Genomic DNA, 168745 nt, shown 5'->3' with positions numbered 1-168745 from the left:
AAGGCCTTGCGGACACGAGAGACGACCTGGGTGGCGAGGAGGGAGTGGCCACCGAGGGCGAAGAAGTCGTCGGAGACGCTGACGGAGTCGAGGTGGAGGACCTCTGCCCAGATGGCGGCGAGGCGAGCCTCGGTGGGGTTGCGAGGTGCGAGGAAGGAGTCGGTGGGGCCAGAGTCGGGAGCCGGGAGCGCCTTCCTGTCGAGCTTGCCGTGGGTGTTGATGGGCAGAGCGTCGAGGGCGACGAAGGCCGAGGGCACCATGTACTCGGGGAGGCTGAGCAGCAGCTCCGCGCGCAGTGAGGAGGTGTCGACGGAAGCCGGGGTGACGTAGGCGACGAGGCGCTTGAGGCCGGGGACGTCCTCGCGGACGAGGGCAGCGGCGTGGTGGACGGAGGCCAGCGCTTCGAGAGCGGCTTCGACTTCGCCCAGCTCGATGCGGAAGCCGCGCAGCTTCACCTGGAAGTCGATGCGGCCGAGGTACTCGAGGTGGCCGTGGGCAAGCCACCGAGCCTTGTCACCGGTTCGGTAGAGGCGAGCGCCAGGGACGGAAGAGAAGGGATTGGGGACGAAGCGCTCGGCGGTGAGGTCCGGGCGGAGGTGGTAGCCGCGAGCGAGGCCGTCGCCGCCGATGAAGAGCTCACCAGGGACGCCGATGGGGGCGGGGTGGAGCGAGGCGTCGAGGATGAAGGTGGAGACGTTGGAGAGCGGCCCACCGAGTGCGGGACGCGCAGAGGAGCGGATGGAGAGCGCGGTGGTGTCGACGGTGGCCTCAGTGGGCCCGTAGACGTTGAAGGCGCTCAGGGAGGGCGAAGAGGAAAGCGTCGCCCAGAGAGCGTCGTCGATGGCCTCACCGCCAATGAGGAGACGCAAGGGGCGCTGAGAAGAAGCAAGGCCCTCGTCGAGGAGGTGGCGGAGGTGAGAAGGGGCGCAGTCGAAGACGTCGAGCTGGTGCTTCTGAATCCAGGAGAGAAGCAGCGGGACGTCTTCGCGAGCGGCCTGAGGGACGAAGCAGAGGCAATGGCCCTGGGCGAGGAAGACGAGCTGCTTGACGGAGGCGTCGAAGGAGAGGGGCGCGTTGAGGGAGATGCGGAGCGGGCGCTGGACGTCGGAGTAGACGGCAGAGGAGAGGGCGGAGAGGAGATTCACCACGGAGGAGTGGTGGACCATGACGCCCTTGGGACGTCCGGTGGAGCCGGAGGTGTAGATGACGTAGGCGAGGTGAGAAGGAAGGGAGACGCGAGGAGGGTTGGAGGTGGGGAGCGCGGCGAGAGAAGCGCGCAGTGCGGCGTCATCGAGGCAGAGGGCCGAGCAGGAGGCCGAGTCGAGACGAGGCAGGAGGTGGGACTGGGTGAGGACGAAGGGAGCGCCGGAGTCCTGGAGCATGAAAGCCAGGCGCTCGCGAGGGTAGGCGGAGTCGAGAGGGACGTAGGCGGCGCCGGCCTTGAGGATGGCGAGGAGGGCGACGAGGGAGTCGACGGAGCGCTCCAGGCAGAGGGCGACACGGACTTCGGGCCCGACACCACGGGCGCGCAGCAGGTGGGCGAGCTGGTTGGAGCGGTGGTTGAGCTGAGAGAAGGAGAGAGAGGCGGAGTCGTCGAGGACGGCGAGGGCGTCGGGCGTGAGAGCGGCCTGGGCCTCGAAGCGCTCGTGGAAGGCGCCAGTCCAGGGCATCTCGCGGCGGGTGTTGTTCCACTCGACGAGCACCTGACGGCGCTCCTCAGCCGGCAACATCGGCAGCTCGCTCAGCCGCGACTCCGGTGTGGTGACGGCGGCGTCGAGGAGGGTGCCGAAGTGCGCGACCATTCGGGCGATGGTGGACTCGTCGAACAAGTCCGTCCGGTAGCCCAGCGCGCCTTCCAGTCCCTCGCCCAGCGTCAGGGTGAGGTCGAACTTCGCGCCCGGCGCTCCCGAGTCGAAAGCCTCCAGGCGAAGCGGTGACGTCTCCGCCGTGCTCCCAGGCACTTCCATGCTCGTCGTCGGTGCGTTCTGCAGGACGAGCATGACCTGGAACAGCGGCGAGTGACTGAGGGTGCGGTGAGGGTTGAGTTCCTCGACGAGCTTCTCGAAGGGGACGTCCTGATGCTCGTAGGCGCCGAGCGTGGTGCGTTTCACCTGCGCGAGCAGCTCGCGGAAGCGGAGTCCCGGCAGGAGCTGCGTGCGCAGCACGAGGGTGTTCACGAAGAAGCCGATGAGCCCCTCTGTCTCCGCTCGGGTGCGTCCCGCGATGGGGGAGCCGACGGAGAGGTCGTCCTGCCCGGAGTAGCGGGAGAGGAGGAGCTGCCAGACGGCGAGCAACGCCATGAAAGGCGTCACGCCTTCGCGCTGGCAGAACGCGAGGAGTCGCTCGTTCACGGAGGGAGGCAGGCGCACGGGGAAGGAGGCGCCTCGGTTCGATTGGACTGGCGGACGCGGCCGGTCGGTGGACAGCTCCAGGAAGGGAGGCGCGCCGGAGAGCTGCTGTCTCCAATAGGAGAGCTGCTGCTCCAACGCGTCGTCACGCAGCCAGGAGCGTTGCCAGGCGGCGAAGTCCGCGTACTGCACGGGGAGGGCTTCCAGCCGAGGCGACTGCCGGGTGGCGTGCGCGGAATAGAACTCCGCCAGCTCACGGAGCAGGATTCCCGTGGACCAGCCGTCGGAGGCGATGTGATGGACCGTCCCGACGAGGACATGGCGCTGTGCGTCCAGCCGCAGCAGCAGCACGCGGAAGATGGGGCCGTGCTCCAGGTCGAAGGGCCGTGAGGCCTCCTCGCTCACCAGTCGGCGGGCTTCGACGAGCTTCGTATCTTCCGAGAGGGACTCCAGCTCCCTCACCGTGACAAGCATGGGCTTGGGGGCGTGGATGTGCTGACGCGGCTCTCCGTCGCGCGTCACGAACGTGGTGCGCAGGGATTCGTGGCGCTCGACGAGCGACGTGAAGGCGCCCTGGAGTGCGTCCACCTCGAGCGGCCCTTGCAGGAGCAGGGCGAGGGGAATGTTGTAGGTGGAGCTTCCGGGCTCGAGCTGGTCGATGAGCCACAGGCGCTGCTGCGCGAAGGACAACGGCAGCTCGCCCGTGCGCGGCACCAGGACGAGCGGAGGCCGCACCGTGCCCTTGCCCGCGCGGGTCGCCGCATCGAGCCGCCGGGCCAGCGCTTCGATGGTGGGGGCCTCGAACAGCTCCCGCAGCGCCAGCTCCACCTTGAAGGTGTTGCGGATGCGCGAGACGAGCTGCGTGGCGAGCAGCGAATGTCCGCCGAGCGCGAAGAAGTCGTCCTCGATGCCGACCTGTGGGACGCGAAGGACCTGCGCCCAGATAGAGGCGAGCAGCTCCTCGGTGGGCGTGCGCGGCGCGACGTAGGTGGAGGAGGGAGCAGAGAGCACGGCCTCGGGAGGAGGCAGTGCCTTGCGGTCGATCTTCGCGTTGGCGGTGAGAGGGAGCGCGTCCAGGCGGAGCAGGGACGACGGCACCATGTACTCAGGGAGCCGAGACTTGAGGAAGGCTCGGAGGGAGACGGCGTCCAGGTCGTCGCCGACAAAGTAGCCGACGAGCCGCTTGTCGCCCGGAGCGTCCTCGCGAGCGATGGCGATGGCCTCGCGGATGGAGGGATGCGCGAGCATCGCGGCTTCGACTTCGGGCAACTCGATGCGGAAGCCGCGCACCTTCACCTGCGCGTCGGCGCGACCGATGAAGGCGAGCGTCCCGTCGTGGCTCCAGCGGACAAGGTCGCCGGAGCGATAGAGGCGCGCCCCAGGGACGGAGGAGAACGGGTCCGGGATGAACCGCTCCGCGGTGAGTGAAGGCTGGCCGACGTAGCCGCGAGCCAGGCCGTCACCACCGATGAAGAGCTCACCGGTGATGCCGATGGGGACGGGCTGAAGCGAGGCGTCGAGGACGAGCAGGCGGGTGCCGTTGGTGGGCTTGCCGATGGGCACCGTTGCGCCAACGTCCTCGGGCCGAGCGACCAGGAAGGTCGTGGCGAAGACGGTGGTTTCCGTCGGGCCGTAGCAGTTGGTGACGGAGACGCCCCAGTCCTGCAACGCGCGTCGGACATGAAGGGGCGAGACGATGTCGCCGCCAGTGAGGACGCGCTGGAGGGAAGGAGGCGCGGGGAGACGACTCTCGACGAGCTGGGAGAACAGACCGCTGGTGGCCCAGAGCGTGGTGACGCCGTGTCGAGCGACAGTCTGGAAGAGTTCCTCGAGCGAGGGGGCCTGAGGAGGGAGGACGACGAGGCGAGCGCCGTGGAGCAGTGCGCCCCAGATTTCGAACGTGGTGGCGTCGAAGGAGATGGGAGCGAGGAGGAGGTGGGTCTGCTCGGGCCCGAAGCGGGTGTAGTCGACGCCGACGAGGATGTGGATGACGCCGCTGTGGGTGCAGCCAACGCCCTTGGGCTTGCCGGTGGAGCCGGAGGTGAAGTCGATATAGGCGAGCGACTCGGGGAGGGCGGAAGGAGGCAGGGCCCGGGTGGGGCTGTGGGCCAGCGACACTTCATCCAGGAGGACGCACGTCAGCCCGTCGGTGGGAAGCTTGTCCAGGAATGCGCGGGTGGAGACGAGGACCTCGGGCCGCGCGTCCTCCATCATCGAAGCGAGACGCTCGCGCGGATACTTCGTGTCGAGGGGGACGTAGGCGGCGCCAGCCTTGAGGATGGCGACGAGGGCGATGATGAGTTCGGCGGAGCGGTCGACGGCGATGGCGACGCGGGAGTCGGTGCGGACGCCGAGCGAGCGCAGGTGCCAGGCGAGCTGGTTGGAGCGCTCGTCGAGCTGACGGTAGGTGAGGGAGGTGTCACCGAAGAGGAGCGCGACGGAGTCGGGTGCGCGCGCGACGACATCGGCGAAGACGGCGGGCAGGGTGGAGTCCGGCGAGACGAGCGCGGGAGCCGAGGCCCAGTTGGTGAGGACGTCTCGCCGCTCCTCGACGGTCAGCATGGAGTGGGTAGCGAGCGGAGCGTCGGGCCGGGCGACGACCGCTTCGACGAGCAACTCGAAGTGCCGCGTCATGCGCTCGATGGAGGCTCGCTCGAACAGGTCCGTGTTGTAGGTCAGCGCGCCGAAGAGGCCGTCCGGCCCGTCCACGAAGTGCAGCTCGAGTTCGAACTTGATGACGGTGGCTTCAACCTCCACCGGACTGAGCGACAGCTCCTGCTTCTGGAGGGCCGACGCGGGTGTGTTCTGGAGCGCGAAGAGGACCTGGAACAGCGGGCTGCGGCTCAGGTCTCGACGAATCTGAAACTCCTCGACCAGGCGCTCGAAGGGGACGTCCTGGTGCGCGTAGGCCCCCAGGGCGGTCTCCTTCACCTGCCGCAAGAGCTGGAGGAACGTCGCGTTCGTGTCGATGCGCGCGCGGAAGACGAGCGTGTTGACGAAGAAGCCGATGAGCCCTTCGAGCTCCGCGCGCTGGCGACCCGCGATGGGTGAGCCGACGGCGATGTCGTCCTGCCCGGTGTGACGGGACAGGAGCAACTGCCATGCGGCGAGCAGCGCCATGAACGGCGTGATGCCTTCACGCTGGCACAGCGTCTTGAGCCGCTTGGAGACCTCTGGCCGCAAGGTGACGAGCACCTGGGCACCGGTGAAGGTCTGCACGGGAGGACGCGGCTTGTCGAGCGGCAGGTCCAGCGTGGCCACACCCATCAGGCGTCCGCGCCACCATGCGAGCTGCTGCTCCAGCACTTCGCCCTGGAGCCAGTCGCGCTGCCAGACGGCGTAGTCGGCGTACTGGAGGGACAGGGGCGGAAGCGGCGACGGTGCCCCCATCGCGAAGGCCCCGTAGAGGGTGGCGACCTCCTGGGTGAGCACGCCCATGGACCAACCGTCGGAGACGATGTGGTGCATGTTGAGCGCGAGGAAGTGCTCGGTGGGGGACGTCTCCAGCAGCAGGGCGCGGACGAGCGGGCCGGTGGAGAGGTTGAACGGACGCAGGTACTCCTCGCGCAGCAGTCGCTCCACCTCCTGGCGGACGGCGTCCGGCGTCTGCCCCTGGACCTTCACCACGGTCACCGGCAGCTCCGCGTGCGGGGCGACGATCTGGAAGGGCTCGTCGTTCTGCTGGAGGAACGTGGTGCGCAGGGCCTCGTGGCGCCTCACCAACTCGGCGAAGGCCCGCTGGAGCGCGGACAGATGAAGCGCTCCGTCCAGTCGGACGAAGGAGGGCATGTTGTACGTCGCGCCGCCGGGCTGGAGCTGGTCGAGGAACCAGAGGCGTTGCTGCGCGAAGGACAGCGGCAGCGGTCCCGTGCGGGGCACTGGAACCAACGCGGGCGGCTGCCGGTTCCGCGACGTCATCAACGTGGTGTCGATGCTCGCCGCGAGGGCGACCACCGTGGGTGCGCCGAAGACGGTGCGCAGCGGCAGCTCCACGCCGAACGCGGACCGCACACGCGACACGACCTGGGTGGCGAGCAGCGAGTGCCCGCCGAGCGCGAAGAAGTTGTCGGTGACGCTCACTCGCGGCACGTGCAGGACGTCGGCGAAGAGCGCGGCGAGCTTCTCCTCCAATGGAGTGCGGGGCGCGGCGAAGGCCGCACCTCCGCGCAGACTCTCCGCATCGGGCACGGGCAGGCGCTTGCGCGCGAGCTTGCCGCTGGGCGTGAGGGGCAGCGCGGGCAGCGCCACGAACGCGGACGGCAACATGTACTCGGGCAGGCGCTGGAGTACGAACGCGCGCAGGGCCTCGGTGTCGAGCGTGGCGTCGGGCGAGACGACGACGTAGCCGACCAGTCGCCTGTCGCCCGGCACATCCTCGCGCACGATGACCGCGGCATCACTCAGCCCCGGCGCGGAGCGGAGCACGGACTCGACTTCACCCAGCTCGACGCGGAAGCCGCGCAGCTTGACCTGGGAGTCGAGCCGCCCGAGGAAGTCGAGCGTGCCGTCCGCGCGCCACCGCGCCGCGTCTCCGGTGCGATGGAGCCGCGCGCCCGGCACCGTCGAGAAGGGGTCGGGGACGAACGCCTTCGCGGTGCCTTCTGGCTGTGACAGGTAGCCGTGCGCCAGGTGGGTGCCACCGATGTACAGCTCTCCCGAGACGCCGATGGGCACCGGATGTCCGAGTGCATCCAGGACGTAGAGCCGCGTGTGGCCGACCGGCCCGCCGATGGACGGAAGCCGGGGCCAGGACGTGGGAGTGCCCTGGAGTCGGAAGGCGGAGACGACGTGCGCCTCGGAAGGACCGTACTGGTTCTCCAGGACGCTGCCCGGCAGCTTCGCGAAGAACGCTGCGACGGTGTCGCTCACCTGGAGTTGCTCACCCGCCGTCACCACTTCCCGCAGCGCGGAGGGCAGGGTGGCGCCATGCGAGACAGCGTCGGCGATGGCCTGAAGGGCGGCGAAGGGCAGGAAGAGCCGCTCGACGCGCTGCTGCTGCATGAAGTCGAGCAGCGCGGGGATGTCCTGGCGCAGTCCTCCGGTGGGAAGCACGAGGGTGCCGCCCGCCCACCAGGTGCAGAACATCTCCTGGACGGAGACGTCGAAGTTGAGCGACGCGAACTGCAACGTGGTGGCGCGCGGCTGGGGAGCGCGCTTCAGCTGCCACATGAAGAGCGCGCTCAGCGCGCGGTGGGGCATGACGATGCCCTTGGGCACCCCCGTGCTCCCGGACGTGTAGATGATGTAGGCGGGGCTCTCCGCCGAGACGTCGAGACCTGGCGCGCGTCGGGACTGGCCGGCGACAACGGCCGCGTCGATGTCCACCAGCAGGACGCGAGCGCCGCCCTCGGTGGGTAGCGACGCCGCGAGCCGGGAGTGGGTGAGGATCACTAGCGCGCGCGTGTCCGCGAGCATGAAGGCGAGGCGCTCGGCGGGATAGCTGGGGTCGAGCGCGACATAGCTGGCCCCCATCTTGAGCGTGGCCAGGACGGCCACGGCCATGTCGAGCGACTTGTCCAGGCAGATGCCGACGATGCTCCCCGGCGTCACGCCTCGCGCGAGCAGGTGGTGCGCGAGCTGATTGGCCCGCGTGTCCAGCGCCGCGTAGGTGAGCGAGTCGGTGCCGTCGGTGACGGCGATGGCGTCGGGCGTGCGAAGCGCCTGGGCCTCCACGGGTGCGTGGAGCGTGGTGGGCGCGAAGGGCTCCCGCGACGTGTCGTTCCAGGAGACGAGGACCTGGCGACGCTCGGGCTCCTCCATCATCGGCAGGCGCCAGACGGGCTGGCTCGGGTCCTCGACGGCGGCTCGCAGCAGGCGCACGAACTGGTCCGCCATGCGCTGGACCGTCGCCGTGTCGAAGAGGTCGGTGTTGTATTCGAACACCGCGTTGAACACGTTGCCGTCGTCGGACGCCAGCAGCGAGAGGTCGAACTTGGCGGTGCCGCTGATGGCATCCAGCGGACGGACCTTGAGCGGCGCGTCGGGGTCTTCCTGTCCCTGCGTCTTCGGCGTGTTGTGCAGGGCGAGCATCACCTGGAACAGGGGCGTGCGGCTCTGGTCCCTCTCGGGACGCAGCTCGTCCACCAGCTTCTCGAACGGGACGTCCTGGTGCGCATAGGCACCGAGCGTCGTCTCGCGCACCTGGGCCAGCAGCTCGCGGAACGTCATGCGCGGGGTGAAGCGGGCGCGCAGCGCGAGCGTGTTGGCGAAGAAGCCGATGAGGCCTTCCAGGTCCGCCCGCATCCGGTTGGCGATGGGCGAGCCGACGATGATGTCGTCCTGCCCGGAGTAGCGCGCGAGCAGCGTCTGATAGGTGGCCAGCAGCACCATGAAGGGCGTGACACCCTCCTGGTGGCACAGCGCGTGGACGGCGGGCGCGAGCGCGGCGGGAAGGTCGACGCGCAGCATGTCCCCGCGCAGCGACTGGATGGGAGGCCGCGGCCTGTCGGTGGGCAGCTCCAGCGCGTGCGGCGCGTCGGCCAGTTGGGTGCGCCAGTAGGCGAGCTGTGACTCGAGCACGTCGCCCGTCAGCCAGCCGCGCTGCCAGACGGCGAAGTCCGCGTACTGCACGGGCAGCTCCGGCAGCGGCGAGGGCCGGCCGAGCGCGAACGCCAGATAGAGGGCGGGGACCTCTTGCGAGAGGACGCCAATGGACCAGCCGTCGGAGATGACGTGGTGATTGACGATGAGCAACACGTGCTCGTGCTCATCGAGCGTCAAGAGCCGCGCGCGCAAGAGCGGGCCGGTGGCCAGGTCGAAGGGCGTGCGCGCTTCCGCGTCCGCCAGTCGCTGCGCCTCCGCGTCGCGCGCCTCCGGGGGAAGGGCGCGCAGGTCGTCGACGGAGATGGTGAACGGCGCGGGCGGTGAGACGGCCTGGACGGGGCCGTCCTGCAGCGAGCGGAAGCGGGTGCGCAGCGTCTGGTGACGCCGCGCCAGCTCCGTGAAGGCGCGCTCTAGCAGCGAGTGCTCCAGCGGGCCCGTGAAGCGCAGGCCGTAGAACATGTTGTAGGCGGGACTGCCGGGCTGGAGCTGATCCAGGAACCAGAGCCGCTGCTGCGCGTACGACAGCGGCGCGCCGTCGCCGTGACCCGTGGGGATGGGCCCGGTGAGGGACTGGCCGGACTCGAAGAGCCGCGCCGCCAGCGCCTTCACGTGGGGCTCGCGCAAGAGCGAGTGTCCGTCTCCAGGCGTGTCGTCGACCTGGGCGCCCTCCTCCGCGAGCACCGCCCAGCCCTTGTCCTTCTCCACGTCCGCGGCGTCCACGACTTCGGCGGAGCGAACGATGCGCGCGGAAGCGGCAAAGGCCTCGGGGACGTAGCGACGCGCGGCGCGCACGTGGGCGGAGAAGAGCTTGAAGCGCGCGCGCAGGAACTCGAGCGTCGTGGCCGCGGGCAGCAGCCCCTGGCGCGTGCCCTCCGCGTGCAGATGCACCAGCAGGGGCTCGGGGTCCTTGCCCGTGGTGAGCGCGGCGGGATGCTCGAGCGGGGGCAGGCCCGCCTGGAGCGCCAGCTCTCGCGCGAAGAGGGCGGCGTGCGCGGCGAGCGCCTGGGCGGAGATGCTCCTGTCGGGTGACGCGGGCGGCGGCTCGATGAGCGTGAGCCGCGCGACGTGGCCGTCACGCTGGAGGAGGCGCGCCATCTCCCACGCGATGACCGCGCCGAGCGCCCAGCCCGCGAGGTGATACGGCCCTTCGGACCGCTCCGCGCGCAGGGCCTCCACGTAGAAGACGGCCATCGCCTCCAGCGACTCCAGCGGCGCGCGCCCGTCGTCCAGGCCTCGCGCCTGGATGCCGACCACGGGCTGGGACGCCGGAGCGTGGCGGACCAGCTCCGCGTAGCAGTCCAGGCGGCCGTCCATCGGATGCACGAGGAAGAGCGGGCTCGCCGCGTCGTTCCCCGCGCGCAGGGGCACCAGGGGAGAGGCGGAGGGGCTCGCTTCGGATGGGATGACGGGCCCGACGGACGTCGGGGAGTCGTTGCGCGTGCTCACGGAGTACTCCAGTCAATTCATTGCGCGGGGCCGGGACGCTGCGTGCTCAGGACGGGGTGTTTCCCGTCGCCGAGAGCGGACTCTCGGGCACGGCGCCAGCCGGGGGCTGCTCGGAAGGAAGAGAAGTGGCGAGCGGGTGGGAAGGAATCATGTCCGGAAGCTCTTCCTGGACGCGCCGCGCGCGAGGAGACAACAGGAGGAGTCCGACGGCGCCCAGCACCGCGAACCCCAGGACGACGAACAAGAACGCGATGCCACGCCCGGTGCCGGTGCCCAGCACGCGCCCCACGCTGCCGGCGAACGCTCCGCCCGGCGCCATCCACGGCTCGAAGACGCGGTCCGCCAGGGGACCTGCGATCAACGTGGTGAGCAGCACCCCGGACTGTCCCACCGTCTTGCGCAGCGCGGACACCCGGCCCTGGATTTCCAACGGCACCTTGAGCTGCCAGATGACATGGGAGTTGGTCGTGGTGAGCGGCATGGAGAACAGGAACAGCGCCGCCGCTGTGGCGAGCAGCGGCACGCTGGGCGGCAGCGCGGCCAGCAGCAGCATGACCGAGGCGATGATGGGGAAGCCCGCGATGCCGAGGATGCGGCGCTTGGGGCCGCCCCACACGCTGGTGAGGATGCCGCCCGCCAGCAGGCCCATGCCGGAGATGGAGCCAATCAGTCCCAGGTGCTTCAGGTCCGTGAAGGCCAGCACCAGCGGCGTGAAGAGCAGGAGCACCAGTGCGAGGCTCGAGTTGGTGAACGTGCTGAAGGCCAGGATGTACGACAGGCCCGGCCTGTCCCGGACGAAGCGCCACCCCTCCGCCAGCTCCGCGCGCATGGAGCGAGGCCCCGCGCGCCGCACCGAGGCCCCGGGCGCGGACGGGAAGCGCACCACCACCAGCACGCCCGCGGCGAACAGGAAGCTGACCACGTCCATGAAGAGCACGCCGTGCAGGCCGATGCTCCCCACCAGCAGGCCCGCGAACAGGGGCGACGCAATCTGGCTGATCGCCCCGCCCAGCTCCGCCATGCCGCTGGCCCGCCCCAGGTGCTGCTTGGGAATGAGCAGCGGCGTCGTGGCCGTCCACGCAGGCCAGCGAAACGCATTGCAACAGCCCCCCAGCAGGACGATGGGGTACAGGTACCAGGCCTTGAACGCGAGCTGGCCCAGGTCATCCGCCACCAGCAGCAGCCAGATGAGCGCGGTGGTGAGGCCGGAGCCCACGTCGCTCCAAAGCATCGCCTTCCTGCGGTCCCACCGGTCCACCAGCACTCCGGCGAACGGCGACAACACCGCCAGGGGCAGCGTGGCGAAGAAGGAGATGAGCACGAAGCGCGTCGTGGAGCCGGTGAGCTGGTAGACGTGCGCGCCAAGCGCGAACGACGTCAACCCCGAGCCGAAGAGGGAGACGAACTGCCCCAGCCATACGAGGCCGAAGGTGAGAAGCGGGCGCGACGGTGAAGCAGGCGACGGGGCAGTCATTTCGCGTGGCGATGCGAGCTGGGTTGGCTGGCGAGCTTCCCACTGGCCAGGGGCACGGCACAGGAACTGGGCACTCCCAGATCAGCTTCACAGCCCTGACGCATTCTTGCAAACAGACTACCCGGACAGTCGCGCTGATACCTGCTGAAACACGGACGGTGCGTGTGGCCGAAGGGAGGTGGCGGGGGAGGGGGCCCTTGTTGCGAGCGGGCGGGCACGTCGCACCTTCTTGCTCAGCAACCCGTTCACCACTTCCAGGAGGCCTTCATGGCGCACACCGACAAGGATGTCGACACGCTCAATTCCTTCCTCCGGGGCGAGATTTCAGCGGTGGAGACCTACCGGCAGGCGTTGGGGCACATCGAGGATGACGTACGGCGTCGCACGCTGGAGGAGTGTCGACAGGACCACGAGCACCGCGTGGAGACGCTGCGCTCGCGCATCCTGCAGCTCGACGGCAAACCGGCGGAGGGCTCCGGCATCTGGGGCGCCTTCGCGAAGGTGGTCCAGGGCGGAGCGGACGTCCTGGGTGAGAACGCCGCCATCTCCGCGCTGGAGGAAGGCGAGGACCATGGCCTGCGCGACTACGAGCGCGACGCGGACAAGGTCCACGGCGACCTGCGGCGCTTCGTGCGCATGGAGCTGCTGCCCGCGCAGAAGAGTACGCACAAGAAGCTCAGTCACCTGAAGCACACCCTCCACTGATGACGTGACGGGTGGGAAACCCCAGGCCCGGGCCCCGCGACTCGTTCGCGGACCCGGGCCGTTTCCGTTGGGACTCTCAACTTCCAGGAATGCGCGCGGTGCCTTGAATGGCCGGGCGTCGACCTCGTCACAACCGGCGCGGGTTTCTTCTGAGGGAGTAGATCGCCGGGGTGGGGCTGGACGTCGAGGGTTTCACGCCGAGCGGATGGGGCCTGGAGGTTGGGGTTGTGGCGTGCGATAAACGGGGGTCCGCCGACGAGGCTGGAGGAGATGCATGTGGCTGGACGACAGCTCTTCGGAACGCGACGAGGTCTCCGGTGAAGCGCGGCGCGGAGACGAGCGGACCGTGGAGCCCGAGCCAAGGGAAGCGGAGCGCGAGAAGATGCCCCTGGCCCCCGTGGCGTTGAAGGAGAGCAGCCATGCGGGAGCGCTGAGCGCGACCTGTGAGGCGCTGTTCCGCTCCACCGAGGCGGCCCTGCCCTGGGCGTGGAAGCTGCTCCAACTGGCCAAGGGCCCTGGCGCCTTGTCGTCCGAGGCGCGTGGCGCGGCGCTGGAGTTCCTGGACCGCATTCCGCCGCACGTGCGCCGGGGCGTGAGCGAGCTGCTCGCCTTCAGCAACCTGTGGCAGGCGGTCTGCACCCGGCTGGGGCGCCCGGTGGCGCGCTCCACGGAGGAGCTGCTGCGAGAGCTGAACGAGGACCTGCAGCTGCTTCTGCGCGGCGCGCAGGCCCGGCTGGGGACGACGGCCGCGCTGGAGCAGGGCCTGCTGTTGCACCTGGGGCGCCTGCGCGAGTCGCGGGGCATGGAGCCTTCAGCCGCGCTGGAGCTGCGCGCCGCGCTGGACGCCTTCACCCACTCGGTGACGCAGGTGATGGCCGCGGCGAGCGCGTACCGTCGCGCGTGGGAGGCCGCGCAGGCGGAGCTGTCCGAGTCCGCGGAGTGGCTGGGCGCGGGAGACCCCGGCTTCTGCGCATGGCTGGCCGAGCACCTCTCCGCGTCCGTGCCCGCCTGGCGCGAGGCGCATGCGTCCAGTCGACTCCTTCAGGAGCTGGGCGCGCTGTCCGGTCCTCCGTAGGCGGGCTGCTCAGGCCTCCACGAGGATGCGGTGTCGGTACAGCTCCAGCAGGATGTCCTCGGACAGGTCCGCCTGCTTGTGCTCGCGCAGGTGGTGTCGCACGGCCTCCACCGGCTGCCGGCCGGTGAACTCCACGAGCAGGCCATAGGCCTCTCCGGGGAGGGCAATCGCGTCGAAGTCGCTGTATGCGCCCAGGGCCACGCTGCCGTCGGGCAGCCACTGCACGGTGGCGTCCGGGTTGAAGCGGAGGGTGCGCGGCAGTTGGGGTGAGACGGAGGTCGCGAACAGCTTCTCCACGGCCTTCAGCTCGATGACGCCGTCCAGGCCCAGCAGCTTGTCGAGTCCTTCCGCCGTCAGCCCACGCACCAGTTGGTAGCAGGCGCGGAAGTACTCCACCTCGCGGCCCGCGTGCTCCTTCCACAGCTCCGCGTAGACGCGCGTGGGGGGCGGCGCGTCGTCCAGGTCCTCCACGCCGAGCGGGACGCTGTTCAGCTCGGGGCGGTCCTTGCCGGAGAGGATGTAGTCCGGCAGCAGCTGGAGCGCCGTCCAGCGCGACAGTTGAATCTCCGTCAGCGTCAGGTACGTCTTGAGGGACATCCAGAACTTGCGGCCGTCGGCGCCCGAGACGTACTTGCAGAAGAAGGTGGAGCAGACGGCCTCGCGGTACGGCCAGATGGTGCAGCCGCCGCTCTCTTCGCCGTAGTAGGGGCAGCGCAGCGACGCGGCCCGGCCGAAGAACTGGTGCCCGTTCTTGTAGAGGAAGTTGAACTTCGCCGGGGGCTTCACCCACTGCGGCGTCACGCCGATGCGGCCCGCGATGCGCGCCTCCATGCGACCGCGTCCCTCGGCCAGCTCCGGGCGCTCATCCGACAGCAGGGCGCCGACGAGGTAGTTGGGCAGGCGGGGGAAGTAGGTGCAGCACTTGGTGTCGGGACGGAAGAAGCGGCTGACTCCGTCCACGGATTCCACGGCGCCCTCCGCGTTGTCCTTGCACATGGCGCACTTGGAGCACGTGGCCTTGGTCTCCTCGGGGACGTCCTGCCGGAAGAAGCCCGGGAGGAGGTCGCGGTAGAGCTCGGGGAGACTGTCGAGGAGGCGGGTCATGGGGCGGGGGGCTCGGGGGCTCTCGGAGGTGGGTCAGCGCGCGGAGGGGTCGTACCACTCGATGCGATAGGTACAGGACTCCGCGTCGTGACGGGTGCGGGAAATGGTGAGGCCCCGCACACCGATGCGATGCAGCCCTTCTTCCAGGACGCCCTCGACGAAGCCCTCGGTGACGTCCGGCTCGTTGAACCACAGCTCCGCGGTGGTGGGGTTCACCACGTTGACGCGCGTCTGCGTGAAGTTGTTGCCGCTGCGGAAGTTGTGCGTCATGCGGCCCAGCGAGCGCATGGGACCCAGCACGCGCGCCAGCGTGAGCACCGCCGAGCCCATGACCGTCTGCGCATAGCCTTCAATCATCCGCCGGGCGAGCCGCCGACGGGCCTCTTCCAGGGGCTTCTCCGGATAGAGGGATCGGCCGACCTCGTCCAGGCACCTCACCCACACGGAGTGGGGATAGGCGGCCTGGAGGGGGGCGTCCAGGTCCATGCCCAGCTCGCGCAGTTGGGTGCGCAGCTCGTAGGACAAATCCTTGTCGAGCGTCTTCAGGTAGAGGCTGTCCACCGTGTTGCCGAAGATGACGCGCTCCTGGCTCATGCGCTCGTGCCCCCGAGTGTCGCCGGCCTACCCGGGCCGGCGGACGCGCATTCTCCCCGGAGGTGACCTCCGGAGGCCAGTCCTGTCGACGACTACTCGCGGACCTCGTGCACGGGCAGCACGGGCGGTAGCACGCTGTTGCAGCCACGGCCCAGGTTGCCGAGGACGATGGAGTAGTCCGTGAAGTCGACGACGCGGTCCCCGTTGAAGTCCGCCGCCGGGCTGGCCGGGGGCACCCTCAGCCCGTAGTTGGCGAGCATGAAGCGGTAGTCCACGGAGTCCACGCAGCCGTTCCCATCCGTGTCGCCGGGGATGGGGAGCGGGCGCACGTCGTCGATGGGCGTGTAGCGGCCTCCCGACGCCTTGGCGACCTCCTGGACGAAGGTGAGGAAGAAGGGCTCGGGCGAAAGCGTGATGTGGTTGAAGAAGACATCCGCGTCGAAGACGAGCTGGAAGGGATTGGGGCTGTCGCGCAGCGGGTCGCCCGTCTTGAGCATGTTGCGGACCTTCCACTCCCACGAGCCTTCCTCCAGGTCGGGATAGCGCGTGGCGCTCGGAGGGCCGTAACAGAGCGTGGCCTCCGGCGTGCTGTTCTCCTCGCCGTCGGAGATGAGGCGGACGACCTTGCGTGCGTCGATGCCGGGGCCGAACTGGAGCAGCTCGTCGGCGGCGTCGCAGACAGCGAGCGCCAGGGGCGTCGCGCCCGCGCCCACGCTCAGCCGGCTCAGGCTCGCCACCGTCGTCGGGCCGTCCTCGAAGCCCTGCTCCCGGCGGTAGCCGCCGCCCTCGAACGTCCAGATGGCGAACAGGCGCGGCAGGGCGTTGGGCGTCTGGACGAAGTCGCGCCCGCGCACGAGCGCATCCGCGAAGCGCGTCTGTCCCGAGGCCCGCGTCGTCCTCATGGTGCCGCTGCGGTCAATCAAGATGATGACGTGCTCCTCGGTGAAGGCGTGCGCCGCGGTGCCGGACAGCAAGGCGAGTGAGAGTGCCGCGCCCGCGAGTGCACGCGGGGCCCACCGATTCAGGATACGGGCGAACATGGGTGTCTCCTTGTCGAGTTGCATCAGAACAGCTCCACCTTCACGGGGATGATGCTGTCGTTGCGCGTGCCATCACCGAGCTGGCCTTCCGCGTTGGCCCCCCAGGCCCACGTCGTGCCGTCCGAGCGCAAGGCCATGGAGTGGTGGTCTCCGGCGATGACGGCCACGACGCCCGTCATCCCCGCCACCATCACCGGGACATGGCGGTTCTCCAGGAAGCCGTCCCCAATCTGGCCGTCGAAGTTGAAGCCCCACGCGCGCACCGTGCCGTCCGAGCGCAGCGCCAGCGAGTGATAGTCCCCCGCGGTGATGGAGACGATGCCGCTCAGGTTCGCCACGGACACCGGCGCGTTCTGGCTCAGCGTGGAGTTGTTGCCCAGCTGTCCCGAGCCGTTGTAGCCCCAGGACCACACCGAGCCGTCCGAGCGCAGCGCCATGGAGTGGTAGCCCCCGGCGGTGATGGCCGTCATCGCCGACAGCCCCACCACCTGCACCGGCACGATGTGCCAGGCGTTGTTCCCGCTGCCAATCTGGCCATCGAAGTTGTAGCCCCACGCCCACACCGTGCCGTCGGAGCGCAGCGCCAGCGAGTGGCTGTGGCCGGCCGCGATGGCCGTCACGCCCGCCAGGCCTGTCACCTGCACGGGGTGGTTGCGGTCCACCGTCGTCCCGTCTCCCAATTGTCCGTAGCGGTTGAAGCCCCATCCCCACACCGTGCCGTCGTGGTGCAGCGCGAGCGAGTGGTACGCCCCCGCGGAGATGGCGGAGATGCCAGACAGGCCCGACACCGGCACGGGCTGGGAGCGGTTGGTGTTGGAGCCATCGCCCACCTCGCCCCGCGTGTTGACGCCCCAGGACCACACGGTGGTGTCGCCCTTGAGGACCACGGTGTGGCGGTGTCCGGCGGCCACGGCCACGCTGGCCGTCAGCCCCATGCGCGCGGGCAACAGCCGGTCCGCGCCCAGGCCGTTGCCCAACTGGCCCTCCTCGTTGTCGCCCCAGCTCCAGAGGTTGCCCGCCGCGTCCAGGTAGACGGAGTGCAGCTGTCCCGACGTCACCCCGGGGTTGCCCAGCGTGGTGTTGCCCACGCGCACCGGAGACATGCGGGGCAGGAAGGTGCCGTCACCGAGCTGGCCGAAGGCGTTGTCACCCCAGGACCACACGGTGCCATCCGCGCGCAGCGTCAGCGAGTGCTTGAAGCCCGCCACCAGCGTGACGCCGCCGCTGAGGCCCGCTTGAATCGGCAGCGTGCTGCTCGTCAGCGTGCCGTTGCCCAACTGGCGATAGCGGTTGTCACCCCAGGCCCACACCGCGCCGTCCACGCGGACCGCCAGCGAGTGGTAGTTGCCGGCGACCGCCGCCAGCACGTCCGTCAGCACCACCTGCACGGGGTAGGAGCGGTTGATTTTCGTCCCGTCGCCGAGCTGGCCCGTCGAGTTGAGTCCCCACGTCCACGCCGTGCCATTCGAACGCAGCGCCACGCAGTGGGACGCTCCCGCGGAGATGGTCACCACGCCGGCGAGCGACTGCACCTGCGCGGGCGTGCCCCGCGTCGTCACCGTGCCATCGCCCAACTGGCCACTGCGGTTGTCGCCCCAGGCCCACACGGTGCCGTCCGAGCGCAGCGCCAGCGACGTGTTGCCACCGGCCGCCACCGCGATGACGCCGCTCAGGCCCGCCACCTGTACGGGCAGCGTGCTGCTGGTCGCCGCGAGTGCGCCGAGCTGCTTGTAGCGGTTGTCGCCCCAGGCCCACACGGTGCCGTCCGAGCGCAGCGCCACCGAGTGCGAGAAGCCCGAGCCCACCGAGAGCACGCCGAACAGGCCCTGGGCGCGCACGGGCTCGTTGCTGGCGAGGACGGTGCCGTTGCCCAGCTGCCCCGAATAGTTGTCACCCCAGGACCACACGGTGCCATCCGAGCGCAGCGCCGCCGAGTGGTAGTCCCCCGAGGCCACCGCCACCGCGTCCTCCAGGTTCTTCACCTTCACCGGCGTGGGGCTGTCGGTGAACAGGCCATTGCCCAGCTGTCCCTGCCGGTTGTAGCCCCAGGCCCACACCGAGCCGTCCGAGTGGACGCCCACCGAGTGGTACTGACCCAGCGACAGCCGGGTGGCGGAGGCGCGGCCCGCGAGCGCCTGGCGCAGGGCCTGCTCGTGGGTGGAGGGGTCCTCGCCGCCGCAGCCCGTCCAAAGCCAGAGGCCGACGAAGAGCGCCCACGTCCAGCCAATCCTCGACGACAGGTGCGACTCGTTCAGGCTCATGGCCATCCCTTCGGTGTGCGCCGTCAGCGACGGCACCAGGTCTTGCCTTCGGTATCCTTGCAGCCGTCCACCACCCACCGGGCGATGAGCCGTCGCAGCTCCACGGGCAGCTCCATGCCGGCCATGGGCATGCCGGGCTTCGCTGCGACCAGGCCGTGCTCGGCCTCCAGCGCGCGCGTCTCCAGCCTGCGCCAGTACTCCTCGCCCGACTTCTTCTTGAGGTACGTCTTCAGGCCCTCCTCGTCGGCCGTGAAGGCGCTGGCCGCGCGAGGGCTCGTCGCGTGGCAGTGCACGCAGGTGGCGTCCCGGAAGAAGGGGCCCCAGAGATAGGCGAGCATCGTGGGAGGCACCGCCCCGGGCATGGCGGCGTCCTTCATCGCCAGCCGCGTCACGCGCGCGTCCAGCTCGCGCTCCTTCTCCACCCGCATCTCGTCGAACAGGCGGTGCAGGAGCCGGGCCTCGTCCAGCGAGAGCGGCACCTCCGGCATCTGTCGGTCCGCGCGCGCGTAGGGCGGCTGCTCGCGGCAGTACTCATACGTCCACTCGGGCGTGTAGAGCCCCAGTGACACCCCGTCCCGTCCGGAGAGGGGCTTGTCTCCGGCGTGACAGCTGGCGCAGCGCGCCTTCCAGAGGGTGTCCGCGTCCTTGCGCTCGGAGGCCGACAGCTTCGAGGTGGGGGCCTCCCTCGCCGGCAGCCGCACCGACAGGAGCGCGGCGACGTCCTTCACGTCGCCCGACTGGAGGGTGGGGTAGGCCATCATCCGGGGCGCGCGGCTGCCCTCCTTCTGGGAGAGGGTGCTGGGGCGCTTGAGGAAGGCGGCGAGCCCTCGCGAGGAGATGCGGGGCACCTTCTGTCCCGGATGCTCGAGGAGCTCCGGGGCATTCATGTAGGCCAGCGGCGTCTTGGCCAGATGCGCCAGCTTGTCCTCGCGCACGGGGATGGCGAAGTAGCGCGGGTCCGGCTCGCGCTTCTGGCGCTTCACGGCGACGTCGTTGATTTCGGCGTGGCAGCCAAAGCACTGGCTGTCCGTCCACCGGCCCAGGCCGTTGGCGAAGCGCGTCTGGGGCTCGGTGCGCTTGGACGTGTGGCAGCCGGTGCACTCCTGGGCCACGACGCCCTTGGCGGAGGCCAGGCTTCCCAGCACGAGGACGAGGAGGGCGAGCCGTCTCACGGCGCGCTCCCGGTGGGCTGGGTGAGCTTCACGCGCGAGGGGTCCTCCTCTGGCTCGGCGAGGCCTCGAAGCACGTCGCGGAAGTCCTCGGACGTCGCGTCCCCTGGTTTCGCCTGACAGCTCCGGTAGGCGCTCACCAGGGCATACCCGGACACCGACCACCGCGCTTCGGTGGAGCCGGCGGGTGGGGGCACCCGGGTGACGATGCACTGCTGGACCTGCTGCCTGCGCTGCTCCGGCGTCTGGCCGGGCTGGTCGGGGTCATCTCCCGAGCACGCGCACGCCGTCCATCCCATGAGTCCCGCCAGGACCCAGACCCATCGTGTCATCTCGAAAGCTCCCGAGCCGGGAGCGTCATGGCCGTCGCCATGGCCGCCCCCGGCTGCTGATGTGAGGGTTTGTCTTCGCGCGGGGCGCCTTGCCGACTAGCCGAAGTTGATGACCAGCGGCGTGGGCGTGCAGATGGCGGCGGAGTTGCTCGCCGCGGCCGGGGACATCGTCGCGGTCTGCGCCGTCAGGTTGAGCGTGAAGGACTTGATGTACGTCTCCCAGCCGACCTGCGGGTCGGACGTGACGAACAGGGAGGGGCTGAGCTGGGCGAGCTTGGCGGACTCGAAGAGCACGTTCCAGCTGTTGCCGCCCACGCCCAGGTTGGGCGTCGTCTGGAGCACGCCGTCCGTCACCAGTCGCTGGTTGATGGCGGGGACGTTCAGCAGGGGGCTGTTCGTCGCGCACAGCGGCACCGAGGCGCGCAGGGTGATGACCGGGTTGGCGGCGATATGGGCGCGCACCATCGCCTCGTCGGCGGGGAAGAAGTGGACGCTGAGTCCGCAGACGAGCGGATAGTTGCCGCCGACCACCGCCGGCCGGTAGTTGGTCGGCATGCCCTTGAGCAGGTCCGCGATTCCCGCCGAGGGCTGGCACGAGCCGGCCGAGGGCAGCGGGAGCAGCCGCGCGTCGGTGATGCCATGGCGGGTGATGAAGCCGTTGTACAGGTCCTGCGTGTGGGCGGTGGGGTGGAGGTTGACGAAGAGCCGCCTCATGCCAGCCACGGTGGCGACGGAGTCGGTCGGAATCTGCACGTACTGTGTATAGAAGACAGGGCCGCGATCCATCCCCATGTAGGGAACGAATACCATCTCAGACTCGCGGATGGTGCGCGCATAGTCGAGTGGCGGCGTGTCTGTCTGGGCCTGGGCGGACGTGACGGAAAGACACAACACGGCTGCGAGAGAAAGCTGAAGCAAGCGCATGGAGAAAGGGCCTGGTTGAAGGAAGGAAAGGAGGGGCGGAAGCCACCCCGAAGATGGCCTCCGCCCCGAAGTCATGGCGGTGCGGAATTACTGACCGATCAGCGCCCTGCAGCCCGCGTCTTCCATGTTCCAGCGGACGCGGCCCAGCTCGAAGCCGTCCAGGAGGCAGGTGACGTTCATGTTGGTCTTGACGGTGAAGTCCGTGGGACCCGGGTTGTACTGGATGTAGGTGACCTCGTTGCGCTCCAGGATGAGCTTCTCGTAGTTGGCGCGCATGGTGAAGATGGAGTTGGTCTGGTTGGAGACCTGGCCGTTGACCGGCGTCGTGTAGCGGCGGACCTCGTTGAACAGCTCGTCCTGGAGGCGGGCCTGGACGGCGTTCACGACGTTGATGAAGTTGGAGTCATTGGGCGCGGTGGGGCCCCAGACGCCGTTGTTGAGGTACTCGATGCGGATGCCGCACGCGTTCTCGGACGAACACGTGACCAGGCGCTCGAAGAAGGCGCGAACTTCGATGTCCACGCAGGAGCTCAGGTGGAACGCCGCGAAGGCGCTGGCCTGCTCGAACAGCGAGCGCCAGTTCACCGTGAAGCGCGCCTGACGGGTCACGTTGTGGGTCTTGATGTCCCAGTCAATCTGGGCCGTCATGATGTTGTCCCACTGGGCGCCCGTGGCCATCAGGGCGCGCAGCTGGTTGGTCCAACCCGGCAGGGTGGTGGCCTGGAAGGAGATGTCCTGCGCGACGACGCTGCCGCCGAGCGCGGGCAGGGTGTTGAACTTGTACATCACGTTGGTGTTGATGTCGTACGGCTGGGTCGGGTCCAGGTGGGTGAAGCAGTTGGGCACCGGGACGTCGCGGCCGTTGACGACGATGATCTCCATCTCGCAGTCGATCTCCACGCGGCCGTTGACCGGCGCGTACCCGGAGAGGACGAACTGGGTGGTGGAGCGGTTGGCCGGAGCCGGGGCGATCTGGAAGCCCTTCGCCGCGGCCTCCGTCGACAGGCGGTTGAGTGCGCCCAGGTCGCTGGTGGTCGAGAACGAGCCGCCCAGGTTCGCCAGCTCCATGCCCGCGAAGAAGCCGAACACGGGGATGAAGGAGGTGATCTGGAAGCGGGGGACGGGGTTGGTCGTCGTGGGCGACTGGACGGCGATGCCGCCGCGGCGCGGGACGTAATAGACGAGGTTGAGGTTGTCCGTGTCGCCCAGGAGCGTGAACGCGTCCTGCACAATCGGAGAGAAGTGCTGCGACATGGGCCTGGCGGCGGGGGACATCGGCGCGGCGAGGGCTTGCGTCGCAGAAAGCGACAGCGCGGCTACGGCGGTAGCGGAGAGGAACTTCTTCATGAGAGACATTCCTTTGTGTGGCGTGAGGACTGGAGGGCGCACCCTTCCCGTGCCTGCGAGCCGAGGGCTCGCAAACCGCGTGTTGGCGTCTTCGGTTCCCCGCCATGCGAGCGTGGGTACCGAGGCCGTTCCGAGTGCTGTGTTTGGACTCCCCCCCATTTGTCCAAGGGCGATGATTGGACTTGGACGGTGGCATCCTACCGATTGCGGGCCAGACTGCCAGTGCGGGTTAGGCTAAATCGACTTTGTCTTGAAAGGTTATTTTGTCGGTGAAATCTGGTTTGCTTTTGTTTGTGGTTTCCCGAGGGGTCCGACGGATTCACCGCCCCTTCCATGGCGGATGCGTGTCAATGACGGGGCCTCACGGCAGGAGCACGAAAGGGTGTGTGGCTTCACTGGGAGGCGATCTGCGTGAAAACCGCACGTCCGCCCGCGTCGTGGCTTGAGCACGTGAGGCCAAGGCCGGTGGGGGCCGGGCGCGGAGATCGGAACCGTGAGGGCACGGTGCCTGTGCGCCAACGGCGGCCCGAGGTGTCCCGGTGGTGCACCGTGCCTTGTCGCCGGCCAGGCGAGCGCGTCGCACCAGGTAGGGCCGCTGGGAGCGGAAGTCTTCTGTCCCGCTGCTCGCGCCGAGCTGGAGTGCGCGGGTGACACTCGCTCCGCGTGCGTCATGCCGCGACTCGCGTGAGGAAGGTGGGTGTGAGTGAGCGCGTGAGTCGTTCACCACCCGTACGAGTGCGTGAGACATGGATGATGAAGGGGCACGACATCGTCACCGCGCGGAGGAAGTGTCCGCTACACTGCACGGCCAATGCTGTGGGTCACCTCACCGGTGGGCTTGCGCGGGACACGTGCCATGGACGGCTCTGGTTCCATCCCTTCCTTCGCCGTGCGCCGTGGCGAGGACGCGCTGGCTCGCGTGCGGGACTCGATGGCGCACAAGTTTCCCCACTTCCTCCCCGTGGCGCGTCGGTCGCTGTCCGCGCTGGTGGGCTTCTGTGATGGCTGGCAGCGGACGTTTCCGGCGCGCCAGGCCTCGGGCGTGGTGCCGGAGCTGACGAGCTGGGAGCGCTTCCTCTCCACGGAGCCTCGCACGCGGCGCATCATGTTGACGGTGCAGCCCCTGGGGGTGGACACCTCGACGGGCACCTGGGCCCCGGTGCTGCTCGCCCAGGTGGCGCGCTGGCATCGGGACACGCGAGGGCGCCGCTACAACCAGCCCACGGATGTGTGGCTCGCGGGGCTGGGGCGTGAGGGGCTGGACGCCCGGCAGCGTGTCTCCGACGACAGCGTGCTCACGGTGGCCGTCACCAGCGAGGGCGGAGGCTTTCGGATGGCCCGGCTGCCGTTGGATGACGCGCAGCTGACTCCGGAGGCGGTGGCCGGGCGGCTTGCGGACTGCGCGCCGTGTACGCTCGCCGAGGCGCGTCGGGCCGGGTGGCATCCCCAGGTGGTGGTGGACGTCGCGGGCCGGGGGCGCAGCGCGTGGACGTCGCATCTGCTGACGACGAGCACCTGGCTGGGCGCCCGGGTGGAGCCTGGAACCGGCTCGCTGGAGCTGGCGTTCGACCATCTGGTGATGGATGGCAGCGCGATGATGGAGGTGTCGCGGGCCATCGCCTCGGCGCTGCCCCGGAAGGGACGCGCGGCCGCTGATGAATGGCTCACGGGGGCCGAGGACCCCTCGCCGCTCTTGCGCGTGGAGCTCCCGGAGCGGCTGGACTTCCGCAACCTCGCCTGTGCCTCGCTGGTGGCGCTGGGGCGCTCCAGCGGGGGCCTGCTGCGCTCCGACAACCCCACCATGCTGGTGCCGGTGTTGCCGGATGCGCCGTCGTCCGTGGCGCGGCCCTGGCGGCGCATCCGCATCGCGGTGATTCCCACCAGGACGAGCCAGGGGCCGGTGACGCCCGAGCAGGTGTCATTGCTGCTGGAGCGCACGCGAGGGGAGGGCGGGGTGTTGGAGGATATCTTCTCCACCTTGTATTCGCCGGCGCTGCCCTGGTGGATGCCGTCGCTGACCACGCATGGCTTCGCCTTCACGCCGGGACTGCGACAGGTGGCCACCGCGCTGTGTGGCAACGCCCTCTTGTCGAAAATCACCATCGAGGTGGAGGACGAGGCCGCCCTGGAGCGGCACCTCCCCATCTACTTCAACACCATGCGGCCGCTGCCCGCCGTGGGGGGCGGTGTGGCCCTCTGCGTGACGGAAGTGTTGTGCGCGACGCGCAAGGGCGTGCGCAAGCGCTTCTTCGGCGCTATCGCTGGCAGCGGCCCCTTCACCGCCCGAGAGCGGCTCACTGCTTTTCGGACGGAGCTCGAGCGCGAGGTGCTGCTTCGTGCCCGTCCCCCGATATCCCCTTCCCCCTGACCCGCCGTCCCCTCCGGCGCAGAGAGTCCCCCCACTCATGGTCAATCCCCCCGACCCTGGCCGCATCGTCCCGCGACTGAATCTGAAGTTTCACTTCGACGCCACGTTCCCCCGCGTGTGGCATCACAACGGTCTGGGTTCCACGCAGCTATGGAACGGGCTCAACATGCTCTTCCCCGAGGGAGAGCGGTTCATCGTGCGCAGCGTCAATCACTACCTTCATGCCCTGGATGACGCGCCGGAGCTGCGCGCGCAGGTGAAGGCGTTCTTCGCCCAGGAGGGCAAGCACGCGCGGGAGCACCAGGACTACATCGAGCTGCTGGAGTCCCAGGGCTACGTCATCTCCGGCTTCATGCGGGCCTATCACCGCATCGTCTGGGGCTTCATCTTCAAGTACTTCCCGCCGGTCCTGCGGCTGTCCATCGCCGCCGCGCTGGAGCACTACACGGCCATCATGGGCGAGAACACGCTGACGCTTGGCGTGTTCGCGGATGGCCACCCGGCCATGCGCGCGCTCATCGAGTGGCACGCCGCCGAGGAGATTGAACACAAGTCCGTGGCCTTTGACGTGCTGCGCAAGGTGGCGCCCGGCTATGCGCTGCGGGTGACGGGGATGTGCGCGGCCGTCATCGCGCTGTTTGGCCTGTGGTTCGCGGCCACCGTGACGCTGCTGCGGCAGGAGCCCGGGCTGGGGTGGACAGGAGTGTGGCGCGAGCTGCGGCGCGCCCACGAGAAGGACCCGGTCCTGGTGCGGGTGGTGTGGCGCGGCCTCAAGGAATACCTGCGGCCCTCCTTCCATCCGTTGGACAACGACAACCTGCACATCGCCCGGGCCCACCTGGCGACGCTTGAAGAGCCCTCCCGCGCGGAGGCCGCCTGAGCCGTTCCGCCGAGCCCACCACGAGGACTTCCGGAAGCACGAGGCGTCCTCGCGGGCGGAGGCTGCTCACGATGTTGACCTCGCCGCGCCTGGCCGTCGCCGCCCTCCTGTCCGTGGCCGTTCCGTCGGGCGCGGAGGCCTTCTGGGTAAAGGACCACCACGCGTTGACCGAGGCCGCCATTGAACGGGCCCTGGCGGCGGGGGGCCCCCGCTCCCTGGCCGCGCACCGGGACGCGGTGCTGCACGGCGCCACCGCCGAGGACCTCAACCTCCACGTGAAGTGGACGGGCTGGCACCACTTCTACCGGCCGGAGGGCGCGCTGGACTCCTCCTTGCGCGCGGGCTCCGACGCGCGCGTGCGGATGCTCTGGGAAGAGGCCCTGGATGCCGCGCGAGGGGGAGATTGGGCGCGGGCGTGGGACAGGGCCGGGCACCTGTCGCATCACATCCAGGACGTGGCCTCGCCGCCGCATGTGGTGCCGGTGAATCATGGCTTCGCGGATGGCTTCGAGGGCTGGGGGCTGCGCGACGTGCTGACGCGGCTGCCTTCCCGCGAAGTCGAGCCGCTGCCGGGGCCCGAGGCGCAGCACGCGCTCGCGAGCGAGACGCTGGAGGCGGTGCGCACCCAGTTCCTGCGCGCGGAGGACGGCGTCGAGCTTCCCTGGAGCACGTTCTGGGTGGAGCCGGATGCCCGGCGTCCGGGCTCCTTCGGTGTCTACGGGAGCGTGGGCAATGCCTTCGGTCAGGCCGAGCCTCGCTGGAAGGATGGCGCGCACCGCGTGGCGCCCGCGACGTACGACGCCTTCATGGCGGACCGGGCCGCCGCGGCGGTGGCGTATACCCAGGCATTCCTGACGTGGGCGGGTGCTCGCTTCGAGGAGGTCGCCGCACCGGACGCACCTGCCTTCACGGCGCGAGGCTTCATCCCGTCGCCGGAGCTGTCGCTGCAGGCGCTGGGCGGCATGACTCAAGATTCGCGAGGCGGCACACCCGTCGCGGGACTGCGCGCGGGGCTGCCGTTGCCGCATGCGCTGCGGCTGTCCGTGGAGTGGACGCGGGGCCTGGGGCTGGGGAGCCGTCCGCCGCCAGCGGGTGGGTGGAGTCTGTCGGTGTTGTCTCCGCCGCTGTGGGCCTGGCGACCGGCCTATTCCGTGGGCGTGGACGTGCGGGCTTCTCTGGGCGTGGGGTTGTTCTCCCAGGAAGGGGGGACTCGCTTCGGCGTGCCGGTGGGACTGCGCGCGAGTGCGCTGCTCGGCGGGCCGTTCCTCGCGAGCACGGAGCTGCGCTACCAGGGGCTGCGTCCGCTCTCCAGCGAGTGGACCCATGGGTTCGCGTGGACACTCGGCTTCGGTGTCGCACTGGGTGACCGCTGACGCGTGAGATGTCTCGGGAATGAAACGCGAATCGCCGCGTTGTCGCGCGCGTCCCCCCGAGTGCATCACGGCCCCTTGGAGCCGTTGTCATGAAGACTTCGCGAAGGAAGTTCCTGCAGTACTCCGCCGCGGGCGCGTCGCTGCTCGCGCTCGGACCCGAGGCGATGGCCGCGTCGAAGAAGGGCGCGAAGAAGCGCATCCTCATCCTGGGCGGCACGGGGTTTCTGGGCCCCGCCGTGGTGGAGGCCGCGAAAGCACGGGGCCATTCGCTGACGCTCTTCAACCGCGGCAAGACGCGCCCCGAGCTCTTCCCCGACGTGGAGAAGCTGCGCGGCGACAGAGACCCGGACAAGGACGAGGGACTCAAGGCGCTGAAGGGGCGCAAGTGGGACGCGGTGGTGGACACGTCCGGTTACTACCCGCGCATGGTCCGCGCCTCGGCCGGGCTGCTGGCGCCGAACGTGAAGCAGTATGTCTTCATCTCCAGCGTGTCCGCCTACGCCAGCGACAAGACGCCGCGCGAGGACGAGAGCGGCCCCACGGCGACGCTGGCGGACCCCACTGTCGAAAGCATGGGCAAGGACTACGAGTTCTACGGAGGACTCAAGCGCGCCTGCGAGGAGGCCGCCGAGGCCGCGTTCCCGGGACGCGTGGCCAACATCCGTCCCGGTTACATCGTCGGGCCGGATGACCGCTCGGACCGCTTCACGTACTGGCCGGTGCGCTTCGACAAGGGCGGGGAGATGCTCGCGCCCGGGACGCCGAAGGACCCGCTGCAAATCATCGACGTGCGAGACCTGGCCGAGTGGCTGGTGTTGCTCATCGAAGGACAGGTCAACGGCGTCTTCAACGCGGTGGGCCCCGCGGAGCCGTGGTCCATGGGCGCGATGCTGGACACGTGCCGGCAGGTGACGGGGCGGGACACGAAGGTGACGTGGGTGCCCGCGGAGTTCCTGGAGAAGCAAGGCGAGACGGGCGATGTCCGCCTCCCCATCTACATGCCGCCCGCCGGCACCAGCCTGGGCACGCACCTTCGCAGCAACGCGAAGGCGGTGAAGGCGGGGCTGAAGTTCCGTCCGGTGGACGTCACCGTCCGCGACACGCTGGCGTACTTCAAGGGGCTGCCCGAGGAGCGCCGGAACAAGCCGCGCGCGGGGCTGCCCGCGGAGCGCGAGGCGGAACTGCTGGCGCTGTGGCGCAAGGCCCGGGCTCCAGAAGAAAAGCCGGCCGCGACTCCGGCCCCCGCGGCTTCTGGCAAGGGCGGGTAGCGCCCTTCGTCGAGTGTCCGCACGGGCACTGACTCCCGCACGCTGGACGCACCCCGGGCCGTCGCTCCCGGGGGCGCTAGCGCTTCGTGCGGCCCCTGCTTCATGGTTGCCGAGTTTCCCTACCTGTCACGAGCGCCGCGCAAGCTCCGACGTGTGAGGGGCTCCCACCGTGGCCCCTGTCCGCCTGGACAGCGAGCGGGCCGGGGCGAACTCTGTCCTCGCCCGCGCGACGCACGGTGATAAGGACGGCCCGGCTGTTACCCAGGGCCACACCCAATCCCCATGTCCAGCATGCACTCCCTGCGCGGCGCTCCCGTCCTCTCTGAATTCCGGCTCGCCAAGCTGCTCGCGCAGTGCCGCGAGCAGGTGCCCTCCGTGTCGTCCGTCTACGCGGAGCACGTGCACTTCCTCGACGCCCCGAAGGCCCTCTCCGAGGACGAGCAGGCGATGCTCGGCCGCCTCCTGGAGTACGGCCCGAAGGTGCCCTCGGGCGAGCGTGCGGGCAGCCTGTTGTTGGTGGTGCCCCGCCCGGGGACCATCTCTCCCTGGTCCTCGAAGGCGACGGACATCGTCCAGAACTGCGGGCTGGGCTCCAAGATTCGACGCCTGGAGCGCGGCCTCGCCTACTTCGTGGCCGGCCCCGAAGGCCGCGCGCTGGAGCCCGCGCAGGTGGAGCGCCTGAAGCCGGTGCTGCATGACCGGATGACGCAGGCGGTGCTGGAGCGCCTGGAGGACGCGGCGGTCCTCTTCTCCGAGCACGAGCCCCGGCCCCTGACCACGGTGGACATCCTGGGCGGAGGCCGCGCGGCGCTGGTGACGGCGAACCGCCAGCTGGGCCTGGCGCTAGCGGAGGACGAAATCGACTACCTGGTGGCGCGCTTCCAGGAGCTGAAGCGCAACCCCACCGACGTCGAGCTGATGATGTTCGCGCAGGCCAACAGCGAGCACTGCCGACACAAAATCTTCAACGCGAGCTGGACGCTGGACGGCAAGCCGCAGGAGCGCTCGCTCTTCCAGGCCATCAAGAACACCTACGCCCAGCACAAGGAGGGCGTGCTCTCCGCCTACAAGGACAACGCGGCCGTCATCGCGGGGTTCGAGGTGGACCGCTTCTTCCCGGACGCGGACACGGGCGAGTGGGGGACGGTGCGCGAGCCGGCCCACATCATGGTGAAGGTGGAGACGCACAATCACCCGACGGCGATTTCGCCGTACCCGGGCGCGGCCACGGGCGCGGGCGGAGAGATTCGCGACGAGGGCGCCACCGGACGCGGCGCGAAGCCCAAGGCGGGACTGACGGGCTTCACCGTCAGCCACCTGCGCATCCCCGGCTACGAGCAGCCCTGGGAGCAGCCCTACGGCAAGCCCGACCGCATCGTCTCCGCGCTGGACATCATGATTGACGGTCCGCTGGGCGGGGCCGCCTTCAACAACGAGTTCGGCCGCCCCAACCTGTGCGGCTACTTCCGCAGCTACGAGGCGCAGGTCGCCACGCCCGAGGGCGTGGAGGTGCGCGGCTACCACAAGCCCATCATGATCGCCGGCGGGTTCGGCAACATCCGCGCGCCGCACGTGCAGAAGGGCAAGCTGCAGCCGGGCGACAAGCTCATCGTCCTGGGCGGCCCCTCCATGCTCATTGGCCTGGGCGGTGGCGCGGCGTCCTCCATGGCGCAGGGCGCGAGCGCGGCGGACCTCGACTTCGCCTCCGTGCAGCGCGACAACGCGGAGATGGAGCGGCGCTGCCAGCAGGTCATCGACCAGTGCTGCGCGCTCGGCGAAAAGAACCCCATCCGCTCCATCCACGACGTGGGCGCGGGCGGCCTGTCCAACGCGCTGCCGGAGCTGGCGCACGACAACGAGCTGGGCGGCCGGCTGGAATTGCGCGCGGTGCCCAACGCGGAGCCGGGCATGTCCCCGGTGGAAATCTGGTGCAACGAGGCGCAGGAGCGCTACGTGCTGGGCGTGGCGCCCGAGGACCTGGCGCGCTTCACCGCCTTCTGCGAGCGCGAGCGCGCGCCCTTCTCCGTGCTGGGCGAGGCGACGGAGGCCCAGGTGCTCAAGCTGTCCGATTCGCGCCTGGGCACGCCGCCCATCGACCTGCCGATGGACGTGCTGTTCGGCAAGGCCCCGCGCATGCACCGCGACGCGACGTCGCGGCCCCTGGCGCACGCTCCGCTGGCGCTGCCGGGTGACCTCAAGGCGCTGGCCGAGCGCGTGCTGAGCCACCCCACGGTGGCGGACAAGTCCTTCCTCATCACCATTGGCGACCGCTCGGTGTCGGGCCTGGTGGCCAGGGACCAGATGGTGGGTCCGTGGCAGGTGGCGGTGGCCGACTGCGCGGTGACGCTGTCCACGGTGACGAGCACCACGGGCGAGGCCATGTCCATGGGCGAGCGCACGCCGCTGGCGGTGGTGGACGCGGCGGCCTCCGCGCGGATGGCGGTGGGCGAGGCGCTCACCAACATCGCCGCGGCGCGCATCGACAAGCTCTCCGACGTGAAGCTGTCCGCCAACTGGATGGCGGCGGCGGGCAGCCCCGGCGAGGACGCGCAGCTGTACGCCGCCGTGCACGCGGTGGGCATGGAGCTGTGCCCCGCGCTGGGCCTCACCATCCCCGTGGGCAAGGACTCCATGTCCATGCGCACCGTCTGGGAGGAGGCTGGCGCGCGCAAGGTCGTGACGTCGCCGGTGTCGCTCATCATCTCCGCCTTCGCGCCGGTGCTGGACGTGCGTCAGTCGCTCACGCCGCAGTTGTTGGTGGAGCCAGGCGAGGACACGCGGCTGCTCTTCATCGACCTGGCCAAGGGGCGGCAGCGGCTGGGCGGCTCCATCGCCGCGCAGACGCACGCGCAGGTGGGCCCCGAGGTGCCCGACGTGGAGGATGCCGCGCTCTTGAGCGGCTTCTTCGCGGCGGTGCAGTCGCTCAACGCGGAGGGCCGGTTCCTGGCCTACCACGACCGCTCCGACGGCGGCCTGTGGGCCACGCTGTGCGAGATGGCCTTCGCGGGCCACTGCGGCGTGGACGTGGACGTGGCGGCGCTGGGCGCCGACGCGACGGCGGCCCTCTTCAACGAGGAGCTGGGCGCGGTGGTGCAGGTGCGCTCGGCCGACGTGGCCCGGGTGCGCGAGGTGCTGGGGCAGCACGGCCTCGCGGCGTCCTGCCATGAGCTGGGCCGGCCGACGTCCGCGCTGGAGGTCCGCGTGCGCCACGGCGCCCAGGTGCTGCTGTCCGAGGGCACCATGGACCTGCGCCGCGTGTGGTCTCGCGTCAGCCACGAACTGCAGAAGCGCCGCGACAACCCCGTGTGCGCGGAGCAGGAGTACGCGGCCAAGTGCGACGCGACGGACCCGGGCCTCACGCCGAAGTTGACGTTCGACGTGGGGCTGGATGTCGCCGCGCCGTTCGTGGCGAAGGGCGCCCGTCCCCGCGTGGCGGTGCTGCGTGAGCAGGGCGTCAACAGCCAGCAGGAGATGGCGGCGGCGTTCACCCGCGCGGGCTTCCTGGCGGTGGACGTTCACATGAGCGACATCCTCGCCGGGCGCGTGTCGCTGAAGGACTTCCACGGCGTGCTGGCCTGCGGTGGCTTCTCCTACGGAGACGTGCTGGGCGCGGGCGGAGGCTGGGCGAAGTCCATCCTCTTCAACCCGCGCGCGCGCGACGAGTTCGCGGGCTTCTTCGCGCGCTCCGACAGCTTCGGCCTGGGCATCTGCAACGGCTGCCAGATGATGTCCGGCTTGAAGGACATCATCCCGGGCGCCGAGCACTTCCCTCGCTTCGTGCGCAACGCCTCCGAGCAGTACGAGGCCCGCCTGGGGACGGTGGAAATCGCTCGCACGCCGTCGCTCTTCTACCAGGGCATGGAGGGCAGCCGGATGCTCATCGCCGTGGCGCACGGCGAGGGGCGCGCGGAGTTCTCCGACGCCGCCGAGGCCGCGCGCATCAACGGGCTGGGCTACATCACCACGCGCTGGGTGGACAACCGGGGCCAGGTGGCGGCGACGTACCCCGCCAACCCCAACGGCTCGCCGCATGGCATCGCGGGCGTCACGACGCGGGATGGGCGCTTCACCGTGACGATGCCGCATCCCGAGCGCGTCCACCGCACGTTGCAGCACTCGTGGCGGCCCCGGGAGTGGACGGGCGACGACGGCCCGTGGATGCGGATGTTCCGCAACGCTCGCGCCTGGCTGGGCTGAGGCGAGCGGACAGCGCCCCGACCTCGAAGATGCTGTCGAGGCCGGGGCGACACGCGCCGCCTACGCGCGGACCAGCTCCAGCGGCTGGCCTTCTTCCACGTGCTTCATCGCCACGGAGTTCATGCAGTAGCGCTGCCCGGTGGGCGGCGGTCCATCCGGGAAGACGTGTCCCAGGTGGCCGTCACAGCGGGCGCAGCGCACCTCGGTGCGAACCATGCCGTGCGAGCGGTCGCTGATCTCCGTCACCGAGTCCGCGCCGCTCAACGGCTGGGTGAACGAGGGCCACCCCGTGCCGGACTCGAACTTGGTCCCCGCCTTGAAGAGGGGATTGCCACAGCCGGCGCACACGTAGGTGCCCGGTGTCTTGGTCCCCAGGAAACACCCCGAGCCCGGGCGCTCCGTGCCATGCCTGCGCAGGACGTCGTACTCCTCGGGAGTCAGGCGCTCGCGCCACTGCGCATCGCTGAGGGTGAGCTTGTCGACCATGCCGTCACGCTCCTTTTCCCGGGTCCACGCCCGGGGTTTCTCTTGGATGCCCATCCTGCCCAATCGTCGCGCCCGCTGGCCAACCTGGAATGAGGCCCCCTGTCCGCCCGTCCGCCCTTCCTCCGGGCCCAGGGGCAGGGCGGGCACGACACCTCCACTGACGCCACGTTAGGGCGTAGCCCATCGTTCACACCCCCCATCAGCGGAGGCGCCATGCGGATTTTCGAGCTGATGACGAAGAATGTGGAGACCATCGAGGCCGACGAGTCGCTGCGCGTCGCGGCCCTGCGGATGCGCACGTGCAACATCGGCTCGCTCCCTGTCACCGACGGCGGGCAGTTGGTGGGCATGTTGACGGACCGGGACATCACCGTCCGTTCGACGGCCCTGGGACAGGACCCCAACGAGACGCGGGTGCGCGAGGTCATGACGACCGCGCTCATCACCTGCGAACCGGACGCCACGCTGAGCACCGCCGAGCAGCTCATGGAGGACAAGATGGTGCGGCGGCTCGTCGTCGTGGATGAGGCCCGCCGGCCCCTGGGCATCCTCAGCCTGGATGACCTGGCCACCGTGCCCGCGGAGTTGATGCGCGCGGGCGCGGTGCTGGAGCACCTGCGTCACGCGTAGAAACCCCGAGGGGCGGAAAGCCGGGAGCTCCGGCCCCGCCCCTCGGTTCTTCATCAGTCCTCCGCCGCCGACCCACACTCGGCCACAAGCTCCTCGAGCCCCGCGTCCCAGGACACGTCCCGCTGCGAGCCGTCCCGCTTTCGCAGCCTGACGCCGTTCGCCTGCACTTCGCGCCCGCCCACCACCACGAGCCACGGGACGCCCGCCTGGTGCGAGTCCAACACCTTGCGCGACAGCGACTCGCCGCGCGCGTCCACTCGTGCGCGGCAGCCCGCGCGTCGCAGGCTGGCGGCGAAGCGCTCCGCGTAGTCCACCGCCGCCTCACCCACGGGCGCCACCACCACCTGCTCCGGAGCGAGCCACGCGGGCAGCGCGCCCCCGTGGTGCTCCAGCAACACGCCGATGAAGCGCTCCAGGCTGCCCAGCAGCGCGCGGTGAAGCATCACCGGACGGACCTTCGCGCCCGAGGACTCCTGGTAGCGCAGGTCGAAGCGCTCGGGCAGCACGAGGTCGAGTTGAATCGTCCCGCACTGCCACTCGCGTCCCAGCCTGTCCTTCAGCACGAACTCCAGCTTGGGCCCGTAGAAGGCGCCCTGACCCGGCTGGAGCTTGCAGTCCAGTCCGGCCTGCTTCGCGGCGGCGGCCAGCCACTCCTCGGCCTGGTCCCATACCTCGTCGCTTCCTACGCGGGACGCGGGCCGGCCGGAGAACGCAACCTGTACCTCGTCGAAGCCGAAGCTCGCGTAGAACTCCTTCAGGGAGCGCGCGAAGGCCACGACTTCATCCACCACCTGCTCCGGGGCACAGAAGATGTGCCCGTCGTCCTGCGTGAACTGGCGCAGCCGGAACAGGCCATGCAACGCGCCTCCCGGCTCGCTGCGGTGCACCAGCCCGAACTCGCACAGCCGCAGGGGCAAATCCCTGTAGCTGGGCGCCATGCGCTGCACGAGCTCGATGTGGCCCGGGCAGCTCACCGGCTTCAAGGCGAGGTGGCGGTCCCCGTCCTGGAGCAGGAACATGTTCTCGCGGAAGTTCTCCCAGTGGCCGCTGCGCTCCCACAGGGGCTGCGCGTAGACTTGCGGCGTACGGACCTCGAGGTAGCCCTCGCGTTTCATTCGCTGGCGGACGCGCTCCTCCAGCAGTTGGTACAGCTTCCAGCCGCGCGGGTGCCAGAAGACCATTCCCGGTGCCTCTTCCTGCAAGTGGAAGAGGTCCAGGCGATGGCCCAGGGAGCGGTGGTCTTGTTCGTCGAGCATTGCTTCGTCTCCGGATACGGAAGGGTTGAATGCCTTGCCGGACGGAGCACTGAGCGAGTGCACGGCTGCCCCGGCCGAAAAGGCGGGGCGGAAAGCCGTGCGGTCGTCAGCTCACTTCGCGACGCGCACCGCTCCACACCCGCCGTAGCGAGTCGTGGTGCGGGTGGTCGTGGTGACGATGACGAAGCTCACGAAGAGTAAAATGCAGGCGGGCCCGGAAATTGTCAACCGGACCCGCCGGACAACCCCTTGCAAGGGTGTACGCGGCTCAGCAGCTCAGCTTGCCGTTGTAGCAGGCGCAGTACGATTCGACGTCCCCCCGACAGCAGGGTTCGTGCTGCGAGCAGCGCCGGCCCGAGAGCGAGAAGCAGGGCCGGTACGTGCCAGGACAGATGGTGGGGGGGCAGTAGTGGACGACGCCATCACACGTCACGCTCTGGTTGTTCACGTAGCTGCACGTCGTTCCCGTGCAAGAGACCGACGTCCCGCCGTAGCAGGTGGCCGTGCAGGTGACGAGCTCCTGGGAAACGTCCTGGACCTCTTCCGACACGGCTTCACCGGTCGGCGTCGCGAGGTCCGCGCCGCCACAACCCATCAACGAGACACCAAGGACCGCTGCCATCATCACGATTGCGCGCTTCATGGGAATCCTTCCGGGGAGGACTTGCGTCAGGCGCCCAGGGTGAGCGCCTTGTGCTTGTTTTCCCATGAATGCCGGGATGGGTGTCGAGCCTCCCCTCGCGCGGAAGTGTCCAGGCGTGGACGCCCTAGAGGCAGTGGAAGCGCTTCATGGTGGGGTCGCAGGCGCACCACAACAGGAAGTCGCCATCGCAGCAGTCCACCCGCCTGATGCAGCGTTTCCCCTCGTAGGTGGAGCACTGGGGCAGGTCACCCGGACAGGTGACGAACTCCTGGGAGGACTCCTGCGTGGGCTCCTGGGAGAGCGGCTCGCCGCCCTCTTCCGCCAGAGGCCCGCCGCATCCCAGCCACGAGACACTGAACAGCGCCACGCACAGCACGAAGACACGCTTCATGGGCTTCCCTCGGTTCGCTTCGGATGGAGCGCCGGGAATCGGTCGCTCCCCGAGAGAGACTGTGGCATGTGCACTGTGAGTGCGTCAGGAATTGGCCCGCACCGGCAACTGTCAAGTCACGCCAGCAGCGAGGCCAGTCCAATCATGCCGGCGATGAGGAAGAAGAGGGACTCGCCAGCGATGAGACCGCCGCCCACCAGGGACATGGTGCTCATGTCCTCGGGGAGCGCTTCGCCCTGGCCAGGGCTGCCCGCTGCGACGGGGCCGCGCTTCTTCGTCACCGTGTTCCACACGGACGCGATGATGCCGCCCGCGCCGAACCACAGTGCCGCCGGGAAGGACACGAAGGCGCCGAAGGACGACGCGTAGGGGCTGGCCAGCACCAACGAGTCCATGGTCCAGCCCACCGCGAAGCCCGCGCGCGAGCTCTTGATGTAGCTCTGATAGCCCTGGTGACCCTGGAGCAGCTTGCGCAGCACCTGGATGCCGAAGCCGAGCCCCAGGCCGAAGAACATCGCCTGAATCTTGGCGTCCGACAGCGAGCCCAGGTCCCGGATGGCGCCCACCAGCTTGTAGGTCATGGCGGAGCCCCACTGGCCCACCGGGGCATTGGGGTTGTCGAGCTGGTTGATGGTCAGCGCGGGGTAGGCCGTCATGAAGACCTTCGCCAGACCCACGCACAAGAGCGCGCCCATGATGACGCCCATCACCTGGTAGCGGAACTGGATGACGCGGTTGGTGCCCAGGCGCCAGCCGGTGGAGCGGTCCTGCTGCATGTCGCAGCCCACGGACGTGGAGATGAGCAGGATGGTCGCCGCCATCAACCCCACCAGCGGGTTCTTCAGGCCCATCAACGACATCAACATGATGGAGATGACGAACGCGCTGGAGATGGGGTTCTGGTCGGTGATGCCGTAGGAGATGCCGTTGATGAGCACGAACAGGAGCGCCAGGGCCAGGCCGAAGGCGAGCCAGCCCAAGGGCTGCCCCAGCACGAGGGTGCCCACCAGCAGCGTCGCCGCGCCCCAGCCCACCACCCAGGCCAGCAGTCGGGGCATGTTGACCTTCTTCCACGCCGGCTCCTCGCCCTCCGCGACAGTGGCCCGGGCGCGCACGCGCGCGACGGCCTGGACCGCGAGCAGCGAGAGGTCCACCGCCGCTGCGCCGCAAATCATCGCCAGACCGATGAGGAAGCCCACCTTGCGGAACGGGTCCGTCGCGCCCAGCCAGCCCAGCTCGCGCAGATAGGGCAGTTGCCACGCGCCAATGACGGCCATCAGCACCGCGGGCACGGTGATGCGACTGCCGACAATCATGCCCGCGCCCAGCGTGGCGGCGCTCGTTCCGATGGCGGCGACGACGGCGATCTTCTCCGTCATCCACGCGGCGATGGCCCCCAGCAGCGTGCCACCGCCCAGCTTGGAGATGGACGCCTTGAGCAGCCGCTTGTCCGTCAGCGCGCGCAGGATGTTGGCCACCGCGAAGCCCGACGGATAGTCGAGCTGGAGCCGGTCCACGAGCAGCGGCGTGTAGAGCATGCCCACGCCCACCGCGAACATGCCCACGCAGCCCACGAAGAGCATCAGGTGCCAGGCGGGGGGCATCTCCATGCCCAGCCACACCATGGCCTGGATGAGCACGGACATGGCGCACAGCGAGGCCACCGACGCGGCCATCGTCTGCATGTAGTTGGCGCCGTGCTTGCCCTCCGAGCCGTAGCCGTACGTGACGGCGCTGCCGAGGATGCCCGCCAGCACCTGCCCGCCGACGAAGAAGCCCACGCTGAAGTTCATGTACGACGCGGCGATGCCACCCAGGGGCCCGAGGATGAAGAGGGCCACGGCGCTCAACAGCAGGTGGTATTTCCAGGACCCCACCGGCGGCAGCCAGCCCAGGCGCGGCTGGACCTGCTCGGGGGCGTCGGACAGCGAGGACGGGGAGGGCTCCGGGGAGGGGAGCGGGGGGGCGGAGTGTGCCATGTGCCGCGAAGGGTACCGGCGTTCCCCACCGCTGTCACAACCCGAGACGTCTCGTCACTCCTCCTGGTGGCGCAGCGCTCGCACGGCGGCGCGCAGGCGGCTCCGCCCGCGGTAGAGGTGCAGGATGTGGAACACCGCCAGGGCCACGAGGCAGAGCACGCCCAGCGTCACATAGCGGCGGATGAGGTCGCCCTCCTGCCAGCCGTGCTCATCCACCAGTCGGCTGGGGTCGCTCAGGCCCTGGCCCTCCATGCGGCCGAACGGAATCTCCTCCGCGTTCGTCCTCGCCCTCCACCAGGTGAGGAAGCCGTCCCAGAAGGACAGCGCGCCAATGGGCACCAGGCCCCAGCGCAGCGCGCGCACGTGCAGGTAGCTGCCGGGCCGCACGTAGAAGCACCCCATCAGCACCGTGCCCAGCACCAGCATCCCCCCGTCACCGCCGAAGATGACGAGCGGCAGCGTGCTCGACATGGGCAGGCCCACGGTGCAGACGAGCTGGCAGGTGAGCAGCACCACGCCCCACGTCACCCACGCCCAGCGGCGCAGCTTCCAGCCAATCCAGGTGAGCGCTCCGAGCGCGCCCGCGAGCGCCAACGCCAGCGAGTACCATCGCTCCGAGCCCATGGAGGTCACCCAGAGCGACGGCACGGCGGGGATGCCGCACAGCCACGCGGTGACGGCGTGCCCCAGCTCATGCACCAGCATGGTGAACAGCCGGACGATGAAGCGCAGCGAGCCGGTGGCCCCCAGATAACCCACGAGCAACGCCACGGGCACGACGATGAGCCGCAGCCGCAGCTCGTGTACGGCCTGTTCGTCGGCGGCGTCGAACGCGGCGGTCTCCAGCGGATGCGCGTCCGAGCGCAGGTCCGGTGGCGGCGCGAGCCAGGCGGGGTCCACCTCGAAGGGCGCGGGTTCCGGGGCCTGCGGGTCCGCTGCCGCCGCGGCGCGCTCCTGCTCGGCCCTGCGCGCCGCACGGGCCTCCGCTCGGGCGTAGATGATGCCGCAGCGAGGACACTCCGCCCCCTCCACGCGGGGCGCCTGACAGCCGGGGCAGGTGAGGGCGGAGGCGGGGCGCACGCGGAGGAGCCTACCGGCCCGCGCGGTCCGGAGGGAACGGGGGAGGCTTGACGCGCATGGCGCGCCTCGACGAAGTGGGAGGCATGTCCACGCTGGATGCGAAGACCCGGGGTCGCACCGCGCCGGGTCGCCTGCGCGCGCTCGATGCATACCTGTGCCGCTTCGAGCCCCGGTTGCTGTCGCGTGTCGATGGCGCCTGGGCCCGGGCCGTCTTCGTGGACGTGGGCTTTGGTGAGCACCCGTGGACGACGCTGGAGAGCGCGGAGGCGTTTCGCGTGCTCCAGCCGGAGCTCACCGTCATCGGCGTGGAGCTGGAGGAGGCGCGCGCCCTGGCCGCCCAGGTCCATGCGGGCTCGCGCACGCACTTCCGGCAGGGGGGCTTCGAGCTGCCGCTCTCGGCGGACGAGCCGGCGCGCCTCGTGCGGGCCATGAACCTGCTGCGTCAGGGACCGGCCGAGCGCGTCTCCGACGTGCACCATGCCCTGGGTCGATTCCTGCTCCCGTCGGGGCTGCTCGTGGAGGGGAGCTCGGACCCGGAGGGTTCGGTGCTCACCGCGCACCTGCTGCGTCGAGCGTCGGCGGACGGGGACGCGCCCCCCATGCGCGAGGCGCTGCTGTTCCACACCGACTTTCGCAATGGCTTCGCGCCCCTGCTGTTCCGCGACTGGCTGCCCCGGGACTTGCGCCGTCGCGTGCGTCCTGGCGAGCCCATGCACACCTTCTTCCAGGCGTGGATGGAGGCCTGGAGACAGGCGCGCGAGGCGGGACACACCTCGCCCCCCGACGCCTTCCGTGAGTCCGTCACACGCCTGGGGACGCGACTGGGCGGGGTGGCCACGGACGCGTGGCTGCTCGACTCGGGCTATCTCGTGTGGCGGCCGGAGGGCGGCGTGAGCCCCTGACGCGCGGGGCCAGCCGCTCGCGCCACGGCCCCGCGTGGCGCGACCTCACCCCATGGGTCGTCGCGCGTCGGTGGGTCGTCGCGGCGGACCCGGTCGGATGTTCCGGGGCCGAAGGGCCTGGGGGAATGGGCCCGCGGAACAATGGACGCGAAGTGGACAGGGGCAAATGGTGGGGGGGGCGGCTATGTTGCGTGCCCAAGGTATGAAACGGCACATCCTCTCACTCCTCACCGCCGGGCTCGCCGCGGCTACCGCGACGCCTGTGTCGACCCAGGCTTCAGGTGTCGGCGCGCATGCCCAGGCCACGGCCCGCAGGGCGCCCCCGCGCCCGCGCAGGCTGGAGGACGTGGAGAGACTGGAGACGGCTCAGGTGGAGGCAGAAGACGTGAAGGTGGAACAGGCGGCGCGCCCGCGCGTGGAGGGGCGGCCGTCCGCGTTGCTCTTCTCCGCGAGCTTCTACGGCACGCTCGCCGCCGCGCGCTGCTTCGGGCGCAATGGCATTGACGTCACGGTGGCCGACCCCGGCCGTCTGGGCCCCGCGAGCTGGTCCCGCTTCGTCGGGCGGCGCGTGCAGTGTCCTCCCGAATCCCAGCCCGAGGCGTTCATGGAGTGGCTGCTGGACTTCGGCCGGAGGGAGCCGCATCGGCACGTGCTGTACCCGACGAGCGACGAGCTGGCGTGGCTGGTGTCTGTCCATGCCCGGGAGCTGTCCCAGTACTTCCACCTCTATGACCCGGGCGTGGAGGCGGTGTACGGGCTGCTCAACAAGCGCAAGCTCTTCGAGGCGGGCCAGGCGGTGGGGCTGACGCTGCCGCGCACCTGGTTCCCCGAGTCCGAGGCGGACCTGGAGGCCATCGCCCGCGAGGCGCGCTTCCCGGTCCTCATCAAGCCGACGACGCAGATTCTCTACTCCACGCACGTCAAGGGCCTGCCGGTGGCGGAGCCGTCGCAGCTGGTGGAGGAGTACCGGGCCTTCGCGCGCGACGGGTATGCGCCCATGCTGGTGAACTTCGACCCGGCGGTGGCGCGGCCGATGGTGCAGGAGTTCCATCCGGAAGCGGCGCAGGGCATCTACAGCCTGTCGGGCTTCGTGGACGAATCCGGTGAGCTGTTCGAGGTGCGGGGCGCCATGAAGGTGCTCCAGCGTCCGCGCCGGCTGGGCGTGGGCGTGTGCTTCGAGTCCGCGCCGGTGCGCCAGGACCTGTCGGACGGCCTCAAGCGGCTGTGCCAGAAACTGGGCTACCACGGTGTCTTCGAGGTGGAGTTCATCCAGACGAAGGACGACTTCCTCCTCATCGACTTCAACCCGCGCTACTACGGGCAGATGGGCTTCGACATCGCGCGAGGACTGCCGCTGCCGCTGATGGCCTACCACGCGGCGCTGGGTGACAAGCCCGCGCTCCAGGGCGTGGTGAAGGCGGCGCGCGAGTGGACGGGGAAGGGCGAGGTGTTCTGCAACCGGATTGCGTTGGAGATGTTGCTCAACCTCCAGCGGCTCTCAGGCGCGCTCCCCGTCGACGAGGCACGTCAGTGGCGGCGTTGGCTGGGTGAGCACCGGGACGTGGCGGTGGATCCGCTCATCGACTCGGATGACATGATGCCCACGGCGGTGGAGGTCGCGCAGATTCTCTACGGCTCCGCGCGCCACCCTCGCGCCTTCCTCCGGATGATGGTGCTCAACCGGTAGTCCTCCGGGCCGCCCGCTTCAGATGCGGGCGGCCGTGAGGCTCAGGCGGCTTCCGTCTTTCCCGGAGCCGCCGCGCCCGTCACGGTGTCGAGGGCAATCTGGTCCTCGAACGTCTCCGCCCGGCGCAGTAGCAGTTCCTTCCCGTCGTCCAACGCGATGATGGCGGGCTGGGGATAGGAGAAGGACGTGGCGAACGGCACGAAGTAGGCGCCCGCATCCATGATGGCCAGCGTGTCGCCCTCGGTCAGCTCCGGCAACCGCTTCGCGTGGTACAGCGTGTCGCCCGGCGTGCAGATGGGCCCCACCACCGTGTACACGCGCGACGCGGGCGCATCCGGCCGGTCCACATGGAAGAGCTGGTGGTACTCGTTGCGCACGCACTCGGCATGGTTCACGCCCGCGTCGAGCACCGCCCAGGTCCGGTCGTCACCCTGCTTGAGCGTGTGCACGCGGCCCAGGAGCAACTGCGTGTCGCCCGTCATGGCGCGCCCCGGCTCCAGGAAGATGCGCGGACGCTGGCGACCCCGCCGCGCGTAGTGCGACTCCACCAGCTCCACCGCGAGCGCCACATAGCGGGAGATGCCGAGCGCCCCGTCCGGGTCCGGCGCGGGCACGTCGCGGAAGAAGGTGAGGTTGAGCCGCCAGTCGCGCTCGGCGATGTGCTCCACCGACGGCGTGCAGAGGCTGCCGCCCAAATCCAGCACCTCCAGATCCAACCCCAGCTCCTGGTGCAGCGTGTCCGTGAAGGCGAGCACCGCCTCCACGAAGCCGGTGAACTCGCCCTCCGTCCGGATGGTGGCGCCCCGGTGCGCGTGGAGGCCCACGACGTCCAGGTGTGACGACGCACGCGCCTGCGCATACGCCCGCAGCGCCGCGCCCCCGGCGATGGGCGTGCCGAACTGCGCCGCCCAGCCACTGTCCGTGCTCACCCGCAGCGCCACGCGCGGGCGCTTGCCCAGCTCGGCCGCGATGCGCGCGAACGTGCCCAGCTCCTCCGCGTGATTGGCGGCCAGCAACTGGATGCCCCGGGAGATGGCCTCTCGCACCGAGGCCTCCGACTTCACCGGGCCGTTGTAGACGATGCGCTCGGGCGCCACGCCCAGCTTCAGCGCGAGCCACAGCTCGTAGGCGGAGATGATTTCGGCGCCCACGCCGATGCCGTGCAGCACCGACAGCACACCCGGAATCGGGTTCGTCTTGTACGAGTAGAACACCTCGCAGCCGCCCGCCCGTCCCTGAGGCACCGCCAGGAAGCGCTCCACGTTGCGCCGCAGCGCCGCCAGGTGCACCACGTGCAGTGGCGAGCCCCAGCGCTCCACCAGCGCCTTGAGCGGCACACCCTCCAGGCACAGGCCCTGGCCGGTGCGCTGCTCCAGCCCCCAGTACGACGCGGGAATCTCCGTGCGCTTGGGCGCCATGGCCCGCTGGAGCACCGGCCGCAGCGTCTGCTTCATCTGCCGCTTGGCCGTTCCGACGAGGCGATTCTTCAAGCTCATGAGACCCGGCCCTGCTTCGGCAACCGCAGCGGCAGCCGCTTGGCGACGTCGAAGGGCAGCGCGCGCATCAACAACTGCAGCGCGCGGTACTCCAACACGCCGTTCGTCTTGCGGTACTTGCCGTGAATCATCTCGTTGGACTGCATCACCAGCGTGCCGTCCTTGCCCAGGTTGTGCATCAACGAGGGCCGGCCCGTGCGGTAGTGCAGGATGGGCCGGTTGACGTAGACGTGGCCGAAGGCGCGGATGCCGCGCAGGTAGAAGTCCACGTCCTCGTAGACGGGGATGGACGCGTCGAAGCCGCCCAGCGCGGAGAAGTGCTCGCGGCGCACCATGCAGGCCGAGTTCACGTACAGCGTTCCGCGAAAGAGGATGTGCGCCACCGTCCACGCGCTGTTGGGCGTCGTGGAGCCCACCTTGGCGGCCCACTCGAAGTACTCGCTCTTGTCCTTGAGCCAGTCCGCGTCGTCGCCGAAGGGCACCACCCAGCCCACCGCCACGCCCGCGTCGGGACGCGCGTCCAGCGCGCTCACCATGGCGTGCAGCGCGCCGTCCGCCAGCATGTCGTCGTCATCCAGGAAGTGCAGGTAGCGCCCGCGCGCCAGCGTCACGCCGTGGTTGCGCACCACCGCCGGACGGCCCTTGGAGGGCGGGTCGTTCACCACGTAGCGCACGCGCTCATCGCCCAGCCCCTCCACCGACGCCCGAGCGGTGCCCTCGGGCGTGTCATCCAACACGATGACCTCGACCTGGACTCCCTCCTGGCGAAGCACCGAACGGATGGCCTCCACCACTTCCTTCTCTCGTCGGTGGGTGGGCATCACCACCGAGACATCGATTGCGGACATGTCAGACTTATACGCGCTGGCGCCGGGGGCCGGGAAGACGCCTTGGTGTTCCACCCCGCGCGCGGCTTGCGCGGCTGCCTGCCCGCCGCGCAAGGTGTGCGGGCCCGCGCGTTCTCAAACTGGATGAGGTTGAGAAGCGGCGTCCAGGAGGGACGCCCACTCGTCAGGGGGTGACGCGGTCTTCAGTAGCTCGCCACCGCGAACTCGAAGTCGTCCGTCTCCCACCTGGGGTCTTCACCGACCTGCCGGGAAAGCCTCGCTGGCAGGACAGGCCTGTCCGGGTTGGCGGCGCGCGCGCTCAAGGTCCGAGTCCCCAGCCGCTGGTCGTCCCACGCACCCCCCACGAAGGCGGAGAAAGGCGCGACGTCCTCGGTCTCCAGTTCGGCGTGGGCGAGCCGGTCCATCCAGGGCTGCAGGCAGTCTCGGGCCATGTGCTTCCGCCTTCACGTGGGAGTCACCCGAGAATGTTTGCAGTCGCCATGCCATGCCCTCCCGTCGGGGATGCGTCCGGGGCGCGACATGACAGACTGTCAGGGCGTGGCTCCCTGGCCGCGGGGCATCCTGACACCCGCGTCCGACTTGACGCCGGGCGGTCCGCCGGAGAGGAACTTGGACGGACATGGCCCTCCTGCTGGCACACGAAGTCGAAGCCCCTCGCCCGTGCAGCTACCTGCCCGAGCAGCAGGCGTCGTTGGAGAACCTGGTGATGCAGGACGTGTCACCGGAGGAGTACGAGCACCTGCTGGTGCGCGGCTGGCGTCGGTTCGGCCCGCTGTACTTCCGGCCCGCCTGCGCCACCTGTGGCGAATGTGTCTCGCTGCGCCTGCCGGTGGAGGGCTTTCGTCCCAATCGCAGCCAGCGACGCGCCCGGGCGGCGTGCGCGCACCTGCGCGTGGAGGTGGACGTGCCGCGTGTGGACGACGAGCGACTGGCGCTCTACCGGGCGTGGCACGCGGAGCGCGAGTCCTCGCGGGAGTGGGAGCCCTCGCCGCTCACCTTGCGCGAGTACTCGCTCCAGTTCTCGTTCCCCCATCCCTCCGCGCGCGAGGTCGCCTTCTACGACGATGGCGCGGAGGGCGGCCCGAAACTGGTGGCGCTGGGCATCTGCGACGAGACGCCGCGCGCGTGGAGCGCGGTGTATTTCTTCTACGACCCGGCCTGCGCGGCCCTGTCGCTCGGCACCGCGAACGTGGTGTTCCAGGTGGAGCTGGCGCGCGCTCGCGGCATCCCCCACGTGTACCTGGGCTACCGCGTCCAGGCGTGCGCGTCGCTGCGCTACAAGGGCGGCTTCCGGCCGCATGAGTTGCTCGTGGGGCGGCCCGCGCTGGACTCGGCCCCCACGTGGGAGATTCCGGCGGTGGCGCCCGAGCCGACCTCCGAGCCGGACGGCACCCCGTAGCGCTCGCGTCAGCCCGCGTTCAAGAGGGCCCGGTCGAAGTGCTCGCGCAGCCGGCGGGCGTATTCCTCGGGTGCGACGCGCGAGTACTCGCCATGGCCCGCGCCCTCGACGACCCACAGGGACTTGGGCTCACAGGCCGCGCGGAAGAGGCTGGCCTGGAGCTTGGCGGGGGCGTCCGGGTCCACGTCACCGTTGACGAGCAGGAGCGGCCGGCCCTGGAGCTGGCACATGCCGTCGATGGGGCGCACCGCGTCCACGTCCACGCCCGCGTGCCGCAGCGTCCACAGCACCGGCTCCGCGCTGAAGGCGCCCCACCGGCCATAGCCCGAGTACACGTCCGCCTCCAGGGCGGGATACGCGCCCGCCGCGACGACCGCCTTCACGCGGACGTCCGTCTCCGCCACCAGCAGCGCGGTGGTGCCACCCATGGAGAACCCGAAGAGGCCCAGCCGCGCCGGGTCCACGTCCTGGCGCTTGGAGACGAAGTCCAGCGCGGCCGTCACGTCGCGCCGCTCGCCGTCGCCCCACGTCACGCGGTCTCCGCCGCTCTCTCCATGCGCGCGCAGGTCGAACAGCAGCACGCCATAACCCGCTCGGGCGAGCGCGCGAGCCTCGAAGAGCAGCTGCGCGCGGTTGTCCGCGAAGCCATGCACCAGCACCACCGCCGCCCGGTTTCGCGACGGCACGTACCAGCCGCGCAGCGTCAGCCCGTCGACGCTGGAGAAGCTCACGTCCTCAAGGCCAGAGAGCTCCGGTGAGGCGACGGGCCGCTCCACCGGCACATGGGGCGGATGCAGCAGGCCCTGCCCGATGCGGTGGCCGCGCACCGCGAGGAAGCCGCCGGCGGCGAACACGCAGAGCAGGGACGCCACGAAGACGAGGACGCGCGAGCGGAGTGGGTTTTTCACGAGAGGAGTGGAAGGCGTGGGCGCGCGCGAGCCTAGCCGAGTGGCCCGGCTGTGTGCGTCAGTCCGGTGGCTCGCGTCCCGTGAGGGCGAGCGGCCCGTTCGTCTTGTTGGCGGGTATGCCTCCTTGGGTTACGGTGCACCCGCCTTCTGGGGAGTGGGGGCTGGATGCTGCAACCGGTGCCACGAGACGCCTCGAAAGACCCCCGCCGGAAGCGCGTGCTCTTCACGCTCGTGTTCATGGGCGCTGGCGGTATCGAGCGCTCGGTCTGCAACATCCTGGCGGGCCTGGACTCCGAGCGCTTCGCCACCCGGCTGTTCTTCCACCACCGCCCTCCGCCGGACCGCGAGGACCGACTGCCCCGGAACACCGAGGTCGTCTGGGCCACCGACTCCTACGACTACCATCGGCAGAGCCTGCCGGTGTACCTCTGGCACCTGCTGCGCCATGCGCGCGAGGCCGACGTCATCGTCGCGGGCCAGGAGGGCCGTGCCGCGCTGCTGGCCTGCCTGGCGGGCAGGCTGCTCAACAAGCCCGTCGTCGGGATGATCCACTTCGACTGGGGCGCCTTCCATCGCGAGCAGCCGCGCCGACAGCTCTGGGGCCTGCGCCTGCTGTATCCGCGCATGAACCGCATCGTCGCCTGCGGCCATGACACCGCCCGGTCCTTCCAGTCGCTGGTGCCCGTGCCCGAGGAGCGACTCCAGGTCATCCCCAACTTCGTGGATGGCGACGTCGTGCGCGCCGCCGGGGAAGGGCCGCTGCCCGACTGGGCCCCGGCCGTCTTCGACAAGCCCGTGGTCATCGCCGTGGGACGGCTGGAGCCCCAGAAGGGCTTCGACGTGCTCATCCGCGCCCATGCTCTCGCGCGAAAGCGGGGCGTGGACCAGCACCTGCTCATCCTCGGGGTGGGCTCGCTGGAGGCCGACTTGAAGGCCCTGGCCCGCTCGCTGGGCGTGGAGTCCACCGTCTTCATGCCCGGGTTCGCCGCCAATCCGCACGCGCTGATGCGAAAGGCCGCGGTGTTCGCCCTGTCCTCGCGCTTCGAGGGCCTGCCCATGGTGCTGCTGGAGGCGCTCGCCCTGGGGTGCCCCGTGGTCAGCACGGACTGTCCCTCCGGGCCGGCGGAGGTCCTGGAGCATGGCCGCCACGGGGTCCTGGTGCCCCTGGAGGACCCCCAGGCGCTGTCGGAGGCGCTGGGACGCGTCGTCACCGACGAGGTGCACCGCAAGGATTTGTCCCGCCGGGCCCGGGCACGCGCGGAGGAGCTGTCGGCGACGCGGGCCCTGGGGGCCTGGGAAGCGCTGCTGGCGTCCCTCTGAGGCCCCCTGGGGGCTTTTCCGTCCGGAGGCCCCGCCGCCCCGCGTTGGAAGGGGGCGCCCGGCCCGGGTGTTCTCCTCCGAGGCCCGCTGGGAACGGCGAGGGTGCAAGGAATCGCTTGCCGGCCCCGGGCGGCTTCACGAGGATTCGCCCCCATCATGACGACGACGAACGAAACGCAGGGCCTGAACTTCCTCCAGGAAATCATCGAGGAAGACCGGCGCGCGGGAAAGCACGGTGGTCGCGTGCTCACCCGCTTCCCGCCCGAGCCCAATGGCTACCTCCACATCGGCCACGCCAAGGCCATCTGCCTGAACTTCGGGCTGGCGAAGCAATACGGTGGCCTGTGCAACCTGCGCTTCGACGACACCAACCCCGTCACCGAGGACACCGACTACGTCGAGTCCATCCAGCGGGACGTGAAGTGGCTGGGCTTCGACTGGGATGACCGGAAGTTCTTCGCCTCCGACTACTTCCCCAAGCTCTACGACTTCGCCGTGCAGCTCATCAAGCAGGGCAAGGCGTACGTGTGCAGCCTGTCGGCGGACGAGATTCGCGAGTACCGCGGCGACTTCACCACGCCGGGCCGGGACAGCCCGTACCGCACCCGCTCCGTGGAGGAGAACCTGGACCTCTTCGAGCGCATGCGCGGCGGAGAGTTCCCGGACGGCAAGCACACGCTGCGCGCCAAGATCGACATGACGTCCCCCAACCCCGTGTTGAGGGACCCGCCCATCTACCGCATCCGCCACGCGCACCATCACCGCACCGGCGAGGCGTGGCCCATCTACCCGCTCTACGACTTCGCGCACTGCCTGTCGGATGCGATTGAGGGCATCACCCACTCCATCTGTACGCTGGAGTTCGAGAACCGCCGCGTGCTGTACGACTGGATTGTGGACAGCCTCATCCAGGGAGAGCGGCCGCATCAGTACGAGTTCAACCGGCTGAACCTCAACTACACGGTGATGAGCAAGCGCAAGCTGCTCAAGCTCGTCATGGAGAAGTACGTCTCCGGTTGGGATGACCCCCGGATGATGACCATCAGCGGCCTGCGCCGCCGGGGCTTCACGCCGGCCTCCATCCGCGACTTCGCCACGCGCGCGGGCGTCAGCAAGACGCAGCAGCTCATCGACATGGGCGTGCTGGAGCTGTGCATCCGCGAGGACCTGAACGAGACGGCCCCTCGCGCCATGGCGGTGCTGCGCCCGCTGAAGGTGGTGGTGGAGAACTACCCGGAAGGCCAGGAGGAGCTCCTGGAGGTGCAGAACCACCCGCAGAAGCCGGAGATGGGCACGCGCAAGGTGCCGTTCATGCGCGAGCTGTTCATCGAGGCGGAGGACTTCATGGAGGTCCCCGCCAAGGGCTTCTTCCGCCTGGCGCCGGGCAAGGAGGTGCGCCTGCGCTCGGCGTACTTCATCACCTGCAAGGAGGTCATCAAGGACGCGGCCGGCAACATCACGGAGCTGCGCTGCACCTATGACCCGGCCACGCGCGGCGGTGACTCGCCGGATGGCCGCAAGGTGAAGGGCACGCTGCACTGGGTGCCGGGCAACGCGCCCACCGCCGAGGTGCGGCTGTACGACAGGCTCTTCTCCGTGGAGAGCCCGGACTCGGATGACGCGAAGGACTTCACCACCTTCCTCAATCCGGCGAGCCTGGAGGTCCTCAGGAACGCGCGCGTGGAGCCGGGCCTTGCCCAGGCGACGCCGGAGTCCCGCTTCCAGTTCGAGCGGCTGGGGTACTTCTTCGCGGACCCGAAGGACTCGCAGCCGGGCAAGCCCGTCTTCAACCGCACCGTCACCCTGAAGGACTCGTGGGTGAAGGAGCAGGGCAAGGGGAAGTAGTCCCCTCGCCGCTCAGGGTGTCGCCCCGTCCTTCGCGGGCGGCACCCTGCACGCGGCGTGGCCCAGGATGACGTCGCCGTCGACGGTGCTCGTGGGCGTGGGCGTCCAGCCCGCCGCGAGCCGGGCGTCGAGGAGTTCATCAGCGCTGGGTCGACGGTCCCACACGGAGACCGCGTTGATTCCGCCGAGTCAGGTGGTGTCGAAGACGAGGTAGCCGCCGTCCTTCCAGGGCAGCACCACGTCGTGGGTGAACTCGTCCTGCACCACCACTTCCGTCACGTCGCGCGGAGGCGTGCTGGCGAAGCCCCAGCGCACCACGTCCTGGAGCAGGGTGAGGGGCGCGAGCTCTCGCTCCAGCGCTGCTCGTTGCTCCAGGGGCAGGGCGGCCCGGTCTGTCAGCGGCACCATGCCTGGCAGCCTGTCAGGGGTGACCAGGACTCGCAAGCCGGGGTCTCGCCCCCGCGGCCGGGCGAGGGCCCGGTGGCCCGTTGACTCCGGGCGTCCGCGTCCCGACTTCTTGGCTGGGGGCATTTCCGTCCCCGGCTTCTCGGGAGGCGCCTCCACCATGGTCTGCTGCACGCTGCCGCGCTGGTGGCCCGTTCCCACACAGGCGGAGGTGGAGGCCATCATCGAAATGGAGGACCCCGTCCTGCGCAACCTCCACATCACCCAGACGTACCACGTGCTCGAGGTGGCCCTCACCGACGTGTTCGGCGAGGAGGACCTGAGCTGGTGTGGCTTCTCGACGTGGGCCTCGAAGACGGCGGGGGCCTTCATCCGCAAGGACGTGCTGCCAGGGGTGATGGCGCAGCTGCTGGAGCGGGCGGATGCGGTGACGCGCGGCTTCTCGGAGCTGCAGGACCGGCTCCTGGGCGCGTGGGGCGCGTCCGTGGGCATCCAGTACGTGCTGGCGCGCACGGTGGAGGACGTGCTCGACGAGGTGGCCCGTCACACCGCGCGCGGCAACCTGGTGGTCTTCCAGGAGCTGGGGCCGCTGTACACGGACCTCCTGGCGAACTTCACTGGCATGGACTCGCCCGAGCCGTCGCGGGTGGAGGCGGTGGTGTCGCGGCTGGCTCCGGGGCCGGTGGGTGAAGGCGGGCAGGACCTGCTCATCCGCGCGGTGCGGCACTACCACGAGGCGTGTTTCACCGAGGACCCGAAGGCCCACGCGGAGCTGATGTTCCTGGCCAACGCGCTGGTGGGCTACCACGAGCAGGCGCGGCTGCAGGGGCCGGTGGTCGCCGCGCTCAACGCGCCGGTGAAGGAGCTGTTCCTGGAGCACCTCGTCGCCTTCGTCCGGGCGGACCCGAATCCCCGGGCGCGCAGCCTGTCCGAGTGGGGCCTGCGTGAAGGCTTCGCGCCGCTGGCCCAGCGCCTGGAGCGGCTGTGGCGCGAGCTGGCGACGCGGATGCTGATGAAGATGGAGCTGCCGGACGTGACGCTGCGGCTGGGGGAGGACCTGCCCGCGCTGACGGCGGAGCGGGACTTCCCACCGGCCCTGGAGCGGCTGTCGCATCCGGAGCTGGTGGCGTTGATGGCGGCGCTGGACAGGTCCCCGGACGACACGGCGGGCAGCGCGGCGCGGGACTGGGGGAGCCTGTCGGACCGGATGAACCTCATCGTGGACCTGTTCCGCACGCGGCAGCAGGACCGGCTCCTGTATGACCAGCCCTTCACGTTCCTCCAGGTGGATGCGTTCCAGCAGGGCCGGGTGCCGCACGGACGGCTGTGAAGCGCGCCCTCACCTCGGCGCTTCCATCACCGGGAGCACGACGGTGAAGGTGGCGCCGCCGCCTTCCGTGCGCGTCACGTGGATGCGCCCCTCATGTCCCTCCACGATGTGGCGTGCCATCCACAGGCCCAGTCCGAAGCCTCCATGGTTGCGCGCGGAGACAGCTCGCTCGAAGCGTCCGAAGATGCGCTCGTGGTCCTCGGGGGCGACCCCGGGGCCATGGTCCACGACCGAGATGCGGACGCCGTCCTCCGTCGGAGCCACCGTCACCTCGACGGGCTTGCCCGCGCCGAACTTGAGGGCGTTGTCGAGCAGGCCCTCGACCAGCTGATGCAGTCGCTCCGGGTCGAACCGACCCACGATGGAAGACGGGGCATTCAACGTCACGGTGCTCTCCGCGCGCGCGGCCTTCTCCCGAGCCTCGTCCACGACCGCCTTCACGGTGGCGGTCAGGTCCACGTCCTGACGCACCAGCTCCAGGCGGCCGGTGACGAACTCCGACACATCCAGCAGGTGCTCCACCAGCCGCGTCAGGCGCTGGAGCTGCTTCTCCGTCGTCAGCGCCCGCGCCCGCAGCAGCTCCTCCGGAGAGCGCTGACCGCCCTGGCGGTCCAGGCTTCGGAGCAGCGACTGGATGTTGAGGGCCAGGACACTCACCGGGGTGCGCAGCTCATGGCTGACGAGGCTGAGGAACTCGTCGCGCAGGTGCACGGACTCGAGCAGCTCCTCCTTCTCCAGCTCCTTGCGCGTCACCTCCCGGCGCACGCTGACCATCTCGAGCTGGGTGCGCACCCGGGCGATGAGCTCGCGCGCGGAAAAGGGCTTCACCAGATAGTCATCCGCTCCGCTCGACAGGCCCTCCACCGTGGACTCGTCGCCCGCGCGCGCGGAGAGCAGGATGATGGGGATGGCCCGCGTGCGTGGGTCCGCGCGGAGTTCTCGCACGAGGCCGAAGCCGTCCAGCACCGGCATCATCACGTCGGAGAGGATGAGGTCGGGCGGCTGGACGCGGGCCCGCGCGAGGGCCTCCTCTCCGTTCGTGGCTGTCTCGACATGGGGGAAGCGGCGCCCCAGCAGCCCCGAGACATAGCTGCGCAGGTCGGCGTTGTCGTCCACGAGGAGAATCCGGGAGGAGGCCAGCGCCAGGGGAACATCCAGCTGGGCGTCGTCAGCGGTCCGCGTCGCGTCCGGCGCCTGGGGCTGGAGCAGCGGAGCGTCGGAGGCGGACCAGCGCTGGGCCTCGTCGACGAAAGGGGCGGCCCACGCCGCCGACGAGCGGGAGCGGGGCTTGTGGTCGATTCGCTCCGGAGGCAGGTGGGCCGAGCCGCCCGGCAGCCGCACGGTGAAGGTGGTGCCCACGCCCAGCCGGCTCGTCACGGAGACGTCGCCCCCATGCAGCTTGACCAGGTCCTCCACCATGGCGAGGCCGATGCCCGTCCCCTCGTGGCTCCGACCCTGGGTGGCGCGCACGCGGTAGAACCGCTCGAAGATGCGCGGCAGGTCCTCCTCGGGAATCCCCACGCCGGTGTCCTGCACCGTGAGGACCGCGCGCCCGTCCCTCCAGTGCATGCCCACGCGGATCTCCCCCTGGTGGGTGTACTTCACCGCGTTGGAGAGCAGGTTCAGGACAACCTTCTCCCACATCTCCGGGTCGACATAGATGGACTCGGGAAGCGGGGGACAGTCCACCCTCAGCCGCAGCCCCGCGCTGCCCACGGCGGACTCGAAGGCGCTCGCCAGGTTGCGAGTGAAGGCCGACAGGTCCGTGGGGACGTACGTGGCCTGCGTTCGCCCCGCCTCCATGCGCGAGAAGTCGAGCAGGGTGTTGACCATCTTGTAGAGCCGGAGCGCGTTGCGGCGCACCAGGTCGAGCTGCTCTTCGCCCAGGGCCCTGGGCGTCCTGGCCATGGCGTCCTCGATGGGCCCGAGGATGAGCGTGAGGGGCGTGCGGAACTCGTGGCTCACGTTGCTGAAGAAGGCCGTCTTGGCCTGGTCGAGCAGGGCGAGCTGCTCGGCGCGCTGGCGCTCCTGCTCGTAGGCGCGGGCGCTGGCGAGGCTGGCGGCGAGCTGCCGCGCCAGCAGTTGCAAGAAGCTCTGGTACTCGTCATCCAGCGCACGCAGCGGACTGATGCCGGCGACGAGCACGCCGGTCAGCTCCGCGTCCGCGCCCATGGGCACCGGGAGCAGCAGGGCGCGCGTCGTGGGCTCCGGCCAGGGGCCGCCGGGGAGGGGACCGAACCTCGACGACAGGTCCTCCACCAGCGCCTCCTGCCCCGTGCGTACGACTTTGGAGAGCGGCCACGAGGTCTCTTCATCGAGCAGCAGCTCGGTGGGGGCCGCGGCCGCGCCTCGGGGCAGGTTGGCGCAGGAGACCAGCTGGGCCTTGTCGTTTCGGACGACGTAGAGCAGCGCGAAGGGCAGGTCGTGGCCCGCGGGCGTGAGGACCTCTTCCAGCGCGACGAAGAGCGCGTCGACCTTCTCGCTGAGCGCCGCGCGGATGGACAGCTCGCGGAGGATGGCCAGTCGTCGGTCTCCGACGACCTGACGCGTGGTCTCGCTCGCGATGGCGAAGAGGCCGGCGATCTCCCCTGTCTCGCCAATGGTGGGGTTGTAGGACCAGGTGAAGTAGGCCTCTTCGCGCAGGCCACCGGGCCGCCGCGCGAAGTTGACGTTCCCGTTCTCGATGAAGAGAGGCTCTCCTGTCTCATGCACGCGCTGCATGAGGGGCCCCAGCAGTCGCCACTCCTCCGCCAGGGCCTCGGCCCCGCGCGCGCCCAGCGTCAGCGGATGCTTCGCCCCCAGGATGGGACGGAACGGGTCGTTGTAGAGCATGTTCAGCTCCGGACCCCAGAAGAGGATGATGGGGTACGGAGAGCGCAGCATCGTGCTGACGGACGTCCGCAGCGACTGGGGCCAGCGCTCGAGCGGACCCAGCGCCGTCGTCCGCCAGTCGAAGGCGCGCATCAACGCGCCCATGTCGCCGCCGCCTTGAACGAAGTGCTCCTCGCTGCCCAGCCACTGGGGCGGCGGACGCGGTGTCATGGCGGGCTCCGCGACGCCCTGCTCGGCGGGGAGCCAGAAGCAGAAGGTGCTGCCCGCGTCGGAGGTGCTCTCCAACCGCATCCGCCCACCGTGGCTCTCCACGATGCCCTTCGCGATGGAGAGGCCCAGCCCATGGCCCCCGCGCCGCTTCTGCGCCGCGTGCCAGTAGCGGTCGAAGATGTGCTGCTGCGCTTCGAGCGGAACCCCCGGCCCGCTGTCCGTCACGCTGAAGCGGATGTCCCGGGTCCCGGCATCGAGCCCGGCCCGCAGGTGGATTGCGCCCCCCGTGCCAGAGGGCGAGAACTTGATGGCGTTGGAGAGCAGGTTCCCGATGGCCTGGAGGATGCGTTCCCGGTCGCACTTCACGACGAGGCCAGGCTCCACGTCGATGTCCAGGCGCAGGCCCTTCTCGGCCGCCTGGGGCCCGAACTGCTCGCGGGCATCGCGGATGAGCTCCTCGACGGTCTGCGGGCGCGCCTCGATGGAGAGGGTTCCGGTCTCGATGCTCTCCAGGTCGAGCAGGTCGTCGATGAGCCGGTTCATCCGGCTGGCCGAGCGTCGGATCGACTCCGCCTGCTTGCGCACGCGCTCGCCCGGTCCGCTCTCCAGGGGGATTCGACGCAGCAGCTCGGCGGAGGTGCTGATGGCGGTGAGCGGCGAGCGCAGGTCGTGGCTGACCACCGCGAGGGTCTCCTCTCGCGAGCGGGTGGCGCGGCGGGCCTCGTCGAGCAGGCGCTGGGCCTCCTCCGCATGGGCACGCTCGGCGTGGACCGACGCCTGGCGAAGCCTGGAGACGGTGAGCAGGGCGTTGACGCGCGCTCGGAGTTCGTTCGCGGAGAAGGGCTTGACCAGGTACTCGTCCGCGCCGCTGCGCAGTCCCTCGATGGTGGCCTCTTCACCCGCGCGCGCGGACAGCAGCAGGATGGGAATGGTGCGGGTGTGCTCGTCGGCGCGCAGGGCCTGGACGAGCTCCAGACCGCCGATGCCCGGCATCATCACATCTGAGATGATGAGGTCGGGAGGCGTCCGCCGCGCGGCGATGAACGCCTGGGTGCCATCGCTCACCGACTCCACGCGCCAGTGGGGCGACAGGAGCCGCAGCAGGTAGCCGCGCATGTCGGCGTTGTCGTCCGCCAGGAGGATGCGCGCTTCGGAGGAGGAGAGGGCGGGCTCGACGAGGGGCGCCTCGGGAGTGCTCCACTGGGAGAGCTCCGCGAGGAACGCGCTGGCGCCAATCCCCGTGGACGTCAGGGCGCGGGCGGCCCCGACATGCTCCCGAGGCAGGTGCGCGGAGCCTGTCGGGAGGCTCACCGTGAAGGTGGTTCCCTGGGCGAGCGCGCTCGTCACTGTCACGGCGCCGCCGTGCAGCTTGACCAGCTCCCGCACCAGCGCGAGTCCAATGCCCGTGCCTTCATGGCTGCGTCCGCGTGAGCCTTCGACCCGGTGGAAGCGCTCGAAGATGCGAGGCAGCTCCTCTGCTGGCATCCCGATGCCCGTGTCCTGGACGGTCAGCTCCACGGTGTCGTCCCGCCACTTCAGCGCGATGCGAACCTGGCCCTCGAAGGTGAACTTGAAGGCGTTGGAGAGGAGGTTCAAGACAACCTTCTCCCACATCTCCGGGTCCACATAGACGGAGTCGGGCAGCGGGGGGCAGGTGACCACCAGCTCGAGCCCCGCGGTGGTCATCGCCGAGTCGAAGCTGCTGACCAGGTCCCGGGTGAGGGCGGAGAGGTCTGTCGGGATGAAGGAGGCCTGCGCGCGTCCGGCCTCGAGCCGGGCGAAGTCGAGCAGCGTGTTGACCAGCTTCTGCAACCGCAGGCCATTGCGTCGCACCAGCTCCTGCCGCTCGCGTTGGGCGGGGGGGAGCGGCTCCAGGACATCCGCCAGGGAGTCCTCGACGGGACCGAGCATCAAGGTGAGCGGCGTGCGGAACTCGTGACTGACATTGCTGAAGAAGGCGGTCTTCGAGCGATCAATCTCCGCCAGGGCCTCCGCCCGCCGCTTCTCGTCTTCATAGGCGCGAGCGTTGCTGACGGCCGTGGCGATGTGGTCCGCCACCAGCCCCAGGAACCCCCGGTAGTCGTCGTCCAGGGCGCGCCGCGCGCTCAGCCCCGCGACGAGGAAGCCGTGGGGGCGCTCGGCGCCAGGCCGGGTGATGGGCAACACCATGACCGAGTGAGGGGCCTCGGGCCACGGACCGCCCGGGAGGTCGCCGAAGCGGGCGCGCACGTCGGAGATGAGGAGGCCCCCCGGGGCCGCCAGGGCCTCGGGGAAGGACCAGCGGGTGCTGGCGGGGAGGTCGCCGAACCGCGAGGCGGCCTGGGCCTGCGTGTCCCAGCCCGTCACTTCCATCAGGTCCGACTGCTCGCCGGTGGAGCCCAGGCGATAGAGCAAGGCGAAGGGGACGTCGAAGGCGTTGCCCGCCAGGGCCCGCGCGGCTTCGCGCCAGACGTCGCCTTCATGCTTCACGGTTCCCGCACGCGCGGCGAGGTCCCTCAGGGTCCGTAGCCGCCGCTCGCCCAGCACCCGACCCGTGGTCTCGGTCAGGGTGGCGAGGATGCCTCCGACGCCCCCGCTTTCGTCACGTATCGGGCTGTAGGAGTACGTGAAGTAGCACTCCTCCAGGTAGCCGTGCCTATCCAACGGCAGCATCCAGTCTTCGGAGCCAACCGCCGTTCCCCGCCACACCCCGTCGAACTGCGGGCCGATGATGTGCCAGCTCTCCGCGAACGTCGCCTGGGCGCTGTGGCCCATGGCCGCCGGGTGCTTCGTCGAGCCGAGCACCGGTCGGTAGCCGTCATTGTAGAACTGGACGAGCTGGGGGCCCCACGCGATGTACATCGGGAAGCGCGACTCCAGCAGGATGCTGACCGCGGTGCGCAGTGACTGAGGCCAGGTCTCCGGCGCGCCCACGGGCGTTTTCACCCAATCGATGGCGCGCATGAGCGCACCCATCTCGCCTCCCCCGGCAAGCACCGCCGCGGCCATGGGATGAAGGTCGGAGCGCGGCGCTCCGGAGCTTTGGGTCGAGTGGCTCATCAAATCTCATCGCCCCTCACCCCGTGGGTTGCAGGACGTAGCAGGGGGTTGCAGGGTGAGACCTCAACGCAAGGACCTGAAGGCCTGCGCCGGCGACAATATTCTGTCGCATCCTCGGAATTGCACGGGCCTTGCGTGCTTCCATGAGCGCTGAGACATGTGTTGTCTACGCCACAGTCCGCACGCTCGCCTCATCCCATCCGAGGTGCCGCGAGGGGAGCAGGGGGGCGAGCGCGGGCATGGGGAAGAGGACCAGCGTCCGTGCCTGCTCGCGCGAGGGGCAGCGAGGCATCCCAGGGGCCGGCTCCGCGCGCCCACCCTGTTGGAGTGGACGCGCGGTGAAGCCTCACTGGTGGGTCATCTTCAGGGTAGCGCCGTCATAAGTGGAGGCGGCGTGGACCAGGACATGCCAGGCGCCGGCCGCGGGCGCGGGGAAGACGCACTGCTCGTTGTTGCCCAGCCGGAAGGGGCGGCACTGATAGAGGGTCGTCGTGGGCCGCTCGTCGAAGCGGACATACAGGTCCGCGTCCCCGGTCCCTCCCGACAGGGTGAACTTCAAGTCCAGGGCTCCGGTGGGAACCATCCCCCTGCCGAGCCAGGACTTCCCCACGGCCGCCCGGAGCGGGAAGGGAACGTCCTTCGCCATGTCGATAATCACTGGCGCTCTGACGTTCACGGCCTCCCAGGCGGCGGTGACCGACGCCACGTTGCCCGCGTCATAGCCAAGCTGAATCGCGGCCTGCTCCGTCGTAATCCTCGCGGCCAGGAAACCGGAGGAGGGAGTCAGCATGTCCATGTTCGCCTTGTAGAAGATGCGCGCGGCCTTCTCGATGCCAATGCCTTCCACGAAGGGCCAGTCCGGATGGCTCGGGTGACGGCCCCCCTGGGAGAGCAGATAGAAGGCCAGATTGGAGATGCCGGAGCTGTAGTGGACATCGACGCCGGAGGTGTAGTTGCTGTAGTCGTCCAGCGAGGCCCCATCCAGCGTGGGGTCGTTCATGTAGCGAAGCGCGTCTCCCGAACTGGAGGGAGTCCAGATGTCCTCGCCCAGGAGGAACGTGCCCGCGTTGATGGTGCGGTTCTCCGCGTGCCATTCACATACGGCGCCGAAGATGTCGGACATGGATTCATTCATGCCACCCGACTCGCCGGCGTAGATGAGGCCCGATTCGTGCTCCGTCACCCCGTGCGTCAGTTCGTGGGCCGTCACGTCCACGGCCAGGGCCAGGTTGTGGGCATTCACTCCGTCGCCATCACCGAAGACCAACTGCGTCCCGGTCCAGAAGGCATTCACATAGTTCACCCGGTGGTGGACGGTGGCGATGAGTGGCGCTCCCGCGTTGTCGAAAGAGTCGCGACCGAAGAGTTCCCAGTAGCAGGCATAGACAGCGCCGAGGTTGTCATGGGTCACATTGACGATGGGGTCCAGGGAGGGCGGAGTCTCCGCGCGAGCCATCGTGCCGGGCAATGTGCTCGTGTTCCGACCGTCATACACCCTGCGAGACCGCAAGGAGTGCAGGTTCGAGTACCTCAGGAGCACCTCGCCCGAGCGTGCGTTGACGAGCACGGTGTTGTTCACCGGGCCCCCGTCCTCCGCCGCTCCCGTGACGCGCAGCCGGTAGGCCAGCAGGAGCCGAGCCCCGTCGCGCCAGTAGACGAGCGCCGGTGCGCCCGCGATGACGGCATCACGAACGGAGTCGCCATGGTTGCGAGCCAGCTCTTGCGCCAGGGCCGGCGAGAGGGTGGCGCCGAGGGGGGCGGGCAGGTCGCTTCGCACATCCCCGTTGGCGGCGAAGACCTGGCCGTCGCGGGCGTGGAGTCGCAGCTCCGCGCCCATGACCTCCACGCCATTCACCCGCACGCCGAAGCGGAAGTGCGCATCCCCGTCGAAGCCGACGTAGGCCTTCTTCAGGAAGAGCTGCTCGGGCTTCACCCTGAACAGCGGTGCCACGCGTGCGATGACAGGGGAGAGCGCCTCCGCCTCAATGCCTCTCACCGCGTCGGGATTGGAGGGCACCTGGCCAAACGCCCCGTTGACGAACGTGGGAACGGAGTCCGCGTCGACGGCGATGACCTGGATTTCCTCCGCGCGTGGAAGAGGTGCCCGGCTCTCGGCCACCCCGTCGGGGCCGTCCTCGGGCGTACGTGTGTCGGCGCATGCGCCCAGCGACAAGCCCAGCACGACGACTCCCAGGACCCTGCATCCTCGATTCCAGCCCATGTGCTTCCCCCTGGCGAATGATGAAGTCGCCATGGTGAAGCCAGGACTTGCTCGATGACAAGTGGACCAGGACCGCCGTTGCCCACCCGCCCGTGGAGACACGCCCCACGGACGGGGAGCCGTCCTTCAACCTCTCGCGTTAGCGATAGGTGACGACGACCGACGTGTTGGCGTAGCCGCCCTTCGCGCCGTAGAGCCACACGTAGTATTTGCCGCCCTCGACATACTTGAGGTCGCAGCGCTCCGTGTTGCCTTCCTTCATGCCGCGGCAATCGTACTCGCTGTGGGTAGGCATGGCGCCGCGACGGACATAGAGGTCCACGTTGCCCGTTCCGCCCTCGACGCGCACGGTGACGTTGCGATAGCCGCCCTCCGGGGCCTCCGGAATGTGGGTGAAGAAGCCTTGTGTGGAGTTCGTGGCGCCGGACAGGCCGCCCACCACCACGTTGGGCTCGAGCGCGAGGTAGCCGCCCTGGTATGTCATCACCAGCGACGCATTGGCGTAGGCGGTGAAGCCGTTGACCATCACGTACCACTTGCCGAACGCGGGAGTCGCGAAGGAGCACGCCTCGTTGTTGCCGGTGATGTACGGCCGGCAGTCATAGGAGGAGGTCGTCGGGGCGTTGCCGAAGCGGACATAGAGGTCCGCGTCGCCCGTTCCACCCGACAGGGCGAAGCGCAGGTTCGTCGCGCCCTCGGGCACCTCGCCCTCGGCATACTCCTTGGCGCCACGGGCGGCGGAGAGGACCACGGGGATGTCGCGCTCCAAGAGGGTGCGGTGCGGGGGCAGGATGATGACGCCCACCTGCACGGCCTTCCACGCGGCGGTGACGGAGGCGATGGTCGCTTCGTCGTAGCCCAACTGGGCGGCGGCCTGCTCCGTGGCGACCTTCGCCGTCTCGAAGTTGGAGGACGGAGTCAGGAGGTCCACGTTCGCCTTGTAGACGATGCGGGCGGCCTTCTCGATGCCGATGCCCGTCACCGCGGGGCGCGTGGGGAAGCGCGGATGCGTGCCACCCTGCGAGAGCAGATAGAACGCCAGGTTGGCGATGCCCGAGCTGTAGTGGACGTCGACGCCCGAGCTGTAGTCGACGTAGTCATCCAGCGACTCCCCATCCAGCTTGGGGTTGAACAGGTAGCGAAGCGCGTCCCCGGGAGTCTCCGGCGTCCAGACGTCCTCGCCAATCATGAACGTCCCCTCGTCGATGACCTTGCCCTCCGAGTGCCACTCGCACACGGCGCCGAAGATGTCGGAGATGGCCTCGTTCAGGCCGCCGGACTCGCCGGAGTAGATGAGGTCCGACTCGTGCTCCGTCACCGCGTGCGTCAGCTCATGGGCCGTGATGTCGACGGCATAGGGCAGGATGGAGGCGGTGGTCCCGTCGCCGTCGCCGAACACCATCTGCACGCCATCCCAGTACGCGTTCACATAGTTCACCCGGTGGTGAACGGTGGTGATGAGCGCGGCGCCCGCGTTGTCGTAGGAGTCGCGGTTGAACAGCTCCTTGTAGCAACGCCAGACGGCGCCCGTGTTGTCATAGGCCGCGTTGACGACGGGGTCGAGGACCGGCGGTTGTCCCTCCATGCGGCTCGGGGTGCCGGGAAGGCCGGGTCCGTTTTTGCCGTCGTAGACCCGGCGGTTCAGCGCGCCGTGGAGGTTGGTGATTCGCTCGAACACGTCGCCCGAGCGTGCGTTGACGAGCACCGTGTCATCCACGCGCTCACCCCCGCGTGTCTCGCCCGTCATGCGCAGCCGGTAGGCGAGCAGGAGCTGTCCGCCGTCGCGCCAGTAGACGAGCTCGGGCTTGCCCACGAGGGTGGCGTCGGGCGGCGAGGCGCGGTCCTTCCGGGCCTCCTCCACCGCGAGCTCCGTGGAGACGCTGGCGCCCTCGGGGGCGGGCAGGTCCGTGCGCGCGTCACCGTTCGCGGCGAAGACCTGGCCATCGCGAGCGTGCAGCCTCAGCTCCGCGCCCATGACCTCCACGCCGTTGACTCGCACCCCGTAGCGGAAGTGCGCATCCCCGTCGAAGCCGACGTAGGCCTTCTTCAGGAAGAGCTGCTCGGGCTTCACCTTGAACAGCGGCGCCACCCGCGCGAGGACCGGCGCCAGCGTCGCGGGCTGGAGCCCCCGGAGGGCGTCGGCGCTCGTCGGCGCGGCGCCGAATGGCCCGTTGACGAAGGTGGGAACCCGGTCCTGGTCCACGGCGATGACCTGGTGCGCGCCGGTGAGCGCCTCCGAGGACTTCTTGCTCACCGCGTCCTTGCCTTCCTTCGGCGTGGTGGCCTCGGTGCAGGCTCCCAATGTCAGGCATAGCAGCGTGGCACCTATGACTCCGCGACCTCTCTTCAAGAGCATGCGCTTCCCCCAGCTGGATGATGAGGTCGTCATGGTGACGCCAAAGGCAGCTCAGTGACAAGGCGCACCCCGACTTCATCGCGATTCACGCAACAGGCAGGTCTGGACCCACCCCGCGGAACTCCCCACCGATGTCAGTCTTTGCTGGCGGAGTGGGAGGCGATGGCGCGACGCGTGTGACAGTTCACGTCACTCCATGCCAGGACTTGAGGACCACCCGCCAGGTCTCATGGTGCGGCCGGAAATGCGACGGCCCACCCGCCGAGGCTTCACGCCTCCGGACCGGGTGGGCCGTCTTGCATCAGCTCGGTTCAGCTCAGCGGTAGGTGACGACGACGGACGCGTTGGCGTAGCCGCCCTTCGCGCCGTAGAGCAACACGTAGTACTTGCCACCCTCGACGTACTTGAGGTCGCAGCGCTCCGCGTTGGTTTCCTTCATGCTTCGGCAGTCGTAGTCGCTGTGGGTGGGGATGGCGCCGCGACGGACGTAGAGGTCGGCGTTGCCCGTACCGCCCTCGACGCGCACGGTGACGTTGCGATAGCCGCCCTCGGGGGCCTCGGGAATCTGGACGAAGAAGCCGTGGGTGTCATTGGTGGCGCCGGACAGGCCACCCACCACCACGTTGGGCTCGAGCGGGAAGAAGCCGCCCTGGTACGTCATCACCAGCGACGAATTGGCGTAGTCAGTGAAGCCGTTGACCATGAAGTAATACTTGCCGGGCGTCGGATTGGCGAAGATGCACGCCTCGTTGTTGGTGGAGAGGTAGGGCCGGCAATCGTAGGAGCCCGTCGTCGGGTAGTTGCCGACGCGGACATAGAGGTCCGCGTCGCCCGTTCCACCCGACTGGGTGAAGCGCAGGTTCGTCGCGCCCTCGGGCACCTCACCCCAGCCATACTCCTTGGTGGTGCGGGCTCCGGAGAGGACCACGGGGATGTTGCGCACCAGCTCGCGCGGATTCGGGGGCTCGAAGATGACGCCCACCTGCACGGCCTTCCACGCCGCGTTGACGGAGGCGATGGTCGCCGCGTCGTAGCCCAGCTGCGCGGCGGCCTGCTCCGTCCCGGCCTTCGCCGCGTCGAAGTTGGTGCCGGGGAGGAAGAAGTCCAGGTTCGCCTTGTAGAAGATGCGGGCGGCCTTCTCGATACCGATGCCCGCCACCGCCGGGCGCGTGGGGAAGCGCGGATGCGTGCCACCCTGCGCGAGGAGGTAGAACGCCAGGTTGGCGATGCCCGAGCTGTAGTGGACATCGACGCCGGAGGTGTAGTCGCCGTAGTCATCCAGCGAGTCCCCATCCTGCGTGGGGTTGTTCATGTAGCGAAGGGCATCCCCCTCGACGTCGGGCGTCCAGACGTCCTCGCCCACGAGGTACGTTCCGGCGTTGATGGTCCGCGCCTCCGCGTGCCATTCACACACGGCGCCGAAGATGTCGGACATGGCCTCGTTCAGGCCGCCGGACTCGCCGGAGTAGATGAGGTCCGAGTCGAACTCCGTCACGGCGTGCGTCAGCTCGTGGGCCGTCACGTCCAGGCTGAGGGCCAGGTTGAGGGAGGTGGTGCCGTCGCCGTCGCCGAACACCATCTGCGTACCATTCCAGAACGCATTCACATAATTCACGCGGTGGTGAACGGTGGCGATGAGCGTGGCGCCCGCCCTGTCGTAGGAGTCGCGGCCGAACAGGTCGTTGTAGCAATTGTAGACGGCGCCCAGGTTGTCGTAGGCGGCGTTGACGATGGGGTCCGCGACGGGCGGGTCTCCTTCGTTGCGGCCCACGGTGCCGGGAAGGGTCGTGGTGTTGCCACCGTCATAGACCCGGCGGACCAGCGCCGAGTGGATGTTGGTGTAGCGCTCGAACAGGTCCCCCGAGCGCGCGTTGACGAGCACGGTGTCATCCACCGGGGTGCCGTCCTTCTGCTCACCCGTCATGCGCATGCGGTACGCCAGGAGGTACTGGCCGCTGTCGAGCCAGTAGACCAGCTCCGGCTTGCCCGCGATGGCGGCCTTCGGCGGGGAGGCACGGTCCTTCTGGGCCGTCTCCACCGCCAGCTCCGCGGAGACATTGGCGCCCACGGGCGCGCGCAGGTCGGTGCGCGCGTTTCCGTTGGCGGCGAACACCTGGCCGTTGCGCGCGTGCAGCCGCAGCTCCGCGCCCATGATCTCCACGCCGTTGAGGCGCACGCCGTAGCGGAAGTGCGCGTCCCCGTCGAAGCCGACGTAGGCCCGCTTCAGGAAGAGCTGGTCGGGCTTCACCTTGAACAGAGGGGCGACGCGCGCGATGACGGGCGCCAGCGTCTCCGCCTGGACACCCCGGACGGCGGCGACACTGGTCGGCGCCGCGCCAAACAGACCACTGACGAAGGTGGGGGTGGAGTCCTTGTCGACGGCGAGGACCTGGTGCTCACCCGAGAGCGCCGCCGAGGCCTTCTCGGTCACCGCATCCTTTGCATCCTTGGATGTGTTGGCCTCCGTGCAAGCCCCCAATGTCAGGCTCAGCAGCGTGGCGCCTACAACTCCGCGACCTCTCTTCACGAGCATGCGATTCCCCCAAACGAATGATGAGGTCGTCATGGTGAAGCCAAAGGCATCTCAAGAACAAGTCGACAGCAGCAACTTCATTGCATTTCCCGCAATAAACGCGAAGTGTGACATTTTCTGTCACAGTCTGCCAGGTGTTGAGAGTCTGGGTGATGCCCGTCGGTGAGGGTCTATCGACGCGGGTTCGTAGGGACCCCTGTGTTAATGTGCGAGGTATGACGACGGTTGGCAACAGCCTTCTTGCCCTGGCGGGCACCTGGCGGTGAGTTCCGTCCGGGCGATTCGCGCCGATTTCGACCGGGCGTCCATGGTGGTCTACCAGGCCTATCCGGACGCCATCGCGGACGTGGCGGTGAGACAGCAGAAGTTCGGCCCGCCGTTCTCCGTGGGTCGGATGACGTGGATCAAACCCAGCTTCCTGTGGCTGATGCACCGCTCGAATTGGGGCCGCAAGAGCGGCCAGGAGCGCACGCTCGCGGTGCGCATCCGACGCAGTGGGTGGGAGGCGGCGCTCGCTGAGGCGGTACTCACGGGGTATGAGCCCAAGGCCCATGGCACCCCGGAGGCCTGGCGACAGGCTTTCGAGCACGCGTCCGTCCATGTCCAGTGGGACCCGGAGCGCACGGTGCGGGGGGCGGGGCTCCCTCACGACAGCATCCAGGTGGGCCTGGGGCGCGGCATCATCCAGCGCTTCGTGGAGGACTGGGTGGTTTCCATCACAGACCTGACGCCGCTGGTGCAGAAGCTGCGCAAGCACCTGGACGAGGGGCGCGCGGACCAGGCCACGCGCCTGCTGCCCAAGGAGGCCGTCTATCCGGTGCCCGTGGAGCTGGTGCGTCGGCTGGGCATGTGACGCGGGGGGCACGACGCCTGGACTGGCTGGCGTCCTGCCCTCCCTCGACATGGGCTCCGCGCTACCGGCCGAGCGTGTCCTTCATCACCGTGAAGTAGTCAGCGGGATAGACAATCTCATAGCCATAGAAGCCATAGGATTGGGTGCTCGCGCCGACGGTCAGGTTCTGGAGTTCGTCGTAGCGACGCGTGGCGAGCGCGCCCCACGTGGCCTGGGTGTCGAACCATGCGGGGTTGCTGATGCGACCCGCGGCGAGCTCCTGCTTGTACAGGCGGTCCAGATAGGCCAGCGGATAGAGGATGTGGTGGTCGCCGCCGTCGTAGCCGCGCTGCGCTTCTGAGTACACGAAGAACTTGCGGGTGCTGTCGTAGCCATACTTGACGACGTAGTTCATGCCCTGGAGCAACATGTCCACCATCTGGGCGTGACTCACGCCGGAGGGCTTGCCCGCGGCGGAGAACAACACGTCTGCCTGATGAAACCTGATGAGGTTGCCCATGAAGGCCCCCGCCATCCAGGGGTTCGTCCCAGTGGCGTTGAACCCGGCGTTGTTGTCCATCTTGGTCATCGTCCAGTAGCCCGTTCCCTGGGTGGCATCATTCACGCCCAGGACGGTGTTGGTGACGGTGTTCGTGGCCGGGTTGTAGCCCACGTGATTGCTCGGGGTCCTGAACCACTCGACGATGTAGGCGGCCAGGTGGCCCGCCACGTCCTTGTGGTACGTCGCATCTCCCGTCACTCGCACGTACTCATTCATCACATAGAGGGGCCACCCATAGTCGCGCTCGGCCTCGCGGTACCGGTCCGCGAACTTGAACGGGCGCTTGAAGAAGTGCGGGGTGACGAACTTCCACCAGTTGGCGATCTCCGTGAGCACGTCGAGCGAGCGCTTGTCGCCCGTGAGCAGGTAGAGATTGCTCATGCCGCTGACGTGCGCATGGCCCCAGTGCAGGTTGCGGACCTGGTGGTCGATGTTTTCATGGTTGATGGCATGCACCTCGCCGGCGGGCTGCGGCGCGCCGCCCGTGGCCCAGTAGCCCGCGCGGGGCCCATGCGACACGTCGATGTCCATGAAGTGACGGGTGCTGATCTCCCCGAGCTGGAACCAGCGAGCGTCTCCGCTGCGCAGGTACTGCGTGAGGAAGTTGTTCGCGCCGACGTGGGTGTCATTGTAGAAGCTGGGCACGTAGACGCCATTGACCTCGAGCGCCCAGCCCGCGCGCAGCCGGTCGCCGTAGTCACGCCAGCCAAACATCGTGGCGTTGCCGTCGGACTGCTCGATGCTCCGCTCGTAGATGTCACGCATCAGCATGTTGTCGTAGCCCTTGTTGGTGCTGAGCTGGGGCGTGGGCGTCAGGTCGCCGAAGACACCTGACGTCGAGTACCAGGCCGGGGTGGCCGTCAGCTCCAGGCGGTGGCGCTGATAGCTGTCGTTGGCCGTGTGCAGCGCGCTGGTGGTGGGCAGGCCGGTGCTCGAGGCGAGCCGAAGCTGGTACGTCTTCGCGCCACCTGGGCGGGCGAAGTACATGCTCTGCGCCCGGATATAGCGAGTGCCGGACAGCGCGGGCTGCGTGGTCTCCGCGGTGCCGCCGCGTGCGGGGAAGAGGGAGGCGGTCAGGGTGTTGCCGCTGATGCTCAGCTCGCCCGGGAACTGTTGCCAGAAGTCCCGGACCATCAAGGCCAGGTGACGGCTGCCGGAATCCAGGGCCACCCAACCGGCGGCCTTGGCGCCCGTGCCCACGCCGCTGTAGTTGAACGTGTGGCCCAGGTCGACGCCGTTGTTGAAGGTGAACTCTCCCTTCTGGAGCAGGAAGTGCTCTCCGGAGACCTTCGCGGCATACGCGGCGCCGCTCTCACCGCCGAAGCGGTAGTCGGCCGCGCTGTCGGAGAGGTAGGTCCAGCGCAGGCCCAGCGCCTTGCCGGCGATGGCGAACGACGTGGGGTTGGTCTGGACGTTCGGCTCCAGGCGGTCGTCGATGACGGAGACCTCGATGTCGACCTTGTCGGAGCCCTGGAGGGCGTAGTAGCGGACCAGGTACTTGATGAGCTTCGCGCCGCTGCCGTTGGTGAGGGAGCCCTGGGCCTTGATGACCGCGCGCATCGGCCCGTTCTCTTCCACGGTCACGACCGCGTCGGTGGCCGCCCCAGCGGTGTACTCCAGGTTGTCGTAGGCGTTGACCATGAACAGGTCTCCGCCGTTGAGGAGCTGCTCGCCCGCTTCGAACGTGCCGTTGGTGTTGGTGTCGCGCCAGAGCTTGTTGATGACACCCTTGTTGTTGACGGCGAACTTCACCAGGCCCGTGTCGACGGTGAGCTCGGTGGTCGGCGTGCCGCTGATGGCCACGTTTCGGGGCAGGGCGGCGCGCACGACGCCAGGGCCATAGGCGACGCGGTAGGAGCGGGCTTCGCCGAGGTCGGCGACGAGGTGGACGAGGGCTACCTTGATGGAGCCATCCGGCCAGCGCGAGATGGCATCGAACTGGGCGGGAACTTCCTGGCTTCCGTCACCGGTCTCCAGCCGCAGCTCGGCGATGTTCGACAGGGCTCCCTTGGGGAGGGGGACGCCGGTGCGCACGGGCGTCTTGTCGGCGATGGGGCCGGAGGCAAGGCTCAAGGGAATGTATTGGGTGCCCGCGACAGTGACCGGGGTAAAGCTCCCCTGCACGGTGGTGTCGGCGTCGAGGGTGATGGCGCAAGTCTCGGTGCCCGTGCAGCCGCCGCCGCTCCACCCACCGAAGGCGTACCCCGTGTCAGGCGTGGCGGTCAGCGTGACGGCAGTGCCCTTGGTGAACGAGGCCAGACAGGTGCCGCCGCACGAAATGGCGGCGGGGCTGGAGGTGAGGGTGCCCGCGCCCAGGCGCGTGAGCGTCAACTGGACCGTCGTGTCGTCCCCCCCAGGAGGTCCTTCGGGAGGTGTAGGTGTGTCACTGGTGCAACCGAGAAGTAACGAGGCCGTGAGGGCCAGGGCCCGCCAGTTTTCTCTGCGGATGAGAGTTGTCATTGCGTCCAACAGAGCAAGCGTCAGACCAATGGCGCGACATGCGGGACTTCCCTGCGGGGATGCATGTTGCCCCTCGCGAGGAGTCAGGCCCCTGTGGTGGACAGCACCCACTGATCTGTGGGGCCGTGCCCCCGGCAAGGCAGAGGGGCGGAGGCGCGGTTTCGCAGGGCGAACGGCATGACCCCCGGTGTGCCCTCGGCAATGTCGCCACGGAGTCACGGTCGCCAACATGCGGCGTTCGAGGTCACCGGGCGGAATCCAGCGGGTTGTCCTCGTGTCCTCCTCGATGCCCGTTCGCAGGTGCCTGTTCTCCGTGCCCAGCCAGGTGCTCCCCGCGCGTGGGGGCGATACGCTGGCGCTCATCCCAGTGAGGGGCACCGGGACTGGCATCTCAACAGGAGCAGGGGGACTGATATGGGAATCACGATGTCGCCGCAGGAATACGCCACGGCTTTTCGCCTGCTGGCCGCCACCGCGCGCCACCCCGAGAACATCGCGCGTGTCGTCGAGGAGCGGATGCTCCCAGGTCTTCCACTCCCGCGCACGCTGCTGGACGTGGGCGCCGGGTCGGGCAAGGTGGCCGAGCGGCTCGCGCCACACTTCGGCTCACTCACGCTGCTCGAACCCAATCGCGAGCAGATTTCAGGACTGAAGCTCGACAAGGCGAAGGTCCTCGTCGAGCCCCTGGAGCGCTATGCCTCCACCGAGCAGTACGAACTCGTCCTGTGCTCACACGTCCTGTACCACGTGCCCCTCGCGGACTGGGGCGCCTTCATGGACAGACTGCTTTCGTTCGTCCGTCCCGGCGGCTACTGCCTGCTCATCATGGCGGCTGCCCGTGGGCCCACCTACGAGCTGTGCCGTGACTTCGCGGAGACGCTGAACTTTGGCGAGCTGATGCTGGACACCGTGCGGGGCAAACACCTGCCCCACGAGGTGCTCCCGACGATGAGCGGCTTCGTCGCGCAGACCTTCGAGGAGATGTACACGCTCTGCCGCTTCTTCGTGCTCGAGGGCTGCTTCACCGCGGAGCAGCTCGCGGCCATGAGCCCGGACCAGGCCCGCGAACTCGACCGGAAGCTCCGCCTGCATGCCGAGCGCTGCCGGGGCGCGGACGGCGTGTACCGCCTGGAGCAGGACGAGGACCTCGTCCTCATCCCAAAGTCCTGACGCATGCGCGACGCGCGGAGGCCGCCCGGCATGGCGTCCTCCTCGCGCGCGAGCGTGCTTCAGCCCAGGAGCCGCTCTCCCATGAGGAAGCCCACCGTCATGGCCACCACCAGCAGCGCGCCCTGGAGCTTCGGCGGAGCGGGCAGGGGAATGTCGAGCAGCCGGCACCCCGCGCCAATGATGAGCGCCAGGGCGAATCCCAACAGGGCCAGCATCATGAGCGCGTCCCCTGCGTCTCGCCGGTGGGGCCGCCACAGTTGACGTGATTGCGCGCGGGACGGGACGCCAGCAGCTTGTCCGTCAAGGTGTAGCCGCTCGTCATCGCGACGACGAGGAGCGCCCCCACCAGCACCGGCGGCGCGGGCGCGGGCACGCCCAACCAGCGGCAACCAAAGCCAATACCCAGGCCCAGGAGCAGGCCCACACACAGTTTCCAGTTCACGAGTCGTTCTCCAAGGGGGTGAGACGGGGGCTCGTCGGCGCGGCGCCGACGAAGTGACGAACGGACGGCGGCTGGCTGTCCTGATGGAGCGCGCTCAGCGTGTCCTGCAGCGCCTTCTCCTCATGCGTGACGCGCTCGTGTTGACGCAGGTGTTCCATCCACGAGCCGACGACGAAGTACTCGAGGAAGCGCCCAGGCTCCGCCGTGTCCTCCATGACGTCCCACTGCACGGCACCGTCGCGGCGCCGCGTGCCGCCGAGCTGGTGGATGAGCGAAAGGAACGTCGCGCGGTCCCTGGGGGCGATGCGGTACTCCACGGTGATGAGCACCGGGCCCCGGTCCTGCTCGATGGCCTCGGTCAGCTCCGGCGAAGGCCAGTGCGAAGAGGGCGCGGTGTTGCGCGTCATGGCCGCGCTCAGCCGGAAGCGCAGCGAGAAGGCGCCCGCGAGCACCGCCGCCAGGGACGCCGCCGTCAGCGAGACGGGGACACCGAAGCGCTGGGCCACGGAGCCCCACAGGAGGCCCCCTCCGGCCATGCCCGCGGAGAAGACCACGATGTAGAGCGACAGCGCCCGGGCCCGAACCCACGTGGGAACGGAGACATGGGTGGCCGTCTGGAGCGAGGACAACACGCTGATCCACGCCAGGCCGTTGAACACCATGGCCACGCCCAGCACCTGGAGCACTCGCACGTGGGCCACGACGAGCATGGTGAGCGCGTAGAGCACCGTGGCGCCGAACACCAGCCGGTCGACCCCCAGTCGCGCACGGAGTCGAGGCAGCAGCACGGCGCCCGCGACGGCGCCCGCTCCGATACACGTCAGCAGCAACCCGTACGTGCCCGCTCCCGCGCCCAGTTCCTTGCGTACGACGATGGCGAGCTGCGCGGGCAGCGCGCTGGCGAAGACGTAGAAACAGGCCGACTTGAGCAGAACGGAGCGCAAGTCACCCGACTTCGACGCGTAGCGAAGCCCCGCGCGCAATGCGATGCCAAAGGGCTCCGAGGGCAGCGTCGAGACAGTCTCCTCCCTCCGCCAGAGGAGCAGGGCCAGCAGCACGCCCAGGTAGGAGACCGCGTCCAGCGACAAGGCCCAGCCGACGCCGAAGCGCGCGACAATCAGCCCGCCCAGGGCTGGCCCCACCGAGCGCGCGATGTTCATCCCGATGGAGCTGAGCGCCACGGCGGGCGCCAGCAGGGGCCGTGGCACGAGCTCCGCGGTCGTCGCCGCCTGGGCAGGCATCGCCATGGCCGCGCCCGTCCCGAGCGCGAACGTCAGCCCCAGCAGCACCCACTCATTCATCCTGCCGGAGAGGGCGAACCAGGCGAGCGTCGTCGCCATGACCAGCATCCACACCTGCACGGCGATGAGGTAGCGCCGCCGGTCGACGATGTCCGCCAGCGTGCCCGCGACGAGGGCGAACACCACGACGGGCATCGTCGTCGCGGACTGCACCGCGGCGACCATCAACGGGGAGCCCGTCCGCTCGGACATGAACCACGCGGCGGCGACGTCATGGACCCACGTTCCGATGTGGCTGGCCAGGACGGCGAACCACATCGTCCGGAACGAGGAGTGGCGCAGCGGCGCCCACGGGCCGACCTCCGGCGCGGTCACCGCCGGGGCTGCCGCGACGTTCGCCTCAGAAGGCATAGCAGAGGCACCCGAGCGCTCCCCAGAACCCGGTGTCGTCGCTCGTGGGGACCTTGTGGCGCGAAGCGTGGGTCCTGCCATGGCCGTGCATGGCGCAGGAGTCTCCATGCGCGTGCGAGGCCCCCTGGAAGGCGGCCCGGGCCTGGGCGACGGTGCCGCCCTGGTAGCCGCCGAAGCGATTCACCGGAGACCAGTCCGGCATCGGCCGGGGCAGTTGGGGCGCGAGCGGACCGAAGTCGCCATCGCCATGCACCACCTTGCCGCCCACCACCGTGAGCACGCTGGTGATGTCCAGGATGGACGCCTCCGGCACCTGGAAGAAGTCCGACGACAACACGGTGAAGTCCGCGAAGTAGCCGGGCTTGAGCAGTCCCTTGCGCTCCTGCTCGTGGGAGAACCACGCGCTGCCGTGCGTCCACAGGCGGAGGGCCTCCTCGCGCTCCAGGACGTTGTCCTCGCCGTACATCGCCAGCCCGCCCAGCGTGCGGCCGGTGACGAGCCAGTACATCGCCACCCAGGGGTTGTAGCTGGCCACGCGCGTGGCATCCGTGCCGGCACCCACGGGCACGCCCAGCTCCAGCATCTTGCGCACCGGGGGCGTGCGGCGGACGGCGTCACGGCCGTAGCGCTCCGCGAAGTACTCGCCCTGGTAGGCCATGCGGTGCTGGATGGCGATGCCACCGCTGAGCGCGCGCACGCGCTCGATGTTGCGCTCGGAGATTGTCTCCGCGTGGTCGATGAGCCAGTGCAGACCGTCCAGCGGCACGTCCCGGTTCACCTTCTCGTACACGTCCAGCACCCGGCTGATGCTCTCGTCGTACGTGGCGTGGATGCGGAACGGCCAGCGCTTCTGGGCCAGGAGGCGCACCACCGACTCCAGCTCGCCTTCCATGCCCGCGGGCAGCTCCGGCCGGGGCATGCGGAAGTCCTCGAAGTCCGCGGCGGAGAACACGAGCATCTCGCCCGCGCCGTTGTGGCGCATCATGTCGTCGCCCTGGCGGGGGGTGAGCATGCCCGTCCAGCGCTCGAAGTCCGCCACCTCCGCGCCCTTCTTCTGGGTGAAGAGGTTGTAGGCGATGCGCACCGTCAGCTCGCCGTCGGCGTGCAGCTTCTGGATGATGTCGTAGTCCTCCGGGTAGTTCTGGAAGCCGCCGCCCGCGTCGATGACGGACGTGACACCCAGCCGGTTCAGCTCGCGCATGAAGTGGCGCGTGGAGTTGAGCTGGTACTCCGGGGGCAGCCGGGGCCCCATGGCGAGCGTCGCGTACAGGATGAGCGCGTTGGGGCTGGCCAGCAGCAGGCCCGTGGGATTGCCGCGCGCGTCGCGCTCGATGCGTCCGCCCGGCGGGTCCGGCGTCTCCTTGCCGTAGCCCACCGCGCGCAGGGCGGCGCGATTGAGCAGCGCCCTGTCGTACAGGTGGAGGATGAAGACGGGCGTCTCCGGCGCGGCCTCGTTGAGCTCCTCCAGCGTGGGCAGGCGCTTCTCGACGAACTGGTGCTCGCTGAAGCCTCCCACCACGCGGACCCACTGCGGCGCCGGAGTGCGAGCCACCTGCTCGCGCAAGAGCGCCATCGCGTCCGCCAGCGAGCGTACGCCGTCCCAGCGCAGCTCCAGGTTGTAGTTGAGCCCTCCGCGAATCAGGTGGATGTGGCTGTCATTGAGGCCGGGAACCAGCCGCCGCCCGCCCGCGTCGATGACCCGCGTCCCCGGTGTGGCGAGCGCCATGAGGGTGGCCTCGTCTCCCACGGCCTCCACGAGGCCTCCGGAGATGGCCAGGGCCTGGGCCTCCGGATGGTCCCGGTCCAGGGTGGTGATGCGGGCGTTGCGGACAATCAGGTCGGCCATGGGGGTGCTCGTGCGCGGAGGAGGGGGCGGACAACGACACGACGACGGACGCGGCCCGGGGGCTGGGGGGCGCGTGTCCATCGCCGGGGTGTGACGGAAAGCGGGACGGCGTCAGTGCTGGCCGCCCTCGGAGGCGTTGAACATGGACTTGGCGTACTGGACGCCCAGGCCGTAGCCCCCGCCGTTGCTGGTGGCGATGCCCGTGGTCAACGCGTAGGTGGCGCCGCGCGCCCAGTCCCGCTGGAGCTCCAGCAGGTACTGAAGGCTGGTCATCGGCATGGCGCCAGCCTGAACCATGCGCTGCACCGCGCGCTCGTGGGCCTCCTCTGAGATGTCCCCGCTGGCGTCGGTGATGACGTAGACCTTGAAGCCCTGGTCGATGGCGGACAGCACCGGCCCGACGATGCAGACGCCCGTCCACAGACCGGCAATCACCAGCCGCTCCTTGTCGAAGCGGTTGACCTGCTCGGTGACCTGCGGGTCCTCCCAGGCGTTCATCGTGGTGCGGTCCACGACCCTGGCCTCGGGGAAGACCTCCTTGATTTCAGGGAACAGGGGCCCCGAGAAGCTCTTCTCCGCGACGGTGGTCAGGAGCGTGGGAACGCGAAAGCCCGAGGCCGCCTTGGCGATGAGCGCGGTGTTGTTGCGCAGCAGCGAGATGTCGATGGAGCGCGTCGCGAAGGCCATCTGCGACTGATGGTCCACGAGGATGAGCGCGTGGTTGTCGGGGGTGAGCAGGTTCTTGCCGGGGGTGGGACTTGCGTTGGGCATGGGGCTCCTCGGGGGTGTTTGCACTTCATGGGGACGTGACTGCCGTCGACCTGGGTTTTACATAAAACACCCGGAAGTCCCGCGAGAGCATCCCCCGTTCGGGTGACGGCTCAGTCCCCGGAGGTGTTGAAGGGCAAGGACCCCGTCACGGGCAATCGCAGCCACAGCCAGCCCATTCCTGGCGTCCCCTCGGGAATCATCGAGATGAGTCGTTGCACGACGAGAGGATAGCGATGCCAGACGTCTGGATGAAACCCCATGCCAGGGAGGATGTCCTCCCCATTTCGGGGGAGGGCGAGGGACTCGGCCTGTGTAGAGAGCGGCACGGGGCGTGAGGAATCCGCTGGTGTTGAGGGTGTATCAGTCCCGTTGTCGCGGTGATGGCCAGATTCCGGCCTCCCTCCTGGAGTGGTATCCTTGACGTCATGAACGCGATGGACTCGAACATCCGAATCCTGGTGGCCGACGACCATCCGCTGTTGCGTGAAGGGCTCAGCGGGATGATTGCCGGCCAGCCGGACATGAAGCTGGTCGCCGAGGCGGAGAACGGAGAGCAGGCGCTTCAGGCCTACCGGACGCACCAGCCCGACATCACCTTGATGGACGTGCAGATGCCCAAGATGAATGGCATCGACGCCATCACCGCGATTCGCTCGGAGTTCCCGGCGGCGCGCATCGTCGTGCTGACGACCTACAAGGGCGACGCGCAGGCCGTGCGGGCCATCAAGGCGGGCGCGTCCGGCTATCTGCTCAAGAGCATGCTGCGCAAGGACCTGGTGGAGACCATCCGCAGCGTGCATGCGGGGCGCCGCCGCATCTCCGCGGACATCGCGTCGGAGATGGCCGAGCACATGGCGGACGACGAGCTGACGACGCGCGAGCGGGACGTCCTGAGCCGGGTCGCCGCGGGAAACGCGAACAAGGAGGTCGCCGCGCAGATGGGAATCTCCGAGGAGACCGTCAAGACGCACATGAAGAACGTGCTGACGAAGCTCTCGGCCAGGGACCGCACGCACGCGGTGGTGGTGGCCGTACGGCGGGGCATCATCGACCTCTGAGCGGAATTCCCCGCGCTCCCTGCCCAGCTCCGCGATACAAGAATTGTTCAACAGGGCGATGTTCCGTGCTTGTCCCGCAACGTAGGTGGATGTAGAAGGCGCGCCCCCTTGGCCGAACCGGGCCTGGGGGACATCCAAGGACAGCACAATATGAAGTTGGCCAATGCTTGCCTGCTCATGGGCATGCTTGCTTGCGTTTCTTGCAACACCCCTCCGACTGAAGCTGAACCCAGTCCTCCCCAGGAGTCAGGGGCTGTCTCCCAGGCGATGGAGCCTGGTGATTACTGGGCGGCGCACGCCGCCAGATTCCAGCAGACCGAGCTCCAGCGAGACATTCCGGTCCAGCGCTTCCAGCGACTTGGCGCGCACAATGCCCACGTCAGCAATGCCTATTCCCACGGCGGGCGTTGGTACATGCGCGTCAATCAGCACCGCTATGTCTACAACCAGCTCGCCATGGGCATGCGCGCGCTCTATGTGGACGTCTGGGACCATGGCTGTTTCTACAGCAAGGACGAGCCGAACGACCCCTACGGCAACGCACAGGCGCCGGGGTTGTGTTTCAGCCATGCCGTGGAGCCCTTCTCGACGCCGATCAATGGCATCCTGGGGGAGATCTCGACCTGGCTTCGCGAGCCCCAGAACCAGAATGAAGTCCTTCTGATTGGCATTGAGGACCTGGAGGTCAACTCGGCGGATTCCCGGACGCGAATGGTCAACCTGTTGCGCCATTTCTTCGACAAGTCCTATCCGAACGTCCCGGGGGATACACGGGGCAGTCTCATCTTCACCCCGCGGGACCTGCGAACCTACTTCTCGAACCCGTGGGCCACGGGGTCGGGCTCCCAGGCGCCCGGCGAGTATCGTCCCCAGCGCTGGCCGACGAACGAGGAGCTGGCCAGGATGGGCAAGCGGGTCATCATCTCCGTGAAGGACCGATTCGACTATTCATCCCTGCCCGATGGAAACGGCGGCTCGCTCAAGGACTGGGTCTTCTCCGAGAGTTCGGGGCACCATGAGGGCGGCTCGGCCGAGCCGGATCTGTGGGTCAACGCGCCCGGTTACCCCGCGAACGAGGCGCAGAAGTTCACCGGATATCCCTCCTGTCGCTCGCAGGACCTGCCCGGGGCGCTGGGCCTGTATTGGACGGAGTTCTCGGAGCTGCGCATCTGTGACCAGACTCTCCACTGTGGGCTGCCGTACTCCGGGTTCTCCCACTACCTGGACTACTGGGCTGCCACGCGCTGTGGCTTCAGCATCTCAATGGACCAGGTGGAGTCGAACCTCTCGTATTCACCGTATGGTGTCAGTATGGATGCGATGAAGGAGGCGCTCTGGTCCTTTGGCGAGGATGAGCCGAATGACGGGGATGACAATGAAGACTGTGCGGAGTTCCAGTCGGATACCGGTCAGTGGAACGACGTGGACTGTGCTTCGAGTCTGCGGCGCGCCTGTCAGAAGGTGGGCGCGACCTGTGACGCCTCCTACTGTCCGTCTGATTACTGGAAGTTGTCGACGGGGGCCTACGAGTGGGCGCCCCAGTACAACTTCTGCCCGGACGGATATGCATTCATTCCCCCCCAGAACGGCTACGAGAACCAGAAGCTGCAGGAACTCGTCGATGGCGGAGACAACGTCTGGGTCAACTTCTCCGACCGCCTGCTCGAGGGCAAATGGCAGTACGAGGGTTTCCAGTGGTGGGCTGACGGCGAGCCCAACAACTACGATGGTGTCGAGCATTGCGCTGAGTGGAAGGGGCTGTATGGCTACAACGACGCCCCCTGCGCCACGAACAAGGCCTATGCCTGCCTCCGGATTGCAACCGGCTCCTCCTCCGGCAATCCCTGGTTCATTACGGACGCCACGGGCCCCTGGAACCGGCCGCAGTGCCCCGCGGGCTATGAGTTCGTCCCGCCCAGGAACGCCTCGATGGGTTATCAGCTCCAGGAACTCTCATACCTCTCGGGCAAGAACGCCTGGGTCAACCTGACGGACCAGTTCGAGGCAGGTCGCTGGGAGGAGGTCCCCTTCCAGCCCTGGGGGACGGGCGAGCCGAACAACGCGGGAGGCGCCGAGAACTGCACGCTGGCCAACGTGACGGGCACCTGGAATGACGCGCCCTGCGATACCGCGGTGAAGCACGCCTGCCGGTGTACGAGCCAGGGCTGTGTGCTGAATGACTGGAAGCTGTCGGCCACGGCTGGCGCCTGGAGCGCGAGTGTCTGTGGCGATGGCTGGACGTTCTCGGCACCCAGGAACTCCATCGAGAACACGGCGCTCCAGCAGAAGCAGCAGGGGGCCATTGTCTGGGTCAACCTCACGGACCAGACGAAGGAGGGGCGGTGGGTTCACTGGGGCGGTGCCCCGGTGCCGTTTACGCAGTGGGCCGCGACCGAGCCGAACAACTACAATGGCAACGAGCACTGCGCCATGATTCTGGCCAATGGGACCTGGTACGACGCGAATTGCGCCGAAAGCCATCCGCATGCATGCCGGAAGTACGGGACAAGTTGCACTGCGACCGCGTGCCCGTCTGACTATTGGGCAATGGGTGGGACGGGGTCTTTCGACAACTTCCAGTGTCCCTCGGGGTATGGGGCGGGTGTCCCCAAGACCGCCGTCGAGAACGCCGCGCTGCTGACCAAGACGAACGGTCAGAACACGTGGCTGAAGCTGACGGACCGAGGCCACGAAGCAGACTGGACCACCTGGGACTGAGCCTCGCCCGGTGACACGCCAGCCGCCATTTGGGGCGGGCGTGTCGGAAGCCCTGAGTCCTCAGGGCTTCTTGGTCGTGTCGGGCGCCTCGCGGGTCATCTCCACCATGGTGGGGCGCCACCCGAGGCGCGCGAACATCCGCTGTGCGGGCTCGTTCTTGGCGGCGGCATGCAGGACGACGCGCGGCACGCCCAGGGCCGTCAGTCGGCGCATCAGCTCCTCGGCGAGCAGGGGGCCTACGCCGGCGCGGCGGGCCTTCGCGTCCACCCACAAATCATGGAAGCCGCCGGAGCGGTCCAGCAGGGCGTTCCAGTCCACGTCCTCCACGCGGCCGTACGCATAGCCCACCACCTCACCGTCCAGCTCGGCGACGAGGACGACGGCGTCAGGCTTGCGGGCCTCTCGTCCCAGCCACCAGCGGTATCCAGACTCCACGTCGTCCGGAAGCATGAAGCGCTGAGGGTCGAGCTCGTGATGGAGCCGTGCGAGCGCCGCGCCCATCCGGCCCAGAGCGGGCTCGTCCGAGGGCTGGGCGGGGCGGAGGGTGACGGGCATGCGAGAGCTCCTTCAGGGAGGGCCGTCCAGGTGGCACGGCGCGGGGGCGACAGCGTCACACAGGGGCTTCATGTCCGCACGGCGTTCGTTTGGGGCGGATGTGGAGTGTTGGACGGGAGAGGTCTCCGTCCGTCCGCTTCCCGTCGCGACATCCGGCGTTCGGACGGGACCGTCGGCAATCGATACCGCGAGGAATGGGCTGCTTTGAGCCTCGCGCGACGCCCCGCGCAAGGAGCGCATCTGCGTGCCGTCCGGACGCCGAGGCGTGCCGGGTGGACGCGAGGTCCGGCGCTCCGGCAAGGGAGGTCCTTGTCTTTACTGGGCTTGCGCTCCGGGTACACAGCTTGCTCCCCGGGCACCGACCAACCCGGGAGTCTTCATGCTGTGCAGCTTCTGCAAGCGCGAGGAGATGGAAGTCCGCCTCGAATGTGACACGTGCGCCAAGAAGTTCTTCATCTGTCTCAGGTGCTGGAATGGCTGGCGCGGAAAGGTCACCCACTGCGGGAAGCTGCTCGACGTCAAGCGCTTCATCTCGCGCTCGGACGCGCATCCTCCGCTCGATGAGCTGCTCGGTCGCGCCGCCGCCGAGGGACGGAAGTTCCAGTCGCGGCTCTCGCTCTCCACCATCGAGATGTTCGTGTGCTCTCCGCTCTCCACCTATGGGAGCACGACGACGAGCGACCTGGAGGAGGTTGTCCGGGTCTTCGCCCTGAAGACCTCCGTGGCCACCCTGCGGTCCATGCTGTTCGCGGACTACGTGGAGTTCACCGCGAAGCACAACCTGGAGTCGGGCTCGTGCGGCGCCACGTCCTCCTGGATGGATGACGTCACGACGGTGGGAGGCGACGCGCCGGCCGTGGGGGACATCGGCGCGCCCGCGCTGTTGAGCCTGCTCGAGAACACGCCGGGCCCCTACTACTGTCGCATCTCGCGCAAGCCCCACTCGTTCATGGTCGAGCGCCTGGGCGACGAGGTCCGCGTGTACCAGAGCTATGCGAGCAAGTACTCCCTCGCCCACTGTCTGGAGGCGATGCGGCCCATGTCCCACGCGAAGTTCTGCGAGGACTTCACGCTCGCGCTGACGGAGCTGGGGACAGGCGAGGAGGTCCGCCAGGCCAAGAAGCGCCTGTTCCTCATCGACGTGCATTGGAGCCAGCCCCGCATCCAGTACCGGCTGAACACCGCTCCCGCCCGAAGCTCCCTCGTGCTCCAGAACCTCCAGGCGCGCCTGCAGGCCTACCGGGGCGAGTGGGCGACCTGTCTGACGAAGACCATCGAGGAGCTGGCTCCCGACCCGGTGCCCCAGGTGTTCGCGACAGCGCCGCTGGGGCCCCTGGAGCTCGTCGACACCCGCCAGAAGCTCCTCGTCTACTTCGACGAGGACACGTTTCCGGATCCACTCCAGCTGGGCATGGACGTGGATGGTGACTTGGGGGGCTACAGAGTCGTCGCGCAGAATGGCGACGTCTTCACCTTGCGAAGACGCTGAGGCGGAAGCCCGCGCCCGCGACCATGGCTACCGCGCGAGCCGCTGCCCCTTGATGCGGCGCCGCTCGCGCACGTCGGAGCGCACCATGTCCACCATGCCCGCGCCCGCGAGCCCCGCGAAGGCCAGGCCGCCGAACATCACGACGTAGCTGGACATCCCCGCGTTGCCACACTCCACGCACGCGATGGCCGGGTCGCCCGGCTCGTAGTGCACGGGCAGCTTCGTGCCGGAGGCATACCGGTGCGTCAGGCGCTGGGCATCCGGCAGCGCGCCCGTGTCATTGCCTCCGAACGAAATGGTGTCCGCCGAGTAGGAATGGCCACCCACCGAGTACTCGTACTTCACCTCGGGGTGGAAGCGGGTGGTGCGCCGGTTGCGTACCGTCTCCACGCCCGAGGACACCACGGTGCCCTCCGTGGTGGGCCAGCGCTCGCTCGCATGGGCGCGGTACAGCATGCGCCCGCCCCCGAAGGCGAGCATCCCCCCGAACACCAGCATCAACCCCGCCAGTAGCACCTTCATCATCTCGGCATGTCCTCACTTCGCGTCGGGGGCTTGGGCGCGGGCCCGCTCCCCGAGCGCTCACGGTTCGCTTCATGCAGTGCAGGAGCCACGCCACCATCTTCCCTCGCGAGCGCGTCCGGCCGGGCGGGGCAATCCGCCCCGCGCGGGGCGGTTCGCCCCATGTTCAAGGTCCACACCGACGCGCGACCTCCCACCCAGGCCCCATTCGAGGGCAGACTGTCCGCCCATGCCATCCCTCGACACCGAGCTCGACACCGCCCGCCGCATCGCCCGTGAAGCGGGCGCCCTCTTGCTGGAGGTCTACGCCACCCCCTTCTCCGTCGAGGACAAGGCGGGCGGCCAGGGGCCCGTCACCGAGGCGGACACCCGAGCCAACGCCCTCATCGTGGAGGCGCTGCGCCGGGCCTTCCCCGGTGACGGTGTGGTGGCCGAGGAGTCCGACAACAGCGCCGCCGCCGGCCGCTTCGAGCGCTGCTGGTTCGTGGACCCGCTCGACGGCACGCAGGAGTTCGTCAACCGCAACGGCGAGTTCGCCATCCACATCGGCCTGGCCATTGGCACCGAGGCCGTGCTGGGCGTGGTGTACCGGCCGGTGGGCGACACGCTCTATTCGGGCGTGGTGGGGCAGGGGGGCTTCGTGGAGAAGGCGGGCGCGCGCCGGGCCCTGCGCGTGTCGGACGTGGCGGAGCCCGCGTCGCTGCGACTGGTGGTGTCGCGCTCGCATCGCTCCAAGCTGACCAACCAGGTCGTGGCCCGGCTGGGCATCACCCGCGAGCAGGAGTCCGGCTCGGTGGGCGTCAAGTGCGGCCTGCTCGCGGAGTCCCAGGCGGACCTCTACCTCCACGTCAGCGACAAGAGCTATCGCTGGGACAACTGTGCGCCGGAGGCCGTGCTGCGTTCGGCCGGGGGCATCCTCACGGACCTGGGCGGCACGCCGTATCGCTATGACGGCTCCGAGCTGCAGAACCTGCGCGGCCTGCTGGCCTGCAACGCCGCCGCGTTCCCCCACGTGCAGCCCGTCGTCACCCGCTTCGCGCGCGAGGCGGGGCTCATCACCTGAAGCGCCGTCAGCCCGCGTCCGCGGCGAGTCGCAGCTGCGCGTAGAGCCGGGCCAGGTCCGGGAGCTGGTAGTGGGCATTGAGCCCGCTGGGATTGGGCAGCACCCACAGCCGGGTGGTGCCCAAGGTCTCCTCCTGAAGCCCGAGCTGGGCCTTGGGCCGCGCGAAGGCGGTGCGGTAGGCCCCCATGCCCAGCACCGCGAGGAAGCGCGGGTGGTAGCGGCGCACCTTGGCTTCGAGCGAGCGGGCGCCCTCGGTCAGCTCCGACTTGTCGAGCAGGTCCGCGGTGGCGGTGGCGCGGTCGACGACGTTGGTGATGCCCAGGCCCTGCTCGCGCAGCTCGCCCTGTTCCGAGGGGCTCAACTGTCGCGTCGTGAAGCCCGACAGGTGCAGCGTGGGCCAGAAGCGGTTGCCGGGGCGCGCGAAGTGGTGGCCCATCACCACGGAGTAGAGGCTGGGGTTGATGCCGCAGAAGAGCACGCGCAGGCCGGGCGCGATGATGTCCGGCATGTGGCGGCCGGTGGCGGCGTCGAGCTCGTCCCGCGTGGGGCCTCGTGGCGAGGGCATGTCACGCATCTCGCATCAGCCGCGCGGGGATGGCAACGGCCGGGCTGGCGGGGACGTGCACGGTGGGGCACTCTCTGCGCTTGCGTTCCGAGAGGGACGACCTCTTCCCATCGCTGGAGACCTGGCACATGGCGCACATCGTGACGCTGACGCTCAACCCCGCCATCGACGTCGCGACGTCGGTGCCGGAGGTCACCCCGGAGCACAAGCTGCGGTGCGGCTCGGTGCGCAGGGACCCGGGCGGTGGCGGCATCAACGTGGCGCGCGTGGTGCGGGAGCTGGGCGGGGAGTCCATCGCCGTCTACACGCGGGGCGGTGCCACGGGGCTCATGCTGGAGGAGCTGTTGGAGGAGAAGGGCCTGCTGCGCCGCTCCATCCCCGTGGAGGGCTCCACGCGCGAGAGCTTCACCGTGGCCGAGGGCGCCAGCGCCCGGGAGTACCGCTTCATCCTCCCCGGGCCGGTGCTCTCCGAACTCGAGTGGCAGCGCTGCCTGAGCGCGGTGGGGGAGGTCGCCACGGGCGCCGCGTTCATCGTGGCCAGCGGAAGCCTGCCCCAGGGCGTGCCCGACGACTTCTACGCGCGTGTCGCACGGCTGGCGAAGCGGCTGGGGGTGCGCGTGGTGGTGGACACCAGCGGGACGCCGCTCTCGGCGGCGCTGGAGGAAGGGGTGTTCCTGGCCAAGCCCAACCGCCGCGAGCTGCGCGAGCTGACGGGCCGGAAGGCGGAGGACCTGGCGACCCAGGCCGAGGCGGCGCGGGAGCTGGTGGCGAGGGGCCGGGCGGAGGTCCTGGCCGTGTCCATGGGGGCCGACGGCGCGCTCCTGACGACGCGTGACGCGCAGCTGCGCGCCTCGCCTCCTCCGGTGGAGACGCACAGCTCGGTGGGCGCGGGGGACAGCTTCGTCGCGGGGCTGACGCTGGCGCTCGCCCGGGGCCAGTCCCATGAGGAGGCCCTGCGCTGGGGCATCGCCTCCGGCACGGCGGCCCTGCTCTCCCAGGGCACGGACCTGTGCGGCCGAGCGGACGTCGAGCGCCTCTTCACGCAGGTGAAGGCGGAGCCCCTGGCCCGCACTCCGTAGCGCCGACCCGGGTAGACTCCGCCTCCTCGGGTGGCGTCCGACCAAGGGAGGGGGCGGCGTGTCTCTCTTTCCCCGCGACAAAAGCAGCCAGGATTGGACAGAGTGCGCTCGCGTGTCCGCCTCCACCCCTCCTTCTCCCGCAGCTTCCCCTTCCGCCCGTCTCGGGCCCTGGCACTGGGTCGCGTTCCTCGTCGGCGTGACGCCGCTCGTGGTGTACGCGTTTTCGCCGCGTATCGGCGACCTGGACCTGTACTTCAAGACGGCGCGTGCCTTCCTCGCCGGCGCCACGCCCAACCAGGACTTCCGCTTCGAGTACCCGCCCTATGCGCTGTTGTGGTTCGTCCCCGCCGCGTGGGTGCGCCATACGCAGTGGGAGTTCATCCCGCTGTTCGGCCTCCAACTGGCGGTGATGGATGGGTTCATCAAGTGGGTGCTGCTGACCGAGGGGGCCCGCAAGTGGGGCAGGGCGTGGCGCTCGGTGGTGCCGTGTCTGGCGTACTCGGTGACGTCGTGGATGGCGGCGCTCTACTACCTCAAGCGCTATGACCTCATCCCCGCGGCGCTGACGATGGCGGCCCTCTTCGCGCTGGCGCGCCGCCGCGAGACGGTGGCGGGCCTGGCGCTCTCGGTGGGCGTGGTGACGAAGCTGTACCCGGTGGTGTTGGTGCCGCTCGCGCTGGCCGTGTGCTGGAAGCGCGGCACGCTGGGCAAGCTGGTGGTCGGCCTGACGCTGGGCGTGGCGCCGCTGTTGCCGCTGAGCGCGGTGTGGCCCTGGTGGGGCTTCGCGTCGTTCCATGTCGACCGGGGGCTCCAGGTGGAGTCGCTCGGGGCCTCGTTGCTGTGGGCCGCGCATCACCTGGGGCTGGTCCAGGGCGTGCTCTGGATTCACGCCCCCGCGGCGTTCGAGCTGCACGGAGCGGCCGCCGATGGCGTGAGGGCGGTGAGCCGGTGGCTGTGGGTGGTGGGCTCGTTGGGCATGGCCGCGGTGGGCATGTGGTCCGTGCGTCGCCGGCTCCCCGAGCGGATGGACGACCTGGCGCGGCTGGCGCTGGGGCCGCTGGTGGCCTTCATCATCCTCAACCCGGTGCTCAGTCCGCAGTTCCTCACGTGGGTCATGGGCGCGGCGGCGCTGGCGCTCTTGTCCGGCTCGCGCACGGCGCCCGTGCTCATCCTCGTGGCCGCCGTCCTGTCACGAGGTGTCTTCGTAGGGCCCTCGTACAAGTACGGGCTGGGCATTCCCCAGACGCTGCTGCTGCTGGCGCGCAACGGGATGTTGTTCGTCGCGGGCTATCTGCTGCTGCGGGATGCGTGGCGCCGGGTGGCCTCGGAAGAGGTGGCGCCCAAGGCGTCGGCGGCGCTGGACTACCTGCCCGCGTCGGTGGAGGCGGGCTGCGCGGAGCCCGCGGGCATCGGGCTGGCGAGTCAGCGCCGGTAGGGCGTTCCGTTCTTCATCACCCAGCGGACCTTGCGCACGGCGGAGATGTCCCGCGTGGGGTCTCCGTCCACGGCGACGAGGTCCGCGAGCAGGCCGGCCTTCACCTGGCCGAGCCGGTCCTCGCGGTGCAGCATCCGCGCGTTGCCGGACGTGGCCGCCTGGAGCACCTGCACGGGCGTCATGCCGTACTCCACCATCAGCTCCATTTCGCGCCCGTTCTCCCCATGGGTGAAGACGCCCGAGTCTCCACCCACGCACATGGGCACGCCCGCGGTGAGCGCCGCGCGGAAGCTGGCGCGCTTCTCCTGGATGGGGGCGGGCTCCGGACCCACGCCCTTCTTCCAGCCGTGGTAGCGGAACAGCGCGTCGCCCGCGGCGAGCGTGGGGCAGAGGAAGACTCCGCGCTGCGCCATGAGGCGGAAGACCTCCGGTGTTCCCCCATCGCCGTGTTCGATGGTCTCCGCGCCGGCGAGCACGGCGCGGCGCATGCCTTCGGGCGTGCTGGCGTGGACGGAGACGGGGCGGCCGCCGTCGCGCGCCGTCTCGACGATGAGCTTCATCTCCTCGAGTGAGTAGGTGGGGCGTGCCTCGCCCGAGGGGCCCCAGCGATAGTCGCCGTAGACCTTCACCCAGTCGGCGCCCCGGCCCATCTGTCCGCGCACCGCGCGCACCAGGTCATCGACGCCGTCGGCTTCCTCGGCGCCCTGGGGGACGTGCCACTCGGGGGCGAAGCCCTTGGGGGCATAGGTGCCAGTGGCCACCAGTGCCCGGGTCGCCACGAGGAGGCGAGGTCCGGGGATGATGCCCTGCTGGATGGCTTGCTTGAGTCCGACGTCGGCATCACCCGCGCCCTCGGTGCCCAGGTCACGCGCGGTGGTGAAGCCCGCGAGCAGCGTCTCTCGCGCGTGCTGGGTGGCTCGGGCCACGCGCAGGGACAGCGGCTCCTTCAGCACCTGGTCGTTCCAGCTCGTCTCGTTGTACGGGTGGAGGAACAGGTGGGAGTGGCCCTCGATGAGCCCGGGCAGGAGGGTGGTGCCGGCGAGGTCGACGACTTCCGTGCCCTCGGGCGCCTTCACCTGTGAGGCGGGGCCGGCGGCGACGATGCGCTCTCCGGTGACGAGCACCACCCAGCCCGCATGGGGCTTGGGGGTGACGCCGTCGAAGACGCTCGTGGGGCGCAGCAGGTAGGACCTTGGAGCAGGGGCCGAGGCTCCAGACTGCTGGGCCGAGGCCGTGGTGACGACGAGGGCCAGGAGGAAGGCGCGCATGGCGGTTCCGGGGAGTGGGTGTGGGGGAGGGGATGATGACGCGGCGCCAGGAAGGCAGCCACTTCGCCGCTCCCTGTCCTGGAGGGCAAGCTGGACTGAGAGGGCGCTTCAGGTGCGCTCATCCCCCGCGCTGCGAGCGCCAGTGGGGGGTGGTTAAACCCAAGGGCATGGCCCGAGAACAGAGCTTCAACGCGTTGTTGCCGGTGGAGGCCGAGTTCCAGAAGGAGAAGGCCTCCGCGCTCAAGCGCACCGGCGAGAAGCTGGAGAAGGCCCTGGCCGCGCTGGAGGGCGCCGAGCGCGAGCTCTTGATGTCCCGGGGCCCCCCGCGGGCGGTGCGCCTGGAGCGCTACCGCGAGGTGCGCAAGGAGGCGGAGCTGCAGCGTTGGTACCTGATGGTGCAGCGCGAGGCGTGTGGCATCCGCAACAACCGGGACCTGGACCTGATGTACCCGATGCCTCCGCTGGTTCGGGAGTGACAGCGGGGGCCGGGCCTCGGCGGGGTGGCTAGGGCGTCGCGCGCCAGGCGGCGATGGCGAAAAGGGCCCAGCCGGCGAGGAAGCCCAGGCCGCCCAGGGGTGTCACCGCGCCCAGGACGCGGACGCCGGAGAGTGCGAGCGCGTAGAGGCTGCCAGAGAACAGGACGATGCCCACGAGCATGGCCCAGCCCGCGCCGTTCAGGAGCGAGGAGGGGCGCAGAAGGGAGAGCAGTCCCACCGCGAGCAGCCCGAGCGCGTGGTACATGTGATAGCGCGCGCCCGTCTCGAAGATGACGAGGAGGTCGGGAGGGAGCCGGGCCTTGAGCGCGTGAGCGCCGAAGGCTCCCGCGGCCACGGACAGGAAAGCGTTCACCGCACCGAGCACGAGCCACCACCGCATCATCGAACGCCTTTCATCGAGAGTCCGTCTGGTGCACGCTACACCGCCGCTGATGGAGCGTCCTGGCCGACGTGAACTCCGGGCCACTCATACCCGCATGACATCCCCCACTTTCACTCCTTCTTCCAAGCCCATCCCCTTCGAGCTGCGTCCGTCGTCCATCCAGGGCACGGGCGCCTTCGCCACCCGCCGCATCCGCAAGGGCGAGCGCATCATCGAGTACGTCGGTGAGCGCATCACCCAGGCGGACGCGGACCGTCGCTACGACGACGAGGCCATGGGGCGGCACCACACCTTCTTGTTCAACCTGGACAGCAAGACGGTGCTCGACGCGGGCACCCTGCACAACGAGGCGCGCTACATCAACCACTCGTGTGCCCCCAACTGCGAGGCGCTCATCGACAAGGGGCGCATCTACATCTTCGCCCTGCGCGCGCTCGAGGTAGGGGAGGAGCTGGTCTACGACTACGCTTACGAGCGCACCGAGGACATGGGGTCCGAGTCCGAAGCCCTCTACGTGTGCCGCTGTGGCGCGCCCCAGTGCAGGGGCACCATCCTGGCGCCGGAGAAGAAGGCCCCCGCCCGGAAGAAGGCCTCGAAGAAGAAGTCCGTGTCCAAGTCCCGCTCCGCGAAGAAGCCCGTGAAGGGGAAGAAGACGACGAAGGGCAAGAAGTCCGCGGGTGGCCGCAAACGCCTGGCGGGGTGAGGTTGTTTGCCCGGGCCTGACGCGCTGTCGTCGGGCCTCGTGGCGAAGTGAGTGCGAGGGCCAGCGACGCCGGCCGGGAGTTGTCGCCCTGGGGCCCGCGAAGGTCGCGTGCTGGTGCGGGCGAATCCCAGTTCCCTGGCACGCCGACTGAGCGCATTCCGGGACACCTCAGCCGCGCCCCTGAGCATCCAGGTCGCCAGCGCATTCGTGGACGTAGCGAGTGACTCCTGCCACGTTCACGACTCCCGCGAGCTGGATGCTCGGGCTGCGATTGATGAGGTTGTAGATGGAGGCGCGTGGGATGTAACGCCGAGCGCTGGACTCTGTCTGCTCATCATGGGGGGCTGGTGCAGCGCATCCTGTACACAGTCATGCCTTGGGTGTTGTTTTTGAGAGGGTAAAGGCATGTTGGGTCTGGCGCCGCTGGCTGACTTCAGTCAGGCCGGTGGGCCGCCTCTGGTTTGGATTGTTCCGGGAACGCCGCTTGCGTCTGGCTGTCGTATAGTGGCCCTGTGAACGACGTCCTCTCCTTCCTGCTCACTGAGTCCCCCGAGCCCGTCACACTCGACTCCGTCGAGACGTGGTGGCGCCGTCATGTGGAACTGGTGCCGCGGTTCCAGTCGCCCGCGGACCTCGCGCTCGCGGGAGGCTTTCGCGCGGACCGGCTCGGATTTGCATTCGCCTCCGGGTACCACGCCGCCCACCGCTTCCTGTTCCCCATGCTCCCCGCTGACCAGCCCGTCGCGCTCTGCGCCACGGAGTCGATGGGTGGGCACCCCGCCGCCATCCAGACGCGTCTTGCGCCAACGGCCACGGGCTGGACACTCACAGGGGAGAAAGCCTTCGTCACGCTGGGCTCCAGCGCGAAGCTGCTACTCATCGTCGCCTCCGAGGGACAGGACGATCAGGGCCGCAACCGGCTCAGGTTGGTGTCCGTGGACGCCAGGCGCGCGGGCATCATCGCTACTGAATTGCCCGAACTCCCCTTTGTGCCCGAGGTCCCTCACGCGGAGCTGCGGCTCGAAGACGTGGCGGTATCACCGGAAGAAGTACTCCCGGGCGATGGCTACACGCGCTACCTCAAGCCCTTCCGCACCGTGGAGGACTGTCATGTCCATCTCGCACTCCTCGGTTGGCTTCTCCAGCTCGGCCGACGCAGCGGCTGGCCTGACCCCATCCGCGAGGAGTTGCTCGCGCTCGCGGTGATGATGCGCGGGCTTGCCCAGGCGGACCCGTCATCCGTGGCGACGCATGTGGCGCTTGCTGGCGCGCTGGCTCAGGTGAAGCGCACGCTCGTCGAGAGTGAGCCGCTGTGGGCCCAGGTCGACGCTGTGACTCGTGAGCGCTGGGCGCGCGACCGCCGACTGCTCGACGTTGCTGGAAAGGTGCGCGCCAAGCGGCTGGAGGCTGCTCGCGCGAAGCTCGCGGGCGCGGTGCCGGAACAAGGCGACTGACCTCATGACGCGCGTACAGGCAAGACGGTAGAAACCGCTTGCGCGAGCTGTCGGCGTTCCGCCGGAACAAGTTGCTTGCCACGAACGCGCACGTGCCAGGACTGGGAACGCGGCTCACTCGAAGCTCAGCCCGTGAAAGACGAAGGGCCGCGCCCCTGTACGGGACACGGCCCTGACACGCCTCACGGCGTGAACCCTGGTCTGCTCAGTACCGTCCGCCGCCCACGATGGAGACGAGGGCGGACAGGATGCGGTTCTCCACGCCCCACACGGCCTTGTTCAGGCCCTTGATGCCCGCTCCGCGCAGGTAGTCCGTGAAGTCGTGCAGCGCGGTGGATCGCTGCGTGCTCTGCCCCTCCGCCGCATACAGCAGCGGCGTGCCCGGCGCGCCCGTCAGACCCAGGTCGGGACAGGCCTCGGACAGCTTCTGCGGATCAATTCCCGTCGCCGCCGACAGCATCGCCACCGTGAACTTGTGCACCGGCAGCTCGCGCGCGTTCGGCACCTTCTTCAGGACCTTCTCCCGGTCCTTCGGATCCGTCGCGAGCTGATCCAACGTCACCTTCGACATCGCGATGATCTGCTCGTTCGACACCTTCTTGCCGTCCAGGATGGCGCGGCCGAGCAGCGACGCCGGCGTGTCTCCCTTGATGGTGACATCCGCCCCCGGCATGTTCTGCATCCGGTCCCACATGGCCTGCACCGCCTTGCCCACCTCGGTGTCCGGCCCGCCGCGCCACGCGCCCGGCGGCGGCTGCGCCGCCACAGCCTGCACCGGCGCCGCCAGCTTCGCCTCGAAGGTACTCAACTGCGCATGACCCACCGCGTTGGCCCTCGCCGGGGCCGCCGTCTGCTGCGCCTCCCGCTGCGGCTGGAGCGACGTGGACGGGTTTGACGTGACGACGCGGGCACGGTTGCGGATGGGATCCATGCTTGGGGGACTCTCCAGAATTCGACGAATCAGCAGGTTATCGCAGGCGGCCGGTAAAGGTTGCCGCCGAGCGGAAACACACCCATCAGGGAGCCAAGAACGGCACCCAATGTCTGACGCATGACGTCATGAGGTCCCTGGACACCCAGATCGTGCTGAAGCCTGTAACCGGTATTTCCTCTCCGACCTATCCCCCATGTGCGCACGAGGTGCGACAACTCACAGGAGACGAACATGCCCATTCATATCAACCCCCATCGTCCCAGGCCCACACCAAGGCCGCCCCCCAAGGCGCCCTCGAAGACCGAGTCACGGCCTCCGAGCAAGAAGCCCGACCCCAACCGGGACAGGGACCGCTTCGAGCCTCCTCGGCATCAGCGGCCCACACATCGGACGTGACAGGCCCCTCGCGGGCCGTGCTTTCCGGGACATGAAGCACGGCCCGTGGCACCGCGCGAACACGGATGCGGCGCGCATTCCGCACGACAACCGGCCGGTGAAGCCGTATTCGGGGCGGCATGAAGCGTTTCCCCTCCGAGTTCGCCGACCTCCTCACTCCCAAGGGCCGCCGCATCCTGGAGGGCCGGGACACCTCAGTCTCTGGCGCGTTGCTGGACCCCGCGCGCCGCTTCGTCTCCCTCCAGGGCGTGGTGGACGCGACGCGTGCCGCCGCCTGTCGCAATGCGCTCGACGCGGCGCTCAACGACACCCTGGTGCGCATGGAGGACCCCATCCCCGTGGACTCCATCTCCGGGATGACGATGAACTACATGGAGCTGCTGCCCAAGACGGTCCGCGTGCGCACCGCGCTGCTGGAGAACCGGCGCTCCCGCTCCTGGCGCGCGGCGGAATCGGTGGGGCTCACCACCATGCTTCGCTCGGACACCTTCGCCGCCTTCGCCGCCTCCGTCAGTGGCCGCGTGCTGCGGCGCAACTGGGGCATCCAGGTGCTCTGCTACGGGCCCGGCGACTACTCCGGCCCTCACAATGACCACCACCCCGAGGAGGCCGAGGCCCGCGACGGCTACGTGGACATGCACGTGAGCCTCACCATGCCGGGCGTGGACCACCAGTACCTCGTCTACGAGAAGGAGGGGCACCTGTCCGAGATGACGCGGGTGAGCACCGTGGGCGGCATCACCGTGTACCGGCTGCCCTTCTGGCACTACACGACGCCGCTGCTCGCCAAGCGCGGCAAGGAGGACCAGTCCCGCCGGTGGGTGCTGCTGGGGACCTTCCTCGACGCCGCCCCCCAGGCCCGGCCGTCCTCCACCGTACCGCCGCCGGCGACAGGGGCCCGTCCGTCCGCTCGGGGGACGTGATTCTGACGTGGCGAGACGCCCGCCAGCGGTTAGCTTCGGGCCGACATGAGCCCCACCGACACCGACGCCCTGGCCGATGACCTGCTCGCGTACATCGATGCCTCGCCCACGCCGTACCACGCGGTGCGGGAGACGGCCCGCCGCCTGGAGCAAGCGGGCTACCTCGCCCTGGACGAGCGCGAGTCCTGGACGCTGAAGCCCGGTGAGCGCGTCTACGTCACCCGGGGCGACACCAGCATCGCCGCCTTCCACCTGGGCACCGCGCCGGTCGACCGGGCGGGCTTCCGACTGGTCGGCTCCCACACCGACTCGCCCAACCTGCGACTCAAGCCCAACGCCCAGGTCGCCAAGAACGGCTACCAGCAGCTCGGCGTCGAAATCTACGGCGGGGTGCTGCTGCACACCTGGACCGACCGAGACCTGTCGCTCGCCGGCCGCGTGGTGCTGCTCGAAGGCGGAAAGCCCCGGGGCCATCTGGTGGACTTCCGCAAGCCGCTGTTGCGCGTGCCCAACCTGGCCATCCACCTCAACCGAGGCGTGAACACCGAGGGCCTCAAGCTCAACCCGCAGGAGCAGATGGTGCCCGTGCTGGGCCTGGAGAGCGCGGGCGCGGTGGACCTGCGCGCCATGCTGGTGAAGGAGCTGTCGAAGGGCGGCGTGAAGGCGGAGGCGGCCGACATCCTGGGCTACGACTTGTGCCTCTACGACTTGCAGCCGTCCACGCGCTCGGGGGCGCACGAGGAGTTCCTCCATGCGCCGCGCCTGGACAACCTCGCGAGCTGCCATTCGAGCCTGACGGCGCTGCTCACCGGCCCGGCCTCGCGCGAGGCCACCAGCGGCGTCATCCTGTTCGACCACGAGGAGGTGGGCAGCCGCAGCGCGCAGGGCGCCGCGTCCCCCTTCCTGCGCACGCTCCTGGAGCGCCTCACACTGGGGCTCTCGGACGGAAAGCCCGACGCCTTCCACCGCGCCATGGCCCAGTCCTTCCTGGTCAGCGCGGACATGGCGCACGCGGTCCACCCCAACTACGCCTCGCTGCACGAGCCCAAGCACCAGCCGCAGATGGGCGCCGGGCCCGTCATCAAGTCGAACGTGAATCAGTCCTACGCCACCGATGGCGAGTCCTGGGCGTACTTCGCCGCGCTGTGTCGCGAGGCGGGGGTGACGCCGCAGCACTTCGTCACGCGCACGGACCTGGGGTGTGGCAGCACCATCGGCCCGATTACGGCGGGACAGCTCGGCATCCGCACCGTCGACGTGGGCAACCCCATGCTGTCCATGCACTCCATCCGGGAGATGGCGTGCGCGTCCGACGTGGCGGCGATGGTGGCCGTGCTCCGTCGCCTCTTCGCGTGACGCACGGCTGTCAAAAGCCGGCCGGGGAGGTGATAGACCTTTGTGCGTGACTTGGCCGCGCGCGGGAGGTCCCTGGTGGTGCGAGGCGCCCTGGAAGCGGGTTCTCCCCCGCCAGGGCGCACCGCTCGGCCTCTCTCTTCCCGGAGGCAAGGTCGAGCGCTCCCGGCGCTACCTCGCGCGAGTCTTCCGCTGGCTCTCCCAGCCGCGCACCGTGCTGCACGTGGGGCTCGCCGGCTCGCATCGCTGCATCGTCAGCCAGGACGACGAGGGCCGGCGCTACCTCCAGTTCGGCTGGGACAGCGCCTACCAGAGCGTGGTGGGGCAGGGCTTCCCGCTGCGGCTGGAGCTCGAATACACGCAAGGCATGATTGGCGGCGTGGCCTTCGTGTCCAACCCCCAGCGCATCCTGATGGTGGGCGTGGGGGGCGGCTCGCTGCCCATGTTCCTGCGCGCCGCGCTGCCCCAGACGCGCATCGACGCGGTGGACAGTGACGCGGAGGTGCTCGAGGTCGCCCGGCGCTACTTCGGCTTCCGCGAGGACGCGCTGCTGCACGCGCATGTGGCGGACGGGCGCCGCTTCATCGAGACGCCGGGGCCCGCCTACGACGTCATCCTCCTGGATGCCTATGGCCCCCGAGGCATGCCCAAGGCGCTGGCGACGTGGGAGTTCCTCCAGGCCGCCAAGGCCCGGCTCACGCCCGACGGCGCGGTGGTGAGCAACGTGCACCGTTCTCCCAATCCGCTGTACCCGGCGATGCTCCAGACGTGGCAGGCGAGCTTCGCGCAACTGCACGCCTTCGACTCGCAGACCACGGCCAACCGCGTCTTCGTGGGGCTGACGTCCACGCAAAAGGTCTCGCGAGGGGCGCTGAAGGCTCGTGCCGGTCGGCTGGCCCGCGCCGCGCGCTTCAACCTGCGCGCGCTGATGTCGCGTCGATTCGAGGACCGCGAGGTCCGCCGTGCCTCCTCGGAGGGCCGAGCGCTCGACTCGCTGGACCTCGTGCTGCACGACGAGGACTGACCGCTCCGACGCGTCAGGACAGCGCGCGCGTGAGGCGCTGCTCGCGCGCCTCGCTCAGCGTGCCCACGTCCAGCAGGGCCGCGACCTTCTCCTGCGCGGAGAGGGGCTCGGCGCCGCCGCCCAGCAGCTTGCGTCGCGCGGACTCCAGGGCCGCGGGCGAAGTGTGCTCGGCGAGCCCCGGCTGCGACTCCAGCAGCGCCAGGTGCAGCGCGTGCATCTTGGCGTCGCCGAGCACCCGCTCGATGGCGTCCGGCACCGGCTCCACCGCGTGCTCCTCGGTGATGGCCTGGGCCCGCTCCACCACCTCGGGAGGCTCCGTCTCCTCCGGCAGGAGGAACAGCCCCCGTCGCGCGGCCCACATCCCCAGCGAGGAGCGCGCCGTCAGCACCGTGAGGGGGACGGCGAGCAGCAGCCCCACCGCCACCGGCAGCAGCCACGCCACCAGCGCCGGGGACACCAGCGCGGCCACGGCCAGCATCCCCACGCCCACCGCCATGTGCACGGCGTGACGCCGCGCCGCTTCGGACCACGGCAGGTCCGCGTCCTCGCGCTGCTGGCTGGACCAGTTCACCCGGTACCCCAGGAGCGTGCCGAAGACGAAGTGTGACTGGAACAGCATCATCACCGGCGCCAGGAGCGAGGCCAGCACGCTCTCCACGAGCACGCTGAGCACCAGCTTCACGCGGCCCCCCATCCTCGCCGCCTCACCCCGCTTGAAGAGCGCGAGCATCAGCCCCAGGACCTTGGGCGCGAACAGCATGCCCATGGACACCGCGAACAGGCGCAGCGCGCCGGGCGCGTCGAACGCGAGCACGGGCGACTCCAGCGCGTGCGCGTCCAGGAAGAAGCGGTCATGCAGCGCGGCGACGAGCCCCGACACCAGGAACAGGAGCCACAGCGGTGAGGCGACATAGGACATGACGCCCATCAGGAAGTGGCCCCGGCTGAACGGATGCAGGCCTCCCGCCATGACGAGGCTCAGGTGCTGCAGGTTGCCCTGGCACCAGCGCCTGTCGCGCTGCGCGTACGCGAGCAGGTTTGGCGGCGGCTGCTCGTAGCTTCCGCCCAGCTCCGGCACCAGCCACACCGTGTAGCCCGCGCGCCGCATCAGCGCCGCCTCGACGAAGTCGTGGCTGAGGATGTGTCCGCCGAAGGGCTGCTTGCCCGGGAGCACCGGCAGCCCACAGTGGTTGATGAACGCCTCCGTGCGGATGATGGCGTTGTGGCCCCAGTAGTTGGACTCGCCCAGCTGCCACGCCGCCGCGCCCGCGGCCACGACGGGCCCGTACACCCGGCCCGCGAACTGCTGGAGGCGCGCGAAGAGCGTCGTGCGGCCCACGTTCAGCGGCGGTGCCTGGAGGATGCCCGCGCGCGGGTTGAGCTCCATCAGCCGCGCCATCTTCACCAGCGTGCGGCCGTCCATGAGGCTGTCGGCGTCCAGCACCACCGTGAAGTCGTAGCGGCGGCCCCACCGCTCGCAGAAGTCGCCGAGGTTGCCCGCCTTCTTGCCCGTGTTGTCGGTGCGCCGCCGGTAGAAGATGCGTCCCTGGCCGCCCACCCGGCGGCACAACTCCGACCACGCCAGCTCCTCCGCCACCCACGCCTCCGCGCGCGTGGAGTCGCTCAGCACGTAGAAGTCGAAGGCGTCCAGATGGCCGGTGGCGGCCACGGACTCGTACGTCGCCTGCACGTTGGCGAAGACGGAGGCCGGGTCCTCGTTGTGGATGGGCATCACCACCGACGTGCGCGACGCCAGGGGCTGGCCCTCCTCGTCCGGTGTCGGGTAGCGCAGCCCGGGAAGCCGGGGGCCCAGGGCCAGTTGGAGGAAGCCCGCGATGGCCGTCCAGAAGGACAGCGCAATCCAGCCGAAGCACAGCGCGAAGAGCCCCACCAGCACCACTTCGGGCACCGAGGTGCCGTGGGCGCTCAACAGGCGGTGCATCTCCAGCGTCCCCACGAGGGTGGTGATGGCCGCCAGGCCCAGGACTCCGACGCGCCGGAAAGCGGCGCTCTCGGGCGAAAACGAGTGGGCTTCCATCGCGAGGCTCCGGTGCACCCCCGCTCAGCGGGAGATGGAGACGTCCGGCGACACCCCGCGCCACCAGCGGCGCAGCAGCTCACCGAACGGCCACAGCACGAGCTGCTGCTCGGGCATCACCGCGCTGACCTGCGCGGGCGCCGGCACCGGCACCGCCGCGCGCGCCGCCTTCACGAAGTCCTCCGGCGCCGAAGCCCGGGTGAGCAGCCGCGCGCCACGGTTCGCGCCGTCGCACAGGACGAAGGCCGCGCGGCCTCGCGCCAGCAGGCCCGGGCCCGCGTGCTCCATCCCCAGGACGCTCGCGAACCACGTCTCCATGCGCGCGCGCGCCAGCGCCACCGCCGCGGGGGGCTGGGCACCCTGGGCGCCGTAGCCGTCCAGCACCCATGCCGCCAGCGCGGACAGGTCCGCCTCGGTGGTGAAGCCGAAGCCGCGGAAGAAGGTGTCGAGCGCCGCGCGAGAACGCGGGACGGCCCACACGGTGGACGGGACGGAGGGGCAGGCAGTCAGCGTCGTCACGGAATCCACAGGTAGCTCCAGGTCTCGGTGAGAGTCTCCGGGCCGCGCTTGAGGTACGCGCGCAGCTCGGTGGGGACGGCAGGGGAGGCGGGGTGCAGCTCGAAGGTGGCGCGCCAGCCACCCGAGGGCGTGTGGCGGTTGGCGATGGGGCGCAGGACCTTGCCCGAGCCGGCGCTGACGACGAGCTCCACGGGCGTGGTGCTCTCCTTCAGGTCCGGCACGGGGGAGAAGTCGATGACGAAGCGGCGCATGGGGCGCGCGTCCTTCAGCCTCGCGCCCTTCCAGGAGTCGCCCGCGTCCAGGCGCGTGCTGACGACGGTGGCGCCCGTCACGGGCCACGGCGAGCGCGAGCCCCAGTGCAGCTTGTACGCGACGCGCAGCGAATCGCCGGCCGCCAGCGGCTTCTGGGGTACCCAGAAGGCGACGATGTTGTCGTTCGTCTCGTCCGGCGTCGGCAGCTCCACCAGGCGCACCACGCCCGGGCCCCACTCGCCCACCGGCTCCACCCACGCGCTGGGCCGGCGCTCGTAGTGCGCCTCCAGGTCCTCGTAGTGGGCGAACGCCGTGTCGCGCTGCAGGACGCCGAAGGCGCGCGGGCTGTCCACCTGGAAGCTGGAGACGTTGATGCGCTCGGGGTTCTGCAGCGGCCGCCAGAGCTGCTCGCCCGTGCGCGTCCAGACGAAGAGGCCGTCCGAGTCGTGAACCTCCGGCCGGAAGTCGTCGTAGTCGCCCCGGTCGTTCTCCCCGAAGAGGTACATGCTCGTCAGCGGCGCCACGCCGAGCTGCTCCACCGCCTTGCGAGCGAAAATCGTGGCCTCCACCTCCATCACCGTGTTCACCCCGGGGATGACGGTGAAGCGATACGCGCCGGTGACGCTGGGGCTGTCCATCAGCGCGTGCACGACGACGCGGTCCGCGCCGGGAGCGGGCTTCTCCAGCCACAGCTCACGGAAGGCGGGGAACTCCTCGGGGCGCGACGTCGCCGTGTCGAGCGCGAGCCCGCGCGCGGACAGGCCATACAGGTTGCCCTGGCCCAGCGCCCGGAAGTAGCTGGCGCCCAGGAACACCACCAGCTCGTCGAAGAGGTCCGAGCGGTTCAGCGGATGCGACAGGCGCATGCCCGCGTAGCCATCCGCCTTCTTCAGCGGGCCGGGCTTCACCAGCGGGCCGTAGGTGAACAGCTCCGGCGAGAAGCGCAGCGGCGTCGACCTGCCGCCGGTCACCTCGTACATCGCCACCGGGAACTGGAAGAAGAAGCCGGGGTGGAAGAACTGCGCCTGGAAGGGCAGCCCCGCGTCACGCCACTGCGCCTTCTCCGGACGGAAGCGGATGTCCCGGTACGCGTCGTAGTCCAGCGTCTTGTAGGACTCCGGCAGCGTCGACACGGGCTCCACGTACGCCCGCGCCGCCTTCGCCCTCGCCCGCTCCACCACCGTCTCCGACGTGAAGCTCGATCCGCCCCGGGACTGCGACGTGGACGGGGCGGGGGCCGCCGCGCACGCGGTTCCGGCCGTGGCCACCAGCGCCACGCCCAGCCACCGCACGCACGCCGCGCGCGTCCCACCGTGCTTGTTCCTGTCCGCCGTCACGCCTGATGCCTCCGGGAAAACCGAGGGGGCGAGCGGCTCCTGGTGACTCCCGGACCTCGCTCGACTCCGCCGCCCGCATGGCCTCCACGGTGCGGCGCGTCAGCCCAGAGCAACCCCCGTACCAGCCCATGACGCGGTCGTTCATCCCTGGAATATCTTCAGGAATCGCGCACGCTTACTCGGAGGATTTAGTTTGAGGTCAATGAAGCTGCGGGCTTGCGGGGGCGTCGTGTGACGCAGCCTGGGCAGGGCCGTGGAATCGCTGGGGAATTGAAGGACAGCCGGCGCGTGAGTCTGTCCGATTCTTCCACAGGTGGACTGTGACCCGGATCAGGCGCGGGCCAATCGTTCCTGCACCAAGGACAGCAGCTCGCGGCCCGCGAAGGGCTTCTCGAGATGCGGGCTGGTGACGGTTTCAAGGAAGGCGCGGGCCTGGGGTGTCACCGCACCGCCGGTGAGGAAGACGACGCGGCGGGCCTGGTCCGGATAGCGCTTCATCAGCGTGGAGTAGAAGTCCATGCCGCTCATGCCCGGCATCATCAAGTCGCAGAAGACGACGTCGTAGTGCTCGCCGGCTTCGATTCGCTCCAGCGCGTCCTGCGCGCGCGTGGCGAGCGTGACGTCGTGGTGGGGGCGCAGCGTGCGGCCGAGCGCCGTGCAGACCAGGGGTTCGTCATCCACCACGAGCAGCCGTCCGCGCTTCTCCGCGGAGGAGGGCGCCTCCAGTGGCGGCGGTGGTGGCAGCGCGCGCGGGCGCTCGGACGGAGGCAGCAGCACCTGGAAGGTGGAGCCTCGGTTGGGGGCGCTGCGCACGCGAATCTCGCCGCCCAGCGCCGTCACCAGGTTGTGGCAGATGGACAGGCCCAGGCCGGTGCCCACGCCGGGAGCCTTGGTGGTGAAGAAGGGGTCGAACAGGCGCGGCAGGTGCTCCGCGGCGATGCCCACGCCCGTGTCCGACACCTCCACCAGCACGCGGCCTCCATCACCCATGCGCGCGGCGACGCGAATCTCGTGGCGGTCCGGCGAGCCCTCCGGAATGGCCTGCGCGGCGTTGACCAGGAGATTCAGGAACACCTGGCCCAGCCGCGACTCGTTGGCGCGCACGGGCGTGACGTCCTCGAAGAGCTTCACCAGCCGGGCGCGGTGGCGGATCTCCGTGGTCGCCAGGTTCAGCGTGGAGTCGAGCACCTGGCGCACGTCGACGACGGAGTCCTCGAGCGAATCCACCCGACTGAAGGTCTTCAGGTCGCGGACGATGGTTCGCACGCGCTCGGCGCCCTGCTGGGCCTCGGCGAGCGCGGATTGCGCGTCCGCCAGGGACTCGGTCACCGTGGCGTCCATGCCGGGCGCGCCGGGGCCGGGCAGGTTGGACAGCTCCTCGCGCGCGAAGGCGAGGTTGGCGGTGAGGTAGGCCAGCGGGTTGTTGATTTCATGCGCCACGCCCGCGGCGAGCGTACCCACGGAGGCCATGCGCTCGGCGAGCATCAGTCGCGCCTGCATCTGGTGGCGCTCCGTCAGGTCATGCGCCACGGAGACAATGGAGTCCTCGCCGTCGAAGTGCAGTGGGAAGGTGGTGGACTCCACGTGGAGGATGCCGCCGTCGCGCCGCACCATGCGCCTTTCTGAAAGGGCGTTGCGCCCGGTGCGCAGGGCCTCGTGCATGCGCGCGTCCGCCGAGGCCAGGTCCTCGGGGGGAATCATGTCGGAGATGTGCTTGCCGATGAGCTCGCGCACGTCCGAGTAGCCCAGTGCGCGGGCGACCTTCAGGTTGGCGTAGCGCACGCGCGCGTCACGGTCGAAGACGGCCACCAGGTCCGGCAGGCTCTGGATGAGCGTGCGGAAGCTCACCTCCGAGCGGCGCACCTCCTCCTCCGCCTGCTTCAGCGGGGTGATGTCCGGGAAGAAGGAGATGACGTGCGGCTCGCCCGCATAGGGCACCAGCCCCATGAACAACAGCGTGTGGCGCACTTCGCCGGTGCTGGTGTGGTACTGCGCGTCCACGCCCCGCACCGAGCCGTGCTGCCGCAGCCGCTCCATGACGTGGGCGCGGTCGAACGGGCGCTCCCACAGGCGCAGCTCCACCGTCGTCTTGCCCAGCATGTCCTCGCGCGAGTAGCCGAACGCCCGGAAGTAGGCGTCATTGGCCGCCACGACGCGGCCTTCGCCCAGCGTGGTGATGGAGGTGGGCACCGGGCTGACGGAGAGCATGGTGTCGCGCAGTTCGTCGCCGAACGGCACCCCGACGCGCGACTCGCGGCGGGCGGAGCGGCGCTCGGCCATGTCCAGCCGCAGCCGCAGCTCCTCCGCGTCCATGGGCCACGCCAGCACTTCATCCGCGCCGTCCTCCAGCGCGGGCTCCAGCAGGTGGAGCGCGCCGCGTCGCCCCACCAACATCACCACCGCCGCGGCGCCACCCGGCAGGCTGCGCAGGGCCCGCACGAGGGGCATTCGCGAGCCCGGCTCGCGCGCATCCAGCACCACCAGGGGACAGGGCTCGGCGCGCCAGGCCGCCGGTACTTCCACGTCACGAGCGACGTGGACCACCGTGTTCCCCCTGGCTTCCAGCAGGGTTTCCAGTGGCGACAGGTCCGCCCCTCCCTGAGCGACTATCAGGACCCGCATGGGACTCCTTGCATGCAAACGACCATCGTTGCACGAGCCCTCGTGTTGTAAAAGTGTGCTGAGGCGCTAGTTTTCCAGGGCAACGAAAGCCGCGCGGACAGCGGGCTGTTAGAGTGGTTCCGGGCCGGTGCGGACCGGCGGATTCGGAGGGGGGAACGCCATGGAGCGGCGGGGCTCGAAGGACGCGGCGGTGGGGGCTCGGAAGGCGCCCTACGTGCCAGTGCAGGTGCCACGGCGCAACTTCGAGGGGCTGTTCGTCCATGCGCTGAAGCCCTCCGGCGCGTTCGCCCAGTCTCTGCGAGACATCGGCTACGACACGGACACGGACGCATCGCAGGAGTACTACCCCCTCACCGTGTGGCGCGCGGCGCTGGGTGTGGCGCGGCGCTTCGCGTGCGCGGGACAACCTCCTGAGGAGGCAAACCGGGCGCTGGGGCACCGCTACGTGGAGGGCTTCGCGCAGACGTTGGTGGGGCGCATCTTCGCCACCGCGGCGCCACTGTTGGGTACCGAGCGTTGTCTGACGCGGCTGCCCACGTACCTGAAGGCGGGGCGCGAGGACATGAAGATGGTCCTGGAGCCGGTGCAGGAGCGGGAGTGGCGCGTGCGGGTGGTGGACGGGGACCCGCTGCCGGACTTCGTGGCGGGCGTGGTGGAAGGCGTGCTGCGGCGCACCCGGGTGCGGCCGCGCGTGGACGTGCTGGACCGGCAGCCGGCCGGCTACGCGCTGCGCGTGCGCTGGGAGGATGCGTGAGGCGGCGCGTCAGTTGAGGTAGTTCTTGGGCGGCGGCGCCGAGTGCCTGGCGATGCGGGCGGCTTCTGGACGGATTTTCTGGAGCCAGCGGCCGATGACGTCCAGCAATCCATCGAAGGTGTCGCGCAGGGCCCAGGCCCGGTCGTCGGAGTCCGGCAAATCATCGCAGCGCGTGAGTCCGTCGCGCAGCGCGCGCTGGGCGCCGGGGAAGGCCTTGCACGAGTCGATGAGTCGCTCGGCGGTGCGGGCGTAGAGGCGGTAGCAGCCGTCCACGTCGCCCCGGTTGTACGCGGGGGCGCCCGCGTTGATGGCGTGGCCCAGCGTGGTGGCGATGGACTCCAGCGCATCCGTCGTCGCGCCTTCCAGCACGCTCAACGGATGTTGCGGCACCCTTCTCACGCGTCCGGCCCTGCGGCGAGGCGCTTCCAGCGCGGACAGGGGCGAGGCGGCCGAGCCCCGCAGGAGCGGCGCGATGTAGCGCGTGGGGATGACGAGGCCCAGGGAGCGGCCGTTGGCCAGCGCCGCGGTGGCCACGCCGACCACCGCGCCGCGCATGTCCAGCACCGGCCCGCCGGAGGACTCCTCCGGAAGCGTGCGCGTCAGCTCCAGCAAGGTGAGCCAGTCGCCGAGCACCTGGACCGCCCGCACTTGCTGGGAGCGAACCTCCGGTGCGGGGCCGGCGCCGGCTCGCAGGACGTAGACGGTGTCGCCCTCGGCGGGCAGGGGTGCGAGCGCCAGACCGAGCGGAGGCGCCAGGTCCGTCACCGGTAAACGGAGGATGGCCAAATCACGGCGGTCATCCATCGCCGCCACCTGGTCCACCTCCGCGCGCGTCCCATCCGCCATCACCGCGTGGATGAGGCGTGCTCCCGCCACGGCATGCAGGCTGGTGACGAGGTGTCCCTGGCCGGTGGCGACGAAGGCGGAGGCCGTGTGGCCATCGACTTCCAGCAACACCAGGGAGGGCGAGGCTTGGACCAGCGCGTCACGGGGGGGAGAACTGTTGCTTCCCTCGGCCATGGAGAGCCTCCTGCATCGCGGGGCATCTGGGCACCTGGGCCGGGCGCCGCCCCCGCGCGCTCATTGTACCCCAGTTGTAGCAAGCCGCTCGCCCTTCACCCAACCAGGGGGGGCATTCGTTGACGCGTTGGTTCACTTGTCTGTGGCGTTGAAGTGTCAGGTCGTTAAACCTCCGACCCGAAATGCACAAGACCCACCTCGTAGGCGCCCGAACGCACAACCTGAAGGACCTCTCCGTGGACCTCGCGGAAGGGGAGCTGGTCTGCATCACCGGAGTCTCGGGGGCGGGCAAGTCGAGTCTGGCGCTCGACACGCTGTATGCCGAGGGTCAGCGGCGCTTCGTGGAGAGCTTCAGCCCGTATGCCCGGCAGTTCCTGGAGCGGCTGGAGCGGCCGCCCATGGAGGCGCTGGAGCCGGTGGCCGCGGGTGTGGCGGTGGACCGGCGCGCGCCGGTGAAGAGCTCGCGCTCGACGGTGGCGACACTGGCGGACGTGGAGCCGTACCTGTCCGCGCTCTTCACGCGCGAGGCGATGCCGGTGTGCCCGGACTGCGGCGTGGAGGCGGTGCGCACGGATGCGCGTGTCGCGGCGTCGGCCCTGCTGCGCGAGTCGCCGGAGGCCCAGGCCCTCATCGCCTTCCCGCTGCGCATCGCGGACACGGCCTCGTTCCTGGACGTGCGCGCCCGGTTGTTGAAGGACGGCTACCACCGGCTGGTGGTGCAGGGCGAGGTGCGGGAGCTGGAGTCGCTCAAGCCCTCGGAGGCGACGGACTCCGCGGGCGTGGCGCGGGTGCTGGTGGACCGGGTGAAGCTGTCTGCCTCGCAGCTGTCGCGCGTGACGCAGGCGATGGAGGACGCGTGGGCTCGCTCGGAGGGCGAGGCGGTGGTGCTGGGGGTCGGCGCCGAGCCGAAGCGGGTGCGCAGGGGGCTGGTGTGTCCGAAGTGCGCGCGTGAGTTCGAGGCCGCGCGGCCGGGCCTGTTCAGCTACCAGTCGCCGGTGGGCGCGTGCGCGCCGTGTCGAGGCTTCGGGCGCACCATCGGCATCGACTGGGACAAGGTGATTCCCAACCCGGCGCTGAGTCTTTCAGAGGGGGCCATCCGTCCGTGGTCCGGCGCGTCGACGGAGTGGGAGCGGGGCATGCTCCAGCGCTGGTGCCGCGCGAAGGGGATTCCCATGGACGCGCCCTGGGCGTCGCTGACGCCGGCGCAGCGGGAGTCGGTGCTGGAGGGTGCGGGTGACTACGACGAAGGGCGCGCCTATCCGGGCGTGCGCGCGTGGTTCCGGTGGATGGAGGGGCGCACGTACAAGATGCACGTGCGCGTGCTGCTGGCGCGCTACCGCGCGTATTCGCTGTGCCAGAGCTGTGGCGGCGCGCGGCTCAATGAGCAGGCGCGCGCGTACCGCGTGGGCGGGTTGGACCTGCCGGGCTGGCACGGGCTGGAGCTGACGGAGGCGCTGGCTCGGCTGGAGGCGCTGGGCACGACGACGGGGCAGGGCGAACTGGCGCGGCGTGAGCTGTCCGGGCGCCTGAGCTACCTGCGGCGCGTGGGGTTGGGCTACCTGACGTTGGACCGCCAGGCGCGCACGCTGTCCGGAGGCGAGGCGCAGCGCGTGTCGCTGACGGCGGCGCTGGGGACGTCACTCACCGGCTCGCTGTTCGTCCTGGACGAGCCCACCGTGGGCCTGCATCCCGGGGATGTGCCACCGTTGACGGAGGCCATCGCGGAGCTGGCGGAGCGGGGCAACATCGCGCTCGTGATTGAGCATGACCCGCTGGTCATCCGCTCCGCGCATCGCGTGCTGGAGCTGGGCCCCGGCGCGGGTCGTGAAGGTGGACGGCTGTGCTTCGATGGTCCGCCGGAGGCGCTGGCGAAGCGCAAGGACCTGCCCACCGGTCGGCTCCTCGCGGGGAGCGATGAGGCGCGGAGGACGCCTCGCGTGAAGACGGGCTCCATCGAGGTGCGGGGCGCGCGGGAGCACAACCTGAAGGCGCTGTCGGTGAGCGTGCCGCTGGGCGTGCTGTGCGCGGTGACGGGGCCGAGCGGCTCCGGCAAGAGCACGCTGGTGGACGAGGTGCTCTACCGGCACCTGGCCCGGCGGCTGGGCGTGAAGGACGTGGAGGCCCCGGGCGTGGTGGACGCGCTGGAGGGGGCCGAGGCGGTGAAGGCCATCACCTTCGTGGACCAGTCTCCGTTGGGGCGCACGTCGCGTGGCAATGCCGCCACGTACACCAAGGCGTGGGACAGGCTGCGCGAGCGCTTCGCGGCGGAGCCCGACGCGCAGGTGCGCGGACTGACGCCGGCCCACTTCTCCTTCAACGTGGACAAGGGGCGCTGCGAGGCGTGCTCGGGCGAGGGCTACGAGACGGTGGAGATGCAGTTCCTCGCGGACGTCGCCCTGCTGTGCGCGGTGTGCCGGGGCCGGCGCTTCAAGGAGGAGGTGCTCGCCGTCCGCCACCAGGGCTTCAGCGTGGCGCAGGTGCTGGAGATGACGGTGTCCGAGGTGCTCCAGCACTTCGGGAGCGACGCGGCCCTCCAGCGCACGCTGGGGCCGGTGGCGCGGCTGGGCCTGGGCTACCTGCCCCTGGGGCAGCCCCTGTCCACGCTGTCGGGCGGAGAGGCGCAGCGGCTGAAGCTGGCGCGTGCGCTGGCCACCGAGTCGAAGGGCTCGCTGTTCCTCATCGACGAGCCGAGCGCGGGCCTGCACGCGGAGGACGTGCGTCACGTCATCGACGCGCTTCATGCGCTGGTGGACCGTGGCGCCAGCGTCATCGTCGTGGACCACGACGTGTCGGTGATGAAGGCGTCGGACTGGGTCATCGACCTGGGGCCGGTGGGCGGCAAGGACGGCGGTCGGCTGGTGGCTGAAGGCACGCCCGCGGACGTGGCGCGTGGCGAGGGCGCGACAGCGGAGGCACTGCGAGGTGAGCGCAAGCCGTTGGGCCGTTCGGTGAAGCCGCGCAAGCCGGGCAAGGACGTCGCTCCGGCCATCGAGGTGGAGCACGCGCGCGAGCACAACCTGCAGGACGTGTCGTGCAAGATTCCGCTCGGGAAGATGACCGTCGTCACCGGGCCGAGCGGCTCGGGCAAGAGCTCGCTGGCCTTCGACGTGGTGTTCGCGGAGGGACAGCGGCGCTTCCTGGAGACGCTCAGTCCCTACGCGCGGCAGTTCCTGCCCACCATGCCACGGCCGGACGTGGAGCGCGTCAGCTCCATTCCGCCCACCGTGGCGCTGGAGCAACGCACCTCTCGCGCGGGTGGCACGAGCACCGTGGCCACCGTCACCGAGGTGGCCCACTACCTGCGTCTGCTGTTCGCCAAGCTGGGGGAGCCGCACTGCCCTCGCGACGACACGGCCATCACCTCCATCTCTCCGGAGCTCCTGTTCGCGCAGCTCTCCGCGATGAAGGGCGAGGCGACGGTGCTGGCGCCCGCGGTGCGCTCGCGCAAGGGCACGTACCTGGATGTCTTCACGGCGGCGGCGCGCGGGGGCATCACCACCGCCATCGTCGACGGGCAGCTCGCCTCCACGGATGACCCGCCGCGACTGGCGAAGACGCGCGAGCACGACATCGACCTCGTCATGTACGAGGGCAAGGTCTCCAAGCTGCCGCGCGACGTGTTCGACAAGGCGCTGGGCTGGGGACAGGGCGCGCTGAAGCTGCGCACCTCGAAGGGTGAGACGCTGCTGTCCACCGAGCGCACCTGTCCCCAGTGCGGTACCGCCGTGCCGGAGCTGGACCCGCGCTGGTTCTCCTTCAACACGAAGCAGGGGCGCTGCGACTCGTGCGAGGGCACGGGCGTGCAGGGCGGACCCACGGCGCAGGCCGAGGGCGAGACGGCGCCGTGCCGCGCGTGCGGTGGCAGTCGGTTGGACCCCATCCCTCGCGGCGTGCGGCTGGAAGGGGCGCGCTACCACGAGGTGGTGAAGCAGTCCGTGGCCTCGGCGCTGGAGCGCGTGAAGGGCTGGAAGTTCAAGGGGGACCGCGCGCTCCTGGGCGAGCCGTCCCGACAGGAGCTTCTGCGGCGCATGGAGTTCCTGGAGCGTGTGGGCCTGGGCTACCTGTCCCTGGACCGCAACGCGGCCACGTTGTCGGGCGGAGAGATGCAGCGACTGCGCTTGTCCGCGCAGCTCGGCGCGGGCCTCACCGGGGCGATGTACGTGCTGGATGAGCCCACCATCGGCCTGCATCCGCGTGACACCCACCGCCTGCTCGACAACCTGCGCGCGCTGGTGAACACGGGCTCCACGGTGCTGGTGGTGGAGCACGACTCGGACACCATCCGCGCGGCGGACCATCTGCTCGACCTGGGACCCACCGGTGGCCGTGGCGGCGGACGCATCCTCGCGGAAGGCCCGCCGGACGTGGTGCTGCAGAGCGACTCTCCCACGGCCGTCGCGCTGCGCGAGGCGCAGGTGCGGCCTCCTTCAGGACGCGGAGAGCCGAAGCACTGGCTGGAGCTGAAGGGCGCGCGCGCCAACAACCTGAAGCGCGTGGACCTGCGGCTGCCCGTGGGCCGGCTCAACGTCGTCAGCGGCGTGTCCGGCTCCGGCAAGAGCACGCTGATTCGCCAGGTGCTCTACCCGGCGCTGCGCGAGGCGCTGGAGCTGGTCTCCTCGAAGCCGGGACCCTTCGATTCGCTGAAGGGCGTGGACCCGGTGAAGCGGGTGATGTCGGTGGACCAGTCGCCCATCGGCCGCACGCCGCGCTCGGTGCCGGCGACGTTCCTGGGCATCTGGGACGAGCTGCGCCGGGCCTTCGCCGCCACGCCCGAGGCGAAGATTCGGGGCTTCTCCGCCGCGCGCTTCTCCTTCAACACCGCCGCCGGTGGACGGTGCACCGCGTGCGAGGGGCAGGGCTCCATCTCCCATGAGATGTCCTTCCTCCCGGACGTGGTGACGCCGTGCGAGGCCTGCGGCGGCGCGCGCTTCGACGCGGCCACGCTGGAGATTCGCTACCACGGCCTGTCCATCGGCGACGTGCTGCGGCTGTCCGCCGACGAGGCGAAGGACGTCTTCCGCTCCATTCCCAAGGTGGCCGCGCCGCTGCAATGCCTGTCGGACCTGGGCGTGGGCTACCTCCAGCTCGGGCAGGGCTCCAACACCCTGTCCGGCGGCGAGGCGCAGCGGCTCAAGCTGGCGTCCGAGCTGACGGCCTCCTCACGGCACGAGCCCACGCTGTACGTGCTCGATGAGCCGACGACGGGCCTGCACCTGGGCGACGTGGAGAAGCTCATCACCTTCCTGGGGCGACTGGTGGACCGGGGCGACACGCTGGTGGTCATCGAGCACCACCCGTCCGTCATCGGCGCGGCGGACCACGTCGTGGAGCTGGGGCCGGAGGGGGGCGATGACGGCGGCCTCATCGTCGCGGAGGGCACACCCCGCGAGGTGGCGAAGCTGAAGACGGCCACCGGGCGGGTGCTCAAGTCCCTCTTTTCCGGCGAGGACCGTCACGCATCGCGTCGCGGTGCGGCGGGGAGCCGGTGAGGGTGGGATGTCGAAGACAGGACAGAAGGTCGTGAAACGGGGGCTGTGCTTCGGCATTCTTGGCGGCCCCATGAGAACCCTCCATGTACTGACCGTCGCCACGGCGCTCATCGTCACCCCGGCACTCGCCGGGGATTCGGCGACGAAGCCCACCACTCCCGCGAAGTCCCAGCCCCCGAGCGAGAAGAAGCCCATGTCCCTGCATGACCTGTCCGCGAACCGTCTCGATGGCAAGGCCGAGAAGCTCTCCGATTTCCAGGGCAAGGTCCTGGTCGTGGTGAACACCGCGTCGGAGTGTGGCTACACGCCGCAGTACGCGGGCCTGGAGAAGCTCTTCCAGGACTACAAGGACAAGGGTGTCGTCGTGCTGGGCTTCCCGTCCAATGACTTCGGCGGGCAGGAGCCGGGCAGCTCGGAGGACATCAAGAAGTTCTGCGAGCTGCGCTTCAAGGTCACCTTCCCCATGTTCGAGAAGGTGAAGACGAAGGGCGACGGCCAGTCCCCGGTCTACGCCTTCCTCGCGAAGAACCACGACGCGCCGAAGTGGAACTTCCACAAGTACGTCGTGGGCAAGGACGGCCAGGTGAAGGCGGGCTTCCCCAGCAAGGTGACGCCGGAGAGCGACGAGCTGCGCAAGGCCGTCGACGCCGCGCTCGCCCAGCCGTAGCGGACGGCTGAGCTCTCGCCGGCCCGGAGCGAGCATCCGCCCGGGCCGGTGGCGGGTCGTCCGTCGGGAGCCCGAGGGCTCGCGAGGACTGACGCTCCGTCCTCCGTCCTCCCTGCATGCGGCCCGTGAGGCCACCGTGGCATGTGGGCCATGAGGGGCTCACCGTGGTGGTGGACGTGGCCCTTGAGGAGGGAGCCGCATGGCCATCGCGTCGATACCCGGACTGGGAACGAAGGAGGAGGCGTGGCCGGCGCTTCCATTCGCGGAGTGGAAGGACACCTATGCCACGCTGCACCGGTACACCCAGGTGCTCGGCAAGGTGCGGCTGACGCTGACGCCACCGGAGAACCACTGGTGGAATGTGTCGTTCCGCGTGACGGCGCGGGGTCTGACGACAGGGCTCATCCCCTATGGGAATGGCGGCTTCGAGGTGGACTTCGACTTCCTCGCCAGCGAGCTGCGCTTCCTGACGAGTCAGGGGGACGTGCGCGTCATGGAGCTGACGTCCCGACCGGTGGCGGAGTTCTACCGGGATGTCATGGCCACGCTGCGCTCGCTGGGCATCGAGACCCGCATCTGGGAGCAGCCGGTGGAGATACCGGACGACACCACGCCGTTCAGTCAGGACCGGCACCACGAAACCTATGTGGCCGAGCACGCGCAGCACTGGTGGCGGGCGCTGCTCCAGGCGGACCTCATCCTGAAGGAGTTCCGGGCCCGCTTCACCGGCAAGTGCAGCCCGGTGCAGTTCTTCTGGGGGAGCTTCGACCTGGCGGTGACGCGCTTCGGTGGCCGGCCCGCGCCGGTGCGTGAAGGCGCGGACGCGGTGACGGCCGAGGCCTACTGCGAGGAGGTCTGCAGCGCGGGCTTCTGGCCCGGCAGCGAGGCCCTGGGCGGCGCGGCGTTCTATTGCTACGCGGCACCGGAGCCGACGGGCTTCGCCGCCGCGCGCGTGGAGCCTGCGGAGGCGGGATACGACGCGGGCCTCAAGGAGTTCCTGCTGCCCTACGAGTCGGTGCGCCACGCGAAGGACCCCAAGGCGTTCCTGCTCGACTTCTTCCAGACGAGCTACGACGCCTGCGCGAACCTGGGGAAGTGGGACCGGGCCCGGCTGGAGCGGCCGCTCATCATTCCCGACAGCTTGAAGGCGGCTCGCGGAACCGTCAGTGCCACGGAGGCCGAGCAGCCCACCGCCGACAGTCACTCGTGAGGGCGTGGCTCCGTGGCCGTTGCGTGATGCACCCGTGAGCGCCAGGGCGGAGATGCGCCGTGGCGTTCAGTACGGTGGCAGCAAGCGGCGGAAGCCGTGTGCGAGCACGATGGCGAGGACTCCCAGGTTGCGCGGGAGCAGTCCGGGCCAGAAGAGGGCGAGCGGGCCCGTCCTCTCGGCAGGGGGTTCGCCTGAGGGGAACTGCCGCGCCAGGCGTTCAGCGAGCGTCCGCATCCACTGCGTTGAGCGAGGCCACTCGGCGACGCCGTCCAGCCATGCCTGGGGAATGGCGCCCGCGCCGACGGTGGCTCCGAGCATGCCTCCCACGATGGCGCCCACCGTGTCCGTGTCTCCGCCGAGCAGGATGACTTCCTCCACCGCGCGGGGGAGGTCGTCCGGGTGGCGCAGCCACGCATAGAGGGCCACGGGCACGGTGTGCATGACGTAGCCCGTGACTCCACGTCCCAACCCGAGGACCTCGGCGAGCTCCGTCAGGGAGGCACCGCGCGCCAGTTGGGCGCTCAGCGTGTCGAGCACCGCGTGAAAGTCAGCGGTGGTGGTGGCTTCGCGCAGCATGCGCAGCGCGGCCTCCGAGTCCTTCACGCCCTCGGGCCCATGGAGGGCGCCGTACGCGGCGGCTCGTGCGACGAGGCGCGCTCCGTCCTCGGCCCGGGGATCTCGATGGGTCAGCCGTGTGGAGGCCCGCACGAAGGCATCGAGCCGCTCTGGCTGCGCGGCGAGACAGGCTCCCAACAGGGGTGCTCGCATCGCCGGGCCGTTGCCCGCGGAGACGACGCCGCTGTGCTCGGGCGGGAAGCCGCACCACAACTTCACGATGGCGCGCACGGTCGCCCAGCCGATGCCCGCGGGCAGGGCCAGGAACCACCCCCGCAGTCGCCACCCGAGGTTGCGAGCGAAGCGCGGCGCGTCCTCGGGTTGCGCGAGCAGGGCCTGTCCCGTCATGCACGCGTGCTCCGTGTCATCGCTGGCGAAGCCCCGGCCCAGCACCAGCCGGTGTCGCAGCGGCGCGCCTCCGAACATGCGGTGCGCCCGTCGAGGGCCGAGCCCTTCCCGGGGCAGACCGAGGGCGTCTCCCACGAGGGTTCCGAGCAGTGCACCGGTGATGAGGTCCTGACGTGAGCGCGAGTCCATGTCCGGGACGAATGCAATCACGGAGCCCGCCCCGCGCCGAGAGTGTTCACAGTCTCGGCTTGAAGGGCGCCTGACAGATTGGCAAAGCTCGTCGGGAGGTGGCGTCAGGATGTCGGGGCCGCGCGTGAGTCGCTGCCGCCGCGCGACGCTCAGTCCATGCGCCGTCGCCATGTGGCGAGGCGCGTCGAGAAGTGGTGTCAGGAGGGCGGGGCCGCACGCGGGTCGATGCCGCGCCGTGCTCAGCCCATCCGTCGACGCCACGCACGCGTGAGCAGGAGTGCGACGGCGACCACACCCACCACGCCCAGCAGAGTCAACCCGAGCAGCCACAGGAAGATGCGGTCCACCAGCATGGCGGCGCGCTGGAAGGCGTGGTCCACCAATCCGTAGCCGATCTGCTCGCCCTGCTGGAGTGTCTCCACGCGTTCGGTGTGGAGCGCCGAGAGGATGGCCTGCCGCTCGCCTCGCACGTCCCCCATGAGTGCCTGTCGCTCCGACTCGATGAACCGCTGGAGGGCCTCCCTGCCCGCGTCGAGCGCGCTCAGCACCGCGGTCCTCTCTCGGGCCACCATCGCGGGAGTCCCCGCCGCCAGCGCGCCCAACTGGTCCAGCGTGTCCACCACGCGGTCCAGGTCCCGCATCGCCTCCTTCGCGGGCAGCGTCCTCAGGACCTCCTGCGCCATCGACTCCACCTGCCAGCGGGCCTGTCGGGGGAGGGAAGCGGCGTAGAGGTCCACGCGCGCGGTGATGTCGCGCACGTCTTCGACGAGTGCCCCCGCCGTCCCCCTCGCCCCCATCCCGGACAGAGACGTCACGTCCGCCAGCAACCCCACGGTGGACACCCGCGCGACGAGCGAGCCCACCAGCGGGTTCTTCGCGGCCCACTCATGGACGAGGCGGTGCGCGGGCGACACGTCCGCATGGCCGGACACGTCCTTCCACAGCGCCTCCACTTCGGCCTCCTGCTCGCGCAACATGCGCTCGGCCTTGGCTGTCACCTCGGGTGATGCACCCGCGGAGACGGCCCACTGCGGAAGCGCGAGCTCGAGCTGCGCGAGCAGGGCCCACGCATCCACCAGGGCCGCCACGGGGTCGGGCTGGAGCAACGCGGCCTGCATCGCCGGCACGGAGTTGATCTTGAAAGTGGTCATCGCCTCGCGCACGGAGGCCGAGCCCGAGCGCGCGGCGATTTCATCCGAAGAGACCTCCAGCAACCCGGAGAAGCGGCGCGCCATGTCCCGCACCCGCGTGCGCAACGCCCCGACGGACAGGTCCGAGCGGCCCACGCGGCGCACCAACTCCGAGCGCGGCGCCGAGACGGTGCAACCGCCAAGGCAGGCGAGCAGCAAGACGCAGCCAGCGAGTCGGCGGACGCGAGACATGGAGCGCAGGCAACCTGGGCATGTCCGCCCGCGCCGACGAGTGTTCCCGAGGACACGCCCGTGTCCGACGCCTGACGCTCCCATACCTCAATGGCGTCGGACACGGGCCCGCACGTCACTTCTTCCCGGGCTTGGGCGGGAAGCGCTCCAGGATTTCCTTCACGGACTTGTCGATGTTCGACTGCCGCTTCTCCGCCTTGGCGTTGTCGTCAATCTCCGCCTGCGCCTGCCCGCGCCAGACGAGCTTCTTGGACTCGGCGTCCACGATGTCCAGCAGGAGGGTGCCCTGCTCGTACTCGCGCACATACGTCTCGGGCGCGGACATGGCGACGGTCCCACCGCCGTAGAACGGGTCCCACATCGAGTTGTACGGATAGCCGTAGTAGGAGTTGACGGTGTCCGCTTCAATCTTGTTGTCGATGGCCCCATGCCAGCCGATGAGGAAGTTGGGGTTCGCCCCCGCATCCACCTTCTGGTAGCCGTGCGACTGCAGATACGCGTCGGCCGCGTGCTGCACCTGGCCACCGACGATGGGATTGTAGACGCGCTTGTCGGTCCCCTCTGGCTGCGGGAGCCACGCGTAGGTCTTGTATCCGTCGATCTGCTGGACGGCGCTGGGGTCGTAGTTGCTGCTCACGTCGATGCTCGCGCAGGCCGTGAAGGCCAGGCCCAGCAGCAGGGGTGCGAGTCGGGGTAGTAGACGCATGGAAGCCTCCTCGGTGGCGGCGCGACACGCGCCGTTGGCTCCCTGACGGTAGGCACGGGCGCTCATCGCCCCCGGGGACGGATGCCCGTCCGTCCCCGACTCCAGTCTCATTCCCGAGGGAAGGGCCTCAGTCTTCGCCCCGAGAGTCCCCCGGCAGCTCGTTCTTCCAAAATCGCTTGGTCTTCACGCCGCCGCCGCGCGCGAGGGCGAGCGCCAGCTTCGCCCGCTTCTCCGGAGCAAGCTCCTTGGCCAGCGCCTGGTACATCTCCCGGTCCAGCGCGGCGATGCGCTCGCGCGCCTCGAACGCACGCTGCGCGGCGGCGTCCACCTGGGCCAGCGCCGCGCTGTCGCCCCGCGCCGCCTGATGCAGCGTGCGAGCCGCGTCGCGAACCTGCTCCCGCAGAGGCCGCCGCTTCTCGTCGAAGCGGCGCAACGTCTCTTCCATCTTCAGCGCCTGCGCGTTGTCCAGCTCCAGCGCGTCCGACAGCGTCAGCACCTGCCGCAGCCGCATCCGCTTCTCCGCGCGCTCCATCCGCTCGGCCTCGCGAGGCTGCTGCTCCGCGCCCTCCCTGTTGCCGGGCCGGGCCAGCGCCAGCCAGGGCACCAGCACCACCGTCACCGCCACCCACGACTTGCGAGTCATCGTCTTCACAGCGTCTCCCCCAGCAGCGCTTCCTCGTCCCAGCTCTCGACGTCGTCGAGCGCTTCCTCGTCTTCCCACTCGGAGCTGGCCTCCAGCGGCTCCAGCCCCGCCCAGGCCTCGAAGTCCGCCAGCGCCCGCGCTTCCACCGCGCGCTCCTCGGACGGCATCTCCTGGGGCTCCGGCGGGGTGTTCCAGTCCCAGGGGCGCGGGATGCCTGGCACCAGGACCATCACCGCCACCGCCGCGGCCGCCGCCACCAACGAGCCCACGGTGCGTCGTCGCAGCGCCTGGCTCATGCGCTCCCGCTTCCATGTGTCCAGCGCGCGCTGGGGCAGCGCTTCCTGCGCGTGCTTCTCCGCCGCCGTCGGCGCGGGCAACGTCAAGAGCGACAGGACCTCCACCGACGCGGCGAAGGCCTCGCGGCACCCCGCGCACGACTCCAGATGTTGGAGCAGGGCCACGGTCTCCGACGCCTCCAGAGCCCCCGCGGCGTGGAGATCCACCCGCGCTTCCTGGTCAGGGCATGCAGCCATCAACGCATCTCCTCGGGCTCGCCCACCCGCGCCTTCAGGCGCTTCACCGCATGGTGGAACTGCACCTTCGCATTGTTCTCGGTGATGCCGAGCGTCTCGGCGATGTCCTTGAACGCCAACCCGGCGTCCACGCGCAGCGTCAACACCTCGCGCTGACGTCTCGGCAGCGTCAGCACCGCCTCGCGCACCTCGCGTGCTCTCTCCGCCCGCTCCAGGCCGTCCTGCGCGGACTCGCCAGGGGCCTCCGCCACCTCGTCGTTCGCGGCCTCCACCAGCACCGGCCGCCACCGCTGGCCGTGCCGCGCGTGGTTCTTCGCCAGGTTGAGGGCGATGCGCACCAGCCACGCGCGGAACGGCGCCGGGCCCACGGGCGTGAAGCGCGCGAACACCCGGCGAGAGGCCTCCAGCGCGCGCAGGAAGGCGGCCTGCGTCAGGTCCGCCGCGTCCTCGGGCCGGGTCGTGTAGCGGCGCACCAGCGAGAAGACGAGCGCCCGGTGCCGCGTCACCAGCACCTCGAAGGCCGCCTCCTCGCCGTCCAGGAAGACACGACAGAGCACCTCGTCCGGCGCCCGCTCCAGGGCCAGCCGGCGAGACGGCATCGCCACCACCCGGCCGCCTGTCTCCCTGATGCTCACGACGCCTTCAACCCCCGAGCCGTCCCCAGGTTATTTTTCGACGCGTTTCCGCCATCGCATCAATTCAGGAATCTCAGGAAATGACAGCTATTTGGCCGACACTCGGTTGTGACGTCGGGTTGCCCTGTTCGCTCGGCCGCTGTCAGAATGGCCGCGGTTGGTGCAACCCACGGACTTCTCATGGTTCTGGAAGGCTCGGGCTCTCGCATCAAGGGGGGCGTGCTCATATCCCGATTGAACATGCTGCGCCGGCACGGCGGGCAGGTTCGGGTGGACGAGGTCCTCGGGCGGCTGCCCCCGTCGGACCAGGCATTGCTTCGCAAGTCGATATTGCCGGTGGCCTGGTATCCGCTGGAGCTGAACCTGCGGCTGGACTCGGCCATCGCGGAGGTGCTGTCGCCGGATGACGAGGGCCGGGCCTTCATCGACATGGGCCGCGCGTCCGCGGACGAGTCGCTCCACGGTCCGCAGCATGCCTTCGTGAGGGCGGGGGACCCACACTTCCTGTTGAGCCAGGCGGCGCGCATCTACCGGTTCTATTACGCGGTGGGCTCGCGCACGTACGACTGGACGGGGCCCCGGTCCGCGGTGCTGCGCACCTTCAGCGCGGAGAACGTCACGGAGGCCGACTGCCTCACCATCATCGGCTGGCACGAGCGAGCCATCGAGCTGTCGGGCGGTCAGTCGCCGCGAATCACCCACCCGATGTGCCGCGCCCGGGGCGCATCCCATTGCGAGTACTACTGCCTCTGGGACTGAAGCCCGGGGTTCAGGCTGCCGTGTCGTAGGCGACGGAGAGCGGGGTGGACTCGAGGTAGCGCAGGACGTCATCCAGGTGGCGGTACACGCGCACCTCGTGGCGGATGATGTCCTCGATGCGGCCGTCGGGGCCGATGATGAACGTGACGCGGCGGTCCACCCGGAGCACCGGCCAGAGCACGTCATAGGCCCGGCTGATGACCCGGTCCGGGTCTCCGAGCAGGGAGAAGTGGATGTCTTCCTTCTCCGCGAAGGCGCACTGGGTGCGCTGGGTGTCCACGGAGACGCCCACCAGCTCCGCGCCCAGCTCCTGGAGGCGGTGGTGGTTGTCTCTGAACGCCCGGTTCTCGATGGTGCAGCCGAGCGTGAAGGCCTTGGGAAAGAAGAACAGGACGACCCTGCGGCCCCGGAGCGCGGACAGGCTCAGGGGCGCGCCATGGCAGTCCGTGGCGGAGAAGTCCGGCGCGAGGTCTCCAATGGCGAGCATTCCGACGGCTCCCTTTCTGGTGGCCGCGACGGTCCACCGGTACCACGTTTTCCGCGCGAGTCCGGGGACGTATTCCCCACCGGACGCCACCCGTTCTCCCCTCGACTGCGGGACTGTGTCCTTCCCAAGTCCCGGGGAGGGGCGCGTCCTGCATCGCATGGTTGGAGTCACCGGGGTGTTAAGTAATGTTGAGCGCCGCGCCAGGGGGTGGAGCCGTCAACGCACCCGGCGACACCCGGTGCGGCGCTCACACCCCCCTCACTCCCGCGGAACGTAAGCCAGGCCGTCAGGGGCTTCAGCGAAACCCATGGGGGTTGAACAGGGGCTGTCTGTTCTGCTGGCAGTCGATGGTCTGCTGGATGAGGTTCGGATGGCGGAACGGGAGCAGGTTCATGCCCGGCGCGGCGAGTCCATCCGCCTCCAATTTGCTCTGGAGGAACTCGAGGCTCTCCTTGGGGGTGACTTGCGACTGGCAGGACTCGTCCAGGTAGACCTTGGGGTCGGGAAGGTAGTGGCCGGAGGCGGAGTCCGCCTGGGTGACCTGGCCTCCTTTCGCCAGCAGTATGCCCGCCGCATACACGTCGCCCCCTGACGCCAGATAGCTGTGGGGCACGGCGTTGTTCGTGTTGGCATCAGTCCCCGTGTAGGAGATGGCCACCCGCCCATCCTTCGCGCGGTGGGAATAGGCGTAGTAGCCGTCCTGGGCCAGGTCGTTCGGGCCCGACAGGAAGCTCACCCCGGGAATCTCGGTCGGGTCTTCGGGATAGCTCCACCTCCCCGTGGCGAATGCATTCAGCCAATCCTTCCAGACGCCATGATTGGACCAGGTCTTCGGCGCAACGGGGGCGTCGGCCATATCGCACGTGGGAAGAGGCATGGGCAGGAAGCTGTCCATGAGGCCGGGGACCTTGCACACGTCCTGCCGCAGGCCGGTCATGTTCGTCAGCGCGTTCGGCGGGCCACTGGGGCCCATGGGGAGCGACATCGCATTCGCCTTGGGCAGGATGTTCTCCACCGCGCTCTGGGCCGCGAGGAACATGGTGCCGTACTTCAACACCTTCCACGCGAGCCCACCCCAGCCTCCCGAGTCCTGCTGCGTGTCCTCGTCATCAAGGTCCTCCTGCGGCCCCACCGGGTAGTCCGTCCCCTCCCGGGCATTCAGCTGCTGGGTCAGCAGGTCCGCGGCGTCTTCGTAGTACTCGAACTCCTGGTCCTCCCCCATGGCCGCGAGCTGCTGCTTCATCTCGGGCCAGTAGCGGTCGGGAATGCCTTTGTCCCAGAGGAACTCCTCCACCGTCTTCCAGGCCTCGTCGACGCTCTCCGTGACGTCACCACTGGTGATGCGCATGCGCTGGACGACGGGGGCCCGTGGTGGGCCGCGCTGCAGCGCCGCCACCCTGGGGCTCGTGTTCAGCAATTGCTGGTAGCCGGACACGCGCTGGACCGGAGGGCTCTGATTGGCGCGTTGCTGGCATTGCGCGAGCCCCCGCTCCGCGCTCGTGTGGACTCCCTCCCCGCTCACGGTGCGCGAGGGATGGGCCATGCCGTGCATCTCAGAGGGGGCTGCATAGGCCGTCGCGCGCATGGGCTCAGCTCCTGTGGGCTGTCCCAAGAATAGACGCGGGGCTCGCCTCGGAAACAGTTGCTGGCGAGTCCTCCCACTCGAAGGGACTCCCCGCGTCGGGCCCCCTACCCGTGGAGTCGAGAGAGATGGGGATGGATGTGATGCGGAAAGCCCTGTCATGGAAAGCCGCTACAGCGCGGGCGCGCGCCGCGTGGATGGGATTCAAGGCGCTGTCCGGGGATGTCGGGTCGTCAACGGTGCAGCCACGCCATGTCACTGGGTTGAGAGGATATGGTGCTCAAGGGTTGTCTGGAATTCGTGATGGGATTGCCCTGGATGGCGGGGTGTCTGTTTTGTGGAGTGCGTTGTGATAGTCCTTGGGCGCGCCAATCCAGGCGTGACCGGCGTACCGGGAGGTTGCACATGGAACATTCGAACCGTGATGAAATCCTTGCGCAGACCCTGATGGAGATGCAGAGCGCGGAGCCCGAGGGCTTCGAGAGCTCCGGACTGAACCCCTGCAACCTGAGCGACTCCAACGCCGAGCACACCATCGGCATGTGGTCGATCTGGACCACCGAGCAGAACAACTAGTCGCACCGCGCGACTTCGCGGGCACCTGCCCCAGGCGCTGGTGGTGGCCTGGGGCAGGCGTAAAGGCCGGGCGGGACGTCTGGCGCGGTGTTCATGCGCAAGGCCCCGAGCTTCAAACCATGGGCAATCTCAACCTGCTGCCGCAGCACATCCGGGGAGTCGCGAGATGAGCAAAGTGGACGAGCGAGTCTGGGCCGGCATCGATGTCCTGCTTGATGATTACGCGCGCCTCATGCCGGAGGACCAGGTCCTCGTGGCCTACACGCCCGAGAGTCGCGAGTCCGCCGCGTGGATTGCCACCGTCTTGCGGATGCGTGGGATGGAGGCCGCCTTGTTGGGGATGCGGCCCAAGCCCTTCCCGGACGAGACCTTCCCTCAGCGCCTGGACGCGGCGTTGCCGCCTGCCGAGAGCCTCAAGGGCAAGCTGGTCATCATCACCGTCGAGCGCGACTCGATGTCGCACATGATGACCTTCCGCAACGCCCTGGCGCGCTACGATTTGGACAAGTGGCTGGCGGTGCGCATCATCAACGCCTCCCAGGACTTCTTCCTCAAGGCGCTGAACGTCAGGTCTGGGATGTTGTCGGAGCTCAACGCGGGCTTGCTGGACCGGTTCATGAAGGCGCGTGAGCTGAAGGTGAAGACTCCATCGGGAACGGACCTGCGCATCGGGCTCGACTCGGAGCGGTACCGGTGGATCAGCAACCGGGGCGTGTGGCGTCCTGGGAGCTTCGTCATCCTGCCCGCGGGAGAGGTGGCCACCTTTCCGGGCACCGTGGACGGTGTCCTGGTCGCCGACGGGGCCTTCAACATCAATGCCTTGACGCAGGTCGATGCGCGTCTGGCGAAGAATCCCATCCGCATCCGGATTCAGGACGGCCATGCCGTCGACTACGAGTGTGACAGCCCCGAAGTGAGCCGCCTGGTGGAGGCGGTCTTCGCCCAGCCCAACTCCAGACGGGTGGGGGAGGTGGGGTTCGGGACGAACGGAGGGCTGGGGGAGTTCATCTCCATGAACTCTCACATCAACGAACGTCATCCGGGCGTGCACCTGGGTTTTGGCCAGCACAACCAGAGCATCCATGTCCTGGACTACTACTCGCCCATCCACATGGACCTCATCTCCCCGGGAGGGCAGGTGTGGGTGGATGACGACCAGGTGCCGTTGGACCTGCTGAATCTCAAACCCTCGCAGGTGCCTCACCCCAAGCTGGTCTTCAACGAGGACATCGACGGGAACTGCTGCGGGTTGACCGGCGACGAGGAGATGCGGGAGGTGTGTCCGCTGCCGGATCGCCTGAAGGCCTCCACGCGGACCCAGCGGGCGGGATGAGCCCGGGCCCTCCGCCCGGTCTCTGGCGCAACGCCACCTTCCTGCGGCTGTGGGCGGCGCAGACCGTCACGTTGACGGGCTCGGCGGTGACCAAGGTGGCGCTGCCGCTCGTCGCGGTGACCATCCTGAACCTCACGCCCCAGCAGATGGGGTTGCTGATGGCCGTGGAGATTGCGCCGACCCTGCTGCTGCGGCTCCCCGCCGCGGCGTGGGCCGATGCGAGCTCGCGTCAGGTGCCCGTCCTGGTGGCGTGCAGCCTGACGAGCAGCCTGCTCATCGCCTCCATTCCGTTGCTCTGGTGGATGGGCCTGTTGAGCTTCGGGTTGCTCCTGGGGATGGCTTTCTGTCTGACCTCGGTGAGCGCCATCGGCGGGATGTTCGCCGCGCCCATCCTCCCCGCGGTGGTGGGGGATGGGCAGTTGGTGGAGGCCAATGGCCGGTTCAGCGTGACGCGCAACCTGGCGGACGTCTCGGGGCGCAGCCTGGGGGGCCTGCTCGTCTCCGTGCTCTCGGCGCCCGTGGCGCTGCTCGTGGACGCGGCCTCCTTCGCGGTGGCCGCGCTGCTGACCGTGGCCGTGCGGGTCCCCCGCAAGCCGCAGCATGTCCCGGCGAGGAACACGGCGAGCCTGAAGGGGCTCACCCTGGGATTCTCGCTGCTGCTCCAGCGGCCCTTCCTGGGCCTGGGGCTCGTCATCGTCGGGTATCTCTGCCTGGCCAATGGCGTGGTCTCCGCGCTGCTGGTCCTCTTCATGTCCGGGGACCTGGGCATGTCGCCGTCGCTCATCGGCCCCATCGTCGGGGTGGGCTCCGTGGGGGGCATCGTCGCCAGCCTTCTCGTGGGGACCTTCCACCGGCGCCTGGGAGCGCAGTGGACCGTGGCGGTGGCCGTGGCCCTGCTCACTGGCTCGTTCGCGCTGCTGCCGCTGGCCCGGCCTGGGGCGCTGGGACTGGTGGCGTGCCTGAACTACGAGTTGATGGGCAGCTTCGGCGCCTCGCTCCTGCTCATCACGCTCTTCGCGGAGGTCCCCCGACAGGTGCCCTCCAACGCGCTCGCCCGGGTCATGGCCGTCATCAGCCTGATGCCCGAGGTCTCGACGATGCTGGGCGCGCTCCTGGGCGGAACGCTGGGGACGTCGCTGGGCATCCCCCGGGCCTTCGCGGTGAGCTTCGCCTTTGCCCTGCTATCGGGGACCGCGCTGGGGCTGGGGCTCGCGTGGCGCCGTCGCCTGTTGCTCAAGCGCCAGGCCATGGTGGGAGGTTAGGACCCTGACGGCTCAAACGTACACGCTGGACAATGGGCTCACCGTCGTCTTCGAGCGACGAGACACCGCACGCGCTGTCGCCTTCCAGGTCTGGGTCCGGGCCGGCAGCGCGGACGAGCGGCCCGACCAACTGGGCCTGGCCCACCTGCATGAGCACATGCTCTTCAAGGGGACATCGCGTCGGGCACCCGGGGATATCGCTCGCACGGTGGAGGCCCATGGTGGGCAGATCAACGCCTGGACGAGCTACGACCAGACCGTCTTCCATGTCGTCATCGCCAGTCGGTTCGCCCGGCTGGGGCTGGACATCCTCTCGGACGCGGTGCGTGGCTCCTCGTTCGACGCGGGAGAGCTGGCGCGAGAAATCGAGGTGGTGTGCGAGGAGATCAAACGCAACGAGGACCTCCCCGCGCGGCGGGCCTCGCGGCAGTTGTTCGCCGCCGCCTACCCCCAGCATCCCTACGGACGCCCCGTGATTGGCACGGCCGCGAGCGTGCGCGACTTCACCCGGGAGCGGGTGCTCGAGTTCTACGCGCGGCACTACACCCCGCGAAACCTGGTGCTCAGTCTCGCGGGCGACTTCGACGAGTCGCGGCTGCGCGAATGGGTGGACGAACTCCTTGGCGGTGACTGGGGGCAGCACCACTCGGGGCCGCTGCGGCGTCCCGCCGAGCCGGAGCGCACCGCGCCGCGGATATGTCTGCGAGAAGATGGCGCGAAGGAGGCATGGCTGCATCTGGGCTTCTCCATCCCGGACGTCGCGCATCCGGACGTGCCGGCGCTGGACGTGCTGGCGCTGCTGACGGGGCAGGGAGAGCGCTCGCGGGTCATCCGGGAATGCAAACGCAGACAGGGCCTCGTCAGGGCGCTGGAGTCCTCGTCCTATACTCCCTTGGACCCCGGGCTCTTCTCCCTCCGGTTCACGCTCGCGCCGAACCAGGTCGCGGAGGCGGTGGAGGAGGAGCTGCGGGTGCTGGCCCGGCTGCGCGCGGAGCCGGTGCCCGCCGAGGAGCTGGCGATGTTGCAGGCCCACTTCGAGGCGCGGGCCGTGCAACAGCGCGAGGAGGTGCAGGAGCTGGCGCGGCGGCTGGGCTACTACCAGTTCATGCTGGGCGGCCTGGAGGCGGAGGCGCGCTACCACGAGGCCATCGCTCGGCTCACTCCGGAGCGATTGCACGAGGTGGCGGAGCGCTACCTGCGCCTCGACCGGGCTGTCCTTACGGGGCTGCTCCCCCAGGGCTGCGACTTCTCCACCGAAAGGGCGGAGGCGATGTTGATGCACGCCGCGCATGACGGTGTGTCACGGGGGCGCGCGCCAGCCTCGGTGCGTGGAGGGCCCGCGCCGCTGCCTCGGCTCGTGAGGCGCAAGACGACCGAGACGGCTCGAGGGCTGGTGGAGTCGCGACTGCCTTCGGGGGCACGGGTGTTGGTGCTGGAGTCGCGCGCGGTGCCGCTCGTCGCGATGCGAGCCTGCTTCGCGGGCGGCGTGCGTTACGAGACCGCGGAGACCAACGGGCTCACCACGTTGCTGGGTCGCTGCCTCACGCGTGGCACGGCCACTCGCGACGCACAGGAGATTATGCGGCGGGTCACCGCCATGGCGGGCTCGCTCCAGGGGGCCCATGGACGCAACCTGGTGGAGCTTCGCGGCGAGTTCCTGTCACGCCACTTCCAGCCCGCGTTTCGTCTCTTCGCGGACTGCCTGCGCGCCCCGCTGTTCTCCGAGAGTGAGGTGGCTCGCGAACGCGGGAACTTGTCCAGGGAGCTGGGCGCTCGCGATGGCAAGCCCGAGGGCCGGGTGTTCGATGTCCTCGCGAGCACGCTCTACCGCACGCATCCCTACCGGTTGCCGGTGTCAGGGGAGAGCCGTGCGGTGGCGCGACTGGGCCCCGAGTCGCTGCGCGCCTGGCACGCGGCCTACATGAACCCCGCGCAGATGGTGCTGAGCGTGGTGGGGGACGTGCGCGCGGAGGAGGTGCTGGAGCGGGCGCATGAGCTGTTCGGCGACGCCTCGGGCGCGCTGGCCGCACCGCCCCCTGTGGCGCCGGAGCCGCTTCCGGAGTCGCCTCGCGAGCACAGGCAGGTGCTCGCGCGCTCCTTGACCCATCTGGCGCTGGGCTTCCAGGGGGCACGGGTGACCGATTCGTGGCGCCACGCCTTGAAGGTGCTCAGCACGCTGCTCGCGGGGCAGGGCGGGCGATTGTTCCGCGAGCTGCGTGACAAACGCGCCATGGCCTACAGCGTGAACAGCTACAGCATGGAAGGCGTGGACCCTGGCTACCTCGCCATCTACATGGGGACGAGCCCGGAGAAGGTGACAGCGGCGCTGGTGGCCATCCGCTCCGAGCTGGAGCGGGTGAGGGACGAACGGGTGAGCGAAGAGGAACTGGAGCGGGCGCGCCAGCACCTCATCGGCACGCATGAGCTGGGGCTGCAGCGCAACGCCGCTCGTGCGGCGATGCTGGCGATGGATGGGTGTCTCGGGGTCGGACAGGAGAACTTCCAGCACTACGCGCAGCGGGTCTCCGAGGTGACGGCCGACCACGTGCGTGACGTGGCCCGGCGGGTCATCGACTTCGAACGCAGCGCCCTGGCGGTCGTCGGTCCCTGACGGGGGAAGGCCCTCGCGGCTCCATCTCCATCATTGCGTGAGCATGAGCAGCGTGGCGCCGGCTTCCACCCGCGCCCACGGCTGGACGTTCTGCTCCACCGTGGGAAAGGGGCGCCCCGGCTCGGCGACGAAGAGCACCTTGGGGAAGACATTCACCAGCGTCTCCTGACCCTTCCCGTCTCCATCCGAGAAGAACACCGAGAACCAGGGCATGGAGGTCATCGCGTCGTAATAGGTGCGCTTCGCGGGCGGCGGCATGAACCAGTCCAGGGGCAGCTCCACCTCGATGGCCTCCGGGGAGGTCCACCGAATCGTCGGCGGTGGCGTGTCCTTTTTCTTGGGAGGCTTGAACCACGTGGCCACGGGCACCCCCAACGCGTTGCGCGCGACCCCCAGCTCCACCGGTCGATTCTCCATGCGCTTGGTGGTGCCCCACTCCGACCATCGCAGCTCGAGGTGGTCCGCCGCGAGGATGGCCTTGGGACTGGCATCTGCGGCAACGACTGTCTTGTCATCCTTCAGCCGGACACTGACCACCATCAGGTCGCCCCGGCGACGCAGGCTCACCGTCAGGTCCGCATCCTCGAGTCCCTTCCAGTTCTTCTGGCCCCAGGTGACCTTTCCCGGAGTCGGAAGCACCGTCGACTCCAGGTCCGTCACCACCTGCGCCGGGCCTTCCCACCGGGTCTCATTCCCCTCGGGGTCCTGTTCCTCCGAGGTCGGCGCCGTGTAGTTGTAGGTCTGGGCGCGCTGGGTCAGCAGGTCCATGCGGTTCGAACTGGAATATGTCGTCACGTGGCTCGCCACGAGCAACGGGCCATTCCGGTCGAAGCGCAGCGACACCGATGACGAACTTCTCATCCCGGTTCGTGGCAGCAGTAGGACCGGTTTGCCCGTGTTTGACGCTTCCGGGGTGGGGGACGGGCAGCCCAGTTCGACGTCCAATCCCACGCCTGTGTTCATCGCGAAGCGCTCTCCGCTGGCCAGCCCCACCAGCGTGACCGGGGCTCCATCCCCGCGCCTCGTTTCGTCGCTTTTCACCAGGGAATAGCAGACCACCTCGTCCTCGCGCCCATCACCGTCGAGGTCCACCTGGTATCGCGTCAGGACCTTTGGCTGCTCCTCCTTCGCTCGCGCGTCGAACCAGCTCGAGAAGGCGGCAGGCGCAGGCTCGGCGCGTGCGGCTGCGGGTGGCACGGAGTGAAGGGTGACAAGCACGGGCAGCCACGGGGCGAAGGCCATGACCCCTCACTGAACCCCGGGAGATACATGCACGCAAGGGCAGACCTCGACGCGGAGCGAGTCCACTCCGAGGAGACGACGAGTCCCATCCCCTCTGCGCACGGAGCCCGAGCCGAAACTGGACGTGGCGCTCGCTCTCCATCGGCATCGGGGCGACAGTCACCAGGCCCCTTGTTATTCCGAGGACTTGCCGAGGGCACCTGGATGAAATCGCCGCCGTGTCGATCTCCCGGAAGGCCGTTCGTCGCGAGGGTAGAGGCAGCGCCCCCGGGGCGGTCCAGGAGCCTTGCCACCAAACCTGAAGTGACACCGAGGAGGACTACGCCATGGGAACGGGAACGACGCTGAACGCAGAGGTCACCGGAGCGGGCCAGGACACGAAGTCGTTTGCTCGCCACCTTCCAACCGTTGCGAGGGTCCTGTTGGGGCTCCTCTTCTTCGTCTTCGGGCTGAACGGCTTCCTGAACTTCATCCCGCCGCCTTCCGAGCCCATTCCCGAAGGCGCCATGGCGCTCAGCATCGCGCTCATGAAGTCGGGTTACATGATGCCGCTCATCAAGGGCACCGAGGTGCTCGTGGGCTTGCTGCTGCTGACGAACCGCTTCGTGCCGCTGGCGCTGGCCCTCCTCGCGCCCGTCGTCGTCAACATCGTCGCATTCCATGCCTTCCTCGCCCCGACCGGCATCGGGATGACCGTCGTCGTCCTGGCCCTCCACCTCTATCTGGCCTGGGCATACCGGGCGACCTACCGCTCCATGCTCGTCGCGCGGGCGGTGCCCGGCGCGAAGTGAGCGTTGCGGCGCGGGGAGCCACTCACCCCTATGCCGCGGAGACGCTGGTGTAACCACCATCCACGGTGAGCACGCTCCCCATCATGTAGCGAGAGGACTCCGAGGCGAGCAGCAACAGGGGCCCATCCAGCTCCTCGAAGTGGCCGGTGCGTCGCTGGGGGATGCGCTCCACCATGGTTGCGAAGTGCCTCCCCAGTCCGTGCGAGGCTCCCGTGATGAAACCCACCTTGCCCGCGATATCGAAGTGTCCCACTGCCATTCACTCCTCTTTCCAGACATCACGAGTCGGTTGAAGCCCGTGGGGGCTCGCGGTTCGTGTCCCGGTGTCTGCCATCAGAGGTTGAACGAATGGCACTGCCCCGCGCAAGGGAAGCCGCGGAGACAGTAGAGGTGGAAGGGTTTCACAATCAGGCCGCCGCACTGTTCCCTTCACGGCCTCGCTGTGGAGGATAAATCCTCGCGCACATTTCGCGCCTCGGTGACTGTCATCACCCCGGTGTGCTGACGGAGGAGGGACTCCCAGGTGGCTTCACGCCCACCCGGGAGTCTGCCCTTTCCTCGTCAGGGCGCCCTGTCGAAGTGGGCCTCCAACTTCACGTCTGCGTAGGCCGGGCGGGCCACGAGCATGAGGTAGTAATAGCCTCCGGTCGCGGGTGAGGCGATTTCCACCGACTCGTCATTGCCCGGAAGGTAGGGCCGGTAGTCGTACACCGTTGTCGTGGGCCACGTGCCGGCGCGGGCGTACAGGTCCGCGTTGCCGGTGCCGCCGCTTGCCTTGAGGCGCAGGTTGCTCGCTCCGGGGGGCACGTAGAGATAGAAGTAGTGCACGCTGCCGGTGGAGGCGAGCGGGCCCCGATAGCAGCCGTTGTCCAGTCCCATGGGGTTGGAAGCCGTGCAGGGCGGAGTGGGGCCGGGTCCGGAGCCGGGTGGGATGCAGATGCTCGGGTCCGTGGCTGTCGCGACGCAGTCGATCCACTCGTGGAACTCCACGTCGTTCGCCGTGCCCAATGCGTCCAGGGACTGGCGATAGGTGCTGTAGTTGCCCGCGCGGAACTGTTCGACGAAGATGTCCACCTGGTCTGAGTGGCGCTCGAACATGAAGCGCGTCGCCAGATAGCCCCACGAGTACACGCGGTCGGTGCTGCTGTTGTAGTCATTGCGGAGGATCTGGCTGAGCTGGAAGGTCTTGCCCCGGCCCAGCGCCACCGCGCTGGCATTGTCGTTTTTCTTGGAGATGTACTCAGCCAGGCCTTCGATCCACCAGACGGTGGGCTGGCTGATGCTCGTGGTGAAGTCGCCCTTCATGTTGAAGCGGCCGTCCAGGTAGTGGATGTATTCGTGCCGCAGGTTCCAGATTTCAAAGGCGGGCCGCAGCCACTCCGCCTCGTAGGCGATGAAGCGGGCCTGATTGCCGGAGGCGGCGGGGTTTCCCTCCAGGTACATGCCGCCATTGTTGGTGTTGATGCCGAACAACACGCCGCCGTACGTCTGGAAGTCGAACCGACTGTCGAAGACGACCATCTCCAGGGACGTGTTGTTGTCGCTCGCCACGGGCACGCGGTGGGTCTTCAGCGTGTCGTGGAAGGAGGACTCCTGCGTGGCGACCTGGTCACAGCTCTGCGTGAGCTGTGGGGCCGTCATGTCCTGCACGCGCATGCGCAGCGTGGGGCCACACGTATGGGTGATGCCGAGCACCGTCTGCTCCAGCGTCCGCCGGAAGTCGCAGACACCGTAGTAGGCGCAGTTGGCTCCATCGTAGAACTCGACCATCTCCGCCGAGCCCACCCAGAGGCCCGCGGTGGGGCCCGTCATCGAGTGGTTGTCGATGACCGCCTTCACCAGGGGGCGCGTCTTGTTCTGGAGGGTTCCGGAGTGCTGGACGAAGCGAGCCATCTCTCGCGCCGCGTTGACGGTGAGGTACTGGTTGGACGTGGCCAGCAGGTGCTCGGTGCGGGTGATGAAGGAGTCGAGCGAGTCGATGAGGGACATGTCCGCCCGCACGGCCGCGACGAAGTCCGTGTTGAATTGCCCCCGGTAGATGCCGTTGAAGACGCTGTTGGTGGCGCCGCGCATGTATGTGGAGGCCACGGTGGTGTCATTGAAGCGGTCCAGCAGGCCCCGGAGGGTGCCCAGGTGCCAGGCGGTCTCTCCCGCGCTGTCGATGAGGGTGACGAACTCCTGCAGCACCGCGCCGTGCGCGTCGTTGTTGTCCGTGAAGTGGCTGTTGGCGACGAAGGCCGCGAGCGCCGGGCGGATGGCGTTGCGCAGCGTGGTGCCGTAGCTGCCCACCGAGCCCGACTGGTAGAACTGCACGTAGTAGCCGGCGCGCAGGAACAGGATGAGCTGGAGCGTCTGGGCGGTGTTGTTGCCCACGTACTGTTGGGCGTTGACCGTGAGCGCATTGGCGACGGTGACCATCTTGCTCTCGGCGAAGACCTGGCCGGCCTGCGTTCCCGTGACACCGAACAGCGTGTTGAGACACTCCGCCGTGGAGCCCTTCACCAGCGTGACGAGCCCGGTGCCACTGGCCGATGCGAAGGCCGCCGTGTCACAGGCGACCAGCAGGGCCCGCGAAAGTGCGACAGGAATATGCTCCCGGTGCAGTTCCTCGGGGGAGACATCCGGCTCACGCTGGTCGGGCCGGATGCGTTGATGGGTGTGTTCCAGCCCGTGGGACTTCCAGGAAGACTCGGCGGGCGGGGGACTCCTCGGGCGGGCGAGTGCCCCCGTCGAGAAGAGGGTGAGCGTGACAGCGAAGGCGATGGGACTGCGATACCAATCCGTGACAGGACAGCGCATGGACTCATGCTCCTGGGTGATAGGGCCTGCTGCGCGGAGTCAGCCGTTCCGGCCGACTCGGGTCGTGCTGGTGAAGTCGCGATAAAGTAGTATTAGCAGTCAGGCCTGACAGTGGGGCGGGCTGCCGCGGGCCGGGTCCGGGAGGGCGCGCTCCGATGGGCGCCCACGCTGGTCCCAGGGCGCGGAACCGAGGACGCCGTCCTCTCCAGGGGCTACTTCACTGAGAGTCCAGGTCGACCTTGTCGTTTCCCTGAGCTTTCGCGATGATGGATGCAGGGAAAGCCTGATTTCGTGGAGGGTGCGTCATGTCCGAGGAAAGACACACACGAGATATCGAAAACAAGCTCGACCACCACACCGCGGGTGGCACGGAAGGCGGGAAGTGTCTGAATCGACACGAGTCCCGCAAGCCGAACAACTCCTGCAGCCACATCTGGCAGGCCACGAAGAAGGCCCAGAGTGACGACGGGCTGTATAACTGGCCTCGCTACAAGGACATGCCGGGCACAATCCAGGTCTTCTTCCAGGGGCGCGAGGCGGAAGCCGGCAAGCCCCAGAAGGGAGATTGGGACGTCAAGGCCGGGAACTTCGACACCCACTGCGACGTGCCCTACTTCCACGAGGCGCATCACGTCATCCCGAATTCGACCCTGAGCACCACCATCAGCGACTACCTGGGCAACCCGGATGAAGGGGGCTCGCCGGAGCTGGTCACGGTGGTCCGGGGTGGGCTGCTCACCGCGGGCTACAATCTCAACCATATGGACAACATGATCATGCTCCCCCTCGACGCGACCGTCGCGCGGGTCATGCGCCTGCCCCGACACCGGACGCTGCCCAAGATGTATCACGGTGTCTACAGTGATCATGTCAAGAGCGAGCTGAAGGCGCTGCTCGCCGACAACCTCGAGGACCTGGTCGATCACGAGGCCCCCAAGTACAAGGACTTCAAGGACAAGCTCATTGCCCTGTCCAATCGCCTCTATGGCTCCATCAAGCAGGCCGGCGAGGACGGGGTGGACGCGCTCGACCATATGGCGAAGGAACTTTTCAAGCAGCAGAGCGCCAGTTGAGACACGGTGGTGCTCACCCCGGAGGGAAGTGAATGAAGTATTTCCTGTTGTCGACGGTCGGAGACCTCAACGACTGCGATCTTTGCCTGATTGATGATCCTCCCAAGGGGATTGGCCTGCGCCGTTTCCTGATGACCAAGGGCCGGCCAGCCAAGGCTTTCTACCCCGCGGAGGCCAAGATCTTCCTGCGCGAAGAGAACCCAGGCATCAAGCTCTCTTCCGTGCTGGGGAACACGGAGAACTACCTCATCGCCTCATCCGAGGTGAAGACGGTGTTCGAGCAGCTCTGCGCGGGCTGCGATATCGAATATCTCCCCTTCGACTTGTATGACCACCGCGAGCGGCTCTACAGCAAGGATTACTTCATCATCAATCCCATCGGTGCGCTGGACTGTCTCGACGAGCAGGCCAGTGGCGTTACCTATGGTGAAGAGGGGAGTGTCATCGACATCGCGGAGTTCGTGCTGGATGACAAGAAGGTGGGGCAGGCCGCCGCGCTGTTCCGGATCGACAAGAAGCCCAGCAAATATGTCGTGGATGAGCGCTTCGTCCAGGCCGTCGAGGCGCGGGGGTTCACCAACGTCCTGCTGACACCGCTCCGCTTGTCGGGACAGGGCTGACGGCCCGGGGGCGGCCTGGGAGGCATGCGTGGTGCTCTCGATTACAGGACTGGGAATGGTCACCAGCGTGGGGCTGGACGTCGTCCAGGCCTGCGCGTCGCTCCGGGCGGGCCTCACGCGGCCCCGGCAACTCGTCTACTTCCCCGTCCTCGACGAGGAGAGTCAGGAGCGCGTGCCGGTGATGGGCCATCCCATCCAAGGCTTCACCGACGGGTTCGGGCCCGTGGGCAGGTGGATTCGACTCGCGCGAGGAGGGGTGGACGACCTGCTGTCGCTCGGGCAGGTGCCGGGTCGCGAGGACTCGGACTTCTGGCGGCGGACGGGACTCATCTGGGTGGGGCCTGTCTTGGATGAGTCCCGCTTCATGGAGGCACGCCAGCTGAGGCCCGACGTGTTGACGAGTACCTTCTGCCTGCAACTGAAGAAGGCCCTGGAGCTTCCGCTCGTCAGCGACTGTCACGCCATCCACCAGGGACACGCGGGCATGGCGGCGGCGCTCCAGTATGCCTCGCGGCAGCTGTCCCGCTCCGCCGTCGAGCGCTTCCTCATCGTGGCCATGGACTCCTATCTGGACATGCTCAGCCTGGAGTGGCTGCAGTCCCACCGGAGGTTGAAGTCTCCTGACGTGCCGGTCGGCCTGATGCCGGGCGAGGCCGCGGCATGCATCCTGGTGGAGTCCCCCCTGTCCGCGCGCAGGAGGGGCATCACGCCCCAGGCCTCCGTGAGCGCCGTCTCGGTGGGACAGGAGCACGACCCGTTCGTGACCCAGCGGCCGAGGGTCGGGCAGGTGCTGGCGGACACCATCGTCGACGTGCTCACGAAGGCGCCGGGGCCCACGGGCGCCTTCCAGGGAGACATCATCAGCGACCTCAATGGCGAGGTCTGGCGGGCGTCGGAATGGGGCCACGCACGTGTGAGGCTCGGCGACCGGTTGGATGAGTCTCATCGCCTGGTCATCTCCGGCACCTCCCTGGGGGATACCGGCGCCGCGAGTGGTGCCGTGGCCCTCTGCGTGGCGGTCCGGTCATTTCTTCGCAAGTACGCGTCCAGTTCCCGAAGCCTGGTGGTATCCAGCTCGGAGCATGGCTGGGTCGGTGCATTCGTCGTCAGCGCGGAGGCCTGAGCCGCATGTCTTCCAAGTTCCTCCAGGTGTTTGTCAGCAATGCCCGGTCCGACAACGCGGAGTTGTTGAAGGCCCTGGATGCGAAGGCGAGTCTTCAGCAGGTCTTGACCTTCTGCGAGAACTATCGGATTCGCGGGATTGGTCGCTTCCTCCTCTACGGTGATGCGGAGGCGCTGCATGCGTGCCTCTACAAGAGTGGCCGCGCCTACCTGTCGCTCATGGAGAAGGTGCCAGAGTCCCAGTGGGTGACGAGCCGCTCGGCGCCGTTCTTCGACGCCCTGGCCGCTCAGGACCTCGATGGCGCCCGGGAGATTGCCAGACGCGCCAGACGCACCTGGCAACAAGGGATGGAATACAAAGAGGACTTTCTCTACGTCCATTTCCTGATGAGTCGTTTCTTCCTCGGGGAGACGGATGCGCGGTTGGTGGAACTCCTGGCGGATTACGAGCAGGTGCTGCAGGGCTCGGAGGACCTCCGCCTCCCGCTCTGCCACGCCCTCCTGAAGGGAGATGGGGAAGAAGTGGCGCGGGGATTGGAGACGTTCCTTGTCGCGGAGCGGGCCCGTCAGGACCGCCTCCTGCAGCGGGAGAAGATCTCCGAGGAGCGCTGGGCCACGGTCGCGCAGGTGTCGGTCGAGGGACTGGCGTTGATGACGCTGGCTGAACATGCGGGGCTGCCCCTGGTGGGCGAGTTTCCATTCGTGCCCTCCCTGGCGCGTGCGAGTGGCAGGCCGCGGCTGCCAGTGGATTCGTGGCGCAGCCTCGATTGAGCGCCGTCCGTGGAGGGGTATTCCTCGCGCGAAAGCATCTCCACCGGAGCCGACGGGCCCGGAGACGACACGGGCCCGTCCGCGCTCCACTCGCTCTAGAAGCAATCCCCACAGGCGTAGTCGCCCGTAGGGCCCGCGTCGTAGAACTCCGTGCCCGACTGACAATACAGATGCAGGACGTTGTAGTGCCCGGGCCCGCCGTAGTTGCAGGGAGGCGCGTGGGCCGCCAGTCGCTTGCAGGCCCAGAGATAGACATCCGTGTAACCCGTGGGACAGCTTGGCGCGAGCGACTGCTCCTGTGAGGAATCAGCGGGTGCTGACTCCTCCGCCGCCACGCCACCGCAGCCCATCACCAGACTCGCCACCAGGAACGAGACACCCCTCAAAGGCACTCTTCGCACGTGACCTCCCGGAGAAGCATTCATGTCTGTACGGCGCCAGCATGATAGCGAATTCCGCGAAGAACATCCGACGGCGAGGAACGCCGCTGAGGGGCGTGTGTAGGCGCGGAGGTGATGAGGAGTGCCACTGATGGAGCTGTCGGAGCTGAGTGGCAGGCCGGGCGGAGGGACTGCTCCGCCCGGCGGCGAGTCAGACGGCTAGCAGTTCTGGACGCACGCCGAAACGCTCGAGGACGGGCGGCTCGTCGCGCTGCTCCCGCAGACGTACTGCTCGGTGCCGCACTCCTGGCGGTACTTCTGGGTGCCAGCCTGGTACTGCTTGCAGGCCCAGAACTTCCATCGGTACGTGCCGCCAGTGCAGGCGGGGTCCGAGTAGCCGCCCGCGCCCCAGTCACGACAATTGTTCTGGAACGTGCCCATGGCACACGCCCGTTGCTCCACGTCATCCACGACGACTTCTGCTTCTCGCGGCTCGGTCTCCGCGCCGCCGCAAGCGCTCACGCATGCCACCACCGCCCCCAGGAACAACGAACGCACGAAGTGCTTCGACATGGTTCGACTCCATCGGTTGTGTGTCAGCTCGCCGTCCACCGGGTGTCTGCCCTGGCGAAGCCAGTCGCGTCCGGCGAGTGGGCGCCTTATCCCAGACGTCTTCATCCGCCAGGGATTAAGCGGAATTAAGTCCGATTAAGGCCCGGTCCGCCGCGGGTCTCCGCGCCGCCGCGGGTGACAGGGCTTCACGCGTCGCTGCTGACCGTTCCCGGCCGAAGTGCTATCCGCCGGGTGTGTCCTTCGAGCGAATGACGTCGTCCCGGCTGGCCCGGGCCATGGGGGTGACGCGGGTGGCGCGCGTCACCGGGCTGGACCGCACGGGTGTGGAGGTGGCGTGCGCGGTGCGCCCGGGCGGGCACGTGCTCCAGGTGTGCAACGGCAAGGGGCTCACCCCGGACGAGGCCGCGTGGGGCGCGCTGTTCGAGACCGCGGAGCTGTGGGCGGCGGAGACGGTGGTGCCAGGGCGGCTCACCTGGGGTTCTCGCGCCGAACTGGAGGGCCGGCTCGGGACGCTGTGGGGCGCGGACTCGCTGGGCTCGGCCGGTGCGCTCGTGGAACCCCGCCTGTGGGCAGACGGGGTGCGGTGTGCGTGGCGCGAGGCGACGGAGCTGGGCTCGGGCCAGGCGGTCTGGGTGCCCGCCCAAGGTGTCCATGTGACGCCCCCGGGAGGCCCCTCGCTGGGGCCGGTGGCGGCGGCATGGACGAGCAACGGCTCCGGCGCGCATCCGGAGGCGGCGCGAGCGCTGCTGCACGCGCTGCTGGAGGCCACTGAAAGAGATCAGCTCGCTCGGGTGTTTCCGGAGGGGTGGACCGAGGAGACCGTGCGGGGACGCATGCTGCGGACGGCGGAGCTGGAGAAGGCCGTGCCTCGGACGGCGGCGCTGGCCGAGCGTCTGAGGGAGCGTGGCTTCGCGGTGTACCTGTTCGATGCCACGCCATCCGCGCGCACGCCGGGCGCGGTGGGCCTGCCCGTGGGCGCGGCGGTCCTGGTGGACCAGGAGGACGGGCCCGTGCCGCTCACGGCGGGATATGCGTGCGCACTGGAGCGTGACACCGCGCTGTTGAAGGCCTTGCTGGAGGCGGCGCAGTCGCGCCTGACGGACATCCACGGCGCGCGCGAGGACGTGGCGTCGGTGGACCGACAGGCGGCTCGGGACTTCGCGGAGGCCTGCGCGGGAGTGCGCGCGCGGCGACGGGCCGGAGAGCTGCCGGACCTGGGCGCGGTGGCCAGGGGGCCGGCCGACGTGGCCGTGCGGCGGGTGCTGACGCGGTTGAAGCGCGCGGGGTTTGCTCGCGTGGCCTCGGTGGAGCTGGACGCGCCCGTGCCCGGCTTGCACGTGCGGCGGGTGGTGGTGCCGGGCATGCTCATCTCGGAGCTCCTATGAAGCGGCGCGCGGAGGAACTGGTGGTCTTCCTGGGGCCCTCGCTGCCCGCGGAGGAGGCGCGGAAGCTGGCCCCCTGTGTGGTGTTGCCCCCGGCCCGACAGGGCGATGTGTGGCGCGCGCTCGGTGCCAGGCCCCGTGCGATAGCGCTGGTGGATGGCGTCTTCGAGGCGCAGCCGTCGGTGTGGCACCACGAGCTGCTGGCCGCGCTGGAGGCAGGGGTGGCCGTCTTCGGCGGCTCCAGCATGGGCGCGCTGCGCGCGGTGGAGCTGGCGCCCCATGGCATGGTGGGCGTCGGGCGCATCTTCGAGTGGTATCGCGACGGCGTGATTTCCGACGACGCGGAGGTGGCGCTGCTGCACGCGGACTCGGAGCACGGCTGGAGGCCGCTCACCGTGCCGCTCGTCAACGTCCGGCATGTCGCGGAGCGGGCTCGGGAAGCGGGCGTGCTGAATGCGCGCCTGGCCCGGGGCCTGGTGGACGTGGCGAGCGCGTTCTTCTACCAGGAGCGCACGTGGTCCCGGTTGATGGAGCGCGCGCGGGAAGGGTGGTCGGAGGCCACGCGGGACGCCTGGGAGCGCTGGTTCTCGAAGGGCGTGGAGGACTTGAAGCGACAGGACGCGCGCGCCTGCATCCTGGCCGCCGCGCAGTGGGTGGCCTCGCGAGCACCCTCCGTGCCGGGGACCCGGCGGTCTCCCTCGTCCCTGGTGCGGCGGCGACGCCTGGTGGAGGACGTGACCCGGCTCCCCGACGCCGTCGTGCCCTCGGGGCAGGTGCTGGAGGTGCTGAGTCAGGCCCCCGACGCGCGGGCGCTGGCGGAGGCGGGGCTGCGACGGGCGCTGCTCGCGGGTTGGGCCCGGACGATGGGGCTGTCACCCACGGCCGACGAGGTGGCGGAGGCGGAGGCCGGGTGGTGGCGCGAGCGTGCGGTGCCGGTGCGCAAGCGCGACGCGTGGCTGGTCTCGAATGGCCTGGATGCGGAGGGGCTGCGGGCGCTGTGCGAGGAGCTGGCGCTGGAGCGGCTGGTCCTGACGCAGTCGACGCGGCTGCTTCCGGATGGCCCGTCCTGGGAGGAGGCGCTGGCCTCCGAGTCCCGGCTGCGCGGGCGCTGGGCGGAGGCCGCGCTCACGGTGGCCGCGAGCGACGAGGTGGACGCGCTCGAGCACGACTCGGACTGAGCGGGGAGGATGGCCCGGAGCCAACGGGTGACGTTGGGTTCCCCGCGCCGGAGCCTACCCACCTGCCGGGTGGGAAAAATCGTGACAGTCCCTGAAGAAAGGCTAGGGTCAACCCTGGAGGTTACCCTTGCTCAACCCCGTTCCCTGGGTGGTCACCGAGCCCCTCGTTCCGCGGGGTGCCGCGCGCATTGAGGCGTGGGCGTCCGCGGGCTCTGGCGCGCATGGGCTGGGGAGTTTCGAGGAAGGCGGGTCTTCGCGGGAGGGGTCGTCGCCGTGAGGTCTCCGCCGTTCCATCCGGACCAGCTCTCGCCGGGCAGTGTGGTGGGGCCCTGGAATGTGGTGGCCTCGCTGGGTGCGGGAGGCTTCGGCCGTGTGTTCAAGGTCGAGCGGGGAGGGCGCTTCTACACGATGAAGATGGCGCTGCGTCCCGCCGGGCCCCAGGTGTCCGAGGAGGAGGACGTCAACGGTCGGCTGTCGCACGAGGTGGCCACGCTGCTGGCCTGCGCGCCCCATCCGAACCTGCCCCGCGTCCACGCGGTGGACCGCTGGCCGGAGCCGCCCGAGGGCTACCTGTTCTTCGTCACCGACTTCATCGACGGAGAGACCTTCCATGAGTGGCGCTGGCGGGTGAAGCCGTCGGCGGCGCACCTCTTGTCCGTGTTCACGGAGGTGGTGCGCGCGGTGTCGGACCTGCATCGGCGCGGGTTGCACCACCGCGACGTGAAGGGCGACAACCTGCTCATCCGCCGCGAGGACGAGCGCCCGTTCCTCATCGACCTGGGCACGGTGCGGATGCCGGGCGCGACGACGCTGACGGTGGGCGTGGCGCCGGCCTCGCCGCACCTCTTGCCGCCCGAGTGCGTGGCCTTCCTGCGTGAGGGCCAGTGGGAGCAGGGCGCGCGGTTCGACGCGGGAATCCCCGGCGACCTCTATGCGCTGGGCGCGCTCCTGTACGAGTCGCTGACGGATGGCTACGCGTTCGACCCGAGGCTCCCGTACGACCGGCTCTTGCCGGCCATCGAGACGGTGACGCCCCGGGCTCCGCATGTCGTCAATCCCAAGGTGCCTCCCGCGCTGGGAGACATCGCGCTGCGGTTGTTGGCCAAGCGCCCCGAGGAGCGCTACGCGGGCACGGAGGCGCTGTTGCAGGCGCTCTGGGAGGTCGCGAAGGAGAAGCGACAGCCGGCGTGGAAGGTGTCGCTGGACCGACCTCCGGACCCTGAGTCTCCTCGTGACGTGGAGGCCGACACGCCTCGGGTGCGCATGGTGCCCGAACTGGTGCGCTCGTCGGAGTCCCACCCGCACACGCCGGAGCCCGAGGAGTCGCGGCCACCTGACGAGTCCGTCGCCGAAGCGCTCCTGGTCGCGCCTCTCGTCGAGGACCCGGTTTCCGCGGGCTCGGAAGTTGTCGCCCCGGTGGAGTCACCGCGGGCCGAGCGGACTCCGGCGCGAAGGTCGCGCGGCTGGACGATAGGAGTCGGAGTCGTCGCGCTCCTCGTCATCTGCTTCGCGGCGGTGGGCCTCGCCCGCCGCGAGCCCTCCCCGAGTTCCATGCAGGCGGTCGTCCCCCCTCCACCCCCTGCTGAGAAAGGAAGTTCCGTCGTGACGAGTCGTCCCCCTCACACCCCTGTTACAGCCGCTTCTTCGTCGCCGCCTCGCGTTGTCGCGGTGACTCCCGAGGCTCCCTTGCAGGCGCCCGTCCTGAAGGTCGAGCGCGCCGTGGAGGCCACCCCTGAGGTGTCACCCTCCGCGAGGAAGCGCTCATCCGTGAGCAGCACCCTGGGAAAGACAGCGGCGGTCGCATGCCTCGCGGGAGCTTGTGCCGGGGGGGCGCCTCAGGTCCGGACGACGTCTCCGGAGCAGGAATGCTCGCAGTCGACCATCGAGGTCATGACGAAGATGGGCTGGAAGCTACCCAGCGTTGTGACCGACGGGAGACTCTGGCTCATCCCTCGCTTCGATGGGCGACGGCTGATACCGGTCCCGCCAGAAGGGCCCATCACCGCCTACGCCGCGGAGAAGCCCATCCTGGGCTATGGCGGCGTTGTCGACGATGCCGGAGATCCCATCGCCTTTCCCGTGGGCACCCGGTTCCAGGGCACTCTCTTCCATGGGAAGGAGCGCTACTTCGGTTGGTTCACGGAGGCCGAACTCCCCGATGGCAGGCGCGTCCCCTTGTGCCTCCAGCTCACCTGGCACGGCCGTAAGGAATTGGGCATCCCCTACGACCCGTCGAGTACCCCGGAGCTGAAGCTGACGGAGCCCCAGTTGACGGTCACCGCGACGAGATACCTGGGAAGGTTGTGATTTGCCTGCCGCGTCTTCAGTCCTCGTGGTCGCGTGGGGAATGATGGTCGCCCTGGGGGGGGAGTTGGCCCCCGTGCGTCGAATCGAAGTGGGAGCGGAGCCGCGTGTGCCTGCCCCCGAGATTCGCATCGCTCCGGGGCGCTCCACGACGTTCTTCTTCGACGCGCGCATCCTGCCGGACGAACTCTCCTTGGAGGGGCGTGAGCGCTTCCAGCGACTGGGAATCTCCGATGACCACCTCGCGCTCGTTCCATCGAGTGCGCTCCGGGAGGGTGAGCGGCTGCGCCTGGGGCTGCGTTTTCGGGACGGCGCGGCGCCGGAGCAGGTGACGTTCGTGCTGGTGGTGGATGCGGTGCTGGGTGAACCCCAGGTGGAGGTCTATCGCCGTGCTCGTTCGGTGGAGTCCTACCGGCAGGAGCTGGAGGAGCTGAAGGGTCGTCTGTCGCTGGCCCGGCTTGAGTTGGACAGGCTTCAGTTGGAGGGTCGGTCGTCGGGAGGGGTCGAGTCGCTCGTGGCGGCGCTGGAGAACCCCGAGGAGATCGCAGTCAGGCCTCTGACTCCCACGAAGGTGGTGGCCCATCCCGAGGTCAGTGTCTCGCAATCACGGTTCGTGACGCATCAGATGCGCTGGCGGGCGATTCGCGTGGATTTGCGAGCGCTGACAGGGGGCACGGGATGGGTGGCGACAGGGGCCTCGCTCACGGATGCGCGTGGGCGAAGCCACAAGGTCCTAGCCCACTGGCAGACGGCTCCCTTGCGTGAGGATGTGGCGCAGGCCTTGGTGGTCCGCGTGGACCACACCACCGACCTGGATCCGGGTCACTATGTGCTCAAGCTGTGGGACGCGAAGGGGCGCACGGTGACGCTGGAAGGGCTTTCGTTGAAGTGACTGCCCCGAGGCATTCTCAGTCGAGGAAGCGGCGCTCCCATCGAAGCTGCTCCTCGGGTGGGAAGTCTGGGTCGTAGAGCGTGTCCGAGTCGCGGTGGTAGAGCCACGGCTCCAGGATGCGGGCGAGTTCGCGATAGGCCGGTAGTGTCGCACCTCGTGTCGAGTCCCCCGCCTCGGGCCACGTTCCCAGGGAGACGACGGCACGCTCGCCATCCAACTCCAGTACCTGGGTTCCAGATGTCGAAAGTCGCGCGCGGAGTTTGCTTGCACCTCCGAGCGCGCTCAGCAGAGGTTGTCCCAAGAACGTCAGCCAGTGTGCCCCGCGTACCCGCGAGCCGATGTCCTGGCTGACGGAGTCGTCGATGATCTCCATACCGGGATAGCTGAAAGCCAGCTCACGCACGCGTTGGCGAACACCAATGAGGTCCATCAGGGCGTTGAAGCAGAGGCTCGCGTAGCCGGAGGTGAACGGGAGCGACGCGGCGATTTCCAACGCCAGCTCACGGACACTCTCGGGACCCTGCTGTTCGAGATACTCCGTTGGCAGGCTGAAGGTAGCGACGCAGGACCGACCGATGGAATCACCTCTCGTGGTGACGTCCATCGGGACTCCTGAGTAACTGAAGGAGAACTCGGGAACGCCCTTGGAATCACTGATGAGGGTGACCTGGGGCCATTCGTCCTGAAGAAGGCTGCGCTGGATGTGCTCCCAGTCCGAGGGCTTCAGGGTCCTCCAATATCCTTCCGAGTCGGGCTGGAGGGTCAGCGTCTGTGGGGGCAGTGCTCGTTGGAAGCGCTCCAGCGCTTGAAGGATGGCGGGCCCGAGCCCTTCATGAGCGCGGTGGAAATAGAAGCAGAAGGTGAGTCCGTCGCGGAGGACGAGGTAGCCCTGCTCGTCCGACTCAATGCGAAGGTGAGGGAAGTGCTCGCTCATGGGAACATGCCTCTGGGCGTCACCAGTACGGGAGTCGTACCAAACGTCATTCGGTACGCGTCGCCCTGGTGCCGGGCCCGGAGTGGATTGCCTGGCGGCGACTGTCTCCATGCGGGGGGATTGGTGTCGGGGCAGGGGAACTTGAAATCGTAGACCCGCTGGACCTGAACCGGGTTGCCTGTGTGGAGGATGAGGTCGGGCACCACCGTTCCTTCCAGGGCCTTGCTCGCACCCGCGCGCAGGAGGTCCAGTTCTTTTTGATGGGTGACCAGCTCCGGCTCTTGGGAACGAGTCCCTCTCCGGTAGCGCTGCTCACGCAGGAAGCGGGCGGGAAGGCTCTGTCCGAGAGCTGCTTCGGCACAGTCGAGCGCGAGTGCGTGCTTCTTGCGTCCCAGCATCATCGCGCCCGTGACGGGATTCTCCTTCGTCCCGCCCACGACCTTTTCACAGTCGGCACGGGTCGGGCTCCGCCCTCCAAACTCCTCGCGGTTCACCTCGGCGTCAGCCCTCCTCGCGCAGTCGATGAGGCGTTCGCGGATCCCTGTCTCGACGAGAGTCTCGATTTCCATCCACGATTTACCCGCCGCGGATACCTGCGCGGCCCGTACGGCGAGCGGAACGATGCGCTCCTGCCCCGCCGTCGCGGCGCAGTAGGCGGGGTTCTGCTCGCAGGCGGACGTCGCCGAGTCGAGGGCCTGGGCATAGGTGCCGGACCGTCCCTGCCTGGCTGGCCCGGAGGCTCCGCATCCCAGCATGAGGAGCAGCCATGGGACCGTCGTACCCGGACGCAGCATTCGGAGACCCCTCCCGTACCGGCTTCGCATGCTACCTGGAGGCGGGGCCCCCACGTCGGGCCTTGAGCCTCGCTGCCCTCCGTGTAGGGTGCCGTCCCGGACGATGACTTCCCCGCTCCCTTCCGACGCCCTCCGCTGCATCCGCGCCGACTCTCGCGAGCCCGAGGGCTACCGCGCCGCCCTGGGCGACCGCCGCGCCTCGCTCCTGCTCACCGACCCGCCCTATTGCCTGCTCACCCGGCGTCGCAAGGGCGGCGACCTGAGAGACCCACGCGCCCACAAGAAGATCGACCAGAACCCCATCGTCCGCTTCGAGACCGTGCGCGACTACCGCGCCTTCTCCGAGGCCTGGCTCTCCCGCGCCCTGGCCCACCTCACCCCGGACGCCCCCCTCGTCATCTGGACCAACCTGCTCGGCAAGGAGCCCATCGTCACCGCCGCCAGGGCCCTGGGCTATCCCCACCTGCGCGGCGAATTCACCTGGGGCAAGCGCACCACCGACAAGAACGCCAACGAGCAGACCCTGCGCGTCTACGAGGTGGCCCTCGTCATCGCCCGCACCCCCGAGCCCGTGCTCGCCCCCGGTGACATGCCCACCGTCTGGGCCGTCGTCGGCGGCTATGACGATGACGGCGACGCCGCGCGCTGGGGCAGCCACCCCCACCACAAGCCCTTCTCCGTCGTCGAGCCGCTCGTGCGCACGTACAGCCGCCCCGGCGACACCGTGCTGGACCCCTTCGCCGGAAGTGGCTCGATGCCCGCCGCCGCCCTGCGTCTGGGCCGCCAGCCCGCGTGCCTGGAAATCGAGCCCGAGTGGGTCGAACGAGTCACCCACCGTCTGCGCGAGACGGCCGCCGCCTTCCCTCAGCCTCCCAGCGCCCGGTAGAGCCGCGTCTCCGACCAGCGCGGCACGTCCGTGGGCCGGTGTCCCCACCAGTTCATCACCAGCGTGCGCCTCAGCCGCGAGCGCCCCGGCAGCTTCCCCTCCGGAATCTGGTTCTCCGCGTCCAGCACCCCGTGCGTCAGCGTGCCGTCGAACAGCACCAGCCGGTTGGGGCGCGGCGTCACCAGGTCCGCGGTGTCCATGCGCGAGGGCGCGAGCGACGGATTCGCCTCGTCCGGCTTCTCTCGCGTCACCACCAGCGCCCCGCCGCGCACCCGGTTGAGGAACAACACGCTGCTGATGCGCGGATGCACCAGCTTCCCCGTGCGCAGCGCGAGCTTCTCGTCCCGGTCCTGGTGGAAGTCCACGCGCACGTCCGTCGGGTACATCCTCGACAGCCACCACTCCACCCCGGCGATGCGCCGCTTCCCGGCGACCTGGGGCCGCAAGCTGGAGATGACGTCCTCCACCACGTTGGTCGGCGGCCCGAAGTCGTACCAGAACGTCGTCTGGTAGGTGTCCTTCAGTCGCTCGCGGCCGAGCACGCCCAGCCGCCGCAACAGGCGCCGGAAGAGGGGAGGGGACACGGCGCCTTCAGTGAGCTGGACGAGGGTTTCCACGAGAGACCGCAGCTTTGTCCCATGCGAAGGGTGGGCGCCACCTTCCTTTGCCGGTAGGCTGCGCGCCCCATTGCCCTCCTGCCGGAGGCACGCGGAGAGACTGCTCGATGAAGGCTCACCACAAGATGCTCATCGGCATCGTCACCGGCACGGTGGCGGGACTCGCCGCCAACGCGCTCGCCGGCGGTGCCCCCTGGCTGGACTGGACCGTCACCAATGTGGCGTCCCCCGTGGGGCAGATCTTCATCCGCCTGCTGCTCATGCTCGTGGTGCCGCTGCTCTTCGCCGCGCTCGTCATGGGCGTCGCGGAGCTCGACCTGAAGCAGGTGGGCCGCCTGGGCGTCCGCACGCTGGGCTACACCGTCGTTCTGTCCACCATCTCCGTCCTCATCGGCCTGGTGCTCGTCAACCTCATCAAGCCCGGCGTGGGCCTCAGCGAAGAGGCCCTCGCGCTCGCTCGGAGCGGCACGCAGATCAAGGCGGCGCCGCCCCCGTCCGACACGTCCTTCGGCGCGGTGCTGATGTCCATGGTGCCCACCAACCCCCTGAAGGCCGCGGCCGACGGAGACATGATTGGCCTCATCGTCTTCTCGCTCATCTTCGGACTGGGCGTGGCCCTCACCCCCGGCGAGCCCGTGCGGCACCTGCGCGACACCATCCAAGGCCTCTACGACGTGATGATGAAGCTCATCGACGGGGTGTTGAAGCTGGCGCCCTTCGGCGTGGCCGCGCTGCTGTTCGCCATGACGGCGAAGCTGGGCCTGGGCATCCTCGGGCAGCTCGCCGCGTACGTGGGCACGGTGCTGCTCGCGCTCGCCATCCACATGTTCATCGTCTACTCGCTGTCGGTGCGCTTCCTCGGCGGGCGCAACCCCATCGAGTTCTTCCGCGACAGCCGCCTGGCCATCGTCACCGCCTTCTCCACGTCCTCCTCCAGCGCCACGCTGCCCACCGCGCTCAAGGTCGCCGAGGAGAACCTCAAGCTTCCGCCCAACGTGTCGCGCTTCGTGCTGACCGCCGGCTCGGCGATGAACCAGAACGGCACCGCGCTCTTCGAGGGCGTCACCGTGCTCTTCCTCGCGCAGGTGTACGGCGTGCCCCTGGACCTACAACAGCAGGCGCTCATCATGTTCATCTGCATCCTGGCCGGCATCGGCACCGCCGGCGTGCCCGCGGGCTCCATCCCGGTCATCGCGATGATTCTGGGCATGTTCAAGATTCCGGTGGAGGGCCTGGGGCTCGTCCTCGGCGTGGACCGCTTCCTGGACATGTGCCGCACCACGCTCAACGTCACCGGGGACCTGGCCGCCGCCGTGTACGTGGCGCGCGGGGAACCGCCTGCCCGCACGGACGTCGAGCGAGCGACAGGCCCCACTGCCTCCTGACGCCGGGCATAAACCGTCCCCATCCTTCCCACCGATAACCGTCTCACCGCCTCACCCGACATAGGAGCCCGCATGAGGGTCACCAAGGATTCGATTGTCTCGCTGGAGTACCGGCTGCACCTCGGTGACGGACAGGTCATCGACCAGAGCGCGCCGGATCAGCCGCTCGCCTACCTGCACGGGCATCGCCAAATCGTCCCGGGCCTGGAGGGCGCCCTGGAGGGCCTGGGGCAGGGCGACAGCAAGCAGGTGGTGGTGCAGCCCGCCCAGGGGTACGGCGAGCATGACCCCGAGGGCGTGCGCGTCGTCCCGCGCTCCATGTTGCCCCCGGGCTTCAACCCGCAGCCCGGCCAGACGCTGATGGCCCAGACGGAGCAGGGCGACATCCCGCTGCGCATCCAGGAAGTGCGGGGCGACGACATCGTCATCGACCTGAACCACCCGCTCGCCGGCAAGACGCTCCACTTCGACGTCACGGTGAAGGACATCCGCCAGGCGTCCTCGGAAGAGCTCTCCCATGGCCACGTCCACGGGGCCGGTGGGCACGACCACGGGGCCGGTGGGCACGACCACGCCTGACCTCGGGGGGGCGTGACGCCGTGCGGCGACACGGAGGGGCGGGGCAGGAATGCCTCGCCCCTTTCGCTTGCCTGCCGGAGTGAATGCTTCGTCGGGGAAGGGGCGTGCACTATCTTTGCCGCCCCAATGAGCCAGTCCCCCCCTCAACAGACTCCGAGCCCCAGTGGGCTTCGCCTCCAGCCCACCGACCCGCACGCAGGCGAGCCGGGTGCTTCCGCGACGCAGGACCCGGAGCTGTACTGGCTGAAGAATGTCTACCAGGGGGGCTCGCGCCAGCTCACCGTGCGCGCCGTCATCGCGGGCATGTTGATTGGCGCGGTGATGTGCCTGTCCAACCTGTACGTCATCCTCAAGACGGGCTGGAGCCTGGGCGTCACGATTACGGCGTGCATCCTGGCCTTCGCGGTGTTCGGCACGCTGCGCTCGCTCAGGCTGTTGAAGAACGACTTCACGGCGCTGGAGAACAACGCCATGGGCTCGGTGGCGTCGGCCGCTGGCTACATGACGGGCGGTGGCAACATGGCCGCCGTCCCCGCGCTGCTGATGCTCACCGGAGCGCTGCCTCCGTCGGGCTGGCTGGTGGTGTGGTTCGCCGTCATCTCCGCGCTGGGCGTCTTCGCGGCCATCCCCATCAAGCGCCAGCTCATCAACATCGAGGCGCTGCCGTTCCCCACCGGCACGGCCACCGCGGAGACCATCCGCGCCCTGCACGGCCATGGCGAGGTGGCCCGCCGCAAGTCCAAGCTCCTGGCGGGCGCGGGCTTCATCGGCGCCCTGCTGGTGCTGCTCCGTGACGCGCGCTTCACGTGGCTCACCAACATCCCGGACAAGGTGAGCATGCCGTTCACCATCCTGGGCAAGAAGGCCTCCGCGTGGACGCTGTCGTTCGACTTCAGCCTGCTGCTGGTGGGCGCCGGCGCGCTGGTGAGCTTCCGCACGGGCTGGTCCATGCTGCTGGGCGCGGTGCTGACGTACGGCTTCCTCGCGCCCGCCATGGTCACCCAGGGTGCCATTCCAGAAGTGACGTACCGGGCCATCAACACGTGGATGGTGTGGACGGGCTCGGCGGTGCTGGTGTCCTCGGGCCTGTTGGCCTTCGCCTTCCAGTGGCGCAGCGTGGCGCGCTCCTTCAAGGCGCTGTCGGGCCTGTTCGGTCGCAAGAGCTCCAAGGAGGAGGAAGCGGACCCGCTGGCGGGCATCGAGTGTCCTCCGTCCTGGTTCCCCCTGGGCTTCGCGGTGCTGGGCCCCATCGCCATCTTCCTGATGGCCTACCTCTTCCAGATTCCGTGGTGGGCGGGCGTGCTGGCCATGCCGTTGGCCGTCGTCATGGGCGTCATCGCCAGCCGCGTCACGGGTGAGACGGACACCACGCCGACGAAGGCGCTGGGGCCCGTCACGCAGCTCATCTTCGGAGGCCTGGCGCCGGGCAACATCCCCGCCAACGTGATGAGCGCCAACGCCACCGGTGGCGTGGGGCTCCACGCGGCGGACCTGCTGACGGACCTCAAGTCCGGGTGGCTTCTGGGCGCCAACCCTCGCCAGCAGTTCGTCGCGCAGTTGTTCGGCGTGGTGGCTGGCGCGGCGGTGGTGGTGCCGGTGTTCAACATCCTCATCCCCAGCCCGGACGTGCTTGGTTCGGCCGAGTTCCCCGCGCCCGCCACCATGGTGTGGGCCGGCGTGTCGAAGCTGCTCGCCACGGGCGTGTCGGCGATGCCCGTCACCGCGCGCTGGGGCGCCCTGTGTGGCGGAACGCTCGGCATCGTCCTCGTCCTGCTGGAGCGGTGGGCGCCGGCGAAGCTGAAGGGCTACGTGCCGTCACCCGCGGGCTTCGGGCTGGCCATCGTCATCCCCGGCTCCAGCTCCATCGCCTTCTTCCTGGGCTCCGCCATCGCCGAGGTGATGCGTCGCAAGGCGCCGAAGCTCGCGGAGGAGACCGTGCTGCCCGTGTCCTCGGGCTTCATCGCGGGAGAGAGCCTGTTGGGCATCGGCATCGCGATGGCGAAGGCCTTCGGAGTGATGCCCAAGTAGGCAGCAGCGGCGCCTCGCATCGAATCCCCAACAGGGGAGAGCGAGGCGCCCTCACGACTCGCCGTCAGTCCACCCGGCCGGTGGAGAACGAAGCCCCGGCGAGGAAGCGGAACGTGGGCGTGTCCAGGCCCGCGCCGACACCCGGGCCGCCCATGACGTAGAGGTCCATCCAGGACGTGGTGTGGCGGCGGATGGCCACCATCAGCTCCGCGCCCGTGCGGCCTCCCTGGAGCGGCACGCCGAGCAGCAGGCTCACCTCTCCGCGCGTCAGCTCTCCGGCGCGCGACGTCACCGTGCCGGCCAGCCGCAGCTCGTTGCCGATGACGTCCGCGGACTCGGCGGACAGCGCCACCAGGTTCTTCTTCTCGCGCAGGAAGACGCCCACCTCGGCGCCCACCTGCCACGTCTCCGCGAGGAAGCCGAGCTGGAGGCTGGGGTGCACCGCGTAGGTGTCGCGCGCCAGCAGCTCCTTGCTTCCCACCGGCAGGGCGGCGGAGACGTCCACGGCGAGCTGGAAGCCGAAGTCCGGACGCACCAGCGCGGCGCGAGCGCCCAGCCACGGCGAGCCCAGTCCCTGACCCTCCGGCGGGTTCACGTTCATGAAGGTGGTGCCGCCCTGGGTGACGATGAAGGGCACCTCCGCGTCCACCTGGAGCCAGTCCAGCACGCCGATGGCGGCCGTCACGTCCATGGTGAACTTGTTCTCCACCAGGCCCATGCCGCCGCCCGGCTCCCAGCGCGTCTGGAAGTGGAAGGGGAGCTGCTCGTAGTGCCCTTGTACGGCCACTCGCACCATGCCCGCGGGCAGCGTGCGGCCAGTGCTGACAACGAGCGAGCCGAGGCCTGCCGGGTCCAGCTCCAACCGTTGCAGGTTGAAGGTGGGCAGAGCGGCCGACTGCGCGGAGGCGGGCAGGGCCAGGACGACAGAGAACAGCGCCGACAGCAACGCAACCGCGGGCCGGAACGACACGACGACTCCTTCAGCAGTCATTGAAATGGCAGCTCACTCGAACAGAGGACCCCAAACGCGAAGCACTCGCATGGCGGAGGGGGGCGCGCAAGTGGACCTCCAAGTCACCCCTCTCCGGAAAGTATCGAGGCGTCGCCCCATGGAACGGCTTGACGGAAGTCTCATCCGGATTCTCCCTGGCTTGCCGTGAAGTCATTGCCTTGTCCCACGCGTGGGAAAACAGACACCCGGTGCAATGGCTGACGGGGGCGCCGCGTAGGGTCCATGTCCCCCACCAGGAGCCTTTTCGTGGCCATCCTCCTCGAGGATCTCCGCTACGCCGTCCGGCTGTTGCTCAAGAGCCGGGGCTTCACCGTTGTCTCCGTTCTCACGCTCGCCCTGGCCATCGGGGCGAACACGGCCATCTTCAGCGTGGTTCACGGAGTGTTGCTGCGGCCGCTGCCGTACCCGGAGCCCGAGCAGCTGGTGCAGGTGTTTCGCCAGGATGAGGACGGGCGGGCGACCTCGCAGGCCATCGCGCAATACGTCTGGCTGTCGACGGAGGGCTCGCCCTTCTCCCAGGTCGCCGCGTCGGAGCTGCTGCCCACGGGCTTCAACGTCATGGGGGATGGGCTCCCGGAGCGTCTGTCCGGCATGCGGGTGACGGGGAACTTCTTCGAGACGTTTGGCGTGCGGCCCGCGCTGGGGCGCGGCTTCCTGCCGGAAGAGGACGTGGTGGGCGGGCCTCGGGTGGTGGTGCTCAGCCATGGGTTGTGGCAGCGGCGCTTCGGAGGTGCTCCCGACATCATCGGCCGCTCGTTCACGCTCAACGACCAGCCCTACACGGTGGTGGGCGTGGCGGCGGAGTCCTTCCAGCATCCTCGGCAGGCGCAGCTGTGGACACCGCTCCAACTGGACCTGACGAACACCGATGACTCCAACTTCCTCTACGTCGTTGGCAGGGTGCGCGCGGGGCTGTCGCCGGAGGGCGTCAGCGCGGCCCTGAAGACGCTGTCCGAGCGGCTGCGCGCGGACACGCCGCACCTGCTGCGTGGGCGGGAGATGTTCGTCGCAGAGGACCTGCGGACGTTCCTGGCGGGAGACCTGCGGCTGGCGCTCTGGGTGCTGCTGGGAGCGGTGGGACTGGTGTTGCTCATCGCGTGTGTGAACCTGGCCAACCTCCAACTGGCGAGGGCGGCGGCGCGACAGCGGGAGCTGGTGGTGCGCGCGGCGCTGGGGGCTCCGGCCCGGCGGCTGGTGGGGCAGCTCATGACGGAGAGCCTGTTGTTGTCCGTGGTCGGCGGTGGACTGGGCGTGCTGCTGGCCTCGGCGGTGCTGCCCGCGCTCCTGGCCCTGGCGCCCCCGGAGCTGTCCGTGCCGGGCGCGGCGGTGGGCTTGAATGGCGTGGTGCTGGTGTTCTCCGTGGGCGTGTCGCTGCTGACGGGAGTGCTCTTCGGGCTGTTGCCCGCGTGGCAGGCGTCGCGGCCGGACCTCCAGGATGCGCTGAGGCAAGGGGCGCAGCGGGCGACGTCGGGGCCTGGGGGCGGCAGGACGCGCAAGCTGCTGGTGGTGGGGCAGGTGGCGCTCGCGGTGGTGTTGCTCACGGGGGCCGCGCTGCTCATCCGGGGCTTTGGCGCGCTCCAGGTCGTCCGCCCCGGCTTCGATGCGAGCGACGTGCACGTGCTTCGCCTGTCGCTTCCGGAGGGGCGCTATGGCGAGCGGGAAGCCCTGGAGCGCTTCCACCGTCAGGTGGAGGAGCGGGTGCGGGCGCTGCCGGGCGTGACGGCGGTTGGCTTCACGCCCGCCCTGCCGATGGAGCTGGGGCCCAGCATGGGCTTCGCCATCGACGGCAAGTTCGAGGGCCGCCTGGACGGCCCTGGCGTGGGGTTTGGCCAGTATCGGCCCGTGTCGCCGGGGTACTTCGGTGCCCTGGGGCTGGAGCTGGTGCGAGGCCGGTTGCTTGCGGACACGGACGTGGCGGGGGCTCCCCACGTCGTGGTCATCAACGAGACGGCCGCGCGCAAGTACTGGCCGGGCGAGGACGTCATCGGCAAGAGCTTGCGTGTGGCCTACACGGTGCCGTCGCTGCAGGACACCGTGCCGCGCGTCATCGTGGGCGTGGTTCGAGACGTGCGCGAGAACGGGTTGGACCGGGAATCGCCCGCGGTGTTGTACGTGGCCTCGGGGCAGGTGGCCCCGACGCTCAACGGGATGCTGGTGCGCATGCTGCCGCAGAACCTCCTGGTGCGAGCCTCCGGAGGGCACGCGGCGCTGGTGGCGTCCGTGCAACGCGAGCTGTGGGCGGTGGACGCGCGGCAGCCGGTGACGGAGTCACTGAAGCTGGGAGACCACGTGACGCGCACGCTGGGCTCCGAGCGCTTCAACATGGTGCTGCTGGGATTGATGGCGGCGCTGGCGCTCGGGCTGGCCGCGGTGGGCATCTACGGGGTGCTGTCCTATCTGGTGAGTCAGCGCACGCGGGAGATGGGCGTGAGGCTGGCGCTGGGGGCCACGCGCGGCGAGGTGGTGCGACTGGTGTTCCTCCAGGGCCTGGGCTCGGTGGGCGCCGGCGTGGCGCTGGGCTTCGTGGGCGCGCTGGGCCTGACGCGGGTGGTCTCGGGGATGGTGCACGGTGTCAGCGCGCTGGACCCGTGGGCCTTCGTCACCGCGCCGCTGGTGCTGCTCGCCGTGGGACTCGTCGCCACGGGGCTGCCGGCCCTGAGGGCCTCGCGCGTGGACCCCATCATCGCGCTCAAGTACGACTGAGTGGAGGGACGGGCCCACGCGCGAGGTCTGCGTGGGCCCCCCGCCTGTCAGCGGATGGCGAAGCCCCAGGTGTAGGGCGTGCTCCGGTAGCGGCAGGTGGTGCCGTCGCTCCAGGCCCAGGTGGAGTCGAGCCGCCCTCCCGCGCAGTACTCGCCCGCGTAGTCCGCCAGGTGCCCTCTTGCCCGGCCCTCGTGGTCATTGTCGCAGGCAATCTCGAGGTAGACGCCGCCTCGCCAGCTGAAGCCCACGCAGCCCATCATGATTTCCGAGCTGGCCGGGCCGTAGGTGCCCTGCTTGAAGGCGATGCCCGGTGTGCCGATGGCCATGTTGACCGCGGTGTGGTTCCACGTCTGGGCCGGGTAGGCCTGGACGAAGCCCTCGCCAAAGGTGCGGTTGAAGACGCGAATCTCGGTGAAGGGAACGCACGCGAGTCCGCGAGACCAGTCCTCGCTTCCCACCGTGCCGCGCGAGGTGAGCCCCAGGCTCGTCCTGGCCGAGGCCGCCTGCCAGCCGGCGACGGTCCACCCGCCTCCCTCCGAACTCATGTCGCAGTAGTGCTGCGTGGCGCCGGTGTCACAGGGGTTCAGCGCGTACACGCCGCTGGGCAGGGCGGGGCAGTACTGGTGCAGCAGTCGGCACGAGGCGGGCGCGGCGGTGGGGGACTCGGGGCAGGGCTTGTCGGGGATGCTCGGGCCCGAAGGGTCCGTGCCCGTCGCGGGGTTGCTGGTGACGGAGACGATGAGGTCGGAGAAGTTGTTGTTGGCCTGCTCGTGGGCGCGGTCGAAGTCCTCGAAGGCCAGCACGCGCCGCTGCGCGCCCGGGTGGTAGAGCGAGACGAGGTGCCGGCGCTGCGACGCGAGGGGCTCCGGATTCAGCGCATCCACCGAGTAGTAGGTCGTCCGGCCGTAGTCGACCTGGCCCCAATCCCAGCCGTTGGAGACGAGGAAGAAGCCAATCCGGGTGCCCGCGGGAAAGCGTCCCAGGCGCATGCGGTCACCCGGTGACAGCGTGCCCCCGGAGCCCCAGGCGGAGGCGTTGCCGAAGACGAGGTGCTTCTGCAGGCCCACCGTCGTGGTGGGCGGGCTGCTCTCCGGATAGGTGAAGTAGCCGAAGGCGTTCAGGAACGTCGCGGCCTCCGACACGAAGGTCACCCAGACATCCGACTCCGCGACGACGCGCACGTTGGGGTCGAAGCTCGACGACAGGTACTCCGGATGGTGCACCAGGACGGACTGTCCTTCGGGCAGCGCCAGCTGGATGTCCTGGAGGAAGTCCGAGGGAAGGCTCTCCGGCGGTGCCTCCTCCACGGCGGCGCGGGATGTGGCCAGGGCGGGCGGCGCGGATTCCAGGCTCGCCTCCTCCGAATGACAGCCCCACGCCAGCAACAGACACAGCGGTGACAGCACCCGGCGCACCGGGCGGGACGAAATGAAAGACATGTCAGGGGACTCCCTGGAGGGAAGGGATGGCTCCGCGAGAGCCCCTGGATTGAATGGCAAACTTCGCGTGCCGGCAATTCCGGCCGCGCATGGAATGGAGCGGCTAGGCCGAGCCGGCCGCGAGGTCCTGGAGGACCTGCCAGCGCGCGTAGAGGCGGTCGATGTCGGCGATGGCGCCGTCGAGCTCCTTCTGCACCTCCGCCACCTTGCCGCTCTTGCTGTAGATGGTCGGGTCGGCGAGCTGGACCTCCAGCTCCGCCTTGCGCTTCTCGGCCACTTCGATGGTGGCTTCCATACCGTCCAGCTCGCGCTGGTCCTTGTAGGAGAGCTTGACCGCCTTGCGCGCCTCCGGCTTCGCCGCGGGAAGGGGGGCGACGGGGGCGGGCTCGTCCTTCTTCGGCGCGCCCTTCGCGGCCATGGCATCCGACTGCTCCTTCAGCCGCCGGTACATCGCGTAGTTGCCCTCGTAGCGCGTGACGCGGCCGTTGCCGTCGAACGTCACGATGCTGGTGGCCACCTTGTCGAGGAAGTACCGGTCGTGCGTGACGAGCAGCGTGCTGCCACCGAAGTCCAGCAGCAGCCGCTCCAGCACGTTGAGCGTGACGATGTCCAAATCGTTGGTGGGCTCGTCCAGCACCAGCACGTTGGCGCCCTCCAGGAACAGGCGCGCCAGGAGCAGCCGGTTGCGCTCGCCGCCCGACAGCGCCTTCACCTTCATCCGCTGCATGGGCACGGGGAAGAGCAGGTCGTCCAGGTAGTCGCGCAGCGCGACCTTCTGGTCGCCCAGGTCCACCCAGTCCTCGCCCTGCGAGGCCGCGTCGTACACCGTCATCTCCGGGTCCAACTGCGCCCGGTTCTGGTCGTAGTACGCGACCTTGGTGTTCTTCCCGATGACGAGCTTGCCGCCGTCCGGAGGCAGCTCCCCCAGGATGACGCGCAGGAAGGTCGTCTTGCCCACGCCGTTGGGGCCGACGAGGCCCACGCGCTCGCCGCGCTGGAGCCGGAAGTCCACGCCCTGCAGCACCTTGCGCTCACCGAAGGACTTCTGGAGCCCCTCCGACTCGATGACGGTGTGGCCCAGCCGGGGCGCGGCAATCACACGCAGGTCGGCGACCTTGGGGCGCTGGAAGCCCTTCTCCGCCATCAGCTTCTGTGCCCGGTCGATGCGCGACTTGCTCTTGGTGCGCCGCGCCTCGGGGCCCCGGCGCAGCCACGCGACTTCCTGGGCAATCCACCGCTCGCGCTTGTGCTGCGAGACTTCGGCGTTCTCCTGCGCCACCAGCTTCTGCTCCAGGTACGCCTGGTAGTTGCCCGGATAGGACGTGACGCCGCCGCCCGGCTGGATTTCGACGATGCGGTCCACCAGCCCATCCAGGAAGTACCGGTCGTGCGTGACGAGCAGGAGCGAGCCGGGCAGCTTGTCCAGCTCCTCCTCCAGCCAGTCCACCGTGTCCGCGTCCAGGTGGTTGGTGGGCTCGTCCAACAGCAGCATGTCCGGCCGCGTGAGGAGCGCCCGGGCAATGGCCACGCGCTTGCGCAGGCCTCCCGACAGCTGCGCCACCGGGCGGTCCCAGTCCTTCACGCCCAGCCTGTCGAGCAGCGTCTTGGCGTGGTGCTCGGTGTCCCAGCCGCCCAGCTGTTCGATGCGGTCCGACACCACGGCGAGCTGCTCCATCAGCTTCTCGTGGGCCTCCGGGGGAGAGGCCTCCAGCTTCAGCGCGAGCTCCGCCTGGGCGGCCATCGCCTCGCGCAGGGGGCCCTGGGCCACGGACAGCTCCGAGGCCACCGTGGCGCCCTCGGCGAACTCCGGCTCCTGGGGCAGGTAGGTGACGCGGGCGCCACGGCGCAACTGCAGCTCGCCCGTGTCGGGCTTCGCCGCGCCCGCGAGGATCTTCATCAGCGACGTCTTGCCGGAGCCATTCACGCCCACCAGGCCCACGCGCTCACCCTCTTCGATGGTGACGGTGAGGCCCTGGAAGACGGTGCGACTGCCGAAGCTGAGCTGGACGTTGGCGGCACGAAGCAGCGTCACGGTGTTCTGACTCCTGAAAAGGCGAAAGGCGCCCCTCACTGATGAGGAGCGCCTTCCTTACAACCTCGACGTCGCGGTGGCGCGGACTACTTGCGCGCCGCCTGCTCGGCCGCGAGCTTCTCCTTGTACTGCGCCATCAGGGCCTCGGCCTCGTTGCGCGGCACCGGCGTGTACTTGGCGAACTCCATGGTGAACTCGCCCTTGCCCTGCGTCGCCGAGCGAAGGTCCGTGGAGTAGCCGAACATCGCGTTCAGCGGAACCTCGGCCACCGCAGTCACCTGGCCCTCGGCCGTCTCCGTGGAGAGGATGGTGCCACGGCGCTGGTTGAGCTGACCGACGACGGAGCCCTGGAAGTCCTCGGGCGCCGTGACTTCCACCTTCATCATCGGCTCGAGGATGATGGGCTTGGCGGCGGCGTAGCCCTCGCGGAAGCCCATGATGGCGGCCGTCTTGAACGCCATTTCGGACGAGTCAACCGCGTGGAACGCGCCGTCGTTGATGACCACGCGCAACCCGACGACGGGGAAGCCGATGAGGCTGCCCTTCTTGATGGCCTCGTTGAAGCCCTTCTCGCACGCGGGGATGAACTCGCGGGGGATGGAGCCACCGACGATGTCATCGACGAACTCGTACTGCTGCACCGCGTCCGAGGGCAGGGGCTCGATGTAGCCGCACACGCGCGCGAACTGACCGGAGCCGCCGGTCTGCTTCTTGTGCGTGTAGAAGAACTCGCCCTTCTGGCTGATGGTCTCGCGGTACGCCACCTGCGGCTTACCGGCCTGGACCTCGCACTGGTACTCGCGCTTCATGCGCTCGATGTAGATCTCCAGGTGCAGCTCACCCATGCCGCGGATGATGGTCTGCCCGGACTCTTCATCGCGGTGCACGCGGAAGGTGGGGTCTTCCTTGGTGAAGCGGTTGAGCGCCTTGGAGAAGTTGGCCAGGGCGGAGCGGTCCTTGGGCGCCACGGCGAGCGAAATCACCGCGTCCGGGACGTGCATGGACGTCATCGTGTAGTTCACCGTTCCATCGGTGAACGTGTCGCCGGAGGCGCACTCGACGCCGAACAGCGCGACGATGTCGCCGGCCGTCGCGTCGTTGATGTCGTCCATCTTGTTGGAGTTCATCCGGACGATGCGCGGAACCTTGACCTTCTTCTGGTTCACCTGGTTGAAGATGAAGTCACCCTTGGTGACGCGGCCCTGGTAGATGCGCATGTACGTCAGCTGCCCGTAGCGGCCGTCTTCCAGCTTGAACGCCAGACCGACGAAGGGCTTCTCCGGGTCGGACTCGAGGATGACCTTCGCCTCGTTGTTCTTCTGGTCCAGCGCCTCGTTGGTCGCCTCCTTGGGGTTCGGGAGGAAACCGCAGACCGCGTTCAGGAGCAGCTGCACGCCCTTGTTCTTGTAGGCGGAGCCGCACATGACCGGCGTCATCTTCAGGGCGATGGTGGCCCGGCGGACGGCGGCGGTGATCATGTCGTTCGGGATGGCGGCGTCGGACAGGAACAGCTCACCGAGCTGGTCGTCGACCTCGGCCACGCCTTCGATCATCTGCTGACGACGGACCTTGGCCTCGTCCAGCATGTCCGCGGGGATCTCCTCCTCGCGGACGATCTCACCGTTCTCACCGTCGAAGTAGAACGCCCTCATCTGGATGAGGTCGATGAGGCCCTTGAAGCGGTCCTCGGCGCCGATGGGGTACTGGAGCTTCACCGGGTGGTGGTTCAGCTTCTCCTTCAGCTGCGCGGCCACGCGGTCATAGTTCGCGCCGGCGCGGTCCATCTTGTTGACGAACGCGATGCGCGGAACGCGATAGCGCTTCATCTGCCGGTCCACGGTGATGGACTGGGACTGCACGCCCGACACCGAACAGAGGACGAGGATGGCGCCGTCGAGAACGCGCAGGGAGCGCTCCACCTCGATGGTGAAGTCCACGTGTCCCGGCGTGTCGATGAGGTTGATGTTGAACTCACCCCACATCGCGTACGTCGCGGCGGACTGGATGGTGATGCCCTTCTCACGCTCCAGATCCATCGAGTCCATGACCGCGCCCACGCCGTCCTTGCCGCGGACCTCGTGGATCTCATGGATCTTGCCCGTATAGAACAGGATGCGCTCGGAGAGCGTCGTCTTGCCCGAGTCGATGTGGGCAGAGATACCAATGTTACGAATCTTGTCGATGGGTGCGTTGGCGGCCACGATCCGGTCCTTCTTCTCTTGAAAGTGCCTGAGGGAACAGAGCAGGCGGGGCCCTTACTTCCCACGGGACTTGGTTTCCAGCCAAATCCGCATGACGGTGGGGTCCTATACTCCCACCTTTGTCTACAGATTCGGCCCACCTTATATACAGGGCGACCGGTCTCCCCGCTGCGCGGAGGGGCCGATCTGAATTCTTCCGAGGGTACCTAAACCATGAGTGCGAGCGAAAACTTCTCCGTGGCCAGAGCCTGGCTGCACGCCTTCAACGCCCACGACGTGGAGGCGCTGGTGGCGCTGTACGCCGAGGACTGCACCCACACGTCCCCCAAGATTCGGGTGCTGCATCCGGAGACCGGGGGGCAGCTGGTGGGGCGCTCGGCCCTGGGGAAGTGGTGGAGGGAGGCCATCGCCCGGCTGCCTGGCCTGCGCTACGAGGAGACGGCGCTGACGGCGGACGGAGAGCGCGTCTTCATGGAGTACCTGCGCCATGCGCCCGGCGAGGCGCCCATGCCGGTGGCGGAGGTGCTGGAGGTGCGCGGGGGCCGGATTGTCGCCTCGCGCGTGTACCACGGCTGAAACGGCCCCTGGCGCTGGGAATGGGCTAGGGTGGCGCGGCTCCAGAGGAGGACGGACGTGGCGACGAACCCCAGCGCTTTCGACAAGGACTTCGGCTACCTGCTGCCCTTCCTGGACAAGGTCGCCGCCGCCGCGGCCGAGCTTCCGGAGGGCTCCGCTCGCGAGGAGCTGACGCGGTTGATGGCGGAGGAGAAGGTCCGCTGGCAGCGCGCCCGGGAGCTGCTTCGCGGTGCCGCCGGGACAGTCGTGGACAGCGGGGCCGCGCCGCGCGCGCTGGCCCGGTCCTCCGCGGACGAGGTCCACGAGACGGCGCCGAGCCCCTCGGGGCTCACCGTGGGCAGTCTGAAGAGCGTGGGGAGCGTGAATCCTCCCCGCCGCCGCTGAGCCTCAGACGGTGCCGTGCTTGAGGTGGTCCAGCGCGTCGAACGTGGCCGCCTTGTAGGCCTCCGACAGCGTCGGGTAGTTGAAGCAGGTCTCGATGAACAGCCGCGCGGTGGAGCCGGTGAGCATCGCCACCAGCCCCACGTGCACCAGCTCCGAGGCCTGTTCTCCGATGACGTGCACGCCCAGGAGCTTCAGGCTCTCGCGGTGGAAGAGCAGCTTCAACAGGCCGTACATCTCTCCGATGATCTGCCCGCGCGGGTTGGTGGCGAAGGCGGCGCGGCCGGCCACGTAGGGCACCCGCTTCGCGCGCAGCCCCTCTTCCGTTTCCCCGGCCATGGAGACTTCGGGGATGGTGTAGATGCCGTAGGGCAGCACCGTGGCCAGGGCCTGCGGGCCTTCCAGCGTGAAGGCGTGCTCCACGGCGATGCGCGCCTGGTCCATGGAGGTGGAGGCCAGGGCGGGAAAGCCGATGACGTCGCCCACCGCGTAGATGTGGGGCACCGCCGTCTGGAAGCTGGGGCCCACCTCCACCTGTCCGCGAGCGCCCAGCTTCACGCCGATGTCCTGTAGCCCCAGGCCCGAGGTGTTCGCCGAGCGACCGGAGGCCACCAGCACCTGGTCGGTGTCCACCTCCTCCCCGGAGGAGAGCGTCAGGCGGATGGGCACCTCGCACGCGGCGGGCACGTCCACCTTCTCCACCGTCTGGCCGAAGCGCAGGCGGATGCCGAGCGCCTCCATGCGCTGGGCGAGCAGCGCGGAGATTTCGTCGTCGAGGAAGGGCAGCACCTCGGGCTTCACCTCCACCAGCGTCACGGGGATGCCCAGCGCGGCGAACATGCACGCGTACTCGCAGCCGATGACGCCGCCGCCCACGACGACGAGCGAGCTGGGGAGCCGTCCAATCTCCAGCACCTCGTCCGAGTCGTGCACGCGGATGTCGCCGAAGGGATACAGCGGAGGCCGGTACGGGGAAGAGCCGGTGGCGACGAGGATGACGGAGCCGGTGAGCAGGAGGTCCTCCGCGCCCTTTCGGCACACCCGCACGGTGTGCGCGTCCACGAACGAGCCGACGCCTTGCAACACCTGGACGCCATGCTTCTGGAGGTTGTGGCCAATGCGCTCGCGCTCCATGCCCTTCACGCGGCGCTCGCGGTAGAGGAAGTCGGAGACGGTGGCCTCGTGGCGCAGCGTGGTCTCCACGCTGTAGAGGCCTCGGGCCTTGAGGCCGGACAGGTGCAGCGCCGTCTCGCGGAGCGTCTTCGAGGGCAGCGTGCCGGTGTTCGCCGCCGTGCCGCCCAGCACCGACTCCCGTTCCACCACCGCGACGCGCTTGCCCGCCATCGCGGCCTGCACCGCGCCCCACTCGCCGGCCGGGCCGGAGCCAATCACCACCAGGTCAAAGTCCACCATGGGGCGAAGGTACGCGAGGCCACGCGACCTTTGAAGTCACGGAAGGAGATGTTCCTCGAAGAAGAGGGCCGTCTTGCGCATCGCCTCGCGCGAGTCCTCCACGTCGTCCGTCAACTCGAAGCCGTGGTGACCCTCCGGAAGCTCCATCAGCGTGAGGGGGGCCCCTCGGCTTCGGGCCTCCTTCACGAAGTCGTCGAGGGCGGCGTTGAGCGGAGGCGTGTCCAGGCCTGCGCGCAGCACGAGCAGCGGCGGCACCTTCTTGGCGTTCGCTGCCTTCAGGCCGTCCATGGGTCCGATGCCCCGGGGCACGTCCGGGCCTCCGAGCAGGGGGTACCACGCCACCGCGCAGCGCAACCAGGCGGGAGGCGCCTTGCTCAGCGCGGGAGACAGCCCCCAGAGCCCTCCGGCGGACATGGCCATGAGGCAGACGCGGTCCGCGTCGAGCGGCTCCGTCGCCGCCTGCTTGCGCACGAAGGCCAGCGCCGCGTCCACGCGCTTCTGGAGGTCGGCGACGCGTGTGAGCCACTGGGACTTCTCGATGCCCGTTGACGGGGAGCCCAGCTCCACCAGCGCCACCGCGAAGCCTTGTGTGGCCAGCCAGCGGGCCTGACCGGCGAAGGCGGGCAGGTCCCTCACGAGCGGGGTCAGGTCCGGGTGCAGCAGCCCATGGACCAGCACGATGAGGGGCACGCGTCCCTGGGACACCGCCTCCGGGATGTAGAGGTCCAGCTTGTAGTCGCGCCCGCCCGCGCGCGTGTACGTGAGCGCCCGGCGGACCTGCACCTCCTCCATGCCGGGGATGGTGAGGACGGGCCGGGCCTTGGTCCACTCGGGTAGGAGGAGGCCGTGGAGCTCAGGAGGCGTGGGGAGGGCAATCATCGGAGGGCCGAAGGCGGGCACCTCGCCGAAGCCCAGGTGCGTGCGCAGCCATTGGGCCCGGTCCCTGCGCGCGGCGTCGCCCAGCTCATGGCCTCCTTCGTAGACCTTGGCGAGCTTGGGCATCGTGGCCGCGTCGATGAACGTGTTGACCTGCGCGGCGGTGACCCAGGCGTCCGAGCGGCCATTCTGGAAGAAGAGCGCCCGGGGCGACGCATGGCCCACCCCCACCACGCCGTCGAGCACCGCCATCCTCCGCACGAGCTTCGCGAAGTCCTCCTTGGACATCGCGTTGGCGAGCTGCTTCTCGTTGTCCAACTCCATCTCGCGGATGCTCTTGGAGTAGTCGCCCACGCCATTCATCAGGACGAAGGCGCGCAGCCGGGGCTCCACGCCCGCGAGGGCTCCGCCCACCATCGCACCCATGCTGTGGCCCACGAAGCCCAGCCGCCGAGCGTCGACCTCCGGTCGGGAAGCGAGCAGGTCCACCGCGCGCCGCATGTCCACCAGCATCTGAAGGGACGAGTCGTAGATGGCCGCGCCCTTGAGCGAGCCACGCCAGGGGGCCGGGCGGACGTGAGGGGCATCGACCAGCAGCGACACCACGCCCGCGCGGGCCAGGGAGAGGGCTTCGTCGAGGAACTCGTTCTTCGAGCCTTGTCCCCAGTGCAGGAAGGTGAGGCCGGCGAATGGCCCGGGGCCCGGGGGCGTGACGAGGTAGGCGGGGACGCGTCCGCCCTTCGGGCTGGCGTAGGTCAGCTCCGTCACCGTGACGTCGCCGCGCCGCTGCGCGCGGACCGTCTTCACGTCGAGCGGCGCCTTCGCGTCGTAGTCCGTCACGCTCCGCAGTTCGCCGAGGAGCGTCGCGGTGTCGGGCTCCTGCTCGGCTCGGGCCGGAGGAGTGGTGAGCAGCGCCAGCAGGAGGACGAGCCAGCGCGGAGCGGGACGATACCGGGTCATGGAAGCGCCTCGGCTTCGGACTGCGGGCCTCCCTGGAGTGGGAGGGAGGCCCGAGTCTGAGCCGTCCCCGCGCGAGCGCAAGTCTCGCGTGAGGTCAGGAGCGCGGGCCGTAGACGGGCAGGGGCGCTCCGACTTCGTAGGCCCCCAGGTCCGGCGCCGTACCGCTGAAGCCGTGGTTGATGTTGGCGAGGGGCGCTCCCGCGTTCTCCACGGCCGAGCCCGTGCGCGGGCGCAGGTCGGGCGCGGCATACAGCGTCATGGGCGCGGCGGGGTAGGCGACGGACGCGGCGAAGACTCCGAGGTCCACCTGCACGGCATTCTTCTCCGTGGTGCTGGCGCGCAGGGCGCTCAGTCCCGTCAGGGCGCTGCCACCCCAGGTGGCGGTGAAGTTGCCGGACGTGGTGCCGAAGCCGTCGTGGTCCAGGTTGGCGCTCGCGGTGACCAGGTCGGGGATGTGGAGCACCCGCCCGTTGGCGTTGCCGCTGTTGTAGCCGTTGAAGGACCCGCCCGGTCCGCCGATGAACAGGTTGTTGCGCGAGTACAGGTTCGCCACGGGCTTGCCAGCGGTGATGCCGAGTCCGTCGCCATGCTTCACCACGGTGTTGTGCAGCAGCACGTCGCCCGAGCTGCCCCGGTACAGTTTGAAGGCGATGTGCACCGTGTTGTAGGCGGCGTTGCGGACGAAGTACGTGGGGCCGCCCAGGCTCGGCTGCGACGACAGGGCGATGAAGTTGTTGGTGAGGCGGTTGCCGACGATTCGGCAGTTGTGGAAGCAGAAGTCCGCCTCGACTCCATCGTCCGCGTTGCCGATGAGGTCGTTGTTGAGGATGTCGATGCTGTACTGGTCCACCGCGGCGTCGTCCTCCATCAGGGAGATGCCGTCGCGGAACCCGGTGACGCGGTTGTTGAGAATCACGTGGCCCGGGCCCGTGACGCAGATGCCCTCACCCTGGTTGTTGCCGTTGACGCCGAGCGAAGCCTCCGCCCATTGCGTGACACCTGTCACGACGTTGTCGGCGATATAGGCGTTCTCCGCGCGCAGGAAGGTGACGACGGCGTCGCCTCCGTTCGCGGTGGTGGCGTTGACGGTGGAGCGGGTGAGCACGAAGTGCTTCGAGCCGTTGAAGCGGACGCGGCCGTTGATGGTGAGCCGGTCGAAGTGCACGTAGCTCTGGTTGAACAGGTTGATGGGGCCGGTGACGATGGTGCCGGTGGTGCCGCGCAGGACGATGGGCTTGCCCTCGGTTCCGCTGCGAGACCAGTCGAACGCGCTGTACGTCCCCGCGCCCAGCTCGAGGATGTCGCCCGGCTGCGCGCCGGAGGCGACGGTGGCGAAGGTGGCGGGGGTCACCGCCTTGACGGGAGCACTCGCCATGGGGGCTGGCACCGCGCGCGTGGTCGCCGTCTCCGTCCGCGTGGTGGAGCCTCCGTCCGGGTCCGTGAGGGTGAGCTCCAGCTCGTAGCGCGTCCCGGGCTGGAGGTCGAACACGCTGCCGGAGTGGCGCGAGCCCCAGCTGAAGCCCTCGTTGTCTCCGGCCGGGACGCGGCGCAGCGGCAGGGCCTGCAGCCAGGTGCCCGTTCCGACGGGGCGGTAGCGGACGGAGACGACGCCGTTCGCGTTGGGGTCACCGGAGAAGGCCCACTCCACCGTCAGGTGGTGCAGCGTCGGGAAGGGGAGGCTGATGGCTCCAGGGACGGTGGCGTCGGCGCTGGTCGCCCCGCCGTCGGGGTTCGCCTGGGTACCTCCGTCGGGATCCGGCTGGGAGCCGCTGTCCTCGCGCGTGCCTCCGTCGGGGAGCACGGAGCCATCGGGAGCGCCTGTTCCCGCGTCGTCCCCGGTGTCGTCGTCTCCTCCGCCACACGCGACGCAGAGAAGCAGCAGGACAGCGCAGGACCACTGCCGGATGAGAGCGTTCATGCGCCGGGATTCTGCCCGGAGCGAAGGCTCACCGCGAGAGAACCTGCTGTCGCGGGCGGTGTGGCGGTTGCTGTCGCGGATGTGGGTGGAGCGAGCGAGCGCGCCGCGACGTCACTCGCTCGGTGGGGTGCGCCCCGAGTAGAGCAGTCCGTCGCGCACTTCCTCCTCGGTGAGGAGGCGGTAGGTCCCCTCGGGGATGTCGTTGAGCTCGATGCCACCCACGGCCTCGCGGTGGAGGGCGCGCACGGGGAGCCCCACGGCGCCGAGCATCCGCTTCACCTGGTGGTGTCGGCCCTCGGTGAGGGTGACCTCCACGGTGTGCTCGTCGCGGATGCGCACGGTGGCGGGGCGGGCGGGGCCGTCGTCGAGCGTCATCCCCTGTCGGAGGGGCTCCACGCGCTCCTCGTCGGGGGTGCTGAAGACGGTGGCCACGTAGCGCTTGGGCAGTTGCGTGTCAGGGGAGGTGGCGTGGGCGACGAACTTGTCGTCATTGCTGAAGAGCAAGAGGCCCGTGGAGTCCACGTCGAGGCGGCCCACCGCGTGCCACGTGTAGCCGGCCAGGTCCGGGGGCAACTGGCGCAGGAGCACCTCGAAGACGGTGCCGGTGCGGTGCTGGGACACGGTGGAGGACAGCACGCCCGCGGGCTTGTGGAAGGCGAGCACGCGCGTGGCGGGGGCCGACAGCGGGACGACCTTGCCATCCACGCGCACGACGGAGCCGGGGGGCACGGGGGCGAGGGGCATGAGCGCGACGCGGGCGTTGATGGTGACGCGGCCGGCGCGGATGGCGTCGTCGGCCTCCTTCTGGGGGAACACGCCTGCTCGGGCGAGCGCGCGCGACAGCCAGTCCGGCTTCTCCTTGCCCTCCCAGCGCTGGTGTTGCTGAGGGGCCTTGGGCTTGTCGTACTTGCGAGGCATGGGCTTCCAGGGGGCAGGTGACGCGAGGGCGGGTCGGGAGCACCGGGTGTCGTCGACCCGCCGCGAGGGCGGCGTCATATCATCACCAGTTCCCCGACGTGGCGCATCTCACCGCCGACGTCCGGGAGTGGCCGGCGTAGAGTCACGGGAATGACCTCGCGTGCCGGAACACCGCCTGTCCGGGATGAAACCCGGATGCATCCGCTGGATGGGTTCATCGCCTCGCTGGCGAGTCACTCGCTGTTCTGTGACGGCTGGGGGGACGAGCAGGCGTTCACGGGGCCGGGTCTGTCGGACCGGCTCTGCGCCCGGCCTGGCCCGCTCTCCATGAGCTGGGAGGCGGAGCAGTCGCGGGGGCGGCGTTGCTTCCGGGATGGCGCGTTCGACTCGCCCTGGGCGGCGCTGCCTCCGGAGGTCCGTCGCGGCAAGGTGCGGTGGTTCTCCTCCACGCGAGGTCGCGGGCGGGATGCGTGCGTGGTGCTGGCCTCGTCGCGGGACGAGGGATTCAGGCTCAGGACGTGGCTCTTCGCGCCGTTGGTCGACGAGGGCGTGGACTTGTTCTTCCTGGAGAATCCCTTCTACGGGACGCGCAGGGCGACAGGGCAGAAGGGGCCGCACATCCGCACGGTGAGCGAGCAGTTGAACATGAACATCGCGAGCATCGAGGAGGCGCGGGCGCTCGTGGCGCATGCGCGGCGGGAGGGCTACGAGCGCGTCGCGGTGGCGGGATACAGCATGGGTGGCTACATGGCGGCGCTCGCGGCGGCGACGATGCCGGAGCCCGTGGGAGTCGCGGCGCTCGCGGCGGGAGCGTCACCCGCGCCCGTGTTCACGAAGGGCGTGCACGGGCGCTCCATCGACTTCAAGAAGCTGGGAGGCTCGCCGGATGAAGCGGAGGCCCGGCTGCGACTCGCGTCGATTCTGGACGCGGCGAATGCGTGTCTCTTGCCGCCGCCCGCGAAGCCGAGCGCCGCCGTCATCGTGGCGTGCGCGAGGGATGCCTTCGTGCCGTTGTCGGAGGCGCGAGCGCTTCACGCGCACTGGGCCGGAAGCGAGCTGCGCATCCTGGACGCGGGCCACATCTCCGCGCTCATCACCTCCGGGTCGGCGCTGCGCGGAGCGATTCGAGACGCGATCCATCGCTCCGGCGAGTGACCCCGCTACTCACGTCGAATCGTGTCCGGGTCCTCGCCCTCGGACATGCCCGGAGTCTTGCCCGGTTCATCCTCGGGTCTCCGCCGCTCTGCCTCTTGCTCGTCGCCCTCGGCCTTCCGCGGCGTGCGGCCTGGAGCCTCCTCCTCGCGCTCGTCCTTCCGGGGCTGGCCACCGCCGCGTCCCGGTTCATCGTCGCCCACCACCATCGACTCGTAGGGCATGTGATCCATGCGTGCTCCTCTCGCGGGTTCAGGACTCCTCCCGAAAGGTAGGGCCGTCCCCCGGGCGTGCCGCGCCGGGCCTTGCGGTCGCCCGCCCGCTCGCCCACCCTGCGCCTCCTCGCCCGCAGGAGCCGCCATGTCCCGCCTCGCCGCCTGTCTCGTCCTCCTCACGCTCCCCGCCGTCGCCGCCGAGCCAGCCCTCACCCCTCGCCGACCCGTCCACACCTACTCCATCGTCGCGAGAGACCCGGTGACGGGAGACCTGGGGGTCGCCGTCCAGTCCCACTGGTTCTCCGTGGGCGCCACCGTGCCCTGGGCCGAGGCCGGCGTCGGCGCTGTCGCCACCCAGTCGTTCGTGGACCCGTCCTACGGTCGTCTGGGCCTGGAGCTCATGCGCGCCGGACGCAGCGCTCCCGATGCCCTCAACGGTCTGCTCGCGGCGGACTCCGCCAGCAACGTGCGACAGGTCGCCATGGTCGACGCGCAGGGCCGCGTCTCCGCGCACACCGGCAGGAGCTGCATCGCCGCCGCCGGACACGTCGTGGGCGAAGGCTTCTCCGTCCAGGCCAACATGATGGACAAGGCCACCGTCTGGCCCGCGATGTCCCAGGCGTACCGCGACTCGAAGGGCGACCTGGCCGAGCGCATGCTCACCGCGCTCGAAGCCGCGGAAGCCCAGGGCGGCGACATCCGGGGCAAGCAATCCGCCGCCCTCATCGTCGTCTCCGCGAAGTCCACCGGCCGTCCCTGGCAGGATCGTCGCTTCGACCTGCGCATCGAGGACCACCCGGAGCCTCTCAAGGAACTCCGTCGCCTCGTCACCCTCCAGCGCGCGTACAACTTCATGAACGAGGGAGACCTCGCCCTCGAGCACAAGGACACCGACGCGGCCCTCGCCGCGTACTCCTCGGCGGAGAAGCTCGCTCCCGGAAACATGGAGATGGTCTTCTGGCACGCCATCTCCCTCGTCGGCGTGGGCCGCGTGGATGAAGCCCTCCCGCTGCTCCAGCGCACGTACGCCGCCGATCCCCGGTGGCGGGAACTCGTCACCCGGCTGCCCGCGGCGGGGCTCCTCCCGGACGACCCGAAACTCCTCTCCCGGCTGACGGGCACGAAGCCGAAGCCCGCGAAGTGAATCGCGGACTCAGCCGCACAGGGAGCAGGGGCCCGAGCGTTGGGGATTCCTCTCGGTGGGACGGCGGGCGCGAGCGCTTGTGTCCACCGAGCGCGATGGAGAGGTTCTCAAGACGAGGACACCCATGCGCATCCCCCCGGCCCCATTGCTCGCGTTGCTCGTCCCGTTCATGGCGCTGGCACAGGTGCCTCAGGACGTGTCCCTCTCACCCGAGGAGTCCAGCGGTCCCAGCTACTGGTACTGGGTCGCGCTCCTCGTCATCGCCGCGGCCGTCTTCGCGTGGGTCTCGGTGCGCCTGTCACGCAGGCATCGAGGTCCGCCACCGACGTCGCGGCCACGACGCTCCACCCGCTCCGTCTAACCCGAGGGCCGGTGCTTGCGCAGCGTGTGCAGCGCGGCCAGCCACAGCCGCGCTTCCTTGCGCGTGAGTCGTGAGCGACGCAGTGGCGCGAAGAGGTCTCTCAAGGCCGTGCGCCCCGGCTGCTCGTCGATGAGGAATCCGCCCGAGCTGAGCACGCCCCCCAGCGTCGACTCCACCTGCGCCAGCTCCGTGTCCGTGGCCGCCACGGGCAGCGGACCCGGTGGCGGCGCGTGCTCCGCCAGCGTGGCCACGCGGACTTCATAGGCATACAGCAGCACGGCCTGCGCCAGGTTGATGGAAGGCTGCTCCGGCGCGGTGGGCACGGCCGACAGGTCGTGACAGCGCTCCACCTCCGCGTTGGTGAGCCCGCTGCGCTCATCTCCGAAGACGAGCGCCACCGTGCCCTGCGTCGCGCGAGTCACCAGCTCCTCACCCACCGAGCGCGGGGGCAGTCGTCGCTTGCCCTCCACCTTGCGCGAGCTGGTCCCCACCACCCAGACACAGTCGGCGATGGCTTCCTCCAGGGTGTCGGCGCGGCGGGCGCCGTCCAAAACATCCTCGGCATGGACCGCCAGCCGGCGCGCGGGCGTCAAATCCTCCACTTCGGGCGTCACCCACACCCAGTCCGAGAGGCCACAGTTCTTCAACGCCCGAGCAGCGGCACCCAGGTTCTCCGCGTTGCGCGGACGCATCAGGACGAAACGGACGGGCAGCACCATGCGCGGGGCACCTTAGCGTCTTCCGGGGCTCGGGCCTGGGCCGTTGACCCGGGCGCGGGGCCCCCCTATAGCGTGACGCCATCGACCGCCGGGTGAGGGCGCGGAGGCCACCGGGAGTGTGGCTCCGGGTACACCATGCGGGCTCGGGGACGCGTGGGGGCCGCGTCCCGGCCGTGTGCGTTCGACCACACCCCCCTCGATTCCAGACGTGCGCGCCGTCGGCACGTCACGTGAAGAACAGCTGGTACCTCCGGAGGAACCATGGGTTCGCAGTCTTCAGTCCTGACCACGCCGCACCGCGCGACACGCGCGGGCTGGCTCTTCGCCGTGCTGCTGGTAGGCACCTCGCTCGCGGGCTGCCAGAAGGAGAAGGAACCCGCGACCTCGCCTCCGCCGGCGACCACCGAGGCTCCGCGGGTGACGGGGACAGACGCCGGAATCGCCGCCGCCCCGGCGCCGGTGCCCGTCAAGCCGGAGTCGGTGACGCCCATCATCAGCGCGCCGGGCACCGAGAGCGTGCTTCCCCAGCGCGTCGTCATCGAGCTGGCCCGCTCGCTGCGCCCGCCGGATGGCGAGGTGAAGCCGGGCACCGTCGTCAACATCGCGCCCCGAGTCGCGGGCAACCTGCAATGGAGCGGGCCGTCCACGCTCACGTTCAGCGCCACGGGCTCCGGCTTCACCTTCGAGACCGAATACACCGTGACGGTGGAGTCGTTGGAGACGGACGCTGGCGTGGTGAAGCCGCCCTCCGAAGGTGCGTGGACCCATCGCTTCACGACGCCCGCGTTCCGCTTCCTCCGCATGGAGCCCAAGCAGTTCGACCTGCTCAAGGGCCGCGTCGAGCTGGACCTCGCGTTCTCCGGTCCGGTGGAGCCGGCCGCCCTGCGTTCGCGCGGCTCCTTCCAGGTGGGAGGACAGGCCATCACCGACGTGAAGTGGCGCACCGTGGCCGGCAGCCGTGACGTCGTCACCGCGCAGCTGGCCCACCCGGGCCTCAAGGGCGGGGCCACCGTGCGCTTCGTCCTCCAGGCAGGGCTCGTCTCGGCCACGGACGCGAAGGCGCGCGCGCCCGCGGCGGAGTCCACCTTCGTGCTTCGCGGTGGCAAGCGGCTGGACATCACTGGCATCGCCCGTCAGAGCGGGGCCTCCGGGCACTACCTGGAAGTGAGCTGCCGCGACGTGGAGATGTCCGCTCCGCCGAGCCCTCGGCAGAACATGGATTACGACGAGTTCTACTGGGACTCGAGCAACCGGGGCTGTGTCCTGGACGACGCCACGGCCGAGGCCGCCATCCACCTGACGCCGCCGGTGAAGGTGTCCGTCGCCCCCTCGCGGCGCGGCTTCCGCATCTTCGGTGACTTCAAGCGCGGCGTGTACTCGCTGCGCATCGGCGCGGGGACGACGTCCCTGGGCAACGGCACGTTGCTGGCGGACTTCGTGGAGGACCTCTCCGTCCCGGCCCGTCAGCCGCAGCTCTCGTTCTCCTCGGCGGGGCGTTACCTGCCGCGCAGCGCGTGGCGCAACCTGCCGCTGCAGCACCTCAACCTGGACAGCGTGGAACTCGCCATCCGCAACGTGCCGCCGGAGAACCTCGTCTTCTGGATGAGCGACGACCAGCGCGAGGTCGCCGACGAGCGTACGTCCAATGTGGTGGTGAAGAAGACGCTGGCCCTCCAGTCCCCCGCGGACACCCTGACCACCACCTACGTGGACGTGGCCAACCTGGTGCCGTCCACGACGCGCGGACTCGTGGAGGTCTCCGTGAAGAAGGATGACCTCCAGGCGGCCTCGCGCATCCTCCTCACGGACTTGAGCCTCGTGGCGAAGCGGGGCGGACCCGCGCCCGGCTCCACGGACCGGGGCGAGGTGTGGGTCTGGGCGCTCGGCATCGAGAGCACCGACCCGGTGTCCGGTGTCGAAGTCACGCTCGTGAAGAAGAGCGGCCAGTCGGTGGACCGCTGCGTCACCAAGGGCGCGGAGGGGTGCATGCTGAAGGTGCCCGCAGCGGGCGCCGACGACAGCGAGCCCTTCGCGCTCATCGCCCGTCAAGGCGAGGAGCTGACGTACCTCAAGTACAGCGAGCTGAAGATGGAGATCGCCAACTCGGACGTTCAGGGCGAGCCCTACCGCTCCGAGAAGGCCTACCGCGCCTCCCTCTGGTCCGACCGGGGCGTGTACCGCCCGGGAGACACGGCGCACGTCGCAGCCGTGCTGCGCGGCCAGGATGACCTGGCGCCGCCCACGGGCATGCCCGTCGAGCTGGTGGTGGTGGATGCGCGCGAGCGCGAGTGGAAGAAGGTGCCGCTGAAGACGAACGAGGCGGGACTCGTCTCGCTCGACATTCCCTTCGAGGCGTTCCAGGACACGGGCCGCTACCGCGTGACGCTGAAGGTCGCGGACCGGGACGTGGCCTCCTACGCCTTCAGCGTGGAGGAGTTCGTCCCCGAGCGCATGAAGGTGACCGCGACCACCGAGGCCCCCGGCTACGTGCAGGGCGTGGAGCTGCCCGTCGCCGTGGAGGCCGCCTATCTCTTCGGCGGCTCGGCGGAAGCAAGCCCGGTGGAGCTCAACTGCCGGCTGCTGCCGTCGGACTTCAAGCCGAAGCAGAACGCCCAGTTCACCTACGGCCTGTGGCGCCAGGACGGCAAGGAGCCGCGTCCCGTCACGCTGGGTCAGGCCAAGGGCGTGCTGGATGCGAAGGGCCAGGCGGTCCTCAACTGCCCGGCGCAGGCGGCCATGGGCGGTCTGCGGGGCGCGGCGAAGCTCAGCGCGTTGGTCAGCGTCTTCGAGTCCGGCAGTGGCCGCTCCACGGTGAACGAGGCCAGCGTGCCCGTGCATCCGGAGCGCTACTACGTGGGTCTGCAGGCCAGCGTGGGGAAGGTGAAGGCCGGCAAGCCCTTCACTGTGACTGGCGTGGTGGTGGACTGGGACGGCAAGGTCGTCACGTCCGGCTCACTGGCGCCCAAGTCGGTGGAGGTCGAGTACGTCCGCCTGGAGGAGGAGTACGGGTACTACTACGACGAGTCGGAGGGGTATGACCGCTACCAGCGCTACCTGCGGCCGATTCGCGAGGGCAGCGCCTCGGCGAAGGTGGTGGACGGCCGCTTCTCCCTCAGCGTGACGCCGGGCGGAGATGCCGCGGGCTATCTGGTGCGCGTGCGCTCCGGTAATGCGCAGACGGACCTGGAGCTGGAGGGCGAGGGTCGCTACTACTGGTGGGGCGAGGGCTCGCGCGTGGACCAGACGCCGCGTCCGCTCAAGCCCACCTCGCTGGATGTCGCGGTGCCGGCGCAGGCCCGCGTGGGCCAGGCCATCACCGTGAAGGTGAAGGCTCCGTACAAGGGCCGGATGCTCTTCACCGCGGAGACGGACCGCGTGCTCGCCACCGAGTGGAAGGCCGTGGAGCCGG

The 168745-nt window shown here is 69.2% G+C and carries 126 protein-coding genes (1 of these 126 running past the window's edge); 57 read left to right on the top strand and 69 right to left on the bottom strand.

Annotated features, from left to right (window positions below; genetic code table 11):
- Positions 1 to 10337 (bottom strand): non-ribosomal peptide synthetase (locus HUA74_RS30105; protein ID WP_174457289.1); only part of this gene is annotated, 10337 nt, incomplete at its 3' end.
- Between the two features lie 46 nt (positions 10338 to 10383).
- Positions 10384 to 11811 (bottom strand): MFS transporter, encoded by a 1428-nt coding sequence (locus tag HUA74_RS30100; protein ID WP_141646271.1) that lies wholly within the window; start codon positions 11809 to 11811, stop codon positions 10384 to 10386.
- A gap of 267 nt (positions 11812 to 12078) precedes the next feature.
- On the opposite strand from HUA74_RS30100, the gene HUA74_RS30095 reads away from it, so the two are divergent.
- The gene (locus HUA74_RS30095) at positions 12079 to 12516 is read left to right on the top strand and encodes a DUF2383 domain-containing protein (protein ID WP_174457288.1); all 438 of its coding nucleotides are present in this window, start codon (positions 12079 to 12081) and stop codon (positions 12514 to 12516) included.
- Between the two features lie 274 nt (positions 12517 to 12790).
- The gene (locus HUA74_RS30090) at positions 12791 to 13591 is read left to right on the top strand and encodes a hypothetical protein (RefSeq protein ID WP_141646269.1); all 801 of its coding nucleotides are present in this window, start codon (positions 12791 to 12793) and stop codon (positions 13589 to 13591) included.
- 9 nt (positions 13592 to 13600) lie between these two features.
- Here the strand turns inward: HUA74_RS30090 and HUA74_RS30085 are convergent, their stop codons facing one another.
- From HUA74_RS30085 to HUA74_RS30050, 8 genes are all read right to left on the bottom strand, one after another.
- Complete coding sequence (locus HUA74_RS30085) at positions 13601 to 14695, bottom strand: hypothetical protein (protein ID WP_174457287.1); 1095 nt, start codon at positions 14693 to 14695, stop codon at positions 13601 to 13603.
- 33 nt (positions 14696 to 14728) lie between these two features.
- Positions 14729 to 15289 (bottom strand): DUF2378 family protein, encoded by a 561-nt coding sequence (locus tag HUA74_RS30080; RefSeq protein ID WP_141648788.1) that lies wholly within the window; start codon positions 15287 to 15289, stop codon positions 14729 to 14731.
- 92 nt (positions 15290 to 15381) lie between these two features.
- Positions 15382 to 16329: a VWA domain-containing protein gene (locus tag HUA74_RS30075; RefSeq protein ID WP_174457286.1), complete on the bottom strand. Its 948-nt coding sequence runs from the start codon at positions 16327 to 16329 to the stop codon at positions 15382 to 15384.
- Positions 16330 to 16352: 23 nt separating this feature from the next.
- Positions 16353 to 18590, bottom strand: coding sequence for an RCC1 repeat-containing protein (locus HUA74_RS30070; protein ID WP_174457285.1), 2238 nt, complete (start codon positions 18588 to 18590; stop codon positions 16353 to 16355).
- Positions 18591 to 18613: 23 nt separating this feature from the next.
- On the bottom strand, positions 18614 to 19762 hold the full coding sequence (locus tag HUA74_RS30065) for a hypothetical protein (protein WP_174457284.1): 1149 nt from the start codon (positions 19760 to 19762) through the stop codon (positions 18614 to 18616).
- Positions 19759 to 20091 carry a hypothetical protein gene (locus HUA74_RS30060; protein ID WP_174457283.1) on the bottom strand — a complete coding sequence of 111 codons (333 nt, stop codon included), beginning with the start codon at positions 20089 to 20091 and terminating at the stop codon, positions 19759 to 19761. Before HUA74_RS30060 ends, HUA74_RS30065 begins: the two co-directional genes overlap by 4 nt.
- A 96-nt stretch (positions 20092 to 20187) precedes the next feature.
- Positions 20188 to 21015 (bottom strand): hypothetical protein, encoded by an 828-nt coding sequence (locus tag HUA74_RS30055; RefSeq protein ID WP_141648793.1) that lies wholly within the window; start codon positions 21013 to 21015, stop codon positions 20188 to 20190.
- Positions 21016 to 21102: 87 nt separating this feature from the next.
- On the bottom strand, positions 21103 to 22362 hold the full coding sequence (locus tag HUA74_RS30050; protein WP_141648794.1) for a hypothetical protein: 1260 nt from the start codon (positions 22360 to 22362) through the stop codon (positions 21103 to 21105).
- 856 nt (positions 22363 to 23218) lie between these two features.
- Between HUA74_RS30050 and HUA74_RS30045 the strand changes: the two genes are divergently transcribed.
- From HUA74_RS30045 to purL, 5 genes are all read left to right on the top strand, one after another.
- Entirely contained in the window at positions 23219 to 24730 is a 1512-nt protein-coding gene (locus HUA74_RS30045) for a hypothetical protein (RefSeq protein WP_254614344.1), read from the top strand.
- Positions 24731 to 24767: 37 nt separating this feature from the next.
- Positions 24768 to 25610: a metal-dependent hydrolase gene (locus tag HUA74_RS30040; protein WP_141648290.1), complete on the top strand. Its 843-nt coding sequence runs from the start codon at positions 24768 to 24770 to the stop codon at positions 25608 to 25610.
- Positions 25611 to 25681: 71 nt separating this feature from the next.
- On the top strand, positions 25682 to 26983 hold the full coding sequence (locus HUA74_RS30035; RefSeq protein WP_174457281.1) for a hypothetical protein: 1302 nt from the start codon (positions 25682 to 25684) through the stop codon (positions 26981 to 26983).
- An 89-nt stretch (positions 26984 to 27072) separates the two neighbouring features.
- On the top strand, positions 27073 to 28251 hold the full coding sequence (locus HUA74_RS30030) for an NAD-dependent epimerase/dehydratase family protein (protein ID WP_174457280.1): 1179 nt from the start codon (positions 27073 to 27075) through the stop codon (positions 28249 to 28251).
- Positions 28252 to 28533: 282 nt separating this feature from the next.
- Positions 28534 to 32448, top strand: a complete 3915-nt coding sequence (gene purL, locus HUA74_RS30025) for a phosphoribosylformylglycinamidine synthase (protein ID WP_174457279.1) — start codon at positions 28534 to 28536, stop codon at positions 32446 to 32448.
- 60 nt (positions 32449 to 32508) lie between these two features.
- Here the strand turns inward: purL and msrB are convergent, their stop codons facing one another.
- Entirely contained in the window at positions 32509 to 32934 is a 426-nt protein-coding gene (gene msrB, locus HUA74_RS30020) for a peptide-methionine (R)-S-oxide reductase MsrB (protein WP_141648294.1), read from the bottom strand.
- A 213-nt stretch (positions 32935 to 33147) separates the two neighbouring features.
- Between msrB and HUA74_RS30015 the strand changes: the two genes are divergently transcribed.
- On the top strand, positions 33148 to 33564 hold the full coding sequence (locus HUA74_RS30015; RefSeq protein WP_141648295.1) for a CBS domain-containing protein: 417 nt from the start codon (positions 33148 to 33150) through the stop codon (positions 33562 to 33564).
- 53 nt (positions 33565 to 33617) lie between these two features.
- Here HUA74_RS30015 and thrS read toward each other — a convergent pair whose 3' ends face one another.
- From thrS to HUA74_RS29990, 5 genes are all read right to left on the bottom strand, one after another.
- A complete protein-coding gene (gene thrS / locus HUA74_RS30010) occupies positions 33618 to 34820 on the bottom strand; it encodes a threonine--tRNA ligase (protein WP_174457278.1) in 1203 nt (400 codons plus the stop codon).
- Between the two features lie 268 nt (positions 34821 to 35088).
- Positions 35089 to 35463, bottom strand: coding sequence for a hypothetical protein (locus HUA74_RS30005; RefSeq protein ID WP_174457277.1), 375 nt, complete (start codon positions 35461 to 35463; stop codon positions 35089 to 35091).
- Between the two features lie 124 nt (positions 35464 to 35587).
- Positions 35588 to 35854 (bottom strand): hypothetical protein, encoded by a 267-nt coding sequence (locus tag HUA74_RS30000; RefSeq protein ID WP_174457276.1) that lies wholly within the window; start codon positions 35852 to 35854, stop codon positions 35588 to 35590.
- A 116-nt stretch (positions 35855 to 35970) separates the two neighbouring features.
- Positions 35971 to 37833, bottom strand: a complete 1863-nt coding sequence (locus tag HUA74_RS29995) for an OPT/YSL family transporter (protein WP_174457275.1) — start codon at positions 37831 to 37833, stop codon at positions 35971 to 35973.
- Positions 37834 to 37887: 54 nt separating this feature from the next.
- Positions 37888 to 38913, bottom strand: a complete 1026-nt coding sequence (locus HUA74_RS29990) for a hypothetical protein (RefSeq protein ID WP_174457274.1) — start codon at positions 38911 to 38913, stop codon at positions 37888 to 37890.
- Positions 38914 to 38996: 83 nt separating this feature from the next.
- Here HUA74_RS29990 and HUA74_RS29985 point away from each other — a divergent pair, with 83 nt between their 5' ends.
- Positions 38997 to 39815 (top strand): methylase, encoded by an 819-nt coding sequence (locus HUA74_RS29985; RefSeq protein ID WP_174457305.1) that lies wholly within the window; start codon positions 38997 to 38999, stop codon positions 39813 to 39815.
- A 184-nt stretch (positions 39816 to 39999) separates the two neighbouring features.
- A complete protein-coding gene (locus HUA74_RS29980; RefSeq protein ID WP_254625298.1) occupies positions 40000 to 41502 on the top strand; it encodes a carbamoyl-phosphate synthase in 1503 nt (500 codons plus the stop codon).
- Between the two features lie 41 nt (positions 41503 to 41543).
- Here the strand turns inward: HUA74_RS29980 and HUA74_RS29975 are convergent, their stop codons facing one another.
- The 3 genes from HUA74_RS29975 to HUA74_RS29965 form a co-directional block, all read right to left on the bottom strand.
- Entirely contained in the window at positions 41544 to 42998 is a 1455-nt protein-coding gene (locus HUA74_RS29975; RefSeq protein WP_174457273.1) for a pyridoxal-dependent decarboxylase, read from the bottom strand.
- The gene (locus tag HUA74_RS29970; protein ID WP_141647875.1) at positions 42995 to 43846 is read right to left on the bottom strand and encodes a glycosyltransferase family 2 protein; all 852 of its coding nucleotides are present in this window, start codon (positions 43844 to 43846) and stop codon (positions 42995 to 42997) included. The genes HUA74_RS29975 and HUA74_RS29970 overlap by 4 nt, the downstream gene beginning before the upstream one ends.
- Positions 43847 to 44028: 182 nt before the next feature.
- Complete coding sequence (locus tag HUA74_RS29965) at positions 44029 to 44277, bottom strand: hypothetical protein (protein ID WP_174457272.1); 249 nt, start codon at positions 44275 to 44277, stop codon at positions 44029 to 44031.
- Positions 44278 to 44465: 188 nt separating this feature from the next.
- Between HUA74_RS29965 and HUA74_RS29960 the strand changes: the two genes are divergently transcribed.
- Positions 44466 to 45245 carry an arginyltransferase gene (locus HUA74_RS29960; protein WP_174457271.1) on the top strand — a complete coding sequence of 260 codons (780 nt, stop codon included), beginning with the start codon at positions 44466 to 44468 and terminating at the stop codon, positions 45243 to 45245.
- Positions 45246 to 45253: 8 nt separating this feature from the next.
- Here HUA74_RS29960 and HUA74_RS29955 read toward each other — a convergent pair whose 3' ends face one another.
- Positions 45254 to 46153: an alpha/beta hydrolase gene (locus HUA74_RS29955; RefSeq protein ID WP_371817324.1), complete on the bottom strand. Its 900-nt coding sequence runs from the start codon at positions 46151 to 46153 to the stop codon at positions 45254 to 45256.
- 165 nt (positions 46154 to 46318) lie between these two features.
- Here HUA74_RS29955 and HUA74_RS29950 point away from each other — a divergent pair, with 165 nt between their 5' ends.
- Positions 46319 to 47473: a glycosyltransferase gene (locus HUA74_RS29950; RefSeq protein ID WP_141647871.1), complete on the top strand. Its 1155-nt coding sequence runs from the start codon at positions 46319 to 46321 to the stop codon at positions 47471 to 47473.
- Positions 47474 to 47629: 156 nt separating this feature from the next.
- Positions 47630 to 49318 carry a glutamine--tRNA ligase/YqeY domain fusion protein gene (locus HUA74_RS29945; protein WP_141647870.1) on the top strand — a complete coding sequence of 563 codons (1689 nt, stop codon included), beginning with the start codon at positions 47630 to 47632 and terminating at the stop codon, positions 49316 to 49318.
- A 12-nt stretch (positions 49319 to 49330) separates the two neighbouring features.
- On the opposite strand, the gene HUA74_RS29940 is transcribed toward HUA74_RS29945, so the two are convergent.
- Positions 49331 to 49483, bottom strand: a complete 153-nt coding sequence (locus HUA74_RS29940) for a hypothetical protein (RefSeq protein ID WP_174457270.1) — start codon at positions 49481 to 49483, stop codon at positions 49331 to 49333.
- 24 nt (positions 49484 to 49507) lie between these two features.
- Positions 49508 to 49726, bottom strand: a complete 219-nt coding sequence (locus HUA74_RS29935) for a hypothetical protein (RefSeq protein ID WP_141647878.1) — start codon at positions 49724 to 49726, stop codon at positions 49508 to 49510.
- A gap of 157 nt (positions 49727 to 49883) precedes the next feature.
- On the opposite strand from HUA74_RS29935, the gene HUA74_RS29930 reads away from it, so the two are divergent.
- Entirely contained in the window at positions 49884 to 51053 is a 1170-nt protein-coding gene (locus HUA74_RS29930; protein ID WP_174457269.1) for a hypothetical protein, read from the top strand.
- A gap of 9 nt (positions 51054 to 51062) precedes the next feature.
- Here HUA74_RS29930 and HUA74_RS29925 read toward each other — a convergent pair whose 3' ends face one another.
- From HUA74_RS29925 to HUA74_RS29910, 4 genes are all read right to left on the bottom strand, one after another.
- Positions 51063 to 57050, bottom strand: coding sequence for an ATP-binding protein (locus HUA74_RS29925; protein ID WP_174457268.1), 5988 nt, complete (start codon positions 57048 to 57050; stop codon positions 51063 to 51065).
- 430 nt (positions 57051 to 57480) lie between these two features.
- Positions 57481 to 59355 carry a M4 family metallopeptidase gene (locus HUA74_RS29920; RefSeq protein WP_174457267.1) on the bottom strand — a complete coding sequence of 625 codons (1875 nt, stop codon included), beginning with the start codon at positions 59353 to 59355 and terminating at the stop codon, positions 57481 to 57483.
- Positions 59356 to 59494: 139 nt separating this feature from the next.
- On the bottom strand, positions 59495 to 61711 hold the full coding sequence (locus HUA74_RS29915; protein WP_174457266.1) for a M4 family metallopeptidase: 2217 nt from the start codon (positions 61709 to 61711) through the stop codon (positions 59495 to 59497).
- A gap of 316 nt (positions 61712 to 62027) precedes the next feature.
- A complete protein-coding gene (locus tag HUA74_RS29910; protein WP_371817323.1) occupies positions 62028 to 64142 on the bottom strand; it encodes a M4 family metallopeptidase in 2115 nt (704 codons plus the stop codon).
- A 364-nt stretch (positions 64143 to 64506) separates the two neighbouring features.
- Here HUA74_RS29910 and HUA74_RS29905 point away from each other — a divergent pair, with 364 nt between their 5' ends.
- Positions 64507 to 65097, top strand: a complete 591-nt coding sequence (locus tag HUA74_RS29905) for a DUF4291 domain-containing protein (protein WP_174457264.1) — start codon at positions 64507 to 64509, stop codon at positions 65095 to 65097.
- 61 nt (positions 65098 to 65158) lie between these two features.
- Here HUA74_RS29905 and HUA74_RS29900 read toward each other — a convergent pair whose 3' ends face one another.
- On the bottom strand, positions 65159 to 67969 hold the full coding sequence (locus tag HUA74_RS29900) for a hypothetical protein (RefSeq protein ID WP_174457263.1): 2811 nt from the start codon (positions 67967 to 67969) through the stop codon (positions 65159 to 65161).
- Between the two features lie 555 nt (positions 67970 to 68524).
- Here HUA74_RS29900 and HUA74_RS29895 point away from each other — a divergent pair.
- The gene (locus tag HUA74_RS29895) at positions 68525 to 69268 is read left to right on the top strand and encodes a class I SAM-dependent methyltransferase (protein ID WP_254614346.1); all 744 of its coding nucleotides are present in this window, start codon (positions 68525 to 68527) and stop codon (positions 69266 to 69268) included.
- Between the two features lie 59 nt (positions 69269 to 69327).
- On the opposite strand, the gene HUA74_RS29890 is transcribed toward HUA74_RS29895, so the two are convergent.
- The 5 genes from HUA74_RS29890 to HUA74_RS29870 form a co-directional block, all read right to left on the bottom strand.
- Positions 69328 to 69486, bottom strand: coding sequence for a XapX domain-containing protein (locus tag HUA74_RS29890; protein ID WP_141648147.1), 159 nt, complete (start codon positions 69484 to 69486; stop codon positions 69328 to 69330).
- Positions 69483 to 69710 (bottom strand): DUF1427 family protein, encoded by a 228-nt coding sequence (locus HUA74_RS29885; RefSeq protein WP_141648148.1) that lies wholly within the window; start codon positions 69708 to 69710, stop codon positions 69483 to 69485. The genes HUA74_RS29890 and HUA74_RS29885 overlap by 4 nt, the downstream gene beginning before the upstream one ends.
- Positions 69707 to 71362, bottom strand: coding sequence for an MFS transporter (locus HUA74_RS29880; RefSeq protein ID WP_174457261.1), 1656 nt, complete (start codon positions 71360 to 71362; stop codon positions 69707 to 69709). The genes HUA74_RS29885 and HUA74_RS29880 overlap by 4 nt, the downstream gene beginning before the upstream one ends.
- On the bottom strand, positions 71352 to 73208 hold the full coding sequence (locus tag HUA74_RS29875) for an amidohydrolase (protein WP_174457260.1): 1857 nt from the start codon (positions 73206 to 73208) through the stop codon (positions 71352 to 71354). Before HUA74_RS29875 ends, HUA74_RS29880 begins: the two co-directional genes overlap by 11 nt.
- A gap of 111 nt (positions 73209 to 73319) precedes the next feature.
- Entirely contained in the window at positions 73320 to 73979 is a 660-nt protein-coding gene (locus HUA74_RS29870; RefSeq protein WP_141648151.1) for a hydrolase, read from the bottom strand.
- A 425-nt stretch (positions 73980 to 74404) separates the two neighbouring features.
- Here HUA74_RS29870 and HUA74_RS29865 point away from each other — a divergent pair, with 425 nt between their 5' ends.
- Both HUA74_RS29865 and HUA74_RS29860 read left to right on the top strand, forming a co-directional pair.
- Positions 74405 to 75037 (top strand): response regulator transcription factor, encoded by a 633-nt coding sequence (locus HUA74_RS29865; RefSeq protein ID WP_141648899.1) that lies wholly within the window; start codon positions 74405 to 74407, stop codon positions 75035 to 75037.
- A 267-nt stretch (positions 75038 to 75304) separates the two neighbouring features.
- Positions 75305 to 77755, top strand: a complete 2451-nt coding sequence (locus tag HUA74_RS29860) for a lectin-like protein (protein WP_174457259.1) — start codon at positions 75305 to 75307, stop codon at positions 77753 to 77755.
- Between the two features lie 60 nt (positions 77756 to 77815).
- Here the strand turns inward: HUA74_RS29860 and HUA74_RS29855 are convergent, their stop codons facing one another.
- Positions 77816 to 78310 carry a GNAT family N-acetyltransferase gene (locus tag HUA74_RS29855; protein WP_174457258.1) on the bottom strand — a complete coding sequence of 165 codons (495 nt, stop codon included), beginning with the start codon at positions 78308 to 78310 and terminating at the stop codon, positions 77816 to 77818.
- 379 nt (positions 78311 to 78689) lie between these two features.
- On the opposite strand from HUA74_RS29855, the gene HUA74_RS29850 reads away from it, so the two are divergent.
- Positions 78690 to 79799 (top strand): hypothetical protein, encoded by a 1110-nt coding sequence (locus tag HUA74_RS29850; protein ID WP_174457257.1) that lies wholly within the window; start codon positions 78690 to 78692, stop codon positions 79797 to 79799.
- A gap of 27 nt (positions 79800 to 79826) precedes the next feature.
- Here the strand turns inward: HUA74_RS29850 and HUA74_RS29845 are convergent, their stop codons facing one another.
- Positions 79827 to 80324, bottom strand: a complete 498-nt coding sequence (locus HUA74_RS29845) for a DUF3592 domain-containing protein (RefSeq protein ID WP_174457256.1) — start codon at positions 80322 to 80324, stop codon at positions 79827 to 79829.
- A 226-nt stretch (positions 80325 to 80550) separates the two neighbouring features.
- Between HUA74_RS29845 and HUA74_RS29840 the strand changes: the two genes are divergently transcribed.
- Positions 80551 to 81384 (top strand): 3'(2'),5'-bisphosphate nucleotidase CysQ, encoded by an 834-nt coding sequence (locus tag HUA74_RS29840; RefSeq protein WP_141648904.1) that lies wholly within the window; start codon positions 80551 to 80553, stop codon positions 81382 to 81384.
- Positions 81385 to 81391: 7 nt separating this feature from the next.
- Here HUA74_RS29840 and mug read toward each other — a convergent pair whose 3' ends face one another.
- Positions 81392 to 81949 (bottom strand): G/U mismatch-specific DNA glycosylase, encoded by a 558-nt coding sequence (gene mug / locus HUA74_RS29835; protein ID WP_305794242.1) that lies wholly within the window; start codon positions 81947 to 81949, stop codon positions 81392 to 81394.
- 128 nt (positions 81950 to 82077) lie between these two features.
- On the opposite strand from mug, the gene HUA74_RS29830 reads away from it, so the two are divergent.
- The gene (locus HUA74_RS29830; RefSeq protein WP_174457255.1) at positions 82078 to 83028 is read left to right on the top strand and encodes a 1-phosphofructokinase family hexose kinase; all 951 of its coding nucleotides are present in this window, start codon (positions 82078 to 82080) and stop codon (positions 83026 to 83028) included.
- 112 nt (positions 83029 to 83140) lie between these two features.
- A complete protein-coding gene (locus HUA74_RS29825; RefSeq protein WP_174457254.1) occupies positions 83141 to 84463 on the top strand; it encodes a glycosyltransferase family 87 protein in 1323 nt (440 codons plus the stop codon).
- On the opposite strand, the gene HUA74_RS29820 is transcribed toward HUA74_RS29825, so the two are convergent.
- A complete protein-coding gene (locus tag HUA74_RS29820) occupies positions 84451 to 85731 on the bottom strand; it encodes an amidohydrolase family protein (RefSeq protein WP_141646877.1) in 1281 nt (426 codons plus the stop codon). The two genes, HUA74_RS29825 and HUA74_RS29820, sit on opposite strands and share 13 nt — an antisense overlap.
- A 167-nt stretch (positions 85732 to 85898) precedes the next feature.
- On the opposite strand from HUA74_RS29820, the gene HUA74_RS29815 reads away from it, so the two are divergent.
- A complete protein-coding gene (locus HUA74_RS29815) occupies positions 85899 to 86207 on the top strand; it encodes a hypothetical protein (RefSeq protein WP_174457253.1) in 309 nt (102 codons plus the stop codon).
- A 28-nt stretch (positions 86208 to 86235) separates the two neighbouring features.
- Here HUA74_RS29815 and HUA74_RS29810 read toward each other — a convergent pair whose 3' ends face one another.
- Complete coding sequence (locus HUA74_RS29810; RefSeq protein WP_174457252.1) at positions 86236 to 86610, bottom strand: DUF423 domain-containing protein; 375 nt, start codon at positions 86608 to 86610, stop codon at positions 86236 to 86238.
- A gap of 94 nt (positions 86611 to 86704) precedes the next feature.
- On the opposite strand from HUA74_RS29810, the gene HUA74_RS29805 reads away from it, so the two are divergent.
- Together HUA74_RS29805 and HUA74_RS29800 are read left to right on the top strand one after the other, a co-directional pair.
- Positions 86705 to 87313 carry an SET domain-containing protein gene (locus tag HUA74_RS29805; protein ID WP_174457251.1) on the top strand — a complete coding sequence of 203 codons (609 nt, stop codon included), beginning with the start codon at positions 86705 to 86707 and terminating at the stop codon, positions 87311 to 87313.
- Positions 87314 to 87825: 512 nt separating this feature from the next.
- Complete coding sequence (locus tag HUA74_RS29800; RefSeq protein WP_174457250.1) at positions 87826 to 88767, top strand: acyl-CoA dehydrogenase family protein; 942 nt, start codon at positions 87826 to 87828, stop codon at positions 88765 to 88767.
- A 205-nt stretch (positions 88768 to 88972) separates the two neighbouring features.
- Here HUA74_RS29800 and HUA74_RS29795 read toward each other — a convergent pair whose 3' ends face one another.
- On the bottom strand, positions 88973 to 89698 hold the full coding sequence (locus HUA74_RS29795; protein ID WP_174457249.1) for a hypothetical protein: 726 nt from the start codon (positions 89696 to 89698) through the stop codon (positions 88973 to 88975).
- A 518-nt stretch (positions 89699 to 90216) separates the two neighbouring features.
- Between HUA74_RS29795 and HUA74_RS29790 the strand changes: the two genes are divergently transcribed.
- From HUA74_RS29790 to HUA74_RS46005, 3 genes are read left to right on the top strand one after another with little or no spacing between them, the layout of a single operon-like run.
- Positions 90217 to 91020 carry a hypothetical protein gene (locus HUA74_RS29790; RefSeq protein ID WP_174457248.1) on the top strand — a complete coding sequence of 268 codons (804 nt, stop codon included), beginning with the start codon at positions 90217 to 90219 and terminating at the stop codon, positions 91018 to 91020.
- 45 nt (positions 91021 to 91065) lie between these two features.
- Positions 91066 to 92376, top strand: a complete 1311-nt coding sequence (locus HUA74_RS29785) for a M18 family aminopeptidase (RefSeq protein ID WP_174457247.1) — start codon at positions 91066 to 91068, stop codon at positions 92374 to 92376.
- A gap of 46 nt (positions 92377 to 92422) precedes the next feature.
- Entirely contained in the window at positions 92423 to 93397 is a 975-nt protein-coding gene (locus tag HUA74_RS46005; protein WP_174457246.1) for a fused MFS/spermidine synthase, read from the top strand.
- A gap of 13 nt (positions 93398 to 93410) precedes the next feature.
- Here the strand turns inward: HUA74_RS46005 and mdoH are convergent, their stop codons facing one another.
- The 4 genes from mdoH to HUA74_RS29760 form a co-directional block, all read right to left on the bottom strand.
- On the bottom strand, positions 93411 to 95435 hold the full coding sequence (gene mdoH, locus HUA74_RS29775; RefSeq protein WP_174457245.1) for a glucans biosynthesis glucosyltransferase MdoH: 2025 nt from the start codon (positions 95433 to 95435) through the stop codon (positions 93411 to 93413).
- 24 nt (positions 95436 to 95459) lie between these two features.
- Entirely contained in the window at positions 95460 to 95954 is a 495-nt protein-coding gene (locus HUA74_RS29770; RefSeq protein ID WP_246137158.1) for a hypothetical protein, read from the bottom strand.
- Entirely contained in the window at positions 95951 to 97543 is a 1593-nt protein-coding gene (locus tag HUA74_RS29765; RefSeq protein ID WP_371817322.1) for a glucan biosynthesis protein, read from the bottom strand. The genes HUA74_RS29770 and HUA74_RS29765 overlap by 4 nt, the downstream gene beginning before the upstream one ends.
- A gap of 330 nt (positions 97544 to 97873) precedes the next feature.
- A complete protein-coding gene (locus HUA74_RS29760; protein WP_174457244.1) occupies positions 97874 to 100165 on the bottom strand; it encodes a PAS domain S-box protein in 2292 nt (763 codons plus the stop codon).
- Positions 100166 to 100325: 160 nt separating this feature from the next.
- Here HUA74_RS29760 and HUA74_RS29755 point away from each other — a divergent pair, with 160 nt between their 5' ends.
- On the top strand, positions 100326 to 100919 hold the full coding sequence (locus tag HUA74_RS29755; protein WP_174457243.1) for a DUF2378 family protein: 594 nt from the start codon (positions 100326 to 100328) through the stop codon (positions 100917 to 100919).
- 9 nt (positions 100920 to 100928) lie between these two features.
- On the opposite strand, the gene HUA74_RS29750 is transcribed toward HUA74_RS29755, so the two are convergent.
- A complete protein-coding gene (locus HUA74_RS29750; RefSeq protein WP_174457242.1) occupies positions 100929 to 101939 on the bottom strand; it encodes a serine protease in 1011 nt (336 codons plus the stop codon).
- Positions 101940 to 102121: 182 nt separating this feature from the next.
- Here HUA74_RS29750 and uvrA point away from each other — a divergent pair, with 182 nt between their 5' ends.
- The 3 genes from uvrA to HUA74_RS29735 all read left to right on the top strand — a co-directional run bounded on the left by uvrA (position 102122) and on the right by HUA74_RS29735 (position 109305).
- On the top strand, positions 102122 to 107428 hold the full coding sequence (gene uvrA, locus HUA74_RS29745; protein ID WP_174457241.1) for an excinuclease ABC subunit UvrA: 5307 nt from the start codon (positions 102122 to 102124) through the stop codon (positions 107426 to 107428).
- Between the two features lie 70 nt (positions 107429 to 107498).
- Positions 107499 to 108095, top strand: coding sequence for a glutathione peroxidase (locus tag HUA74_RS29740; RefSeq protein ID WP_174457240.1), 597 nt, complete (start codon positions 107499 to 107501; stop codon positions 108093 to 108095).
- A gap of 199 nt (positions 108096 to 108294) precedes the next feature.
- Entirely contained in the window at positions 108295 to 109305 is a 1011-nt protein-coding gene (locus HUA74_RS29735) for a DUF5996 family protein (RefSeq protein WP_174457239.1), read from the top strand.
- Positions 109306 to 109371: 66 nt separating this feature from the next.
- Here the strand turns inward: HUA74_RS29735 and HUA74_RS29730 are convergent, their stop codons facing one another.
- From HUA74_RS29730 to HUA74_RS29705, 6 genes are all read right to left on the bottom strand, one after another.
- Positions 109372 to 110478, bottom strand: a complete 1107-nt coding sequence (locus tag HUA74_RS29730) for an ADP-ribosylglycohydrolase family protein (RefSeq protein WP_371817321.1) — start codon at positions 110476 to 110478, stop codon at positions 109372 to 109374.
- A gap of 218 nt (positions 110479 to 110696) precedes the next feature.
- Positions 110697 to 111839 (bottom strand): chemotaxis protein, encoded by a 1143-nt coding sequence (locus tag HUA74_RS29725; RefSeq protein WP_174457238.1) that lies wholly within the window; start codon positions 111837 to 111839, stop codon positions 110697 to 110699.
- Between the two features lie 115 nt (positions 111840 to 111954).
- Entirely contained in the window at positions 111955 to 112545 is a 591-nt protein-coding gene (locus HUA74_RS29720; protein ID WP_141642572.1) for a DUF4136 domain-containing protein, read from the bottom strand.
- A gap of 127 nt (positions 112546 to 112672) precedes the next feature.
- On the bottom strand, positions 112673 to 113188 hold the full coding sequence (locus HUA74_RS29715) for a hypothetical protein (RefSeq protein WP_174457299.1): 516 nt from the start codon (positions 113186 to 113188) through the stop codon (positions 112673 to 112675).
- A 5-nt stretch (positions 113189 to 113193) separates the two neighbouring features.
- The gene (locus HUA74_RS29710; RefSeq protein ID WP_174457237.1) at positions 113194 to 113721 is read right to left on the bottom strand and encodes a zf-HC2 domain-containing protein; all 528 of its coding nucleotides are present in this window, start codon (positions 113719 to 113721) and stop codon (positions 113194 to 113196) included.
- Complete coding sequence (locus tag HUA74_RS29705) at positions 113721 to 114356, bottom strand: RNA polymerase sigma factor (RefSeq protein ID WP_141642574.1); 636 nt, start codon at positions 114354 to 114356, stop codon at positions 113721 to 113723. The genes HUA74_RS29710 and HUA74_RS29705 overlap by 1 nt, the downstream gene beginning before the upstream one ends.
- A gap of 180 nt (positions 114357 to 114536) precedes the next feature.
- On the opposite strand from HUA74_RS29705, the gene HUA74_RS29700 reads away from it, so the two are divergent.
- Positions 114537 to 115115, top strand: a complete 579-nt coding sequence (locus HUA74_RS29700; protein ID WP_174457236.1) for a TIGR02265 family protein — start codon at positions 114537 to 114539, stop codon at positions 115113 to 115115.
- Between the two features lie 10 nt (positions 115116 to 115125).
- On the opposite strand, the gene HUA74_RS29695 is transcribed toward HUA74_RS29700, so the two are convergent.
- Positions 115126 to 115602 (bottom strand): peroxiredoxin, encoded by a 477-nt coding sequence (locus tag HUA74_RS29695; RefSeq protein ID WP_141642576.1) that lies wholly within the window; start codon positions 115600 to 115602, stop codon positions 115126 to 115128.
- A gap of 295 nt (positions 115603 to 115897) precedes the next feature.
- The gene (locus HUA74_RS29690; RefSeq protein WP_174457235.1) at positions 115898 to 117187 is read right to left on the bottom strand and encodes a hypothetical protein; all 1290 of its coding nucleotides are present in this window, start codon (positions 117185 to 117187) and stop codon (positions 115898 to 115900) included.
- 402 nt (positions 117188 to 117589) lie between these two features.
- Between HUA74_RS29690 and HUA74_RS29685 the strand changes: the two genes are divergently transcribed.
- From HUA74_RS29685 to HUA74_RS29670, 4 genes are all read left to right on the top strand, one after another.
- Complete coding sequence (locus HUA74_RS29685) at positions 117590 to 117760, top strand: hypothetical protein (RefSeq protein ID WP_174457234.1); 171 nt, start codon at positions 117590 to 117592, stop codon at positions 117758 to 117760.
- A 166-nt stretch (positions 117761 to 117926) separates the two neighbouring features.
- Entirely contained in the window at positions 117927 to 119093 is a 1167-nt protein-coding gene (locus HUA74_RS29680; protein ID WP_174457233.1) for an aminopeptidase, read from the top strand.
- On the top strand, positions 119090 to 120355 hold the full coding sequence (locus tag HUA74_RS29675) for an MFS transporter (RefSeq protein ID WP_174457232.1): 1266 nt from the start codon (positions 119090 to 119092) through the stop codon (positions 120353 to 120355). Before HUA74_RS29680 ends, HUA74_RS29675 begins: the two co-directional genes overlap by 4 nt.
- A 4-nt stretch (positions 120356 to 120359) precedes the next feature.
- Positions 120360 to 122966: a pitrilysin family protein gene (locus HUA74_RS29670; RefSeq protein ID WP_174457297.1), complete on the top strand. Its 2607-nt coding sequence runs from the start codon at positions 120360 to 120362 to the stop codon at positions 122964 to 122966.
- A 30-nt stretch (positions 122967 to 122996) separates the two neighbouring features.
- Here the strand turns inward: HUA74_RS29670 and HUA74_RS29665 are convergent, their stop codons facing one another.
- Positions 122997 to 123827, bottom strand: coding sequence for a hypothetical protein (locus tag HUA74_RS29665; RefSeq protein WP_254625297.1), 831 nt, complete (start codon positions 123825 to 123827; stop codon positions 122997 to 122999).
- A gap of 707 nt (positions 123828 to 124534) precedes the next feature.
- Between HUA74_RS29665 and HUA74_RS29660 the strand changes: the two genes are divergently transcribed.
- Positions 124535 to 124999 (top strand): DoxX family membrane protein, encoded by a 465-nt coding sequence (locus HUA74_RS29660; protein WP_174457230.1) that lies wholly within the window; start codon positions 124535 to 124537, stop codon positions 124997 to 124999.
- 28 nt (positions 125000 to 125027) lie between these two features.
- Here the strand turns inward: HUA74_RS29660 and HUA74_RS29655 are convergent, their stop codons facing one another.
- Together HUA74_RS29655 and HUA74_RS29650 are read right to left on the bottom strand one after the other, a co-directional pair.
- On the bottom strand, positions 125028 to 125258 hold the full coding sequence (locus HUA74_RS29655; RefSeq protein WP_174457229.1) for an SDR family oxidoreductase: 231 nt from the start codon (positions 125256 to 125258) through the stop codon (positions 125028 to 125030).
- A 302-nt stretch (positions 125259 to 125560) separates the two neighbouring features.
- The gene (locus HUA74_RS29650) at positions 125561 to 127798 is read right to left on the bottom strand and encodes a M9 family metallopeptidase (protein WP_174457228.1); all 2238 of its coding nucleotides are present in this window, start codon (positions 127796 to 127798) and stop codon (positions 125561 to 125563) included.
- 305 nt (positions 127799 to 128103) lie between these two features.
- Between HUA74_RS29650 and HUA74_RS29645 the strand changes: the two genes are divergently transcribed.
- The 4 genes from HUA74_RS29645 to HUA74_RS29630 are packed head-to-tail and all read left to right on the top strand — an operon-like array spanning position 128104 to position 131384.
- Entirely contained in the window at positions 128104 to 128871 is a 768-nt protein-coding gene (locus tag HUA74_RS29645) for an AHH domain-containing protein (RefSeq protein ID WP_141648387.1), read from the top strand.
- A 32-nt stretch (positions 128872 to 128903) separates the two neighbouring features.
- Complete coding sequence (locus tag HUA74_RS29640) at positions 128904 to 129491, top strand: imm11 family protein (RefSeq protein ID WP_174457227.1); 588 nt, start codon at positions 128904 to 128906, stop codon at positions 129489 to 129491.
- 28 nt (positions 129492 to 129519) lie between these two features.
- The gene (locus tag HUA74_RS29635) at positions 129520 to 130614 is read left to right on the top strand and encodes a hypothetical protein (protein ID WP_174457226.1); all 1095 of its coding nucleotides are present in this window, start codon (positions 129520 to 129522) and stop codon (positions 130612 to 130614) included.
- Positions 130615 to 130619: 5 nt separating this feature from the next.
- Positions 130620 to 131384: an Imm49 family immunity protein gene (locus HUA74_RS29630; protein WP_174457225.1), complete on the top strand. Its 765-nt coding sequence runs from the start codon at positions 130620 to 130622 to the stop codon at positions 131382 to 131384.
- A gap of 95 nt (positions 131385 to 131479) precedes the next feature.
- On the opposite strand, the gene HUA74_RS29625 is transcribed toward HUA74_RS29630, so the two are convergent.
- Both HUA74_RS29625 and HUA74_RS29620 read right to left on the bottom strand, forming a co-directional pair.
- A complete protein-coding gene (locus HUA74_RS29625) occupies positions 131480 to 131785 on the bottom strand; it encodes a hypothetical protein (protein WP_246137682.1) in 306 nt (101 codons plus the stop codon).
- Positions 131786 to 131983: 198 nt separating this feature from the next.
- Positions 131984 to 132337, bottom strand: coding sequence for a hypothetical protein (locus tag HUA74_RS29620; protein ID WP_174457224.1), 354 nt, complete (start codon positions 132335 to 132337; stop codon positions 131984 to 131986).
- A gap of 248 nt (positions 132338 to 132585) precedes the next feature.
- Between HUA74_RS29620 and HUA74_RS29615 the strand changes: the two genes are divergently transcribed.
- The 4 genes from HUA74_RS29615 to HUA74_RS29600 all read left to right on the top strand — a co-directional run bounded on the left by HUA74_RS29615 (position 132586) and on the right by HUA74_RS29600 (position 138093).
- Positions 132586 to 133722, top strand: coding sequence for a YcaO-like family protein (locus HUA74_RS29615; RefSeq protein ID WP_254614379.1), 1137 nt, complete (start codon positions 132586 to 132588; stop codon positions 133720 to 133722).
- Positions 133719 to 134897, top strand: coding sequence for a TfuA-like protein (locus HUA74_RS29610; protein WP_141647577.1), 1179 nt, complete (start codon positions 133719 to 133721; stop codon positions 134895 to 134897). The genes HUA74_RS29615 and HUA74_RS29610 overlap by 4 nt, the downstream gene beginning before the upstream one ends.
- Positions 134898 to 135170: 273 nt before the next feature.
- A complete protein-coding gene (locus HUA74_RS29605; protein WP_174457223.1) occupies positions 135171 to 137204 on the top strand; it encodes a protein kinase in 2034 nt (677 codons plus the stop codon).
- A 73-nt stretch (positions 137205 to 137277) separates the two neighbouring features.
- Positions 137278 to 138093, top strand: a complete 816-nt coding sequence (locus HUA74_RS29600; RefSeq protein ID WP_174457222.1) for a DUF2381 family protein — start codon at positions 137278 to 137280, stop codon at positions 138091 to 138093.
- A 16-nt stretch (positions 138094 to 138109) separates the two neighbouring features.
- Here the strand turns inward: HUA74_RS29600 and HUA74_RS29595 are convergent, their stop codons facing one another.
- Both HUA74_RS29595 and HUA74_RS29590 read right to left on the bottom strand, forming a co-directional pair.
- On the bottom strand, positions 138110 to 139027 hold the full coding sequence (locus HUA74_RS29595) for a type VI immunity family protein (RefSeq protein WP_174457221.1): 918 nt from the start codon (positions 139025 to 139027) through the stop codon (positions 138110 to 138112).
- On the bottom strand, positions 139024 to 139821 hold the full coding sequence (locus HUA74_RS29590) for a hypothetical protein (RefSeq protein ID WP_174457220.1): 798 nt from the start codon (positions 139819 to 139821) through the stop codon (positions 139024 to 139026). Before HUA74_RS29590 ends, HUA74_RS29595 begins: the two co-directional genes overlap by 4 nt.
- Positions 139822 to 139924: 103 nt before the next feature.
- Between HUA74_RS29590 and HUA74_RS29585 the strand changes: the two genes are divergently transcribed.
- Positions 139925 to 140707, top strand: a complete 783-nt coding sequence (locus tag HUA74_RS29585) for a DNA methyltransferase (RefSeq protein WP_174457219.1) — start codon at positions 139925 to 139927, stop codon at positions 140705 to 140707.
- Here HUA74_RS29585 and HUA74_RS29580 read toward each other — a convergent pair.
- Positions 140686 to 141324, bottom strand: a complete 639-nt coding sequence (locus tag HUA74_RS29580; RefSeq protein WP_141647583.1) for a 2OG-Fe(II) oxygenase — start codon at positions 141322 to 141324, stop codon at positions 140686 to 140688. The two genes, HUA74_RS29585 and HUA74_RS29580, sit on opposite strands and share 22 nt — an antisense overlap.
- Before the next feature lie 107 nt (positions 141325 to 141431).
- Here HUA74_RS29580 and HUA74_RS29575 point away from each other — a divergent pair, with 107 nt between their 5' ends.
- The 3 genes from HUA74_RS29575 (at position 141432) to HUA74_RS29565 (ending at position 145316) form a co-directional block, all read left to right on the top strand.
- Positions 141432 to 142709, top strand: a complete 1278-nt coding sequence (locus tag HUA74_RS29575) for a dicarboxylate/amino acid:cation symporter (RefSeq protein WP_174457218.1) — start codon at positions 141432 to 141434, stop codon at positions 142707 to 142709.
- A gap of 72 nt (positions 142710 to 142781) precedes the next feature.
- Complete coding sequence (locus tag HUA74_RS29570) at positions 142782 to 143288, top strand: peptidylprolyl isomerase (protein WP_141647585.1); 507 nt, start codon at positions 142782 to 142784, stop codon at positions 143286 to 143288.
- Positions 143289 to 143414: 126 nt separating this feature from the next.
- Positions 143415 to 145316, top strand: a complete 1902-nt coding sequence (locus HUA74_RS29565) for an OPT family oligopeptide transporter (protein WP_174457217.1) — start codon at positions 143415 to 143417, stop codon at positions 145314 to 145316.
- A 64-nt stretch (positions 145317 to 145380) separates the two neighbouring features.
- Here the strand turns inward: HUA74_RS29565 and HUA74_RS29560 are convergent, their stop codons facing one another.
- Entirely contained in the window at positions 145381 to 146286 is a 906-nt protein-coding gene (locus HUA74_RS29560) for a flagellar motor protein MotB (RefSeq protein ID WP_174457216.1), read from the bottom strand.
- A gap of 288 nt (positions 146287 to 146574) precedes the next feature.
- On the opposite strand from HUA74_RS29560, the gene HUA74_RS29555 reads away from it, so the two are divergent.
- Positions 146575 to 149031, top strand: coding sequence for an ABC transporter permease (locus tag HUA74_RS29555; RefSeq protein WP_174457215.1), 2457 nt, complete (start codon positions 146575 to 146577; stop codon positions 149029 to 149031).
- A 47-nt stretch (positions 149032 to 149078) separates the two neighbouring features.
- Here the strand turns inward: HUA74_RS29555 and HUA74_RS29550 are convergent, their stop codons facing one another.
- From HUA74_RS29550 to fusA, 3 genes are all read right to left on the bottom strand, one after another.
- Complete coding sequence (locus tag HUA74_RS29550; protein ID WP_174457214.1) at positions 149079 to 150470, bottom strand: fibrinogen-like YCDxxxxGGGW domain-containing protein; 1392 nt, start codon at positions 150468 to 150470, stop codon at positions 149079 to 149081.
- 103 nt (positions 150471 to 150573) lie between these two features.
- Complete coding sequence (locus HUA74_RS29545) at positions 150574 to 152502, bottom strand: ABC-F family ATP-binding cassette domain-containing protein (protein WP_174457213.1); 1929 nt, start codon at positions 152500 to 152502, stop codon at positions 150574 to 150576.
- Positions 152503 to 152588: 86 nt separating this feature from the next.
- Positions 152589 to 154703, bottom strand: a complete 2115-nt coding sequence (fusA, locus tag HUA74_RS29540; protein ID WP_174457212.1) for an elongation factor G — start codon at positions 154701 to 154703, stop codon at positions 152589 to 152591.
- 213 nt (positions 154704 to 154916) lie between these two features.
- Here fusA and HUA74_RS29535 point away from each other — a divergent pair, with 213 nt between their 5' ends.
- Together HUA74_RS29535 and HUA74_RS29530 are read left to right on the top strand one after the other, a co-directional pair.
- A complete protein-coding gene (locus tag HUA74_RS29535) occupies positions 154917 to 155279 on the top strand; it encodes a nuclear transport factor 2 family protein (RefSeq protein ID WP_174457211.1) in 363 nt (120 codons plus the stop codon).
- 57 nt (positions 155280 to 155336) lie between these two features.
- Entirely contained in the window at positions 155337 to 155663 is a 327-nt protein-coding gene (locus HUA74_RS29530; RefSeq protein ID WP_141645973.1) for a hypothetical protein, read from the top strand.
- 3 nt (positions 155664 to 155666) lie between these two features.
- Here HUA74_RS29530 and sthA read toward each other — a convergent pair whose 3' ends face one another.
- The 4 genes from sthA to HUA74_RS29510 form a co-directional block, all read right to left on the bottom strand.
- A complete protein-coding gene (gene sthA / locus HUA74_RS29525; RefSeq protein ID WP_141645972.1) occupies positions 155667 to 157073 on the bottom strand; it encodes a Si-specific NAD(P)(+) transhydrogenase in 1407 nt (468 codons plus the stop codon).
- A 36-nt stretch (positions 157074 to 157109) separates the two neighbouring features.
- A complete protein-coding gene (locus HUA74_RS29520) occupies positions 157110 to 158909 on the bottom strand; it encodes an acyl-CoA thioester hydrolase/BAAT C-terminal domain-containing protein (RefSeq protein ID WP_174457210.1) in 1800 nt (599 codons plus the stop codon).
- 94 nt (positions 158910 to 159003) lie between these two features.
- Positions 159004 to 160827 (bottom strand): right-handed parallel beta-helix repeat-containing protein, encoded by a 1824-nt coding sequence (locus tag HUA74_RS29515; protein WP_254625296.1) that lies wholly within the window; start codon positions 160825 to 160827, stop codon positions 159004 to 159006.
- A 111-nt stretch (positions 160828 to 160938) separates the two neighbouring features.
- Positions 160939 to 161745, bottom strand: coding sequence for a pseudouridine synthase (locus HUA74_RS29510; protein ID WP_141645970.1), 807 nt, complete (start codon positions 161743 to 161745; stop codon positions 160939 to 160941).
- Positions 161746 to 161895: 150 nt separating this feature from the next.
- On the opposite strand from HUA74_RS29510, the gene HUA74_RS29505 reads away from it, so the two are divergent.
- Positions 161896 to 162900, top strand: a complete 1005-nt coding sequence (locus tag HUA74_RS29505; protein WP_174457209.1) for an alpha/beta hydrolase family protein — start codon at positions 161896 to 161898, stop codon at positions 162898 to 162900.
- Positions 162901 to 162905: 5 nt separating this feature from the next.
- Here the strand turns inward: HUA74_RS29505 and HUA74_RS29500 are convergent, their stop codons facing one another.
- Positions 162906 to 163130 (bottom strand): hypothetical protein, encoded by a 225-nt coding sequence (locus HUA74_RS29500; RefSeq protein WP_246137501.1) that lies wholly within the window; start codon positions 163128 to 163130, stop codon positions 162906 to 162908.
- 127 nt (positions 163131 to 163257) lie between these two features.
- Between HUA74_RS29500 and HUA74_RS29495 the strand changes: the two genes are divergently transcribed.
- Together HUA74_RS29495 and HUA74_RS29490 are read left to right on the top strand one after the other, a co-directional pair.
- A complete protein-coding gene (locus HUA74_RS29495) occupies positions 163258 to 164256 on the top strand; it encodes a DUF1028 domain-containing protein (protein WP_174457208.1) in 999 nt (332 codons plus the stop codon).
- A gap of 124 nt (positions 164257 to 164380) precedes the next feature.
- On the top strand, positions 164381 to 164617 hold the full coding sequence (locus HUA74_RS29490; protein WP_141645967.1) for a hypothetical protein: 237 nt from the start codon (positions 164381 to 164383) through the stop codon (positions 164615 to 164617).
- Here the strand turns inward: HUA74_RS29490 and HUA74_RS29485 are convergent.
- Positions 164614 to 165336, bottom strand: a complete 723-nt coding sequence (locus HUA74_RS29485; RefSeq protein WP_174457207.1) for an RNA methyltransferase — start codon at positions 165334 to 165336, stop codon at positions 164614 to 164616. The two genes, HUA74_RS29490 and HUA74_RS29485, sit on opposite strands and share 4 nt — an antisense overlap.
- A 261-nt stretch (positions 165337 to 165597) precedes the next feature.
- On the opposite strand from HUA74_RS29485, the gene HUA74_RS29480 reads away from it, so the two are divergent.
- A protein-coding gene (locus tag HUA74_RS29480) for an alpha-2-macroglobulin (protein ID WP_174457206.1) crosses the window boundary here: on the top strand, positions 165598 to 168745 show its 5' portion. Its footprint extends 2594 nt past the window's final position; 3148 of the gene's 5742 nt are visible here — the first part of the coding sequence; the start codon lies at positions 165598 to 165600; its stop codon lies off the right edge, out of view.

The sequence above is a fragment of the Myxococcus sp. CA051A genome, assembly GCF_013336705.1.
GTDB classification, from domain to species: domain Bacteria; phylum Myxococcota; class Myxococcia; order Myxococcales; family Myxococcaceae; genus Myxococcus; species Myxococcus llanfairpwllgwyngyllgogerychwyrndrobwllllantysiliogogogochensis.
Note: the sequence above shows the minus strand (reverse complement) of the source record. Positions and strands in the feature narration are given on the sequence as shown.

What these genes read in the sequence shown, in the direction of transcription:
- HUA74_RS29565 (WP_174457217.1), top strand. Translation starts at nt 143,415, where the DNA reads ATGAGCCAGTCCCCCCCTCAACAGACTCCGAGCCCCAGTGGGCTTCGC.
- mdoH (WP_174457245.1), bottom strand. Translation starts at nt 95,435, where the DNA reads ATGGAAGCCCACTCGTTTTCGCCCGAGAGCGCCGCTTTCCGGCGCGTC.
- HUA74_RS29520 (WP_174457210.1), bottom strand. Translation starts at nt 158,909, where the DNA reads ATGACCCGGTATCGTCCCGCTCCGCGCTGGCTCGTCCTCCTGCTGGCG.
- HUA74_RS30050 (WP_141648794.1), bottom strand. Translation starts at nt 22,362, where the DNA reads ATGAAGAAGTTCCTCTCCGCTACCGCCGTAGCCGCGCTGTCGCTTTCT.
- HUA74_RS29735 (WP_174457239.1), top strand. Translation starts at nt 108,295, where the DNA reads ATGGCCATCGCGTCGATACCCGGACTGGGAACGAAGGAGGAGGCGTGG.
- HUA74_RS29590 (WP_174457220.1), bottom strand. Translation starts at nt 139,821, where the DNA reads ATGCTGCGTCCGGGTACGACGGTCCCATGGCTGCTCCTCATGCTGGGA.
- HUA74_RS29895 (WP_254614346.1), top strand. Translation starts at nt 68,525, where the DNA reads ATGTCGCCGCAGGAATACGCCACGGCTTTTCGCCTGCTGGCCGCCACC.
- HUA74_RS29845 (WP_174457256.1), bottom strand. Translation starts at nt 80,324, where the DNA reads ATGATGAAGGTGCTACTGGCGGGGTTGATGCTGGTGTTCGGGGGGATG.
- HUA74_RS29915 (WP_174457266.1), bottom strand. Translation starts at nt 61,711, where the DNA reads ATGCTCTTGAAGAGAGGTCGCGGAGTCATAGGTGCCACGCTGCTATGC.
- HUA74_RS29950 (WP_141647871.1), top strand. Translation starts at nt 46,319, where the DNA reads ATGCTGCAACCGGTGCCACGAGACGCCTCGAAAGACCCCCGCCGGAAG.
- HUA74_RS29725 (WP_174457238.1), bottom strand. Translation starts at nt 111,839, where the DNA reads ATGTCTCGCGTCCGCCGACTCGCTGGCTGCGTCTTGCTGCTCGCCTGC.
- HUA74_RS29495 (WP_174457208.1), top strand. Translation starts at nt 163,258, where the DNA reads ATGTCCCGCCTCGCCGCCTGTCTCGTCCTCCTCACGCTCCCCGCCGTC.
- HUA74_RS29575 (WP_174457218.1), top strand. Translation starts at nt 141,432, where the DNA reads ATGAAGGCTCACCACAAGATGCTCATCGGCATCGTCACCGGCACGGTG.
- HUA74_RS29695 (WP_141642576.1), bottom strand. Translation starts at nt 115,602, where the DNA reads ATGCTCGCCATTGGAGACCTCGCGCCGGACTTCTCCGCCACGGACTGC.
- HUA74_RS29720 (WP_141642572.1), bottom strand. Translation starts at nt 112,545, where the DNA reads ATGCGTCTACTACCCCGACTCGCACCCCTGCTGCTGGGCCTGGCCTTC.
- HUA74_RS29755 (WP_174457243.1), top strand. Translation starts at nt 100,326, where the DNA reads ATGGAGCGGCGGGGCTCGAAGGACGCGGCGGTGGGGGCTCGGAAGGCG.
- HUA74_RS30040 (WP_141648290.1), top strand. Translation starts at nt 24,768, where the DNA reads ATGGTCAATCCCCCCGACCCTGGCCGCATCGTCCCGCGACTGAATCTG.
- uvrA (WP_174457241.1), top strand. Translation starts at nt 102,122, where the DNA reads ATGCACAAGACCCACCTCGTAGGCGCCCGAACGCACAACCTGAAGGAC.
- HUA74_RS29935 (WP_141647878.1), bottom strand. Translation starts at nt 49,726, where the DNA reads ATGGTGCCGCTGACAGACCGGGCCGCCCTGCCCCTGGAGCAACGAGCA.
- HUA74_RS29850 (WP_174457257.1), top strand. Translation starts at nt 78,690, where the DNA reads ATGCTGTGCAGCTTCTGCAAGCGCGAGGAGATGGAAGTCCGCCTCGAA.
- HUA74_RS29975 (WP_174457273.1), bottom strand. Translation starts at nt 42,998, where the DNA reads ATGAGCTTGAAGAATCGCCTCGTCGGAACGGCCAAGCGGCAGATGAAG.
- HUA74_RS30075 (WP_174457286.1), bottom strand. Translation starts at nt 16,329, where the DNA reads ATGTTCGCCCGTATCCTGAATCGGTGGGCCCCGCGTGCACTCGCGGGC.
- thrS (WP_174457278.1), bottom strand. Translation starts at nt 34,820, where the DNA reads ATGCTCGACGAACAAGACCACCGCTCCCTGGGCCATCGCCTGGACCTC.
- HUA74_RS30035 (WP_174457281.1), top strand. Translation starts at nt 25,682, where the DNA reads ATGTTGACCTCGCCGCGCCTGGCCGTCGCCGCCCTCCTGTCCGTGGCC.
- HUA74_RS29860 (WP_174457259.1), top strand. Translation starts at nt 75,305, where the DNA reads ATGGAGCCTGGTGATTACTGGGCGGCGCACGCCGCCAGATTCCAGCAG.
- HUA74_RS29535 (WP_174457211.1), top strand. Translation starts at nt 154,917, where the DNA reads ATGAGTGCGAGCGAAAACTTCTCCGTGGCCAGAGCCTGGCTGCACGCC.
- HUA74_RS30100 (WP_141646271.1), bottom strand. Translation starts at nt 11,811, where the DNA reads ATGACTGCCCCGTCGCCTGCTTCACCGTCGCGCCCGCTTCTCACCTTC.
- HUA74_RS29790 (WP_174457248.1), top strand. Translation starts at nt 90,217, where the DNA reads ATGAAGCGTTTCCCCTCCGAGTTCGCCGACCTCCTCACTCCCAAGGGC.
- HUA74_RS29795 (WP_174457249.1), bottom strand. Translation starts at nt 89,698, where the DNA reads ATGGATCCCATCCGCAACCGTGCCCGCGTCGTCACGTCAAACCCGTCC.
- HUA74_RS29805 (WP_174457251.1), top strand. Translation starts at nt 86,705, where the DNA reads ATGACATCCCCCACTTTCACTCCTTCTTCCAAGCCCATCCCCTTCGAG.
- HUA74_RS29665 (WP_254625297.1), bottom strand. Translation starts at nt 123,827, where the DNA reads ATGAGAAGTTCGTCATCGGTGTCGCTGCGCTTCGACCGGAATGGCCCG.
- HUA74_RS29500 (WP_246137501.1), bottom strand. Translation starts at nt 163,130, where the DNA reads ATGGATCACATGCCCTACGAGTCGATGGTGGTGGGCGACGATGAACCG.
- HUA74_RS29585 (WP_174457219.1), top strand. Translation starts at nt 139,925, where the DNA reads ATGACTTCCCCGCTCCCTTCCGACGCCCTCCGCTGCATCCGCGCCGAC.
- HUA74_RS29510 (WP_141645970.1), bottom strand. Translation starts at nt 161,745, where the DNA reads ATGCCTCGCAAGTACGACAAGCCCAAGGCCCCTCAGCAACACCAGCGC.
- HUA74_RS29655 (WP_174457229.1), bottom strand. Translation starts at nt 125,258, where the DNA reads ATGGCAGTGGGACACTTCGATATCGCGGGCAAGGTGGGTTTCATCACG.
- HUA74_RS29675 (WP_174457232.1), top strand. Translation starts at nt 119,090, where the DNA reads ATGAGCCCGGGCCCTCCGCCCGGTCTCTGGCGCAACGCCACCTTCCTG.
- HUA74_RS30005 (WP_174457277.1), bottom strand. Translation starts at nt 35,463, where the DNA reads ATGAAGCGCGCAATCGTGATGATGGCAGCGGTCCTTGGTGTCTCGTTG.
- HUA74_RS29680 (WP_174457233.1), top strand. Translation starts at nt 117,927, where the DNA reads ATGAGCAAAGTGGACGAGCGAGTCTGGGCCGGCATCGATGTCCTGCTT.
- HUA74_RS29925 (WP_174457268.1), bottom strand. Translation starts at nt 57,050, where the DNA reads ATGGGTGCGCTCATGCGCGCCATCGATTGGGTGAAAACGCCCGTGGGC.
- HUA74_RS29875 (WP_174457260.1), bottom strand. Translation starts at nt 73,208, where the DNA reads ATGGCCGACCTGATTGTCCGCAACGCCCGCATCACCACCCTGGACCGG.
- HUA74_RS30000 (WP_174457276.1), bottom strand. Translation starts at nt 35,854, where the DNA reads ATGAAGCGTGTCTTCGTGCTGTGCGTGGCGCTGTTCAGTGTCTCGTGG.
- HUA74_RS29960 (WP_174457271.1), top strand. Translation starts at nt 44,466, where the DNA reads ATGGCCCTCCTGCTGGCACACGAAGTCGAAGCCCCTCGCCCGTGCAGC.
- HUA74_RS29810 (WP_174457252.1), bottom strand. Translation starts at nt 86,610, where the DNA reads ATGATGCGGTGGTGGCTCGTGCTCGGTGCGGTGAACGCTTTCCTGTCC.
- HUA74_RS29570 (WP_141647585.1), top strand. Translation starts at nt 142,782, where the DNA reads ATGAGGGTCACCAAGGATTCGATTGTCTCGCTGGAGTACCGGCTGCAC.
- HUA74_RS30085 (WP_174457287.1), bottom strand. Translation starts at nt 14,695, where the DNA reads ATGACCCGCCTCCTCGACAGTCTCCCCGAGCTCTACCGCGACCTCCTC.
- HUA74_RS29620 (WP_174457224.1), bottom strand. Translation starts at nt 132,337, where the DNA reads ATGTCGAAGCACTTCGTGCGTTCGTTGTTCCTGGGGGCGGTGGTGGCA.
- HUA74_RS29815 (WP_174457253.1), top strand. Translation starts at nt 85,899, where the DNA reads ATGGCCCGAGAACAGAGCTTCAACGCGTTGTTGCCGGTGGAGGCCGAG.
- HUA74_RS29650 (WP_174457228.1), bottom strand. Translation starts at nt 127,798, where the DNA reads ATGCGCTGTCCTGTCACGGATTGGTATCGCAGTCCCATCGCCTTCGCT.
- HUA74_RS29855 (WP_174457258.1), bottom strand. Translation starts at nt 78,310, where the DNA reads ATGCCCGTCACCCTCCGCCCCGCCCAGCCCTCGGACGAGCCCGCTCTG.
- HUA74_RS29760 (WP_174457244.1), bottom strand. Translation starts at nt 100,165, where the DNA reads ATGCGGGTCCTGATAGTCGCTCAGGGAGGGGCGGACCTGTCGCCACTG.
- HUA74_RS29870 (WP_141648151.1), bottom strand. Translation starts at nt 73,979, where the DNA reads ATGCCCAACGCAAGTCCCACCCCCGGCAAGAACCTGCTCACCCCCGAC.
- HUA74_RS29970 (WP_141647875.1), bottom strand. Translation starts at nt 43,846, where the DNA reads ATGTCCGCAATCGATGTCTCGGTGGTGATGCCCACCCACCGACGAGAG.
- HUA74_RS29640 (WP_174457227.1), top strand. Translation starts at nt 128,904, where the DNA reads ATGAAGTATTTCCTGTTGTCGACGGTCGGAGACCTCAACGACTGCGAT.
- mug (WP_305794242.1), bottom strand. Translation starts at nt 81,949, where the DNA reads ATGCCCTCGCCACGAGGCCCCACGCGGGACGAGCTCGACGCCGCCACC.
- HUA74_RS29840 (WP_141648904.1), top strand. Translation starts at nt 80,551, where the DNA reads ATGCCATCCCTCGACACCGAGCTCGACACCGCCCGCCGCATCGCCCGT.
- HUA74_RS29710 (WP_174457237.1), bottom strand. Translation starts at nt 113,721, where the DNA reads ATGGCTGCATGCCCTGACCAGGAAGCGCGGGTGGATCTCCACGCCGCG.
- HUA74_RS30030 (WP_174457280.1), top strand. Translation starts at nt 27,073, where the DNA reads ATGAAGACTTCGCGAAGGAAGTTCCTGCAGTACTCCGCCGCGGGCGCG.
- HUA74_RS30080 (WP_141648788.1), bottom strand. Translation starts at nt 15,289, where the DNA reads ATGAGCCAGGAGCGCGTCATCTTCGGCAACACGGTGGACAGCCTCTAC.
- HUA74_RS29515 (WP_254625296.1), bottom strand. Translation starts at nt 160,827, where the DNA reads ATGAACGCTCTCATCCGGCAGTGGTCCTGCGCTGTCCTGCTGCTTCTC.
- HUA74_RS29685 (WP_174457234.1), top strand. Translation starts at nt 117,590, where the DNA reads ATGGAACATTCGAACCGTGATGAAATCCTTGCGCAGACCCTGATGGAG.
- HUA74_RS29965 (WP_174457272.1), bottom strand. Translation starts at nt 44,277, where the DNA reads ATGGCCCGAGACTGCCTGCAGCCCTGGATGGACCGGCTCGCCCACGCC.
- HUA74_RS29995 (WP_174457275.1), bottom strand. Translation starts at nt 37,833, where the DNA reads ATGGCACACTCCGCCCCCCCGCTCCCCTCCCCGGAGCCCTCCCCGTCC.
- HUA74_RS29740 (WP_174457240.1), top strand. Translation starts at nt 107,499, where the DNA reads ATGAGAACCCTCCATGTACTGACCGTCGCCACGGCGCTCATCGTCACC.
- HUA74_RS30055 (WP_141648793.1), bottom strand. Translation starts at nt 21,015, where the DNA reads ATGCGCTTGCTTCAGCTTTCTCTCGCAGCCGTGTTGTGTCTTTCCGTC.
- HUA74_RS29980 (WP_254625298.1), top strand. Translation starts at nt 40,000, where the DNA reads ATGTTGCGTGCCCAAGGTATGAAACGGCACATCCTCTCACTCCTCACC.
- HUA74_RS29945 (WP_141647870.1), top strand. Translation starts at nt 47,630, where the DNA reads ATGACGACGACGAACGAAACGCAGGGCCTGAACTTCCTCCAGGAAATC.
- HUA74_RS29890 (WP_141648147.1), bottom strand. Translation starts at nt 69,486, where the DNA reads ATGATGCTGGCCCTGTTGGGATTCGCCCTGGCGCTCATCATTGGCGCG.
- HUA74_RS29630 (WP_174457225.1), top strand. Translation starts at nt 130,620, where the DNA reads ATGTCTTCCAAGTTCCTCCAGGTGTTTGTCAGCAATGCCCGGTCCGAC.
- msrB (WP_141648294.1), bottom strand. Translation starts at nt 32,934, where the DNA reads ATGGTCGACAAGCTCACCCTCAGCGATGCGCAGTGGCGCGAGCGCCTG.
- sthA (WP_141645972.1), bottom strand. Translation starts at nt 157,073, where the DNA reads ATGGTGGACTTTGACCTGGTGGTGATTGGCTCCGGCCCGGCCGGCGAG.
- HUA74_RS29490 (WP_141645967.1), top strand. Translation starts at nt 164,381, where the DNA reads ATGCGCATCCCCCCGGCCCCATTGCTCGCGTTGCTCGTCCCGTTCATG.
- HUA74_RS30090 (WP_141646269.1), top strand. Translation starts at nt 12,791, where the DNA reads ATGTGGCTGGACGACAGCTCTTCGGAACGCGACGAGGTCTCCGGTGAA.
- HUA74_RS29715 (WP_174457299.1), bottom strand. Translation starts at nt 113,188, where the DNA reads ATGACTCGCAAGTCGTGGGTGGCGGTGACGGTGGTGCTGGTGCCCTGG.
- HUA74_RS29485 (WP_174457207.1), bottom strand. Translation starts at nt 165,336, where the DNA reads ATGGTGCTGCCCGTCCGTTTCGTCCTGATGCGTCCGCGCAACGCGGAG.
- purL (WP_174457279.1), top strand. Translation starts at nt 28,534, where the DNA reads ATGTCCAGCATGCACTCCCTGCGCGGCGCTCCCGTCCTCTCTGAATTC.
- HUA74_RS29615 (WP_254614379.1), top strand. Translation starts at nt 132,586, where the DNA reads ATGACGTCGTCCCGGCTGGCCCGGGCCATGGGGGTGACGCGGGTGGCG.
- HUA74_RS30045 (WP_254614344.1), top strand. Translation starts at nt 23,219, where the DNA reads ATGGACGGCTCTGGTTCCATCCCTTCCTTCGCCGTGCGCCGTGGCGAG.
- HUA74_RS29550 (WP_174457214.1), bottom strand. Translation starts at nt 150,470, where the DNA reads ATGTCTTTCATTTCGTCCCGCCCGGTGCGCCGGGTGCTGTCACCGCTG.
- HUA74_RS29830 (WP_174457255.1), top strand. Translation starts at nt 82,078, where the DNA reads ATGGCGCACATCGTGACGCTGACGCTCAACCCCGCCATCGACGTCGCG.
- HUA74_RS29610 (WP_141647577.1), top strand. Translation starts at nt 133,719, where the DNA reads ATGAAGCGGCGCGCGGAGGAACTGGTGGTCTTCCTGGGGCCCTCGCTG.
- HUA74_RS29820 (WP_141646877.1), bottom strand. Translation starts at nt 85,731, where the DNA reads ATGCGCGCCTTCCTCCTGGCCCTCGTCGTCACCACGGCCTCGGCCCAG.
- HUA74_RS29660 (WP_174457230.1), top strand. Translation starts at nt 124,535, where the DNA reads ATGGGAACGGGAACGACGCTGAACGCAGAGGTCACCGGAGCGGGCCAG.
- HUA74_RS29920 (WP_174457267.1), bottom strand. Translation starts at nt 59,355, where the DNA reads ATGGGCTGGAATCGAGGATGCAGGGTCCTGGGAGTCGTCGTGCTGGGC.
- HUA74_RS30095 (WP_174457288.1), top strand. Translation starts at nt 12,079, where the DNA reads ATGGCGCACACCGACAAGGATGTCGACACGCTCAATTCCTTCCTCCGG.
- HUA74_RS29690 (WP_174457235.1), bottom strand. Translation starts at nt 117,187, where the DNA reads ATGCGCGCGACGGCCTATGCAGCCCCCTCTGAGATGCACGGCATGGCC.
- HUA74_RS30070 (WP_174457285.1), bottom strand. Translation starts at nt 18,590, where the DNA reads ATGAGCCTGAACGAGTCGCACCTGTCGTCGAGGATTGGCTGGACGTGG.
- HUA74_RS29645 (WP_141648387.1), top strand. Translation starts at nt 128,104, where the DNA reads ATGTCCGAGGAAAGACACACACGAGATATCGAAAACAAGCTCGACCAC.
- HUA74_RS29930 (WP_174457269.1), top strand. Translation starts at nt 49,884, where the DNA reads ATGGTCTGCTGCACGCTGCCGCGCTGGTGGCCCGTTCCCACACAGGCG.
- HUA74_RS29785 (WP_174457247.1), top strand. Translation starts at nt 91,066, where the DNA reads ATGAGCCCCACCGACACCGACGCCCTGGCCGATGACCTGCTCGCGTAC.
- HUA74_RS30015 (WP_141648295.1), top strand. Translation starts at nt 33,148, where the DNA reads ATGCGGATTTTCGAGCTGATGACGAAGAATGTGGAGACCATCGAGGCC.
- HUA74_RS29505 (WP_174457209.1), top strand. Translation starts at nt 161,896, where the DNA reads ATGACCTCGCGTGCCGGAACACCGCCTGTCCGGGATGAAACCCGGATG.
- HUA74_RS29985 (WP_174457305.1), top strand. Translation starts at nt 38,997, where the DNA reads ATGTCCACGCTGGATGCGAAGACCCGGGGTCGCACCGCGCCGGGTCGC.
- HUA74_RS29750 (WP_174457242.1), bottom strand. Translation starts at nt 101,939, where the DNA reads ATGGCCGAGGGAAGCAACAGTTCTCCCCCCCGTGACGCGCTGGTCCAA.
- HUA74_RS29700 (WP_174457236.1), top strand. Translation starts at nt 114,537, where the DNA reads ATGGTTCTGGAAGGCTCGGGCTCTCGCATCAAGGGGGGCGTGCTCATA.
- HUA74_RS29880 (WP_174457261.1), bottom strand. Translation starts at nt 71,362, where the DNA reads ATGCCTTCTGAGGCGAACGTCGCGGCAGCCCCGGCGGTGACCGCGCCG.
- HUA74_RS30060 (WP_174457283.1), bottom strand. Translation starts at nt 20,091, where the DNA reads ATGACACGATGGGTCTGGGTCCTGGCGGGACTCATGGGATGGACGGCG.
- HUA74_RS29595 (WP_174457221.1), bottom strand. Translation starts at nt 139,027, where the DNA reads ATGAGCGAGCACTTCCCTCACCTTCGCATTGAGTCGGACGAGCAGGGC.
- HUA74_RS29865 (WP_141648899.1), top strand. Translation starts at nt 74,405, where the DNA reads ATGAACGCGATGGACTCGAACATCCGAATCCTGGTGGCCGACGACCAT.